The sequence below is a fragment of the Arthrobacter sp. efr-133-TYG-104 genome (assembly GCF_030208915.1).
In the GTDB taxonomy this organism is placed as follows: domain Bacteria; phylum Actinomycetota; class Actinomycetes; order Actinomycetales; family Micrococcaceae; genus Arthrobacter.
The window spans coordinates 1-178,207 of sequence record NZ_JARVTA010000016.1 but is presented as its reverse complement, the minus strand read 5'-3'; the positions used below and the strand labels follow the sequence as shown (position 1 = coordinate 178,207).

Genomic DNA, 178,207 nt, shown 5'->3' with positions numbered 1-178,207 from the left:
CCGTGAACGCCGGGGAGCCGGCCAGGCGGTACATGAACGCCGCCATCGCGTCACGCCCCACGGAGTCCGCTGGCCGGTACGTTTTGGACTTGTCGGACTCGACGTATCCGGTGCTGATGCCGGTGGAGGCCAGCCAGGTGATCTCCTTGTAGAACTTTGTGCTCGGTGTGATGTCCGTGAAGGGTGAGTTCTGCGGGGCCGTGAACGCCGGGGAGCCGGCCAGGCGGTACATGAACGCCGCCATCGCGTCACGGGCCACAGGTAGCAGCGGGCGATACTGTTTGCTGTTATCAGGCATGATCCAGCCGGTGGAGATTCCTTGCGCCGCCAGCCACTGGATCTCCGTGAAGAACTGCGCTCCCGGGGGAACGTCAGTGAACGAGGCCGAGGACATGCTCGTCGTTGCCATCCGGGTCGTCGCCATCCGAACGGGGGAAGCAGGTGCGCTGAGGGACTTTCCGCCGGGTGCGGCTTCTGCCACCAGTGGGAACGTCGATATGCCCGCTATCACCAAAGCCAGGCACACCAATGCGCGCACCATCACACCACGGAGCATACACAGGGCCTTCCCGCCAACGGACGGATTGCCCGTCCCCCAATAACGCCGGCGCTGACGAACCGACCTTTGTACCCTATGCATGCGCCGCCGGTTCCAGCAACAGGGCCGGACGGGATACAGCGTAAAAGTCGACCTATCCGTCCCGGCTCCGAAGCGTCACCGAGAACAGGACGGGTAGGCTCAGCATCATGACTATGGACACTTCATCTCGCCGCGTCCCACGCCTGGGCGGTTGGCTGCCCGAGAACCACGATGATCTCGAAGACTGGATCGCGGGGCACCGCGAACAGGTCGAGGCCCGGGGCGAAGACGCTCCTCTGCACCCGGTAATTGTAGAGTTCCAGGAACTGATCGCCAGCGACCCGGTCGTACGTCTCTACATGACCGAGATGATCGACCAGGTCCCCAAGTCGAAGCCCTACCGCAAACGCCACCTCACCAGCGTTGATCAGATGCTCCGGCTGATCAATGAAGTGCTGACGACGGCACCCGAGTTCAGCGAAGGCGGCATGGTCACCACGCCGTTGACGGCGATCCTTGACTGGACGATGGGAACCGAGGCCGGGTTCGCAGCCCACCGTGATCCGCGGATCGTGGCCATGTTCCGCAAGGTCCTGGACGCATGGTGCGAGTTCCTGACCAGCGAGGATTCGCTGTATGTGCTCAACGATTCCCCGTCGGGGTGGATGTCCGAGAAGGCCCGGCAGGTCGTCGGGATGGACGACTACCAACACGATGCCCTCGCCGAGCACTGGGGCTTCACATCGTGGAATGATTTCTTCGCCCGCCGGCTCACTCCAACTTCCAGACCCGTCGCTGCACCCGAGGATGACAAGGTCATCGTCAGCGCCTGCGAGTCCACCCCCTACAAGATCAGTTCCGACGTTCAACGCCAGAGCCGCTTCTGGGTCAAGAACCAGCCCTACTCACTCGATGACCTGCTCGCCCGGGACGAGTCCGTGGATGAATTTGTCGGTGGAACCGTATATCAGGCGTTCTTGAGCGCTTTGAACTATCACCGGTGGCACGCTCCCGTCGCGGGAACGATCGTGCGTGCATATCTCAAAGACGGTACGTACTTTTCCGAGGCGGAATCCGAGGGCGCCGACGCCGTCGAGCCTACTGTCTCGCAGTCCTATCTTGCCCATGTCGCGGCGCGGGCGATCATCCTTATCCAGGCCGACGACCCGGTCATCGGCCTCATGGCCGTGATCCCGGTGGGCATGATCGAGGTCTCGTCGTGCGTTATCAACCCGGAAATCGTCCCCGGCCACCATGTGAATAAGGGCGATGAGCTGGGGTACTTCCAGTTCGGTGGCTCGACGGAATGCCTGGTCTTCCGGCCCGGCGTCATCGACCAGTTCTCCCTCACCGCCCTGCCCCAGCCGCACGATCCGAACGCTCCCCTTGTGCGGGTTCGGTCAAAGATTGCGACTGCCAGGTCCTGATCACCACGGCACAGCCTGTCCGTCCGCCCGTCGGTCAGAGGCTCAACTGACGCTGCCCGGGAGCGTTTGTCTTCGCCTCGGAGGACCCCGCTGGGATAGTCGTACGTTATTTTGGACACCGAAAACGAGCGGCCTGGGCTCAGGCCGTGCAAGGAGGACTGGGTGAACGGTAAGGCTGGTACGTGGTTTTTGAGTCGCACCGAGCGGGGGAATCTGGCCACCGACGTGCACGCCGGCGGCAATGGAACCCGCGCCTGGTCGGAGGGCAACCTCGTGAAGCCCCTGATCCATGGCACCGAGTATTTCGCACGGCTGCATGAGGAGCTGACCGCCCTGCAGCCCGGAGACCGGGTCTGGTTCACCGACTGGCGAGGCGACGCCGATGAGCGGCTGTTGCCGGACGGACCGTCGATCGGTGAGCTTCTGGCAGGTTTGGCCCGTGCGGGCGTGGAAGTCCGCGGCCTGGTCTGGCGATCCCACGGGGAACGCGTGTCGGCCCCGATGAGCGGCCGCTCCAACGAGTTGCTGAGTCGAAAGGTCAACGATGCCGGGGGTGAGGTGCTGCTGGATCAGCGCGTACGCCTGTTCGGCTCCCACCACCAAAAACTCTTCGTCATCCGTCGCCGGGATGATCCGTCGCGGGACGTCGCGTTCGTGGGCGGGATCGACCTCTCGCACAGCCGCCGCGACGACGCCGGGCACGCGGGCGACCCCCAGCCGGTGACTATGGACCCCCGGTACGGGAAACAACCTCCGTGGCACGACGCGACCCTCGAACTGCGCGGCCCTGTGGTCGCCGACGTACTGGCCGTGTTCGCGGAGCGGTGGAACGACCCGCATCCGCTGGACCACCGCACGCCTTACCGGATGCTGCTGCAGCGTCTGGCCCGAATGCCGCGGCACCCCGAACCGTTGCCCGAAGTGGCGCCGCCGCCGCCCCCGGCGGGCCCGCACGCCGTGCAGTTGCTGCGCACATACGGCGTGAAGCATCCCCCGTTTCCGTTCGCGCCCGACGGGGAGCGCAGCATCGCCCGCGGCTACGCTAAAGCGTTCGCCCGCGCCCGTTCACTGATCTACATCGAGGACCAATACCTCTGGTCCGCGGAAGTCGCCGCCGGCCTCACGGAGGCACTGCAACGGAACCCGGAGCTCAACGTAATCGCCGTCGTGCCGCGCTACCCCGATTCCGACGGCGCCCTCGCGGGGCCACCCATGCGGGTCGGGCAGCTGCGTGCCATCAACAACCTGCGCCGTGCCGCGCCTGGCAGGGTCGGTGTGTTCGACTTGGAGAACCGGATGGGAACCCCGATCTACGTCCACGCAAAGATCTGCATCATCGATGACACTTGGTTTACCTGCGGCTCGGATAACTTCAACCGCCGCTCCTGGACTAGCGATAGCGAGCTCACCTGCGCCGTAATCGACACGGCCGAGTACCCGGCGCTACCCGGGACAGACACCGGGCGCGGCGACTCCGGTCCGCTGGCCCAGCGGCTCCGGCGCGAGCTCTGGGCCGAACACATCGGCTTGGAACAGAACGATCCCCGGCTCGAGGACCCGGCGGCCGGACTCCGACTCTGGAACGACGCCGCCGACGCCCTCGACGACTGGCACCGAACCGGGCGCCACACCCCCCGCCCGGCCGGACATGCGCGGCACCATACGCCCGAACCTGTGTCACCGCGCCAACGTCTTTGGGCCGATCCGATCAGCCGCCTCGTCGTAGACCCCGACGGCCGCCCGCGCCGGTTGCGCGGCACCACCAAGTTCTAGAACACCAGCAGACCTAGCCGGGTCCCCGTCCCGCGCTCCGCCCTCGGGCGGCCGGACTTGGCGATCCGGGGTGGGCAGCGCCGACAACGAATCAGTAGGGTTGGTTCATGATCCACGCTTCAGCTGTGTCGGCGTTGTCGTCCTATCACTGGCTCGGTATTCCCATCGCCGTTGCCGGGGCTGTCCTACTGGCGCTCGGGACGCTCTTCCAGCACAAAGCCGTCGAGGGCCAGGAGGCCGCACCGGGGCGGGCGGCCGGAAGCATGGGCGGGGGCCGCCTGCAGGCTCTCCTGCGCAAACCTGTTTGGCTCGCCGGGACCGGGATGCTCGGGGCAGCGATCCTTCTGCAGCTCACCAGCCTGAGGTTCTCACCCCTGATTGTCGTGCAGCCCGTCGGCGCGGTAGCCCTGGTCGTCACCACCCTGGCCACGGCCAGGATGACCCGCCGGTCCCCCGGCCGCCGGGCTCTCACATCAGTGGCTTTGTGCATCGTTGGGGTGGGCGTGTTCGTTGCTGTCGCGGCCGTATCTGCGCAGGACGTCGAGATCAGCGACCGTCACCTCATCACCATCCTGATCCTGCTCGGCGTCGTCCTCGCCGCATTGGGCACGGGATTTGGTCTGTGGCGCCGCCGCTGGGGAGCGGTGGTGTTCACCGCCGGCGCCGGGATCCTCTTCGGGTTTGTCGCGGCCCTGGCCAAGACCGTCATCGCCCGGCTCTTCCAAGGTGATTTCGAATGGCTGTCGATGAGCTGTCTGGCAGGACTGATCATCGCCGCCCTGTCCGGGACGTTTCTGGTCCAGAACGCGCACACCCGCGGCACACCGGAGCTCGTCGTTGCTGGGCTGACGGTCATCGATCCGCTCGTCGCCGTGACCATTGGCATCACCGTCCTCGGTGAAGCCGCCGCCGCCCCGCCATTGGCGTTCCTCGGCTTCGGGCTCGCGGGCGCCGTCGCCATCGCCGGAGTCATCCTTCTGGCCACTGTCAAAAACCAGCAACCAAGCCCTGGCCTAAAGGTCGCGCGCGAAGGGTCTCCCCGTCCGTAACCGGACGCGGCAGCAATAGCCGACGCCGGGAGACCCGATCGGTCCGGAGCCCTCTGCGGCACCTCGAACTGAATCCCATGGCCGACCGCTCGCGGAGTCATCACCGATGTAAGACATCCCTGTCACCTCAGCCGAGGACCGCTCAAGTTAGAGGCGCTTTGCGCCGAATAGTAAGTAGGGTTATTATTCTCCGGGTATTCGCAGTGCTTGGCCATGAGGCGGACGTCACATCAAAAGGACGGGGTCGCGGGGCGACGATGAATCATTTGGTGATGACGGGTAACTGCGGGACTGGGCGTTGGAGGGGTTGTTGTGACTGAGCTGAAACCGGGGCTCCTCTTAGGGGGCCGCTACCGCCTGCACGAAGTGCTCGGACGCGGAAGCCTGGCAACGGTTTACCGGGCCACTGACGAACTCCTGTTACGGGAAGTCGCGGTGAAGCTTTTCCGGAACGTGGGCGCCGAACCGGCCCAAATCCCGCGCCAGGAGAATGAGGTGCGGATTCTGGCCGGTCTAAGCCACCACGCCTTGGTGACCCTTCTCGATGCCGGCGCCGATCTGACGGACCCGGATGACCGGAAGGGCTACCTCGTGATGGAACTGGTCCGCGGCCCGGACCTGCGCGTCAGGGAACGCCAGGGGCCACTATCAGCCGCGCACATGGCCCTTATCGGCCACGATCTCGCCGACGGCTTGTCCTACATCCACCATCACGGCATTGTGCACCGCGACATCAAGCCCGCGAACATCCTGTTGGTCGACTACAACAACGACGATAGCCGCGTCCGTGCCAAACTCACCGACTTCGGCGTCGCAATGCTCGCAGCCAAGGACCGGCTGGACGATAACTCCGGAACTTCAGGCACTCCCGCTTATCTGAGTCCCGAACAAGCCTTGGGTGAGCCCGTAGGTACCGCCAGTGACGTCTATTCCCTGGGCCTGGTCCTCCTTGAGGGCCTGACCGGTATTGTTCCCTACCCGGGGGCGCCACTGGAGTCTGCTCTTGCCCGACTCTTGCGCGATCCCCACATCCCCGAAGACCTCGCCCCTGCATGGGCCCGAGTGCTGACCGCGATGCTCTCACGGGAGCCCGCGGAACGGCCCTCGGCACGAGAGGTCTCACTGGCTTTAAGGCAGGAAGTCATCACCGGCACAGGGCGCCACCGCGACACTTCCGGTCGCGGTGATACCGAAGAAGCCAGGATGGAAGCGGTGCACCGCTACGGCATTCTCGATACACCCCCCGATGGGGCCTTCGACCGGATTACGTCCCTAGCCGCCAGGTTGTTTTCCGTACCTATCGCCATCGTCAGCATCGTGGACCACGACCGGATCTGGTTCAAATCCCACCACGGAACTGACGTCGAGCAAATCAGCCGGGACCCCGGGCTGTGCGCCTCGGCGATCCTGCAGGACGATCCGTGGATCATCACCAACGCGCCCACCGACCCACGCACGCTCACCAACCCACTGGTCGCGGGCGAATTCGGGCTGAAATTCTACGCAGGAGTACCACTGCGGACCCAGGACGGCTACAACCTCGGGACGATGTGCGTACTGGACAGGAAAGCCCGGGAATTCTCAGCGGAAGATGTCCGCTCCCTGGAAGATCTTGCGGCGATCGTGATGAACGACCTGGAGATGCGCCTGCACAGTACCGCCGCCAGCCGTGCTTAACAAGGAACATCCGCAGACGGCGCCAGCGACCGACACTAGGCGTCGTCGTCGGCGCATTGCGTGCCCTTGCAAACTGTGGAGCTAAGGAGATTCGAACTCCTGACCTCTTCGATGCGAACGAAGCGCTCTACCAACTGAGCTATAGCCCCCGGACCATGCATTTCCGCGCAGCCAGTGTCCCTAGGCTACAAAGTTTCGCGGCGCATTTCCAACCACGACACGAACGTCTCCGTTCCGCGCCATTCACCCGGGCTCAGGTTGTGTCCGGCGCGTAGGAAATCCCCGAGCCGCCCGGGCAGCGGCAGCTCCACGATCCTGCCGCCTCGTCCGGTAATCTCGCGCCACTGCTCAGCCATCTGCCGCATGGACTGCACCTCCGGGCCGCCCAGGGTACGCACACTGTGCTGCTCCGTGTCCGGGCCTGCGAACGCGGATTCAAGGAGGCCACGGGCAACGTCGTTGGGTGAAATGGACTGGAATTTCGCGCCCCTGAAGACCGGGATCAGGCGAAGCTTCGCTCCCGATTGGAAGATCGCGGCAACCAGGCTGTGGAACTGGGTGGCCCGCACCACCACTGTTTCCAAGGATGCCTGCGCGTAGACCCCCTCTTTTCTGGCCTTCGACGCATAGTACGGATATGTGGTGCGGTCGCAGTTGACGATCGACAACATGACGGCCCTGGTCACGCCCGCCCGGTGGGCCGCACTCAGAAGCCTCCGGCCGCCGTCGGCGAATTGCTTCTGCGCCTTGCCGAACTGAGCCTCAAGGCAATCGATAACGACGTCGGCACCGCCTAGGGCCGCGTCCAGGCCCTCCCCCGTGGTGACGTCGCCCGCGAAGTAGGTAACGCCGTCGTGGTGCTGCGCCGAGCCGGAAGCAGGCACATGGCGGGCGAGTACGGAAACAGTTTGCCCCGCGGCAACCGCCATACGGACAACCTCACGGCCCACCTGCCCCGTGCCCCCCGCGACACAAATGGTGGCCATGGGTCAGGCGCGGCGGCGCTGCAACACAGAGTCCAGGTTGCTCAGCGCACTGCTGCCCTTGGCCGTAACCGATGCCTGCGCGGCAACTGCGGCTTCAGCCTGTTCAGCACCTTGTTTGAGGACCGGCTTGCCCACCGGCTTGGGAGATTCCGGGAGATCCAGCGGTTCGGGAGCAGGCCGGGACGCTTTGGCAGCATCGACGTACGTGGGCTTCGGCACTTCCACCGGCTCCCAACTGGCTCCCTTTGCATCTCGAGTTACTTCTTCCGGCTTATCCCCCGCGGCCAACGCGACAGCCAAGGCCGCCTCACGAAGTTCCGAAGCGGAAAGGCGTGCCGGCTCCTTGCGTCCGGCTTCGGCGTCGAACACTGTGGTTTCTTTCGGCACCGCCGGGGTTTCTTCCCTGCGAATCCACGCTGGCGACTGGACCGGCGCTGGACGCACCGCCCGCCGGGCGCGGCGATCCTTGAGGGCGAGCCTGCGCAGGATAACGACGGCGATCACCGCACCGAAGAGGGAAAGCACCGGCACCCAGGCGGAGCCCGTACCGAGAACCCGCAGGACGCCCGAAACTATGGCCGTCAGAAGCAGGGCAAGCCCGGCAAGCGCAATGGTGAACCGGGCATAACGAATGCTGAAGGGGTCTGCTGCCAGCTTTTTCCTGGACATCCCAGCCGCTCCGGAATCCGTGGGCGACGCCTGTGCTTTGCCGTGCATGGTCTCCATCGGTTTCTCCTGCTGAGGTGCCAAAGTCAGTACCACCCCTGGGTGCGGCTGATTGGGTTCGTCGGTGAATGCCTCAACTGGCAGCGAGGCCGTGAGGACTTGCTGCCGCCTGTTCCGCAAAACATAGGGCGCCACCCACACCATCCACAGCGCGACAGTGACAACGAGCACCAGGGAGCTGCTGAGAGGGAAGTCCACATTCAAAACGGTAGAAGCAAATAGCTGAGGTCAGCCGCATTGCCGTCGGTGTGTCGTGGCCGAGTCGGCAAATGACTGCAGATGCGGTCGAACCGGGTCGCTCCGAGGTCCAAAACCAGCGCTTGACCTGCCGTTTTATCCTCGGAGCCAGCGGCGGAGCAGCCCTTCCGGAACCTCGTCGGAAGTCAACGCGAAGGAGCGATGGTCGGCCCATTCCCCGTTGATGTGGAGATACCGTTCGCGGTACCCCTCATCACGGAACCCCAGCTTTTCCACCACCCGAAGGCTGGGCGCGTTCTCAGGGCGAATGTTGATTTCCATGCGGTGCAAGCCCAACACCGCGAAGCAATGATCGGTGGCCATGGCAACCGCGGTAGGCGCAATGCCATGGCCGGCCCGGTCCTTATCAACCCAATATCCCAGGGTTGCCATCATTGCCGATCCCCAGATGATGGAGGACACAGTCAGTTGACCGACGATTTTAGGATCGCGGTAGCCAGCTGTCCGTTCCGTGATGAGGAACGGCAGTGCAATGGCCTGTCTCGCCTGGTTATGGAGCGAAGCCACCATTTGGCGGTAGCTGGGCAGGCGTCCCCCGGGTTCCGGGTTCGAGGCTTCCCAGGGCGCCAGCCACTCCCCGTTGCGGGACCGGACGTCGGACCACTCCCGCCGGTCGCGATAACGGATGGGCCGCAGCGCCAAGTCTCCGCATTCCAGCGTTACCGGCCAGATCGCAGAGCCGTACATCCGCGCTATTGGGGAAGGTTGGCGGTGAAGTTGGGCAGCCACTCCCGGAGCTCGGGACCGAGGTCCTCACGCTCACAGGCAAGCTCGATGCAGGCCTTCAAGTAGCTCAATTTGTCGCCGGTGTCATAGCGGCGGCCCCGGAATACCACGCCATAGACCCCATAGCCTTCACCCTCGCCACCAGCCAGGACCTCAAGGGCGTCGGTAAGTTGGATTTCCCCGCCACGCCCGGGCTCTGTTTTCTCCAGAACATCGAACACTGCCGGGTGCAGTACGTAGCGGCCGATGACGGCCAGGTTCGACGGCGCCTCTTCCGGAGAGGGCTTTTCCACAAGCTGCTTAATCCGGACGTAGCCGTCCTCGCCAATGTCCTCGACGTCGGCACAACCGTAGGCACTGATCTTCGAAGGCTCCACTTCGATGAGGGCCACCACAGAGCCGCCGGTCTTCTGCTGGACGGCAATCATTTCGCTCAAGAGGTCATCTTTGGGATCGATGAGGTCATCGCCGAGCAGAACGGCGAACGGCTCATGCCCCACGTGCTGCTTTGCACGCAGGACCGCGTGGCCCAGGCCTTTGGCGTCGCCTTGCCTGACGTAGTGGATGTCGCCGAGGTTGGTGGCCGACTGAATGGCTTCAAGTTTGGCCGTATCGCCCTTCTCGGCCAGCGTCGCTTCCAGTGCCGGCACCCGGTCAAAGTGATCTTCCAGAGCGCGTTTGCTGCGCCCGGTGATCATCAGGACGTCGTGCAGGCCAACCTTGACCGCTTCTTCGACGACGTACTGGATGGCTGGCTTGTCGACCACCGGCAGCATTTCCTTTGGCATCGCCTTAGTGGCGGGAAGGAATCGGGTACCAAGACCCGCGGCAGGGATGACAGCTTTACGGACAGCATTGTTATCGAGAGTCACCGGACTAATCTAACGGAAGTAGCACGGCAACGGGTAAACCCCCGCCGAGCCGGGCTGCACTTTTGCGGGATTACTCTGTACCCGACGCCAATATGATGGGACCCAGATGCTTACCAAAGAAGAGATCCGCAGCTCGCGACGACTCTGCCGCAGTGCCCTGACCCCGGAACAACGGTCGGCTGCAGGGGCATCGATCAGCGTTCATGGTAAACAGTGGGCAGCACGGGTGGCCGGCGGATCCACGGGCGAGTTCGCACTCTATGTTGGCGTCGCCCACGAACCGCCAACCATGCCGCTCATCGAGGCCCTCTACGCAGAAGGCCACCGGGTTCTCCTACCTGTCTGCGAACCCGATCGGCAGTTGAGCTGGGTGTACTGGACTCCGGACACGGCTTTTGTCCGCTCTGCCTACGCCCCGATCGACGAGCCGGAGGGCGAACGCTTGGACAGTGCGGTAATTGCCGGAACAGCTGGAATCTTCATGCCGGCGACGGCGGTGGACCTGACCGGCAGCCGCATAGGACAAGGCGGCGGCTACTACGACCGGCTATTGGACGGCTTGGACTCGTCCGGAGTACGGCCCCCCAGCATTGCGGTCATCTACGACGAGGACCTCTTACCCGCGGGCTCCATCCCCGCCGAAGGCTTTGATCGTCCGGTGCCGGAGGTCCTGACGCCTTCAGGAATCGTCCGGATGCGGGCGGGAGCCTAAACCGACGTAGCGCCTTCGCCGCCGAGGCTACGCCGTGCCGAAACTGCCGCGCACTGGATGATAGAATTGGCACTCAGGCCCTGCGACTGCTAATGCGGATCTCCCGCTTCCGCCGCCCAGGACCTGAACTTTGTCCCAGAGGAGGAATTCAGTGCCCACTTACGCGTACGCCTGCAAGGACTGTGGCCATGCCTTTGACATCGTCCAGTCTTTCTCTGACAGCTCCCTGACGGAGTGCCCCGAATGCAAGGGTTCTTTGCGCAAGAAGTTCAACAGCGTCGGCGTTGTCTTTAAGGGCTCCGGGTTTTACCGGACCGACTCACGCGACTCCAAGGGCAGCACGGTTTCGCCTGCTCCGGCTGCGCCCGCTGCTGCGCCAGCGCCAGCCGCCCCGGCACCTGCCGCAGCTACCAGCTAAACCCTAGGTTCTCCACATAGGGCGTTCTCCACATAGGGGGACAAACAGCTGTCCCGGCATGGACGCACGACGTTAGCGTGGCCGCATGCCTCAAACATCGCGCACCACCCTCCTGGCCCGTCCTGAACGGGCGGCCTCAGCCACTCCTTCTAGAGTGTTCCCCTCGATGCGCGCCCAGCAACTGCGCGCAGGGCCTGGACGAGGAAAAACCGGCAAGCTCCAGCGGGCCCAGGCGCGGGGGTTCCGGCAGACGCGCCCCTTGAGGTTGCGCTGGGGATCCTGGTTGGGACGGAACCGCCGGCTTACGGTTGCCCTGCTTCTATGCCTTGCGGCAGGCTTGGCAGTCCAGCAGTTGACTCCCGAGCCACCGCAACGCGTCAGCGTGGTAGTTGCTGCCAGGGACCTTCCAGTAGGCACAAGCCTCACGGGCAACGACTTCACAACCATTGGCGTACCAACGGACGTCGCCCTGGCTGGTGCACTCCAAGACGCCAAACCCCTGGTGGGTCGGCAGCTGGCCGCCCCACTACGCCGCGGACAGATCCCGTCTGAGTCGGTTCTCCTTGGCCCTGGCCTCCTCACAGGTGCACCCGCAGGAACTTCGGCGGTTCCGCTGCGGATGGCGGACCCCTCCTCCATCCAGCTCCTGTCCCCCGGCCAGTTGGTAACGGTGGTTCTCACAGCGGACGGTTCCTATGCCGAATCCCGGAAGAGCGAAGTGCTCGCTGGCCCGGTTCCAGTGCTCTGGACATCAGCCCAAGGTGGAAAGCCTGGCGAGTGGCTCGGGACCAGTGACACGGATGGTTTGGTCGTCGTCGCCGCCGACCCCCTGCAAGCAGAAAAGCTTGCCGGCGCATCAACGCAAGGCAAGCTTTTCTTTGTGCTGGAGCACCAGCAATGAACGACGGTCGGACGCGCCGCCTGCCGTTTAGCCCCAGTGAGGGGGTTTTTGCTCCTTCAACCACTGCTCATGATCGTATCCGGACTCGTCGCCCCACCGGCGGGGATCGTCCTCGGCCGCTTTGGTCGGAAGAATGCCGCCAGATGACGGTTTCGCGGAGGTCACGTCGGCCGCCTGCTGATCAGCAGTGCCATCCGCTCGTGATCCGTTCGACGACGTGGTGTCCGATGAGGATGCCACCGTTTCTGTCCTGTTCGCTTCTCCGGCGGTGTCCCGCTGGTTTCCGTCCGGTTCCATACCTACTGCTTCCTTCACGTCTTGACTGGCCACCGAAGCCCCGTATCCGTGGGATTGAGGCGTTTCACGTGATCTCCTGGCCGAAGAAGCCGCGGCGAAGATTGGCTGCCCACCGCCCACATTCAATTCTTCAACATCCATGTCAAGGAAGCCATGCTGAGGTGCGGCAGATGACTGAAGAATGTGGTTTTCAAGGCCGAGGTAGGAGCCAATGCGGTCTGCACAGGAGGAAGGGTCTGTAAACACCTCAATGGTCCAAAGGGACATGTAGCGCCATCCCATGCGCTCCAGCAGTTGGGGCCGGAGCCTGCTGCGCTCACGGACGCTCATCCGACGGTACCGCTCGGTACCGTCAGACTCGATGGCAACCGGGGTGGGGATCTCCGCGCCTTCCCGTCCAATGGTATGAACAGGGTCCGCAGCGGCGGCGATGTCAAGGACGCCGTCGTAAAGGTGCCATACCCGTGCGCCCCTGGCGCGCAGCCGCTCCCCGAGATCGGCAACCAGGGGGTCCTCCCCCAAGGCTTGTTCGCTGGCCACCGCGCGGGAAGCAGGGGTTCCCAGGTTGCTGTTGCCGGAAAGCTCCCGATCAAGCAACTCATAGAAGTCCACAGCGCCGTGGGCCAGCCGGTCCAGGTCGAGGTCCTCAGGACGGAAGCAACTCAGCACATGCATGGACCGCCGCGCACGCGTCATGGCCAACGCAAAACGGTTCCGTCCGCCCTCTGTAGACAGGGGACCAAAGGAATGGAGGGCTCGCCCGTGCGGGGTGCGTCCGTAACCGAGCGAGAAGATCACGTGGTCCCGCACCAAGCCCTGTGCCCGCTCCAAATCCACCACGCGGAAGGACTCCGGCCCAGCCCCGAAGAACGGGGAAAGCAATGGGTGATTAGGCAATTGGAGCCTGATCGCTTCACCAATACGCGCTGCGTGGCGTAGGCTCGCAGTAACCACGGCCAAGGACGTCCGCGGACGTAGGCGCGCGTGTTCAAAGACCAGATCCACCACGCGGTTGACCTCGGCAGTTACGGATTCCACCCCTTCGTGGTCGGCACCGGGCAGCCCGGTGCCGTCGGGAATATACTCCACCAGGATGGACCGATCCAAGCCAGTGACGGAGCTTCCGTCGGGGAGGCGCCGCAAACCGCCGTCGTAATAATTCTTGCTGAGCTGAAGGATCAGGTCCTCATCGACCGCGCGATACACCCAGTTGAGCTGCCACGTAGGCAACACCCGCGCCAACGATTTAAACGCACTGTCCACGGCAACATGGCCGGCTACCCCTGCCACGGGCGGCTCCACCGCCACACTGAAGGTACGTGCATTGCCGATCTTGCCGTCTCCGAAGGCGATCACCTGGCGAGCCCTGGATATCGCAGGCAGGACCGCCTGCAAGGAGGTCGATTCGGCGTCGATCACCACCGCGGCATCGAACTTCTGCTCGGCAGGAAGAACGCCGGTCAAAAGGTACGGGCTGACGGACCACACAGGAACCAACAACGGGACGAGGTCGGGAGCCTGGGCACTCAAGGCCGGCAATGTCACCCGGCCGTCCTTCAACAAGGCCTTGAGCAGCTCCGCTTGGCGCGGATGCTCGAGAATGCCCTGCCGCCACTTTTCGGCCAACTGCCAGCGCAGGCGTGCAGCGCCACTGGCGATATGAGCCTGATCGGCGAGACGGAATTCAGCTTCGAGGCGGCGCAGCGAATCGCCGTCTGACATAGCAAGATAGTCATCGCCACTGATCATTGCTTCCAGCGCAGACTGCCACCACGCCAAATCCAGTTCGGCCGCCACCGATTCGGCGGGGACTTCACGCGCAGCAAGATCGGCGAGTAACTCTCCCAGACCATGCTCGCGCATTTCTTCAATCAGGAGTGTCCGCTCCGGGAGGGTCTCCAAAGTGGCCGCGTCCTCCACGAGCCGTCCCAAGCGCTCCGTCAGCTCCGCATAGGGCGTTTCGCGCAGAGAGCCGCCGGCTGAGGTGTGTTTGAGGGCTTCCCCGAGACGCCGCAGCTCGTTGTCCAACTCGCGGTAGAGAACCCCGAGGTCGGCGAGTCCGGAAGGCACAGCGGGGTGGCGTTGGGTGGTTGCATAGTCGCCCCACAACGCACGTTGCTCCTGGACCAGAACCAACGAGCTGTGAAGGTCGGCGATATGAACACCCGGCCTGACATATTCTTTTGCCACACGCCGCAACCGGGAGCGCTGCATGGATGGCATCTCCACGTTGTGCTCGCGACGCCATGCGGACGTGGCTGTGGCCGAAATGAGGTCGTGCACCGGGCGGTCAAAAATGTCGGGAGTGAATTTGTCCAAACTCTCCCGCACGGCAATGAGAAGCTCCAGTTGCGCGCCCCACTCGGCGAAGGTCTCCCCCAAACGGATCTCGGCATGGTCGGACACCGCCTTCATGCGTTCGCGCAACACAGGAAGCTTCTCTGCCGCCACACGAGTCAGCAGTTGCGCTTCCTCAGTCTCTTTCCGGTTCACCAAGCGGGCGCCGTACCACGGGCTCGAGGTAGCGTCCTTGCTAAAGCTGCCCAGCTCAGCGGCCCGGCGCAGACGGCCAGCCAACTCCTCGCGGTCTCGAATATTGTCCAAGACGCTGCGTTTCAGGCGCACAGTGGTTGCAGGGGCGGGGTGGATGGAAGTCAATTCGGCGAGGGACTGCATCGCCTGGTACGGCGAGCACCCCCAACGCTCACGGACGTTATGCAATGAGGCAACGTGGTCCATCAGGGCATGGCGATGCCCGATCAAGGTCTGGTGAAGGTTTCCGAGCTGCGGCTCGAGGGCCTTCTCGTTTCGCATGATGGCCTGCACCAACTGGCCTTTGAGCTGCTGGGGGGTGGTGCCGTTTCCTGGACGGAAGAACATGGAGCCGAGACCCAGCGCCTCCAAGTGGGCGGACAGGCCCATCAAGCTGGACTGCCGGTCACCCACCACAAGAACGGATTTGCCCTGGCTCACGAGTGCACCGATGGCGTTAATTGCCGTCTGAGTTTGTCCGCTGCCTGGGGGTGTGCTGACAACGAGGGAGTCAGCGGCCCGGACCGCGTCCACTACATACTGCTGATCGGTATCTGCATCCAAGAGGAGCAGTTCGTCCGCCGGGTCACGATCGTCCAGGCTGGGGAACCTGCCCGACTTTATCGGCTCGGGTTCCACGTCCCCGCCGTTCGCGACCGTGGCAAGCGCCGCGACCAGCGGATTGTTCATATTGATCCAGGGATCATCAAGATTGCCTGAGAGGTCCGCCAAGGTGGTAACCAGCAAATTAAACTCCACCTCGGCGCCATGGATAGGCCGCACAAGGGTGGTCAAGCGATCCAAGACCGGCTGGGGATCAAGCCGGGCCGTGTTGTAGGCCATGCGTGCCACCGCGTTGACGTCAAAGACAATGCCGTGCACGGTTTTCAAATGCCGCACCAAAGCCGGGTTCATCCGGGCCTGCTCGGTCAGCTGCAGCTCATAGTCGTCCTCGCCGGGACGGACTGTCAGCATGATGGAGGTCAGCATCACGGGCGCTGAAACGCGCTGGGGCTTCCCGCCCACGGCCGATGTCCAGACCACCGTTCCCGCAGATAGGTATCCGGCCTCGATGCCACGATCGTTGCTGAGTTCGAAGATTTTCGAACGAATATTACGAGCTGCCCGGGCCGCTACCAGATACTGCTGGCGGTCCCTAATCAGAGTGGAAAGGCGGGTTTTCCGCCCAGCGAGCAATTGCGCCAACCCTGAGGGGTGGGCGTTGCTCAAATCAATGGCGCCCTCCGGCGTTTTGACGAAGCGCAGCATCGTATCCGCCCCTGTGACGGGCTTGAGACCAGACAGCCATTTCTTGAGCTCTTCGGAGCCCTCTTCCTGGCCTTGACCTACTGACACAACTTCTGCCTTCTTCTCTTTGCTCGCTTTAGACGCCTTAGACCATACCGGCATACCTTCGAGGGTAGCGGGAATACCCGGGCTGCCCTGTCCGCAACACTGTGGCACAGCGAAATTCGCCGCGAATTCACAGGAGCCTGCCCTTCACGGCCATGGTGCACGAAGAACAACGTGGGGAGACCAAGTGCCCGGCAAGAACAAAGTGGCCGGCCTCCCAGAGGAAGCCGGCCACTTAAAACGCTATTCCCACTCGATGGTTCCCGGCGGTTTGCTGGTAACGTCCAGCACCACGCGGTTCACGCCATCCACTTCGTTAGTGATCCTGTTGGAAATCCGTGCCAGCAGGTCATAGGGCAAACGTGACCAGTCCGCCGTCATGGCGTCCTCGGAAGATACAGGGCGGAGCACAATCGGGTGGCCATACGTACGCCCGTCGCCTTGGACGCCCACACTGCGGACATCTGCCAGGAGAACCACCGGCATCTGCCACACATCGTTGTCCAAGCCCGCCGCGGTCAATTCGGCACGGGCGATGGCATCGGCCTTGCGAAGCAGGTCAAGGCGTTCCTTGGTTACTTCCCCGACGATACGAATTCCGAGCCCTGGGCCGGGGAACGGCTGGCGGCCGACGATTTCCTGGGGCAATCCGAGCTGGGCACCGACTGCGCGGACCTCATCCTTGAAGAGGGCTCGCAGCGGTTCGACGAGCTCGAACTGGAGGTCCTCAGGCAGCCCGCCCACATTGTGGTGGCTCTTGATGTTGGCAGCACCTTCTCCGCCACCTGATTCAACGACGTCGGGGTAAAGGGTTCCTTGGACAAGGAACTTGATCTTTTCGCCCTCGGACTCCGCTTGGGCAATGATGGCCCGTTCGGCTTCTTCAAAAGCGCGTATGAACTCGCGGCCGATGATTTTCCGCTTGGTTTCGGGGTCGCTGACGCCGGCAAGCGCGGACTGGAAACGCTCCTGCTCGTTCGCCACATAGAGGTTAACTCCCGTGGCAGCTACGAAGTCACGCTCAACCTGCTCGGCTTCGCCTTCGCGGAGAAGGCCGTGATCGACGAACACGCACGTCAGCTGGTCCCCGACGGCCCGCTGGACCAGCGCAGCTGCAACCGCAGAGTCGACGCCGCCGGAGAGGCCACAGATAACCTTGGAGTCACCAATCTGCTGGCGGATGCGATCCACCTGCTCTTCGAGGATGTTCCCCGTGGTCCAGTTGGGGGTCAATCCTGCGCCCTTGAAGAGGAAGTTCTCCAGAACGTGCTGGCCATGAACCGAGTGCTTGACCTCGGGGTGCCACTGCACACCGTAAAGGCGCTTCTCCTCATTGGCGAAGGCGGCAACAGGGGCACCTGCCGTGGAGGCGAGAACCTCAAAGCCCTCAGGAGCCTCGTGCACGGAGTCACCGTGGCTCATCCACGTGTTCTGGGATGAGGGCACACCGTCCAAGATGGAGCGCGCGTCTCCCACAACCAAAGCTTCGGTGGCGCCATATTCGCGCAGGCCCGTCTGGGCCACTTTGCCGCCCAACGCGTTTGCCATCGCTTGGAAGCCATAGCAGATCCCGAAGACCGGCACTCCAGCTTCAAAGAGGTCAGCGCCAACTCGCGGGGCACCCTCGGCGTAAACGCTCGAGGGTCCGCCTGAAAGAATGATGGCTGCGGGGTTCTTGGCCAGAAGCTGCTCGGTGGTGAAGGTATGCGGAACAATTTCCGAGTACACGTTCGCTTCCCGGACGCGGCGGGCAATCAGCTGCGCGTACTGGGCACCGTAGTCAACAACCAGCACCGGCTTCTGGGAAGTCTGGGGTGCGGTGGGAGTAGTCACCGAACAAGACTACTTTGCCGTGGCACCCGGTTGCACGTTTACCCCTGTATCCCGGGAGCAAAAACAGCCCTGCGTTATGCATCTCACACCAGCACCGCGGAAGCCCCGGCTACTTGGCACGGCTTAGTAGCGTTTGGACGCTTTGGGGTTCGCTGCGAGCTCTGCTTCCACCTGCGCATGGAACTTCTTCTCCACAATGAAGGACAAGAACGGGATAACGCCGCCCAGCGCCAACAGAATCAGTTTGGTGAACGGCCAGCGCATGAGGGACCACAGACGGAAGTCGGACACCAGGTACACCACATACATCCAACCGTGCACGATCAGCACCGTGGTGGAGATGTTGAACCCGCCAATGACTCCCTTGGGGTCTGCTGCTGCAAAACCAAAACCGAAGGGCCGCCCGGTCAGGGCATCCGTTCCGCCGGCAAAGAGCGCGACGCCGAAAACGTAGCGGGCGATGAGCTCGGCACACAGCAAGAGCAGCATCCCACCGGTGAGGTAGGCCATGACTTTGTAGAACTTCAACGCGGACCGGATCTGCGCTTCGGTCCCGCCGAAACGCCTCTTCTTAGGCTTGGGCCCTGAGTGTTCGGGCTGGATGGCCGGCTTGGGCTCGATCATTGCTGCACCTTTTGTTCTGGCTCTGGATGTTCTGGCTCTGGATGTTGACGTTCATGGTTGGCTTCAAACTGGACCGCTTGGTGGTCGTCGTGGAAATCCCCGACGAACTCGTCGTCGTCGTCGTCGAAGTCGTCATCTTCGAGGGATAGCCGATAGTCATCGGCCACCATCCTCCACCAGATGTAGAGGGCAAACCCTGCGAAGACAACCCATTCGATGGCGTAAAAGACGTTGAGCCAGTTGACCTGCTCCGTGGGAGGCTGGGCCGGAATGTTAAGGGCCTTTACGTTCGGACCCAAGGGGATGTGGGCTCCCCCGGCCGTGACCTCGGAGGTAGCTGCGATGAATCCCTGGTAGCTGGAGACATTCCACGTGTTGATCAGCTCAGCGGAGGAAACCGCCGACGCGCGGCCAGGACCCGGGTCGACATTGGGGACCGGTGCTTCGGACGGCAGGAGGCGTCCGGTAAGGGTGATACTGCCCGACGGCGGCGGGCCCGCTTGGGAGGCCTCGGCGACCCAACCGCGGGCAACGGGAATCCAGGTCTGCGGTGAGGCGCCTGCGCCGCTCAGCTTTGGCGCTTTATCCACAGCGAACGCTGAAACAATCCAGAATCCCTTCTGGTTGTTGTACAAGCGGCCTTCAACGAGCACCTGTTTTTGGGGATCGTAGCTGCCGGTGGCGGTGACCATTTGGTCCGACGCCGATCCGGGGAAGAACTGACCGGGAGTGAGGACCTCCAGCAAGGGCTTGACTTGTTCGACGCTGGACGATTCGGGCACGTCGTGCTGCGTGGACCGGCTGATCTGCCACTGGCTGAGCAGCACGAACACCCCGGACAGCAGAAGCGCAAAGACCAGTCCTGCGATCCAGCGGGGTTTCAACGCGGTTTTCAACACCTGTTAACCGTACTTCGTCCGGCTGTAGAACAGCTAAACGTCCGTCGCCGGGACACCCCGCTCAGTGGTCGAAGAACACCAGGCTGGAGTTAATGAGTTCCGCGATGACCTCAGGATCGTGTGCCCGCCGCAGGGACTCCCGGAACGATTCTTTCGATAGCGAACGGGCCATTGTGGCCAAGACTTCGAGATGGTCGGAAAAGGAGCTTGCCGGTGTGGCGATCAGCAGGATGAGGTTGGCTGGACCGTCCGTGGCCCCGAAATCCAGCGCGTGGCCGAACTTGGTTACCCCTACAGCGATGGAAATGCGGTCCACGAATTCACTTCGGGCATGCGGTAGGCCAATACCGCCCGGGAGGCCGGTGGCCAACTGGTGTTCGCGCGATTGCACCTGCTCAAGGAAGGCATCAAGGTCTGAGACCCGGCCTGCCGCATGGAGCCGGCGGGCAAGTTGGGCAGCAGCATCATTCTTGTCCTGGGCGACAAGTTCGAGGATGACCAGATCGGGGGTGGTCAGGTCGGCGTCGTACCGATCCAGTGGTTCTGCCAAGTCGTGTTCCTCCGAATGGTGGTCGTCCGGCCCGTTTTCCTCGGCCGGGTACCCCTTCAACCGGTTAGCGAAGGGGAACGATGTCATCGACTCCCATGCGCGCGGCGTCCGCCGATTCGTCGTCGGGCTGCTGCTGACTGAGCCGTTCAGCTTCCACGCGCGCCAGGTAGTGTTTGATCTCGCTGTCCCGCTGCGTCTCACTCCAGCCAAGGATTTCTCCCATCAGCTTAGCTACAACCGGGACCGCGGACACACCCCGGTCCCATGACTCAATGGAGATGCGGGTGCGTCGGGTCAGGACATCATGAACATGGCGTGCGCCCTCGTGGGTGGTGGCGTAAACAACCTCTGCCGCCAAGTAGTCGTCCGCGCCGGGCAACGGTTCAGCCAAGTCCGGCCGCTCCGTAATCAGCCTCAGGACTTCATCAGTCATGGAGCCATAGCGGTTCAGCAGGTGCTCGACGCGGGCCACGTGAACGCCGGCTTCCTCCGCGGACCGTGCTCGACGGTTCCACGCTGCCTTGAACCCGTCGGCGCCCAGGAGCGGGATGGTTTCGGTGCAACTTGACGGAACGCGCTCGTCCATGGCGCGGGTGGCCTCATCAACGGCGTCCTTGGCCATGACACGGTAGGTGGTGAACTTTCCGCCGGCTACCACCACAAGGCCCGGAACGGGATGGGCCACCACGTGCTCCCGGGACAGCTTGGCCGTCGAGTCGTTTTCACCAGCCAGCAGCGGCCTCAAGCCCGCGTAGACTCCCTCAACGTCCTCACGGGTCAGGGGCCGCTTGAGCACCTTGTTGACGTGTTCAAGCACGTAGTCAATGTCTTTGCTCGACGCCGCGGGGTGGGCCTTATCCAGTTTCCAGTCGGTATCGGTGGTGCCAATGATCCAATGACGTCCCCATGGGATCACGAAGAGCACCGATTTCTCGGTCCGGAGAATCAAGCCGACAGTGGACTGGAATCGGTCGCGCGGCACCACAAGATGGATGCCCTTCGAAGCCCGGACCTTGAGCTGGCCGCGATCAGTCACCATCGCCTGCGTCTCGTCGGTCCACACACCGGTAGCATTCACCACTTGCTTGGCGCGTACCTCAAAGACGCTGCCGTCCTCCTGGTTCTCGAGCCGTGCTCCCACCACGCGCTCTCCCTCGCGAAGGAAATCGATGACGCGGACCCGGTTGGCCGCGTGGGCGCCATAATGCACAGCTGTCCTGACCACATTGACCACCAACCGGGCGTCGTCGACCTGGGCGTCGTAGTAGCGGATGGACCCGACGAACGCGTCATCCTTCAGGCTGGGGGCAGCCCGGAGGGTTCCGCGCTTAAAGAGGTGTTTGTGCATGGGAACGCCGCGGCTGTTCCCCGAGGTGAGGCCCAAGGTGTCGTAGAGCATGATGCCGGCTCCGACGTAGGGCCTTTCCCAGAAGTGGCGTGTCAGCGGGTACAGGAATGGGACCGGCCGGACCAGGTGCGGGGCTATGCGCTGGATGAGCAATCCACGTTCCTGGAGGGCTTCCTGTACCAGAGCGAAGTCCAGCATCTCCAGGTATCGCAGGCCTCCGTGGATGAGTTTCGAGGACCGGGAGGAGGTGCCGGATGCCCAGTCCCTGGCCTCAACGATGCCGACGGTGAGGCCACGGGTAACCGCGTCCAACGCAGCACCCGCGCCCACTACGCCGCCGCCGACGATCAGGATGTCGAGCTCTTTACCGGCCTCGGCAGTGGCTTTCAGTACGTCGATCGATGCGGCTCGGGACTCCGGGCTTAACGCTCCCGGGGTCTTCACCTGCGAACCGCCTGCGGTATTGCTCATCGGAACCCCTCCTCAAACGCAACAGCTGGTGGTTCCTACCCTACTTGTTGGTCAGCGGCTTTGGCAGGGCCGCAGGCAGGTTCAGCGCAGGGCCACAGGCATATCCAAGGCATGGCCGCAGGCAGGTTCAGGGGGTGCCTTAGTTGCCGGCGTACGGAGAAACGACGACGTCGACGCGCTGGAACTCCTTGAGGTCCGAGTAGCCGGTGGTTGCCATGGATCGGCGCAAAGCACCGATCAGGTTGGACGTTCCGTCAGTGTGGTGTCCCGGTCCGAAAAGGACCTCCTCGAGCGGACCGACGGTGCCGACATTGACGCGGTCGCCGCGGGGGGACTCGAGGTGATGCGCCTCCGGGCCCCAGTGCCAGCCACGGCCGGGTGCCTCTTCGGCCCGCGCCAAAGCGCTCCCGAGCATGACGGCGTCAGCTCCCATGGCGATGGCCTTGACGATGTCGCCCGAGCTGCCCATGCCGCCGTCGGCAATGACATGGACGTAGCGGCCGCCGGACTCGTCCATGTAATCGCGGCGGGCGGCGGCGACGTCGGAGATGGCTGACGCCATGGGCGAATGGATGCCCAGGGCGCGGCGCGTGGTGGTGGTCGCGCCACCACCGAAACCGACCAGGACGCCTGCAGCTCCGGTGCGCATGAGGTGCAAGGCCGGGGTGTAGCCGGCTGCACCGCCTACGATCACGGGGACATCGAGCTCGTAGATGAACTGCTTGAGGTTCAGCGGCTCATGGTTTTTGGAGACGTGCTCGGCGGAGACAGTGGTTCCGCGGATAACAAAGATGTCGACGCCGGCAGCCACCACAGTCTTGTAGTGCTCCTGGGTGCGCTGCGGAGTCAGGGAACCTGCCACGGTGACGCCGGCTGCCCGGATCTCCGCGAGCCGGGAGCTGATCAGTTCCGGTTGCACCGGAGCCTGGTAAAGGTCCTGCATGCGCCGGGTCACGGCGGTGCTGCTGGTTTCATCCGTCAAGGCCGCGATCTCGTCCAGCACCTTCTGGGGGTCCTCATAACGGGTCCAGAGCCCCTCAAGATCCAAGACACCCAAACCGCCCAAGCGCCCGAAAGCGATGGCTGTATCCGGGGACATCACGGAGTCCATGGGTGCCGCGATCACCGGGGTTTCGAACTTATAGGCGTCAATCTGCCATGAGACTGAGACGTCCTTCGGGTCACGCGTCCGGCGATTAGGAACGATCGCGATGTCATCCAGGGAGTAGGCACGACGCCCACGCTTGCCACGGCCAATCTCAATCTCATAAGTCACTGCTCGAGTTTATCCCACCAATTCCGCGCCAGCTGTTCGGGCCACCATAGGGCACTGCGTGCGGCAGAGCCAGGGTAAAGTCCCTGCTGGCCTCGTATTCGGCGGCTCGGGGCACGAACATCCGGAAGCAGCGTCCATGCAGGGCCGCGGTTCCTGACGGGCCCATATTGCAGTGGATCGTTGTGGTCTTGAGGGCGTCGGGCTTAAGCTAGCCGTGTCCCCGAGGGTTTGCAGAGGGGAATCCCATCTAGTTCGGCCAGGTCTCGGCACGAAGCGGCACTTTGGCCACGGGCGACGACGCTCGCCCCGGCTCCGCCGCGCACTGCCTCCCACATGCGGGAGGCCATCTCAGGCCGTCCGTCCACGCTGGAGGACGCGGCCAGCCTCCGTACCTAGGAGCACCCTCAATGTCCGTCCATCCATCTACTAAACGTTCACTTTGGGCCGTCACCGCCCTCGTCGGGCTGCTCATCGGCCTTTTTGGGACCACGCCGGCCCAAGCTTCCGACGCCGACACACATTCCGTCACTTGGAAAGTCCAGGTGGGCGAGCAGTCCTCGGACTTCGCGATCCAGGGCATGCGGTTCCTTCCCGGCGAGATCTGGATTGACCAGGGAGACTCGATCTCGTTCCTCGCCAAGAGCGCCGAGCCCCATACGGTCAGCTTCGGAACGCCTCCCCTCCCGCCCACGAACTTCAACAACGTATTGGCGGACGCAGTTCCGCCGGTCGGCGGGCGAGTGTTCAACCCATCCGCACCTTGGACCAACTCCGGGATCCTGACGACCATGCCTTCCAGTGCATTTCCGTCGGTGACCTCCTACGTCCAGAAATTCACCTTGAAGGGAAGCTTCACGTTCTACTGCCTGCTGCACGGCAAAATGATGTCGCTGACCGTCCACGTCCAGCCCGCCCACAGTAAATACCCGCATTCGCAGGCCTACTACAACGAGCAGGCCGAAGTGCAAACCGAGCGGATCATCGACGACGGAATGGCGTTGTGGGAGAAGACCGCAGACATGGCGACCCCCACCCACGTTTACGTAGGCGCGAGCGACACGCAGGCCATGGTCATGCGGTTCATCTGGCCAAAGAACACCGTACCCGCCGGCACGACCGTGACTTTCGACATGAGCGCGAACAAAGTATTCGTGCCACACACCGTGACGTTCACCTCGCTGCAACAGAACGGGAAGCCGGTCGACTCCGGCAATATGTTCCCCGCGTTTGCGGGCGGTCCATCGATGTTCAAGGTGACGTTTGACCAAACCGGAACGTGGAAGTACATCTGCGAGTTCCACGACACCATGGGCATGGTCGGCAGCGTGAAGGTCACGCCAAAGTCATAGGTTCCAGCAGGAGACAGGTGGCGGGGGCGCGAGCCTGTTACGGCAGGCTGGCGCCTCAGCGGGAGCCGTAGTTCGGCGCCTCCACCGTCATCTGGATGTCGTGCGGGTGGGATTCCTTGAGGCCGGCTGGCGTGATGCGGACAAACTTGCCGCGCGCCTTGAGCTCAGGGATGGTGGGAGCACCCGTGTAGAACATGGTCTGGCGGAGCCCACCCACCAGCTGGTAAGCAACGGACGCCAGCGGGCCGCGGAAGGCCACGCGCCCTTCGATGCCTTCGGGAATGAGCTTGTCGTCACCGGAAACGTCTGCTTGGAAGTAGCGGTCCTTGGAGTAGGACGTGTTCTTCCCGCGTGACTGCATGGCGCCGAGGGACCCCATACCGCGGTAGCTTTTAAACTGTTTGCCGTTGACGAAGATGAGGTCGCCCGGGGACTCCTCGCAGCCGGCCAGGAGGGAACCGAGCATCACGGTATCGGCACCGGCAACGAGGGCTTTTCCGATGTCACCTGAGTACTGGAGTCCGCCGTCGGCGATCAGCGGCACGCCGGCAGGGATGGCAGCCTTCGCGGACTCGTAAATAGCCGTGATCTGGGGAACGCCCACACCGGCCACCACACGGGTGGTGCAGATGGAGCCAGGCCCAACGCCCACCTTGATACCGTCAGCACCGGCGTCGATCAATGCCTGTGCCCCCTCGCGGGTTGCGGCCTGGCCACCGATAATGTCCACATGTGCGGCAACGGGATCGGATTTCAGGCGGGCAATCATGTCCAGCACACCTTGGGAGTGGCCATTTGCCGTGTCCACGAAAAGGGCGTCTACGCCGGCGTCGATCAGGGTCATGGCGCGCTCCCAACCATCGCCGAAGAAGCCAATGGCAGCGCCCACGCGAAGGCGGCCTTCGTCGTCCTTGGTCGCCAGGGGGTACTGCTCTGCCTTGGTGAAGTCCTTGGTGGTGATGAGGCCCTTCAACCGGCCCTGCTCGTCCACCAGGGGAAGCTTCTCGATCTTGTTGGTGGCCAGCTTGTGCGAGGCTTCCTCGCGGCTGATGCCCACGTGCCCGGTGATGAGGGGCATCTTGGTCATGGCGTCGCTGACGCTCCGCAGCGGGAAGTCCGACTCGGGAATGAAGCGGGTGTCGCGGTTGGTGACGATGCCAAGGAGCCGCCCGTCGGTGTCCACCACGGGCAGGCCGGATACCCGGTAACGGGAGCAAAGCTCATCGAGCTCCTGCAGGGTCGCTTCCGGACCGATGGTCAGCGGGTTGGTGATCATCCCGGATTCGCTGCGCTTGACGCGGTCCACGTGCTCGGCTTGGTCAGCGATGGACAGGTTGCGGTGCACGACGCCGAGGCCGCCCTGGCGTGCCATGGCGATTGCCATGCGCGACTCAGTAACGGTGTCCATGGCGGCAGAAAGCAAGGGGGTCTGCACGCTGATCCGCTTGGAAATACGGGATGAGGTGTCAGCCTCGGACGGAATGACATCGGTGTGTCCGGGGAGCAACAGGACGTCGTCGTACGTCAGGCCAATGAAGCCAAAGGGATTGTGTTCGGGCTGGGTCATGAGTGTGCGCCTCTTACCTGGGTTCTGGGGGCTTAACTGGTAGGGGTTGCAACTGATGACCAGCCCGTCATTACGGGACTGGCCTGTGCATAGTTACTTCAATGGCATATTTACTTCAATGGCGGAACGGGCCGCCGGTATTGAATAAATAGTAGAACCTCAGCGGCAATCGCCATATTCCACGACGCCTGACTGTGAGCAACGGCACGTGCGGTTCTCGTTGCCGGCAGTCCTAGCAGGCCAGCTATTGTTGCCAGCCCGTGGCGGCAAACCAGCGTGCATTGAACGTGTCCCCCATGCTGGCCACATAGGTCTTGGACAGATGGTTGTCATCCAGGTAGACGAACATATTCCCCACCACCGGTGAACACTCGACGCCGTCACACACGAGGTCGGTCATGTCCAGGAACGCTGCGTTAGCGAAGGACCCCTGGACCGCCGCGAAGGGGCTTTGCGGGGCGAGAACATTGGTTTCCTTGGACTTGCAGGCCGCATTGTCCGCACCCTTGGACAGCGCACACTCGGTGACGTTGAAGTTGTACCTGGGGTTATCACGGATGGCTACCACCTGCACACCGAGGTCGTTGAAGGTTTTCACCGTCTGCGCGAAGCCGTCCACCAGCTGCTCGTTTGGGGAGGAAGGGGAAGCATCAGTTCCCACCATGAACACTGCACTTGGCTTGTTGGCCTCCACGTATTTCAACGCGGCGGCGTTGAAGGTGTTGCACTCCGCACTCGCGGCCGGCGTCTCAGGCATCGTCCGACAACCACCCAGGAGCAGGGAGGTCACTTTCCAGTGCTCGGCCTGCGCAAGGGGGGCCAGTGCCCCCATCCACTGCTGAGCGTGGGAGTCGCCGAGCACCACGATGGACTTGGTGGCATCATCGCCGACGTCGTTCTGTTGGCAATTGGCCTGAAGCAGCTTGTCGCTTGGCTTCGACGTGCCTTGGCACGATCCGCCGAGGTTGGCCCAGTCCTTGGGGAGCTGGGCTGCGGTAGGCAACGTCTTGGCACCGGCGCTGACAAGGTTGACATAGCCGGGAAGGAGCGCGGCCGCTCCCGGATTATCGTTGAAAGCCTGGGTCTCGGCGGCCCGTTGATCCATGAGCTGCTTGTACTGGAAGCCCAGCAAGGGCCCGGAGACCAGGGCCAGGCATGCCACGATAGCTATGAGCGCACGGCGCCGTTTCACCTCGGGCCATTTCCATTGCCTAAATGGCTTCTCTACGAATTTGGTGGTGACGAACGCCAGCGTCAGTGCCGTGGCTATGATCACTGTTCCGGAGAGCCACCCGGCGTGGGACTTCCCACTCCAGGCAAGCGCGATGACCAGGATGGGCCAGTGCCACAGGTACAGCGCGTAAGAGTTATCTCCCAGGCGGACCAGGAACTTTGAACTCAGTATCCGGTCCGCTCCCCAGCGGCTTCCGGTTTGTCCCGCCGCGATCACCGCGGTGGCGGCGAGCGTGGGCCACAGGGCAAGGAAACCCGGGAACGCCGTCTGGACCTGGAGGACGATGCCGCAACTGAGCATCGCCGCCACACCTACCCAGCCCATGGCGATCCGGACCGGCTGGCTCAGCTTGAGGAAGGGCAATGCCAGTGCCAGAAGGGTGCCCAGGGCAAATTCCCACAGACGGGCAAAGGTATCGAAGTACGCCACCGCTTGGTTCTGGGCAGTGAAAATGATGGAGTACGTCAGGGACGCGGCAAAGATGATGGCGAAGACGTAGGCCAGGCAGGCACGGTAGCGCAATCGGAAACGGCGGCACAGCAGGGCCACCACGGCAAAGATAACCGGCCACATGATGAAAATCTGGCCCTGGATGGACAGGGACCAGAAGTGCTGCACCGGGCTCGCCAGGCTGTGGTCCGCAGCGTAGTAGTCCACCGCCAAACTTTGCAGGAGCCAGTTTTCAAAGTAGAACAACGAGGCCCAGACCTGATGGACCACATCCACCCACCGCGTTGCCGGCAGGAAGGCGAAAGTGGCTGCGAGGGTTGCGAGCAGCACCACGACGACGGCGGGAAGCAGCCGCCTGAACAAGTGCAGCCAGTGCCTGACGAGGTCCATGGCGCGGCCTTGTTCATAGCGCCTGGTGAACTGCAAGGTCATGAGGAACGCGGAGATCAGCAAGAAGACATCAACACCCCCGGAGACCCTGCCGATCCAGACGTGGTAACTGACCACCATGAGCACAGCCAATGAGCGAAGACCTTGGATCTCGGGCCGGTAATTCGGCTTTCCAACGGCTCCAGCAGCCCTCCTGTCACGTCGGGTGGGGGCTGGGATCGTTGGCGTAATCACGTTGGTGGTTCCTCAAAGCAGCGGCACAAAGTATCCATGTTACGCGGCTCGGTCACAAGCCCCCAGTGGAATGCTCGCCCTGACCGCGTCTTCGCTGTCCATTAGCTCAAATCCAGCTATGCGTTTTCCCAGCCTTCCCTGTGCGCTACCTGTGCTATGCCATCCGTCGCTCGGCCGTGGGCGCGGACACCTTCGCGGCTTCACGGGTCATCGATATCCTGCGGGCCAGGTATTTTGCATCCTGTGTGACCCCGGGCAGCGTGGCGGAGGCTGCGGAATACAGGAACTCCTGGCCAAGGAAGTAGAGCCCGTGAACTTTATCCGCTACTCCCCTGGTTTGCGCCGGGCTGCCGTGCCCGTCAAAAGCCGGCAGCTTCACCCACAAGTAATCCTCGTGGTAACCGGTGCACCATATGATCGTGGCCGCATCGATTTCGGTCCCATCCTCCAAAACTGGTTGACCCCCGGAGACGCCGGCCAGCCTGGGAACCAGGCTCACGCCCGAGGCCGCCAGGTCTTTGGTCTTAGTCCGGATCAGGGGCGCTGCCATGGACTTGAACCTGGGGGCCACCTTCCGTCCGATAGGGGTGTTTAGGTTAAGGATGTGCAAGCCAGCGAACCGGACAATGGGCAAGCCGAAACGGGCCGCCGTCCGCCCGTGCCGCATGGGCAACTCGCCGCTGGGCTTGCCTGCGAGCACAGTGTGGTGGCTACGGCCTGTCTCCAGCGCGATCTCCGCCCCCGAGTTGCCGAGCCCGACCACCAGAACGGTCCCCTGCCGCAATTGCCCCGGATTCTTGTAGTCCTGCGAATGCAGCTGAAGTATCCTCGGGTCCAATTCCGATGCGAAGGGTGGCGTTTTGGGTATGCGGTGCCCACCCCTGGCAATAACCACGTTACTGGCGTGCCATGTGTGATCTTTTGAGATGACGATGAATCTCTGCCCGTTATGGCGGATCTCGTCCACACGGGTAGCCGGACGGAATGGAAGATCGAAGCGGCGGACGTACCCTTCCAAGTAGTCTGCGAGTTCATCCTTCGGGGGAAAGGCCAGGGGGTCGCCTGGGAAGGGAGCCTCCGGAAGTCCGTCGTACTTGGCCGGGGTGAAGAGCCGCAACGAGTCCCACCGTTGACGCCAGGCCTCCCCTGCCCTGGCATTCTCGTCGAGAATCACGAAATCCCGCCCTTCTCGGGCAAGCCAATACCCAAGCGCCAGACCCGCCTGACCACCGCCGACGATGACGGTGTCCACTTCTGTGTGCTGCCTCGTGTCCATGGTGCATTCCTTCCTGCTGGCTCTCGGCAACGGGTGCCGATACAGCCACGCTAGGCGGCCGGGGGCTCGCGCCGCGTCGGGTGAAATACGCATTCCTCGTGGCAGGACATGGGTATTTAGGCGCACTCAAGAGCGCGTAGGCGTGGGTGTCCTCAGCCCTACATCAGCAATGGGCTACGAAAAAGGTAGCGGGCCACCATTGACCAGGCGGTGCTGGAAGGCAAAACTGGTCGCTGCGGCCCTGGAGGGCACCGCGAGTTTGGAGAGAATGTTGCTCACGTGACGGGCGACTGTCTTCTCGCTAAGGTAAAGCTCACGCGCGATGCTCCTGTTCGTGCGGCCGCCCGCAATGAGGCGCAGTACTTCCAGCTCCCTGGCGGTCAGCTGGGACTCGCCTTTGGGCTTTTCGCCGCTTAGTTCCAAGACTTCAGCCACGGCCGGTAGTGCACCAAGATCGACGAATTCGGCCTTGGCAGCCTCGAACTCCATGGCCGCCGAGTCCGCATCGCCCATTGCGGCACATGCCCTGCCCACGAGCACCCTGCAACGCGCTGCCTCGTAGGGCGCTTCCAGGCTGTACCAGAGCCGCCAAGCGCGTCTGCCTGCTTGAAGGGAAGATGCGGGGTCCTCGGCGAGCAGAACTTGGGCTTCAGCCTGGGCGGCAAGTGCCAACTCCAAGGGGCGGCTTTGATGGTTCAAGGGCGCAGCCAATTCATGTGAGGCGGCCTTGGCGGCCTCGAGATTGCCCGCGGCCAGTTCGACGTCGACCAACGCCGGCAACAGGCGACGCCGGTTGGCTGCGTCCGCGCCCTCCACGGCCCGGCGTATGGTGGCCCGCGCCTGCTGCGTCCGGTGCTGGGCCAACTGGAGGAAGGCTATCCCGGGAACGGGTTCGAAGCCCGTCTCTGCCGCCATGGCGTAAGCCGCTCCTGCTTCTTCGAATGAACCCCTCAGCCGAAATACTTCCCCTTGTTGGTACCACGCACCGAAAGTGGCATCAGGATCGCCTTTCCTAACCCGGCCTTCGGCCGAACGGGCCACCGACATTGCGTCGTCCCATGCACCGTGAAGAATGAGCAGCTCTGCACGGTGCGCCTGGCATTGCCCACTGAACATGACCATGTCGGGACGGTCTCCGCACCAGCGTTCCAACGCCACCGTCCACTCTTGGGCGCGTTGGACATCGTGGGCAAGGCGGCAACTGCCCAGCACCGCGCAGTAGATGATTCCCGCAGGAATGGGAGAGACCTCCCCTGCACCCACCGCAACCATGACCTCATCCAGGAGCTGAAGCCCTTCATCCGTATGCCCGAGGGACACTTGCGAGGTTCCTACGCCCAGCAATCCCATTGCCTCCAGGTCCTTGTCATGGGACGCAAGCCCCATGTCCAAGGCGCGGCTGAACAAGGCATGCCCGGCTTCCGGATTGCCGGCACGTAATGAGCCGAGCCCGGCTGGAATGAGCAAGTATCCCTCGGCGGCACTGGGACCTTTCATTCCCTCCAGCAAATGCTTGGCACGCGATAGCCAGCCGTTGCCACGTGCCTCCTCGCCCATGTCCATGAGGAAGAGGACCAGCCAAGCGGCGCAGCGCGCTGCACTGTCCGTATCTCCAAGGGTCAGGAATTCGTCGTGCGCCCTGGAAAGGTAGTCAACGCCTTCCATTGTCAGCCCGAGCAGCATCGCAACCGATGCCGCCAACTCGATGTCCGCAGGCGGCAATCCCCCTTCGGTGTCCGCCCGGGCCAGGTAATCCAACGCATCCCCCCATCGGCGCTCGAAGTACGCCGAGCGGCCGAGGTCCAACGCTGTGGCCGGTGCTGTCATGACTCACCCTGCAGGGTAGCGGCCCGGTGTTCGCCCGAAACCGCCCTAATAGCGTCAGGTTACTGCCGCCGTCGGACGCGTCACAATAGGCCGCCCTACTGGTCCTACGCGTTACTGTCCTACACGGCAAAAGCCCCGGCCACCAAAAACAGTGACCGGGGCTTTGGAGGGCAGTTTAGTGCTGGTGCCCTGCGTGTGCGTCTTCTTCTTCAGCGGGCTTCTCGACAACCAAGGTCTCAGTGGTGAGAACCAAGGCTGCGATGGAAGCGGCGTTGCGAAGGGCCGAACGGGTGACCTTGACGGGGTCGATCACGCCAGCGGCGATCAGGTCCTCGTACTCGCCGGTCTTGGCATTGAATCCGTGGTTGGCTTCAAGTTCGGAGACCTTGGAAACAACCACGAAGCCATCAAAGCCGGCGTTCTGGGCGATCCAACGCAGGGGCTGGATGAGGGCCCGGCGGACAATGCCCACAGCAGCTGCAGCATCCCCCTCAAGCGCCGCAACGGCTTCGGACTCGTCCAGCGCCTTGAGGGCGTGGATAAGTGCGGAACCGCCACCGGAAACGATGCCTTCTTCAAGGGCGGCACGCGTGGAGGAAACAGCGTCCTCGATGCGGTGCTTCTTTTCCTTCAGCTCAACCTCGGTGGCTGCGCCAACCTTGATGACGCCGATGCCGCCAGCGAGCTTGGCCAAGCGTTCCTGCAGCTTCTCCCTGTCCCAGTCGGAGTCCGTACGGGTGAGCTCGGCGCGAAGCTGCGCAACACGATCGGCTACGTCCTCAGCGGTGCCGGCACCATCGACGATCGTCGTGTTGTCCTTGGTAACCGTGATGCGTCGTGCGGTACCGAGGACCTCCAGGCCCACGGTGTCCAGGCTCAGGCCAAGGTCCGGGGAGACAACCTGTGCCCCTGTGAGCGTGGCGATGTCCTGCAGCATGGCCTTGCGGCGATCGCCAAAGCCGGGAGCCTTGACGGCGACAACGTTGAGCGTGCCGCGGATGCGGTTCACGATCAGGGTGGACAGGGCCTCACCCTCGATGTCTTCGGCAATGATGAAGAGCGGCTTGGAGGCCTGCAGTGCCTTTTCCAGCAGGGGCAGGAATTCCTGCAGCGAGGAAATCTTGCCCTGGTTGATCAGGATCAAGGCGTCTTCGAGGACAGCTTCCTGCCGTTCCGCGTCGGTGACGAAGTACGGGGACAAGTAGCCCTTGTCGAACTGCATGCCCTCAGTGAGGACCAATTCCGTCTGCGTGGTGGAGGACTCTTCGATGGTGATGACGCCATCCTTGCCCACCTTGCCGAACGCTTCTGCCAGCAGTTCGCCGACCTCGTCGCTCTGCGCGGAAATAGCAGCAACGTTGGCTACCTGGGTGCCTTCAACTTCGCTGGCGTTCTCCAAGAGACGTGCTGCGATGGCTTCGACGGAAACTTCGATGCCGCGCTTGATCTCACCCGGAGCCGCGCCTGCAGCTACGTTGCGCAGGCCTTCCTTGACCAGGGCCTGGGCCAGGACGGTGGCTGTGGTGGTGCCGTCACCGGCGACATCGTTGGTCTTGGTTGCTACTTCCTTGGCCAACTGTGCGCCAAGGTTCTCGTAGGGGTCGTCAAGTTCGACTTCACGGGCGATGGTCACGCCATCGTTGGTGATCGTGGGAGCGCCCCACTTCTTGTCCAGCACGACGTTGCGGCCGCGCGGACCAAGCGTCACCTTGACAGTGTTGGCGAGCTTGTCGATACCGGCCTCAAGAGACCGGCGGGCAGCATCGTTAAAAGCAAGCTGCTTTGCCATGGTTATGTCCTTTCAAGACGGAAAACCCGCACCGCCGTTGGTCGGAATAGATCCAACGCGGCTGCGGTGCGGGGCTCCAGGAAGTTACTTTACGACGATCGCCAGAACGTCGCGGGCGGACAGAACGAGGTACTCGTTGCCGCCGGTCTTGACTTCGGTTCCACCGTACTTGGAGTAGATAACGACGTCGCCGACAGTTACGTCGACCGGAACGCGGTTGCCGTTGTCATCGAAGCGGCCGGGGCCGACTGCAACAACTTCGCCTTCCTGCGGCTTCTCCTGTGCGGAGTCCGGAATGACCAGTCCGGAAGCGGTGGTCTGCTCTGCTTCGAGCGGGCGAACAACAATACGATCCTCAAGAGGCTTAATCGAGACCGACACTCGGACTCTCCTTTTCATGAGCTGATTCATGGACTAAGAACTAGGGTGCCGATGCGTACATCCGTCGTCGCGGTGCCGGTGGACGCTTGGCGTAGTTAGCACCCTCCGGGGGAGAGTGCTAACTAGACTCTATGTAAGTGGTTAGCACTCGGTCAAGGCGAGTGCCAGCATTTCGTCCATAGGTGAACTCCTACCTGCCCGTCAGGTCGTCGAGGTGGTAGCTCTCGCCGTCGTCGTTTCCGTCAGGCTGGACGACGTCCCGGTTGAGGTACAACACCAGCGCGGACGCCAAGGCTACGACGGCGGAAACCACCAGCGCGATGATCCCGCCTATGCGGGCGCCGCTGTAGAGGTCACGGATCTGCCGCGCTTCATCGGTAGCATCGCTGACGCTCTTGCCGCTGACTGAGTAGGCGGCTGCGTTGAAGGAATCGAGGACGAAGAGGATGACCAGAAAGGCGATGCAAACCACGGCAATCACAGCTCCTGCGATCAAAACAGGACGGGCCGATGCCACGAGCGGGTGACGGTCCGGATGACCTGGAGCCAATGGCGCTACCGGACGCTCCGTGTCCGGGTTGTGGCTGCCGGAGTTGTTGGCGTCGGAGGGCTGCGGGGCTGCGTTGTCTTCCATGAAAACAACCCTAGCTGGCCTGATACCAAGTCACGATGCTGCGACGTAGCCCATTAGGCTTGATGCCATGTCCCACGCACCGCAGGAACAGATTGCCCCCTTGCTGACCACTGAGGGCTGGGAACTCCTTGCCTCCCTGGGCCCCTACCGGGAGGCCGAGGCTTTCACCGTCAACGCCGACCTCCGGAAAGCGGGACACGCGCCCGAACTGGTGGCAGCAGTGCTGACACAGTCACGCCTCCGGACCCGGGCGGAGGCCAAGTTCGGCGAATTCGCGCGTCAAATGCTCTTCACGCAGGCAGGCTTGGAGCAGGCCACGCGGCTGACGGTTGCTGCCCGCCACGCTGAACGTTTTGCCGCATCGGGAATAGCCCACGTAGCGGACCTCGGTTGCGGCCTCGGTGCCGATTCCATGGCGATGGCATCGTTGGACATCGCTGTCACCGCCGTGGAGATTGACGAAACCACTGCGGCCTGCGCCACCATCAACCTCATCCCGTTCCCCCACGCCACGGTGGTGCATTCAGATGCGACGTCGGTGGACCTCGACGGGATCGACGGCGTGTGGATGGACCCGGCACGACGCACCACGTCCACGTCCGGCACCAAGAGGATCTGGGATCCTGAGGCGTTCTCTCCCCCGTTGTCCTTCGTGGAGGCAGTAGCATCCACAGGCCGGGCCGTCGGTGTGAAGATGGGGCCCGGCATACCCCACGACTCCGTTCCGGACGGCTGCGAAGCCCAATGGGTTTCGGTGGGCGGGGATGTCACAGAGGCTGCGTTGTGGTTCAACGCGGTGGCCCGGCCGGGCGTCCGGCGCGCGGCACTTGTCCTCAGTTCGCAGGGCGCCGCGGAAATAACCAGCGGCGAGGATTTCGACGGCGGTCCTGTTGCCGCCGTCGGGCCGGTTGAGGGCTACCTATACGAACCGGACGGCGCCGTGATCCGCGCGGGCTTGGTGGCCGACGTCGCGGAAAAGCTGGGCGGCCACCTGGTGGACGAGCACATCGCCTATATTTGCGCACCCGGACTTCACGACACTCCGTTTGCCCATGCTTACAGGGTGCTTGACGTGATGCCCTACAACGTCAAAGCCCTCAAGTCATGGGTCAAAACCAACGGCATCACTGTGCTGGACATCAAGAAGCGCGGCACATCCGTGACCCCGGAAGAGCTGCGGAAACAGCTGCTCCCCGGGAAACCGGACAAGTCACTCACGGCCAAGACCGCCACCTTGGTCCTCACCCGGATCGGCGAAGAGAGGGTGGCAATCGTGGTGGAGGCTGCGTCCTTTGCCACGGGCAGCGTGGAAGCCTAGCGGCGCGAGAATTCCGAGGCTTCCCGCACCTGCCCCGGCGTGGGACGCACACCGGTGTAAAGGACAAATTGTTCCTCGGCTTGGATGGCAATGACCTCGGCGCCGGTGATAACGGGCTTTCCGGCTCGGCGCGCCGCTGCGATGAGCGGAGTCTCCGAAGGCAGTGCGACGACGTCGAACACCACCTCCGCGGCCGCGATAGCTGCGTCATCAAAGGACTGGACCGCTTCATCTGAGCCGGCCATGCCCAGTGGCGTGACGTTGATGATGAGGTCGGCAGTGGACCCGTTGACCTCGGCCTGCCATTCAAAACCGTAGAGACCCGCCAGCGCACGGCCGCTGGTTTCGTTGCGGGCCACAATGGTGACCGCAGTGAAGCCGGCATCCCGCAGGGCAGCTGCAACAGCTTTGGCCATGCCACCGGCACCACGGAGCAGGACGGTATGGCTGTTGGGGACTTCGTGGTCTTTCAGCAGCCGCGCGATGGCGATGTAGTCAGTGTTGTAGGCGGTCAGGATGCCGTCGTCGTTCACAATGGTGTTGACCGAATCGATGGCCTTGGCCGATGGGTCCATGACATCGACAAGGGCGATGACGTCTTCCTTGTACGGCATGGACACCGCCGCTCCCCGGATCGGAAGGCCGCGGATACCGGCAACGGCAAGCGCGATGTCCGTTGGGGCGAACGCCTTATAGACAAAGTTCAAGCCGAGCAGATCATACAAGTAGTTATGGAACCGGGTGCCGATGTTGCTGGGCCGGGCCGCGAGCGAAATGCACAGGGACATGTCTTTGTTCAGGATGGGCATCCACCCATTTAACACCTCGGCCACCGGCAAGAAACGTAGTTCGCCCTGCATTAGACTTGAGCCGACCGCTGGCGGCCCTGCAGCGGGGCCGTGTCCGGCTCAGACAAGACCAACGAGGGGACTACGTGCAGATTGATTTTGCGCCATCCAGGCAATCGACACTGGGTGTGGAATGGGAGCTGGCGCTCGTCAATGCACGTACGGGAGAACTGGTCTCCGTAGCAAATGAGGTCCTCAAAGGCGTCGCTGCAAACCACCCCGACCTCAACGAAGACGACGAGCACCCGCACATCAAGCGTGAACTCCTTCTCAATACCGTCGAACTGGTGACCGGGATCTGCGAAACCGTCCAAGAAGCCAAGGAAGACCTGAGCCGGTCCCTGGCAGCCGTCCGCGAAGTCACGGACCCCATGGACGTTGAAGTATTTTGCGCTGGAAGCCACCCCTTCAGCCCGCCCCTGCTGCAACCCGTCACCGACAAAGAGCGCTACGCCAAGTTGATCGAGCGCACCCAATGGTGGGGACGCCAAATGGTGATCTATGGTGTGCACGTCCACGTGGGCATCGACCGCCGCGATAAAGTCCTGCCGATCCTGGACGGCCTGGTGAACTACTTCCCGCACTTCCAGGCCCTCTCCGCCTCCAGTCCGTTCTGGGCAGGCGAGGAAACCGGCTATGCATCACAGCGTGCCTTGATGTTCCAGCAGCTTCCCACTGCAGGCCTTCCCTTCCAGTTCGAGACTTGGGAAGCGTACGAGTCCTATGTCCAGGACATGTTCACCACCGGGGTGATCGACTCCACCTCCGAGATCCGCTGGGATATCCGTCCGGTTTCGAACTTGGGCACCATCGAAATGCGTATCTGCGACGGTTTGGCCAGCCTCGAGGAAGTGGGCGCAATTGCTGCGCTCACCCAATGCCTGGTGGATGAGTTCTCCACCATCCTGGACGCAGGCGGTTCCATTCCCACTATGCCGCCGTGGCATGTGCAGGAAAACAAGTGGCGCGCTGCCCGCTATGGGTTGGAAGCCATCATCATCCTCGACGCCCAAGGCAACGAGCAGTTGGTCACCGAGCACCTGGCAGAAACTGTTGCGAGGTTGGAGCCGGTGGCAGCGAAGCTTGGCTGCACGGATGAGCTGGCGGACGTCCTTAAGATCATCGAACGCGGCGCCAGCTACCAGCGCCAACGCCGGGTAGCGGCAGAGCATCACGGCGACCTGCGCGAAGTTGTCATGGATCTGGTTCAGCAGATGCGCAAAGGGCCGGACGCGTAGCACCGCCTCCTGAAACCGCCTGGCACCGCTCCATGAAACTAGGCCGGCACCGACACCGTGGTCACCGGCATGGACGAGTCCGGAGCGAAAGACACACCGCTCGGACCAACTCCCGCCATCACCAACTGTGCCCCGAGCGCGGCCACCATGGCCCCGTTGTCCGTGCAGAGGTTGAGGGGCGGAACGTGGAGCTTGATGCCGGCGGAGGCACAGCGCTGGGCCGTCAGCTCCCTGAGCCGGGAGTTGGCCGCGACTCCCCCACCGAGCAGGACATCGCTAATGCCATGCTCTTTGCAAGCCAGGACGGCCTTGGACGTGATGACATCCACCACGGCTTCCTGGAAGGACGCGGCAATATCGGCAACGGGCACTTCGTCTCCGCGGGCTTCGAACTGTTCAACGCAACGGGCCACGGCCGTCTTCAGGCCGCTGAAGGACCAGTCATAGCGGTGCGGTCCCTTGGCTTCGGCTGTGCCCATGTACTTGGGCTGTGTCAGTCCGCGCGGGAAACGGATGGATTTCGGGTTGCGAAGCCGGGCGAGTTTGTCGATCGCCGGTCCACCGGGATAACCCAGGCCGAGAATCCTGGCCACTTTGTCGTAAGCCTCTCCGGCGGCGTCGTCGATGGTGGAACCGAGAAGTTCCACATCGCCTGTGATGTTCCGGATCCGCAGGATCTCTGTGTGCCCGCCGGAGACCAGAAGCGCGCCCAACGACGCTGGCAACTGTCCGGCGTCGGACGACTTTCCGTCGAGCAGCCCAACACCAACGTGCGCCACCAGATGGTTGATCGCGTACAGCGGTTTTCCGGTTGCCACCGCGAGCGCCTTGGCAGCACAGACACCCACCATGAGGGCACCTGCGAGGCCGGGCCCCGATGTCACGGCGATGGCGTCGATGTCTTCCAACGTGACCCCGGCCTCGTGCAACGACTCTTGGAGCGTCGGCACAAAAGCATCCAGATGGGCCCGTGAAGCGATCTCGGGGATGACCCCGCCAAAGCGGACATGCTCGTCCATGGACGAGGACACTGTGTTGGTCAGCAGCGTGGTTCCGCGGACAATTCCGACGCCGGTCTCGTCACAGGATGATTCGATGCCCAGGACCAGCGGCTGCTTGGGAAGTGCGGCGCTCACCAGGTGGCTCCTTCTGTGGGGGTGGATTCGTTGGGACGCGGTCCGGCCAGCGGCAGGCGCATGATCAACGCGTCGGTTCCGTCGCGGTAGTACCGCGGGCGAATGTGGATCTGTTCAAAGCCGAAGCGAAGGTAGAGCTTCTGGGCCCTGGGGTTGTCTGCCCGCACCTCCAGGAGAACGTCCGCCGCATGCCGGCGTCGGGCTTCGTGGATCAGTTCGGTCAGGATCGCTGAGCCGATCCCCTTGCCTTCGAATTCAGGCACGACGGCGATCGTCTGGACATCGGCGATGGGCTCGATGCACATCAGGCCGGCGTAGGCGACGATCTCCCCCGCGACCTCAGCCACCAGGTAGCGCCTGGTTTCGGGCTGGGCGAGTTCGTCGAAAAACATCTGCAGCGGCCAGGCATCGACGGGAAATAGCCGGCGTTCAAGGGCCTCGACGGCGGGAATGTCGGCTTCGGTCATCTCACGCAGGCAAACCCCCGCGAGCTCGAGTTGGGGAGGCAGTTTCACGGTTTCCGTCCCATCAGAGCGCCCGCTTCCTAGGGCCCGGCACTTGGGCGTCCGATTCCCGTAAGTACAAGGGAGTGGAGTCCAGCAGCGGTTTGCCTGCGGTGAGCCGGGCCATCGCAAACTGGCCCAAGGCCGCTGCGTTCGGCTGCGCATCGGCGAAGTCCGCGTCGGCGCGCAGGACGTCCGGATAGAGGCCCGCACCAGCACCGAACACGGGGAGGTCGGGCAAATCGGCAGCGAACCCGACATGAGGACCGTCCAGCAATTCAGGCAATTGGCCCTCTGTGGCCGCGTATCGAGCCCAGTAGACCTCTTTGCGCCGTGCGTCGGTGGCAACGAGGAACTCAGGAGCCGCTGCGGTGGACTCGGCCACCTCCAATGCAATGGCGTCCAAACTCATGAGCCCATACAGGGGCTTGTTCCACACAAAAGCCAGCGTCCGGGCGGTTGCAATGCCGGAGCGCAATCCCGTGAAGGGTCCAGGCCCGACGCCGGTCACGATCGCATCGATGTCCGCTCCCGTAACCCCTGCGCCGGCCAGGAGCTTTTCGATTCCCGGGGCGAGGACTTCGGCATGGCTCCGGGTGTCCTCCGTGGCGAAGGAGTCGATGACTCCTTCCATCGCGATGTCCGAAATGAGGGCCGCACTGGCAACTGCGGAGGTGTCTATGGCCAAAATAAGCATCAGTTTCCTCCCCCAAGGGACGTGGACTCCAGCAGTTCCGGAGCTTCGGACCAGCGCGGCCCGAAGCCGCGGAAGACCATGGTGCGGGGTTCGTCGTCGTCATCGGTATCGAAGTCCATAACCTGCTCCGTGCCGGCCGCAACAGACTCTCCGCCCACCGAGCGATGCAAGTCCACTTCAAGGCGGCTCTCGGAGAGATGCTCCACCCGGTCACGCCCCCACTCCACCACCGTCACGGCGGTGTCCATGGTGTTTTCCAAGTCGATGTCGTCGATTTCGGCCGCCGATTCGAGCCTGTACGCGTCAACGTGGACCAGGTCCGGGCCGCCGGGACGGGGGCCTTCCGGAAGATTCGGGTGGATCCTCACCAACACGAAGGTGGGCGAGATGATACCTGCGCGGACCCCGAGTCCCTCCCCGAGGCCTTGGGTGAAAGTCGTCTTGCCGGCGCCAAGTTCTCCTGTGAGGACCACGAGGTCCCCGGCCTCCAGCAGCCCGGCGAGCGCGGCAGCGAGCGCGTGCGTTTGTTCCGCCGTCGTGACCGTTACGGTCCGCTCCCATTGTGGTCCGTTCACGGGGTCGCCGTCCCGGTGGGCTGGGTAGGCAGCTCGTTCAGGTAACTGCGGGGAACCCTTGGGCTGATGCGCGTGACGATCTCGTAGTTGTTGGTGCCCGCAGCCGCTGCCCAGTGGTCCGCGGTCGGTCCGCCGTCGGCTCCATCACCGAAAAGCACGGCTTCGGCGCCCTTGAGGGCGGTTGCTTCCTCCGCCGTCAGCGGCCCGAGGTCGATGACCATTTGGTCCATCGCGATTCGGCCGACCACCGGATAGTTTGTGCCGGCGACGCGTACGGGGCCACCTGTCGCGATGCGGGGCACGCCGTCGGCGTATCCCAACGGCACCAGGCCCAGGGTGCTCTCTTCCTTGGTCCGGTAGTTCAGGCCGTAGGAGACGCCCTGTCCCTGCGGCACCTTTTTACAGTTGGACAACAGTGTGCGGACGGTCATGGCGGGGTGGAGGCCGAGCTCAGCGGAGGTGACGCCGTCGAACGGTGACAGTCCGTAGACGCCCAAGCCGACCCGGACCAGGTCAAAGTGCGAGTCGGGGCGGGACAATGTGGCGGGTGTGTTGGCGATATGCCGCACTTCGGTATCCACACCGGCGTCCTCGGCGATGGCGATGGCTTCACGGAACAGTTCCAGCTGGGCATCCGTTTCAGGCCGCTCCGGCTCATCGGCCACAGCAAGGTGCGAGAAGATTCCCACCACCCGGAGAAGGCCCTGGTCCTGGTAGTCCATTGCCTGTCCCACCAGGTGGTCCCATTCCCCAATGGGGCAGCCATTGCGGCCCAAGCCGGTGTCGACTTTAAGGTGCACGCGTGCCGGGCGCTCCTGGTCGCGGGCGGCGGCGACCACGGCGTCCAGCTCCCACCCGGAAATTCCGACGTCGATGCCCGCGGCGACAGCTGCCTGGAAGTTGCTCTCGGTGGTGTGCAGCCAGGCAAGCAGTGGCGATTCGATTCCCGCGGCGCGCAAGGCGAGCGCCTCGGAGATGTGCGCGACACCAAGCCACGCCGCTCCGGCGTCGAGTGCGGCGCGGGCGACTTGCACGGCTCCGTGACCGTAAGCGTCGGCTTTCACAACCGCCATCACAGCTGCGGGGGAGGCAATACCGGCGAACTGGCGGACGTTGTGCCGCACGGCTTCGAGGTCGATCAGCGCGGAACGTTCAAGCACCGCCGATCTCGCGATGGGGGTGGTGGACCCGATACCGATATCTGCAGCTGCTTCGTAAGTCACCCTAGAGATTCTAGTGCTGCCAGTGATACGGGCTTAATCAGAGGTTGGTGACTGGTCAGTTTTGGCAGACGTCTGTTGCGAAAAAACCTACTGGGCATCGGACAGGTGCGCGATGGTTGCCTTGGCGCGCCGCTGGGCGCCAGCGGGTATGTCTTTCAGGATCGGCTCCAAGAACGCGAACCGCCGGATCCACTGGCTCGACTGCCGTTCCTTCCGGGCGTTGGCGCGCTGCCACCAGTCGGCAATGTCGCCCCAGCCGGGCGCGGCCAACGAGCCTCCCACCTGCTGGACGGCGAGGGACGCGCACAAGTTCGCGAACCGCAACCTGTCCCCGAGCCGCCACCCCGCCAACGAACCCATGATGAAGGCCGCGCTAAAGCAGTCTCCGGCGCCGGTGGGATCGTAGGCCGACACCGGCAGCGACGGCACCCACTCCTCCTCCCCTGTCTCCGAGTCCACGGCCACGGCGCCTTGCACGCCGAGCGTCACCACGGCCACGGGAACGCGATCGGCCAACGAGTACAGTGCTGCCCAAGGATCGTCCTTGCCCGTGAAGGCCATGGCTTCAGGAGCGTTGGGCAGGAAGGCGTGGAAATTCTCCAGTTGGTCCAACCGGCGCTCGGACCACTTTCCGCTGGGATCCCAGCCCACCACTCCGAAGAGTTTTGTGCCCGCGGACTTCACCGCATGCATCCATGGTTCGAGTTCTTCGCCCAGATCGGCGACGGCGGCCAAGGCCTTGGGTGGTTCGCCCATCAGCTCTGTGGCACTGATCGGGGCCGGGTGCCCATGGGTGACCATGGAGCGGTCCTGGTTGACGCACATGGACACCGTTACCGGGGAGTGCCAACCGGGCACCCGTTGGGACAACGAAAGGTCCACGTGCTCTTGGCTTTCAAGGATCTGCCAGTTGTAGTCGCCATATCCGTCATCACCGAAGGTGGCGGCGAGGCTCGTGCGCAGGCCCAGTCTGGCCGCAGCGATTGCCTGGTTGGCCACCCCGCCGGGGCAACTCCCCATTCCTTCGGACCAGACTTCGGTGCCCGGCTCGGGCGAGTGAGGCAGGCCCGTGAAGATGATGTCTTGGAAAACCGTTCCCGTGAGTAAAAGATCGCAGGCTCCGGTCGCATCCTTGCGCACGGCCGCAAGGGGATCGAAGCGGCGCTGGGGCAAAGCGTCCATGCACCGCACACTACGCTGCGGCCACTTTGCTGCATAGACTCAACCCATGCGGCTCATGATCGCCGGCGGCGGCGGATTCAGGGTTCCCCTGGTGTACCGGGCCCTTTGCTCGGGTCCCTTCGCGGGGCTGGTCAGCGAACTGGTCCTTTACGACGTCGACGCTGGGCGCTTGGCCGCCATTGACGCGGTGCTACGGGACATGCCGGTGGCCGAAGGTTGCCGGCCCGTCGTCGTGGTTTCCACCGATCTGGCCAGGTCCTTGGCGGGGACGGATATGGTCTTTTCCGCGATCCGTCCAGGTGGCACAGCCGGGCGCATCGCGGACGAACGCATCGCTTTGGACCTGGGCCTGCTGGGCCAGGAAACCACCGGAGCGGGCGGCATTTCCTACGCGCTGCGGTCCATTCCCACCATGCTGGAGCTGGCCGAAGCCATGCGGGCCCATTGCCCCGATGCGTGGCTGATCAATTTCAGCAACCCGGCAGGCATGGTCACCGAGGCGTTGGTCCCGGTGCTGGGACGTCGGGTCATTGGCATCTGCGATTCCGCTGGCGGGCTGGTGCAGCGCGCCGCACGCGCCGCGGGCGTTCCGTTAGGCGACGGAAAGCTCGACGGCGTGGGCTACTACGGACTGAACCACCTCGGTTGGCTTTATCGGCTGGCGCCCGCAGGCCACGACGTCCTGCCCGATCTGTTGGCTGACCACCAAGCCCTCGAATCGATGGAAGAGGGCCGCTTGTTTGGGCAACACATGCTGCAAAAGCTCCGCTGCCTACCCAATGAGTACCTCTATTACTACTACGAGACGGACCACGCCACCGCTGCCATCCGGGCCCTGAAGGAAACACGCGGGGCCGCCATCCACCATCAGCAGGACGCCCTGTACCCAGCCTTGACGGCTTCCTCCCATGCCTACGCGCTCTGGGAATCCGCCCGACGTGCCCGGGAGGAGGGCTACTTGGCCGAGGCGCGCAAGAACGGAGAGGAGCGTGACGAGGATGATCTCGCCGGCGGTGGGTATGAGCGCGTTGCCTTGTCCGTGATGCGGGCCTTGGCTGGCGGGGGAAGCACCGAATTGATCCTGAACGTGCCAAACTTCCCTGTGGCCGCATCGTTGCGCCCTGGAACTGGCTCGCCCGAAACCGGCTCGCCCAAAACTGCCGTGCCCGGCTTGCCCGAGACCGCCGTAGTCGAGGTGCCCTGCGAAGTCACATCCGACGGCGCCCTGCCGCGCGCGCAGGAACGGCCCGCCGGGCAGTTCCTGACCTTGATGCGGCACGTCAAGGAAGTGGAGCAGTTGACCATCCGGGCCGCGCGGGACGGTGACCGGGAAGCGGCCCTCCAGGCTTTCGCCGCGCACCCGCTCGTGGGATCCACAGCAATCGGAAAACAGTTGTTGGAAGGATACGAGACGGCTTTCCCGGCCCTTCGGTCCTTGTGGGCGCGCGATTCCGGCCTCAGTTAAAGACCGCCTCAGTTAAAGCAAACTTCGATTAAAGCACACCTCGGTTAACACGCGGCTTTGCCAACACGCGCCTCTGGTTAGCGCAGGCCGCATAGCCTGACGCCACTACAGCGCGACGCAGGAGTACTGTTTTCTGCAGGGCAAAGATGGTTTTGCTGTGGCTGTCAGGAGGAAGTTTGTGCCGTTGATCCGCCGTGTGGCGTTGCTTTCCTTGCATACTTCCCCCATGGAGCAACCCGGCGCCGGGGATGCCGGAGGCATGAACGTCTACGTACGGGCACTGGCCATGGCCATGGCGGAATCCGGTGTGGAGGTAGAGATCTTCACCCGCTCCACCAAAGCCGGCCAACCCGCCGTCGAACATCCCGGGCCCGGCGTCTGCGTCCACAACGTCCTGGCAGGGCCGCCCCGGAAGCTGCCCAAGGAGGAGCTCCCCGAACTCTTGCACCAAATGGTGGAACAGATCGACAAGATCCGCCACCAGCAACTCCACGGCCGCTATGACGCCATCCATTCGCATTACTGGGTCTCCGGAGTGGCCGGCTTGGAGTTGTCCGAACTGTGGGGTGTTCCACTGGTGCACAGCATGCACACCATGGCCAAGGTCAAGAACCTGGTCCTGGAAGCCGGCGAACGGCCGGAACCGAGGCGTCGCGAGGACGGCGAGCAGCGAATCGTGGACGGCGCCTCCCGGCTCATCGCGAATACGTCCGCGGAAGCCGCTGAACTCGTTTCCCACTACGGCGCGGACATCGACCGGATAGATGTGGCGCCTCCGGGCGTGGACCTTAAGGTGTTCACGCCGTCGTTCCGCAGGAAGGCACGGACAGAGCGCAAGGTCAGGCCGGACAGTTTCCATCTTGTCTTTGCCGGAAGAATCCAACGCCTCAAAGGTCCCCAGATCTTCGTCAAAGCCGCGGGCATCCTGCGCAAGCGCCGTCCGGATATCGACCTTGAATTGACTATCCTAGGTTCGCTCAGTGGCGCCAAAGACTTCAACCTCCAGCAAATCATTGACGAAGAGGGACTGCACGACGTCGTCACCCACCGCCCGCCGGTGATCGCACCCGAGCTCGCCGGCTGGTTTAGATCTGCCGACGTGGTGGTCATGCCGTCCTTCAGTGAATCCTTCGGACTGGTTGCCTTGGAAGCACAGGCGTGCGGGACCCCGGTAGTGGCTACCAATGTCGGCGGCCTGTCCAGGGCTATTTCAGACGGCCGCACCGGCATCCTGGTGGACGGCCACAACCCCAGCCACTGGGCTGATGTCCTGGAGGACTTGTTCGACGACGCGCAGACGCGCGAAGACATGGGTAGGCTTGCCGCGGTGCATGCTGAATCATTCGGCTGGAAGCACACGGCCGACATCACGATGGAAAGCTACCGCGAAGCGGCCTCAGGGCTGCTCGTCCCACGGCATTAACGACCCTCCGCCGGTTCACGGGTACGGCCTGATAGGTTGATGCGAAACGTAGGCTATCCGGGGATTCCCGTTTCCCGCCGCCTACGCGCAGCGCAAGCCCTGAGCCGAAGGACAACGATGTCTGAGAATAAGGTCCCCTCCGATCTGGACATTGCCCACAACGCCGCCATCTTGCCCATCGAGGAAATCGCCACGCGCGCATGCATTCCTGCGGACGCTTTGGAGCTCTACGGCCCCTACAAGGCCAAGATCCTGCCCGGGAAGCTGCGCCTCCAAGACAGTAAAGCGCCCGGCAAGGTGGTCCTGGTCTCTGCCATGTCGCCTACTCCTGCCGGGGAGGGGAAGTCCACAACAACCGTGGGTCTTGCCGACTCCTTGGCGCGGGCCGGACACAAGGTCATGATCGCGCTTCGCGAACCCTCGCTGGGACCGATCCTTGGCATGAAGGGCGGGGCCACGGGAGGCGGCTACTCGCAGGTGTTGCCGATGGATGACATCAACCTGCATTTCACGGGTGATTTCCACGCCGTCACCTCGGCCAACAATGCGCTGATGGCTTTGGTGGACAACCATATCTTCCAAGGAAATGCGCTCGGAATCGATCCGCGCAGAATGACCTTCAAGCGCGTCTTGGACATGAACGACCGCTCATTGCGGGAAGTGGTCATAGGCCTGGGTGGACCAACCCAAGGGGTACCACGGCAAGACGGTTTCGACATCACGGTGGCCTCGGAGATCATGGCGGTTTTCTGCCTGGCCAGCGACCTCGACGACCTGCGACGCCGCTTAGCGAACATCACTTTCGGCTACACCTATGACCGGGCGCCGGTCACTGTCGCGGACCTCGGTGTTGAGGGAGCACTGACCCTGTTGCTCAAGGACGCGATCAAGCCAAACCTCGTCCAGACCATAGCCGGAACGCCCGCGCTGGTTCACGGTGGCCCTTTCGCCAATATCGCGCATGGATGCAATTCCCTCATAGCAACGCGCACGGCTACCCGGCTCGCGGACATTGTTGTCACCGAGGCCGGGTTCGGCGCTGACCTTGGGGCCGAAAAGTACATGGACATCAAGGCAAGGATCTCGGATGTGGCGCCTTCCGCCGTCGTGGTGGTTGCGACAGTCCGGGCCCTCAAAATGCAAGGCGGCGTCCCCAAGGACCAACTCAGCGAGCCCAATGTGGCGGCGGTGGCCGCAGGAGTCGCCAACCTCAAACGGCACCTGGGCAACGTGGCCAAATTCGGGATTTCCCCGCTGGTCGCGATCAACAAATTCGGAACGGACACCGCCGAGGAACTCCAGTGGCTGCTGGATTGGTGCCGGGCAGAAGGTGTCCAGGCCGCCGTGGCCGATGTATGGGGCAAGGGCGGTGGGGGCGACGGCGGCGACGACCTGGCCGCCAAGGTGGCCGCTGCGCTGGAGGCTCCGTCGTCTTTCCGTCACCTTTACCCGCTGGAGCTCAGCATCGAGGACAAGATCACCACGATTGTGCGCGAGATTTACGGTGCCGACGGCGTGGAGTTCTCGGTCCCAGCGTTGCGGCGTTTGGCCGAGATTGAGAGAAACGGGTGGAGCGGGCTACCGGTGTGCATGGCCAAGACCCAGTACTCGTTCACCGATGACGCCACCAAACTGGGTGCCCCAAGCGGATTCACGGTCCACGTCCGGGAGCTCATCCCTAAGACGGGCGCAGGTTTCATCGTGGCGTTGACCGGTGCTGTGATGACGATGCCCGGGCTTCCCAAAGAACCGGCAGCGATGCGCATGGACGTTGACGCCCAGGGCAACCCCACGGGCCTCTCCTAGGGCCGCCCAGCAGCGTAGCAAACGGCAGGCGCCCTCCCACCTTGGGTGGAAGGGCGCCTGCAGAAGCTATTCGGTTTTAGCGTTCGATGTCGCCGCGGATAAAGGCCTCGACCTTTTCGCGGGCGATGTCATCGTTGAACTGCTCCGGCGGGGACTTCATGAAGTAGCTGGAAGCCGAGAGCAGCGGGCCGCCGATGCCGCGGTCCAGGCCGATCTTCGCTGCACGGATGGCATCGATGATCACACCCGCAGAGTTCGGTGAGTCCCACACTTCGAGCTTGTACTCCAGGGACACGGGGGCGTCGCCGAAGTTGCGGCCCTCGAGGCGGACGAAGGCCCACTTGCGGTCATCAAGCCACGCAACGTAATCGGACGGTCCGATGTGGACATCGTCAGCATGCAGTACGGCCTCGACGTTGGAGGTCACGGCCTGCGTCTTGGAAATCTTCTTGGACTCGAGGCGGTCCCGCTCAAGCATGTTCTTGAAGTCCATGTTGCCGCCGACGTTGAGCTGGTAGGTGCGATCCAGCGTGACGCCGCGGTCTTCGAAGAGCTTGGCCATGACGCGGTGCGTGATGGTGGCACCGATCTGGCTCTTGATGTCATCTCCCACGATCGGAATGCCGGCTTCGGTGAACTTGTCAGCCCATTCCTTGGTTCCGGCGATAAATACGGGCAGGGCGTTGACGAAAGCCACGCCGGCGTCAATGGCACACTGTGCGTAGAACTTTGCGGCCTGTTCGGAACCCACCGGCAGGTAGCACACCATGACATCGGCTTTCGCTTCACGAAGGGCCGCAACGATGTCGACGTTTTCCTCGGGAGCTTCGACGATGGTTTCGCGATAGTACTTGCCCAAGCCATCCAAGGTGTGGCCGCGCTGGACAGTTACGCCGGTGGAAGGAACGTCGGCGATCTTGATGGTGTTGTTTTCGCTGGCGCCGATGGCGTCCGCAAGGTCCAAGCCCACCTTTTTGCTATCGACGTCGAAGGCAGCAACGAACTGGACGTCATTGACGTGGTACTGACCGAACTCAACGTGCATCAGACCCGGGATCGTGGCCGTAGGGTCGGCGTCACGGTAGTACTGAACACCTTGGACCAGCGATGCAGCGCAGTTACCTACGCCGACAATGGCAACACGAATCGGATGTGAAGACACGGAACTCCTTTTGAGACTAAACCTCAGGTGCCTCGCGCCGTTCCAAATGGTTTCGGAACGCGACGAATGGGCACGGCGCCACTTGGCGCACACCTTGCATTGTATCGAACACATCGGGGGCAGGTTTTGTTCCCGCCACGTTGGCCACCGGCCCCCGATGTTCGACTCTGCAGCCTCCTGCTACTTCTGTGCCCAGAGGTTGATATCAGATTCGACGGCAAACTCATCGATCGCGGTCAGCTCATCCGTGGTGAAAGCAAGGTTGTTGATGGCGCTGAGAGTGTCCTCCAGTTGTGCCACGCTGGAGGCACCAACCAGGGCGGAGGTCACCGGGGAACCCTTGGGCTGGTCACGAAGGATCCAGGCAATGGCCATCTGTGCCAGGGTCTGGCCACGGCCCTCAGCGATGGCCTTGAGGCCGCGCACGCGGTCCAGCTTTTCCTCCGTCAACTGGGATTCGGACAGGAAGCGGTCCTTCGCAGCCCTGGAATCTGCAGGAATACCGTTGAGGTAGCGGTTGGTGAGCATCCCTTGGGCCAGTGGCGAGAACGCGATGGATCCCGCGCCCACCTGGTCCAAGGCCTCGTACAGGTTGGGGGAACCATTCTCCGTCCAACGGTTAAGCATGGAATAGCTGGGCTGGTGGATGAGCAGGGGTGTTCCGAGCTCTTTCAGGATCCGGGCCGCCTCGAGCGTCTGTTCGGGAGTGTAGGAGGAGATGCCGGCGTAAAGGGCCTTGCCTGAGCGGACGGCGTAGTCGAGGGCGCCCATGGTCTCTTCAAGCGGCGTCTCGGGGTCCGGGCGGTGGCTGTAGAAGATGTCCACGTACTCCAAGCCCATCCGCTCCAAGGACTGGTCAAGGCTGGAGATGAGGTATTTCCGGGATCCCCACTCGCCGTAGGGGCCGGGCCACATGTAGTAGCCGGCCTTGGTGGAGATGATGAGTTCATCGCGGTAGGGCTTGAAGTCTTCCTTCAGGTGGCGGCCGAAGTTCGTTTCGGCAGATCCGTCCGGAGGCCCGTAGTTGTTGGCCAGGTCAAAGTGGTTCACGCCGAGATCGAACGCGCGGCGCAGGATGGCGCGCTGTTCATCGAAGCGTTTGTCATCACCGAAGTTGTGCCAAAGGCCCAGCGAGATCGCAGGGAGTTTGAGTCCGCTGCGTCCGACGCGGCGGTAGGGCATGGTCTCGTAGCGGTCGTCCGCAGCCGAATAAGTCATACGTTCTATCCTGCCACTGCCGGTTGCGGGGTGACGGCGCTGTCCGCAATGTGGGCGCCGTCACCCCGACGTCGTGGTTTTTCTTTGGAAAGGCGTCCTAGGATACGCGCACGACGACGGCGCTGGCACCCGGGAGCGTCAAGGTCTGGTCCTCGAGGACTGCTTTTTCGTCGGTGGCCAACAGCAGGGTGCCGGTGAGCGGTAGCTCAAGGGCGTCATCCCCGAAGTTGCACACCACGCGAACGCTGCCCACTCCCCCGTGGCTGCGGGAGAACTGCAGCCAGCGATCGTCGTCGTCGAACTCTACGAACGTCTCCCCGAATCCTCCCTCGACCAGTTCAGGCGTATTCCGGCGCAGCTGTGCTAAATCCTTGTACAGCTGGAGCAAGCGCGCATGCTCACCCTCTCCGGCTTCAGCCCAGTTGAGCTTGGAGCGCAGGAAGGTTTCCGGGTCCTGGGGATCCGGGACCACATTGGGATCCCAGCCCATGCGTTCGAACTCCTTGATCCGGCCCTCGGCTGTGGCTTTGCCAAGCTCCGGTTCCGGGTGGGAGGTGAAGAACTGCCACGGTGTGGACGCGCCGAACTCCTCGCCCATGAACAGCATCGGCGTGAAGGGGGACGTCATGGTCAGGACAGCACCGACTGCCAACCTGCCGTAGGACAGGGATGCGGTAATCCTGTCTCCTATGGCCCGGTTGCCGATCTGGTCGTGGTTTTGGAGGCAGACCACCAGTGCCGAAGGGTGCGCCAGATCGTGGCGGATGGGGCGCCCGTGATGCCGGCCGCGGAAGCTGGAATAGCTGCCATCATGCAGGAATCCATGCTCCAGGACCTTTGCCAGCACGGCGAGTGAATCGAAGTCCGAGTAGTACCCCGTTGTCTCCCCGCTCAAGTTAACGTGGACGGCGTGGTGGAAGTCATCGCTCCACTGGCCCTCCAGTCCATAACCGTTGTCCTTGCGCGGGTAGATGAGGCGAGGATTGTTCAGGTCCGATTCCGCGATGAGCGTCCTCGGGATCCCGGTCTCCGCCTCGATAAGATCCCCCAGCGCCCCGAATTCCTCGAGGATGTGCACTGCGCGTTCGTCCCGCAGGGCGTGCACCGCATCGAGTCGGAGGCCGTCCACGTGGTAGTCACGGAGCCACATCGCCGCGTTCTCGAGGATGTACCGCCGGACGTCGTCGGACCCGGGCCCGTCGAGGTTCACCGAGTCGCCCCAGGTATTGCCCTCGCCCGACTTCAGGTACGGGCCGAATTTGGGCAGGTAGTTTCCGCTGGGACCCAGGTGGTTATAGACAACATCCTGGATGACACCCAGCCCGGCGGCATGGGCGGCATCCACGAAACGCTGGTACGCCGCAGGACCACCGTAGGGCTCATGGACGGCGTACCAGAGGACGCCGTCGTAGCCCCAGTTATGGACTCCATTGAAATCGTTGACCGGAAGCAGCTCGATGAAGTCAACGCCGAGCTCCGCGAGGTAGCTCAGCTTGCCGGCAGCAGCGTCCAGCGTTCCTTCGGGCGTGAACGTGCCCAAGTGCAGCTCATAAATGACGGAACCCTTGAGTTCGCGCCCTTTCCATTGAGCGTCCTGCCACTCATGCGCGGCGGGATCGAACGTCGCGGACAACCCATGGACACCTTCCGGCTGCCTGCGCGAACGCGGGTCCGGGAAGGGCCCTTCTCCGTCCACGAGGTAGCCATAGGCGACGTCCGCGGCGTCCCCTGTCACCAGGTCAGCGGGCGCCCGCCACCAGCCGGCGCCGCCGTCGTCGTGAAGTTCCTCCATGGGGTATTCCTGGCCGCCAGCCAGGAGGCGGACCGAATCGGCGTTCGGCGCCCACACGTCATAGCGGCTTTTTCCAGCAGCGTGCTCCAGCATCATGATCCCCTGTATGTCTTCAAGCGTGCGTTGCAGTGCAGTGTTAGTTCAGTGCAGTGTCAGTGCAGTTGTGGTGCGTCAGTCGTTACTCGGCAGGGACAAGCAGTGCCACCGGATACTGCTCCAAGACAGTGGCCACGGAAACTTCGCCGGCGCCGTACGTAGCCCCGGTGAGTTCATTATGGAAGGTGACGGGCAGATCGATGACCGTATCCCGCCAGCCGCCGTCCCCTGCCAACTGCTTGGGCAAACGGGTGGCGAGTGTGACGGCGCCTGGGCCGTCGGTTCCCCGATCAAACGCGATCAGGTGGTCCGCTGCCTCACCGCGGACATCCACCGCACGGTAACCGCCAAAGAGTTCAGGCCGGTCACGGCGCAGCCTCAGGGCACGGGATACCACCAGGAGTTTGGCTGCATCCTCCGTGTAAGCCGGCCTCGCTCCGTTATCGATATCAGCCAGTACGTCCATCCGCGCCTGGAAGTCCACAGGCCTCCGGTTGTCCGGGTCAGTCAATGAACCATCCCTGAACTCGGTCCCCTGGTACACGTCGGGGACACCGGGCATTGTCAGCTGGATGAGCTTGGCGGACAAGGAGTTGGACGTTCCGTACGGCTCCAGCTCAGCCACGAAGTTTTCCAGCGCTGCGGCTACCTCCGGGACGTCGAAAACGGCGTCGACGGCGGCGGCCAAGTGGCGTTCGAACTCCTGGTCCGGGTCCGTCCAGTTAGTGGAATTCCCGGCTTCCCGTGCCGCCTTGAGCGCATAGGACTGGAGCCTGCCGCGATCAGCAGGCCACGCTCCGGCGATAGCCTGCCACACCAGGGCAGCCAGGGGTCCGTCCGGAATCGGGGCGAGTTCCTGGGCCGTGCCGAGGAAGAGCTCCCACTCAGGGACAGCCTCGGAAATGACCGAGATCCGGGCCCTCGTGTCTTCGCTGCGCTTGGTATCGTGCGTGCTCAGCGTCGTCATGGAAAGCGGCAGTTCTGCTTGCCGCCGCACCATGCGCTCATGGAACCCGGCGGGCGACAACGAGAACTCCGTGGGCTCTGCCCCGACTTCGGTCAGGGTCCCAAGCCGGGTGTAACGGAAGAACGCAGTGTCCTCCACACCCTTGGCCATCACCATGCCCGAGGTCTGCTGGAAACGCCGGGCAAGTTCGCCCGAGGTGTCAAGCAGGTAAGGCTGGAGAACTCCCAGGACCTGCTCGAGCTCCGGCCGGTGCTTTGCCGCGCGGTGGACGGCTTCCACCAACGTTTCCTTACCGTATGGGAGATACGTCCGGTAGATCGGGAACCAGCAAATGACCTCGGCAATCGCGTCGGCAGCAGAGTCCATGGGAAGCTGCGCCTCCTCTGGAACAAGGCGGGCCAGCCGGAGGACTTCCGAACGCAGGATCCCATCCGCGATCCGGCGCTTGGTGGCATGGATCATGAGGTGGTAGTCCGCGGGCTCGTCCGCATCCCGAAGACGCGCATCGAGGGAGTCGAGGTACTCTTCGGCGGCCGGGTCCACAAACAAGCGGTCGACGTCGGCGAGCGCGTCATAGCCCGTAGTACCTTCACAGTCGAAGGTCTCCGGCAGCTTTTCTCCCGGTTCCAGGATCTTTTCAACCAGCAGGTAGGCTCCGCCTGTGGCTTTCCGGAGCCTGCCCAGGTATCCCTCTGGATCCGCAAGGCCGTCCGGGTGGTCGATCCGCAGGCCATCCACCAGGCCCTCATCGAACCAACGCACGATCTCTTGGTGTGCCTCGTCGAAGACCCACGGGACCTCCACGCGCACACCAGCGAGGGTGTTGACGGCGAAGAAGCGCCGGTAGTTCAGCTCGGCATCCGCCCGACGCCATCCAACCAACGCGTAGTGCTGCCGCGCGTGGACATCCTGGGGGCTGTCCCCGGCCTGCACAGTGCCTTCCGCCACCGGGAAGCGGTGATCGTAGTAATGGAGTTCGTTGTCCACCAAGGTGAGCTGGTCGATGTCCTCATCACTGCCGAGCACAGGAATGCGGATCTTCCCGCCGCCGAAGTCCCAGTCGACGTCGAACGCTTCTGCGTACTTGGACGAACGGCCTTCTTTCAACAGTTGCCACCACCAGGCGTTTTGCGCCGGAGTGGCCACGCCCATGTGGTTGGGGACGATGTCCACCAGGACGCCGAGGCCCTGTTCCCGTGCGGCCTTGGAGAGCATGGAGAGCCCCTCCGCTCCGCCGCGGGACGGGTCCACGCTGGAGAGGTCGGTGACGTCATAGCCGTGATCCGAGCCCTCCTCCGCCGTGAGGATGGGCGAAAGATATACCCAGTCGACGCCAAGTGACCGGAGATAGCCGGTCAGCTTGGCGGCGTCCTGGAGCGTGAATCCGGACCGGATTTGGAGCCGGTACGTGGATACAGGGGTCCTCATTCTCCGTCCTTCGCGGGGCTGGCGGCCGGGGCAGCGTCTCCGGGTTTGTAGTCGAAGGGCAATGACGTCACTGCCGGCGCCGTGATCGACGCCGTTTCCGGCGTGCTGGTCTGGGTAAGCGCAGCAAGGGAAGCAGCGACGGAGTGGTCCGGTTCCACCTCGGGAGCTGTGTGGGCCCGGAGGACCACGAGCGACTTGCCTGCCACCGTGAGCGTTTGGTCAGGCTTGACCACTCCGGCTTCGGCACCTTCTCCCGCGGTGTCGATCATGACATCCCATGCCGGGGCGTACTCGTCCGAAGGAATCCGGAAATCGACCTGTTCCTGGTCCGCGTTGAAGTACAGCAGGAAGTTGACGTCGGTGATGCGCCGGCCCTGGGTGTCCAGGCCGTGGATGCCATCGCCATTGAGGAAAACGCCCACGGCACGGCCCAGTGCCTCGTCCCAATCGGACGGGCTCATGTCATTGGCGTCGGCGTCCAGCCATACGATGTCCGGGAGCCGCTCGCCTTCACCGCGAAGCACAGGGCGGCCGTCGAAGAAGCGGCTGCGGCGCAGGCTGGGGTGCTTTGCGCGCAGCGCGCTGACGGCTGCCGTGAACTCGATCAGGGGCTGGTCCACGGTGTCCCAGTGGATCCAGGTCAGCTCGGAGTCTTGGCAGTAGCCGTTGTTGTTGCCGCCTTGGGTCCTTCCAAGTTCGTCGCCGTGGAGCAACATAGGCACGCCTTGGGACAGGAACAGGGAGGCAATGAAGTTCCGCTGCTGGCGGGCCCTCAGTGCCAGGACGGTGGCGTCGTCGGTGGGACCTTCTACGCCACAGTTCCATGAACGGTTGTGCGATTCGCCGTCATTGTTGTCTTCCCCGTTGGCGTCATTGTGCTTCTCGTTGTAGGAGACGAGGTCATGCAGGGTGAAACCGTCGTGGGCGGTGACGAAGTTGATGGAGGCAACAGGCCGTCGCCCCGAGTGTTCGTAGAGGTCCGCGGAGCCGGTCAGTCGCGATGCGAATTCACCGAGAGTGGAAGGCTCGCCGCGCCAGAAATCGCGAACGGTATCGCGGTATTGGCCGTTCCACTCGGTCCACTGCGGCGGGAAGTTGCCCACCTGGTATCCGCCCGGACCAACGTCCCATGGCTCGGCGATGAGCTTCACCTGCGAGACCACCGGATCCTGCTGGATAAGTTCGAAGAAGGTGGAGAGCTTGTCCACATCGTAGAACTCGCGGGCCAGGGTGGAAGCGAGGTCGAACCGGAAGCCATCCACGTGCATTTCCGTGACCCAGTAGCGCAAGGAATCCATCAACAGCTGCAGTGAATGCGGGCTGCGGACGTTCAGGGAGTTACCCGTCCCGGTGTAGTCCATGTAGTACTTCTGGTCGTCCTCCACCAAGCGGTAGTAGGCAGAGTTGTCGATGCCCTTGAAGGACAGCGTGGGGCCAAGGTGGTTACCTTCGGCTGTGTGGTTGTACACGACGTCGAGGATGACCTCGATCCCCGCAGCGTGCAGCGCGCGGACCATCGCTTTGAAGTCCTGCACCTGCTGCCCGGTATCGCCCTTGGAGCTGTAGCTGTTGTGTGGGGCGAAGAAGCCGATGGTGTTATAGCCCCAGTAGTTGCTCAGGCCTTTGTCCTGCAGGATTCCGTCATTGACGAATTGGTGCACAGGCATCAGTTCAATGGCGGTGACACCAAGCTTCTGCAGGTGCGAAATCACGGCGGGGTGGGCCACGCCGGCATAGGTGCCGCGCTGTTCCTCGGGGATCTCGGGGTGCAGCTGGGTGAGGCCCTTGACGTGGGCCTCGTAGATCACGGACTTGTGGTACGGAATCTTGAGGAGCTTGTCACCATCCCAGTCGAAGAACGGGTTGGTCACAACGCCCAGCATCATGTGGGCTGCGGAGTCCTCGTCATTGCGCGACTCAGGATCGCCCAAGTTGTAGGAAAACAGCGACGGATCCCAGTCGATCTGCCGGTGGATAGCCTTGGCGTAAGGGTCCAGCAGCAGCTTGTTGGGGTTGAAGCGCTGGCCTGCATCCGGGTCATACGGCCCATGGACGCGGTACCCGTACTTCTGTCCCGGCTGTGCCAACGGCAGGTAACAGTGCCACACGTAACCGTCAACCTCAGTGACTTCCACGCGGACTTCCCCGCCGTCGTCGTCGAAGAGACACAACTCCACTTTTTCGGCCTTCTCGCTGAACAGCGCGAAGTTGGTGCCGGTGCCATCAAACGTGGCGCCGAGCGGGTAAGCCGATCCAGGCCAGACTTCCATGCGTTCTCCTCTAGTGATGCGAACAACTGCTGCAAGCCTACTCACTGGAACGACACAGTCAGTAACCTTAGGGTCTTCTGTGGTCGTATTCCGCGCACAGCGAACCAATGATGCCGGGAACCGCCGCCATGATGGCCGATGCAGTGATGGGTCCTCCCCCATGTTCCGCGGAGGCGGCGGTTCCGGCCCGGCCGTGGATGCTCGCCGCGCAGGCCGCCAGGGCAGCCCAGCGATCGTCGTGTTCGAGGCCCAACGCGGCGTAAGGGCCGTCGTCGTCCTGGATCGATTCCACGGATTGCACCAGGAGGGCGCCCAAAAGCCCGGCCAGTACGTCGCCGCTGCCAGCGGTGGCCATCCACGGCGTCCCCTCGGACTGGCAGAAGGCAACGCCCGACGGCGAGGCCACCAGGGTGGTGGCACCCTTCAGGAGGACTGTGGCCCCGGTCTGCCTCGCGGCGTGACGTGCGAAGTGCAACGGACGGGACTCGACGTCGTCCCGCGTCACCGCCGCTTCACCGGGACCCGAGAGGGAGGCGAGGAGGGTTGCCAGCTCTCCTGCGTGCGGTGTCAGGATCCACTGCGGGGGGCATCGGCCCGGCAAGGCACTTAGTGCGCCGGCGTCGAGCACCACCGGAAGTTCCGAGGACCCGGCGTCCTTCAGCGCCGCGCGGACACGCTCCAGTTGTTCATCCCCGTCAACTCCCGGTCCCAGCAGCCACGCCTGAACGCGGCCCGGGCTACCACTTTCCCAGAGGGCTTCGGGGGTGCGGCCAAGCACTTCACGCGCCGCGGTCTCCGGCCCGAGGTAGCGCACCATTCCAGCGCCGGTGAGCGCTGCGGAATGCACGCAGAGGACCGCAGCGCCAACAAACCGCGAAGAACCCGCGACCACCCCCAGGACGCCCCGGGAGTACTTCTGCGCACGGCGCTCAGGCTTAGGCAAGACGCGGTGGAGGTCAGCGGCGGTGAGCCTCCGGAGTTCCGGAGTGGCGGAGTTGAGCGATTCTTCTATACCAATGGGGACCAGTTCGACCCGGCCAGCGCATCCTGCCCCGGGATCGGCCATGAGTCCGGCTTTGATACCGCCGAAGGTGACGGTGACATCAGCCTCCAGAACAGGCCAATGCACTTCTCCGGTGTTCGCATCCAGCCCACTGGGAAGGTCACAGGCCACCACCAGGCGGGGACGCAGCTCCTGGAGGCAGGCAACCAGCTCCGCAGGGTCCTCCCGCAAACCTCCCCGGGCACCGGTCCCCAGCAGCGCGTCAACGACGGCGTCGTGCCCGGCGCAGAGAACCGCAAGTTCCTCAGCGTTTCCGGCACCCAGCTGAAGGGAGCGCCCTCCGGCCGCGAGGAAAGCGGCCAACCCTTCGGAATGCACTTTAGAGGACGCAAGGATGGCCGTGACCCGCATTCCACGGCGGGCCAGCAGGGCCCCCGCGAAGAGGCCGTCGCCACCGTTGTTTCCGCTGCCGACGAGGACCGCGACGGCGGCACCGGGCAGTCGACGCTGTTGGCGCACCTCACGGACCACCGCCAGGGCGAGGCCGTACGCTGCCCGCTGCATAAGAACAGCGCCCTCACCGGAGTCCAGGAGCGGCTGTTCCGCATCCCTGATCTGTTGTCCGGTGAAGGCGCTGATCATCAGCTATGAAGTCCGTCTAGCCCTCGGCGATGACGGTCGCCGTGGCGATGCCGCCGTCGTGACTAATGGACAAATGCCAGCGTTTGACGCCGCGTGACTCGGCCACGGCAAGGACAGTTCCTTTGACCTGCACGGTGGGACCGTTCTCGTCCAGGCCGATCCAGCAGTCCTGCCAGTTCATGCCTGCAGGCGCGCCAAGTACTTTAGCCACGGCTTCCTTGGCTGCAAAGCGGGCAGCCAAGGACCGGGTGTTAAGTTCCCGCTCGGCAGGGACGAACAAGCGGTCCCTGAGCCCGGGGGTGCGTTCCAGCTGCCGCCCGAAGCGCTCGATGTCTACGACGTCTACGCCAATGCCAACGATCATGGCGTTATTCTACGGTCACGCTCTTGGCGAGGTTACGCGGCTGGTCGACGTCGTAACCCTTCGCCCCGGCCAGTTCTGCTGCGAAGATCTGCAGCGGAACCGTGGTGAGCAGCGGCATCAGCAGGGTAGGTGTTTCAGGAACGTAGAACACGTGCTCCGCGTAGTCCTTGACCGACTCGTCACCTTCTTCCGCGATGACCAAGGTGCGTGCACCACGGGCGCGGACTTCCTGGATGTTGCTGACCACCTTGGAGTGCAGGGAGTCGCGGCCACGAGGTGACGGAACGACGACGAAAACGGGCTGACCGTCGTCGATAAGGGCAATCGGGCCGTGCTTTAGCTCACCGGCGGCGAAGCCTTCAGCGTGGATGTACGCGATTTCCTTGAGCTTCAAGGCGCCTTCCAGTGCTACTGGGTAGCCCACGTGGCGGCCGAGGAACAGCACTGACTTTTCGTCTTTCATGCTGCGTGCCAGCTCGCGCAGCGGGCCCGCACCGTCCAAAATGTGCTGGATCTTGGCGGGAATCTTGGAGAGGTCCGCGAGGACATCCTTGATCTGGCCGGAGAAGATGTTGCCGCGCAACTGGGCCAGGTACAGGCCGAGCAAGTATGCGGCGGTGATCTGCGCAAGGAACGCCTTAGTGGAGGCGACGGCGATTTCCGGGCCGGCGTGCGTGTAGAGCACGGCGTCGGATTCACGCGGAATGGTGGAGCCGTTGGTGTTACAGATGGAGATCGTCTTGGCACCCTGCTCACGGGCGTAGCGGACGGCCATCAGCGTGTCCATGGTCTCACCCGACTGGCTGATGGAAACCACCAGCGTGTTGGAGTCTACGATCGGATCGCGGTAGCGGAACTCGTGGGCGAGCTCAACCTCCGTGGGAATACGGCACCAGTTTTCAATGGCGTACTTGGCCACGAGGCCGGCGTAGGCTGCCGTTCCGCAGGCGAGCACGATGATCTTGTCGACCTGCTTGAGGAGCTCAGGGTCAATGCGGACCTCATCGAGGGTCAGCTTGCCGTCGAGGTCCGAACGACCCAAGAGGGTCTGGGCAACGGCGTCCGGCTGGTCGTGGATTTCCTTCTCCATGAAGGAGCTGAATCCACCCTTTTCCGCCGAGGCCGGGTCCCAGTCAACGTGGTACTCCTTGCCCTCAGCGGGCTTGCCGAAGAAGTCGGTAATGTCCACGGATTCTGCGGTGATGGTAACGATCTGGTCCTGGCCCAATTCCACGGCGCGGCGGGTGTAGTCGATGAAGCCGGAGACGTCCGAGCCCAGGAAGTTCTCGCCGTCGCCAAGGCCCACCACGAGCGGGGAGTTGCGGCGGGCAGCAACAACGACGTCGGGCTGGTCGGCGTGGACGGCCAAGAGGGTGAAAGCACCCTCGAGCCGCTGGCAGGCCAGACGCATCGCCTGCGTGAGGTTGGCGCCGTCGCTGTCGAATTCCGTGCGGAAGATGTCACCGATCAGGGCGGCAGCAACTTCAGTATCGGTTTCCGAGGCGAATACGACGCCCTTGGCCAGCAACTCCTGCTTGAGCTCGGCGAAGTTCTCGATGATGCCGTTGTGGATCACCGCAAGGCGTCCGCCGTCGGAAAGGTGCGGGTGCGCGTTCTGGTCGGTCGGGCCGCCGTGCGTGGCCCAACGGGTGTGACCGATACCGGTCAGCGACTCCGGAAGCGGATCTGCTTCCAGCTCAGCAATCAGGTTGCTCAGCTTGCCGGACTTTTTGCGGGAGGAAATGCTCCCGTCAGCCACCACAGCGACGCCAGCGGAGTCATAGCCGCGGTACTCAAGACGACGCAGCCCTTCCACCACAACGTCAAGGGCGCTGTGACCAGCTTCCTTGCGAGACGAATTGCCAACATAGCCTACGATTCCACACATGGGTACTAGCCTAACTGCTAGCCCGGACAATCGACGTCGGACATCCTCTCTCTAGCCTTAACAATTCACCTCCCGTCCCCTTTCGCGTGGTCGCACAGTCGCCGCCCATTTCCTGATCCGCCCCACTGAAGGCAGAATCATGAGAGTGACTTTGCAACGCAGTGAGGCGAATGGCGACGGCGCTTCCCCCTTTGTTGAGCTGGACCGCCAAACGTGGTCGCGGCTTGCAGCCCAAATGGAGCAGCCGCTCAATGAAGAGGACGTCTTCCGCCTCCGCGGCCTGGGCGACCCCTTGGACATGAAGGAAATCCGGGAGGTATACCTACCCCTTTCCCGCCTCCTGCACCTCTACGTCCAGGCATCCCAGCAGCTCCATGCCGCAACCACCACGTTCCTTGGCGAGCAAACACAGCGGACCCCGTTCGTCATCGGCGTGGCTGGCTCGGTGGCCGTGGGGAAATCAACCATCGCCCGCGTGCTCAGGGAAATGTTGCGGCGCTGGCCAGGGACTCCGAACGTGGAACTCGTCACAACCGACGGGTTCCTCTATCCCCTCGCCGAGTTGAAGCGCCGACACCTCCTGGAACGCAAGGGCTTCCCGGAATCCTATGACCGGCGCGGCTTGCTCCGGTTCGTCTCCGAGGTCAAGGGCGGCGCGGAGGAAGTCAGGGCACCGTGGTACTCCCACGTCACGTACGACATTGTGCCCGGCAAGCAGGTGGTGGTCCGGCGTCCGGATGTCCTCATCGTGGAAGGACTCAACGTCCTCGCACCGGCACGTCCACGGATGGACGGCAAGCAAGGCCTCGCCGTCAGTGACTTCTTCGACTTCTCCATCTACGTGGACGCTAAAACGTCCTACATCGAGGAATGGTACGTGGACCGGTTCCGGAAGCTCCGGTCCACTGCCTTCGCGCAGCCCGAATCCTACTTCCACCGCTACGCCACCTTGTCCGACGACGACGCCGAGTCCACTGCCAGGGGTATTTGGAAGCGGATCAACGAGCCGAACCTGGAGGAGAACGTCCTGCCAACCCGGGGCCGGGCCCAGTTGGTCCTCACCAAGGACGCGGACCACTCCATCCGACGCATGCTCCTGCGAAAGGTCTAAGACAGTGGATCAGCCGCACCCAGCACCAAGCCGCCGGGCGTTTACGGGATTCTTGGCAGCCGGCCTTGGCATGACTGCGCTGACAGCCTGCAGCCCGGGGAGCCCCGCACCCTCCCCCACTGCGGCAGGCTTGCCCACCGCCGCAGGCTCACTGACTCCTTCATCCACCGCGACGCCCGGCCCATCCACCCTGTCAGCAACTGCAACGCCGTCGGGCGTCCTGACCACTGAGCCTGCCCCGGCAGCGGAGACCAGCACCGCCCCCGGCCCCGACCCTTCTAGTCCGGCGCCTGCGCCAACTGGGGCCACACCAAAATTCTCCCTCACCGACCCCACCAGCCCATGGGTGGTGGTCAACAAGCGCCGCCCGCTCAACCCGCCAACGTTCGCGCCGGCGGACCTCGTGCAGCCAAGGGTACGCCTCGCCATCAGCGGTGAGGCCTCCATGGTCAACAGCACGACGGCGGCTGCCGCAGAAAAGATGTTTGCCGCCGCGGCTGCCGACGGCGTCATCATGACCTTGGCTTCCGGCTACCGCTCGTACTCAACCCAGGTGACCACGTATAACGGGTACGTCAACACCGACGGCCAAGCAGCTGCGGACACCATCTCCGCCCGTCCTGGCTACTCCGAACACCAAACGGGCTGGGCCATGGACATCGGCGACGGCGGCGGCGTGTGCAGCTTCCTTCCCTGCTTCGCGGACCAACCAGCGGCCGTGTGGGCCAAGGCCAACGCGTACAAGTTCGGTTTCATTGTCCGCTATCCCGCGGGGATGCAGGCAGTCACCGGCTACGTTTACGAGGCCTGGCACTTACGCTACGTCGGGACCGACGTCGCCACGGCCATGGCCACCCGCGGCATCGCAACCCTCGAGCAATACTTCGGCCTCCCGGCCGCGCCGGGTTACTTGTAGGGACCGGATCACTTGTAGCAACAGAGAGCTGTTCAGATACAGGAACGGCCCGCCCCCGGGTATTCCAGGAACGGGCCGTGAACGGTTGTTGGCGTGCTGCGCCTAGACCGCCAACTCGCTTGAGGCGCCCAGGCGCTCTTTGACGACGGCGGCAAGCCCCGTGCAGATACGCTCGGCGGTGTCCATGTCCGCAGCTTCCACCATGACCCGGACCAGGGCTTCCGTGCCGGACGGACGGAGAAGGACACGGCCCGTTTCGCCCAGCTCCACTTCAGCAGCGGCTACAGCGGCCGCTATGCCTTCATCGGTGCCGGCGCGGGCCTTGTCCACGTCCTTGACGTTGATCATCAGCTGCGGAAGCTTGGTCATCGCCGTCGCCAATTCCTTGAGGCTGCGGCCGGTTTGTGCAACCTGGGCCGCAAGCTGGAGTCCCGTTAGGACGCCGTCGCCCGTGGTGGCGTAGTCCGAGAAAATAACGTGGCCTGACTGTTCGCCGCCGAGGTTGTAGCCAGCGTCGCGCATGCCCTCGAGGACGTAGCGGTCGCCAACGGCGGTCTCGAGCATGCTGATGCCTGCATCCCGGAGGGCAAGCTTGAGGCCGAGGTTGCTCATCACGGTGGCTACCAGCGTGTTGTCCTTGAGGCGCCCTGCCTCGTTCAGGGCCAGCGCAAGGATCGCCATGATCTGGTCCCCGTCCACATCGTTGCCCTCGTGGTCCACCGCCAGGCAGCGGTCCGCGTCGCCGTCATGCGCGATGCCGAGGTCGGCTCCATGCTCCACCACAGCGGCTTTGAGGGGTCCCAAGTGGGTGGACCCGACGCCGTCGTTGATGTTCAAGCCGTCCGGTTCGGCGCCAATCACCACTACCTCGGCTCCGGCGTCGGCGAACACCTGCGGCGAGCAGCCGCTCGCGGCACCGTGCGCGCAATCCAGGACGATTTTCAAGCCCTCAAGCCGATGGGGAAGGGTGCCGAGCAGATGAACAATGTACCGGTCCTCGGCGTCCGAGAACCTCTGGATGCGGCCGACCTCGCCGCCGGTGGGGCGCCGCGGTTCTTTCCCGAGCTGCGCCTCGATGGCATCTTCGACCTGGTCCGGCAGCTTCTGGCCGCCCCGGGCGAAGAACTTGATTCCGTTGTCCGGCGCGGGGTTGTGGGAGGCGGAGAGCATGACGCCAAAGTCGGCGTCGAGATCAGCTACCAGATACGCCGCCGCGGGGGTCGGCAGGACACCGGCGTCGTAGACGTCGATCCCTGAGCTGGAGAGCCCGGCTTCGACGGCCGCGGCAAGGAATTCGCCGCTCGCCCGGGGGTCCCTGGCGACGACGGCGCGGGGCCGCTTACCGTCGGTTGTGCGGTCATGGCCGAGTACGACGGCGGCGGCCTGCGCGAGCTGCATAGCCAGCTCGGCGGTGAGCAATCCGTTCGCGAGACCGCGGACGCCATCTGTTCCAAATAATCTAGACATCGGCTCAAGTTTAGACGACGCTGGGAGAACGCTGGGACAGGGCGTGTCGCGGCCACCCCGACAGAATGGCCAATGCGTACCTGGAACAGGTGGCTTAACGGCGAAAGCCCGCCCCGCCGGAAGGGCGGAACGGGCTTTCGATAACCCCTTCGAGAGGGGTGCCAGCGAATTAACGCTTGGAGTACTGCTGGGCCTTGCGGGCCTTCTTGAGACCGGCCTTCTTACGCTCGATGACGCGGGCGTCACGGCTCAAGTAACCGGCCTTCTTCAGGGTGGCGCGGTTGTTGTCGACGTCGATCTCGTTCAGCGAGCGAGCGACACCGAGGCGCAGTGCACCGGCCTGGCCGGAGATGCCACCACCGTGGATACGGGCGATGACGTCGTAGGCGCCTTCGAGATCAAGGATCTTGAAGGGCTCGTTGACGTCCTGCTGGTGCAGCTTGTTCGGGAAGTAGTTGTCCAGCGTGCGGCCGTTGATGGTCCACTTGCCGGAACCCGGGATGACGCGAACGCGTGCAACGGCTTCCTTGCGGCGACCAACAGCTGCACCGGCAACGGTCAGTGCCGGGCGCTCCTTCTTGGGCGCATCTTCAGTAGATGTGCTTTCAGAGGTGTAGCTGGTGAGGGTTTCCTCGGCCTCGACGGCTTCGGCGGTCAGTTCTTCGTTCTGAGCCACGGTTCTCCTTGTAATGAAAAGTTGTTTGGTGGCCAGGACTACTGGGCGACCTGGGTGATTTCGAAAGTCTTCGGCTGCTGTGCAGCGTGGGGGTGCTCAGCGCCACGGTAGACCTTGAGCTTGCCCAACTGCTGTGCAGCGAGGGAGTTCTTGGGGAGCATGCCCTTGATGGCCTTCTCAACAGCGCGAACCGGGTTGGATTCCAACAGCTCGGCGTAGTTGACGGAGGTCAGGCCGCCCGGGTAACCGGAGTGGCGGTATGCCCGCTTCTGCTCCAGCTTGGCGCCGGTGAGGGCAACCTTTTCAGCGTTGATGATGATGACGAAGTCGCCCATGTCCATGTGGGACGCAAAGGTCGGCTTGTGCTTTCCGCGCAGCAGTGTTGCGGTCTGGCTGGCAAGACGACCAAGGACAACGTCGGTGGCGTCAATGACGTGCCACTGGCGGTTGATATCGCCGGGCTTCGGGGTGTACGTACGCACGGTTTTGCCTCGTTCTTGTTCTGGCGTTCATGTTTTAGGAGACACGCAGTGAGGCGTGTACCTACTATGTATGCGCTACCGGAGCAGAGGTGAGGGCTCTATGTACCAGTAATCCCAGGATCTCGAAATGCCTCTTGGGTTATTGATCCTGCAACTGGATCCCCGAGGAGGCATGTGTGATCGAGATAGGACACGCACAACGACTCTAAACAATACCTTCAACGGGGCGTCCGGGTCAAAATGGGGTATCTACCCTCGGGATACGCGTCCTCTGGATACGCGCCCAAGGGACTGAGCATCACAGCAAACGGAGAGCCGATGACCGACAACCCCGCCTTCCTGCTCGTTTCCGCCGCGGCCGGCATACTGCTCAGCCTGGGCACAGAGCTCGTGATCGCCCGGGCGCTCCCAAGGCTGGGCTCACTGCCTGATCTCAAGGTCCGGATCACGACGGCGGCCGCCACCGGCCTGCTGTTCGGCTTGCTCGCGTGGCGCTTTGGTTCGGCGCCTCAGCTGTTCGCGTTTCTCTTGCTCGCACTTGTCGGAGTGCAACTGTCGCGCATCGATTTCACCCTGCACCTGCTGCCCAATCCCCTTGTCTTGTTTCTCTTAAGCGGCGGATTGCTGCTTCTTTCGCTTGCCGCTTCCCTCTCTCCGGGGTGGCCTCAGCTGCTCCGGGCCCTCGCCGGCGGAGCAATATTGTTCCTTTCCTACCTGATTCTTGGACTTTTTTCGCCGGGCAGCCTCGGCATGGGTGATGTGAAGCTCGCAGCCCCGCTCGGAATGTACTTGGGGTACTTGGGTTGGGGGCAAGTACTCTACGGCGGCCTGCTGGGATTCGTGGTGGGCGGGGTACTCACGTTGCTGCTGTTACGGGTGGGAAACCGCGGAAATACACGGGAAACCGCGCATGGTCCGGCCATGTTGAGCGCGGCGCTGGGCGTCATCCTTTTCTTGAACTGACCTTACGAGTACTGACGATTTCAGCCGAAAAGCACCCCTGCCATCCGGCCTAAAATCCATAAGCACCCTTTCTTTTCCAAGTAGTCCACGGCTCCGCGTGCCCGAAAACTGAGTACTCCTCGCGTCCGGGCCGAGTACTCAGCGTCGGTCCCCTAGAGAAAATTTGAGTACGGCTACGCATTGTCCACCCGGCTCCCAGTGGGGAATTCTTATCTCATCGAATTCGAACCGCAAAAAAGGCTCAAGGGGAGATTCGAGAATCACGCAAATTCCGACAATTTGCTTGAACTTCAAATCGCGAATTCTAAATAATTCTCTGGGAAGGGTTTCCAATGTCTGCTCTTATGCTTTCCGTCACCTCGTTCATCGCCGGCGTCAAGTCCCGCCTCACCTCCGAGGAGAAGGGCGCCACCATGGTTGAATACGGCCTCATGGTCTCCCTGATCGCCGTCGTCGTGATCGCTGCGCTGCTGATCCTCGGTCCAGCCATCGCAGGCCTCTTCACCACAGTTGCCGGGCGCATCTAACCGGTCGCGGTCAGTTGACTGCGGCGGCAACCCTTTGCCGCCGCAGTCAACTGCTTAAGGGCACTTTCGTTGCATGGTTTTGGTTCTGGGAGACGGTCATGGCATCAAATAATAAAAAGGAACGCGGCGCAGTGGCCGTGGAAATGGCACTGCTCTTGCCTCTGCTGCTGCTGATCCTGATCGGGATCATGGAATTCGGCCGTGCCCTCAATGTTCAAATTTCACTGACGGAAGCAGCCCGAGAAGGTGCCCGGTATGCGGCAGTCAACTATAAATCCGGCGGCCTTAATGTCTCGGCAGATGCCTTGGCCGCAGCCCCTTCACTTAACGGCCTCGGCGTCGCTGTCAGCGACAACGCCAGCAGTTGCGCGCCTGGCTCGAATGTGACCGTGACAACCAGTGTTTCATTGCCTTCCATGTCCGGATTCCTGGATGCCGGGTTCTTCGGGGCCCCAAGCATCTTTCCGCTCAGCATGCGCGGGGTAGGGGTGATGAGATGCGGTGGCTAAGTCGCTACATGGAAAATGCCCTACCCGCCGAGGGGAAGGCTGACAACGAGCGCGGAGCAGCCACCATCATGGTCGCCGGACTTATGGTGGTGCTACTGGGTTTCGCAGCCTTGGTTGTGGACGTAGGGGCCTTGTACTTCGAGAAGGCGCAGCTCCAGAACGGAGCCGATGCCGCCGCCTTGGCCATTGCCACCGACTGTGCCGGCGGGCATTGCGGCAACAGTACCGCCACGGGGACCCAGTTCGCTGATAGCAACGCCAATGACAACACCAGCGGAGCCGTGGTTAGTTTCCCCTCGGGAACCACTGTCAAAGTGGTCACCAACTCACAGGACACGAGCGGCCAGAGCGGCTTCGGACTGTTCTTTGCGCGGGCGTTGGGAATCGATAGCGCCACAGTTGGGGCCACGGCTGAAGCATCGTGGGGAGCACCTTCAAAGGCCACAACCTTGCCGTGGACCGCGAGCGAGTGTGTTTTCAAGAAGTATCTTTCACCAACGCAGCTCGCATCGTTGACCTCCACGGGCAGCTTTAGCGGCGACCCGATTCCTACACATATCCTGCTTCGCTACGACACCAACGCGCCCACTGTCCCGGGCTGCGCAGCACAAAACGGCTACCAACCGGGCGGCTTTGGCTGGCTGGTGACTAACTCCGGATGCTCCACCGACATCTCAGTCAATGCCACGGTCAACGGGCAGCCGGGAAACCACTTCCCCAACGCTGCCACCTGCAATACGGTCCTCGCCCACATCATGGACCAGCCCGCCCTTATCCCGCTTTTCAGCAACGCGACCGGCAATGGGTCCAACGCCCGCTACACGCTGATTGGTTTCGCGGCGTTCAAAGTCACGGGCTACAAGTTCAGCGGTTCAGGCGCGGTCCTGGATCCCGCCGCGCCAGGTTGCACCGGCAACTGTCGCGGCTTACAGGGGTATTTCGAGCGATTCGTGTCCCTCGATGAAGGGATGACGGTCAGTGGAACCACCCCCAACTACGGAGCGTCGGTGGTCACGCTCATCGAGTAGCCGTTGGCTCAACGTCTACTCACCACGTTAGGAAAAACCGAAAGGAGATGCACAGTGAAAACACGCCTACTGGGAGGCATTGCAGCGCTGCTACTGGCAGTAATCGGTACCGTTTTGTTGGTTTCCTATGTTCAAGGAGCCGATAAGCGGGCGCAACAAGGGCTCAATCCCGTCACAGTCCTGGTCGTCAAGGAACGTATACCGGCCGGAACCAAGGCCGAAGAAATAGGTTCCAAAGTCAAGACTGAAACACTGCCCCAATCAGCCGTAGCGCAGGGCACTATCAGCGCACTCAGCGGCCAGACGGGCAAAGTTGTCTCCGCGGATCTGCAGCCCGGAGAGCAACTACTGAGCGCCAAGCTCGTGAGCCCCAATGAATTGGTGCCGGGAACTGTCCCTGTGCCGGCCGGCTTACAAGAAGTCACCTTTCTCTTGGCACCTGAGCGCATTCTTGGTGGCCGGCTCGAAGCAGGTAACACCGTGACTGTCTTTTCGTCCTTTAAGTTGGACGGCGACATGCCTGCAGGTGCCGATCTTCCTGCCGAGGCCAAAGGGTGGAAGGAATACACCAAGCTCCTGAATCATGACGTCATCGTGACCGCAATCCAGCAAGCAGCGCCCGACGCACAGAAGAAGTCGGCAACATCCGACCAAGCGGTCGCCCTGCCGAACGGTTCCGCCTACGTCACCTTCGCTGTCAGCGACGCCAACGCCGCGAAGATGGTGTTCGGCGCCGAGTTTGGAACGTTGTATCTATCCAAGCAGACAGACAAGACAACCAAGAGCGATCCCCCCGTCACAAACCTGGGCGGTGAGCTGAAATGAGCCGCTTCGTAGCCATTACGGCCGTCCGCGATTTTGAGAGCCGCGTGCGCCAGGCCATCACCGGTGCATTGCATGGCGAACTTCAAACCCTCTCGCCCGACGTCCTGCAAAGCGGCACCGAGGATGTCTTCAGCCAGCTGACGGGAGCGCCGCCGGAGGTCATTGTCCTGGGCCCTGGGGTTAACCCCGATGACGCACTGAAACTGGCTACCGTGTTGGACCTGCAATACCCCGAGATCAGCCTGCTGCTCGTGGCCGACCCCAGCCCCGAGATCGTGCTCCGGGCGATGCATTCAGGGATCAGGGACGTGGTAGCGCCCGAAATCGAGGTCAACGAGCTTCGGGTTCTCCTTGAACGCGCGTGCTTGGCCGCTGCCAGCAGGCGGCGTGGTATGCAGCCTGCCGCCGAATCAGGTCAGCAGCGGGGACGCGTTATCGCCGTGATGTCACCGAAGGGCGGCGTGGGAAAGACAACGGTGGCAACGAATCTTGCAGTGGGGTTGGGCGCCTTAGCTCCGATGCGTGTGGTCATCGTGGACCTTGACCTGCAGTTCGGCGATGTCGCTTCCGGGCTTCTGCTTGAACCCGAGCACACCATCACCGAGGCCGTGCATGGGCCGGCGTCGCAGGATTCCATGGTTCTCAAGGCCTTCCTCACCGTGCACCCGGCAGGAATCTACGCCCTGTGTGCACCTCAGAAGCCCTCCGACTCCGACTACATCACGGCAGACCACGTCACCCGGCTGATCAACCAGTTGGCAACAGAGTTTCAATATGTGGTGGTGGACACTGCTCCCGGTCTTGGTGAGCACTGCCTTGCCACGTTGGAAATCGCAACCGACGGCGTGTGGGTATGCGGCATGGACGTTCCCAGTGTTCGGGGGCTTCGGAAGAGCTTCAGCGTGCTGAAGGAACTCCAACTCCTTCCTCAGGGCCGGCACATGGTCTTGAACTTTGCTGACCGAAAGAGCGGCATCACGGTACAAGATGTTGAAGCCACGGTCGGGGTGCCGGTGGACGCTGTCATTCCGCGTTCCCGGAACCTTCCCTTCTCTACCAACCGCGGCATCCCCGTCCTCCAGGGAAACACCCGTGACTCGGCAACCAAAGGGCTCAAAAAGCTCGTTGCGCGTTTTGATCCGCGCACGGAATCCCTACCGCAGAACAAGCTGCACAGGAGGGTGGTGGTGTCATGAAGCTCTCGGAACGGCTCTCAAAAAATAATCCCTTGGCCGTGCCTGACGCCTTGAACTCTGATGAAGCCCCGGCATCGGTGCAACCGCACCTACCGGTACAGCCACAAGCCCCAATGCTCGGCGGAGTCCCTACAACTCCGGTCGTGGATGCCTTGGCCGGGCTGAAGCAACGTGCCGCCTCGGCTTTGTTCGAGCGGATGGGAAGCCGCATAGGCGACTCGTCGTCGTCGGAAGAGGAACTCAGGTCCTTTGCCGTCGATGAGCTGTCAGCGGTTATTGACGATGAACAGGTCCCACTTTCCCCTGAAGAGCGCCGGCGCCTCATCCGCGAAATTGCCGATGAGGTCATGGGTTTCGGCCCGTTGCAGCGTTTGCTCGAAGATCCGTCGGTCACCGAGGTGATGGTCAACCGCTTTGACCAGATTTACGTCGAGCGCCACGGCCATTTGGCGTTGACGGATCTGCAGTTCAGTTCCGATGGGCACCTGAGGAAGGTCATCGAGCGCATTGTATCCAAGGTGGGGCGCCGCATTGACGAATCATCACCCCTGGTTGATGCACGTCTGGAGGACGGCTCTCGCGTTAACGCCATCATTCCGCCCCTGGCGGTCAATGGACCGTCGTTGACCATCAGGAAGTTCAGCCACGTCCCGCTGACGGTGCGTAACCTCATCGAGTGGGGCTCGGTAAGCCAAGAGATGGCGGAATTGTTGAGTGCATGCGTTCTGGCACGCCTGAACATTATTGTCTCGGGCGGAACGGGTACCGGAAAGACGACTCTGCTCAATGTGCTGTCGTCGTTCATTCCGGAATCGGACCGGGTTGTCACCATTGAAGACGCGGTGGAGCTGCAACTGCAGCAGCGTCACGTGGTGCGCCTGGAAAGCCGGCCCCCGAACATCGAGGGCAAGGGTGCGGTCACCATTCGGGACTTGGTCCGCAATTCCCTCCGCATGCGGCCGGACCGAATCATCGTGGGTGAAGTTCGTGGCGGAGAGTCCCTTGACATGCTGCAGGCCATGAACACCGGCCACGACGGTTCACTGTCAACGGTCCACGCGAACTCTCCCCGGGACGCTATTTCCCGCCTGGAAACCTTGGTGCTGATGGCAGGGATGGACCTTCCACTCCGGGCGGTTCGGGAACAGGTGTCATCCGCGGTCGACCTCATCGTCCAGGTGACCCGCTTGCGTGACGGGAGCCGCCGCGTCACCCACGTGACGGAGGTGCAAGGCATGGAAGGAGACGTCGTCACCCTCCAAGACGCCTTCCTGTTCGACTACTCTGCCGGCTTGGACGCCCAAGGACGTTTTCTGGGCAGGGCTCTACCCACCGGCATCAGGCCCAGGTTCATGGACCGCTTCGCGGAACTGGGTATCTCCGTCTCCCCAGCAGTATTTGGGGTTGGCCCTACCTCTGCAGCGAGGCGATAACCATGGACAATCCAGCCCTGCTCGTTGCAGCGATCGGCCTTTGCCTCGGCGCCATCCTGGTGCTGTTCTTCGTTGTTCTGAAGCCAACCAACGGCACTATTCCGTTGGAAAGGCGGCGCGAGGGCACACTGCCCGATGATTCGGTCCTTGGCCGCGTTTCCCAATCGGCAGTCCAGGCCATGGATACTGCCCTGGGACGCTCAGGTGGGCCGTTCAACCGCGAAGTTCTCTACAATGCCGGCGTCCACCTAAGCCCCGCCGACTTCACCGTCATGGTTGCTTTTGGAACCATTGTGGTCGGCGTGGCGGTGACGTTCCTCATCAACGTCTTCTTCGGACTCCTGCTGGCGTTAGCCACTCCGTTCATAGTGAAACTTGTCCTTGCCTTCAGGAGCGGGAAGCGCCGCGCAAAGTTCGAAAGCCAACTTACTGACATCATTCAAATGCTCATTGGCGGCCTCCGGGTAGGCCACACCATCATGCGGTCATTCGAAGCTGTAGCCCAAGAGGCGGAAGCGCCTGCCTCTGAAGAACTGTTCCGGATCGTCAATGAAGTGCGAATCGGCCAGGACCCTCGCCAAGCCGTGGAAGATTGCGCCGCCCGCATGGAAAGCGATGACTTTCGCTGGATTGGCCAAGCAATCCAAATCAATCGGGAGGTCGGCGGTGACTTGGCCGAAGTGTTGGCACAAGTCGCGGGGACCATCCGGGAGCGCAGTGAAATCAAGGCCCATGTCAGGGCACTCAGTGCCGAAGGAAAGATGTCTGCCTACATCCTCATGGCCTTGCCGATCGGCGTCGGCCTCCTGCTGACCCTCATGAACCCGGGATACATGTCGGTCTTCGTGCAGAATCCGTTGGGAATCGCCATGTTCATTGCCAGCGCGGTCCTGTTTGTCGTCGGCGGTTTCTGGATGAGCCGCACCGTGAAGATCAAGTTCTAGGAGGATCGTCGTGACTATCATCGCCTGGCTGATCATCGCCGTCATCATCATCCCGCTGGCTTACTTTGCCTGGTCCCTGGCAACCATCGATCGCAAGGGCATGGTTGCCATCCACAGCAACCTGGGCTCTGGGTTCAGCAATGGCTCGGGGGTGACAATCCAACGCCCACCACTGATGCTGGGGATCGCTAGGAAACTCACCCCTGGAAGCTACGAAGCCAAATTGGATCGATGGCTCGCCTTAGCTGGCCGTCCGCAATGGATCCCGCTGACAAAGCTGATTGCCATCAAGCCGATTCTGGCGGCCGGCGGTTGCGCCGCGGGCCTGCTGTTACTTGCCGCCAGCCAGAGCCCACTGGCTATTGGACTCGGGCTCTTTCTGACAGTCTTCCTGTATTTCATACCGGACTTGTTGGTCTACAACACAGGCCTCAAGCGGCAGGAAGCCATCCAGTTGGAGTTCCCCAACACACTGGACCAGATGCTCATTTCAGTAGAAGCAGGCCTGGGGTTTGAAGCTGCCATGGAGAGGGCCTCTACATACGGAGGGGGCCCGCTGGCACAGGAACTGCTGCGGACGCTTCAAGACATCCAAGTGGGCCGTCCTCGGCAGGAGGCCTACACCGCCTTGGCCGATCGTTCCACCGTGGCTGACGTTCGCAGTTTCGTCCTGGCCGTCATCCAGGCCGATAAGTACGGTATCGGCATCGCGAACGTACTTCGTGCCCAAGCCAAGCAGGCACGCGTCAAACGCCGTCAAATCGCCGAGGAAAAGGCCATGAAACTACCCGTCAAGGTGCTCTTCCCGCTACTGTTCTCCATCTTTCCGGTGCTCTTTATCGTCCTTCTGGGTCCAGCCGTCATCAAGATAATGCACGTTTTCACCACCTTGTGATCCTGCCCTCCGGGGAGATAGACCGGCTGTCCGCGGATCCCAGACCATGGGCAGCCAATCGGCCCCCTTCCGGTACCCAGAGCCGGGAGGGGGTCCTCCACGTTTCGTCCCGGTGTAGGGCAAATCCGGTACCGGGCAAATGCCGCGCTCTACTCCCGGCGCGCCCGGGTCAGCTCAGCCCTGGCCAGCAACTCGCTGTCCGATGGGTACGCGACCTCCTCCAGCACGAGCGGGTGGGGTGCGGCCAGGATCGACTTGGCATCGCGCTTGCGTTCCACAAGGCGCTCAAGCAACCATCCCGGTGACTCCAGGCCCTCCCCCACACGTAATGCCGAGCCCACCAAGGACCGCACCATATTGTGGCAGAAGGCGTCCGCCTGAACGGTGGCGAGAATGACGCCGTCGGGCCTGCGCGCGAAGGAGAACTTCTGCAACTCCCGGACGGTAGTAGCACCTTCCCGTGGCTTGCAATAGGACCGGAAATCGTTCAGGCCCAACAGTGCATGTGAGCCCTCGTTCATAGCGTCTACATCCACAGCGGACTTGTGCCACAGGGTTATCCCGCGCAGCACCGGATCCCACCGTTCGGGCCCGTCAGCGATGCGGTAGCTGTACCTACGCCACAACGCCGAAAACCTGGCGTCGAAACCCTCCGGCGCCAGGCCGGCGTCGTGCACTTCCACCGCACCGGTGAGCTCGCCGAGGATGCGGCTCAAGGCGCCGCGGAGCCGCCGTAAAAGAGCGACGGCGGGATCAAGTTCATGCCCGCGCGGAAGCGCCAACCACTCAGCTTCGGAGACGTCCAAGTGGACCACCTGGCCCCGGGCGTGGACACCGGCGTCGGTCCGGCCGGCAACGGTCACACGGACCGGGCGCTGGAAAAGGAGCGCCAAAGCTTGCTCGAGTGAACCCTGCACGGTTTGCCGGCCTGGCTGGAGCGCCCACCCGCTGAAAGGGCCGCCGTCATACGACAGGTCCAGCCGGACACGCAAAAACCCGCTGCCCCCCATAACGGGGGCAGCGGGTTTTCGTTCGTTCATAGACCCAAGTCTACTGGGAAGAATTCAGTGAATTACTTCGCGTCCTTAGCGGCCGGAGCCTCTTCGGTGTCAGCAGCTTCAGCCTCAGCAGCCGGAGCCTCTTCGGTTTCGACAGCTTCGGTCTCTACAACCTCTTCCTCAGCGGCCGGAGCTTCGGCAGCCGGAGCAGCCTTGGCAGCAGCGGCGGTTGCTTCAGCAACAACGGCCTGCTTCGGGGAAACGGGGTCAAGGACGAGCTCGATGACAGCCATGGGAGCGTTGTCGCCCTTGCGGTTGCCGATCTTGGTGATGCGGGTGTATCCACCATCGCGGTTGGCAACGGCGCCGGCGATGTCGGTGAACAGCTCGTGGACAACGCCCTTGTCGCTGATCAGGCCGAGAACACGACGGCGGGAAGCGAGGTCGCCACGCTTGGCGAAGGTGACCAAACGCTCTGCGTACGGCTTGAGGCGCTTGGCCTTGGTGACCGTGGTGGTGATGCGCTTGTGCTCAAACAGAGCAGCTGCCAGGTTCGCGAGCATCAAGCGCTCGTGAGCCGGGCCGCCTCCGAGGCGCGGACCCTTAGTGGGGGTAGGCATAGTTATTTCTCCTGTTATGTAAGCCGAACAGGTCCATCGCTGAACCGATCGGCCAAGATCTGCTGGTTAGAGCTCGTCGTCGCTGAACGCGGCGTCGTCCTCTTCGATGGCTGCGGCACGGGCTGCGAGATCGAAACCGGGAGGGGAGTCCTTGAGGGACAGTCCCAGTTCCACGAGCTTTGCCTTGACCTCGTCAATGGACTTCGCACCGAAGTTACGGATGTCCATCAAGTCAGCCTCGGAGCGGGCAACGAGTTCACCCACGGAGTGGATGCCCTCACGCTTGAGGCAGTTGTAGGAACGGACCGTGAGGTCCAGATCCTCGATCGGCAGAGCCATGTCAGCTGCCAGGGCAGCGTCGGTGGGCGACGGGCCAATCTCGATACCTTCAGCTGCGGTGTTCAGCTCACGAGCCAGACCGAACAGTTCCACCAAGGTGGTGCCTGCGGAAGCGACAGCATCGCGCGGAGCGATTGCCTGCTTGGTCTCGACGTCGACAATGAGCTTGTCGAAGTCGGTGCGCTGCTCAACACGGGTAGCTTCCACGCGGAAAGTTACCTTCATGACCGGCGAGTAGATCGAGTCAACCGGAATACGGCCGATCTCGGAGTCGCCGGACTTGTTCTGAGCTGCCGAAACGTAGCCACGTCCACGCTCGATGGTCAGTTCGAGTTCGAACTTGCCCTTCGAGTTCAGGGTGGCAATGTGCAGATCCGGGTTGTGGAATTCGACGCCGGCCGGCGGTGCGATGTCCGCTGCCGTGACGACTCCGGGGCCCTGCTTGCGCAGGTAAGCAACAACCGGCTCATCGTGCTCGGAGGAAACGGACAGGTTCTTGATGTTCAGGATGATCTCGGTGACATCTTCCTTGACACCCGGAACCGTGGTGAACTCGTGCAGCACGCCATCGATCCGGATGCTGGTTACAGCGGCACCGGGAATGGAGGAGAGCAGGGTACGGCGGAGTGAGTTGCCCAGAGTGTAGCCGAAGCCCGGTTCCAGCGGTTCAATGATGAAACGGGAGCGGTTCTCGGAGACTACTTCTTCGGACAGGGTGGGGCGCTGTGCAATGAGCACTTAGGTTTCCTTTCGGCGAGCATCCGCTATATGACGCAACACAGGTGGTGGAAATCGGCTTCGGTTTCCAGCCTTGCCGGCCGGGCCATGCTGATGAGGGTCGAAACCATTCACAGCGAGGCCCGGCCGGCAGGCAGGGAATACCTAATTAGACGCGGCGACGCTTCGGGGGGCGGCAACCGTTGTGGGCGCTGGGGGTGACGTCCTGGATGGAGCCAACCTCGAGGCCAGCGGCCTGAAGCGAACGGATTGCGGTTTCGCGTCCGGATCCCGGGCCCTTGACGAATACGTCAACCTTGCGCAGACCGTGCTCCTGAGCGCGCTTTGCAGCAGCTTCGGCAGCCATCTGGGCAGCGAACGGGGTGGACTTACGGGAGCCCTTGAAGCCAACCTCACCGGCAGAAGCCCATGAGATGACAGCACCGTTCGGGTCCGTGATGGACACGATGGTGTTGTTGAACGTGCTCTTGATGTGCGCCTGGCCAAGCGCAATATTCTTCTTATCCTTGCGACGCGGCTTACGAACCGCTCCACGAGTCTTCGGGGGCATTGTTTCTCCTACAGAAAGTTATCGGGGGAAAACCAGGTCAATCCCGAGGGATTAACGTCCGGCCTTCTTCTTGCCGGCGACGGTGCGCTTCGGGCCCTTGCGGGTACGAGCGTTGGTCTTCGTACGCTGTCCGCGTACGGGCAGGCCCTTGCGGTGGCGCAGGCCTTCGTAGCTGCCAATCTCGACCTTGCGGCGGATGTCAGCGGCTACCTCGCGGCGAAGGTCACCCTCAACCTTGTAGTTGCCTTCAATGTAGTCACGCAGCTGGACCAGCTCGGCGTCAGTCAGGTCCTTGACGCGAACGTCAGCGCTGATGCCGGTGGCAGCCAGGGTTTCGTGTGCACGGGTCTTGCCCACGCCGTAGATGTAAGTAAGCGCAATTTCCAACCGCTTTTCGCGGGGAATGTCTACGCCAGCGAGACGAGCCATAGTGGCGGTACTCCTTGAATAAACCGGAGGTCGTAGGCAGTACACCCACACGTGCTGTGTGGCCCCAGCCTCCGACCGGGGGTTCGCTGACCAGGCTCTGTCATGCAGTCCTGGCACAGCTTGTGCTGCCTTTATTTACTTGCGTGGGCTAGCAACCCAGGTTTGCCCTTTCGGGCGCTGATTCCCTGGCGGGAATTAGCCCTGGCGCTGCTTGTGGCGCGGGTTCTCGCAGATCACCATGACCCGGCCATTACGGCGGATCACTTTGCACTTGTCGCAGATCTGCTTGACGCTCGGCTTGACCTTCATGGCGTTCCTTTGCGTGATTTAGCAGTTGATCTGCTGGAGCAGCTGGGCATTTCTGCCTGGCCGCCCAGCAATTTACTTGTAGCGGTAGACGATACGACCACGTGTGAGGTCGTATGGGCTTAGCTCCACCACTACGCGGTCCTCTGGGAGAATCCTGATGTAGTGCTGACGCATCTTCCCAGAGATGTGTGCGAGAACAACGTGCTTGTTGGTGAGCTCAACGCGAAACATCGCGTTGGGCAGCGCCTCAGTCACAACGCCCTCGATCTCAATGACCCCGTCCTTCTTGGCCATACCCTCCGCTAACTGTTGTTTGCCGCCGTCCCCCGGTTAGGCACCGAAGATCCAGCGGACGTTTTTTGTTTGTTTGGTCGTCTTGGGTCCACGACACTCCTGCGCGCGACGCCGATGAAGGCGACACTGAAAAGGGCGTGGCTGTACAGACAACCAACAGACAACTCTACGCCAATGCCGCATGAATGTTAAATCCGGCCATGGTAGCGCACCTGTCCGCCGTCGTCACTCCCCTGCGGGCCTGAATGCCGGGAAATCACCGGCCGTGGTCGAGACGTTTTCCGCTGCCATGACGCCGTCGAGGATGGCCAGCCGGGCCGCTTCCGCAGCTGCGCTCTGCAGCGTGATGAGCGAGATCTGCCGTGCCTGTTCGGTGCTGCGGTCAAGCACGACGCCGCCCGTCGCCAAGGCGAACACGGTATCTCCGTCCGCTAGCGTATGGGACGGATCGAGCGCCCGCGCCACACCTGCGTGCGCCGCGGAGGCGGTCCGCTTGCACTCGGCCGCATCCAAGACTGCGTTGGTGGCAATCACCACGAGAGTGGTGTTGAGGCCCCCCGGACCCGGCGCCCCATGCGTGCTCGGACTCGGGCGCGCACTGGCAGGCGTCAATCCCAGCGGCGCCCCCAGTGCATTGACTACGGCGATGGCACCAACGATAACCGGACCTTCCGCGGAAATCTTCTCCAGCGTGAGCGACGAGGTGCCCACCCCGCCCTTGTACTGCCCACGGGCTATGACCGCACCCGTGCCGGCACCGACGTTTCCACGTTCGACGGCGGCGTGGTCGCCTGATGCGAACGCCGCCGCGGCAGCCTGGTAACCCATGTCCGCGCCGGGTCGCGCGTTCACGTCACCGCCACGCCCGAGGTCAAAGATTGCGGCGGCCGGAACAATCGGCACCACGGTTCCGGGCACTGCGAACCCTCGGCCCTGTTCCTCGCACCAGAGTTGGGCGCCTGTTGCGGAGGCCAGTCCAAAGGCGCTGCCGCCCGTGAGCACCACGGCATCAACGGTGGGCACGAGCGTTGTTGGATCCAGCGCATCGGTTTCATGCGTCCCCGGGCCGCCCCCGCGCACGTCGACGGAGCCTACTGTTCCGGGCGGAGGAAGGACCACAGTGACGCCACTGAGCCAGCCGTCGTCGTGCTTCTGCACGTGCCCAACCCGGACGCCCGGTACGTCGGTGATTGCATTCATGGCTCCATTCTCCACTGGGGCCACCGGCTGTCCACCGGAGAGTCTCCATTAGTCGAGCGCTCCTCTCCTGGGCAGATCCCCTGGCGCAAACGGGAGCCCAACCTCATTTCCGAACATGCGGGGAACGCACGGTAAACAATCGTGGAAGCGTACGACAACTGTCGCTACGCTGGCCGGTTTTGGTGCTACTGCGCTAGTGCGGCGTGATGAGCTAGGCCTGTCCCGCCGCCCCGATCCGGGAGCCGGCCACCACAACCCAACCCGTGAGCGACCCATGACTACCCGACAGATTCACAGCAGCAACAGCCCTGTGCCTCTCGGCCAGCCGAACGCCCAGACGCGGACCCCCTCTCCTAGCGACGACGCCCGCCGCAAACGCAATGGCTGGTCGCGCCGTACCCGCAGGGACTTCGTGGTCTTCCTCGCCCTGGCCTTGCCCAACCTGATATTGATTGGGACGTTCACTTACTGGCCGCTGATCAACAACATGTACTACTCAACCCTTGACTGGACCTTGGGCTCCGCCTCGGCCACGGTGGTGGGCTTCGGGAACTACATCGACTTCTTCACCGGTTCCGATGCTTCCAACGTCTTGGGCACCACCGCCGTCTTCACCCTGGTGACCGTGGGTGGCTCGATGGCACTGGGACTCCTGATCGCGGTTGCCCTCAACTCGAAGGTCCGCGGCACCACCTTCGCGCGCTCCGCCGTCTTCGCTCCCTACGTTCTGAGCGGCGTGGGAGTCGGCCTTGTCTGGCTATTCATCTTCGATCCCGGTTACGGCGTGCTCGCTTGGATCCTTCGTGGCCTCGGCCAGCAAAGCCCGGAGTGGATCAACGATCCCCAACTTTCCCTCGTGATGGTCATCATCGTCTACATCTGGAAAAACCTCGGCTACTGCGCCGTTGTGTATCTCGCCGGACTGCAGTCCCTTCCCAAAGACGTCATGGAGGCAGCATCGCTGGACGGGGCCAGCGGTCTTCGGCGCTTCATGAGCATGTCCGTTCCGCTGCTCTCCCCCACAACGTTCTTCCTGCTGATCACCACGATGCTTAGTTCACTGCAGGCCTTTGACCTCATCCGGATCATGACTCCGCTGGGCGCGGGTACAAGCACCCTGATCTACGAGGCCTACCTACAGGCTTTCGGGGCCTATAACCGCGCCGGGTACAGCGCCGCCATCTCGGTGGTCCTCTTCGCCCTCCTGCTCATCATCACCGTGCTCCAGTTGCGGTTCGTCGAACGGAAGGTGCACTACTCATGAGCACGCTGACGCCACAACAGAACGCAGCTCCGGAGGTGATGGTGGAGCGCGCCCGTCCGTTCTCCCGGAAGAACCTCGTCCAAACACTCGCGGGAGGTTACCTTCCCCTCCTCGTGGCCACGTTGGTGGTGGTCCTACCGTTGTTGTGGATGGTCCTGAGCTCCCTGAAACAGCCGGGCGAGATCGTCACAACAGACCTGAAGATCTTGCCCCAGGGCGTGAACCTGGAGAACTACCGCGCAGCTATGACCACGGTGCCGTTCGCCCAGTTCTTCCTCAACAGCCTCATCGTCACCACGGTGGGCTCCACCGTGAAAGTAGTCCTGGCGATCCTCACCGCCTACGCGCTGGTCTTTGTCCGATTCCCGTTCAAGAACGTCATCTTCGTTCTCATCTTGGTGGCGCTGATGGTGCCACCGCAGGTATCCATCCTGCCCAACTACATCCTGATCTCGGGACTGGGCGGGAAGAACACGCTCTGGGGAATCATCCTTCCGGGCCTTGGTACAGCTTTCGGTACCTTCTTGCTCCGCCAACATTTCCTGACGCTTCCTGCCTCCATCTTGGAAGCAGCCGAGATCGACGGCGCAGGCCACTGGCGGCGGCTCTGGCAAGTGGTGGCACCGGTATCGCTTCCTTCCATCGCGACGGTGGCTCTGGTGACCGTGGTCAGCGAATGGAACGACTACATCTGGCCACTGATCATTACCGACCGCCCTGAAACCATGACCCTTCCGGTCGGCCTGACGCTCCTTCAAAACTCTGAAGGAAACGGCGCCGGGTGGGGAATCCTGATGGCCGGCGCCGTTCTGGTGATCATCCCGATCCTCCTCGTCTTCGCGGCACTGCAGCGCTACATCGTCGCCGGCCTCACCCAAGGCAGCGTGACCGGCTAGGCCTCCATCACATCCATCGCATCGATCTACCCCTGAAGATTCTTGAAAGGAAGCATTGTGAACACCCAACTTGACCGGCGCCACTTCCTGGGCCTCGCAGGCCTGGGCGCCAGCGCTGTTGCCCTCGCGGCCTGCGGCGGCCCCTCGACGTCGGCTCCGGCTGCAACCGTCGACGCATCCACTGTCGACTTCACCGGCGTGAAGCCGGCCGGCTCATTTGATTTCTGGACGAGCCACCCGGGACAGTCCATGGACGTTGAACGGTCCATCATCGACAAATTCCACGCGAAGTTTCCGGATATCAAGGTGAACCTGGTAACCGCCGGTGCCAATTATGAAGAGATCGCGCAGAAATTCCAGACCTCGCAGGCTGCGAAGTCGACGCTCCCCGGCCTCGTGGTCCTCTCGGACGTCTGGTGGTTCCGCTACTACACCAACGGCAACATCATCGCCTTGGACGGGCTGCTGAAGCAGTTGAACTTCGCCATGGACGATTTCCAGAAGTCCCTCGTGGCTGACTACAAGTACGCGGACAAGCAGTGGGCGCTTCCCTACGGCCGTTCCACGCCGCTCTTCTACTACAACAAGGACCACTTCAAGGCCGCCGGGCTGCCTGACCGGGCACCGAAGACATGGCAGGAATTCGCCGACTGGGCACCGAAACTCCAAGCGGCCTCCGGCGCCAAATACGCCTACATGTATCCCGCCTTGGCCGGTTACGCGGGCTGGACCCTGCAGAACAACCTCTGGGGCTGGGGCGGCAGCTGGTCCGACGGTTGGAAAATCACCTGCGATTCCACCGAGTCCGTTGCTGCCCTTCAATGGGCACAGGACTCCGTCTACAAGGACAAGTGGGCCGGCGTCTCCTCGAAGAACGCGGCGGACGATTTCTCGGCAGGTATTACGTCGACCACCATTTCCTCCACCGGTGACCTCCTCGGCGTGCTGAAGTCCGCCAAGTTCAACGTCGGAGTCGGCTTCCTGCCCGGCGGCCCCAAAGCGGCGACGAACGTCTGCCCCACGGGCGGCGCGGGCCTTGGCATCCCCAGCGGTGTCACCAAGGAAGTGCAGCTCGCCGCTACCACCTTCCTGAAGTTCATGACGGAACCGGAAAACACCGCAGCATTCTCCGCAGCCACCGGTTACATGCCTACCCGGCATTCCGCGGACATGTCCGCTGTCCTTGCCAAGACGCCCCAGATCAAGACGGCAATGGACCAACTCGCCGTTACCCGGGTCCAGGACAACGCGCGAGTGTTCCTTCCCGGCGCCGACCAAGAGATGGCCAAGGCCGCCGCGAAGATCCTCACCCAGCAAGGTGACGTCAAGGCAACCATGACCGACCTCAAGGGGACGCTGGATGGGATCTACACCAAGGACGTCAAACCCAAGTTGAAGGCCTGATCGAGTCTCTTAACTGGCAGTAGTGGTGGCGCCCAAGTCTGGGTACCACCACTACTGCCATTTTTCATCTCCTGCTACGGGATCGGGACTGGCACGACGCCGAGTGGCGCCAAGCGTTCAGCGCCCCCGTCCGCTGCGGACAGCACCCAGATGCCCTGTTCGTGAACTGCTACCGAATGTTCCCACTGGCAGGACCGTTTCCCGTCTGTGGTCACCACTGTCCAGTCGTCCTCCAACGTGGCGGTTTCGATACCGCCACGAACGAGCATCGGTTCAATCGCCAGGCACAGGCCGGGCCGGACCTTCGGCCCACGGTGTCCGGTGCGGTAATTCAGGACGTCCGGAGCCATGTGCATCTCCGAGCCGATGCCGTGGCCCACATAGTCCTCCAAGATGCCTAAGGGCTTGCCGTGCACGGACGACACGTAATCATCGATCGCATTGCCGATGTCACCCACGAACTTGCCCGTGGCCAAGGCAGCAATACCCCGCCACATGGCTTCCTCGGTCACATCCGAGAGCCGCTGGTCCTCAGGATCCGCCGTGCCTACGATGACCGTCCTGGCGGAGTCAGAGTGCCACCCGTCCACAATGCAGCCACCGTCAATGGAGATGATGTCTCCGTCCTGGAGCACGCGGTTCCCCGGGATGCCGTGCACCACCTCCTCGTTGACGGAGGTGCAAATGGTAGCGGGGAAGCCGTGGTAGCCGAGGAAGTTGGATTTCGCACCGGCATCGCTCAGCACGGCAGCGAACACCTCATCAAGGTCTTTGGTGGTGACACCGGCCTTTGCCGCCGCTACCGCAGCGTCCAGTGCACGGCTCAGGACGAGCCCGGCTTGGTGCATGATGCGCATCTGCTCATTGGTCTTGTACTCAATGCGGGGCTGACCGAACGCCATGATCTCCTCTGGATGGTTTACTGCGGGGACCGATCAGGCGCCGCGACTAAGACCATTTTCCCGTATTGGGGAGCGTGGCCGAAATTAAGGAAGGGCGTGCCCTGCACGGTTAGTGCGGAGCACGCCCTTTTTCCTCCGTGGCCAAGGCCCACGGCGGGGAGCTACTTAGACTGCTTTGGCCGACTCAATGGCTGTGAGGACGCGCTCGGTAACTTCATCGATACCGCCGATGCCATCGACCTTGGTGAGGATGCCGCGCTCGGCATACTTTGCAACGACGGCTTCAGTCTGACCGTGGTAGAGGTCCAGGCGATGCCGGATAACAGCTTCGTTGTCATCCGAACGGCCAGTTTCCTTCGCACGGCCCAACAGCCGGGCTACCAGTTCCTCGTCGTCGGCAGTCAGCTGGAGCACGACGTCGAGCTCCTGCTGGCCGTCTGCGAGGATCTGGTCCAGGTAGTCCACCTGCGCGGTGGTGCGCGGGTAACCGTCCAGCAGGAAGCCATTCTCGGCGTCGGGCTGGCTCAGCCGGTCGCGAACCATGTCGTTCGTGACGCTGTCCGGAACGAAGTCGCCGGCGTCCATGTACTTCTTCGCTTCGATACCCAAGGGAGTTTCACCCTTGACGTTGGCGCGGAAGATGTCGCCGGTTGAGATGGCGACGACGCCGAGCCGCTCGGAAATCCGTTCAGCCTGCGTACCTTTCCCCGAACCGGGAGGTCCTATGATCAGCATTCTCGTCATCGCAAAAGCCCTTCGTAGTGACGTTGTTGTAGCTGCGCATCAATCTGCTTGACAGTCTCCAGGCCAACTCCCACCATGATCAGGATTGAGGTGCCACCGAAGGGGAAGTTCTGGTTGGCATTGATCAGGACGAGCGCGACCAGCGGGATCAGCGCCACGAAGCCCAGGTACAGGGCTCCCGGCAAAGTGATTCGCGAAAGCACGTACTGCAGATAGTCCGCGGTCGGTTTACCCGCCCGGATGCCCGGAATGAAGCCACCGTACTTCTTCATGTTGTCCGAGACTTCTTCAGGGTTGAAAGTGATCGCCACGTAGAAGTAGGTGAAGAACACGATCATGAGGAAGTACAAGGCCATGTAGATGGGGTGGTCGCCACGGGTGAGGTTGTTGTTGATCCACTCGACCCATGGAGCCATCGGCTCCCCTGCCTTCGGCTGGTTGAACTGCGAAATCAGTCCGGGCAGGTAAAGCATGGAGGAAGCAAAGATGACAGGCACGACGCCGGCCATGTTCACCTTGATGGGAATGTAGGTGCTGGTGCCGCCCACAGTGCGTCGCCCGATCATGCGCTTGGCGTACTGCACCGGAACGCGGCGCTGCGACTGCTCCACGAAGACCACTAGCGCCACGGTGAGCAAACCAATGGCCAACACCAGGAAGAAGGTACCCGGGCCCTTGGACTCCCAAATGGCACCCAGCGAACGCGGGAACCCAGCTGCGATGGAAGTGAAGATGAGCAGCGACATGCCGTTGCCCACACCCTTTTCGGTGACCAGTTCACCCATCCACATGATCAAGCCCGTACCGGCCGTCAGTGTGATGATGATGAGGATCGTGGTGATGATGCTGTCATCGGGAATGATGTGCAGGTTACAGCCCGGCAGCAACTGGCCGGACCGTGCCAGGGAGACCAAGGTGGTTGCGTTCAAGAGGCCCAAGGCGATGGTGAGGTAGCGGGTGTACTGCGTCAGCTTTGACTGGCCCGAGGCCCCTTCCTCATACAGCTGCTGGAACCGGGGAATGACCACCCGGAGCAGCTGCACGATAATGCTCGCCGTAATGTAAGGCATGATCCCCAGAGCGAAGATCGAGACCTGCAGCAACGCGCCGCCGCTGAACAAGTTCACCAGCTGGTAGATGCCCTGCGAGGTGTCACCGGTGTTCAAGCATTGCTGGACATTCTGGTAGTTCACACCAGGCGAGGGGATGAAAGCTCCCAAGCGGAAGATTGTGATGATTGCCAGCGTGAACAACAACTTGCGTCGCAAATCAGGCGTCCGAAACGCCCGGCCGAATGCGCTTAGCAAGCGTCCTCCTGAGTAGAAAGTACAAGGGTGTGGATGGGCTCAATGAAACCCAACAACCGAGTCTAACCGCTTGTGCCGCCGTCGCAATAATCGAGAGTCCACAGCCACGCAAAAAAATCCCGGCATACGGGGCCGAAGCCCCGCATACCGGGATTCTTTTCACAACGGGTGTTCACCCCACTAGCTCCTAGAGAGCAGTGGTGCTTCCGCCAGCTGCGGCGATCTTTTCCGAAGCGCTGGAAGAGAAAGCGTGGGCGGTGACGTCAACCTTGACGGTGATGTCGCCGGTGCCCAGCACCTTCACGGGCTGGTTCTTGCGAACCGCACCCTTTGCAACCAGGGACTCCACGGTGACAGTGCCACCTTCCGGGAACAACTCGTTGAGCCTCTCCAGGTTTACAACCTGGAACTCAACCCGGAACGGGTTCTTGAAGCCGCGCAGCTTCGGGAGGCGCATGTGCAGCGGCAGCTGGCCGCCGGCAAAGCCAGCCTTTACCTGGTAGCGGGCCTTCGTACCCTTGGTACCGCGACCAGCGGTCTTACCCTTGGAGCCTTCACCACGACCAACACGGGTCTTGGCGGTCTTGGCACCCGGGGCGGGACGCAGGTGGTGGACCTTCAGAGTGTTCTGCTTCTCAGCAGCCTCTGCGGCCGTCTTGTTCTCTGCCATTACTTCGCCTCCTCTACATTCACGAGGTGCGGAACCGTGTTCAGCATTCCAACAGTCACGGCATCAGCGTTGCGGACAACAGTGTGTCCGATGCGCCTGAGGCCCAGTGACCGAAGGGTTGCCTTCTGGTTCTGCTTGGCGCCGATGACGCCCTTGATCTGGGTGATCTCCAACTTGGCGTCGGAGGGAGTCAGGTTCTTAGCCATGACTAAACACCTGCCTTCTGGTTCTGGAGCGCGCGCACCAGAGCAGCAGGAGCAACCTCGTCCAGCGGCAGGCCACGGCGGGCAGCCACGGAGGCGGGCTCTTCGAGCTGCTTCAGAGCGGCAACAGTCGCGTGAACGATGTTGATCGCGTTGGAGGAACCGAGCGACTTGGAGAGGATGTCGTGAATACCGACGCACTCCAATACCGCGCGGACCGGACCACCGGCGATAACACCGGTACCGGCGGAAGCCGGACGCAGCAGGACAACGCCTGCAGCAGCCTCACCCTGCACGCGGTGCGGGATGGTGCTGCCAACGCGGGGAACGCGGAAGAAGGACTTCTTGGCCTCTTCGACGCCCTTTGCGATAGCAGCGGGAACTTCCTTGGCCTTGCCGTAGCCAACGCCGACCATACCGTTGCCGTCACCGACGACGACGAGAGCGGTGAAGCTGAAGCGACGACCACCCTTGACGACCTTGGCAACACGGTTGATGGTGACAACGCGCTCTACGAACTGGCTCTTCTCGGCTTCGCGTCCACCGTCGCGGCCACCACGGCCACCACGGTCGCCACGGCCCTGGCCACGGTCGCCACGCTCGCCACGACGTCCGCCGCGGCGGTCATCGGCAGCGGGTGCCGTCGCGGTCTCAGTTGCTTCAGCAGCTACAGCTTCAGTCACCTGAATGTCCTTTTCGTTATTTTCAACGGTCACAGTGCCAGCCCACCTTCGCGAGCACCGTCAGCGACGGCGGCGATGCGGCCATGGTACTTGTTACCGCCACGGTCGAAGACGACAGCTTCGACGCCTGCGGCCTTGGCACGCCCGGCAACGAGCTCACCAACGCGCTTGGCCTTGGCAGTCTTGTCTCCGTCGAATGCGCGGAGGTCAGCTTCCAAAGTGGAAGCCGAAGCCACGGTTACACCCTTGCTGTCATCGACAACCTGGACGAATACGTGGCGTGCCGAGCGGTTGACGACCAGACGAGGACGTACAGCCGTTCCGCTGATGCGCTTGCGGATACGAAGCTGGCGACGGCTGCGTGCAGCAGACTTGCTCTTGTTCGAACGCTTCTTGTTAATTGCGATGGCCATGGTTTACTTACCAGCCTTTCCGACCTTGCGGCGGATGACTTCGCCGGCGTAACGGACACCCTTGCCCTTGTAGGGGTCGGGCTTGCGCAGCTTGCGAATGTTGGCAGCAACCTCGCCGACCTGCTGCTTATTGATACCCGCAACAGAGAGCTTGGTCGGACCCTCTACTACGAAGGTGATGCCTTCGGGTGCAGAGACGTTAACCGGGTGGCTGTAGCCCAGAGCGAACTCCAGGTCAGAACCCTTGGCCTGAACGCGGTAACCGGTACCGACAATTTCAAGCTTCTTCTCGTAGCCCTCGGTAACGCCCTGGATCATGTTGGCGATCAGGGTGCGGGTCAGGCCGTGCAGCGAACGCGAAGCGCGCTCGTCGTTCGGGCGGGTGACCGTGAGCGTGTTCTCTTCCAGGGCAACCTCGATCGGGCTGGCCACAGTGTGGCTCAGCTCGCCTTTGGAACCCTTGACGCTGATGACGGAGCCATCGAGCTTGACCTCAACTCCGGCAGGAACGGTGATGGGGAGACGTCCAATACGTGACATTATTCTCTTCCTTTCCCGTTACCAGACGTACGCGAGGACTTCGCCGCCCACGCCCTTCTTGCCGGCCTGCTTGTCAGTCAAGAGGCCGGAAGAGGTGGACAGGATTGCGATACCCAGGCCACCGAGCACGTGAGGCAGGTTAGTGGACTTCGCGTAGACGCGCAGGCCGGGCTTGGAGATGCGGCGGACGCCAGCGATGGAACGCTCGCGGTTCGGACCGAACTTCAGGTCGAGGGTCAGCTTCTTGCCAACCTCGGCGTCTTCTTCCTTCCAGCCGGCAATGTAGCCTTCTGCCTTCAGGATGTCAGCAACGCGTGCCTTCAGTTTGCTGTACGGCATGGACACGGAGTCGTGGTATGCCGAGTTTGCATTGCGCAGACGCGTGAGCATGTCTGCGACAGGATCTGTCATAGTCATTTGGGCTATAGCCCTTCCTCGTACCGGTTTCCGTAGCGCTTGCTCCGAGGAGTTGGCGCTGCGGACCTTTTACGTAGTTAGTTTTCGGTCTTGAACGGGAAACCAAGCGCCTTGAGCAGCGCGCGGCCCTCGTCGTCGGTCTTGGCAGTGGTGACAACCGTGATGTCCATACCGCGAACGCGGTCAATGGAATCCTGGTCGATTTCGTGGAACATAACCTGCTCGGTCAAACCGAAGGTGTAGTTGCCGTTGCCATCGAACTGCTTGCCGTTGAGGCCGCGGAAGTCGCGGATACGGGGCAGTGCGAGGGAGACCAGACGATCCACGAATTCCCACATGCGGTCGCCACGGAGGGTAGCGTGTGCGCCAATCGGCATGCCTTCGCGCAGCTTGAACTGTGCGATTGACTTGCGGGCCTTGGTAACCTGCGGCTTCTGGCCGGTGATCAGGGTGAGGTCGCGGACAGCGCCGTCGATCAGCTTGGAGTCCTTAGCGGCATCTCCAACACCCATGTTCACGACAACCTTGACGAGGCGGGGAACCTGGTTCACGTTCGCGTAGTTGAATTCGTCCTGCAGGGACTTTTTGATGGTCTCTGCGTACTTCGTCTTCAGACGAGGAACGATCTTGGTTTCGACGGTGTTCTCAGACAATGTCTCACTCATCAGATGTCCTTCCCGGTGGCCTTGGACACGCGGATACGGACGGTCTTGGTAGCGCCATCCTTCTCAACGGTGTCGAGACGGAAACCAACACGGGTCGGCTTCTTGGTCGACGGGTCCACCAAAGCAACGTTGGAAACGTGGATCGGGGCCTCTACAACCTCGATGCCACCGGTCTTGGTGCCGCGCTGCGACTGACCGACCTTGGTGTGCTTGGTGACACGGTTGATTCCCTCTACCAGCACGCGGTTGGTGGACGGGAATACGCGCAGGACCTTGCCCTGCTTGCCGCGGTCGCCGCCGCGTTCCTGCTTGGCGCCGGTGATGACCTGAACCAGGTCACCCTTTTTGATCTTAGCCATGGACTAAAGCACCTCCGGGGCCAGCGAAACGATCTTCATGAACTTCTTGTCGCGAAGTTCACGACCAACCGGGCCGAAGATACGGGTACCACGGGGGTCACCGTCGTTCTTCAGGATCACAGCTGCGTTCTCGTCGAACTTGATGTAGGAACCGTCGATACGACGGCGTTCCTTCTTGGTACGGACGATGACCGCCTTGACGACGTCGCCCTTCTTTACGTTTCCGCCGGGAATAGCGTCCTTGACGGTAGCGACGATGACGTCGCCAATGCCTGCGTAGCGACGACCGGATCCACCGAGAACGCGAATGGTAAGGATTTCCTTAGCACCCGTGTTGTCGGCGACCTTGAGTCGCGACTCCTGCTGAATCAATTTTTACTCCTTGCGTCGCGCGGGTTCTCAGACCGAAATCATGCCTACGGAATGAGCCTTGCGGAACGGTTGATCGGGGTGTCTCTTGACCTGGCTGGATTTTGCCAGACCAGGCCTAAACGCCCGTGCCACAAGCATCAGCTTCCCTTGCAGAAAACTCTGCGCGGGGCAGTATGCAGTGGCACGATTGTTTACGAGGTAGTGGACGACGCTCATGTGGCGCCATACAAACTCAATATCCTAGCACGTTTTGGGCTATGAACCGAAACGGCCGGGAACGCGGAAAGGCCCGCGTTCCGTAGGGAACGCGGGCCTTTCCAGTGAATCCTTGCCGGGTAAACCGAGCGCTGGATTTACTTGGCCTTTTCGAGGATCTCAACCAGACGCCACCGCTTGGTAGCGGACAGCGGGCGGGTCTCAGAGATGAGAACGAGGTCGCCGACGCCGGCGATGTTCTCTTCGTCGTGAGCCTTGACCTTCGAGGTGCGGCGAATAACCTTGCCGTACAGAGCGTGCTTCACGCGGTCTTCAACCTGAACAACGATGGTCTTTTCCATCTTGTCAGAGACTACGTAGCCGCGACGCGTCTTACGGTAACCGCGCTGTTCAGCGCTGGCTGCTGCTTCCGTCACAGTTTCCTTCTCGCTCACTTGGCGTCCTCTCCGGCTTCAACCTCGGCTGGTTCAGCCTTGGCAGCCTTCTTGGACTTCTTTTCTTCCTTGGCTTCCACAACCGGTGCGGCAACCTCGGCACGAATGCCCAGCTCGCGCTCACGAAGAACGGTGTAGATGCGTGCGATGTCCTTCTTTACCGCGCGCAAACGACCGTGGTTTTCCAGCTGTCCGGTGGCGGACTGGAAACGCAGGTTGAACAGCTCTTCCTTGGACTTGCGGAGTTCTTCAACGAGACGCTCGTTGTCGAAACCGTCCAGCTGTGCGGGTGCGAGATCCTTCGACCCTACTGCCATTTCTATTCACCACCTTCGCGACGCACAATGCGTGCCTTCAACGGCAGCTTGTGGATTGCCAGGCGCAGGGCCTCGCGAGCTACCTCTTCATTGACACCGGAGAGTTCAAAGAGAACCCGACCCGGCTTGACGTTTGCGACCCACCATTCCGGAGAACCCTTACCGGAACCCATACGGGTTTCAGCAGGCTTCTTCGTCAGCGGACGGTCCGGGTAAATGTTGATCCAGACCTTACCGCCACGCTTGATGTGGCGGGTCATCGCGATACGAGCGGACTCGATCTGACGGTTGGTTACGTATGCCGGGCTGAGGGCCTGGATACCGTACTCACCGAAGCTGACCTTGGTGCCGCCCGTAGCAGCGCCGGAACGACCCGGGTGGTGCTGCTTACGGTGCTTGACTCGACGTGGGATAAGCATTTAAGCCTGTCCTCCTTCTGCTGCCTGAGCCGAACCTGCGGTAGCGGCTTCAGCGGCCGGTGCTTCAACGGCAGCAGGTGCTGCCTCAGCTGCCGGACGGTCGTTACGACGACGACGGTCGCCACCCGGGCGGCCCGGGCGCTCTCCTGCACGGCCACGGGAAGGAGCAGCAGCTGCCTGCTGAGCCAGTTCCTTGGCGGTTACGTCACCCTTGTAGATCCAAACCTTCACACCGATACGGCCGAAGGTGGTCTTGGCTTCGTAGAAGCCGTAGTCGATGTTCGCGCGGAGGGTGTGCAGGGGCACACGGCCTTCACGGTAGAACTCCGAGCGGGACATTTCTGCGCCACCCAGACGGCCCGAGCAAGCAACACGGATGCCCTTGGCACCCGCACGCTGTGCGGACTGCATTGCCTTCTTCATTGCGCGGCGGAAAGCCACGCGGGAAGTCAGCTGCTCAGCGATGCCCTGGGCAACAAGCTGTGCTTCCATCTCGGGGTTCTTGACCTCGAGGATGTTCAGCTGGACCTGCTTGCCCGTGAGCTTTTCGAGCTCGCCGCGGATGCGGTCTGCTTCGGCGCCGCGGCGGCCGATGACGATACCCGGGCGTGCAGTGTGGATATCCACACGGACACGGTCGCGGGTGCGCTCGATCTCGACCTTGGCGATGCCGGCGCGCTCCATGCCGGTGGACATGAGCTGACGGATCTTGATGTCCTCACGGACGAAGTCCTTGTAGCGCTGTCCGGGCTTGGTGCTGTCAGCGAACCAGTGCGAAACGTGGTCGGTGGTGATGCCGAGTCGGAACCCGTGCGGGTTTACTTTCTGTCCCACTTAGCGAGCCTCCTCTTTCTCCGGGGTTGCGACGACCACGGTGATGTGGCTGGTCCGCTTCCTAATGCGGTAGGCGCGGCCTTGGGCACGCGGCTGGAACCGCTTCATGGTCGGGCCTTCATCAACGAATGCTTCGCTGATGAACAGGTCGCTGTCGTCGAATGCAACGCCGTCACGGTCCGCGAGGACGCGTGCGTTGGCCATTGCCGACTGAAGTACCTTGAATACCGGCTCCGAAGCTGCCTGGGGGGCAAACTTCAGAATTGCCAGAGCCTCATTCGCTTGCTTACCACGAACAAGGTTGACGACGCGCCGGGCCTTCATAGGCGTTACGCGGATGTGACGCGCAATAGCCTTGGCTTCCATTGCTTTCCTTCTCTCGTCTAAGACGTAAAGTCAGGCGCCTAGCGGCGCTTGCCCTTACGGTCGTCCTTAACATGGCCGCGGAATGTCCGCGTGGGAGCGAATTCGCCGAGCTTGTGCCCGACCATCGACTCAGTGACAAACACCGGGATGTGCTTGCGTCCGTCGTGTACGGCGATCGTGTGCCCGAGCATGTCGGGGATGATCATCGAACGGCGGGACCAGGTCTTGATGACGTTCTTGGTGCCCTTATCGTTTTCCCGTGCGACCTTCACAAAGAGGTGCTGGTCAACGAAAGGACCTTTTTTCAGGCTGCGTGGCATGTGTCCAGGCTCCTATCGCTTGTTCTTGCCAGTACGGCGGCGACGAACAATAAGCTTGTCGCTCTCTTTGTTCGGACGGCGGGTACGGCCCTCGGGCTTGCCGTTCGGGTTAACCGGGTGACGTCCACCGGAAGTCTTACCTTCACCACCACCGTGCGGGTGGTCAACCGGGTTCATGGCTACACCACGGACGGTCGGGCGAACGCCCTTCCAGCGCATACGGCCGGCCTTGCCCCAGTTGATGTTCGACTGCTCGGCGTTGCCGACCTCGCCGACGGTTGCGCGGCAGCGCACGTCAACGTTGCGGATTTCACCGGAGGGCAGACGCAGCTGGGCGAAGCGGCCTTCCTTGGCAACGAGCTGCACCGAAGCACCTGCGGAACGTGCCATCTTGGCGCCGCCACCCGGACGCAGTTCAACTGCGTGGATTACGGTACCAACCGGGATGTTGCGCAGCGGCAGGTTGTTGCCCGGCTTGATGTCAGCGTCAGGACCAGCCTCGACGAAGTCACCCTGGGACAGCTTGTTGGGGGCGATGATGTAACGCTTGGTGCCATCAACGTAGTGCAGGAGTGCGATGCGAGCCGTGCGGTTCGGGTCGTACTCAATTTCGGCAACGCGGGCATTGATGCCATCTTTGTCGTGACGACGGAAGTCGATCAGACGGTACTGGCGCTTGTGCCCACCACCCTTGTGACGGGTGGTGATCTTACCGGAGTTGTTACGGCCGCCAGTCTTGTGCAGCGGACGCAGCAACGACTTTTCCGGAGTCGATCGCGTGATTTCAGCAAAGTCGGCTACGCTCGAGCCACGACGGCCCGGGGTAGTCGGCTTGTATTTACGGATTCCCATAATTTATTTCCTCGTTAAAGTGGTCTCCGCTACGCGAGCGGACCGCCGAAGATGTCGATTGTGCCTTCTTTGAGGGTGACAATTGCACGCTTGGTGCTCTTGCGCTGTCCCCAGCCGAATTTGGTGCGCTTGCGCTTACCGGCACGGTTGATGGTGTTGATCGAGTCAACCTTGACCGAGAAGATCTTCTCGACGGCCAATTTGATTTCGGTCTTGTTCGAGCGAGGGTCCACCAGGAAGGTGTACTTGCCTTCGTCGATCAGACCGTAGCTCTTTTCCGAAACGACGGGTGCAAGCACGACGTCGCGCGGGTCCTTGATGGTGGTTACGCTCACTTGGAGGCCTCCTCGTTCTTTGCCTTGTCAGCGACGAACGCCTCGAAAGCAGCCTTGGTGAAGACCACGTCGTCGGAGACCAGCACGTCGTAGGTGTTCAACTGGTCTGCGTACAGAACGTGAACATCTTCGAGGTTGCGCACGGACAGTGCAGCAACATCGTTGGCGCGCTCGATAACGACGAGCAGGTTCTTGCGCGCTGTGACAGAGCGCAGCGAAGCCAGTGCGTCCTTGGCTGACGGCTTGGTGCCGGTAACCAGTTCAGCGATGACGTGGATGCGGCCGTTACGGGCGCGGTCAGAGAGGGCTCCACGGAGTGCAGCAGCCTTCATCTTCTTGGGGGTGCGCTGGCTGTAGTCACGAGGGGTCGGACCGTGGACAACGCCACCGCCGGTCATGTGAGGAGCACGGATGGAACCCTGACGGGCGCGGCCGGTGCCCTTCTGCTTGAACGGCTTGCGACCTGCACCGGAAACCTCGGCGCGGGTCTTCGTCTTGTGGGTACCCTGGCGTGCAGCAGCGAGCTGGGCGACGACGACCTGGTGCATCAGGGGCACGTTGGTCTGGACGTCGAAGATCTCTGCAGGCAGGTCTACCTTGACAGTGCTAGTCATTTAACTAGGCTCCCTTCACGGCAGTGCGTACGAGTACGACCTGGCCGCGGGCACCGGGAACGGCACCCTTGATAAGGAGCAGCGACTTCTCAACGTCAACAGCGTGAACCGTCAGGTTCAACGTCGTGTGACGCTCGGCGCCCATGCGGCCGGCCATTTTCAGGCCCTTGAAGACGCGGCTCGGGGTGGATGCGCCACCGATGGAGCCAGGCTTACGGTGGTTCTTGTGGGCACCGTGGGAAGCACCAACGCCGTGGAAGCCGTGACGCTTCATAACACCGGCGAAGCCCTTGCCCTTGGAGGTGCCTACGACGTCGATCTTCTGGCCGGCTTCGAAGAGCTCAACAGAAAGCTCCTGGCCCAGCTCGTAAGATGCGGCGTCTGCGGTACGCAGTTCGACAACGTGGCGGCGAGGCGTGACGCCTGCCTTTTCAAAGTGACCAGCCAGCGGCTTGGTGACCTTGCGGGGGTCGATCTGGCCGTAGCCGATCTGGACGGCGACGTACCCATCAACCTCTGCGTTGCGCAGCTGGGTGATGACGTTGGAGTCAGCCTGGACGACAGTTACCGGGATGAGCTTGTTGTTCTCGTCCCAGACCTGGGTCATGCCGAGCTTCGTGCCCAGCAGGCCCTTTACATTACGGGTTGCGGTCATAGTCTCTCAGCACCTCCCTAGAGCTTGATTTCGATGTTCACGTCAGCCGGCAGGTCGAGACGCATGAGCGAGTCAACAGCCTTCGGCGTGGGGTCGATGATGTCGATCAGACGCTTGTGAGTACGCATTTCGAAGTGCTCACGGCTGTCCTTGTACTTGTGCGGAGAGCGGATAACGCAGTACACGTTCTTCTCCGTCGGCAGCGGCACGGGGCCGACTACCGTTGCGCCTGCGCGCGTGACCGTCTCAACGATCTTCCGCGCTGAAACATCAATGACCTCGTGGTCATATGACTTCAGCCGGATGCGGATTTTTTGTCCCGCCATGTCGCCTGACTCTCTTTCAGCTAGTGCTGCTCTAGTTAGGGCTGCTCTGTTTACTTACCTGTTGACGTGGCCGCCGAAGCGATTGAGGCTCTGCCACCACACGCCGCACAAGCTGAATCCGGATATCCGGGTTCCTCAACCTGCCAGCGCACCGACCCCCGCGGTCGGGCGTGTCGCGATTTCCACGCAAACTCGACCGCAATCATGGGGTTCAGGGTTATGTTTGGGCTTCAGCTTGGCCCCTGACATCCGGCATTATCCGGATCGGGACACGAAGAAGCGCTTGAACAACTTATCCAGTATGGCGGAATTATGGCGTAAAGGCCAATCGGGGCCCCAGACACCATTGCCGGGCACCGATACCCTGTGCATGATAGGAAAATGACCGTCCAGGATACAGGTTCCGTGGAAGATCTTGCCGCGCGCCTCCGGCCAGGGTTCGTCCTGGGCGTGGCCTCAGCCGCATTCCAGATCGAGGGTTCGCTGACCGCCGATGGTCGGGGCCCGTCCGGCTGGGATGCCTTCTCCGAGAAGCCAGGCGTGATTGTCGACGGCGGCTCCCCCGCCGTTGCGTGCGACCATTACAACCGCGCGGACGAGGACATCGCCCTGATGCAGGAACTAGGCATCGATTCGTACCGCTTCTCGCTATCGTGGCCTCGCATACAGCCCGGGGGGACCGGCGCCGTCAACCAGCGCGGCTTGGATTTCTACGATCGCCTCATCGACAAACTCCTGGCCGCAGGCATCTCCCCCATGGCCACCCTCTTCCACTGGGACTTGCCGCTGGAACTGGAGCAGACCGGCGGGTGGATGAACAGGCAGACCGCAGAGCGCTTCGCCGTTTATTGTGAAGCGGCTGCTGAACGCTATGGGGATCGCGTGGATCGATGGGTTACGTTGAACGAACCCGTTTCGGTTACCCTCCAAGGCTATGCGCTGGGGGTCCACGCCCCCGGTAGGGAACTGCTGTTCGACTCGCTTCCCGCCGCCCACCACCAATTGTTGGGCCATGGGCTGGCAGTCCAGGCCCTCCGTGGCGTGGGCGTCAAAGGACTAATTGGCATTTCGAACATGCACTCCCCCGTCCGCGCCGCAACCAACAAGCTGTCGGACCGGCTCATGGCCCAAGCGCTGGACCACATCCTCAACCGGATCTATGCGGACGCCGTCCTCCTTGGTCAGTACCCCAAGCCACCACTGCCCATGAAACCTTGGTTTCGATCACTGAGCACTGTCGAAGACGGCGACATGGACACCATTCACCAGCCGCTGGACTTCTACGGGCTCAACTACTACTACCCCTTGAAGGTCGCCTCGGGGCCGGGGCCGGCGGAGATCCCCACTGGAAGCTCTCCCGAAATGGCCAAAATTCCGTTTCACCTGGCCACGTACAGTGAATACGAGACCACCGGGTTCGGTTGGCCGGTGGCTCCCGAGCATTTGTCGATATTGCTGCAGGAAATGCGGGAACGCTACGGCGACGCGCTCCCTCCGGTATACATCACGGAGGGAGGTGCGAGCTTCCCGGAGCCGGCCCACGTGGAAGGTCCCATACAGGACACCAACCGGATCTCCTACCTGGCAGAGCATCTGGGGCATGCGCTGACCGCCACGGGACCTGGTGGCGTGGCGGAGGGCTTGGACTTACGCGGCTACTACGTGTGGACCCTCACCGACAACTTCGAATGGGCCGCCGGCTATTCGCAGCGTTTCGGCCTGGTCCACGTCGACTTCGACACACAGGCTCGAACCCCCAAAGACTCCTTCTACTGGTTGCGCTCATTGGCCAAGGCGCGGAACCACCAAAGCTCACTCTTCCGGTAGCGTCACCTGCCCAGGCATGAAAAAGAACCCCACCGCCGGAGCGATGGGGTTCTTTTCAGGTAACTACCGGTAAATCCGGAAGGTCACCGACCTACAAGCAGGAAACTACTTGATGATCTTGGTGACACGTCCCGAACCAACGGTGCGGCCGCCTTCGCGGATAGCGAAGCCGAGGCCCTCTTCCATAGCGATCGGCTGGATGAGCGCAACGGTCATCTCAGTGTTGTCGCCAGGCATAACCATTTCCGTGCCTTCCGGCAGGGTGATAACGCCGGTTACGTCCGTGGTACGGAAGTAGAACTGCGGGCGGTAGTTGGAGTAGAACGGGTTGTGACGTCCGCCTTCGTCCTTGGACAGGATGTAGACGTTGGCCTCGAAGTCGGTGTGCGGGGTGATGGAACCCGGCTTGACGACAACCTGGCCACGCTCGACGTCGTCGCGCTTCAGACCGCGGAGCAGGAGGCCACAGTTCTCGCCGGCCCATGCTTCGTCGAGCTGCTTGTGGAACATCTCGATACCGGTAACCGTGGTCTTCTGGACCGGGCGGATGCCGACGATCTCGACCTCGGAGTTGATGGCGAGGGTTCCACGCTCGGCGCGGCCCGTTACAACGGTGCCACGGCCGGTGATGGTGAAGACGTCCTCGATCGGCATCAGGAACGGCTTGTCGCGGTCACGTACGGGGTCCGGAACGGACTCGTCGACAGCTGCCATCAGGTCCTGGACGGACTTGACCCAAACCGGGTCGCCTTCCAGAGCCTTCAGACCGGAAACGCGAACAACCGGAGCCTCATCTCCATCGAAGCCCTGCGAGCTGAGGAGCTCACGAACTTCCATTTCGACGAGGTCGAGGAGTTCTTCGTCATCAACCATGTCGGACTTGTTCAGCGCGACCAGCAGGTAGGGAACACCAACCTGGCGGGCGAGCAGAACGTGCTCACGGGTCTGAGCCATCGGACCATCGGTTGCAGCAACCACGAGGATTGCGCCGTCCATCTGGGCAGCACCGGTGATCATGTTCTTGATGTAGTCAGCGTGACCCGGGGCGTCTACGTGTGCGTAGTGGCGCTTCTCGGTCTGGTACTCCACGTGGGAGATGTTGATGGTAATACCGCGCTGGCGCTCTTCCGGAGCCGAGTCGATCGACGCGAAGTCGCGCTGCTCGTTGATGTCCGGGTACTGGTCGTACAGCACCTTGGAAATGGCGGCAGTCAGCGTCGTCTTACCGTGGTCAACGTGACCAATGGTGCCGATGTTGACGTGCGGCTTAGTCCGCTCGAACTTTGCCTTTGCCACAGGTTCCTCCTAGAACGATTTCAAGTGAAGTGCTCCTCGGCCGCGCTTTTCGCGGCAGAAACTTTAGCAAGTCTACTTGGGGGCTTGGTTTTGATGAAATTGCAGATTCAGGAACCAATCTTAGTTCCTAGAGCCTGTTCGCGCACGGGGCGGGTTGCGGCTCTCGCCACAACCCGGCCTCGCGAGCTGAGATGCCTTCCCGGGACCGGAATTGCATCGGTTACCGGGAGATTACTCGCCGCGGGTCTTCTGGATGATCTCGTCGGCTACTGCCTTGGGGACCTCAGCGTAGCTGTTGAACGTCATCGAGTACACGGCACGACCCTGGGTCTTGGACCGAAGGTCACCGATGTAGCCGAACATGCCGGACAGCGGAACGTGTGCACGGATAACCTTCACACCTGCTGCGTCCTCCATGGACTGCATCTGGCCACGACGAGCGTTCAGGTCACCGATAACATCACCCATGTATTCCTCAGGGGTGCGGACCTCAACATCCATCAGCGGTTCAAGCAGAACAGGGTTCGCCTTGCGTGCAGCTTCCTTGAAAGCCATACGGCCGGCGATCTTGAACGCCATTTCCGAGGAGTCAACATCGTGGGACGCGCCATCAATCAGCGTGGCCTTGATGCCGACAACCGGGTAGCCAGCCAAGACGCCGTCGTTCAGCGCATCCTGGATACCGGCGTCGACCGAAGGAATGTATTCGCGCGGAACGCGGCCACCAGTGACCTTGTTCACGAACTCATACATTTCGCCGTCACTGGTGTCCATCGGCTCGATGGCGATCTGGATCTTAGCGAACTGACCCGAACCACCGGTCTGCTTCTTGTGCGTGTAGTCAAGACGCTCAACAGTGCGCTTGATCGTTTCGCGGTAAGCAACCTGCGGCTTGCCAACGTTTGCCTCGACCTTGAATTCGCGGCGCATGCGGTCCACCAGGATGTCCAAGTGGAGCTCGCCCATGCCGGCGATGATGGTCTGGCCGGTGTCTTCGTTAAGGGAGACCTGGAAGGTCGGGTCCTCAGCGGAGAGCTTCTGGATGGCCGTGGAGAGCTTTTCCTGGTCACCCTTGGTGTTGGGCTCGATGGCAACGGAGATAACCGGTGCCGGGAAGCTCATCGATTCAAGGACGATCTGGTTGTTGGCATCACACAGGGTGTCGCCCGTGGTGGTGTCCTTCAGGCCGATAGCTGCGTAGATGTGGCCGGCGGTAGCGCCCTCGACGGGCATTTCCTTGTTGGCGTGCATCTGGAACAGCTTGCCGATGCGTTCCTTCTTGCCCTTGGTGGAGTTGACCACCTGGGCGCCGGCTTCGACGTGACCGGAGTACACGCGGATGAAGGTCAGCTGACCGAAGAACGGGTGTGCCGCGATCTTGAACGCGAGGGCGGAGAAGGGCTCGTCGGCCGAAGGCTTACGAGTAAGTTCCTTCTCTTCGTCGCGGGGATCGTGACCGATCATCGGCGGGACGTCCAGCGGGTTCGGCAGGAAGTCGACGACGGCGTCCAGCATCGGCTGTACGCCACGGTTCTTGAAGGCAGAGCCACAGAAGACCGGGTAGAGCTCAGAGTTGATGGTCATCTTGCGGATGCCGGCTTTGATCTCTTCGAGGGTGAGTTCTTCACCTTCGAGGTACTTCTCCATGAGTTCTTCGGAAGCTTCGGCCACAGTCTCAACGAGCTGCGCGCGGTACTCTTCGGCCTTGGCCTGGAGGTCCGCAGGAATTTCCTGCACTTCGTATGAAGCACCCATGGTGACGTCACCCTTAGCGTCGCCAGGCCAAACCAGGGCGCGCATTTCAAGGAGGTCCACAACACCAACGAAGTCGTTCTCAGCGCCGATGGGCAGCTGCATAACGAGCGGCTTGGCACCAAGGCGGGAGATGATCGTGTCTACGGTGAAGTAGAAGTCAGCACCCAGCTTGTCCATCTTGTTGACGAAGCAGATGCGGGGCACGTTGTACTTGTCAGCCTGGCGCCAAACAGTCTCGGACTGCGGCTCCACGCCTTCCTTGCCGTCGAACACCGCAACGGCACCGTCAAGGACGCGCAAGGAGCGCTCAACCTCAACAGTGAAGTCCACGTGGCCCGGGGTGTCGATGATGTTGATCTGGTTCTTGTCCCAGAAGCAGGTCACGGCGGCAGACGTGATGGTGATGCCGCGTTCCTTTTCCTGTTCCATCCAGTCGGTGGTCGAAGCGCCGTCGTGCGTTTCGCCGATTTTGTGGTTCACACCCGTGTAGAACAGGATGCGCTCGGTAGTGGTGGTCTTGCCGGCATCGATGTGGGCCATGATGCCGATGTTGCGGACCTTGTTGAGGTCGGTAAGCACGTCCTGTGCCACGGGGTCTCCCTTTCGGATGGACTACACGTTCGCCGCCGGCTCAGTGAGCCGGCGGCGTCCGGAAAGTTTTTACCAGCGGTAGTGTGCGAAGGCCTTGTTGGACTCGGCCATCTTGTGGGTGTCTTCGCGACGCTTCACAGCGGCACCAAGACCATTGGAGGCATCCAGGATTTCGTTCTGGAGACGCTCGGTCATGGTCTTCTCCCGGCGAGCCTTGGAGTAGCCCACGAGCCAGCGCAGGGCGAGTGCGGTGGAGCGACCCGGCTTGACCTCAACCGGAACCTGGTAGGTTGCGCCACCGACGCGGCGTGAACGCACCTCGAGGGAAGGCTTGACGTTGTCCATGGCCTTCTTGAGGGCGGCAACGGGGTCGCCGCCGGACTTGGCACGAGCACCTTCGAGTGCACCGTAAACGATGCGCTCTGCGGTGGACTTCTTGCCGTCAACCAGGACCTTGTTGATCAGCTGCGTGACCAACGGGGAGCCGTAAACGGGATCGGAAACTAGCGGCCGCTTCGGGGCCGGACCCTTGCGAGGCATATTACTTCTTCTCCATCTTTGCGCCGTAACGGCTACGGGCCTGCTTGCGGTTCTTGACACCCTGGGTGTCGAGTGCGCCGCGGACGATCTTGTAGCGGACACCCGGAAGGTCCTTCACACGACCACCACGGACGAGCACGATGGAGTGCTCCTGGAGGTTGTGGCCAACGCCGGGGATGTAAGCGGTAACTTCCACGCCACCGTTGAGGCGCACACGTGCCACCTTACGCAGAGCCGAGTTCGGCTTCTTCGGGGTGGTGGTGTAAACGCGGGTGCAAACACCGCGGCGCATCGGGCTGCCCTTCAGCGCGGGAGCCTTGGTCTTGGAGACCTTCGGCGTGCGGCCCTTGCGGACCAGCTGGTTAATCGTAGGCACTTTCGTGTTCTCCGTTGTTTGATCTCTGCCCCCACACACAGGCGCCAGCCGGTGTGAACGTGGGAACTTTGGCGTTGCTCATGCGGCCGGCCGAAACTCCGGTAGGCGTGCAAAAGTGCGGCATTCGTTGCGCATGTTGCCCGCAACCCGGAAACAGACTCCACCCAGCACCATGAGAACAAAACCAAAATGATGCTGCGGCGGCCTTCATCCACTGCCACACAGAACAATTAACAAAAGTCTAGCACGGCTTGCTCAAGCGCCTTAATCGGGTGTATAGGAGTCCGACGGCGGCACGCCCCTCCCCTGACGGCACGCGCCTCCCCTGACGGGCCCGGCCGGCACTTAACGGGCGCGCGCTTAACGGATCAGGCCCCGCACTCTGAAAGTGCGGGGCCTGACCTTCAATCGCTAACTACTGCCGACTAATTTCAGCGGAAGTCGTTGCCGAGATCGTAGTCATCCAACGGGATGGCGTGGAACTCAGGAGCACCGTCTCCCCCGAGGGCGTCATAGGAGAAGTCGGTGAAAGCGCTGGGGCCCGTGAACAGGCTGGCCTTTGCTTCTTCCGTCGGCTCCACAGTGACCTCGGTGTAACGGGGCAAGCCCGTTCCGGCCGGGATGAGCTTACCGATGATGACGTTTTCCTTGAGGCCGAGCAAGGGATCGCTCTTGCCTTCCATGGCCGCCTGCGTCAGGACGCGGGTGGTCTCCTGGAAGGAAGCCGCCGACAGCCAGGACTCGGTAGCCAAGGAAGCCTTGGTGATACCCATGAGCTCCGGGCGACCGGAAGCCGGTGCCTTGCCCTCGGACACTACGCGACGGTTCTCGTCTTCGAAGCGTGAGCGCTCTGCCAGCTCGCCGGGGAGCAGGTCGGAGTCGCCGGATTCGATGACGGTCACCCGACGCAGCATCTGGCGGACGATAACCTCGACGTGCTTGTCGTGGATACCAATACCCTGGCTGCGGTAAACGCCCTGCACTTCGTCCACGAGGAACTTCTGTGCAGCACGCGGGCCCATGATGCGCAGAACCTGCTTCGGGTCCACAGGACCGTTGATCAGCTTCTGGCCGACGCTGACGTGATCCCCATCCTCGATGAGGAGACGTGAACGGCGCAGCACCGGGTAGGCGATCTCTTCGGAGCCATCGTCCGGAGTGATGACCAAGCGCATCTGACGCTCGGACTCTTCGATGGTGATGCGACCGGCTGCTTCAGCAATCGGGGCAACACCCTTGGGAGTACGGGCTTCGAAGAGCTCCTGGATACGGGGCAGACCCTGGGTGATGTCATCGCCACCACCGGCAGAGACAGCACCACCAGTGTGGAACGTACGCATGGTCAGCTGGGTACCGGGCTCACCGATGGACTGTGCGGCGATGATGCCCACGGCCTCACCGATGTCCACGGTCTTACCCGTTGCCAACGAACGGCCGTAGCACAGGGCACACGTACCGACCTTGGACTCACAAGTGAGCACCGAACGGACCTTGACCTCGGTGATGCCCGCGGCCAGCAGCTGGTCGATGACGACGTCGCCGCAGTCGGTTCCGCCTGCTGCCAAGACATTGCCCTGGGCATCGACGACGTCGACAGCCAGCGTACGTGCGTAGGCGCTGTTCTCGACGTTCTCGTCCAGGACGAGCTCACCGTTGGAGTCCGGCACGGCGATCGGGGTAACCAAGCCGCGCTCGGTACCGCAGTCCTCTTCACGGACGATGACGTCCTGTGAAACGTCCACCAAACGACGGGTCAGGTAACCCGAGTTGGCGGTACGCAGGGCGGTATCGGCAAGACCCTTACGGGCACCGTGCGTAGCGATGAAGTATTCCAGCACCGACAGGCCCTCACGGTAAGAGGACTTGATGGGGCGCGGGATGATCTCACCCTTCGGGTTGGCCACAAGACCACGGATACCTGCAATCTGGCGGACCTGCATCCAGTTACCACGTGCACCGGAGGACACCATGCGGTTGATGGTGTTCATCGGAGACAGGCTGTCGCGCATTGCCTGGGCGATCTCGTTGGTTGCCTTGTTCCAGATTTCGATCAGTTCCTGGCGACGCTCGTCGTCGTCGATCAGGCCCTTGTCGTACTGGCCCTGGATCTTGGCAGCCATGTTCTCGTACCCGGCCAGGATGACAGGCTTGTCCTTGGGAACCTCGATGTCAGAGATCGCAACGGTGACGCCCGAGCGGGTTGCCCAGTAGAAACCGGCATCCTTCAGGTTGTCCAGCGTTGCCGCCGTAACCACCTTCGGGTAGCGCTCAGCGAGGTCGTTGACGATCCGGGACAGTTCGCCCTTGTCGGCAACAGCCTCAACCCAGGGGTAGTCCTCGGGCAGCGTCTGGTTGAAGATGACCTGGCCCAAGGAGGTCTGGACAAGCGCCGGCTGACCGGGCTCCCAGCCTTCGGGAGCTTCCCAACCCGCGTACGGCACGAAGTCGTCGAGACGGATCTTGACCTGGGAGTTCAGGTGCAGGTCACGGGCGTCGTACGCCATGATCGCTTCCGAAACCGAGGAGAAGATGCGGCCCTCGCCGGCGGAACCGACGCGCTTGGTGGTCAGGTGGTACAGGCCGATGATCATATCCTGCGAAGGAAGGGTCACCGGGCGGCCATCGGACGGCTTCAGGATGTTGTTCGAGGACAGCATCAGGATGCGGGCTTCAGCCTGGGCTTCCGGGCTAAGCGGCAGGTGGACTGCCATCTGGTCGCCGTCGAAGTCAGCGTTGAAGGCGCCACAAACCAGCGGGTGAAGCTGGATTGCCTTGCCTTCCACAAGCTGGGGTTCGAAGGCCTGGATGCCGAGGCGGTGCAGGGTAGGTGCACGGTTGAGCAGCACCGGGTGTTCGGTGATGATCTCTTCGAGCACGTCCCAAACCTGCGGACGGTAACGCTCCACCATGCGCTTGGCCGACTTGATGTTCTGGGCGTGGTTGAGGTCAACCAGGCGCTTCATCACGAACGGCTTGAAGAGCTCCAAGGCCATCTGCTTCGGCAGGCCACACTGGTGCAGCTTCAACTGCGGGCCGACGACGATGACCGAACGGCCGGAGTAGTCAACACGCTTACCGAGGAGGTTCTGGCGGAAACGTCCCTGCTTGCCCTTGAGCATGTCGCTCAGGGACTTCAGCGGACGGTTGCCCGGACCCGTGACCGGACGGCCACGACGACCGTTGTCAAAGAGGCTGTCAACAGCTTCCTGAAGCATGCGCTTCTCGTTGTTGACGATGATCTCCGGAGCACCCAGGTCAAGCAAACGCTTGAGACGGTTGTTGCGGTTGATCACGCGACGGTAGAGGTCGTTGAGGTCGGAGGTCGCGAAGCGGCCACCATCCAACTGGACCATGGGGCGCAGTTCCGGCGGGATCACCGGGACGGCGTCGAGTACCATGCCGAGCGGGCTGTTGTTGGTGGTCAGGAATGCGTTGACAACCTTCAGGCGCTTCAGGGCGCGGGTCTTACGCTGGCCCTTGCCGTTCTGGATGGTGTCGCGCAGTGACTCAGCCTCAGCCTGCATGTCGAAGGTCTCAAGACGCTTCTTGATGGCCTCGGCACCCATGGAGCCCTCGAAGTACAGACCGTAACGGTCGCGCAGTTCGCGGTAGAGACCTTCATCGCCCTCGAGGTCAGCGACCTTGAGGTTCTTGAAACGGTCCCAGACCTGCTCAAGGCGCTCGATGTCGGCGTCGGCACGCTTGCGGACGTTCGCCATCTGGCGGTCTGCCGAGTCGCGGGCCTTCTTCTTGTCGGCAGCCTTGGCACCTTCACCTTCAAGACGGGCAAGCTCGTCTTCAAGGTCACGGGCGATCGTGGCGATGTCGCTGTCGCGGTTGTCCACCATCTGCTTCTTCTCGAGGTCGTGCTCAACCTGGAGGTTCGGCAATTCGGCGTGACGTGCTTCGGTGTCAACGCTGGTGATCATGTAGGCAGCGAAGTAGATGACCTTCTCAAGGTCCTTCGGTGCCAGGTCCAACAGGTAGCCCAAGCGCGAAGGAACGCCCTTGAAGTACCAGATGTGGGTTACGGGCGCAGCCAGTTCGATGTGGCCCATCCGCTCGCGGCGTACCTTGGCGCGGGTAACTTCAACGCCGCAACGCTCGCAGATGATGCCCTTGAAGCGGACGCGCTTGTACTTACCGCAGTAGCATTCCCAGTCCCGCGACGGGCCGAAGATCTTCTCGCAGAAGAGGCCGTCCTTCTCGGGCTTGAGCGTGCGGTAGTTGATGGTTTCCGGCTTCTTGACCTCGCCGTAAGACCAGCCGCGGATGTCTTCCGCGGTGGCAAGGCCGATCTGCATGAGGCCGAAGGAGGATTCGCTGGACATATGGTCCCTGTTCTCTCTTGTTCTCTAAATTCTGAAGTCTTGGTTACGGGAAGAGGGAGCTGTTCCGTCGGGCAGTGCTGAATGACTGCCCGACGGAATAGCTGCTAAACCTCTTCTACGGAACTGGGCTCTGCACGAGACAGATCGATGCCCAGTTCTTCCGCAGCCGTGAAGACTGCGTCATCAGAGTCACGCATTTCGATCGTGGTTCCGTCGGTGGAAAGAACTTCCACGTTCAGGCACAACGACTGCATTTCCTTGATCAAGACCTTGAAGGACTCGGGAACGCCAGGCTCAGGGATGTTCTCGCCCTTGACGATGGCTTCGTAGACCTTCACACGACCATGGATGTCATCAGACTTGATCGTGAGGAGTTCCTGAAGTGTGTAAGCGGCACCGTAAGCTTCGAGCGCCCACACTTCCATTTCACCGAAGCGCTGGCCACCGAACTGAGCCTTACCACCCAGCGGCTGCTGCGTGATCATGGAGTACGGGCCGGTGGAGCGCGCGTGGATCTTGTCGTCCACCAAGTGGTGGAGCTTCAGGATGTACATGTAACCGACGGAGATCGGGTCCGGGAACGGCTCGCCGGAGCGGCCGTCGAACAGGCGGGTCTTGCCGGAGGAATCGATCAGGCGGTCGCCGTCGCGAGTGACGTTGGTGGAGTCGAGCAGGCCGGTGATTTCTTCTTCACGGGCACCATCGAACACCGGGGTGGCAACGGTGGTCTGGCCGGTTTCGCGGGGCAGGTTGGGCAGGTTCTTGACCCACTCCGGCTCGCCTTCGATCTTCCAACCGGTCTTGGCAACCCAACCGAGGTGGGTTTCCAGGACCTGGCCAACGTTCATTCGGCCCGGAACACCAAGCGGGTTCAGGACGATGTCCACCGGGGTACCGTCTGCAAGGAAGGGCATGTCCTCGATCGGAAGGATCTTGGAAATAACACCCTTGTTGCCGTGGCGGCCGGCGAGCTTGTCGCCGTCGGTGATCTTACGCTTGGCTGCAACGTAGACGCGGACCAGCTGGTTCACGCCCGGGGGCAGTTCGTCGTCGTTGTCGCGGTCGAAGACGCGAACGCCGATGACCGTGCCGGACTCACCGTGGGGAACCTTCAACGAGGTGTCGCGCACTTCGCGGGACTTCTCACCGAAGATTGCACGGAGGAGACGCTCTTCCGGGGTGAGTTCGGTTTCGCCCTTGGGGGTGACCTTACCCACCAGGATGTCGCCTGCTTCAACTTCGGCACCGATGTGGATGATGCCGCGTTCGTCCAAGCCCGCCAGGACTTCCTCGGACACGTTGGGGATGTCACGGGTGATTTCCTCGGCACCAAGCTTGGTGTCGCGGGCATCAATTTCGTGCTCCTCGATGTGGATGGAGGAAAGGACGTCCTCAGCAACAATGCGCTGGGACAGGATGATGGCGTCCTCGAAGTTGTGGCCTTCCCATGACATGAATGCCACGAGCAGGTTCTTACCGAGGGCAAGCTCACCCTGGTCCGTTGCCGGACCGTCAGCGATGATGCCGCCAACTTCCAGGCGCTGGCCTTCGTTGACCAGGACGCGGTGGTTGTAGCAGTTGCCCTGGTTGGAGCGGGCGAACTTGTTGATGCGGTAGTTGGTCTCCGTGCCGTCGTCATTGATCATGACAACGAGCTCGGCGGAAACCTCGGTGACCACACCGGCCTTCTTCGCGATGACAACGTCACCGGCGTCGACGGCGGCTGCGCGCTCCATGCCGGTGCCCACGAAAGGAGCCTCGGAACGGACCAGCGGCACTGCCTGGCGCTGCATGTTGGCACCCATGAGTGCACGGTTTGCATCGTCATGCTCAAGGAACGGAATAAGCGCCGTTGCCACGGACACCATCTGGCGCGGGGAAACGTCCATGAACTGGACCTCGCCTGCGGGAACCAGGACGGGCTCGCCTCCACCACCGCGGGCACGGACAAGGACGGTCTCTTCCGAGAACTTCTTGTCAGCGTCCAACGGCGCGTTGGCCTGTGCGATCAAAACTTCAGCTTCGTCGTCGGCGGTCAGGTACTGGACCTCATCCGAAACAACGCCTTCGGACACCAAACGGTACGGCGTCTCAATGAAACCGAACGGGTTGATGCGACCGTAGGAAGCCAACGAACCGATCAAGCCGATGTTCGGGCCTTCAGGGGTTTCGATGGGGCACATACGTCCGTAGTGGGACGGGTGAACGTCTCGAACTTCCATGCCGGCACGGTCACGGGACAGACCACCCGGGCCAAGTGCCGACAGACGGCGCTTGTGGGTCAAACCCGACAGCGGGTTGTTCTGGTCCATGAACTGCGACAGCTGTGAAGTTCCGAAGAACTCCTTGATGGCTGCCACGACGGGACGGATGTTGATCAGCGTCTGCGGCGTGATGGCCTCGACGTCCTGCGTGGTCATGCGTTCGCGGACGACGCGCTCCATGCGGGAAAGACCGGTGCGGACCTGGTTCTCGATCAGCTCGCCAACGGCGCGGATGCGACGGTTGCCGAAGTGGTCGATGTCATCGATCTCGACGCGGAGCTCGTGGTCCTGACCATCCCGCTTGCCCATGAGGGTCTTCTCGCCGGCGTGAAGCGCAACGAGGAACTTGATCATGGCAACGATGTCTTCAACATGCAGGACCGAAGCTTCCTTGTCACCAAGGGAGCGATCGATACCAAGCTTGCGGTTGATCTTGTAGCGGCCGACCTTGGCCAGATCGTAGCGCTTGGCGTTGAAGTACAGGTTGTCCAGCAGGGACTGGGCAGCCTCGACTGTGGGCGGCTCGCCCGGACGCAGCTTGCGGTAGATGTCCAGGAGGGCGTCTTCACGCGTCTCGGTGGCGTCCTTCTCCAGCGTTGCGCGCATGGAGTCGTACTGGCCGAACTCTTCCAGGATCTGGCCTTCGGTCCAACCGAGGGCCTTCAGCAGGACCGTCACCGACTGCTTGCGCTTGCGGTCGAGGCGAACGCCGACCTGGTCGCGCTTGTCGATTTCGAGTTCGAACCATGCGCCACGGGACGGGATGATCTTCGCAGTGAAGATGTCCTTGTCACTGGTCTTGTCTGCGGTGCGCTCAAAGTACGCGCCCGGCGAGCGGACCAGCTGGGAGACGACGACACGCTCGGTGCCGTTGACAACGAACGTTCCCTTTTCGGTCATCAGCGGGAAGTCGCCCATGAACACGGTCTGCTGCTTGATTTCGCCCGTGTTGTTGTTCATGAACTCGGCCTTGACGTACAAGGGTGCCGAGTACGTGGCATCACGGTCTTTGCATTCGGCCATGGTGTACTTCGGGTCAGCGAACTCCGGCTCGGAGAAGCTCAAGGACATAGTGCCCTGGAAGTCCTCGATGGGGGAGATCTCTTCGAAGATATCGGCAAGTCCGGAGGTGGTGGCGACGCTGAGGTCGCCCTCCTCGACAGCCTTTGCTACCCGCGCCTGCCAGCGTTCGTTTCCGACAAGCCAGTCAAAGCTGTCAGTCTGCAGGGCGAGAAGATTCGGAACATCCAAAGGTTCGTGAATCTTTGCAAATGAGAGGCGGCGGGTGGCACCATCGGTGCTTGCCGTGTTAGCGGTTTCGTTATTAGAGGTGCTCGAGGCGACCAAGAGGGATCCTTCCACAGACCTTCAGGCGTTTTCAGATCTCCCCCGTTTGCATCCGGCAGAATGCTCCGCAGGACACTTATTCCGGTTCCGCTATATGACCCGGACCCAGGCTGCCCACTAAAGTGCACGTTAGGAACGGCACGTCAATGGCGCAGCTGAGAGGTAAAGCCCACCGCTATATGAAGGCTGAAGGTTAACAGGGAAGACGCAAATATCTACAATACGGCAAAGCAGCCTTCCTGTCTACCCCAGATCGTCCGGGAATGCAAGCACCAATCCTGCGGTCCGGGATGGTTCTAATCTTGAGAATCCGGGTACCTATGAACCGGGCAGTTGGGAATCCAAGGCGCATTACTCCCGTTGTAGTTGAAGGGTGCTGAACTGGTAGCGCACACCCCGCGGTAACCTTGCTACACATTGCAACCGGAAGAGAGATCATGACCACCTCCGCTGACGACAACGATGTTGTCATCCTTGCCGCTTCCCGCACCCCACAGGGTCGGCTCAACGGGCAACTCGCGTCCTTCACCGCCGTCGATCTGGGCGCCCATGCCATCGCTGCGGCGCTTGAGTCCAGCGGCGTAAAGGCCGAACAGGTTGACGCCGTCATCATGGGGCAGGTGCTGCAGGCCGGAGCTGGCCAAAACCCGGCCCGGCAGAGCGCGATCGCAGCTGGCTTGGGTTGGAACATCCCTGCGGTCACCATCAATAAGGTCTGCCTGTCCGGCCTGACGGCCGTGATTGACGCAGCGCGGATGATTCGCGGTGGCGATGCAACTGTGGTCGTGGCCGGCGGACAGGAATCCATGACCCGGGCTCCACATCTCCTGCCCGGATCCCGGCAGGGTTGGACCTACGGCTCCATCCAAGCGCTGGACGTCGCCGCCCATGACGGGCTTACCGATGCCTTCGACGGGCAGTCGATGGGGCTGTCCACTGAATCCAAGAACGTCACCCTGGGGATCGACCGCGCTTCCCAGGACCAAGTGGCTGCCGCGTCCCATCAGCGCGCCGCAACTGCGATCGCGGACGGAACTTTCGACGTCGAAATTGCTCCCGTCAGCGTCAAGCAGCGCAAGGGTGACGCGCTGGTCCTCGCAACTGACGAGGGAGTGCGGCCCAACACAACGGTAGAAACACTGGCACCGCTGAAGGCGGCTTTCGCGACGGACGGCACCATCACGGCAGGCAACTCCTCTCCCCTGTCCGACGGCGCCTCCGCCCTGGTGCTCACGAGTCGCCGTTTCGCCGAGGACAACGGTTTGGGCTACTTGGCCGTCGTCGGCAAACCGGGGCAGGTAGCGGGCCCGGACAACTCCCTGCACTCCCAACCCTCCAACGCCATTGCCCAAGCGTTGAAGAAGGCCGGTTGGACCGCGGAAGACTTGGATTTCATCGAAATCAACGAGGCCTTCGGCTCCGTTGCCGTCCAGTCGTTGAAGGACCTCAACTACCCGCTGGAGAAGTGCAACATCCACGGTGGGGCCATTGCATTGGGCCACCCCATTGGTGCGTCCGGGGCGCGGCTGGCCCTCCACGCTGCGCACGAACTCAAACGCAGGGGTTCCGGCAAAGCTGCTGTGTCCCTGTGCGGTGGCGGCGGCCAAGGCGAAGCCCTCCTCCTCTACCGCGACTAACGGGCACACCGTATTTAGGGGCACACCGTGGAGGACATGAACGACGGCGGACAGAGGTTCCTCGCTGACGCCGCAGCGCGCGGGCTGGACGTCGACGTCGTCGAGCGTCCGGCCGCCAACAGCTTGGAAGAGGCGGCGGGCATCCTGGGCATCAGCCCGGGCGACATCGTGAAATCGTTGGTGGTCAAGCACCGCGACGGTAGCTTCCTGTTCGCCCTTATTCCAGGTGACCGGCAGATCTCGTGGCCAAAGTTGAGGGCCCTTGTGGGGGTCAACAAGCTCTCACTCCCCCATGCCGACGTCGCGTTGGCTGCCACGGGTTATGAACGCGGGACCATCACACCATTGGGAAGCACCACCCGGTGGCCTGTCTACGCGGATGCCACCATCACGGGGCGCCGGATATCCATGGGGGCAGGCGCCCACGGCCGTAGCGCCTTCGTGGACGCAGACGCGCTCACCTCAGCGCTTGGGGCGATCGTGGCGGACATCAGCGAACCCAACTAGGGGACAGATCATGGCCTAGTGACCACTCAGAACGGCCTGATCTGTCCCCTAGTTGGGTCGGGTTAACGCAGGAAGCCCCGCTCGGCGAACCGGGCGGGGCTTCCTGCGTAAGAGGTGTTACTTGAGGGTAACGGTGGCGCCAGCTTCTTCGAGCTGAGCCTTTGCCTTCTCTGCGGCTTCCTTGGTGGCGCCTTCGAGAACAGCCTTCGGTGCACTGTCAACCAGGTCCTTGGCTTCCTTGAGGCCGAGGGAGGTGATAGCGCGAACTTCCTTGATCACTGCGATCTTCTTTTCGCCAGCAGCTTCGAGAATGACGTCGAAGTCGGTCTTCTCTTCAACAGCTTCAGCAGCACCGGCAGCGGGGCCAGCAACTGCAACAGCAGCAGCGGTAACTTCGAAGGTCTCTTCGAAGAGCTTGACGAACTCGGAGAGCTCGATGATGGTCAGTTCCTTGAAAGCTTCAATGAGCTCTTCGTTGCTGAGCTTCGCCATGGTGGCGTCCTTCCATTAGTTGGTGCAGATCCGGCTAAGCCAGTCCATGCGCCAGAGTTTGATTGGGAGAGAACTTAGTTCTCTTCGGGTGCAGCTTCAGCGGCTTCGGCCGGAGCCGCAACCTCTTCAGCAGCGGGCTCTTCAGCAGCCTCGGCGGCCGGAGCTTCTTCAGCGGCAGCCGCAGGTGCGCCGCCCTCTTCTTCAAGCTTGAGGCGCAGGGCGTCGATGATGCGTGCGGCAGCGGATGCGGGAGCCTTGAGGACACCGGCAACACGTGCAAGCTGCAGCTCGCGGGACTCAAGGGCTGCCAGCGCGGCAACACCTTCTGCGTCCAGTGCCTTGCCCTCGAAGTAACCGGTCTTGATAACCAGCTGCTTGTTGGCCTTGGCAAAGTCCGTCAGGCTCTTGGCAGCAGCAACAGCGTCACCCTTGATGAAGGCGATTGCAGTGGGGCCGGAAAGCTGCTCGTTGAATGCTTCAACTCCAGCTTCCTTGGCTGCAATGGCGCTCAGGGTGTTCTTGACGACCGAGAACTTGGTGTCCTGGCCGAGCGCAACACGCAGTTCCTTGAGCTGTGCAACAGTGAGCCCGCGGTATTCGGTCAGGACAGCCGCGTTCGATTCCTGGAAATCGGTGGTGATCTCTGCAACTGCGGAGACCTTGCTAGGCGTTGTCATAACCCTCCTTCCGGGGATAAAAGCCGGTCTTCCGGGTCCCCGCTCACGAGAGCAAAAACTAAAAACGCCCCGCGCAGATGCACGGGGCTTGGCTCAACACGCTCAGTGCGTGGAGACTCGCTTCGTTCACCTGCGCCGGCCGCCCTATGTTCAGGGTCCTTCGTCAAGGAATTCACTTGGATCTCAGGGGCGTGGCTGCAGAGTTGAGCTGTGCTCGAAAGAGTGGATTCCCATCAACCGACGGTCTTTGGTACTTCAAGGCTACGGGAGACTGTCCGGCAAACCAAATCGGCCCGGCACTACTCCGATGAGGACACCCTTGGTCCTCGGGCCGGGAACTCCTTTTGCCACAGGCCGGTGACACCCGCCGTCGTGAATCCCAACTGCTTGTTCACCGTCAGGAGGTACCGGTTTTCGGGGGCGTTCCACGTGTAAATGACGCGAGCGTCCGGGAACTGCTCCGTAAGCCGTTCCATGTTGGATACCTTGATCAGCAATCCGAGCTTATTACCCCGGTGTTCTTGCAGGACCAGGGTATCGTCCTGGAAGACAACGTCCTGGCGGTGCGCCAGCACGCTGATGGTGGTCAGCCCCACGATGCGCTCGGTGGCGAGATGCTCGACGGCGGTGACCACCGTGCGCCTGCCCTGCGCCAACGCGGCGTCTTCGGTTTCACGCAGCACTGCTGCGTCAAAGACCATGCCGGTTGCCAGCGCGGCTGCAGGCTCGTCCGCCCCGCCGTCATGGACTACCTCCCCGGCAGCGTTCTCCAGCACGGCTACCGCTTCAAGCCATTTCTCAGGGCACCGGTCCGTCCAGTGGTGGAGGGCGTAGCGGCCCGAGTTGGCTTCTTCCGCTTCCCGCTGAAGATCAGCCGCCAGCTTGGAATCAAGGGGCAGCGCGCAGGAACTGAACTGTTCGATGTGTTGCAAGGTGTAGCCAGCACTCGTGGCGAAGTCCGCTTCCCTGCTGCTGACCGGAATGAATCCGGCACCACTCCCGGGTATCAGCTGGTCCTCGGGCACCTCAGTCAGCGAGGTTGCCGGGTGGTTCGTGTCCACCAGGATCATGGTCCTGCCCTCGGCCAGCGCCAGTTCCTCCGCTGCTTCCAGGAGCTGACGCCCCACTCCGCGCCCTTGGGCCTCAGGGAGGATGTCCAAGGTGAACTCGGCAAGGTCCTGGTTGTCCGCCAAGGGAAAAGCGATGTCCACCGTGCCCACAATGACGCCGCCGATTTTCGCTACCAGGATCAGTTGCCGCTCGTACGGATCGGAAAATTCGAGCAGCTTTTCAAGTGGTGTGTAAGCGAGGTCATCGCTTCCCCACGTCTGCATTCGGACCCGACGCCCCACTTCCACCGCATCCAGGAAATCAACGGCGTCGGGGCTGTCGAGGTTATCCGGGACCCACAATTGCTCGATATGAACGGTCGGCGCGTCGTTTACAGTCATCCCAGCCGTTTCTGCCATGCGCCTTCAAACCCGGAAGGCTTGAATCCAAGGGCGATATTTATGGCCAGCATATGCTGGTTTTCGGTGGCGTTCCATGTCAAGACGGCTGTGGCGTGCGGCCACCGCTCTGTGGCCTGGCGAAGATTTGCGACCTTGACGACCATGCCCAGCCTGTGTCCGCGGTGTTCCGGAGCCACCAATGTGTCCTCTTGATAGAGCATGGCGGGTGTCTGGTCACGATGAGTCATGGCCGTGTACGCCGCCAACTCCCCAGTGGCATCATGCCGGGCAACGGCCACCACGGACCGGAGCCCGCTGGCGTCCCACGTTGCTTCCTCCTGCCGGACGCGGGCGGCATTCCATTGCTCGCCCTCCCAGCCCATGCCGGCGATAGGCACCTCCGTGCTCATGAGGCTCTTAAGTCGAGCGAACGCACCTATCAGCGCATCAGGGCACGCGTCATGCCACGTCACGGTGCTGTAACCCGATGCGTGCCGCAGCGCGTCCCCCTCGACGTCCAGGCGGCGCTCGGCCGGGATGGGGAGGGAAAGGACGCTGCTGGTCTCCACTTGCTCCAAGGAATAACCGTGGTGGAGGGCGAAACACGTGGCTGCCCAAGACCGGGGGACGCCGCCAGAGCCGGATTTCGCCGCCAAAATATCGGAGCCCGCCTCCACCGCCGCGATCGGCCCTCCGAAATACGCATCAAAGGAAACCCGGGTCCGGTCGTAAGCCGCCTGCTCCAGCACACCGAGGATCAACGAGCCTAAGCCGCGCCGCCGATAACCTGGCCGGATGAGGACGTCCACACCCGCCGTCGTCGTATTCTCCGAGATCGGGAGCGTCAGCGTGCCGGCTCCCACGGGGACACCGCCGATGTGTGCCAGGTATACGTGCCGCTCCTCATAATCGTTGCCCTGCCAAAACAGGACGGCTTCGGCCCACGTGGGGCAGCGGTCCAGGTTTCCCCAGAGTTCCATCTCGTGGGACACCGTCAACTCGTGGAACGCGTGGAAGTCGGACGCTCCGGGCGCCGCGGGACTATGCGGCACCGGGATCCGCTGCACGGATACGCCGCCATTGACAGAAGAGTTCGACGTCGACACGCACCACAGCCTACGGCGGTGCGTCCGCTGGGGACAGCGACGGCAAGAAAAAGGACCGCCCGGCTATGCCGGACGGTCCTTTTATCAGAGCCAGCGCTCCCGATGCTTACGCCTCGACGAGAACCTTGGTGACGTTCGGGTCAACGGTGATGCCCGGGCCGAACGTGGTGGCAACGGTGGCCTTCTGGATGTAGCGGCCCTTGGAAGCGGACGGCTTCAAACGAAGCACCTCTTCCAGTGCAGCCGCGTAGTTCTCGGCCAACTTGTTGGCGTCGAAGGAAACCTTGCCGATGATGAAGTGCAGGTTCGAGTGCTTGTCGACGCGGAAGTCGATCTTGCCGCCCTTGATGTCGTTGACAGCTTTGGTGACATCCGGGGTAACCGTGCCGGTCTTCGGGTTCGGCATGAGGTTACGGGGGCCGAGGACCTTACCGAGGCGGCCAACCTTGCCCATGAGGTCCGGGGTTGCCACTGCGGCGTCGAAGTCGGTCCAGCCGCCGGCGATCTTTTCGATCAGGTCATCGGAACCAACGAAGTCGGCGCCGGCAGCGATTGCTGCTTCAGCCTTGTCGCCGGTTGCGAAAACGAGGACGCGGGCGGTCTTACCGGTGCCGTGCGGCAGGTTGACGGTGCCACGAACCATCTGGTCGGCCTTACGGGGGTCAACGCCCAAACGGAAAGCGACCTCAACGGTTGCGTCGAACTTGGAAGGGTTGGTTTCCTTCGCGAGGTTAATGGCCTCGACCGGGGCGTAGACCTTGTCTGCCTCGATCTTGGCTACGGCTGCCTCATATGCTTTGCTGCGCTTTGCCATGCTGCTGTTTCTCCTTGTGCAGTTGTGGTCTGCGGACCGCGCTGGGCCCTGCCACAGTCGTGGATCCGGCGTGGATCCTGACGACATTTCGATTTTTGGTGCCGGTTGCCCGGCGGGTTGAAAGCCATGGATGGCTTTCGAAGGCTGACTAGCCCTCTACGGTGATACCCATGGAGCGGGCGGTGCCGGCGATGATCAGGGCAGCGGCCTTGATGTCGTTGGCGTTGAGGTCTTCCATCTTGGTGGAAGCGATCTCTTCGACCTGGGCCTGGGTCAGCTTGGCAACCTTGACGGTGTGCGGGGTAGCTGAACCCTTGGCAACGCCTGCCGCCTTCTTGATGAGCTCTGCAGCCGGCGGGGTCTTGGTGATGAACGTGAAGGAACGGTCTTCGTAAACCGTGATTTCAACGGGGATAACGTTTCCGCGCTGGGATTCCGTTGCAGCGTTGTACGCCTTGCAGAATTCCATGATGTTGACACCGTGCTGGCCAAGTGCAGGACCGATTGGCGGAGCCGGGTTAGCGGCACCTGCCTGGATCTGCAGCTTGATGAGGCCGGTGACCTTCTTCTTGGGAGCCAATGTAGGGTCCTTCTCTCAATAGCTTCCTGGGGCACAGGAGCGCGTCCCAGGTTGGTGGCCGCCATGGCGAGGCAGCCGGCCGCTCCCGAACTGCTAAGCAGGCAGGACAGGAGCGAAATATGGAGTCAACTAGATCTTGGTGACCTGGTTGAATGCGAGCGTCACCGGTGTTTCGCGCTCGAAGATCGAGACCAGTACCACGAGGGTCTGGGATTCCGGCTTGATCTCGGAGATCGTTGCCGGCAGGGTCTCGAAGGGACCTTCCTTGACGATGACCGACTCGCCGACCTCGAAGTCGACGGCGACAGGAGCCTGGTTCTGCTTGTTGACCGGCTTGCCCTGCTCTGCCTGCTCTTCTTCGAAGACCGGGGCGAGCATGGAGAAGACCTCATCCAGACGCAGCGGAACGGGGTTGTGGGCGTTACCCACGAAGCCGGTGACACCGGGCGTGTGGCGCACCGCGCCCCAGGAAGCATCGGTCAGGTCCATGCGGACCAGGACGTAGCCGGGAATACGGACGCGATTGATGACCTTGCGCTGAGCGTTCTTGATCTCAACGACTTCTTCCATGGGGACCTGGATTTCGAAGATGTAATCTTCCATGTCCAAGGTCTGGATGCGGGTCTCGAGGTTGGCCTTTACGCGGTTTTCGTAACCTGCGTAGGAGTGGATGACGTACCAGTCACCCTCCTGGCGGCGCAGCTTGGCTTTGAATTCATCGGCCGGGTCAGCCGGTGCGGCAGCAGCAGCGGCTTCCAGCGAACTGTCAGCAGCGTTCTCGTCACCATCGTCACCGACGGTGCCCTCGTCATCTGACTCGTTATCCGATTCGCCGTCTACGTCCGCCTTGAAGTCCTCTTCGGACGCGTCGACGTCGGCAGATTCGGGCGCAGCGGAATCAACCTCGGACTCTCCCGCGGCGTTAGCCGTGGCGTCGGCTGTGTCCTCAGTGGACGCACCCAGCTCAGTCTCAGTTACCTCGAGCTCCTGCTCAGACACTTGGTCTCCTGCTTCCTCATTGCCTAACATGCCTATTTAAATGGCTCAATTCCGCAAACCCTGCCTCGCTCCGAACTGCGGAGATAAGACACAGTTTGCGGACACGTCCGCCTAGTGGTCCTTGATGCCGGAACCACCGAAGACCCAGTTGACTCCGGTACCGAAGGCCAGATCCAATATTGTGACGACAACCATCATGATGACGACGAACACCAGCACCACGAGCGTGTAGTTGATCAGTTCCTTGCGGGTGGGGGCAACGACCTTCTTCAGTTCGCCGATGACCTGGCGTACGAAAAGTGCAATTCGGGCGAAGAGGCCGCGATCGGCCTTCTTGGCGGGACGGCCCTTTGAGCTGCTGGCAGCTGTTTCGGTCACCTGGTCCTCACTCACCTTGCAAAGTCGTTGACCCGACTCTGATCAGAGCCATGGTTGCTGCGCGTGTCCCGGCGTTTCCGCCGGAACACCTTGCGCAGGGCAGACAGGACTCGAACCTGCAACCTGCGGTTTTGGAGACCGCTGCGCTACCAATTGCGCCACTACCCTATGGATCGAATCCATGTTTCAGGCCGCACTTCAGCCTGTGATGCTTTTCAACACCGGTGAATCAGTCTACGCAAGAAATTCGCGATAGTCGAACCGACGCACTTCAGAGTTCCCGCACGTCGCTGGGCAAGTGTGAGCACGGGAATTGGTCACATTGTCCGGCAGGCACGCGAGAGCGCCGCAGAACAGCATAAGGTAGTTTACGTCGAATCCCATCATCCAGCCCACGAGCTGCCTGCGAAGAACGGTACATAGATGTCTGCCGGAACAACTACCGCCCGCATTTCACAGCGAATTTCCGCCATTGCCGAGTCCGCCACCCTTGCCGTTGATGCCAAGGCCAAAGCACTCAAGGCCGCGGGACGTCCCGTGATCGGTTTCGGGGCCGGTGAACCCGACTTCCCCACCCCGGATTACATCGTGCAGGCTGCCATTGAAGCGGCGGGCCAGCCCAAGTACCACCGGTACTCCCCCGCCGCCGGTCTCCCGGAGCTGAAGAAGGCCATCGCTGAAAAGACCTTCCGGGACTCGGGCTACCAGGTTGACCCGTCTCAGGTCCTGGTGACCAATGGCGGCAAGCAGGCGGTATACAACACCTTCGCCACCCTGGTGGATCCGGGCGATGAAGTCATCATCCCGACGCCGTTCTGGACCACTTACCCTGAAGCCATCCGGTTGGCCGGCGGTGTACCTGTGGAGGTCTTCGCCGGCCCTGAGCAGGGATACCTGGTCACTGTTGAGCAGCTGGAGGCCGCAGTCACCGACAAGACCAAGATCCTGCTTTTCGTCTCGCCGTCAAACCCCACGGGCGCCGTCTACAGCCCGGAGCAGACGGCTGAGATCGGCAAGTGGGCAGCGTCCAAGGGCCTGTGGGTTGTCACTGACGAAATCTACGAGCACTTGACGTACGACGACGTTGAGTTCACCTCGATCGCGACAGCGGCGCCGGAACTCGGTGACAAGGTGGTCATCCTCAACGGTGTTGCCAAAACCTATGCCATGACCGGCTGGCGGGTGGGCTGGATGATCGGCCCGGCCGACGTCATCAAGGCCGCCACCAACCTGCAATCGCACGCCACCTCCAACGTCTCGAACATCATGCAAGTCGCTGCCGCCGCGGCCCTCACCGGCCCGTTGACCGCCGTCGACGAGATGAAGGTTGCCTTCGACCGGCGTCGAAAAGCAATCGTTGCCGGACTTAACGAGATCGACGGTGTTGAATGCCCGACGCCGACAGGCGCCTTTTACGTCTACGCGGACGTTCGCGGCCTGCTGGGCAAGGAATTCGAGACCTCCAATGGCCCTGTCCGGCCGGCGACGTCGGCGGAACTTGCCGCGCTCATCCTCGATGAGGTCGAAGTTGCCGTGGTTCCGGGCGAAGCATTTGGTCCGTCCGGGTATGTACGGCTCTCCTACGCTTTGGGCGACGACGACCTCGCCGAAGGTGTCCGCCGTATCCAGGAATTCTTGGGCAAGGCGAAATAGGCTTCTGACCCTCCCCGGGCCGGGATCAGCCCCTGGGCAACCTCTTGCGGTTGCCCAGGGGCTGATTTATTGCCACAAGGGGTCAGGAGGCCGCGTCGGGGAAACCAAACTCAGAGCAGGCGTCGCTCCGCTGCCCACTTTGTGAGCTCATGCCGGTTCGATAGCTGGAGTTTCCTGAGAACCGCCGACACATGGGTCTCCACGGTCTTGATGGAGATGAAGAGTTCCTTCGCGACTTCCTTATAGCTGTATCCACGGGCAATCAGGCGCATGACTTCCAGTTCCCGGGCTGACAACTTATCCAGTTCGTCGTCGGCGATGTCTGCCGGCGCGGTCCCGAACGCATCCAGGACGAAGCCCGCAAGGCGGGGCGAGAACACGGCGTCCCCGTCCGCAACGCGGATCACGGCGTCGGAAATTTCGGGCCCGGATATGGTCTTGGTGACATAGCCACGGGCGCCGGCCCGAATCGCGGACACCACGTCCTCGGCGGCATCGGAGACGCTCAGCGCGAGGAAGCTGGTGCTGCCCAGAAGCGCGGCCGAGCCGGCAATGACCTCCCGCCCTCCGCCACCCAGGCCACCGGGAAGGTGGACGTCAAGAAGGACCACCTCCGGACGTGCTTCGGCGATCACAGCGAGGGCCTGTTCCACCGTCCCTGCCTCGCCCACGACGTCCATGCGCGCATCCAAGTCGGCCTTCAGTCCGGATCGGAAGATCGCATGGTCATCCACGATCACCACGCGGACGCGCCGGTCCGCGCCACTATCAGGGTTGTGCGTCATTGCGTTTCTCCATTCCGCCCTCGTCATTGCGCATTTCGCCGGGACCGGTGCCCAGCGGAGGCAGGGAGAGCCTGACTTCCGTGCCCTCGGAGCTACTGTTGATGACCGCAGAGCCGCCATGGCGTTTCATGCGGCCGATGATCGATTCCTTGATGCCAAGCCGATCATCAGGCACCGTGGCAAGGTCAAAGCCGGGGCCCCTGTCCTTGATGAATACCTCAGTGTTTCCCGCTGCACTTTCCACGTACACCGACACCGTGCCACCGCCGTGCCGGGCAGCGTTGAGCATGGCTTCCCGGGCTGCTTGGACCAAGGCCTCATGCCTTTCCGTCATTCCGGTATCGCCTACAGTGACGACGTCGACCGCTTGGCCGTGGGAGTCCTCCACCTCCGCTGCGACCGCCTTGAGCCGATCTGCCAAGAGGCCGGATTCCCTGGCCGCATCGCTGAAGAGCCACGCCCGCAGTTCGCGTTCCTGCGCCCTTGCCAGCCGCACGACGTCCTGCTCGGAACCGGCGCGGCGTTGGATCAGGGCCAAGGTCTGCAGAACGGAATCATGCAGGTGCGCAGCGATCTCGGCACGCTCGGTCTCGCGAACACGGCCGGCGCGCTCGGTTTCCAAGTCCCGCCAAAACTTCAGTGCCCACGGCAGTAAAACCAAGGCGACGCCGCCAAGCACGGCAACCGAGGCGAGCAGTGCGAGCCAGGTCTGCTCCCATGATCCGGACCCGGACACCATCACCAGGACGCCGGCCACCACCAAGGCCAGGCCTGCCGCGAGGCGAACCCAGCCGCCGGCCTGATCCGCCTTGGTTTTGTCCACCAGGCCCGCCCTGCGGGTTTCATCCAACTGCATCCAGGCGATGGCGGCGCCGCAAAGGATGGCCGCCACCGGGATGAACGTTCCCAGGGGGACGTCCACTCCGAACTGGCGTGCCATCAAGATGGCGGCAACCATCAGCAGCGCGAAACCCAGTAGGATCTCCTTGCCGTACTGGATCCGGCGCAACGTGAACCACGACGCACGGCTGCTGCCACCCGTGGTGGGACCGGCGTCGGACCATGCATGAAAGTCGGACCCTGCAAGAAAGGTGCGTGGCCCGCCTGGCTGGATACCGTTCCCGGGGTTTGCCAGGTTCGGTGCCTGGCTGACTGCCGGGGCAATGGGCGACGCCGGCCGGCGGGCGCTGCGTGTCGCGTTTTCATCCGCTGTGGGAACCACAGCCCACAACCAGGCGTAAAAGACGATGCCGGCGCCGCCGGCGAACACCGCCAAGACCATCCCGAGGCGAACGTATTTGAGGGGCCAGCCCAAATGGTCGGCGAGACCGCCGCACACGCCAGCGATGATCCGGTCACTGCTGCGGACCATCGGTGGGCGTTGGACAACGGTTCTCATGAACCAATCCAAGCACGGATCAGGGTGCACCGGTTGGCCGTTCGGGGTTGACCGGGGGCCTTTCAGGGATCGTTCAGGGTATCCCCTCATAGAGGCGCGCGGGTGCCGGACGGCAGGATGGAGATATGAACGCGAACAGTACAGATCCAGAGGGCGCAGGGACGCCTGGAAGCACGGAAGTACCCGGGAACGGGGCGCCCACGGATGCACCCGGAACTGCCCCACAGCAGAACTTCTTCGACTGGATTCGCGGTCAAGGGATCCAACGCGGACCGGATCGCTGGGTGGGCGGCGTCTCGAGTGGAATTGCACATCGACTCGGCATCGATCCCATGATCGTGCGGGGCATCTTCATTGTTCTGGCGCTCTTCGCCGGTATCGGGGTTCTGCTCTATGGCTTGGCGTGGGCGCTCCTGCCCGAGCCCGATGGCCGAATCCACGTCCAGGAAGCCGGGAACGGGCACTGGACAACAGGTATGACAGGAGCCCTGGTCACATCGATCATTGGTTTGCCCAGCCTGGGTCGCGGCTTTTGGGGATGGGGCGGGAACGGCCTGGCCGGCCTGTTCTGGACGCTTCTGTGGATGGGCGCGATCGCATACTTGATCTACTTCCTTGTCCAGCGCAACAGGTCTGTTCAGCGCAACAGGTTCGTTCAAGGCAACAGGTTCCGGGGTCAACGCAATGCAGCCCAGCAGGGCAACGCTTGGAGCGCTGCTGCGCCGATGGCCGGGACGGGTTACGGTCAGCCCACGGCCCCGGACGGCGCAGCGGCCTACGGTCCCGTTCCGCCAGTGGGTGTTCCCCCAGTGGGTACTCCGCAAACGCCCGGACGCGGGAAGCGAAGGGGCCCGGGTTCGGGCATAGTCGCCATAACGGCAGGCGCCGCCCTTGTGGTCGGCGGTACTTTGAAGGCGCTCGACGCCGGACACCTCCTGCAACTGGGCACCTCGGTCAATGCTGTGGCCTGGGCTGCAGGGGCGGCGGTGTTGGGACTGGGCATCGTCGCGGCGGGGCTTCGCGGACGGAGCTCCGGTTTGTTGGGCCTACTTGCTGTGGTGGCCTTGGTTGCGGGCAGCGCATTTACCATGGCACCGCGCGGAGTGGACCGGTTCACCTTCCATGATGTCCATTGGACGCCGTCGAGCGTGGACGAGGCCCGCCAAGGAGTCGATATCACCGGAGCCAAGGGTGTGGTGGACCTGAGCGGGCTGGTTCCGGGCTCACAATTACCCTCCGAAGTAGCCGTGCCTGTGAACGCCACCGCAAGCGACGTCACCGTGATCATTCCCGCCAATGTTCCGGTTCAGGTCACAGCGGACATGACGTTCGGCAACCTCAGCGAAAACGGCGGTGATCGTGGCGGCCAGCTCCACAACGACCGGACCGCGTACAACACCGACAAGTCAGGCCCCGCACTCGTTGTGGCGGTGGACGGCACGTTCAGCAACGTGACCATCAAGGAAGGCAAATGAAATGAGCACCAACAACCCCGAGTTCACCCCTCCAGAACATCCCGAGGACGGCGACGAGGCCCGCGAACCGCGGATCGGCACCGTTGTCTGGGGCTTGATCGTGGTGGTTCTCGCCGCCCTGATCTTCCTGACAGCACTTGGCTGGGTGGTCCTGAACGGAACGTACGTCCTGATCGGCCTGATGATCGGCGCAGGCATCGCATTGGTGCTCGGAGGGCTCCTTTCGGCACGGAGAAGCTCGCGCAAAGCCACCAACAACAGGTGACAAAGCAACCACAACAGGGAAGGCTGTAACTATGGACAAGTTCTTCAGCATCGTCAGGGGCTTCGGCCTGAAACGTGGACCCAAGCGCTGGCTGGCCGGTGTCTGCGGAGGAGTCGCCGCCAAGCTCAACGTGGACGTCGCTTACGTGAGGGTTGCTTTCCTGCTCTTCTGCCTGCTGCCAGGGCCGGCGATCGCGGTCTACGTCCTGGGCTGGCTCATTCTGCCGGACCAGCGAAACAAAATCGTCCTCGAATCGTTCGTCAGCCAGCGCTTGCGCTAACTGCTGCCGGCCAACCACTGGGCCAACCATTGCCGGCCAAACGCGGGCTGGAAAGGGAGGTGCTCCAGCTGCAGGTGGAGCACCTCCCGCGTTTCATGAAAGTTTCAGTGACAGCACAGCAGTGTTAACAAGTCATCATTTGTGTCGCACCCCACATGCCCGTCTACAATCATGGGGAGCTCAGCGTGGCGCTCTGCACGTATTCCTCCAAGCCATGAGTGAGCAAACATGAAAATTGGCATTCTGACCAGCGGCGGCGACTGCCCCGGCCTCAACGCAGTCATCCGCGGAGCAGTCCTCAAAGGCATCGCCATTCACGGACAGGAATTCGTCGGTTTCCGTGACGGCTGGCGCGGCGTGGTCGAAGGCGACATCATCGACATCCCCCGCACCATGGTCCGCGGAATCGCCAAACAAGGCGGCACCATCCTGGGCACCTCACGCACCAACCCCTTCGAAAACGGCGGCGGACCAGAAACCATCAAAGCCCACATGGACCGCCTCGGCATCGACGCGATCATCGCCATCGGCGGCGAAGGCACCCTCGCCGCCGCCAAACGACTCACCGACGCCGGCCTCAAAATCGTCGGCGTCCCCAAAACCGTAGACAACGACCTCGACGCCACTGACTACACCTTCGGCTTCGACACCGCCGTCCAAATCGCCACCGAAGCCATCGACCGGCTCCGCACCACCGGCGAATCACACCACCGCTGCATGATCGCCGAAGTCATGGGCCGACATGTCGGCTGGATCGCCCTCCACTCAGGCATGGCCTCCGGCGCCCACGCCATCCTGATCCCCGAACAAAAAGTCAGCATCGACCAAATCACCGAATGGGTCCAAGAAGCCCACGACCGCGGCCGCGCACCCCTGATCGTCGTCGCCGAAGGCTTCGTCCCGGACCACATGGAATCCCCCCACTCCGAACGCGGCCTGGACACCTTCGGCCGCCCACGCCTCGGCGGCATCGCCGACCAACTAGCCCCCGAAATCGAAGCCCGCACCGGCATCGAAACCCGCGCCACCATCCTCGGCCACATCCAACGCGGCGGCGTCCCCACCGCCTTCGACCGCGTCCTCGCCACCCGACTCGGCATGGCCGCCACCGACTCCGTCGTCGACGGCCGCTGGGGAACCATGGTCGCCCTCAAAGGCACCGACATCTCCCACGTCGGCTTCGAAGAAGCCCTCGGCAAACTCAAAACAGTCCCCCAACACCGCTACGACGAAGCAGCCGTCCTGTTCGGATAGTCGGGATGCAGGTCGGATAGGCTGAATTTATGTCCGATAGGCTGAATTCATGACCCTGGAGTCCACGTCCGCTGCCATTATCCAGTTGGCGTGGGCTCGCCATTTAGGGCTCGACGACGACGCTTTCGCCGGCGGACTCACGGGACGGAACTCCGACCCGAGCGATCCTTCAGGGCGCATCACGCGGATAGACGACTCGGCACGCGCCCTGGTCTTTCTGCGATTGTTCGGTGCTTCGGCACTGGTAGGGCCGCAATGGGCACTGGATGCCGCGGCCGACGTGCCCGATACCGAACTTGCCCAGCATGTGACGCTCTTGACCTTGACCCGGTCACATGGTGGGCACGGGCTGGGGTCCTCAGCCTTGTTCTTCGCAGACGACCTGCCACTCCGGCAACCGGCCGCGGAACTCACTGTCTCCCGGGGAAATCCCGAGGCGACCGGGTTGGAGGGCCTTTGCCCTCCGGATGATGTCAACGAAGTAGGCCTCCAAGGACTCGAACACCGCTTCACCATCATGCACCCGGATGAAGAGCAGGCTACTCCGGTGGCTTGCGGGGCGTACTCGGAATGGGAAGGCATCCTGGGGAATATGGGGGTCTTGGTGGCACCTCCGTGGCGCCGCCGCGGCCTCGGTACCCTCGCGGCGTCGATCGCTGCGCATGAAGCACTAGCCGCAGGGCTGACGCTCCAGTGGAAGGCTGATGTCAGCAACACAGGAGCGCTCGCGATGGCCCGTAGCCTTGGCTTTGCCACGGGCGGGCTTCACGCGAGCGTCCTGCTTGGCTGATCAGTCAACAGCCAGTCCCGGCTATGGGCATGCCTACTTGCGGGCGGCATCCTGGGAGGAGGCTTCCTGAACTGCCGGAGTTCCGGCAGCGGCTGGCTTGTTGCCCCAGCCGCTGACCGACTTGGGTTTGCCGTAGAACGCGGCAACAACCGCACCCAGCAGAATCGCACAGGCCGGCAGCACGATCGACTGGCTCATCGCCGTCGAGAATCCCGCGTGAAGTGCCTGCGGCAAGGTTCCGGACATGGAAGCTTCTCCCACCGGCGCTCCGGCGGGGGCTGCAGGCAACTCCGCAGCCAAGCGGGCTTGGATCAGTGCGGCGATAGCCGCTGAGCCCAGGACGGCGCCGATCTGCCGCGTGGTGTTGAAGACACCGGAACCGGCGCCCGCCTGCCGCGGCTCCAGGTTACGGGTAGTTGCATTCGAAACGGGGCCCCAGATGCAAGCGTTGGCTACGCCCTGCACAGCGCTCGGCAGGAGGAACATCCAGATGGGCGTGTCCGGACCCAGCAGGTTTGCCGTCCAGAACAGTGCACCAGCGAGGCAAACGAGTCCGAAGGTTGCAAACCAGCGCGGGTTGGTTTTGTCGATCAATCTGCCCACCACCGGGGCGAGGGCACCGGATATGACGGCCATGGGGATCATCAGCAGTGCGGACTGTGTTGGTGTGAGGCTCCGAACCACTTGGTAGTAGAAGATGGTGGGTAGCGGGAATGCCGTTACCGAAAAGCCCACCGCCATGATGGTGGCGTTGCCCAACGAGAAATTGCGTTCTTTGAACAGGCCCAGCGGCAACAACGGTTCACCGCCGCGGCGTTCGAGCATCCACTGCCAGGCGACAAAGAGGACCAGAACCACCAGCCCGCTGATAATCAGGCCCCAGACCGAGATCACGCCGGTAACGGTTCCCCACTTATATGTCTGGCCCTCTTGGATGCCGAACACCAGGAGGAACATGCCGACGGCGGACAACACCACACCGAGGATGTCGAAGCTGTGGCTGTGGGTGGTCAGCTTCGGCACAAACCGGGTGACCAGGACGAACGCTACGATCCCGATAGGAACGTTAACGAAGAAGATCCATTCCCATCCCAAGCTGTCCACCAGGACGCCGCCGAGGATCGGGCCAACCAAGACGGCCATGCCGGCGGTTGCGCCCCAGAGTCCCATGGCTGCGCCACGGCGATCCGGTGGGAAGATACGCGTTATGACGGCCATCGTTTGAGGGGTCATCATGGCAGCACCCAGGCCTTGCACGGCACGGGCTGCGATCAGCATGGTGATGTCGCCGGAGAGGCCGCACCATAGGGACGCCAAGGTGAAGACCACCAGACCGATGAGGTACAGGTTCTTGGGGCCGAACCTGTCACCGAGCCGGCCGGTGATGAGCAGTGGAACTGCATAGGACAGAAGGTAGGCGCTGGTCACCCAGATGACGGCATTGATGTCCGTGTTGAGGCCCGCCATGATCCGGGGGTTGGCGACCGACACAATAGTGGTGTCGATCAGGATCATGAAGAAGCCAACGACGAGTGACCACAGTGCGGGCCACGGTTTAGCTACGTTTTCCAAGGGATTCCTTTGGGTGGTGTGAGAGTGCTGGCGGAGCGGTTTGGGGTTCATCCCAGGGCAGTTGCCGGGTCCCCAGCTCCTGAAGGAAATCGCGGATCCACGCAATTTCGGTTCGGCGCATGGCCTGTTGGTAGGTGATATCGATCCAATACTTGCGGTCGACGCCCTTGGCGGTCACGGTGGCTTCGGCATTGACCAGGAAGTCCAAGTCCGCGGCGAGCGCCACGAGGCGTTGTTCCATCAGGTCAACGACCACTTCCGAGGGAAGGTGGTGCGCTTCGGCGATGGCGTGCGGAAAGACAGGATATTCATTGAGCGGCGTGGACAGCATTACTTGGAGCCGGGCATCGAGGGCACGGTGTCCATCGTCCGTGATCCGGTACGTTGTGCGCTCGGGGCGGTTGCCCTCCCGCTCTGTACCCGTGGCTTCAACGAGTCCATGCTCCTCGAGCCGACCAACTGCGTGGTACAGCGTCCCGGGCCGGACCTTGACGAGCCGGTCCTCGTGCCGCGCCATGAGGACTTGGTACATCTCATAGGGGTGCATGGGTTCTTCCGCCAGGAGCGCCAATGATGCAACTCCCAGAGGAGTCAGTTCAGCGGCTTTGGGCATAACCCCTCCCCGTCGTGCGTATATTCCACTACAACTATTCCACGTGGAATAAGTGAGCGCAAGGCGACGCTTCGGCGGTCCCTGTTTCCTCAGCGGGGAGTTACCTCAGCGGGGTCCCGGGTCCCGCACCCGGGAGTTGCCTCAGCCCAGGAGCGCGACTATGTCCGAGCGTGCAAACATCGCCGCGGCCTCCCGCGCGGTGGGGGTGCCGGCGTCGGGGTCGGCTCCGGCATCCAGCAGTATGCGGGCGACGCCGGTGTAGCCCTTGAAGACCGCGCCCGCCAGCGGTGTCTGGCCACGGTCGTTGGCAGCGTTGGCATCGGCGCCGTGGTGAAGAATCAGCTGAACGGCTTCTTCGTGTCCGTGATAGGCCGCGAGCATCAACAGTGAATCGCCGGAGGCGTTGGTCAGGTTGGCGGGAGCACCCGCACCCAGGTAACCGCGCAGCAACTCAGTGTTGCCTTCGCGGGCGGCGTCGAACAACGCGTGTGCGAGGGCCAGCGTTTCATCGTCCGCGCTAGTTTCATCGCCGGAGGGGTTCGTTGCCTGGCTCATCGGTGGGGTCCCTTCAAGAATCCGGTCTGGCGCCCGACCACTTGGCCGGCATCGGGGGCGACGATCACTTCCTGGGCTGCGACGTAGGGCTCTTCGCCGTCCATCACCGTGAGGTTTTCCTCAGCCGAAACTGATCGCTTTATCACTGCCAAAGCCACCGGTCCCATCTCGAAATGTTGCGCCACCGATGTCAGGGTACCCACCTTGCGATCTCCGGCAAAGACAACGCTGCCCACGGCAGGCAGGGTGTGCTGCGAACCATCCAGTTGCAGGAACACCAGCCTGCGCGGAGGGTGTCCGAGGTTGTGGACGCGCGCGATGGTCTCCTGGCCTTTGTAGCATCCCTTGTTCAGGTGCACGGAGGTCCTGAGGAGGTCCAATTCGTGGGGAATTGTTTTCTCGTCCGTCTCCGCACCGAGGCGAGGACGCCATGCGGCAACACGCAATGCATCTGCAGCCATGGCGCCGGCCAACGGCAAGCCGTCCACCGCGTCTTCAAGCTCGGCCATCGGAACCAAGTACTCGAACCACGGCCGGTCGAGGCCGGGATGGGAATCCTCGGGCACGATGCTGTACGCGTACCCGCCCGGTCCGACGTGCGGCCACGGGTCTTCCCACACGAGGCGGGTGGACAACTGCTCCACGGGTTTGGTGGCACCCACCACTGCCCACAGCTCGGTAGCGTCCTCGATCTCCACCCGGAGCATGAACTTCATCTTGTTGAGCCACTCGGCCAAGGGAGCAGCTTCTGCCGCCTCGACGATCAGCCAGGTGGTGCCGCCGTCGTCGATAACGCGGGCATCAAAGTCGATCCGGCCCTGGACGCTCAGCAGCAGCAGCTCACTGGAGACGCCGGGCGCGAGGTTAGTGAGCTGTTGCGAGGAAAGAGTATTGAGCCAGCTGAGCCGATCCGGCCCGGCTACCGTGACTACTCCCCTATGGGAGAGATCGACGACGGCGGCACCAGCGGCCAGGGCGCGTTGCTCGCGAAGGGGTTCGCCGTAATGGGCTGCGACGCCGGCGTCCAGGCCGGTGTCCTCAACGGCGCCGGGGCGCGACAACAGAGGGCTCTTGTAAGTCATATGTAGTAGAAGAACTTCCAGCTCGGTGGTATTCCGGGATCAGCGATATTCCGGGTTTTCGAAATCAAATCGGGTGCCCGTTTTCCATTCTTCGGGCAAATTGCCGTAGGCCGGAATACCTCCGGCATCACGGAGTAGCTTGGCCATGTGCAGCAGGTTCCACGTCATAAACGTGGTGTTTCTGTTGGTGAAGTCGCTTTCGGGGCCACCGCTTCCCTCGTCAAGGTAGCTGGGGCCCGGACCCACCGGACCGATCCAGCCGGCGTCGGCTTGGGGAGGGATGGTGAAGCCGATGTGCTGGAGGCTGTAGAGGACGTTCATGGAGCAGTGCTTGATGCCGTCCTCGTTGCCCGTGATCAGGCATCCTCCGACCTTGGGGTAGAACGCCCATTGGCCGTTTGCGGTCAGCTCCCCGGAATGGGCGTAGAGACGCTCGATCAGCTTCTTGGTCTGCGAAGAGTTATCCCCCAGCCAGATAGGGCCCGCGACGACGACGATATCGGCTTCCTGAACGGCTGGATAAAGCTCAGGCCACGCATCACTCCGCCATCCGTGCTCGCGCATATCGGGGTAGACACCGCTGGCAATATCGTGGTCAACCGTCCGGATGAGACGAGTGGAAACTCCTTGTTTCTCCATGATCCCACGGCTGATCTTGATCAAGCCATCGGTGTTGCTGACCTGGGGTGAGGGCTTAAGGGTGCCATTGAAAAAGACGGCCTTGAGGCCCTCATAGCCCCCCGGCTTGAGGTTGGTTGTCACTATCTGCTCCTTCTGCTGGTTGGCTGTGCGGAACGTACAGTGAGACCTCTCGTCAGGGAGACCTAGGGCACCCTGTGGAGGAAAGCCGAGGCATGTGCTTCCAGCGCTTTGCCACTGGCGGCAACATCCCACCGCCAGAGCAGGTTGCCATCCACCAAACCGAAAATGCGGGTAGCTGCTGTGTACTCCTTGGAGTGGCTTCCGCGCATCACCATGTCGGTGCTGAGCTGGATCTGCGGCCCCTTGATCTGACCGTAGTAGAGCTCAGTAATGCCTCCGGGATGGGCGATCGAGACGGAGATATCGAAGCCACCGTCGGCATTCCGGCGCTCTTCGACCTCATCGGCCGTCTTGAGCACAGGGACGATGTCGGCGGGAACAAGTCCGGGACCGCCGTCGCCCTCTTCGAGTTTCCGTTCCAAAGCCCAGAAGCCTGTTTCCACGGTCAACGGACGCAGCTTTGCGCCGGCGTCGTCACTCAGCCATGTCTCCGCCCGGTACTGCAAATACGGGAGGCCGTTATGGGTGAAAGAGACGTGCTGGACGAAATGCTCCGAGTCCTCGTCACCACTACCCAAACGGCCGCGGCCCTCCCACTCACCAATGAGCCAGGAAAGCGGGACAAGTTCAGGTGTTAGATCTGTTGGAATCTCTATAGGCATAAACAACTACCTCCCTTGACCTGAGGGACGGACTGCTTACTTCTGGCCCTGGAAAAGGCGGTAAACGACATAACCCGCGAACCAAGCCATGGACACACTGGCCAGGCCAAGGAGGACGAGGAAAAAGATTTCAAATGCGAGTACAGACATGATGCCATCCTAACCGTTAGTAGATGAGTAGTTTGTCAATGAAGTAAGCGATGGCGCCCACTGCCCACACAGGCGCGATTCCCATCCCCACTGCTGCCTGGATGTTGAGCCGTCCACGCCTGAGAGTGGTCATCCGCCGGAAGCACACCAGGACCGATGCCACCACCACGCCCACCAAGGCCGCCGGCAGCACCGCAATGTCCGAGAAAACCAAACCGGCCAAGGGAGCCATGAGTCCGGCCATCACCACGCCCAAGGGGGCGACGATGCGATCCGGCCAGCGGATGATGCCCACAAGGAGCGCGACGGCGGCGCTGAAGCCGGCCACCAGCGCCATCTCCCGCACCCCGTTGAAGCGTGCTCCGGCGATCCAGCCGGCGCCCAGGCAGTTCAACAGGACGCCTGCGCAGCAGCCAAGCGTCGATTCGAGCCGCTGGGCTTGGCCTGTGCCCCGGATCAATTGAATAGTGAAAACTGCCATGACACCCAAGGCAATGAAGGCCGGGGTGCCATCCAGGAATCCGGGCGCCGGCATATAAGCGGCGGCTACGGCGGACCCTGCACCGGCAAGGCCAATGACCGCTGCCAGCGTTTTCTTGGCCGGGACCCCCAGGAAATGGGGCCAGCCAATGCCAACCGCGGCAGAGGCCGCAACGCCGACGCCCACCATGGCTTCCCGGGAAACGAAGGTGCTGGCCACGATGGCTGCGAGCGCCACGAGCCCAAATACCCCGATGCTCCAAGACTTCACTGTGTGCCCGACCTCAATCCGATGCGCCTTACGACCTCTCGACAATCCTGCCTTAAGCCAGCCCAATATGTCGTAATTCCGGCATCAACCCGTCACGAATCCCTGTGACGCAGCACCCCTGCGGGTATACTCAGACTTCAACAGCGCACAGGCTTGGCCTTGGTTTCCGTTACAACGGGAAGAGGAAAACTGTGCACCGTGACAGGCCGGTGAGACTCCGGTTTCGACGCCCGATGATGCGCGTACCGCCCATTGGAGGAACTATGTCGCACATCCTGCTCCTGACGAACAGCACCGGCTCATCGGTGGACATCCTGCCTGCCTTGGAGCTCCTGAACCACCGCGTGCACATCCTCCCGGCAGAGCCGACAGCACTCCTTGAAACCGATCCCACGGACATTGTTTTTCTGGATGCCAGGAAAGACCTCGTGGGGGCACGCTCCCTCACGCAGCTCTTGAAGGCGACCGGCCTCAGCGCTCCCCTGATGCTGATACTTACCGAAGGCGGAATGGCGGCCGTGTCCTCAGCCTGGGCAGTCGATGACATCGTGCTGGACTCCGCGGGTCCGGCCGAGGTGGAAGCCAGGATCCGATTGGCCATGGCGCGCGCTGTACCGGGCGAAGAGGAAACGCAGACGGAGATCCGGGCCGCCGGCGTCGTTATTGATGAAGCGAGCTACACCGCACGCGTGAGCGGGCAACCCCTGAACCTGACCTTCAAGGAGTTCGAACTCCTGAAGTACCTGGCCCAGCATCCCGGCCGGGTATTCACACGCCAACAACTGCTCACCGAAGTGTGGGGCTACGACTACTACGGCGGTACCCGCACCGTGGATGTGCACATCCGTCGGCTCCGGGCAAAGCTGGGCGTGGACCACGAGAACCTCATCAGCACGGTCCGCAACGTCGGTTACCGGCTCACCCTCGTACGGCTTCCGGACGACCAACTCTCTGAGGCGTAGCGCGCCTGCGCCAGCACCTGAAACCGACGCCAGCACCTGAAAACGGGCAAATAAGACGAAGGGACCCGAATCTGAACTGGTCAGATTCGGGCCCCTCGCCTGCTTGTGGAGGACATACGGGTCGAACGTATCGAGGCCACCCCACTGGTGGATCCCCCCTGCATTCAGCCTCAGAGCCGAACGAGATTACGACACTATCGCGGTTTGACCGGGAGCTCCAAATCGCGTGCTTGCCCCGTGCGTATAGCCTTGCTTCATGAGTCAAGTGCACCCGGAAAACTGGCCCGTCCTGATAACCAACGGCGCTTTGGACCCTGAGCTCCTGGCGGACGTGCGGGCGCTGGCGGCCGCAGCCGAAGAAGACGACGGGAACCCGCCCTTTTCCGAGCAGACCATGGTGATGCTACGCGGCGTCGACGACGGCGACAGCACCGTCGCATCATTCGCCCTGTACGCCCCGGACGAAGATTCCGATCCGATGACCGGAGAAGACCTGGCTGGGATCGCCGTCGTGGTTCAAGCGGGAAGCAGCGGTGTGCTGGAACTGGCCGTCCACCCGAGCTACCGCAATCAGGGTGTGGCGGGCAGGCTGCTGTCCGCCCTACAGGACAATCGCGGCCTTGACGGGCTGAACGCCTGGTCCCATGGCAACCACGAAGCCGCCGCCGAACTTGCCGAACGCTTCGGGTATGCCCCGTTGCGCGAATTGTGGAAGATGCGGCTGATGTCCTCTGCCGCGGACCTGCCCGACGCCGGCCTTCCGGATGGGATCTCGCTGCGCGCCTTTGTGCCGGGCCGCGATGAGCAAGCCTGGCTGGCTGCCAACCGTGCGGCCTTTGCACGCCACCCTGAACAAGGATCGATGACCATGGCAGACCTGACGGCCCGCGAGGCCGAGAGCTGGTTCGATCCTGAAGGCTTCTTGTTGGCGGTAAATGCCGAGGATGAATTACTGGGATTCCACTGGACCAAAGTCCACGCCCAGCTTGGTCCGCACCCCGCCATGGGCGAGGTGTACGTAGTCGGCGTCACGCCCGATGCCCAAGGTTTGGGCTTAGGGAAAGCCCTGACTGTGGCAGGCATCAAGTACTTGCAAGCCCAAGGTCTTCACGCAGTGATGCTGTACGTCGATGCCGATAATCACGCCGCTGTGGCCCTCTACCAGAAACTTGGCTTTGTACGTTGGGACACCGACGTCATGTACGGACCCTTATCCCAAAGTTAGAGTGGGCTGACTGTTGGACTTTAAAGCAGCAGACGTCATGGATTCCCACAGGGCAATTGCTTGTAATGTGGGAGGGAAACCCAGTCCTGAGCTTAGGAGAGACCCATGCAGCCGGACACCGTAGGCGCCGCAGGATCGATATCGACGGGAGCTACGCTACCCGCACGCTTCGGATCCTCGGAAGTGCCAGCCTCCAGGGCCACCCAGGACCGTATCGACATCCCTGAATTCGCACCCAGCCCCGAACCGGAAGGCGACATCTCACCGGATCGCTTCCTGGACCGGGAGCTGAGTTGGCTCGCTTTCAACTCACGCGTCCTCGAATTGGCGGAGGACCCGGACCTGTTCCTGCTGGAGCGCGTCAGCTTCCTGTCGATCTTTGCCTCCAATTTGGACGAATTCTTCATGGTCCGGGTGGCCGGGCTGAAACGACGCATCGCCACCGGCTTGGCAGTCCCCTCTCCCGCAGGTTTGAGCCCCATCGAGGTTCTGGAAAAGATCGGGGAGGAAGCACACAGACTCACCGAACGCCATGCGCGCGTCTTCGCCGAGCAGATCCGCCCGGCCCTGGCGTATGAGCACATCCACATCATGCACTGGAACGAACTCGATGAGGACGCACGCCAGCGCATCAGCATCATGTTCCAGGAGAAGGTCTTCCCCATCCTGACCCCCCTGGCTGTGGACCCTGCGCATCCGTTCCCCTACATTTCCGGCCTGTCCCTGAATCTCGCCGTGATTGTCAGCAATCCCATCAGCGACAAGGAACTCTTCGCCCGCGTGAAGGTCCCCGACCAACTTCCCCGCCTCATTTCGGTGGATGGGCCGCGGGCCGGTGCGATTCCTGGCCGCGTTGCCCGTTTCATCGCCCTGGAGGAAGTCATCGCCGTCCACTTGGACAAGCTCTTCCCCGGCATGGAGGTTTTGGAGCACCACACCTTCCGCGTCACCCGGAACGAGGACTTGGAAGTCGAAGAGGACGACGCCGAAAACCTCCTGCAGGCGCTGGAGAAGGAACTCCTGCGCCGGCGTTTCGGCCCTCCCGTGCGCCTTGAAGTCACCACGGATATCAATCCCAACATCAAGGCCTTGCTGGTCCGCGAGCTGGGGGTGGAGGAGTCCGAGGTCTACTCCGTTCCGGCACCCTTGGACCTTCGCGGCTTGTCCGCCATCGCCGCGATCGACCGCGCGGATCTGCACTACCCCAAGCACGTACCGCACACCTCGAGGTACCTGAACGAGTCCGAGACGTCCAAGGCGGCCAACGTCTTCGCCGCCATGCGACGCCGAGACATCCTGCTGCACCACCCCTACGATTCGTTCTCCACCTCCGTGCAGGCGTTCCTGGAGCAAGCGGCGGCCGATCCCAAAGTTCAGGCCATCAAGCAGACGCTGTACCGGACCTCCGGGGACTCCCCCATCGTCGATGCCTTGATTGACGCCGCCGAGGCCGGAAAACAAGTACTCGCCCTGGTGGAAATCAAGGCACGTTTCGACGAGCAAGCCAACATCTCCTGGGCACGGAAGCTCGAGCAGGCCGGCGTCCACGTCGTCTATGGCATCGTCGGCCTAAAGACACACTGCAAACTCTCCCTGGTGGTGCGCCAGGAAGTGGACGGGCTCCGCCGCTACTGCCACATTGGCACCGGCAACTACCACCCCCGCACTGCCCGGTATTACGAAGACCTCGGGTTGCTCACAGCGAACGAGCAAGTGGGCGAGGACCTGTCCAAGCTGTTCAACCAGCTCTCCGGCTACGCACCCAAGTCCACGTTCAAGCGATTGCTCGTTGCCCCGCGATCCGTGCGGGCCGGCCTGATCGAACGGATCGAAACCGAGATCCGCAACGCCCGTGCCGGCATCCCCGGCAGGGTCCAGATCAAGGTCAACTCCATGGTGGATGAGGCAATTATCGACGCCCTGTACCGGGCATCGCAGGCCGGCGTCCGCGTCGACGTCGTGGTCCGCGGCATTTGCTCGCTGCGCCCTGGCGTCCCGGGGCTCAGCGAGAACATCACTGTGCGTTCCATCCTTGGCCGTTTCTTGGAGCACTCCCGCGTCTTCGCCTTCGCTAACGGCGGCGAACCGGTGGTGTACATCGGTTCCGCGGACATGATGCACCGCAATCTAGACCGCCGCGTCGAAGCCCTGGTGCAGCTGGCCAGCAAGGAAGATACCGCCACGGTAGTGGACCTGATGCGGCGCTACGTGGACGACGGAACGGCGAGCTGGCATCTGGACAACCAAGGCAATTGGACCAGGCACCATTTGGACGCGGACGGCAAGCCGTTGCTGGACATGCAATCCTGGCTCTTGGCTTCCCGATCCCGGCAGCGCGCCGCCACCCGGCTGTAAAGGACCCAGTTGAACAGCGATACGCCCGTGGCGGATCAGACGGACCATCCCGGCGAGCCCATTGCGGTAGTAGCCGCCGGGGCCATTCCTTGGCGGATCGTCAATGGCCACTTGGAAGTCCTGCTGATCCACCGGCCCCGGTACGACGATTTCTCGTGGCCCAAAGGCAAGCTCGACGCCGGCGAAACAGTCCCGGAGTGCGCAGTGCGTGAGGTCCGCGAGGAGATCGGCCTCCAAGCAGGTTTGGGCATTCCGCTGCCACCGATCCACTATCACGTGAACGCCGGCCTCAAAGTCGTCCACTACTGGGCGGTCAAAGTCAACGGCGCACCTCTTCGACCAGATGGCAAAGAAGTGGACAGCGTCATGTGGTGCACACCGGACAGGGCTGCCAAGTACCTCAGCAACCCCACCGACATCGAGCCGCTGGAGTACTTGGAGAAGGCCTACGTGCGAGGCGAACTCGATACATGGCCGCTGGTGCTCATTCGCCACGCCAAGGCCAAGCCTCGTTCCTCATGGACCAAAGCGGAGGGCGACCGCCCGTTGGCGGCCACGGGGCAGCGCCAGGCAGCGGCTGTGCGTCGGCTTTTGGAGGCTTGGCGGCCCCAACGTGTGGTAACCAGCCCGTGGCTCCGTTGCGTTGCAACGATCGCCCCCTACGCCAAAGCCAGCGGAGCCAAAGTCAAGCTGTCCGAGGCCCTCACCGAGCACCATCATCAGCGTTCTCCGAAGAAGACCGCTGCAGCCGTTGAAGCACTGTTCGACAAGCAAGTTCCGATAGCTGTTTGCACCCATCGCCCGGCGCTGCCGACGGCACTCAAACAACTTGGCCGGCACATGTTGCCGGAGCTGCGGGCCTTGCTTCCGACGTCGGACCCGTTCCTGACCCCCGGAGAGGTGATTGTGTGCCAAGTGGCCCGCGGGGCAGAGCGGAAGATTGTCTCCGTGGAGCAGATCAGGCCGTTCGACGACTAGTGCTGCGGTTAGCCCGGGTCAGCGCGTAGACCCCGGTTGTTGACTAGTAAGCTGGACCCGTGAGCATCCCCACTCCCTATGAAGACCTCCTCCGCGACGTTATGGCCAACGGCACCCACAAGTCGGACCGCACCGGAACCGGAACCCGCAGCGTCTTTGGACGTCAATTGAGGTTCGATCTCGCCCGGAGCTTCCCGCTGATCACCACCAAGCGGGTTCACTTCAAATCCGTGGCGGTGGAACTGTTATGGTTCCTTCGCGGCGAGTCGAACGTGAGGTGGATGCAGGAACAGGGCGTGTCCATTTGGGATGAATGGGCGGACGCCGATGGTGAACTTGGACCCGTTTATGGGGTGCAGTGGCGCAGTTGGCCCACCCCTGACGGTGGCCACATCGACCAGATCGCTGATCTCATGGCCAACCTGGCCTCGAATCCGGACTCACGGCGACACATCGTGTCTGCCTGGAACGTCTCCGAACTCACTGACATGGCTTTACCCCCCTGCCATGCCTTCTTCCAGTTCTATGTTGCCGATGGCAAGCTTTCCTGCCAGTTGTACCAACGCTCCGCCGACACTTTCCTCGGCGTCCCGTTCAACATCGCCTCCTACGCCCTCTTGACGCTGATGGTGGCCCAGCAGTTGGGCTTGGAGCCCGGTGAATTTGTGTGGACCGGCGGCGATGTCCATGTCTATGACAACCACGTAGACCAGGTCACGGAGCAGCTGAGCCGCGAGCCGTACGACTACCCGCAGTTGAAGATCCTCCGTAAGCCGGACTCCATTTTCGATTACAAACTGGACGACTTCGAAGTTGTTGACTACCGCCACCACCCCACTATCAAGGCGCCGATTGCCGTATGAGTAACGCTTCCTCTTCTGACTCTCCTTCGCCGCTTTCCGGCGTCACATTCGCGCAGGAAATCTCTGCGCGCATGAACGGGATCGGCATGGTGTGGGCCCAGACAGCCGCGGGCGTGATCGGCAAGAACGGCACAATGCCGTGGTACGTACCCGAGGACCTCAAACACTTCAGCCAGCTCACGTCCGGCCACCCCGTCATCATGGGCCGCAAAACGTGGGAGTCGTTCCCCGAAAAATACCGGCCTCTTCCGGGACGCACCAACATCGTCGTGACCCGGAACTCCGGGTGGGCGTCCGCGCATGAGGCGGAGGGCGTCGTCGTGGTGTCATCTTTGGACGCCGCGCTGCTCGAGTCGCAATTCGCACCTGGTTGCGAGCAGGTGTGGATTATTGGCGGCGCCGAAATCTTCGAACAGTCCATGGGCATCGCCAACGTTGCGGTGATCACGGTCATCGACGGCGATTTTGACGGCGATACTTTCGCGCCTCAGCTCGGCGCGGACTGGTCCCTTGAAGGTGCGGCGCCCAGCGAGGGCTGGCTGACCGCCGCAAATGGCACAAACTACCGGTTCACCGCGTTGCGCCGGACGGACAGCTAGGAAACCCGGAATGTTGAAAAAACCCGAGACCCTTTTCGTCCTGGGCTACATGCTGCTGCCGTTGCTGGCACTCCTCTCGGCTATCGTGGGCCTGACCATGATCCTGGGTGGCAATAGGATCGCGGGGATTATTGTGCTCGTGGTAGTAACCCAGGTATTTACGTTCGGTTCCTTCTTTGCGTTGCGCCAGCGCAAGGCCGCCATGCTCCAAGAGCGCGACGCCGGTCAGTAGCCAGCCAGCGCACGTGACGTAACGGACAGCGGCGGCTGGTTCCGAAAGTTTAGACTGGGTGCATGACTACAGCAGCTAATCCGTCCGTTGGACTGGTCGGTTGGCGTGGCATGGTCGGTTCCGTCCTGATGCAACGCATGCAGGAAGAGAACGACTTCGCCAACATCAACCCGGTATTTTTCTCCACCTCGAACGCGGGAGGTGCCTCCCCTTCGTTCCTGAACTCCACCGAGGGCGACGCCGGCAACCTCCAAGACGCGTTTGACATTGAGACGCTTGCCAAGCTGCCGATTATTGTTACCGCCCAGGGCGGCGACTACACCAAACAGGTCCACGGCGAACTGCGCAGCCGGGGTTGGGACGGCCTCTGGATCGATGCTGCCTCAACGCTTCGCATGAGCGATGATTCCATCATCGTGCTGGACCCCATCAACCGCGATGTCATCGACGCCGGCCTTTCCGGCGGCGTCAAGGACTTCATCGGCGGCAACTGTACGGTTTCGTGCATGTTGATGGGCCTCGGCGGCCTATTCAAGAACAACCTGGTTGAGTGGGGCACCTCCATGACCTACCAGGCTGCTTCCGGCGGCGGTGCCCGCCACATGCGTGAGCTCCTGAACCAGTTCGGCACGCTCAACAACGAGGTCAGCAGCGAACTGGATGATCCCGCGTCCGCGATCCTTGAAATCGACCGCAAAGTACTCGCCGCGCAGCGCAACGGCGTGGACGCCACGCAGTTCGGTGTTCCCCTGGCCGGTTCCCTGATTCCTTGGATCGACGCTGACTTGGGCAACGGCCAGTCCAAGGAAGAGTGGAAAGCGGGCGTCGAGACCAACAAGATCCTTGGCACCGGCAAAGGCACCGCGGGCAAGGAACACATCGCCATGGACGGCCTGTGCGTCCGCATCGGAGCCATGCGCTCCCACTCCCAGGCCCTCACCCTCAAACTCCGTGAAGACCTGTCCGTGACGGAGATCGAGAACCTCCTCGCCAAGGACAACGAGTGGGCCAAGGTGGTTCCCAACACCAAGGAAGCCTCCATGGCCGAGCTGACTCCTGTCGCCGCTTCCGGCACCTTGGACATCCCGGTGGGCCGAATCCGGAAGCTCGAGATGGGGCCTGAATACATCAGCGCCTTCACAGTGGGCGATCAACTCCTCTGGGGTGCCGCCGAGCCGCTCCGCCGCATGCTCAACATTGCGACAGGCAAGCTCTAAATTTAGCCGGCCATGAACCTCACGTAGGCGCGGCCCTGAGCCTCGAAGGAACGCTGAGCAGCCGGACTGAGTTTCCCGGTGAACGGCTCTGGAATTGCGCTGACCGTTTTGCCGCTGACCGTCCGGGACCAGGTCCCCACCACTTCTCCTCCGGAGACGATCATGCGCTTGAAGATGCCGTTGTTCCCCGGCACCACCAGGCCTGCATACTCGGGGGCCAAGACCAGACTCCGGTCCTGGTACCCGAGGAGGAATTCGTCGAACCCGGGAAGTGCCAGCAACGTGCGGGAGCCGGGAACGCCGTCGTCGAGCAATTGCGCGACTTCGGGAGAAAGCCAATAACTGGTGCCTTCGAAGGGCAACTCCACCAGTTGCTCCCGTACCACGGTAAGCGCCCGACGAGCCTCCGTGAGCGGCACTTGGCTCCACCAGGAAAAGTCGCGCACCGTCGCGGGGCCGTGACTGCGGAAGTAGCGGAACATGAGCTCAGCTATCCCTTCTTCGCGCCCGAGGCTCCTGGACTTGGGAATCCAGTCGTCGAAAGGGACGAACAGTTGCTGCGCGCCCGCCTTCCCGTTGCCCGCCTTGCCGCTGGCGGCCATGGGTCCTTGGACCAGCCAAGCCCGCTGGCACAGGCTCGCCACCAAATGGATGCCGCGCTGGGCCTTGGTGATCTGGCCGGCGTCCTCAAAGGCGGCGAAAAGCTGCTCGCGGGTGGCCCCGGGGGTGCCATCGCCTGCCTTGAGGGCTTCGCAGGTCTTGAAGGCGATGTCCCGGCAGTGACTGATGTCCTCGGGCGTGATGTCCAGCTCCCGGTGCCGCCCTGCTACTACTTTCATGAGTCGGCCACTGGTGATGGCAAGTATCCAGCGTAGGTCCTCGGGGGCGAGCAGATGCAGTGTCCCGCGCATCGGCCAGGAACGCACCACAGCTCCGCTATCCAGGGCCGCACGAACGTCTGACGCCGTGGTGCCGCGAGAGCGCTGGCCCACGGCCCACAGGGCGGAACCAAGGTCCTGCGCTTGGATACATGCCATCCATCGGACGGCGTCCGGAACGGGTCGGGAACCGCCACCCAACAGGCCATGGCTCACGAGCCGCAAACGGCCCATGACCCGGGGAGTCAAGCTGCTGGAGGCAGGAGGCATGCTCCATCCTAAAGCCCTAGCATCTACAGCGAACCTTGCCGCGTCTCACAGCGGCCTTCCAGCACAGCCTCATAGGATGAGGGAATGCTTTTTGGTGACCTAGCTCCGCAGGTGCGGCCTCTCAGCCGGCGGCTGGCAGCCGCGGGCTGGCTCTGCACCGTCGTCGGGCTTGGCATGGGACTCATCGTTGCGGTCGGGACGGGTGTCAGCCTGTCTGCCTCGATGCAGGCGATCCAGACCGCCAGCCTCGTCGCAACCGCGTCAGCTGCGCTGCTCATCGGCACCGCGGCCCTCAGCCAGCCCATGGCCGACCGGGACAGCGCTTCCCCCGAGCCGTGGTTCTATCCGGCCGCCGCAGCGCAGGTCCGGAGCTTCCTTTTGGGTTCGGTGGTCATGCTGTTGGGTTTGGTCGGATTCGCGATGGCCGGGCTTTTCATGCCCAGCGGACCGTCGCCACAAAGCATTGCGTTCAGCCAGATCTTCCTCTTGGGCTCCGTCAGCTGCGGCCTGACGTTCCTTTTGCTGAACAAGGTGTTGCCGATCGCCGAACGCCGGGCCCGCTAGCGCAGCCCGCGTAACGGCGTTCGAGGGCCGCTAGAGTTCGACGCCGATCAGCAGCGGCTCAGGATGCAGCTCAATACCAAACCGATCCACGACGCCGGCCCGCACTTCGCGCGCGATCGCCAGCATGTCCGCCGTCGACGCCGAGCCGCGGTTGGTGATTGCCAAGGTGTGTTTCGTGGAGAGGGAGGCCCTGCCTCCGGTGACGCTGGATTCTTCCAAACCGAAGCCCTTCCCGAACCCTGCATGATCAATCAGCCACGCCGCGGAGAGTTTCACCAGCCCGTCGGAACCTGCCGGATACTTGGGCGCGTTTTCCGGCAAATGCGCAGCTTGTTCGGCCGGCACGATGGGATTGGTGAAGAACGAACCCGTTGAATAGGTGTCGCGGTCGGCCGGGTCCAGGACCATTCCTTTGGACGCACGCAGCCGCAGGACCGCCCTCCGCACGTCGTTGGAATAAGCCCTTTTGCCGACCTCGACACCAAGAACCCGCGCCAGTTCGGCGTAACGGATCGGTGCGCTCATCCTTCCCAAAGCCAACTGGAACTCCACCGTCAGCACAACGAATCGTGGCGAGCCATCAATGGTGGTCTGCTTCAGGATGGAATCGCGATACCCGAACTTGAGTTCGGAATTGGTGAAGGTCCGGATGGCATTGCTGTCCCGATCCCACGTTCGCACGGCGGCGATGGTCTGCGACACGTCAGCGCCGTATGCGCCCACGTTCTGAACAGGCGTGGCCCCGGTAGCACCCGGTATCCCGGATAACGCTTCCAGACCGGACCAAGCATGAAGCACTGTGTACTCAACCAAGGCGTCCCAGTTGTGTCCTGCCTGGACCACGACCGAAGCCCCGCCGCAGCTATCCTCCGAATTGACCTCGACGCCTTCGGACGCAATCTGCACCACGGTGCCGGGGTATCCCTCATCAGATATCAGCAGGTTGGAGCCGCCGCCGATGATCAGGAGCTTCTCGCCCGCGGCATCTGCAGACCGCACGGCGTCGATAATCTCGGCCTCGGTCCGGGCCAGCACGAACTTGCTTGCTGGCCCACCAACGGCGGCCGTGGTCAATTCGGAAAGCAGGGTCTGAGTCACCTGTTAAGCCTAACGGGCAGTCCGGGGCCGCGCTGACGGAACTCCGCCGTGCACAAGTCCAAGTCCATCCGTCTGGGCTACGTCGTCAGTTGGCTGACGCAACCTTCACGATCGCCTGCGACTTCATCAGTACTTTCTGGCCCGCAGCCATGACTGTCAGATCGATGCGCGCGGTGCGGGCTTCGGCGTCGAGCGCCCCCACCGTAGCTGTGACGTCGATGACCGCACCCGCTTCGCTGGTCCCGGTGGTGTCAGTAACGAGGACAGGCTTGGTGAACCGGGTCTGGTAATCGACGACGGCGGCAGGGTCGCCTGCCCAGTCGCTCACCAGTTGCACAGCGGCACCCATGGTGAACATGCCGTGGGCAATGACGCCCGGCAGCTCCACTGAAGTGGCGAAGGCCTCGTTCCAATGAATGGGGTTGAAGTCCCCCGATGCTCCTGCATATTTGACCAGGTCCTGGCGGGTAACGTCGATGCTGCGGCTGTCGATTTCCTGGCCGACCGTGAGTTCTTCGAATGTGGGGCTCATGGTTACTGTCCCTCTCCTCGGACCAGGATGGATGAGGTGGTGGTGGCAACCTTTTCGCCCTCGACGGTGGAAATCTCGGAGCGCGTGGTGATCATGGCCCCGCCGCCCATGGCCCGGACGCCGTCGACGTGCAGTTCGGCCACGAGCCGGTCGCCGGCCACGATGGCACGATGGTGGGTAAACCGCTGGTCAGCGTGGACCACGCGGGAAAAGTCGATGCCGGCATCAGGGTCCTGCACCAGTTGGGCGTCGGCACGCTGGGCAACAATGATGGCGAATGTTGGCGGTGCTACGAGGTCCTTGTGGCCGAGGGCCTTGGCTGCCTCGACATCGAAGTGGGCCGGGTTGGTGGCCTTCACAGCTTGGGCGAACTCACGAATCTTTTCGCGGCCGACGTCGTATACCTCTGCGGCAGGGTAGCTGCGGCCCTGCAAGTCCGGATTGATACTCATGCACCAACCCTACTTCTTGTAGGTCTTGCGGATTTGCTGGCCGCGGACCACCAAACCCCCCACGTGCAATAGCAGCCCGACGCCGATGACCGGAAGGGAAGCCAATGCCATGCCTTGGTTACCGGAGGTGTTTCCCACAATGGAGAGGACAAGCCCGACGGCGATAAGCCCCATTGCGCTGAAGACCAGCACTTTGTAGGAGGTTGGGGCCGTGGCCCAGAATTCGTTCAGCACCGTCCAAGTCTACCGGCGCCCCGCGAGGGGTTGGCTCTCGCGCCTATGACGCACGCTTTCAGCCGAGAGCCCGCCCCTCGCGAAAAGGACGTGGATGGAGTGGCCTATAGGGAGGGCTGGACTCCAAAAGCCACCGCGAGCTTCATGATCTTCTCTGCCCGGCCCAGGCGCGGGAGGTCGGATCCATCACGGATAACACGGCCGTTGGCCTCGAAGTCGTGCATGAAGTCAGTTGCCCACGCAACGTCCGACGGGGTGGGGCTGATGACCTCGTTGATCACAGTGGTCTGGTCGATAGCCAGGCATAGCTTGCCCGTCATGCCCATGGTCACGGTGATGCCCGTCTGCTCACGCAAAATGGGGTGGTTGGTCCCGACGGTGGGCCCATCAATAGGGCCGGGCAGGTTGCCTACGCGGCTGGCGACCACGAGCTTGGCCCGCGGGTAGGCCATAGCCTCCGGGGTGGCGGCCATGCCCGTATCGCGGCGGAAGTCGCCGGAGCCGAACGCGAGCCGGAAAGCACCCTGCGCCTTGGCGATGTGGTTGGCTTCCTCGATGCCGAGGGCCGACTCCACCAACGGGATCACGGGGGTCTTACCGTCCATGCGGTGGAAGGACTCGGTCACCTGGTCAGCGGATTCGGTCTTGGCCAGCATGACGCCGAGCAGTCCCGGGGTGCCGCGCAGTCCGGCGAGGTCATCGGCCCAGAACTTGCTGGTGGCGTCATTGATGCGGACCCAGGCCTGGCCACCGGCGGTCAGCCAGTTCACGACGTTTTCGCGAGCGGCGTCCTTCTGGGAAGGGTCAACAGCGTCTTCGATGTCAAGGATGATGGCGTCTGCCCGCGAACCCGCGGATTCGTCAAAGAGCTCCGTTTTCATGGCGTTCACAAGGAGCCACGAACGGGCAATGTCGGCGGGAATGTTGCGGGTTGGCCGAATGGATTCGGCGGCGATGCTAGACGTCATGTATCTACCGTATCCGGCCAGCGGGTCACACGGCGAAGAAATCCGCCCGGTTGTGAGGATCAATACGAACTAAACCCCGTATGACTGTCGGGTCCGGCAGTATGAACGCCCGACGACGGCCCGCGCCACTCATTTCGGCCCACCCGTCGTACTTCTTCATCGCGGTCAATCCGGCGTCTTTGTGTCTTTCGATTGCCGGGAATGGCCCAACATTTCGCCCCGTTTCGGGCTGTTTCGCAGCGTTTCCGGGGGTTACCGAGCCGCTTCCCACCCGGCACCACCATGGGCTTTGATCGTTCCCAAGCCGTCGCTCACGTCCGGCCCACCCAACCATCATCATCCCCATCATCCCCATCGAAAGTAGCTCCCCATGAAACTGCATCTACCCCTGCTAAGCGTCGCGGCCGCCGTCGTACTAGCGCTGACGGTGAGTGGCTGCGGCGGCGCTGCCGACGCCGGGCAAGGCAATCAAAGCGGCGCCGAAGTCAAGGAACTGCGCTACCAAGGTTCAGCAAACCAAGTCACCTTCCCGGAACTGGCTCAGGACCTCGGATACCTGGGGGACGTCAAGCTGAAGTGGGTAGGCAACACTACCAGCGGTCCCCAAGACATACAGTCCGCGGCAACGAACCAAACCGACTTTGGCGGCGCCTTTACCGGTGCCGTGGTCAAGCTCGTCGAAGCCGGAGCACCCGTGAAGGGCGTCATCAACTACTACGGCTCCGACGAGAAGAACTTCAGCGGCTACTACGTGAAGTCAGACAGTCCGATCAAGAGTGCACGCGACCTGATCGGCAAGAAGATCGCCGTGAACACGCTCGGCGCGCACCACGAAGCAGTCATTGACACCTACTTGGCCAAGAGCGGCTTGAGCCCGGATGAAATCAAGCAGGTTCAACTGGTTCCGCTGGCGCCGAACGACACCGAGGAAGCCATCCGGCGCGGCCAAGTTGACGCGGGAACGCTGGGAGGCGTGCTCCAGGACCATGCGCTCGCCACTGGTGGCCTGCGTTCCTTGTTCAGTGACTTCGGGCTCTTCGGCACCTTCGCCGGTGGGCAGATTGTGCTCCGCAACGACTTCATCCAGCAAAACCCCGGCACCACCCGCACTTTCACCACGGCAGTAGCCAAAGCCATCAAGTGGGCTACTGAGACCCCTCGCGATGAAGTGATTGCACGGTTCACCAAGATCATCGAGGGACGTGGGCGTAACGAAAGCACAGCCAACCTGAAGTTCTGGAAGAGCCCGGGAGTCCCGGACAACGGCGTGATCCAGGATGCAGACTTCACACGCTGGGAGAACTGGCTCACCACGTCGGGGATCGTCAAGGGCAACCTGACGCCGTCAAAGTACTACACCAACGAGTTCAACGAACTGGCCGGCACTGCTGGCCAAAGTTCCGCGAAGAAGGGATAGCCATGTCCGTGAAGATCAGCCTCAAAAATGTCAGCAAGGAATTCACGGTCCGGGCCACCAAGACCACCAGCGCCACCCGGCTCACCGCCGTCGACTCCCTGAGCCTGGACATCCGCGACGGCGAGTTCCTTACCTTGGTGGGCCCCAGCGGGTCAGGCAAGACCACCCTCTTGGACTTGCTCGCCGGCCTCTCGAGTCCCACCTCCGGCGAAGTGCTGGTGGACGGCAAACCCGTGACCGGGCCGGGAAAAGACCGCGCAGTGGTGTTCCAGCAGTACGCCCTGTTTCCTTGGCGGACGGCGTCAGCCAACGTCTCGATCGGACTCGAAGGAACGGGCCCGGACGGCAAGAAATTGACCCGCCGCCAACGTGCCCGGAAGGCCAGTGAATACCTCGGGCTTGTTGGGTTGGCGGGGTTCGAAGACCGATACCCGCACGAACTGTCCGGCGGGATGAAACAACGCGTGGCCATCGCACGAAGCCTGGCCTACGAACCTGATGTCCTGCTCATGGACGAGCCTTTTGCAGCCTTGGACGCCCAGACCCGCGAGCAACTGCAGGATGAACTGCTGCGGATCTGGCGGGCCACCGGCAAGACCATCGTCTTCATTACCCACGGTATTGATGAGGCGGTATACCTCGGCGAGCGCGTTGCAGTGCTGAGCGCCCGTCCGGGCCGGCTCAAGGAGATCGTGGACATCAACATCCCGGACCGCGACGGCGACGAAGACATCCGTTCGAACCCCGCCTTCGTGGAGCACCGCCACCAGGTCTGGACCCTCCTGCACGACGAAGTCCGGCGCGCGCAAGATGCGGGCCACCGGAAAATCCTGCCGGACGGCAGCGCGCCGGACGAGCCCGCAGTCACCGCCACAGAGAGGAGCGCAGCCTGATGAGCAGCACGCTGACCCAAACACCAGCCGGACCAAAGGCGGCCAGTACCGCAAGCCCCCATGCCGACGTCGAACGTTCCGTTCTGCTGGAACCAACACAACGCACGACGCCGGGCCTCACCGCGGTGCGGGGGGCGGCCGCGGCGGCGGGTTCGGTGGTGTGGAAAGCCGCCGGCATCCTGGCGTTCTTAGCGCTATGGGAGCTGGGACCGACGTACTTGGCCAGCGCGTCCACCCGGGTGTTCCTCCCTCCCTTGCATGAGGTGCTCTTGGCGTGGGGTCGGCTCTACGAAACCGGCACCATCCAAGGCCACATCGTGGCGAGCCTCACCCGTTCAGTGGCGGGCTTCGGCGCGGCGCTGGTGGCAGGTGTCTCATTGGGCTTGCTGATCGCTTGGTACGGGCGGCTGAACTCGATCCTGAATCCGCTGCTGGAACTGTTCCGCAACACCGCTGCCTTGGCCCTGCTGCCCGTGTTCACGTTATTGCTCGGTATCGGCGAGGAATCGAAGATCAGCATCGTGGCGTACGCGGCGTTCTTCCCGGTTCTCCTCAACACCATTGCCGGCGTAAAAACGGTGGATCCGCTGCTCATCCGAGCGGCACGGTCTTTGGGGCTCAATAGTTTCCAGCTTTTCCATAAGGTCATCCTGCCCTCGGCCGTACCGACGATCTTCACGGGGATCCGCATGGCCGGAACGGCATCGATCCTGGTCCTGATCGCTGCGGAAATGGTGGGGGCCAAAGCCGGGCTGGGCTATTTGATCGTGAACGCTCAAAGCAGCTTCCTCATCCCCGACATGTATGCGGGCATCCTCACGGTGTCCCTGCTCGGGCTCGGTGTGAACTTCCTGCTGGTCGCCCTTGAGCGGCACTTCTCCCGCTGGCGCACCGCCGTCGGCGCCACAGCTTCCTAAACCATCACAACAAAAGTAAGGAAAGAACCATGACAGTCATTACCGAAACCACACTGGAATTCGCGAAGCTTGGCTCCCGAATCGGCGCAGAAATCCGTGGGCTGGACATCAGCGGCGACCTCAGCGCTGACACCGTTGGCCAGATCCGGGCCGCGTTGAATGAGCACAAGGCACTGGTTTTCCGTGAGGCAAACATCCTCACGGATGAGGCACAGGTGGAGTTCGCTTCGCATTTCGGCCCGTTGACCAAGGCCCACCCGACTGTGGCATCAGTGGACGGCGAGGAGAATGTCCTGCCCGTTGACAGCGAAAACGGCTCGGCCAACAACTGGCACACGGACGTCACCTTCGTGGTCAACCCCCCGCAGGCTTCAACTCTGCGGAGTATCGACCTGCCCGCGTACGGTGGCGAGACACTGATTGCGTCATCAGCCGGCGCCTACCGGGACCTCCCCGAGGAGCTTCGCAATTTCGCGGACACTTTGTGGGCCATCCATACCAACGACTACGACTACTCGGTTCCCAAGAACCTGGAGCATGCCAATGCCGAGGAGCGGCGTAAGGAGTTCACCCGTTTGAAGTTCGAAACCGCCCACCCCGTGGTGCGCGTCCACCCCTTGACCGGCGAGCGCGGGTTGTTCATTGGGGGCTTCGCGCAGCGGCTCAGGATCGTGGGCTTGTCCAACACGGAGTCCAGGGACATCATCCGGCTGCTCCAGGCGTACGTGACCCGTCCGGAGAATGTGGTCCGCGTGAACTGGGAGCCGAACCAAGTGGTTCTCTTCGATAACCGCATCACGCAGCACTATGCTCCGGACAACTACGACGGACAGCCCCGCAAGCTGAACCGCGTGACCATCGCCGGTGATATCCCGGTCAGTATCCACGGCAAACCGAGCCAGGCCCTCCAAGGCGATTCGAGCACATACTCGGTGGTGGCCCCTGTGGATTCGGTCGCTGCGCCTGCTGCCCTGTAGAGCCGAAGTAGCACGCGTGTGTTGCCCTAGGCGCGAATCCCCTGACCGCTGACCCGTCTGGTGCGGGTCAGTGGTTAGGGGATGTTGCTGCCGCGAGCTGTAACCCACAGGCCGTACCACTCGGCGCGCGACATGGCGCGGGCCACCGAGGCGGCGTCCGCGCAAGCCTTTATCCGATCCGGGTTGGTGGTGCCCACTACCGGTGAAATCCCGGCCGGGTGCTTCATCAGCCAGCCCAGCAGCACGGACTCGGGCGTGGTGCCCTTTTCTTCGGCCAACCGTTCAAGCATCCCTGCGGTAGCCGATTCAGCGGGTGACATCCCTGAGGACCCCGCTCCCGTGTAACGCCCCTGCGCCAAGGAACCGTACGCCTGAAGCTCAATTCCCCGGGCCATGCAGTGTTCCATGGTCCCGTGCGGGAAGCTGTATTCCTGCCCTTCCACGTGGTTGACCAGCACAGTGCTTTCCAGCCAGTCCCTGCGCAGCAGGCTCATCTCCAACTGGTTCACCGCGATGGGTACCTCCAGCTGGTCTTGGAGGAAGGCGATCTGCGCGCCGGACATGTTCGATACACCCAGCTGCCGCACCTTGCCTTCAGCCATCAATTGCCCGACGGCGCCCGCCACCTCATGGGGGTCCATCAGCGGATCGGGCCGGTGCAGGAGCAGTACGTCGGCGTAGTCGGTGTGAAGCCGTGTCAGGCTATCGTTGACGCGTTCAAGAATGGCTTCCCGGCTGAGGTCGTAGTGCGTGTCCAGCCCACGCTCCCCCAACCTGATCCCACACTTGGTTTGCAACTGGATTTCCTGGCGCAACCCTTGCGAACGGGAGAGGACTTCCCCGAACACGGCCTCGGACTTTCCGCTGCGATAGATGTCCGCGTGGTCGAAAAGCTCGATGCCGATGCCCCGTGCGGCTTCAATCGCCGCGGCCGCCTGGTCGATCTCCGCAGCGCCGTAGGATGTGCCCTCCCACGGTCCGCCGAGCCCCATGCAGCCATAGATGAGGCGTCCCCGCCCGTTCGCAGTTGTCATTGCGTCAGTATTCTCCGCGTTCCCTAGGCCTTGCTGACGATCCAGGCAGTGGTGTCTGCGGGCAGCTTTCCATCCGAGAGCGGACCGCTGCTCACAACTACCTCGCCTTCCGGGAGGTCAACGGGATCCGAGCCGAAGTTCGTGACCGTGTGCCAGCCTCCTGGGCGGCTGAAGTGCAGCACGTCCTGGTTGCCGGTTTCCAGCCATTCCAGTTCTTCATCCGTCTGGAGCTCGCTGCGCAGGCGCAGGGCCTTACGGTACAGCTCCAGCGTGGAGCCCTCCACGCCTTCCTGCGTGGAAACAGCGTAGTCGGCGAACCATGCAGGCTGGGGCAGGTGAGCGGAGCCGGCACCGAATCCGAAGGACGAACCATCCGGTGTCCAAGGCAGCGGAACACGGCACCCGTCACGGCCGATTTCCACTCCCTTGTTCCTGAAGAAGGACGGGTCCTGGCGCTCTGAGTCAGGAATTTCCGCCACTTCACGCAAGCCGAGCTCCTCGCCTTGGTAAAGGTACGCGGAGCCTGGCAGCGCGAGCAGCAACAGCGTGGCGGCGCGGGCGCGACGCAAGCCAAGTTCGACGTCGAGCTCTTCGGCGGGCGCACCGGCGAGAAGCCAGCCCTTGCCGTCCTGCCCCTTGGGCTCTCCGCCCGTTACATCCTGCGCCGCGTTGGTGCCCTGGGCAGTGGAACCGCCCTTGGGCAGCCCGTAGCGTGTGGCGTGGCGGACGACGTCGTGGTTGGAGAACACCCAGGTGGACGATGCGCCCGATTCCTTGGCGGCCACCAGGTTGTCGGTGATGATTTTCCGGAACGATGTGGCGTCGAAGTCGGACTGCAACAGGTCGAAGTTGAAAGCCTGCCCGAGGCCCTCAGGGCTGGCGTAACGCGCGCGACGGGACTCGTGGACCCATGCTTCGGCCACGGCGGTCCGGGGCGGGTTGTACTCGTTGAAGAGCTTGCGCCACTCGGCGTAGACCTCATGGACCTCGTCCCGGTCCCAGAACGGGTGCGATCCATCGATGAAGCCATCGGTGCCGTGGGCCTTTGCTTCGAGGTCCGCCTTCATGGGCAGCGGCTCCGAGAGGTCTTTTGCCATGCCATGGGCCACGTCGATGCGGAATCCGTCTACGCCACGGTCGGACCAGAACCGCAGGGTCTTCAGGAAGTCCTCGCGGATTTCCGGGTTTTCCCAATTGAAGTCCGGCTGTTCCTTGGCGAAGATGTGCATGTACCACTGGCCGGGCGTGCCGTCCGGTTCCGTGATGCGCTCCCAGATGGGTCCTCCAAATACAGAGTCCCAGTCCGACGGCGGCAACTCACCGTTCTCGCCGCGGCCATCGCGGAAGATGTAGCGGTCCCGGGCAGCGGAGCCCTTGGGAGATGCGAGGGCTTCCTTGAACCATTCGTGCCGGTCCGAGGAGTGGTTGGGGACGATGTCCACCACGAGTTTGATACCCGCCGCGTGCAGTGTTGCGGCCATCTCATCGAAATCTTCAAGGGTGCCCAACTTGGGGTCAACGTTGCGGTAATCATCGACGTCGTAACCGCCGTCGGCCAGTGCCGAGGGGTAGAACGGGCTGAGCCAGACGGCGTCGATCCCTAGCTCCTGGAGGTACGGGACCTTTGCAGTGATGCCTTTGAGGTCACCGAGACCATCGCCATTGGCGTCGTAGAAGCTGCGCGGGTAGATCTGGTAAACCGCTGCCTGGCGCCACCATTTCGGATCGGCCATTCGCGCGGATCGCTGTGCGTCGGTGAGTGTTGCCAAGGGTGTGGTGGACAAGATGATTCCTTTTCGTGTGTCTTTGTTTTCTCGTAGATTTGATTTAGATTCTAAATAAAGCTCCTTAAGTATTATCTGGCGCGGGCAGAGAGAGGTCAACACTCCATGGCAGAAGCTTCCGCAGCGACTCCGCAGCTGCTGCGCCGGGTCAACGCAGCCGCCGTGCTCGGCGTCGTGCGGAGCTCCGGCGTCGTTACCGTGACTGAGCTCATGGAAGCCACCGGCCTCACCCGCGCCTCGGCACTGTCCGTGTGCGAAGACCTGATGAAACGTGGGTGGATACGGGAAGTGATGGTGCCCCGCGAGCCCGCCACCTACCAAAAAGGCCGGCCGGCGCGCAGGTTCGCGCTCGATGAGACCGCAGGCTTCGTGGTGGGCGTGGATGTCGGTGCGCTCAAAGTGACCGTGGTGGTGGCCGATCTCAGGGGCGACACCATCAGCCGCGCCAGCGAACCCTTCGCCCACATGCGGATTTCATCCCAAGAACGCATCGACACGATCAACCGCACCGCGTTGCAGGCTTTGGACGACGCCGGGGCCAGTCCGTCGAGGGTCCTCGCCGCCAGCGTCGGGATTGCGGCGCCGGTTGACCGCACCGGCAAAGTCCTGGCGAGCCAACAGTTTTGGCGGCAGTTCGACGTCGGACTCCGCACCGCACTGCACGACCTCCACGGGTGGGAGGTACTGCTTGAAAATGACGCCAACCTGGCCGCGCTCGGAGAACGGTGGCGGGGCTCGGCAGTGGGCGTGGACGACGTCGTGGTGCTGCTGGCCAGCGAGCGCCTGGGCGCGGGCTTGGTGGAAAACGGACGGCTTCTGCACGGCAGCCACGGTGCAGCGGGTGAAATGGCCTACCTGAACCTTGTTGAAGGAGTGGGCGACACCCACGGTATTGCTGCGTTGGCAAGGATCTGGGCCACCGAGCAACTGGGCCTGGGGGCCGCGACCTCGCTCCGCTCGTTGCCCCCCGGACACACGGTGACGGCCGAGGATGTGTTTGCTGCCGCGGCGGCCGGTGATGTGGTCGCCGTCGGACTTATCGAGCGCCTGGCCGAACGCCTGGCCCGGATCGTTGCCACGGTTGCCACTATCTATAACCCGGACCTTGTGGTGGTGGGTGGCGCCGTGGCTGAGTCAGTAGCGGGTATGCTCAACGCCGTCGCCGCCAAGATCCCGGCACACACCGCCACTCCCCCGCGGCTCGCGGCCTCCACCCTCGGCGACACGGCCGTGACCGTGGGTGCCGTGCGATGCGCCCTGGACTACGTGGAGGCGCATTCGCTGGACCTTAAACTCGTTCGAAGCTAGGGAAACTGGTTCGAAGCTAAGGACTAGTCCGGCATCGTCATGGTGCGCAGGTCCAACTGCCGGAGAACACGGTCGGCAATTTCAGGGTCGGTGCCGGGCTCGCTCCGAGCCGCCACCACTTCCTGGCGGGCCGCATCCAACGCGATGGTCTGCACGGCCACGGATAGTTCCCGTCCCCTCTTGAGCTTCTCCACCACAGGCTTGTTGTGAAGATCGTCGCCCAGCAACTCCGCCTGCAAGCGGCGCATCCGTTCTTTGACTGACGCCACTTTCTCTGCAGGAAGTTCCTTCATCAGATCGTGCTCCTTCAACGCGGCCACAGCCGCGGACTGGGCACGCCTGGCGAGGAGCCGGGCAGCATCGTGTTCGTAGGAACCGTCCTCCCTTGCATTGAGTACCCTCATCAGCCAGGGCAACGTCAGGCCCGGCAGCACCAGGGTGGCCAGGAGCACTGCACAGGCAATGACCAGGATCTCGTGGCGGGCCGGGAAATCGCTGCCGTCAGGCAGGGTCAGTGGAAGGGCCAAGGCCAGTGCCAAGGTGGCGAGCCCCCGCATGCCGCACCATGTCAGGATGAGCACTTCCTTGGGCGATGTTGGCTGCAGGAGGTTCCGGCGTCGGCGTGCCGTCAAGGCAAGCACACCCAACCACAGGTAGCGCACCACGAACACCAGGAGGCAGGTGGTCACGGCCATTCCGACCATGCCGAAAATTGCCGTCCCTTCATCATGGATCACATGGCGGATTTCCAATCCCACCAATCCGAACGCCAGTCCCGTAACCAGTAGTTCCACCACGTCCCAGAAAGCGGTCCTGGTCAGGCGTTCGGCGGCATCCTGCGGTCGCGCGTGGCGCTGCAGCTCCAAAGCTGTCACTACCACTGCCACGACACCGGAGGCGTGGAGCTCTTCGGCAAGGATGTACGCGGCGAAGGGAACCACCAATGTCACGGCGCTCCGGGCAACCATCGATGCAACGAGCTTGGTGATGACCTTGGTCAGGAAACCCATGGCGATACCGATCAGCACCGCGACGGCGGCTCCGACCACGAACTGCCAGATGATGCCGGGCCCAACGTTGTTGCCCGAGACGGTGGCAGCCACTGCTGCTTGGAAGATGACAATTGCCGCTGCGTCGTTGAAAAGACCCTCACTCTGAAGGACAGTGGTCAACCGCCGGGGCATATGCACCCGACCGGCCACCGATTCGACGGCAACGGGATCAGGCGGAGCCACCATCGCTCCCAGGGCGATTGCTGCGGGGATGCCGATGCCCGGAATCATGAGCCACGCAGCGCCGGCAACAACGGCGGTGGAAATCACCACCAGGGCCACGGCTAGAAGGAGGAGCGTGCGCCACCGCACGCGGAACACCGCCCACGAACTCTTCTGGGCGGTCGCGAACAGCAAGGGTGGCAGGAAGATCGGAAGGATCAACTCGGGCGCTATTTCGAACTCCGGGAAGCCGGGGATGAAAGTCAGCGCCACAGCCAGCAGGAGCATCAACACCGGATATGGCAGCCGGAGCCTGTCTCCCAAACCGACTGCCACCACTGTTGCCAGAAGCAACCCGACAATGAGCGCCAACTGATCCATAGTCCTGCTTCCCCGAACGGCCGAAAGTTGCTGCGCCCGGCACGAGGCACTGAGCGCAGGCTACCTACAACTTATCGCGGGCAACTTATCGCGGGGGCACCAGCCCATGGTTGTCGCTGACCGTAGTGCCCCAGGATAAGAGTGCCGCAGGAGCCGGGCCCGCTATGCCGCGGTGAGGGCATCCACTACGTCGTCCGATCCGTCAGTGAAGGTGATGGTTTGATGGATGGTCTCCGGTAGCTCCAAGACCGCGGCCACCACCAAAGCAACGTTTGCGCGCGAGGTATGAGTATCCTCGCCCGAATTGTCAGGGTTCCGTTCGATCAACCCCGTCGCCGGCTCATCCGTCAAGGCCCCTGGCCCAAGAACAGTCCAATCAAGCCCCGTGCCGCGCAGGTAATCGTCCGCCGCGGCCTTGGCTTGGGCATAGGCAAAGAACGGGTGGCTCGGAGGAACTCCATGATCCTTGGCCGAACCGATGTACGACACCATCACATAGCGGGCCACACCTGCCTCGGCTGCTGCATCCATGGAACGGATCGCGGCGTCACGGTCCACGGCATACGTCCTGTCCGGGTTGCCCCCACCGGCCCCGGCTGACCAGACCACGGCGTCGTGGTCCTTCAGCGCTTGGGCGAGTTCCGCCGTCGTCGCATTTTCCACGTCGAGCACTTGGGCAGACGCACCGGTCTCCGTGATGTCCGGCACATGATCCGGATTTCGGACGAAAGAGGTCACGTCGTGACCTTCGTCACTGAGGATGCGGGACAGGTGCAGGGCCACTTTGCCGTGGCCGCCTATGATTGCAATTCGGCTCATGGACCCATTCTGTCCCAAGAAACAAAAAACCCCGCAGGGATTCCTGCGGGGTTTTTTCTCTGTAGCGGTGGGGAGGCTCGATCTCCCGACCTCACGATTATGAGTCGTGCGCTCTAACCAACTGAGCTACACCGCCACGAATGAGAAAAACCTGTGTCAAGCCGGTCAAAACCGCCCTGACACAGGCTCCCATTCAGAGCCCCCCACCGGAATCGATCCGGTGACCTCGTTCTTACCAAGAACGCGCTCTACCACTGAGCTAGGGGGGCAACGAGTAAATACTCTACCGGACGTTTTCGGATGCTACAAATCGGCTAAAAAGCAGGGAAAATCGCTCCCGACACAATTTGACAGGACCAGATTTTCCGATGGCTAAAAGGAAGAAATCAGGGCAGCCGCAGCACTTGGCCCGGGTAGATGTGGTCCGGATTCGGAACGGTGTCCGCGTTGGTTGCGATCAACGCCGTGAGGTCCACTCTGAACTGCGCTGCGATCCCGCCCATGGTATCGCCAGGCTCCACCACAACCTCAGTAACCCGCTTTGCATCCGGGCTGTCCTGGGCAGCACCGGAGCCGTTTGGGAATGCCCCGTGGGCTTGCTCCACCTCTTGGGCTTCTTGGGCCTCTTCGGAACCATCGATGTCCGCCTCCGTCTGGCGGGCCGCCTGCATCCCCGCGACGTCCGCAGCTTCCTGTTGAGAAGCAGCCTCGGCGGCTGCAGCCTCGGTTGCGGACCGGTCCTCCTTGGAAACCTCGACGGCGGCAGTATCTTCGGCAGCCTGCCGTGCCCCGCCTGCGTGTCCCTTACCGGCCAGCCCGAGATTCCTCTTCACCTTGTCCAGCAGTTTCACATTGTCCAGTAGTCCCATGGAGTCCTCCTGCTTTAGATTGCAGCGTGCACCGTTCCGGCCTCCTTCGATCCTACGGCGGTGCCCCCACGGCATGGAACCTTAAACGCCGTCAGGGGGCCGGCCCGGAAGCCGACCCCCTGACGGGAACCACTAAGTCTTTACCGCTTAGCGGTGTTTACCACTTGCGGTGTTCACCACTAGCGGTGTTTACCACTAGCGATGTCTACGCAGCAGTGTTTACCACTTGCCCTTGCGGTTGAAATCGCGGTGGCCGCCTTCGCCGCCACTGCGGGGCTTGCGGGCACCGTCGCCGTGACCACCGAAGCGCGATCCACTGGCCTGGCCACGATCACGATCGCCATAGCTGCCTGCAGAGCGCTCTGAGCGGTCACTGTAGGAGCGTCCACCACGGTCAGCGGAGCCGCGCTCGCCCTCGGACTTGCGGAAGTCCTTCTTGAAGCCACCGGCGCCCTTGAAGTTACCGCCACCACGGTTCTCACGATCACCGTAGCCGCCACGGTCGCCACCGGGGCGGCGGCCGTTATCGAGCTCGAGGTTGATCAGTTCGCCGCCGATCCGAGTGCGGGACAGTGCGCGCAACTGCTCAGGGCTGAGATCTGCGGGGAGCTCCACCAAGGAGTGATCCGAGCGGATGTCGATGCCACCGATTTGTGCGGAGGAGATGCCACCTTCGTTGGCAATGGCGCCAACGATGGAACCCGGCATGACGCGCTGACGGCGTCCGACGGCGATCCGGTAGGTTGCGTTTCCTTCGGTAAGGGCACGGGTCGGCCCACGTGAACCGAAGCCGTCCTTGGAGCGCTCACGCTTCTGGTACTCAGGAGCTGCAGGCAATTCCTTGACCAGCAGGGGCTGTCCGCCCTGCGCCATGACTGCCAAGGCAGCGGCGATCTCGGCAGCCGGAACCTTGTGCTCTTCTTCGTAGGAAGCAATGAGATCGCGGAAAGCCGACACATCCTCGGACGCCAAGGTCTCGGTGATGCGTTCTGCGAACTTGCCCAAACGCAGCGTGTTCACGGTCTCAGCGGTGGGCAGGTGCATCTGCTCTACCGGCTGGCGCGTAGCTTTCTCAATGGAACGCAGCAAGTACTTCTCGCGCGGGGTCATGAACAGGATGGCGTCACCGCTGCGGCCTGCACGGCCCGTGCGGCCGATACGGTGCACGTAGGACTCAGTGTCGTGCGGGATGTCGTAGTTGATGACGTGGCTGATGCGCTCAACGTCAAGGCCCCGGGCCGCGACATCGGTCGCAACCAGGACGTCGATGCGGCCTTCCTTAAGCGCGTCAACAGTGCGTTCACGCTGCTGCTGCGGGATGTCGCCGTTGATGGCGGCAGCCTGGAAACCACGGGCCTTGAGCTTGTCAGCCAGGTCCTCGGTAGCCATCTTGGTGCGCACGAAGGCGATAACGCCGTCGAATTCTTCAACCTCGAGGATGCGCGTCAGGGCGTCCAGCTTGTGCGGGCCCATGACCTGCAGGTAGCGCTGGCGGGTGTTCGCACCGGTGGTGGTCTTGGACTTGACCGAGATTTCCGCCGGGTTGTTCAGGTACTGCTTGGACATGCGGCGGATCTGGCCGGGCATGGTCGCGGAGAACAGTGCAACCTGGCGATCCTCCGGGGTCTGCTGGAAGATCTGCTCAACGTCATCGGCAAAGCCCATGCGCAGCATCTCGTCAGCTTCGTCCAGCACCAGGTACTGAAGTTCGGACAGATCCAAGGAGCCCTTGGCGATGTGGTCGATGACGCGGCCAGGGGTTCCGACAACAACCTGTGCGCCACGGCGAAGGCCGGCGAGCTGCGGGCCGTAGGCCGAGCCACCGTACACAGGCAGGACGGTGAAGTCATCAATGTGCTTGGCGTAGGAGGTGAAAGCCTCGGCAACCTGGAGGGCCAGTTCACGAGTCGGAGCGAGGACCAATGCCTGGGTCTTGCGGGAGGGGCCGTTGAGGTCGTGCAGTTCAGCCAGGCGGGACAGGGCAGGAACAGCGAAAGCCGCGGTCTTACCGGTACCGGTCTGGGCCAGGCCTACGACGTCGCGGCCCTCAAGGAGCAGCGGAATGGTGGCAGCCTGAATGGGCGACGGCTTCTCGTAACCGACATCCTGCAACGCGGCCAGGACACGGCCATCAATGCCGAGCTGGGAAAAGAGAACGCCTTCTTCTTCCGAGTCTTCCGTCTTCTTGGCGGGAGCTTCGGTGGTTTCTGCAGCTTCGGCTGCAGGGGTCTCGACGGGGGCAGCGGCCTCGGTGAACTCGACGGCGGGAGCTGCAGTTTCGGGCGCTTCGGTGACGGTATCTGCTACATCAGCAGATTCTTCGTTCGTGGCCTCGAAGTTTTCGTTGAGATTTTCGGTCATAGGGGGAAATTTCCTCATCCATAGGGCATCGGCGCGGCCCGGTTGGGCTTGGCCGCAGTACTCATCGCTTGAACGGGGCAAGGTGCCCTGCTCTCGCAAGAAGTCCGGCGCTATCGCAATCCCATGGCAGGACTTCCCGCTGCATCTCTTGGCTGCTATCCCAGCAGTCTGTACAGCGTTTTCTTTAGCCGGCTCTCCCTATGCAAAATGCCCGCACACAGTAGCGGGCCCCAACACTTACCAGTCCTGCCTCAAGAATTGGGCAGGATAAAGGGATTTCCGGAGTGGGGGATATTTCAAGTGTAGGGCACGCAGGGGCATGACCGCGAGTTAACCACCGGAAACGCCCGGTGACATTCCCCACAGCGGTATTCGCACGGCAGGGACTAAAGGCCGCTGCGCCGCATGACTTTCGCGATCTCCGGGTGATAGTCCTCTTGGAGCCGGATTTCCCCATCCGCCTCGGCATCCAACAAGGCTTGGGCCAATTCAACGGTTGGCTCGGTAAACCACTGGCCCACCGTAATGCCGTGGCGCGGGACGAACGTGCGGTGAATGTGGTCCCCTGCCGAAATGGTGCCCGTCCTGATGACGCGCAGGTATGTCCCTACCCTGCCCGCCTCCGAGAAGCGCTTGACCCACTGGGGCTCCCCAAACACCCTTTGGAACGTGGCGCACGGCGTTCTGGGCGAGGTGACTTCCACCTCTACATCCAAACCAATCTTCCAGCGCTCGCCGATGACGGCGCCCGAGGCGTCGATTCCGGCCACCCTGAGGTTTTCGCCGAAGGCGCCGGGCAGGAGTTCCCTCCCGAGTTCAGCGGACCAATAATCCGCATCAGCCTGTGAATAGGCGTACAACGCCTGGTCTTCCCCGCCGTGGTGGATCCGGCTGGCTTGCACATCCCCGTGGACCCCCAGTTTGTGGACCTTCACCGGCCCTTCGATGGGACGCTTGTCGATGGCAGTGACACCGACACTCCCTTCGGGGTCGGGAAGCAACTGGTGGACCCGGCAAACGGCAAGAAGTGATGCAGCGCTCATGTGACCAGTCTAAGGATCAAATCTGTAGCCCATCCCTGCCTCCGTGTGCAGGTGTCGCGGTGCCGCAGGATCGCGCTCCAATTTGCGGCGCAGCTGTGCGATATAGACCCGCAGGTATTGGGTTTCCTTGGCATAGGCTTGCCCCCACACTTGGGTCAGGATCTGTTGCTGGCTTACCAGCTTTCCTTTGTTGCGGACCAGCAGCTCCAAGATGTTCCACTCGGTAGGAGTCAACCGGACTTCCGAACCGTCCTTGAGGATTTTCTTGCCGGCAAGATCCACGCTGAAATCAGCCGTTGCCAATGTTGGTTCTTCATGCTCGGTGACCAGGCGACGGGAGGCGACCCGGAGCCGGGCAAGCAGCTCATCCAAACCGAACGGCTTGGTCACGTAGTCGTCCGCACCGGCGTCGAGCGCTTCAACCTTGTCCTCGGATGCGTGCCGGGCCGACAACACGATAATGGGCATGCTGCTCCAAGCACGCAGGCGGCGAATGACGTCCACGCCATCCATGTCCGGCAGCCCAAGATCCAGGACAACGATCTTCACCGGCTGCGTGGACGCCAGGTTCAAGGCGTCAAAACCTGTCCCCACCGTCAACGCTCGATACCCATGGGCCTGGAGGGTAACTTGCATAGCCCGGGCAATCCGTGCCTCGTCTTCGACGATCAGCACCAACGTCATGGAAGCTCACCTCCGTGACCGGTCCACAGCGGCAGGGTGACCACCATGGTCAGTCCACCGCCCGGCGTCGGCTCCGCACCGAGGGTACCGCCCATCGCCTCTGTGAATCCCTTCGCCACCGCAAGCCCCAATCCAACCCCGCCGCCGGACAGCACGCTGGCCGAGGAATCATCGAGCCGCTGGAACGGCTGGAACATCGTGAGCACCTCATGGTGCGCCACTCCCCTGCCGTGGTCCGTCACGCGCAGCTCGCTCGCTGGCAGGTCACCGAGCGTTATTCCTGCCCCCGTCCGGGCGTTGAGGACAACATCGGAGTCGGGCGCGTACTTCACGGCATTTTCCGCAATGTTGGCTATCACCCGCTCCAGCATGCCCGCGTCCGCCTGCACAGGGGGAAGGTTCGGGGGCAATTCGTTGCGCAGCCTTCCAGCCGGAACGCCCCGAAGTGCCTCCGGAAGGATCTCAGCCCACGTGATGCCATCCAGCAACGGACTAACGGCATCGGCAGTGATCCTGGACATGTCCAGGAGGTTGTTCACCAAATGGTCCAAGCGATCCGCATAGTCCTCGATCGTTTCCAGTAGCTCCTGCTCAACATCGGGTGGAAAGGTCACGTCTTCCTGCCGCAGGCTACTGACAGCCAGCTTGATCCCGGCCAGTGGAGTTCTCAGATCATGCGAGACGGCACGCAGGATCGAGGTACGCATCTTGTTGCCCTCGGACAACCGGAGATTGTCCCGCCGGCTCTTGATCAGCTGCTGCCGTTCCCGCACCGCCACCACGAACGCCCCGAACGCCGCCAGCAGCCGCTGCCCTTGCGGTGAGAGGGGTCCGCCGCGCAACAGCAAGGTGTAATGGGGATCGACGACGGCGGTATGATCGGCGGCCGCGTGGGTCACCGGCGGATTGGGGCCGGCACTTGCCAGGACTTGCCAAGCCGGCGGCCCCGACCCGCTCTCCGATGCCTGCGCTGACGCTCCGAGCAACGTCACTGCTTCCATCCCCAACGTGCCGCTAATCTTCTCAAGGAACGATTCCAGGGTTCCATCCGAGCTCAGGATACGCAGGGCCAGCGCGCTCAGGGCTTTGGCTTCCGCCCCGGATCGTGCCGCGTCCTGGGCCCGGCGGCCGGCCAACCCTACGGCGAGCGCCACACCACAGGCCAAAGCGAGGAACACCACCAACGTGAAAAGCGTCGTCGGGTCCGCAACGGAGAGCGAACCCACGGGGTCCGCTGAGTAGTAATTAAGGAGAAAGCTGCCCAACACTGCCGCAACCACCGCGGGCCACAGGCCGCCTATGGCAGCGACCGTCACCGCAACCGCCAATTGCAGCAGCATGATCATGGCGAAGTTGCGGAAGGACATCACCGCAACCACCAGCTCGACGGCGGGCGGCAGGGACACCGCCAGGCAGAGGCCTCCAATGACGCGGGCACGCCCCATGCCCCGAACCGGCGGAGGCAACAATCCGCCGTCGAGGTCGTCGCTGTTTACCTGGGGTCCCGCCATGGCTACATCCTTACATGGTTCATCATTGTTCCTTGGCTCGCTTGTTCCTTGGTTCGCTTGTTCCTTGGTTCGCCATCTTGGGCTCGCGGCACCGCAAGTGAACTCTCGGACTACGATTCGTCCTATGGAAATCGTTGTCATGTACACCCTCGCCGAAGGCGCTGAGCGCTCCCGCGTCATGGAAACCTACCCGCGCCACAAGGCCTTCTTTGAAGCTTTCCGGGCAGACGGAGGCGGACTCCTGGCCCTCGGGCCGTTCCTTACTGCCGACCCTGCCGGGAGCTCCATGGGGATTTTCTGTTCCCGGGAGGATGCGGAAAAGTTCCTGGCCGGCGATCCGTTCGTCACCGAGGGACTGGCCGTTCCACGAATCCTTGAGTGGGAAGCGGTGCGCTTCAGCTAACCGTTCTCCCGCTTTCCTCCTGCTCCCGCCTTCATTGCGGCCGCGGAAGAGTGCAGGGCCAACGCCTAGGATGCTGGAATGAGCGATTCAATGACGAACACCTCCGACGTCCTTGCCCTCGATTCCTTGCTGACACCGGACGAGCTGGCCCTCCGGGACAAGATCCGGGACTACACCGCCCAGCGGATCCGGCCGAACATCGCACGCTGGTACGAGGACGCGGTCTTCCCTCGGGAGATCGCCCCGGAGTTGGGTGAGCTTGGAGTCCTTGGCATGCACTTGGAGGGCTACGGCTGTCCTGGGCGCACCGCCGTCGAATATGGTCTCGCAGCCATGGAACTGGAGGCCGGCGATTCGGGGATTCGCACGTTTGTTTCGGTGCAGGGCTCGCTTGCCATGACAGCCATCCACAAGTGGGGCTCAGAGGCCCAAAAGCAGCAGTACCTCCCACGGATGGCTGCCGGGGAGTTGATCGGCTGCTTTGCGTTGACGGAGCCGACGGCGGGTTCCGATCCGTCGTCGATGGTCACGTGCGCCCGTGAAACCGACGACGGCGGCTGGGTGTTGGATGGGGCCAAGCGCTGGATCGGTTTGGCGTCGATAGCCGACGTCATGGTGGTCTGGGCCAGGACCACTGGGGAGAATCCGGGCATCCGAGGCTTCCTCGTTCCGGCCGGGACCCCCGGCGTCGCGGCCACCCCCATCGAGCCGAAGCTTTCCATGCGCGCTTCCATCCAGTGCGATGTGACGTTCGACGCCGTGCAGCTGGGTCCGGAAGCAATCCTCCCCGCTGCGGCGGGACTTCGGGCGCCATTTTCCTGCCTTAACGAGGCGCGTTACGGTATCGCGTGGGGAGCCATGGGTGCAGCGCGCGACTCCTACGAGGCAGCACTCGAGTACGCCGGGTCCAGGCTCCAATTCGGCCGGCCACTGGCCGGGTACCAGCTAACGCAGGAGAAGCTGGTGAACATGCTCTTGGAGATCCAGAAGGGCACCATGGTGGCCCTCCACTTGGGACGGCTCAAGGATTCCGGGCGCCTCGAACCGCAACAGATCTCGCTGGGCAAGCTGAACAACGTGCGCGAAGCCATCAAGATCGCGAGGGAGGCCCGGACCATCCTCGGGGGCAATGGGGTTACCTTGGACTACTCGCCCCTGCGGCATGCAAACAACCTCGAATCGGTGCGGACGTACGAAGGCACGGACGAGGTCCACACTTTGATCCTCGGCCAGCACCTCACCGGCATCAACGCGTTCCGCTAACGTTGTGAGGCCCGCTCTGCAGGGAAACGCGCGGGTTTTGTGCGCAGAGCGGGCCTCACAACGGCAGTCAAGCGACGGGAACAGGGGTCCTTTTCACAGCGTCCTTCCGGATGGTGGCACTGATGACTGCTGCCACGGTACACATGGCCGCCGCGCCCACCCATGCGTAGTTGTACTGGCCGGTGGCATCGCGGACGTAGCCTGCGGCCAGTGCTGCCACGGCCGCGCCGAGCTGGTGGGCTGCAAAGACCCAGCCAAACACCACCGATCCATCAGCACCGAACACGGATCGGCAGATCGCCGCGGTGGGCGGCACCGTAGCCACCCAGTCCAGTCCATAGACCACCACGAAGATGATCATGCTTGGCTGCACCGATGAACTGAGCAGCAGGGGCAGCACCAGCAGGCCAATGCCTCGGAACTGGTAGTAGACGGCCAACAGGATTTTCGGGTTGAAGCGATCGGTCAGCCAACCCGATGCGATGGTTCCCACAATGTCGAACACTCCGACGACGGCGAGCAAGCCCGCCGCGGTGGTTTCGGGCATTCCGTGATCATGGGCCGATGGAATGAAGTGCGTGCCTATGAGTCCGTTGGTGGTGGCCCCACAAATGGCAAAGCCCGCAACCAGCCCCCAGAAGGTCCTGACTTTGCTGGCCCTCTTCAAGACCTGAAGGGCGCGGACAGCCACGTCGGGCGAATCTTGTTGAGCCGGGTCTTGGAGGGTTGCCGGCTCCGCCGATTCCCCTTCCGCCACGATCGTTGCGGCGGGTTCTTCCGCACCGTAAGGCAGGACGCCGACGTCGGCTGGTGAGTTCCTCAGCCACCGCAACACCAAGGGCACCACGGCGAGGGCGCCGGCGGCGATGAGCAGCGAGGCGCCGCGCCAGCCGGGATTCTGTGCCAGTGCGGCGATGAAGGGCAGGAAAACCAGTTGGCCGGCGGCGCTGCCTGCCGTCAGGATCCCGATCACCAGCCCACGGCTCTTTGCGAACCAGGTGTTGGCGATCGTGGCCGCGAAAACCAAGGCCATGGATCCTGTGCCGAGGCCGATCAGCACGCCCCAAGTGAGCAGGATCTGCCAAGACTGGTTGACGAATACTGTGAGCGCCGAGCCAAGACCGATCAGGCAGAGGGCCAAGGAGGTGACCCTGCGGATGCCGAAGCGTTCCATCAGGGCCGCGGCGAAGGGTGCGGTCAGCCCAAAGAGGACCAGGTTGATACTGACGGCGAGGGACAGCATCGTGGTGGACCAACCAAATTCCTGCTGCAGCGGGACCATGAGCACACCGGGCGCTGCACGGAAGCCGGCGGCCCCCACCAAGGCGAGGAAGGCGACCACAGCCACGGCCCAGGCCGGGTGGAGCCGACGGCGGGGGCGTTTGACTGTTTCCAGGGGAGCACTCATGCGGGGATCTCCGTTCCGAGGGCAGTTTCCCTGCGGGTTTCGGGCGGTGCGATGGCGAGGGGAACGGGCTGGTCGCTGCGTTTGAAGCTGTGCCAGCTCGTGTTTTCTGCGGTCAGGTGCGTACCGCAGTGGGAACAGGTATCGGCCGAGGTTGTTGGCCGCCCGCAATCGGTGTGGATCACCTTCATATGGGATACCTCGTTGGGGGCGTCCAGGTGTTTCTCGGCCCAGATGATGATGGCGTTCAGAACGGGCAGCGCATCCTGTCCCTTGGGTGTGAGGACGTATTCCTGCCGGGTACGGGCTCCGTCCCGGTAGGGGCGCTGGGCGAGGAGCCCGGCGTCGAGCAGCCAGCCCAAGCGCTTGCTCAGCACGTTGTCCGCCACCTCGAGCCGTTCCTTGATGGCATCGAAGCGGCCATTACCGAAGAAGATTTCCCGGAGGACCAAACTCCCCCATGGATCTCCGAGGACGTCGAGGCCGCGGGCAAGGCTGCAGGAGCGGGCAGACCAGTCAGATCGCAAAGGCATGAGCACAAACTAGCTGACTTTCCTAAAGAAAGCTAGACCTTACGGTGACACCTTTGACGGAAGAATCCGGACCGTGTTCGCCCTGCCTACCGGTGAGCGGCGAGCTGGACGAACAGGGTCCGGACTTCGGGCACGGCTAGCTGATCTTGGCGAATGCCTGTTCGAGGTCGGCGATCAGGTCTTCGGCTTCCTCAATGCCGCAAGACAGACGCAGGAGGTTGACCGGGACGGCCAGCTCCGTGCCTTTCACTGACGCGTGAGTCATCTCCGAGGGGTAGTTCATCAGCGATTCGATGCCGCCCAGCGATTCCGCGAGTGTGAAGACGGAGGTGGATTCAGCGACGGTGCGGGCTGCCGCCTCGCCGCCCTTGAACTGAACGGACACCATGCCGCCGAATTTCTTCATCTGCTTGGCAGCAAGTTCGTGGCCGGGGTGGCCCGGAAGCCCCGGGTACAGCACAGCCTCTACTTCGGGGCGTTGGAGCAACCACTCGGCCACAGCCTGGCCGTTCTCGCTGTGACGGTCCATGCGCACACCGAGCGTCTTCAGGCCACGGGTGGTCAGGAACGCATCCATCGGACCGGACACAGCGCCCACGGCAAACTGGATGAACCCGATCTTCTCGGCGAGCTCAGCATCCTTGACCACGATCGCGCCACCGACGACGTCGGAGTGGCCGCCAATGTACTTGGTGGTGGAGTGGACCACGACGTCGGCACCCAAGGCCAGCGGTGTCTGCAAGTAGGGCGAGGCGAAGGTGTTATCCACCACCAGGAGGGCACCGGCGTCGTGCGCTACAGCGGCGAGCGCCTCGATATCGGTGATCTTCATCATCGGGTTGGACGGGGTTTCAACCCACACCATCCGCGTCTTGTTCGCAGCGACGGCAGCGGCAACAGCGTCCAGGTCGGACATGTCCACGGGGGTGTTCCCGACGCCCCAGTCGCCGAGGACACGGCTGATGAGGCGGTAGGTACCGCCGTAAGCGTCGTTGCCCAGAACGATGTGGTCACCCGGACGCGCGAGCGCCCGGATCAGCGAGTCTTCGGCAGCGAGGCCGGAGCCGAAGGAGAATGCGGCCGTTCCGCCTTCCAAGGCGGCGAGCTGTTCCTGGAGGGCGTCGCGCGTCGGGTTCCCACCGCGACCGTATTCGTACCCGGAGCGCAAACCGCCAATGCCGTCCTGCGCGTAGGTCGAGCTGAAGTGCAGCGGCGGCACCACGGCACCGGTCCGCGGCTCGAAGGCTTGCCCGGCATGGACGGCGCGCGTGTTGAACCCGGCGTTGTTGTTGGCAGACATGGAAGCTCCTCTGTGTTCGTTGGACGGTTGGATCGGGCGCCTAGTTGCTCAGGTACGCCAGAAGGTCGTGGCGGGTCAGGATCCCCACGGGCGCTCCGACGAACGTCACCATCAGGGTATCGACGTCGGACAAGAGCTCGCGCGCGGCGGAAATGGTTTCCAGCGAGCCGATAACGGGCAAGCGGTCACCCATGTGCTCGGCGATCTTGTCGGTGAGCTTGGCTTCCCCGCGGAAAAGCTTGGAAGTGAGGCTGCGCTCGTCCACAGCTCCCAGAACCTCGCCCATGACAACGGGCGGCTCCTGTGAGAGGACCGGGATGTGCGAGACCCCGAATTCGTTCATGATGTTGATAACGTCCCGCACTGTCTCGTTCGGGTGGATGTGGACCAGGTCCGGCATCTCCCCCGTCTTGGACTTGAGCACTTCTCCCACGGACGCTTCCTCGCCGCCGGAGAGGAAGCCGTAGGAACGCATCCACTGGTCGTTGAAGATCTTGGCAAGATAACCGCGGCCTGAGTCCGGCAGGATCACGACAACCACCGCGGACTCGTCCAAGTCCTTGGCTGCCTCAAGCGCGGCAACCACGGCCATGCCGGAGGAACCACCGACCAGCAGGCCTTCTTCGCGGGCGAGCCGACGGGTCATGGAGAACGAGTCTGCGTCCGAAACCGCAATGACCTCATCCGGGACGGAGGCGTCGTAGTTGGCGGGCCACATGTCCTCGCCTACGCCTTCCACGAAATACGGACGGCCGGTTCCGCCTGAGTAGACAGAACCTTCCGGGTCGGCGCCAATGATCCTGACGGGGCCGCCGTCGGACGCTGCCCGGTCTGCCGAAACCTCCTTGAGGAAGCGCCCGGTGCCGGTGATGGTGCCGCCGGTTCCCGCACCGATGACCACGTGCGTCACCTTGCCGTCAGTGTCCCGCCAGATTTCAGGACCCGTTGACTCATAGTGGCTGCCCGGGGCCGCGGGGTTGGAGAACTGGTCCGGTTTGAAGGCACCGGGGATCTCCTTGACCAGGCGGTCCGAAACGCCATAGTAGCTCTGCGGGCTGTCGGGGGCGACGGCGGTAGGCGTCACCACAACTTCGGCGCCATAGGCAGCGAGTACAGCGCGCTTGTCCTCGCCCACCTTGTCCGGCACCACGAAAATGCACCTGTAGCCCTTTTGCTGGGCGACGAGCGCCAGCCCTACTCCTGTATTGCCCGACGTCGGCTCAACGATGGTTCCGCCCGGCTGGAGCCGGCCGTCCCTCTCCGCATCCTCGATCATCTTCACGGCGATCCGGTCTTTGATGGATCCACCGGGATTGATGTATTCGAGCTTCACCAAGACGGTTGCTTTGATCCCGTCGGTGACGTGGTTGAGCTTGATGAGGGGCGTATTGCCGATGAGGTCCAACACGGACTGCGCGTACTTCATAGGTACAAAGCTACCGCCTGACCGCTGACAGTTTTCTCCCCGGCTTTCTCCCCGGCTTTCTCCCCGGCGGTGACGTCACAGTCCTCGAGCTAGCTGCCCGCGCTTTCGTCCGACTGCCAAACGCCCAGGATATTGCCCTCGGTGTCCTTGAAGTAGGCGTAGTAGCCCATGCCGGGAATGGTTTCCTTGCCTTGGACCACCGAACCTCCGGACGTTTCCACCTGGCCAAGGGCAGCATCGACGTCGTCCACGTCAATGGTGAGGATTGGCGTCTTGAGGTTATCCGTGCGTGGGAACAGCGCACCGTTGATGGCGCCCGGCTGGGTGGGCATGCCCGTCTTTTCATCAGAAGGCGTGGTCATCGCGATCGTGTACTCCATGCCTTGCATCGGGCTGAGGTTCCAGCCGAAAGCACTCTGGTAGAAGGTGTTTGCCCGCTCCGTGTTCTCCGTGGGAATCTCGAAATGCACTATTCCGGCCATGACTCGCACTCCTGTTTTAGAGGGTTGAGGCACGGCCCTCCCGCGCCACATTCGGGAGTCTAGCCCTGTAGGGCCATCACTGTAAGAGGTCCCCTTGGTGGAATGTCGGCCAAGCGTGGGACGATGAAAACATGACCATCGCAGAGGCCCCGTCACGTGTTGCTGCGGCAGCAGATGCGGCCGTCCGGTGGCATCCGGGCAGCCCATTCCGCTTGGACCAGACCCTCTTCCCGCTGATGCGCGGAGCTGCGGATCCCTCCTTTGCCAAAGACTCCGCCGGCTTTTGGATGGCCTTCACAACACCCTCCGGGCCCGTGACGCTCCGGCTCTCCTCCGCTGGCGTTGCCGCCGATGCTTTCGTCGATGCGCAGGCATGGGGCCCCGGTGCGGCTGACGCCGTCGCCGGCGTTCCCGGGTTGCTGGGCGCGGGAGATGATTGGTCGGCCTTTGACGCTCCGGACTTCCACGCCACCCTCCCCCGAATCGTCAGGGAAGCACGACGCCGGAACCTGGCAGTGCGGTTACCCTCCACCGGCCGGATGGTTGACTCACTTGTGCCCACCATCTTGGAGCAAAAGGTCACCGCCCTCGAGGCGAGGCGGGCTTACCGGTACTTGATGTACCGCTACGGAAAACCCGCTCCGGGCCCAAGGACGCCCATGGGACTCCTGGTACCGCCCACCGCCAGCGACTGGTTGGCCGTTCCGTCCTGGGAATGGCACAAAGCCGGAGTTGGACCACAGCGTTCGGCCACCGTCATGCGGGCGCTGCGGAGCGCCGTCGCGCTTGAACGGCTCACTGCCCTGGACTCGACCCAAGCCGGCGAAAAACTGCAGACCATTCCCGGCATCGGGATCTGGACGGCCGCGGAGGTGGTGCAGCGGACACATGGATGCCCTGACTCGATCTCTGTGGGCGACTACCACCTGGCGGCCTATGTGGGCTACGCATTGACCGGCCGGAAGACCGATGACCCCGGCATGCTCCAGTTGCTGGAGCCTTGGCGCGGGCAACGGCAGCGGCTGGTGCGGATGCTGTACCTGAGCGGTTTCCGCAAGCCCACGTTCGGACCAAGGATGACGGTCCAGGATCACCGCGGCCACTAGGACACAGGTCTACAGGTCTACAGGTCTACAGGTCTACAGGTCTACAGGTGCAAGCGGGCCACGGCTTCCTCGCGCATGTCCACTTTCCGCACCTTGCCTGAGACCGTCATGGGGAAGCTCTCGCGGACATCCACGTACTTGGGAATCTTGTAGCGGGCCAACTTGCCCTGGCAGTATTCCGCAACATCCTCGGCAGTGATGCTGGGTGCGCCGGGTTTCAGGATGATGCAGGCCATGAGCTCCTCGCCGTACTTCTCGTCCGGGACGCCGATCACCTGGACGTCCTGGACGGAGGGATGCAGATACAGGAATTCCTCAATTTCGCGCGGGTAGATATTTTCACCGCCACGGATCACCATGTCCTTGATGCGCCCTTCGATAACGACGTACCCGTCCTCGTCCATCCGTGCGAGGTCCCCTGTGTGCATCCAGCCTTCGCCGTCAATCGCTTCGGCGGTCTTGTCCGGCTGACCCCAATACCCCTGCATCACCGCATATCCGCGCGTGCACAGTTCCCCGATAACGCCGCGCTCCACGCCTTCCCCCGAGCCCGGATCAACAATACGGCTCTCCAAATGCGGCATGGTCCGGCCCACGGTGCTGGTGCGTTGTTCCAACGTGTCGCCGTCGCGGGTCATGGTGGACACCGGCGAGGTTTCGGTCATCCCATAGCAAATGGCCACATCCACCATGTGCATCTCATCGATCACCCGGCGCATGACCTCGATGGGGCACAAGGAGCCGGCCATGACGCCGGTCCGCAACGTTGAGAGGTCATAGGAGTCGAAGTCCGGCAAGGCGAGCTCGGCGATGAACATCGTGGGCACGCCGTAGAGGGACGTTCCGCCGAAGTCCTGCACCGCTTCCAATGCCGCGGAGGGGCTGAATCCGCGGCTGGGAATAATCGTTGCCGCTCCAAAGCTCAGTGCGTTCAGGTTTCCGATCACCATGCCAAAGCAGTGGTAGAACGGCACAGGTATCACCACACGGTCGTGCTCGGTGTAGCGCAGCAGCCGCCCGATCGAATGCCCGTTGTTGAGGATATTGTGGTGCGTCAGGGTGGCTCCCTTGGGGAACCCCGTGGTGCCGGAGGTGTATTGCAGGTTGATGGGATCGTGCGGATCGAGTTGCGCCATGCGCTCGCCTACCGCCGAGAGCCCGACGCCGTCTGCTCGGGTCAGGAGCTCGCCGTAGGTCAGTTCGTGGCCGGCTTCCGGCACGCCTTGGACCAGTCCGAGCTCCGGTGCGCCGGGGAGGAAGACCAGCTCGCGCAACTCCGGGCAGGTCCCGGCGACTTCCCTGGCCATGCCCACGTACTCGTTGTTTTTGTCCGATGGAGCGGTCACCAACATCCGCATCCCGTTTTGCTTCACCACAAACTCCAGTTCGTGGCTCCTGTACGCGGGATTGACGTTGACCAGGATCGCGCCGATCTTGGCAGTGGCGTACTGCAGGATGGTCCATTCGGCGCAGTTGGGACTCCAAATGCCGACGCGTTCGCCCTTGCCCACCCCCAGGGCCAGTAACGCTCGGGCGAGGCGATCGACGTCGTCGTTCAGTTTTTGGTAACTCCAGCGGCGGGCGTCCCCTCCCGGCGATGCCGCTGCTTCGATCAGCGCGTCCCTTAGCGGAAACTGGGCGGCAATCCGCTCTAAATTGGCGCCAATGGTTTCATCGAGCAGCGGGACGTCAGTGTCTCCGGCGGTATAGGACAACATGACGAAACGCTACCAAGCCGGGGCCCGCAACAGAACAGGCGGCAAGACATCACGGCCGTGTCGCGCAGGTAGGGTGGATGCCATGAGTTCACCCATTGACCTGCAGGCCACGTTCATTCCCAACGACGGCGAGTTCTTCCGCGTGAAGCTTGCCCTTGAAATCGCGATCGACGAGGTCGTCAACGAGCCCGGCTGCATCCGCTACGAACTGACCGAGGCCACTGAAGAGAAGCTGGTGCTCACTGAGCGCTGGGAATCCGAGGAACTCCTCGACAAGCACTCCAAGGGCATCGCCGTCCAAGACCTGAATGAATCGCTCAGCGCCCTCTTGGCCGAACCGGTTCAGCTGGTCCGTCTCTAGTACCTAGGTTCCGCAATACCGGGACTCGCTAGCTTTCCTGGGATTCAGCGCGGCTCTTGGCAATGTGGGCGTGGACCTCGTCCATGTCCAAGCCTTTGACGGCTTCGATGACTTGCTCCAATTGCTGGCCGTTAAGGGCGCCGGGCTGGGAGAAGACCAGCACCTTGTCACGGAATGCCATGAGGGTGGGAATGGATGTGATCCCCGCTTCCGCTGCAAGCTGTTGCTCAGCTTCGGTATCCACCTTGGCGAAGACGACGTCGGCGTGCTTCTCCGACGCCGCGCCGTACGTGGGCGCAAACTGACGGCAGGGGCCGCACCAGGCAGCCCAAAAATCCACCAGGACAATGTCATTGCCCTCGATGGTCGATGCGAACTGTTCTCCGGTGATGTCAACTGTGGCCATGGTTCAACGGTACGCGCCCGTCTTGCCGATGTCCCACGCGGGAGCCCGTTGTTCGCTTCCCGCGTCACGCGGAATAAAAGTGCTGCACACCCGATTTCCGCTGACCCTTGCCGCTGATTGAACAAGTGTTTAGTATATAAAACATGCGTTCAACGGTGGAAGATCTGACGACGAGGGCCCGCATCCGGGATGCTGCGATCGCCCTCTTCGGCCGCGATGGTTTCTCCCGCGCCACGGTACGCGCAGTGGCCGCTGACGCAGGTGTCAGCCCCGGATTGGTGATCCACCACTTCGGCAGCAAAGAAGGACTCCGGCAAGCGTGCGACCAGCACGTCCTTGCCCAAACCGCCAGCCAAGGCAAGGAAAAAGCGGACCCGTCCTCAACAAGGCACCTCATCCAGGACTACCTGAACCATCCGGGTCAATATGCGGACGAGATCGCCTATATCCGCCGCTCGCTCGGCGATGAGTCCGACGCCGGAGACGCTTTCTTCGACGCCGTCGTGGACCAAACCCAAGGGATCATTGAGGCCGGCATCGAGGCCGGCACCATTCGGGACTTCGAAGATGTCCGGTCTACAGCGGTGATCATTGCCTCCAACAGCCTCGCGATGCTGGTCCTGGGGCGGCACCTCTCCCGGGCGCTGGGCACCGACTCCGGCCCAGGCACTGAGGCCAGCGAAACCGGGGGCATCAGCCCGGACCTGCTGCGACAACTGACCCTCCCGGCCTTGGATATTTACACCCACGGCTTTTACGCAGATGCGCGTTTCCTGGACGCGGCCCGGGATGCCCTGCAACACAACAACGCAACCACCCAAGGAAGGGAGCATGCCCCGTGACCCAGGCAATCGTCGTCGAAGGGTTACGCAAGAGGTTCGGACGCCGGGAGGTGTTGCACGGGCTGGATTTCGCCGTGGAACCCGGAACGGTGTTCGGAGTCATCGGCCCCAACGGCGCGGGTAAGACCACCACCATGCGCTGCCTCCTGGACATCATCCGGCCCAGCGCGGGAACTATTTCCGTCCTCGGGCAGGATCCGCAACAGGGCGGGATAGCGTTGCGCCGCAGAATCGGATACCTTCCCGGTGAACTGCACCTGGAGAACAGGACCACGGGGCGCCGCATGGTAGAACACTTCGCGGCTATCAGCGGTCCTGTGGATCCCCGGTACGTCGAGGAACTCGCCGAGCGCCTTGGCCTGGACCTGGACCGCCAGACCCGGAAACTGTCCAAGGGCAACAAACAGAAGCTTGGCCTCCTGCAGGCATTCATGCACCGCCCCGAGCTGTTGATCCTCGATGAGCCCACCAGCGGCCTGGATCCGCTGGTCCAGCAACAATTCCACGCCATGATCGGCGAGGCCATGGACCGCGGGGCCACCGTCTTCCTCAGCTCGCATGTGCTCAGTGAAGTGCAGTTGACTGCCGACGCCGTAGCGATACTGCGCGACGGCGAAATCGTCACCATCTCCACTGTCGAAGCCCTCAGGACTGCAGCGGTGCGGCAGGTCAAGTTCACTGCCGCCGGAACAGATGCGCACGACGTCGGCACGCTGCTGGCCCGGGTGCCGGGCGTGGACAATGTGGTGCTGCGGGAATCGCCACCGAGCGGTCACACCGGCAAATCGGTGGAGGCGAGAGCCACACTGTCAGGGCAGGTTCAAGGACTCGTCCAAGCATTGGCCCACCTCAATCTCAGCGAACTGGTCCTGGAAGAACCGGACCTCGAGGAAGCCGTGTTGACCCTCTACGCAAAGGGCTCTCCGAGCCGTGAGAATACCCCGAGGCCGTCCAGCGTGCGGGAAGGAGCCCACCATGCCTAGTTACTTGCCTCTGTTTACCAAAGCGCTGACCGATTCCTGGCGCTCCACCCTCGGCTGGGCCCTGGGCCTCACAGCGGCCTGCATGCTGTATCTGCCCATCTTCCCCTCCATTGGCGGCAGCTCCCAGATGCAGGACCTCATCAATGCCCTGCCCGCAGGAATGACCAAGGCGCTGAATTATGACCAGATCGCCACCGGGCCCGGCTACACACAAGCCACCCTCTTCGGGCTCATCGGCTTCCTGCTCATGTCCATGGCCTCCGTCAGCTGGGGCGCAGGTGCAGTGGGCGGGGACGAAGAGTCGGGGCTGTTGGAGTTGACCCTCGCGCACAGCGTGACCCGGATCCAGGTGGTCTGGGAACGTGCGTTGGCCCTGCTGGTCCGCGTCGCGGTTCTCTCCGCCGTAGTCTTCCTCTTAGTGCTGGGACTGAACGGCCCCTCGCAACTGAAGATCGACGTCGGCCATCTTTTCGGCGCGACGGTGCTGTTCGCCTCCTTGGCGTTACTCAGCGGTACGGCGGCGCTGTCCTTTGGCGCGCTGACCGGGCGCAAGGTTTATGGCATCGCAGCCGGCGCGGCCGTCGCGGTTATCGGGTATGTCTTCAATGCGGTGGGGCGGCAGAGCCCCGATGTCGGATGGCTCCTCAATCTATCGCCCTATCACTGGGCATACGGCAACTCGCCGGTGGCGAACGGGGCTGATTGGGGAGCCGCGACCGGACTGCTGGGGATCTCCGCTGCCCTCATCGTTATTGCCGCTCTGGCGCTGAAACGACGGGATGTGGGCGTCTAGCTCCAGTCATGAGGCGCGGAGCGACGCGCCCCGGGGAGGGCGTTGTTTCCGCGCCACTCGTGAATCCATGCGGGAAGTTCCAGATCCGCGGGAGGCGCCCCGAACTCCTGGATGATCTCTTCTTGGGTGACCGGTTTACCCTTGCTGACCAAACGCGTGGCAATGTGCGCACGCGCGTAAATCTCCCCCTCCACCACCATGCGCTGCTCAAAGTAGATCGCTTTGGTGTCCAGCCCGATAATCCGGGTTTCGATGCTGTACTTCTGCCATAGCTGCAGGGACTTCCGGAACGCGATGGTTTCACCGGCGGCCACAGGAGTCCAGCCGCGCCTGCGCATACGCCGCCAGATGCCGCTGCGCACCATGAGATCGAAGCGCCCCAGGTCCATGAGGGAGAAATACATGCCGTTATTGACGTGCATGGCGATGTCGATGTCCGTGGGGAGGACCCTCAACTCCAACGACGACGGTTCCCACACGCCCAGCGCGGACCGTTTGCTGGAAGTGAACAACAACATGAGGGTGCGAAGAAGCAGGTGCATGCAGTCATGTTACCGGTCGGTAACTTGATCCGGAACTTTCTTCGTTTACCCCCGGTTCATAAATTCCGTGCAGAATGTCTGGAACTCGTATTAATCCTGGGACATACGCCGGCATTCAAGGAGGACCTTTGAGCACGCTTCAGACCGAGAGAGGCCACGCGGAAGTGTGGCCCGAACTCGCCCGACACCAGGACATCGTGCTCTGCGACGCGCGTGGCAACCGCATCGAGGGCACCATCGACGGCATGACAGAGGACCGAAGCACCCTCTGGATCCAACTCAAAGGTGGGCTGGGGCGCCAGCTGGTACACCACTTGGACGGATATTGGCTGGAGCTTCCCGTCGCCTGACAGGGTTGGGCTGGCTGACAGGGTTGGACCGGGTGACAGGGTTGAACCGGGCAAGGGGTTGAACCGGGCAAGGGGTCACGCTTCAAAGAGCAGTGACTAAAATTCCCCTATGACCCAAGCGCGATACCGGGCCCTCGTCGAATGGCCCCTGATGGCCACAGCCCTGATCTTCCTCACGGCTTATGCGTGGCAAGTCATCGGCCGGGTGGAAGGGCCCGCCGGCACGCCGTTCGAGATTGTGCTGTGGATTACATGGGGCATTTTTGCCTTGGACTACTTCATCAACCTCTGGCTTGCCGAGGACCGTTGGCGGTGGTTCATCCGGAACCTGCACGAACTCCTGATTGTGGTGCTCCCCTTCTTTCGTCCACTCCGGCTGCTCCGGTTGGTCACCCTGCTCTCAGTCCTGCAGCGCACAGTCGGCGAGTCGCTAAGGGGACGCGTCGCAACATACGTCGCAGGGTCGGCTTCCATGCTGGTCCTCATTGGCGCATTAGGGGTGCTTGATGTGGAGCAAAATGCTCCAGGCGCAAAGATCCTCAACTTTGGGGATGCCGCCTGGTGGGCCATCACCACCATCACTACCGTCGGCTACGGAGACCTCTATCCGGTAACGCCCATCGGCCGGATAGTCGCTGCCGCCCTCATGATGAGCGGCATCGCCGTCCTGGGTATCGTCACCGCAGCCATTGCTTCCTGGCTCGTTCAGCGGATCGAGGAGAACGCCGAGGGTGTTGCAGCGGCGGCGGAAGAAAAGCTGGTTGCCGCCGAAGAACCTGTCCGGGCTGAACTGGCGGACCTGATCATCGAGATCGCCGCCCTGCGCAAGGAAATCGCCGAGCTCCGAAAAGCCCAAGGCTAACGCGACGATAATCCGGAATTCGACGCAGCACAAAAAATCCCCGGAACCAGTGGTTCCGGGGATTTTTCTTGGGTGGCAGATGAGGTGTGTAGTTTCACGACATAGTTCACACGTGAGTCGGGACATCGTTCTCAGGTG

At 62.4% G+C, this 178,207-nt stretch carries 173 protein-coding genes and 4 tRNA genes; 59 read left to right on the top strand and 118 right to left on the bottom strand.

What is annotated here, in order from left to right:
* Positions 1-556 (bottom strand): S-layer homology domain-containing protein (locus QRN04_RS13020; RefSeq protein ID WP_350224939.1); only part of this gene is annotated, 556 nt, incomplete at its 3' end.
* A 191-nt stretch (positions 557-747) separates the two neighbouring features.
* Between QRN04_RS13020 and QRN04_RS13015 the strand changes: the two genes are divergently transcribed.
* The 4 genes from QRN04_RS13015 to QRN04_RS13000 all read left to right on the top strand — a co-directional run bounded on the left by QRN04_RS13015 (position 748) and on the right by QRN04_RS13000 (position 6,506).
* Positions 748-2,007, top strand: a complete 1,260-nt coding sequence (locus QRN04_RS13015; protein ID WP_284976443.1) for a phosphatidylserine decarboxylase family protein — start codon at positions 748-750, stop codon at positions 2,005-2,007.
* Between the two features lie 162 nt (positions 2,008-2,169).
* A complete protein-coding gene (locus tag QRN04_RS13010; RefSeq protein WP_284976442.1) occupies positions 2,170-3,780 on the top strand; it encodes a phospholipase D family protein in 1,611 nt (536 codons plus the stop codon).
* A gap of 107 nt (positions 3,781-3,887) precedes the next feature.
* The gene (locus QRN04_RS13005; RefSeq protein ID WP_284976441.1) at positions 3,888-4,829 is read left to right on the top strand and encodes a DMT family transporter; all 942 of its coding nucleotides are present in this window, start codon (positions 3,888-3,890) and stop codon (positions 4,827-4,829) included.
* Positions 4,830-5,141: 312 nt separating this feature from the next.
* Positions 5,142-6,506 (top strand): protein kinase domain-containing protein, encoded by a 1,365-nt coding sequence (locus tag QRN04_RS13000; protein ID WP_284976440.1) that lies wholly within the window; start codon positions 5,142-5,144, stop codon positions 6,504-6,506.
* Between the two features lie 76 nt (positions 6,507-6,582).
* Here QRN04_RS13000 and QRN04_RS12995 read toward each other — a convergent pair.
* From QRN04_RS12995 to galU, 5 genes are all read right to left on the bottom strand, one after another.
* Positions 6,583-6,655, bottom strand: a tRNA-Ala gene (locus tag QRN04_RS12995).
* Positions 6,656-6,691: 36 nt separating this feature from the next.
* Entirely contained in the window at positions 6,692-7,492 is an 801-nt protein-coding gene (locus QRN04_RS12990) for an SDR family oxidoreductase (protein WP_284976439.1), read from the bottom strand.
* 3 nt (positions 7,493-7,495) lie between these two features.
* Positions 7,496-8,416, bottom strand: coding sequence for a hypothetical protein (locus QRN04_RS12985; RefSeq protein WP_284976438.1), 921 nt, complete (start codon positions 8,414-8,416; stop codon positions 7,496-7,498).
* 135 nt (positions 8,417-8,551) lie between these two features.
* On the bottom strand, positions 8,552-9,163 hold the full coding sequence (locus QRN04_RS12980; protein ID WP_284976437.1) for a GNAT family N-acetyltransferase: 612 nt from the start codon (positions 9,161-9,163) through the stop codon (positions 8,552-8,554).
* Positions 9,164-9,168: 5 nt separating this feature from the next.
* Complete coding sequence (galU, locus tag QRN04_RS12975; protein WP_284976436.1) at positions 9,169-10,074, bottom strand: UTP--glucose-1-phosphate uridylyltransferase GalU; 906 nt, start codon at positions 10,072-10,074, stop codon at positions 9,169-9,171.
* Between the two features lie 106 nt (positions 10,075-10,180).
* Here galU and QRN04_RS12970 point away from each other — a divergent pair, with 106 nt between their 5' ends.
* The 3 genes from QRN04_RS12970 (at position 10,181) to cpaB (QRN04_RS12960) (ending at position 12,105) form a co-directional block, all read left to right on the top strand.
* Complete coding sequence (locus tag QRN04_RS12970; protein WP_284976435.1) at positions 10,181-10,786, top strand: 5-formyltetrahydrofolate cyclo-ligase; 606 nt, start codon at positions 10,181-10,183, stop codon at positions 10,784-10,786.
* A 151-nt stretch (positions 10,787-10,937) separates the two neighbouring features.
* Positions 10,938-11,204, top strand: a complete 267-nt coding sequence (locus tag QRN04_RS12965) for an FmdB family zinc ribbon protein (protein WP_284976434.1) — start codon at positions 10,938-10,940, stop codon at positions 11,202-11,204.
* A gap of 85 nt (positions 11,205-11,289) precedes the next feature.
* Positions 11,290-12,105, top strand: coding sequence for a Flp pilus assembly protein CpaB (gene cpaB / locus QRN04_RS12960; RefSeq protein WP_284976433.1), 816 nt, complete (start codon positions 11,290-11,292; stop codon positions 12,103-12,105).
* Between the two features lie 27 nt (positions 12,106-12,132).
* On the opposite strand, the gene QRN04_RS12955 is transcribed toward cpaB (QRN04_RS12960), so the two are convergent.
* The 7 genes from QRN04_RS12955 to QRN04_RS12925 form a co-directional block, all read right to left on the bottom strand.
* Positions 12,133-16,344: a DUF4011 domain-containing protein gene (locus QRN04_RS12955; protein WP_284976432.1), complete on the bottom strand. Its 4,212-nt coding sequence runs from the start codon at positions 16,342-16,344 to the stop codon at positions 12,133-12,135.
* Positions 16,345-16,530: 186 nt separating this feature from the next.
* On the bottom strand, positions 16,531-18,120 hold the full coding sequence (gene guaA, locus QRN04_RS12950; RefSeq protein WP_284976431.1) for a glutamine-hydrolyzing GMP synthase: 1,590 nt from the start codon (positions 18,118-18,120) through the stop codon (positions 16,531-16,533).
* Between the two features lie 123 nt (positions 18,121-18,243).
* A complete protein-coding gene (locus QRN04_RS12945; RefSeq protein ID WP_284976430.1) occupies positions 18,244-18,744 on the bottom strand; it encodes a DUF3817 domain-containing protein in 501 nt (166 codons plus the stop codon).
* Positions 18,741-19,643, bottom strand: coding sequence for an SURF1 family protein (locus QRN04_RS12940; RefSeq protein WP_284976429.1), 903 nt, complete (start codon positions 19,641-19,643; stop codon positions 18,741-18,743). Before QRN04_RS12940 ends, QRN04_RS12945 begins: the two co-directional genes overlap by 4 nt.
* Positions 19,644-19,704: 61 nt before the next feature.
* Positions 19,705-20,193 (bottom strand): PTS sugar transporter subunit IIA, encoded by a 489-nt coding sequence (locus QRN04_RS12935; protein WP_284976449.1) that lies wholly within the window; start codon positions 20,191-20,193, stop codon positions 19,705-19,707.
* Between the two features lie 64 nt (positions 20,194-20,257).
* Positions 20,258-22,012: a glycerol-3-phosphate dehydrogenase/oxidase gene (locus QRN04_RS12930; protein WP_284976428.1), complete on the bottom strand. Its 1,755-nt coding sequence runs from the start codon at positions 22,010-22,012 to the stop codon at positions 20,258-20,260.
* Positions 22,013-22,151: 139 nt separating this feature from the next.
* Positions 22,152-23,288 carry a GuaB3 family IMP dehydrogenase-related protein gene (locus QRN04_RS12925; protein WP_284976427.1) on the bottom strand — a complete coding sequence of 379 codons (1,137 nt, stop codon included), beginning with the start codon at positions 23,286-23,288 and terminating at the stop codon, positions 22,152-22,154.
* A 407-nt stretch (positions 23,289-23,695) separates the two neighbouring features.
* Between QRN04_RS12925 and QRN04_RS12920 the strand changes: the two genes are divergently transcribed.
* Positions 23,696-24,637, top strand: coding sequence for a cupredoxin domain-containing protein (locus tag QRN04_RS12920; RefSeq protein ID WP_284976426.1), 942 nt, complete (start codon positions 23,696-23,698; stop codon positions 24,635-24,637).
* A 55-nt stretch (positions 24,638-24,692) separates the two neighbouring features.
* Here the strand turns inward: QRN04_RS12920 and guaB are convergent, their stop codons facing one another.
* From guaB to QRN04_RS12885, 7 genes are all read right to left on the bottom strand, one after another.
* Entirely contained in the window at positions 24,693-26,204 is a 1,512-nt protein-coding gene (guaB, locus tag QRN04_RS12915; RefSeq protein ID WP_284976425.1) for an IMP dehydrogenase, read from the bottom strand.
* A gap of 244 nt (positions 26,205-26,448) precedes the next feature.
* On the bottom strand, positions 26,449-28,512 hold the full coding sequence (locus QRN04_RS12910) for an acyltransferase family protein (RefSeq protein ID WP_284976424.1): 2,064 nt from the start codon (positions 28,510-28,512) through the stop codon (positions 26,449-26,451).
* 154 nt (positions 28,513-28,666) lie between these two features.
* Positions 28,667-29,788: a flavin-containing monooxygenase gene (locus tag QRN04_RS12905; protein WP_284976423.1), complete on the bottom strand. Its 1,122-nt coding sequence runs from the start codon at positions 29,786-29,788 to the stop codon at positions 28,667-28,669.
* A gap of 174 nt (positions 29,789-29,962) precedes the next feature.
* Positions 29,963-31,615 (bottom strand): response regulator transcription factor, encoded by a 1,653-nt coding sequence (locus QRN04_RS12900; protein ID WP_284976422.1) that lies wholly within the window; start codon positions 31,613-31,615, stop codon positions 29,963-29,965.
* Positions 31,616-31,790: 175 nt separating this feature from the next.
* Entirely contained in the window at positions 31,791-33,404 is a 1,614-nt protein-coding gene (gene groL, locus QRN04_RS12895) for a chaperonin GroEL (protein WP_284976421.1), read from the bottom strand.
* A gap of 84 nt (positions 33,405-33,488) precedes the next feature.
* Complete coding sequence (gene groES / locus QRN04_RS12890) at positions 33,489-33,785, bottom strand: co-chaperone GroES (protein ID WP_284976420.1); 297 nt, start codon at positions 33,783-33,785, stop codon at positions 33,489-33,491.
* Between the two features lie 190 nt (positions 33,786-33,975).
* The gene (locus QRN04_RS12885; RefSeq protein WP_284976419.1) at positions 33,976-34,419 is read right to left on the bottom strand and encodes a hypothetical protein; all 444 of its coding nucleotides are present in this window, start codon (positions 34,417-34,419) and stop codon (positions 33,976-33,978) included.
* Between the two features lie 67 nt (positions 34,420-34,486).
* On the opposite strand from QRN04_RS12885, the gene QRN04_RS12880 reads away from it, so the two are divergent.
* Positions 34,487-35,737, top strand: a complete 1,251-nt coding sequence (locus QRN04_RS12880; RefSeq protein ID WP_284976418.1) for a THUMP-like domain-containing protein — start codon at positions 34,487-34,489, stop codon at positions 35,735-35,737.
* Here the strand turns inward: QRN04_RS12880 and QRN04_RS12875 are convergent.
* On the bottom strand, positions 35,734-36,546 hold the full coding sequence (locus QRN04_RS12875; RefSeq protein WP_284976417.1) for a shikimate 5-dehydrogenase: 813 nt from the start codon (positions 36,544-36,546) through the stop codon (positions 35,734-35,736). The two genes, QRN04_RS12880 and QRN04_RS12875, sit on opposite strands and share 4 nt — an antisense overlap.
* A gap of 125 nt (positions 36,547-36,671) precedes the next feature.
* Here QRN04_RS12875 and QRN04_RS12870 point away from each other — a divergent pair, with 125 nt between their 5' ends.
* Entirely contained in the window at positions 36,672-37,823 is a 1,152-nt protein-coding gene (locus QRN04_RS12870; RefSeq protein ID WP_284976416.1) for a glutamate--cysteine ligase, read from the top strand.
* Positions 37,824-37,861: 38 nt separating this feature from the next.
* Here QRN04_RS12870 and tsaD read toward each other — a convergent pair whose 3' ends face one another.
* The 6 genes from tsaD to QRN04_RS12840 form a co-directional block, all read right to left on the bottom strand.
* Positions 37,862-38,959: a tRNA (adenosine(37)-N6)-threonylcarbamoyltransferase complex transferase subunit TsaD gene (gene tsaD, locus QRN04_RS12865; protein ID WP_284976415.1), complete on the bottom strand. Its 1,098-nt coding sequence runs from the start codon at positions 38,957-38,959 to the stop codon at positions 37,862-37,864.
* Positions 38,956-39,474: a ribosomal protein S18-alanine N-acetyltransferase gene (gene rimI, locus QRN04_RS12860; protein WP_284976414.1), complete on the bottom strand. Its 519-nt coding sequence runs from the start codon at positions 39,472-39,474 to the stop codon at positions 38,956-38,958. Before rimI ends, tsaD begins: the two co-directional genes overlap by 4 nt.
* Positions 39,475-39,487: 13 nt before the next feature.
* Positions 39,488-40,159 carry a tRNA (adenosine(37)-N6)-threonylcarbamoyltransferase complex dimerization subunit type 1 TsaB gene (gene tsaB / locus QRN04_RS12855; RefSeq protein WP_284976413.1) on the bottom strand — a complete coding sequence of 224 codons (672 nt, stop codon included), beginning with the start codon at positions 40,157-40,159 and terminating at the stop codon, positions 39,488-39,490.
* Positions 40,159-40,734: a tRNA (adenosine(37)-N6)-threonylcarbamoyltransferase complex ATPase subunit type 1 TsaE gene (gene tsaE / locus QRN04_RS12850; RefSeq protein WP_284976412.1), complete on the bottom strand. Its 576-nt coding sequence runs from the start codon at positions 40,732-40,734 to the stop codon at positions 40,159-40,161. The genes tsaB and tsaE overlap by 1 nt, the downstream gene beginning before the upstream one ends.
* Entirely contained in the window at positions 40,731-41,957 is a 1,227-nt protein-coding gene (gene alr, locus QRN04_RS12845; RefSeq protein ID WP_284976411.1) for an alanine racemase, read from the bottom strand. The genes tsaE and alr overlap by 4 nt, the downstream gene beginning before the upstream one ends.
* A gap of 87 nt (positions 41,958-42,044) precedes the next feature.
* Positions 42,045-43,139, bottom strand: coding sequence for a carbohydrate kinase family protein (locus tag QRN04_RS12840; protein ID WP_284976410.1), 1,095 nt, complete (start codon positions 43,137-43,139; stop codon positions 42,045-42,047).
* A gap of 46 nt (positions 43,140-43,185) precedes the next feature.
* On the opposite strand from QRN04_RS12840, the gene QRN04_RS12835 reads away from it, so the two are divergent.
* The 3 genes from QRN04_RS12835 (at position 43,186) to QRN04_RS12825 (ending at position 47,833) form a co-directional block, all read left to right on the top strand.
* Positions 43,186-44,604 (top strand): family 4 glycosyl hydrolase, encoded by a 1,419-nt coding sequence (locus QRN04_RS12835; RefSeq protein WP_284976409.1) that lies wholly within the window; start codon positions 43,186-43,188, stop codon positions 44,602-44,604.
* A gap of 178 nt (positions 44,605-44,782) precedes the next feature.
* Positions 44,783-46,027 carry a D-inositol-3-phosphate glycosyltransferase gene (mshA, locus tag QRN04_RS12830; RefSeq protein ID WP_284976408.1) on the top strand — a complete coding sequence of 415 codons (1,245 nt, stop codon included), beginning with the start codon at positions 44,783-44,785 and terminating at the stop codon, positions 46,025-46,027.
* Between the two features lie 117 nt (positions 46,028-46,144).
* A complete protein-coding gene (locus tag QRN04_RS12825) occupies positions 46,145-47,833 on the top strand; it encodes a formate--tetrahydrofolate ligase (RefSeq protein ID WP_284976407.1) in 1,689 nt (562 codons plus the stop codon).
* 76 nt (positions 47,834-47,909) lie between these two features.
* Here the strand turns inward: QRN04_RS12825 and QRN04_RS12820 are convergent, their stop codons facing one another.
* The 8 genes from QRN04_RS12820 to glmS form a co-directional block, all read right to left on the bottom strand.
* On the bottom strand, positions 47,910-48,995 hold the full coding sequence (locus tag QRN04_RS12820) for an inositol-3-phosphate synthase (protein ID WP_284976406.1): 1,086 nt from the start codon (positions 48,993-48,995) through the stop codon (positions 47,910-47,912).
* A gap of 180 nt (positions 48,996-49,175) precedes the next feature.
* Complete coding sequence (gene mgrA / locus QRN04_RS12815; protein WP_284976405.1) at positions 49,176-50,213, bottom strand: L-glyceraldehyde 3-phosphate reductase; 1,038 nt, start codon at positions 50,211-50,213, stop codon at positions 49,176-49,178.
* A 97-nt stretch (positions 50,214-50,310) separates the two neighbouring features.
* Positions 50,311-52,098, bottom strand: a complete 1,788-nt coding sequence (treZ, locus tag QRN04_RS12810) for a malto-oligosyltrehalose trehalohydrolase (protein ID WP_284976448.1) — start codon at positions 52,096-52,098, stop codon at positions 50,311-50,313.
* Between the two features lie 85 nt (positions 52,099-52,183).
* Positions 52,184-54,496 (bottom strand): malto-oligosyltrehalose synthase, encoded by a 2,313-nt coding sequence (gene treY / locus QRN04_RS12805; protein ID WP_284976404.1) that lies wholly within the window; start codon positions 54,494-54,496, stop codon positions 52,184-52,186.
* A complete protein-coding gene (gene glgX / locus QRN04_RS12800) occupies positions 54,493-56,766 on the bottom strand; it encodes a glycogen debranching protein GlgX (protein ID WP_284976403.1) in 2,274 nt (757 codons plus the stop codon). The genes treY and glgX overlap by 4 nt, the downstream gene beginning before the upstream one ends.
* Positions 56,767-56,833: 67 nt before the next feature.
* Complete coding sequence (locus tag QRN04_RS12795; RefSeq protein ID WP_284976402.1) at positions 56,834-58,411, bottom strand: NAD(P)H-hydrate epimerase; 1,578 nt, start codon at positions 58,409-58,411, stop codon at positions 56,834-56,836.
* Positions 58,412-58,427: 16 nt separating this feature from the next.
* The gene (locus QRN04_RS12790; RefSeq protein WP_284976401.1) at positions 58,428-58,775 is read right to left on the bottom strand and encodes a holo-ACP synthase; all 348 of its coding nucleotides are present in this window, start codon (positions 58,773-58,775) and stop codon (positions 58,428-58,430) included.
* Positions 58,776-58,779: 4 nt separating this feature from the next.
* Entirely contained in the window at positions 58,780-60,663 is a 1,884-nt protein-coding gene (glmS, locus tag QRN04_RS12785) for a glutamine--fructose-6-phosphate transaminase (isomerizing) (protein WP_284976400.1), read from the bottom strand.
* A gap of 139 nt (positions 60,664-60,802) precedes the next feature.
* Here glmS and coaA point away from each other — a divergent pair, with 139 nt between their 5' ends.
* Both coaA and QRN04_RS12775 read left to right on the top strand, forming a co-directional pair.
* Entirely contained in the window at positions 60,803-61,774 is a 972-nt protein-coding gene (gene coaA, locus QRN04_RS12780; protein WP_284976399.1) for a type I pantothenate kinase, read from the top strand.
* Positions 61,775-61,844: 70 nt separating this feature from the next.
* On the top strand, positions 61,845-62,690 hold the full coding sequence (locus tag QRN04_RS12775) for a M15 family metallopeptidase (RefSeq protein ID WP_284976447.1): 846 nt from the start codon (positions 61,845-61,847) through the stop codon (positions 62,688-62,690).
* A gap of 102 nt (positions 62,691-62,792) precedes the next feature.
* On the opposite strand, the gene glmM is transcribed toward QRN04_RS12775, so the two are convergent.
* The 3 genes from glmM to rplM all read right to left on the bottom strand — a co-directional run bounded on the left by glmM (position 62,793) and on the right by rplM (position 65,315).
* On the bottom strand, positions 62,793-64,157 hold the full coding sequence (glmM, locus tag QRN04_RS12770; RefSeq protein ID WP_284976398.1) for a phosphoglucosamine mutase: 1,365 nt from the start codon (positions 64,155-64,157) through the stop codon (positions 62,793-62,795).
* Positions 64,158-64,326: 169 nt separating this feature from the next.
* Positions 64,327-64,833: a 30S ribosomal protein S9 gene (gene rpsI / locus QRN04_RS12765; RefSeq protein WP_284976397.1), complete on the bottom strand. Its 507-nt coding sequence runs from the start codon at positions 64,831-64,833 to the stop codon at positions 64,327-64,329.
* Positions 64,834-64,871: 38 nt separating this feature from the next.
* Positions 64,872-65,315, bottom strand: coding sequence for a 50S ribosomal protein L13 (gene rplM, locus QRN04_RS12760; RefSeq protein WP_024817563.1), 444 nt, complete (start codon positions 65,313-65,315; stop codon positions 64,872-64,874).
* Positions 65,316-65,633: 318 nt separating this feature from the next.
* Between rplM and QRN04_RS12755 the strand changes: the two genes are divergently transcribed.
* The 9 genes from QRN04_RS12755 (at position 65,634) to QRN04_RS12715 (ending at position 73,635) form a co-directional block, all read left to right on the top strand.
* Positions 65,634-66,278, top strand: a complete 645-nt coding sequence (locus QRN04_RS12755) for a prepilin peptidase (protein WP_284976396.1) — start codon at positions 65,634-65,636, stop codon at positions 66,276-66,278.
* 332 nt (positions 66,279-66,610) lie between these two features.
* Positions 66,611-66,805, top strand: coding sequence for a Flp family type IVb pilin (locus QRN04_RS12750; RefSeq protein ID WP_284976395.1), 195 nt, complete (start codon positions 66,611-66,613; stop codon positions 66,803-66,805).
* Between the two features lie 98 nt (positions 66,806-66,903).
* The gene (locus tag QRN04_RS12745) at positions 66,904-67,314 is read left to right on the top strand and encodes a TadE/TadG family type IV pilus assembly protein (protein ID WP_284976394.1); all 411 of its coding nucleotides are present in this window, start codon (positions 66,904-66,906) and stop codon (positions 67,312-67,314) included.
* Positions 67,315-67,322: 8 nt separating this feature from the next.
* Entirely contained in the window at positions 67,323-68,342 is a 1,020-nt protein-coding gene (locus QRN04_RS12740; RefSeq protein ID WP_284976393.1) for a pilus assembly protein TadG-related protein, read from the top strand.
* Positions 68,343-68,396: 54 nt separating this feature from the next.
* Positions 68,397-69,167, top strand: coding sequence for a Flp pilus assembly protein CpaB (gene cpaB, locus QRN04_RS12735; protein WP_284976392.1), 771 nt, complete (start codon positions 68,397-68,399; stop codon positions 69,165-69,167).
* Positions 69,164-70,363 carry a CpaE/TadZ family protein gene (locus tag QRN04_RS12730; RefSeq protein WP_284976391.1) on the top strand — a complete coding sequence of 400 codons (1,200 nt, stop codon included), beginning with the start codon at positions 69,164-69,166 and terminating at the stop codon, positions 70,361-70,363. The genes cpaB (QRN04_RS12735) and QRN04_RS12730 overlap by 4 nt, the downstream gene beginning before the upstream one ends.
* On the top strand, positions 70,360-71,796 hold the full coding sequence (locus tag QRN04_RS12725) for a TadA family conjugal transfer-associated ATPase (protein WP_284976390.1): 1,437 nt from the start codon (positions 70,360-70,362) through the stop codon (positions 71,794-71,796). The genes QRN04_RS12730 and QRN04_RS12725 overlap by 4 nt, the downstream gene beginning before the upstream one ends.
* A 2-nt stretch (positions 71,797-71,798) precedes the next feature.
* Entirely contained in the window at positions 71,799-72,740 is a 942-nt protein-coding gene (locus tag QRN04_RS12720) for a type II secretion system F family protein (RefSeq protein ID WP_284976389.1), read from the top strand.
* Positions 72,741-72,750: 10 nt separating this feature from the next.
* Positions 72,751-73,635 (top strand): type II secretion system F family protein, encoded by an 885-nt coding sequence (locus QRN04_RS12715; RefSeq protein ID WP_284976388.1) that lies wholly within the window; start codon positions 72,751-72,753, stop codon positions 73,633-73,635.
* A 149-nt stretch (positions 73,636-73,784) separates the two neighbouring features.
* On the opposite strand, the gene QRN04_RS12710 is transcribed toward QRN04_RS12715, so the two are convergent.
* The 8 genes from QRN04_RS12710 to QRN04_RS12675 form a co-directional block, all read right to left on the bottom strand.
* Positions 73,785-74,675, bottom strand: a complete 891-nt coding sequence (locus QRN04_RS12710; protein WP_284976387.1) for a tRNA pseudouridine synthase A — start codon at positions 74,673-74,675, stop codon at positions 73,785-73,787.
* A gap of 32 nt (positions 74,676-74,707) precedes the next feature.
* Positions 74,708-75,253, bottom strand: coding sequence for a 50S ribosomal protein L17 (rplQ, locus tag QRN04_RS12705; RefSeq protein WP_284976386.1), 546 nt, complete (start codon positions 75,251-75,253; stop codon positions 74,708-74,710).
* 66 nt (positions 75,254-75,319) lie between these two features.
* On the bottom strand, positions 75,320-76,330 hold the full coding sequence (locus QRN04_RS12700) for a DNA-directed RNA polymerase subunit alpha (protein WP_284976385.1): 1,011 nt from the start codon (positions 76,328-76,330) through the stop codon (positions 75,320-75,322).
* Between the two features lie 148 nt (positions 76,331-76,478).
* Positions 76,479-76,880: a 30S ribosomal protein S11 gene (gene rpsK, locus QRN04_RS12695; protein ID WP_014922380.1), complete on the bottom strand. Its 402-nt coding sequence runs from the start codon at positions 76,878-76,880 to the stop codon at positions 76,479-76,481.
* Between the two features lie 51 nt (positions 76,881-76,931).
* Positions 76,932-77,309, bottom strand: a complete 378-nt coding sequence (gene rpsM / locus QRN04_RS12690; RefSeq protein ID WP_011775569.1) for a 30S ribosomal protein S13 — start codon at positions 77,307-77,309, stop codon at positions 76,932-76,934.
* A 195-nt stretch (positions 77,310-77,504) separates the two neighbouring features.
* On the bottom strand, positions 77,505-77,618 hold the full coding sequence (gene rpmJ / locus QRN04_RS12685) for a 50S ribosomal protein L36 (protein WP_011775570.1): 114 nt from the start codon (positions 77,616-77,618) through the stop codon (positions 77,505-77,507).
* Positions 77,619-77,690: 72 nt separating this feature from the next.
* The gene (infA, locus tag QRN04_RS12680; protein ID WP_011775571.1) at positions 77,691-77,912 is read right to left on the bottom strand and encodes a translation initiation factor IF-1; all 222 of its coding nucleotides are present in this window, start codon (positions 77,910-77,912) and stop codon (positions 77,691-77,693) included.
* Positions 77,913-78,137: 225 nt separating this feature from the next.
* Entirely contained in the window at positions 78,138-79,112 is a 975-nt protein-coding gene (locus tag QRN04_RS12675; RefSeq protein WP_284976384.1) for a P1 family peptidase, read from the bottom strand.
* 274 nt (positions 79,113-79,386) lie between these two features.
* On the opposite strand from QRN04_RS12675, the gene QRN04_RS12670 reads away from it, so the two are divergent.
* Genes QRN04_RS12670 through QRN04_RS12660 form a run of 3 tightly spaced genes read left to right on the top strand, consistent with a single transcriptional unit; the run spans position 79,387 to position 82,676 of the window.
* Positions 79,387-80,376, top strand: coding sequence for a carbohydrate ABC transporter permease (locus QRN04_RS12670; protein ID WP_284976383.1), 990 nt, complete (start codon positions 79,387-79,389; stop codon positions 80,374-80,376).
* The gene (locus QRN04_RS12665; RefSeq protein WP_284976382.1) at positions 80,373-81,272 is read left to right on the top strand and encodes a carbohydrate ABC transporter permease; all 900 of its coding nucleotides are present in this window, start codon (positions 80,373-80,375) and stop codon (positions 81,270-81,272) included. The genes QRN04_RS12670 and QRN04_RS12665 overlap by 4 nt, the downstream gene beginning before the upstream one ends.
* A gap of 57 nt (positions 81,273-81,329) precedes the next feature.
* Positions 81,330-82,676, top strand: a complete 1,347-nt coding sequence (locus tag QRN04_RS12660) for an ABC transporter substrate-binding protein (protein WP_284976381.1) — start codon at positions 81,330-81,332, stop codon at positions 82,674-82,676.
* 74 nt (positions 82,677-82,750) lie between these two features.
* On the opposite strand, the gene map is transcribed toward QRN04_RS12660, so the two are convergent.
* The 23 genes from map to rpsJ form a co-directional block, all read right to left on the bottom strand.
* A complete protein-coding gene (map, locus tag QRN04_RS12655; protein ID WP_284976380.1) occupies positions 82,751-83,578 on the bottom strand; it encodes a type I methionyl aminopeptidase in 828 nt (275 codons plus the stop codon).
* Between the two features lie 165 nt (positions 83,579-83,743).
* A complete protein-coding gene (locus tag QRN04_RS12650) occupies positions 83,744-84,313 on the bottom strand; it encodes an adenylate kinase (protein WP_284976446.1) in 570 nt (189 codons plus the stop codon).
* 5 nt (positions 84,314-84,318) lie between these two features.
* On the bottom strand, positions 84,319-85,629 hold the full coding sequence (gene secY / locus QRN04_RS12645) for a preprotein translocase subunit SecY (RefSeq protein ID WP_284976379.1): 1,311 nt from the start codon (positions 85,627-85,629) through the stop codon (positions 84,319-84,321).
* 187 nt (positions 85,630-85,816) lie between these two features.
* On the bottom strand, positions 85,817-86,299 hold the full coding sequence (gene rplO, locus QRN04_RS12640; protein WP_284976378.1) for a 50S ribosomal protein L15: 483 nt from the start codon (positions 86,297-86,299) through the stop codon (positions 85,817-85,819).
* Positions 86,299-86,505: a 50S ribosomal protein L30 gene (gene rpmD / locus QRN04_RS12635; protein WP_284976377.1), complete on the bottom strand. Its 207-nt coding sequence runs from the start codon at positions 86,503-86,505 to the stop codon at positions 86,299-86,301. The genes rplO and rpmD overlap by 1 nt, the downstream gene beginning before the upstream one ends.
* 2 nt (positions 86,506-86,507) lie before the next feature.
* Positions 86,508-87,185 (bottom strand): 30S ribosomal protein S5, encoded by a 678-nt coding sequence (gene rpsE / locus QRN04_RS12630; RefSeq protein WP_284976376.1) that lies wholly within the window; start codon positions 87,183-87,185, stop codon positions 86,508-86,510.
* Positions 87,186-87,214: 29 nt separating this feature from the next.
* A complete protein-coding gene (gene rplR / locus QRN04_RS12625; RefSeq protein WP_284976375.1) occupies positions 87,215-87,598 on the bottom strand; it encodes a 50S ribosomal protein L18 in 384 nt (127 codons plus the stop codon).
* Between the two features lie 3 nt (positions 87,599-87,601).
* Positions 87,602-88,138 (bottom strand): 50S ribosomal protein L6, encoded by a 537-nt coding sequence (gene rplF, locus QRN04_RS12620; protein ID WP_284976374.1) that lies wholly within the window; start codon positions 88,136-88,138, stop codon positions 87,602-87,604.
* 18 nt (positions 88,139-88,156) lie between these two features.
* A complete protein-coding gene (gene rpsH / locus QRN04_RS12615; protein WP_284976373.1) occupies positions 88,157-88,555 on the bottom strand; it encodes a 30S ribosomal protein S8 in 399 nt (132 codons plus the stop codon).
* 77 nt (positions 88,556-88,632) lie between these two features.
* Positions 88,633-89,220: a 50S ribosomal protein L5 gene (gene rplE / locus QRN04_RS12610; RefSeq protein ID WP_284976372.1), complete on the bottom strand. Its 588-nt coding sequence runs from the start codon at positions 89,218-89,220 to the stop codon at positions 88,633-88,635.
* Positions 89,220-89,579 (bottom strand): 50S ribosomal protein L24, encoded by a 360-nt coding sequence (gene rplX, locus QRN04_RS12605; RefSeq protein ID WP_284976371.1) that lies wholly within the window; start codon positions 89,577-89,579, stop codon positions 89,220-89,222. Before rplX ends, rplE begins: the two co-directional genes overlap by 1 nt.
* A gap of 3 nt (positions 89,580-89,582) precedes the next feature.
* Positions 89,583-89,951, bottom strand: a complete 369-nt coding sequence (gene rplN, locus QRN04_RS12600) for a 50S ribosomal protein L14 (RefSeq protein WP_284976370.1) — start codon at positions 89,949-89,951, stop codon at positions 89,583-89,585.
* A 353-nt stretch (positions 89,952-90,304) separates the two neighbouring features.
* On the bottom strand, positions 90,305-90,601 hold the full coding sequence (gene rpsQ / locus QRN04_RS12595; protein ID WP_284976369.1) for a 30S ribosomal protein S17: 297 nt from the start codon (positions 90,599-90,601) through the stop codon (positions 90,305-90,307).
* Positions 90,598-90,918 carry a 50S ribosomal protein L29 gene (gene rpmC, locus QRN04_RS12590; RefSeq protein ID WP_284976368.1) on the bottom strand — a complete coding sequence of 107 codons (321 nt, stop codon included), beginning with the start codon at positions 90,916-90,918 and terminating at the stop codon, positions 90,598-90,600. The genes rpsQ and rpmC overlap by 4 nt, the downstream gene beginning before the upstream one ends.
* Before the next feature lie 2 nt (positions 90,919-90,920).
* The gene (gene rplP, locus QRN04_RS12585; protein ID WP_003803795.1) at positions 90,921-91,337 is read right to left on the bottom strand and encodes a 50S ribosomal protein L16; all 417 of its coding nucleotides are present in this window, start codon (positions 91,335-91,337) and stop codon (positions 90,921-90,923) included.
* A complete protein-coding gene (gene rpsC / locus QRN04_RS12580) occupies positions 91,338-92,171 on the bottom strand; it encodes a 30S ribosomal protein S3 (protein WP_284976367.1) in 834 nt (277 codons plus the stop codon). It abuts the gene before it with no gap.
* Positions 92,172-92,537 carry a 50S ribosomal protein L22 gene (gene rplV / locus QRN04_RS12575; protein WP_090817766.1) on the bottom strand — a complete coding sequence of 122 codons (366 nt, stop codon included), beginning with the start codon at positions 92,535-92,537 and terminating at the stop codon, positions 92,172-92,174.
* 38 nt (positions 92,538-92,575) lie between these two features.
* Entirely contained in the window at positions 92,576-92,857 is a 282-nt protein-coding gene (gene rpsS / locus QRN04_RS12570) for a 30S ribosomal protein S19 (protein WP_011775591.1), read from the bottom strand.
* A gap of 12 nt (positions 92,858-92,869) precedes the next feature.
* Entirely contained in the window at positions 92,870-93,709 is an 840-nt protein-coding gene (gene rplB / locus QRN04_RS12565) for a 50S ribosomal protein L2 (protein ID WP_011775592.1), read from the bottom strand.
* Positions 93,710-93,738: 29 nt separating this feature from the next.
* Positions 93,739-94,044: a 50S ribosomal protein L23 gene (gene rplW / locus QRN04_RS12560; RefSeq protein ID WP_011775593.1), complete on the bottom strand. Its 306-nt coding sequence runs from the start codon at positions 94,042-94,044 to the stop codon at positions 93,739-93,741.
* Entirely contained in the window at positions 94,041-94,658 is a 618-nt protein-coding gene (gene rplD / locus QRN04_RS12555) for a 50S ribosomal protein L4 (RefSeq protein ID WP_284976366.1), read from the bottom strand. Before rplD ends, rplW begins: the two co-directional genes overlap by 4 nt.
* Before the next feature lie 4 nt (positions 94,659-94,662).
* Positions 94,663-95,313: a 50S ribosomal protein L3 gene (gene rplC / locus QRN04_RS12550; protein WP_258438093.1), complete on the bottom strand. Its 651-nt coding sequence runs from the start codon at positions 95,311-95,313 to the stop codon at positions 94,663-94,665.
* A 17-nt stretch (positions 95,314-95,330) separates the two neighbouring features.
* Positions 95,331-95,639 carry a 30S ribosomal protein S10 gene (rpsJ, locus tag QRN04_RS12545; RefSeq protein WP_003803825.1) on the bottom strand — a complete coding sequence of 103 codons (309 nt, stop codon included), beginning with the start codon at positions 95,637-95,639 and terminating at the stop codon, positions 95,331-95,333.
* A gap of 381 nt (positions 95,640-96,020) precedes the next feature.
* Here rpsJ and QRN04_RS12540 point away from each other — a divergent pair, with 381 nt between their 5' ends.
* The gene (locus QRN04_RS12540) at positions 96,021-97,466 is read left to right on the top strand and encodes a GH1 family beta-glucosidase (RefSeq protein WP_284976365.1); all 1,446 of its coding nucleotides are present in this window, start codon (positions 96,021-96,023) and stop codon (positions 97,464-97,466) included.
* A 105-nt stretch (positions 97,467-97,571) separates the two neighbouring features.
* On the opposite strand, the gene tuf is transcribed toward QRN04_RS12540, so the two are convergent.
* From tuf to rpoB, 6 genes are all read right to left on the bottom strand, one after another.
* The gene (gene tuf, locus QRN04_RS12535; protein ID WP_284976364.1) at positions 97,572-98,762 is read right to left on the bottom strand and encodes an elongation factor Tu; all 1,191 of its coding nucleotides are present in this window, start codon (positions 98,760-98,762) and stop codon (positions 97,572-97,574) included.
* Between the two features lie 231 nt (positions 98,763-98,993).
* Positions 98,994-101,108, bottom strand: coding sequence for an elongation factor G (gene fusA, locus QRN04_RS12530; protein WP_284976363.1), 2,115 nt, complete (start codon positions 101,106-101,108; stop codon positions 98,994-98,996).
* Positions 101,109-101,177: 69 nt separating this feature from the next.
* Positions 101,178-101,648: a 30S ribosomal protein S7 gene (rpsG, locus tag QRN04_RS12525; protein WP_003803829.1), complete on the bottom strand. Its 471-nt coding sequence runs from the start codon at positions 101,646-101,648 to the stop codon at positions 101,178-101,180.
* Position 101,649: 1 nt separating this feature from the next.
* A complete protein-coding gene (gene rpsL, locus QRN04_RS12520) occupies positions 101,650-102,024 on the bottom strand; it encodes a 30S ribosomal protein S12 (protein WP_009358312.1) in 375 nt (124 codons plus the stop codon).
* A 431-nt stretch (positions 102,025-102,455) separates the two neighbouring features.
* Positions 102,456-106,355 (bottom strand): DNA-directed RNA polymerase subunit beta', encoded by a 3,900-nt coding sequence (locus QRN04_RS12515; protein ID WP_284976362.1) that lies wholly within the window; start codon positions 106,353-106,355, stop codon positions 102,456-102,458.
* A gap of 104 nt (positions 106,356-106,459) precedes the next feature.
* Positions 106,460-109,966, bottom strand: coding sequence for a DNA-directed RNA polymerase subunit beta (gene rpoB, locus QRN04_RS12510; protein ID WP_284976361.1), 3,507 nt, complete (start codon positions 109,964-109,966; stop codon positions 106,460-106,462).
* A 437-nt stretch (positions 109,967-110,403) separates the two neighbouring features.
* Here rpoB and QRN04_RS12505 point away from each other — a divergent pair, with 437 nt between their 5' ends.
* Together QRN04_RS12505 and QRN04_RS12500 are read left to right on the top strand one after the other, a co-directional pair.
* The gene (locus tag QRN04_RS12505) at positions 110,404-111,603 is read left to right on the top strand and encodes an acetyl-CoA C-acetyltransferase (RefSeq protein ID WP_284976360.1); all 1,200 of its coding nucleotides are present in this window, start codon (positions 110,404-110,406) and stop codon (positions 111,601-111,603) included.
* 36 nt (positions 111,604-111,639) lie between these two features.
* A complete protein-coding gene (locus QRN04_RS12500; protein WP_284976445.1) occupies positions 111,640-112,110 on the top strand; it encodes an aminoacyl-tRNA deacylase in 471 nt (156 codons plus the stop codon).
* A gap of 117 nt (positions 112,111-112,227) precedes the next feature.
* On the opposite strand, the gene rplL is transcribed toward QRN04_RS12500, so the two are convergent.
* From rplL to QRN04_RS12455, 9 genes are all read right to left on the bottom strand, one after another.
* Complete coding sequence (gene rplL / locus QRN04_RS12495; protein WP_284976359.1) at positions 112,228-112,602, bottom strand: 50S ribosomal protein L7/L12; 375 nt, start codon at positions 112,600-112,602, stop codon at positions 112,228-112,230.
* 74 nt (positions 112,603-112,676) lie between these two features.
* The gene (gene rplJ / locus QRN04_RS12490) at positions 112,677-113,279 is read right to left on the bottom strand and encodes a 50S ribosomal protein L10 (protein WP_284976358.1); all 603 of its coding nucleotides are present in this window, start codon (positions 113,277-113,279) and stop codon (positions 112,677-112,679) included.
* 299 nt (positions 113,280-113,578) lie between these two features.
* Positions 113,579-114,748 carry a GNAT family N-acetyltransferase gene (locus tag QRN04_RS12485; RefSeq protein WP_284976357.1) on the bottom strand — a complete coding sequence of 390 codons (1,170 nt, stop codon included), beginning with the start codon at positions 114,746-114,748 and terminating at the stop codon, positions 113,579-113,581.
* Positions 114,727-115,836, bottom strand: coding sequence for a GNAT family N-acetyltransferase (locus QRN04_RS12480; protein WP_284976356.1), 1,110 nt, complete (start codon positions 115,834-115,836; stop codon positions 114,727-114,729). Before QRN04_RS12480 ends, QRN04_RS12485 begins: the two co-directional genes overlap by 22 nt.
* Positions 115,837-115,942: 106 nt before the next feature.
* On the bottom strand, positions 115,943-116,650 hold the full coding sequence (gene rplA, locus QRN04_RS12475; protein WP_284976355.1) for a 50S ribosomal protein L1: 708 nt from the start codon (positions 116,648-116,650) through the stop codon (positions 115,943-115,945).
* Between the two features lie 148 nt (positions 116,651-116,798).
* Entirely contained in the window at positions 116,799-117,230 is a 432-nt protein-coding gene (rplK, locus tag QRN04_RS12470) for a 50S ribosomal protein L11 (protein ID WP_011775609.1), read from the bottom strand.
* A gap of 129 nt (positions 117,231-117,359) precedes the next feature.
* Positions 117,360-118,229: a transcription termination/antitermination protein NusG gene (gene nusG, locus QRN04_RS12465; protein WP_284976354.1), complete on the bottom strand. Its 870-nt coding sequence runs from the start codon at positions 118,227-118,229 to the stop codon at positions 117,360-117,362.
* Positions 118,230-118,340: 111 nt separating this feature from the next.
* Positions 118,341-118,622: a preprotein translocase subunit SecE gene (gene secE, locus QRN04_RS12460; RefSeq protein WP_284976353.1), complete on the bottom strand. Its 282-nt coding sequence runs from the start codon at positions 118,620-118,622 to the stop codon at positions 118,341-118,343.
* An 80-nt stretch (positions 118,623-118,702) separates the two neighbouring features.
* Positions 118,703-118,775: transfer RNA gene (locus tag QRN04_RS12455), tRNA-Trp, on the bottom strand.
* A gap of 255 nt (positions 118,776-119,030) precedes the next feature.
* Here QRN04_RS12455 and QRN04_RS12450 point away from each other — a divergent pair.
* Positions 119,031-120,260 carry a pyridoxal phosphate-dependent aminotransferase gene (locus QRN04_RS12450; RefSeq protein ID WP_284976352.1) on the top strand — a complete coding sequence of 410 codons (1,230 nt, stop codon included), beginning with the start codon at positions 119,031-119,033 and terminating at the stop codon, positions 120,258-120,260.
* Between the two features lie 110 nt (positions 120,261-120,370).
* Here QRN04_RS12450 and QRN04_RS12445 read toward each other — a convergent pair whose 3' ends face one another.
* Entirely contained in the window at positions 120,371-121,045 is a 675-nt protein-coding gene (locus QRN04_RS12445; RefSeq protein WP_284976351.1) for a LuxR C-terminal-related transcriptional regulator, read from the bottom strand.
* Entirely contained in the window at positions 121,029-122,444 is a 1,416-nt protein-coding gene (locus QRN04_RS12440) for an ATP-binding protein (RefSeq protein WP_284976350.1), read from the bottom strand. Before QRN04_RS12440 ends, QRN04_RS12445 begins: the two co-directional genes overlap by 17 nt.
* A gap of 125 nt (positions 122,445-122,569) precedes the next feature.
* Between QRN04_RS12440 and QRN04_RS12435 the strand changes: the two genes are divergently transcribed.
* The 5 genes from QRN04_RS12435 (at position 122,570) to QRN04_RS12415 (ending at position 126,508) form a co-directional block, all read left to right on the top strand.
* On the top strand, positions 122,570-123,919 hold the full coding sequence (locus tag QRN04_RS12435; RefSeq protein WP_284976349.1) for a PspC domain-containing protein: 1,350 nt from the start codon (positions 122,570-122,572) through the stop codon (positions 123,917-123,919).
* Position 123,920: 1 nt separating this feature from the next.
* On the top strand, positions 123,921-124,184 hold the full coding sequence (locus QRN04_RS12430) for a hypothetical protein (RefSeq protein WP_284976348.1): 264 nt from the start codon (positions 123,921-123,923) through the stop codon (positions 124,182-124,184).
* 31 nt (positions 124,185-124,215) lie between these two features.
* Positions 124,216-124,464 (top strand): PspC domain-containing protein, encoded by a 249-nt coding sequence (locus QRN04_RS12425; RefSeq protein ID WP_284976347.1) that lies wholly within the window; start codon positions 124,216-124,218, stop codon positions 124,462-124,464.
* A 228-nt stretch (positions 124,465-124,692) separates the two neighbouring features.
* Complete coding sequence (locus tag QRN04_RS12420) at positions 124,693-125,718, top strand: 6-phosphofructokinase (protein ID WP_284976346.1); 1,026 nt, start codon at positions 124,693-124,695, stop codon at positions 125,716-125,718.
* Positions 125,719-125,767: 49 nt separating this feature from the next.
* The gene (locus QRN04_RS12415; RefSeq protein ID WP_284976345.1) at positions 125,768-126,508 is read left to right on the top strand and encodes a GNAT family N-acetyltransferase; all 741 of its coding nucleotides are present in this window, start codon (positions 125,768-125,770) and stop codon (positions 126,506-126,508) included.
* A 33-nt stretch (positions 126,509-126,541) separates the two neighbouring features.
* Here the strand turns inward: QRN04_RS12415 and QRN04_RS12410 are convergent, their stop codons facing one another.
* The 7 genes from QRN04_RS12410 to QRN04_RS12380 all read right to left on the bottom strand — a co-directional run bounded on the left by QRN04_RS12410 (position 126,542) and on the right by QRN04_RS12380 (position 132,655).
* The gene (locus tag QRN04_RS12410) at positions 126,542-128,080 is read right to left on the bottom strand and encodes a DHA2 family efflux MFS transporter permease subunit (RefSeq protein ID WP_284976344.1); all 1,539 of its coding nucleotides are present in this window, start codon (positions 128,078-128,080) and stop codon (positions 126,542-126,544) included.
* Entirely contained in the window at positions 128,064-128,693 is a 630-nt protein-coding gene (locus tag QRN04_RS12405; protein ID WP_284976343.1) for a PadR family transcriptional regulator, read from the bottom strand. The genes QRN04_RS12410 and QRN04_RS12405 overlap by 17 nt, the downstream gene beginning before the upstream one ends.
* Positions 128,694-128,834: 141 nt before the next feature.
* On the bottom strand, positions 128,835-129,248 hold the full coding sequence (locus QRN04_RS12400; RefSeq protein ID WP_284976342.1) for an ankyrin repeat domain-containing protein: 414 nt from the start codon (positions 129,246-129,248) through the stop codon (positions 128,835-128,837).
* Positions 129,245-130,330, bottom strand: a complete 1,086-nt coding sequence (gene ygfZ, locus QRN04_RS12395; protein ID WP_284976341.1) for a CAF17-like 4Fe-4S cluster assembly/insertion protein YgfZ — start codon at positions 130,328-130,330, stop codon at positions 129,245-129,247. Before ygfZ ends, QRN04_RS12400 begins: the two co-directional genes overlap by 4 nt.
* A 39-nt stretch (positions 130,331-130,369) precedes the next feature.
* Positions 130,370-131,092 carry a flavodoxin family protein gene (locus tag QRN04_RS12390; protein ID WP_284976340.1) on the bottom strand — a complete coding sequence of 241 codons (723 nt, stop codon included), beginning with the start codon at positions 131,090-131,092 and terminating at the stop codon, positions 130,370-130,372.
* A gap of 62 nt (positions 131,093-131,154) precedes the next feature.
* The gene (locus QRN04_RS12385; RefSeq protein WP_284976339.1) at positions 131,155-131,754 is read right to left on the bottom strand and encodes a nitrobindin family protein; all 600 of its coding nucleotides are present in this window, start codon (positions 131,752-131,754) and stop codon (positions 131,155-131,157) included.
* A 166-nt stretch (positions 131,755-131,920) separates the two neighbouring features.
* The gene (locus QRN04_RS12380) at positions 131,921-132,655 is read right to left on the bottom strand and encodes a permease (RefSeq protein WP_284976338.1); all 735 of its coding nucleotides are present in this window, start codon (positions 132,653-132,655) and stop codon (positions 131,921-131,923) included.
* 263 nt (positions 132,656-132,918) lie between these two features.
* Between QRN04_RS12380 and QRN04_RS12375 the strand changes: the two genes are divergently transcribed.
* The 8 genes from QRN04_RS12375 (at position 132,919) to asd (ending at position 141,086) form a co-directional block, all read left to right on the top strand.
* Complete coding sequence (locus QRN04_RS12375) at positions 132,919-133,617, top strand: winged helix-turn-helix transcriptional regulator (RefSeq protein WP_159706924.1); 699 nt, start codon at positions 132,919-132,921, stop codon at positions 133,615-133,617.
* A 256-nt stretch (positions 133,618-133,873) separates the two neighbouring features.
* Positions 133,874-134,842 carry a mycothiol synthase gene (gene mshD / locus QRN04_RS12370; RefSeq protein ID WP_284976337.1) on the top strand — a complete coding sequence of 323 codons (969 nt, stop codon included), beginning with the start codon at positions 133,874-133,876 and terminating at the stop codon, positions 134,840-134,842.
* A gap of 105 nt (positions 134,843-134,947) precedes the next feature.
* The gene (locus QRN04_RS12365; RefSeq protein WP_284976336.1) at positions 134,948-137,197 is read left to right on the top strand and encodes an RNA degradosome polyphosphate kinase; all 2,250 of its coding nucleotides are present in this window, start codon (positions 134,948-134,950) and stop codon (positions 137,195-137,197) included.
* A gap of 9 nt (positions 137,198-137,206) precedes the next feature.
* Positions 137,207-138,175: an NUDIX hydrolase gene (locus tag QRN04_RS12360; protein WP_284976335.1), complete on the top strand. Its 969-nt coding sequence runs from the start codon at positions 137,207-137,209 to the stop codon at positions 138,173-138,175.
* Between the two features lie 59 nt (positions 138,176-138,234).
* Positions 138,235-139,038 (top strand): thymidylate synthase, encoded by an 804-nt coding sequence (locus tag QRN04_RS12355; protein WP_284976334.1) that lies wholly within the window; start codon positions 138,235-138,237, stop codon positions 139,036-139,038.
* Positions 139,035-139,637: a dihydrofolate reductase gene (locus QRN04_RS12350; protein WP_284976333.1), complete on the top strand. Its 603-nt coding sequence runs from the start codon at positions 139,035-139,037 to the stop codon at positions 139,635-139,637. The genes QRN04_RS12355 and QRN04_RS12350 overlap by 4 nt, the downstream gene beginning before the upstream one ends.
* Positions 139,638-139,647: 10 nt before the next feature.
* On the top strand, positions 139,648-139,869 hold the full coding sequence (locus QRN04_RS12345) for an NF038396 family protein (protein WP_284976332.1): 222 nt from the start codon (positions 139,648-139,650) through the stop codon (positions 139,867-139,869).
* Positions 139,870-139,931: 62 nt separating this feature from the next.
* On the top strand, positions 139,932-141,086 hold the full coding sequence (gene asd, locus QRN04_RS12340; RefSeq protein WP_284976331.1) for an aspartate-semialdehyde dehydrogenase: 1,155 nt from the start codon (positions 139,932-139,934) through the stop codon (positions 141,084-141,086).
* A 2-nt stretch (positions 141,087-141,088) separates the two neighbouring features.
* On the opposite strand, the gene QRN04_RS12335 is transcribed toward asd, so the two are convergent.
* Entirely contained in the window at positions 141,089-142,234 is a 1,146-nt protein-coding gene (locus tag QRN04_RS12335; RefSeq protein WP_284976330.1) for a winged helix DNA-binding domain-containing protein, read from the bottom strand.
* A gap of 84 nt (positions 142,235-142,318) precedes the next feature.
* On the opposite strand from QRN04_RS12335, the gene QRN04_RS12330 reads away from it, so the two are divergent.
* Positions 142,319-142,798, top strand: a complete 480-nt coding sequence (locus tag QRN04_RS12330) for a hypothetical protein (protein ID WP_284976329.1) — start codon at positions 142,319-142,321, stop codon at positions 142,796-142,798.
* A 30-nt stretch (positions 142,799-142,828) separates the two neighbouring features.
* On the opposite strand, the gene QRN04_RS12325 is transcribed toward QRN04_RS12330, so the two are convergent.
* The 5 genes from QRN04_RS12325 to QRN04_RS12305 all read right to left on the bottom strand — a co-directional run bounded on the left by QRN04_RS12325 (position 142,829) and on the right by QRN04_RS12305 (position 146,082).
* Complete coding sequence (locus tag QRN04_RS12325; protein ID WP_284976328.1) at positions 142,829-143,896, bottom strand: UDP-N-acetylmuramate dehydrogenase; 1,068 nt, start codon at positions 143,894-143,896, stop codon at positions 142,829-142,831.
* A gap of 85 nt (positions 143,897-143,981) precedes the next feature.
* On the bottom strand, positions 143,982-144,428 hold the full coding sequence (locus QRN04_RS12320) for a MaoC family dehydratase (protein WP_284976327.1): 447 nt from the start codon (positions 144,426-144,428) through the stop codon (positions 143,982-143,984).
* 2 nt (positions 144,429-144,430) lie between these two features.
* Positions 144,431-144,880 (bottom strand): MaoC family dehydratase N-terminal domain-containing protein, encoded by a 450-nt coding sequence (locus QRN04_RS12315; RefSeq protein WP_284976326.1) that lies wholly within the window; start codon positions 144,878-144,880, stop codon positions 144,431-144,433.
* 9 nt (positions 144,881-144,889) lie between these two features.
* Complete coding sequence (locus QRN04_RS12310) at positions 144,890-145,114, bottom strand: DUF3188 domain-containing protein (protein ID WP_284976325.1); 225 nt, start codon at positions 145,112-145,114, stop codon at positions 144,890-144,892.
* Between the two features lie 104 nt (positions 145,115-145,218).
* A complete protein-coding gene (locus tag QRN04_RS12305) occupies positions 145,219-146,082 on the bottom strand; it encodes an HpcH/HpaI aldolase/citrate lyase family protein (RefSeq protein WP_284976324.1) in 864 nt (287 codons plus the stop codon).
* Between the two features lie 370 nt (positions 146,083-146,452).
* Between QRN04_RS12305 and QRN04_RS12300 the strand changes: the two genes are divergently transcribed.
* From QRN04_RS12300 to QRN04_RS12285, 4 genes are read left to right on the top strand one after another with little or no spacing between them, the layout of a single operon-like run.
* Positions 146,453-147,499, top strand: a complete 1,047-nt coding sequence (locus QRN04_RS12300) for an ABC transporter substrate-binding protein (RefSeq protein ID WP_284976323.1) — start codon at positions 146,453-146,455, stop codon at positions 147,497-147,499.
* A gap of 2 nt (positions 147,500-147,501) precedes the next feature.
* Complete coding sequence (locus tag QRN04_RS12295) at positions 147,502-148,392, top strand: ABC transporter ATP-binding protein (RefSeq protein WP_284976322.1); 891 nt, start codon at positions 147,502-147,504, stop codon at positions 148,390-148,392.
* Positions 148,392-149,309, top strand: coding sequence for an ABC transporter permease (locus QRN04_RS12290; RefSeq protein ID WP_284976321.1), 918 nt, complete (start codon positions 148,392-148,394; stop codon positions 149,307-149,309). Before QRN04_RS12295 ends, QRN04_RS12290 begins: the two co-directional genes overlap by 1 nt.
* Positions 149,310-149,338: 29 nt before the next feature.
* Positions 149,339-150,286 (top strand): TauD/TfdA dioxygenase family protein, encoded by a 948-nt coding sequence (locus tag QRN04_RS12285; RefSeq protein ID WP_284976320.1) that lies wholly within the window; start codon positions 149,339-149,341, stop codon positions 150,284-150,286.
* Between the two features lie 74 nt (positions 150,287-150,360).
* Here QRN04_RS12285 and QRN04_RS12280 read toward each other — a convergent pair whose 3' ends face one another.
* Positions 150,361-151,320, bottom strand: coding sequence for an aldo/keto reductase (locus QRN04_RS12280; RefSeq protein ID WP_284976319.1), 960 nt, complete (start codon positions 151,318-151,320; stop codon positions 150,361-150,363).
* A gap of 23 nt (positions 151,321-151,343) precedes the next feature.
* On the bottom strand, positions 151,344-153,104 hold the full coding sequence (locus QRN04_RS12275; RefSeq protein ID WP_502868793.1) for a glycoside hydrolase family 13 protein: 1,761 nt from the start codon (positions 153,102-153,104) through the stop codon (positions 151,344-151,346).
* A gap of 105 nt (positions 153,105-153,209) precedes the next feature.
* Here QRN04_RS12275 and QRN04_RS12270 point away from each other — a divergent pair, with 105 nt between their 5' ends.
* A complete protein-coding gene (locus tag QRN04_RS12270; RefSeq protein ID WP_284976318.1) occupies positions 153,210-154,412 on the top strand; it encodes an ROK family protein in 1,203 nt (400 codons plus the stop codon).
* A 23-nt stretch (positions 154,413-154,435) separates the two neighbouring features.
* On the opposite strand, the gene QRN04_RS12265 is transcribed toward QRN04_RS12270, so the two are convergent.
* The 9 genes from QRN04_RS12265 to QRN04_RS12225 all read right to left on the bottom strand — a co-directional run bounded on the left by QRN04_RS12265 (position 154,436) and on the right by QRN04_RS12225 (position 163,294).
* Complete coding sequence (locus tag QRN04_RS12265) at positions 154,436-156,007, bottom strand: Na+/H+ antiporter (protein ID WP_284976317.1); 1,572 nt, start codon at positions 156,005-156,007, stop codon at positions 154,436-154,438.
* A 162-nt stretch (positions 156,008-156,169) separates the two neighbouring features.
* Positions 156,170-156,826 carry an NAD(P)H-binding protein gene (locus QRN04_RS12260; RefSeq protein WP_284976316.1) on the bottom strand — a complete coding sequence of 219 codons (657 nt, stop codon included), beginning with the start codon at positions 156,824-156,826 and terminating at the stop codon, positions 156,170-156,172.
* A 62-nt stretch (positions 156,827-156,888) separates the two neighbouring features.
* Positions 156,889-156,962, bottom strand: a tRNA-Met gene (locus tag QRN04_RS12255).
* A gap of 61 nt (positions 156,963-157,023) precedes the next feature.
* Positions 157,024-157,095 (bottom strand) — tRNA-Thr (locus QRN04_RS12250).
* 117 nt (positions 157,096-157,212) lie between these two features.
* Entirely contained in the window at positions 157,213-157,695 is a 483-nt protein-coding gene (locus tag QRN04_RS12245; RefSeq protein ID WP_284976315.1) for a LysM peptidoglycan-binding domain-containing protein, read from the bottom strand.
* Positions 157,696-157,914: 219 nt separating this feature from the next.
* On the bottom strand, positions 157,915-160,056 hold the full coding sequence (locus QRN04_RS12240; protein ID WP_284976314.1) for a DEAD/DEAH box helicase: 2,142 nt from the start codon (positions 160,054-160,056) through the stop codon (positions 157,915-157,917).
* 386 nt (positions 160,057-160,442) lie between these two features.
* Positions 160,443-161,099 (bottom strand): MOSC domain-containing protein, encoded by a 657-nt coding sequence (locus tag QRN04_RS12235; protein WP_284976313.1) that lies wholly within the window; start codon positions 161,097-161,099, stop codon positions 160,443-160,445.
* Positions 161,100-161,108: 9 nt separating this feature from the next.
* Positions 161,109-161,783, bottom strand: coding sequence for a response regulator (locus QRN04_RS12230; RefSeq protein ID WP_284976312.1), 675 nt, complete (start codon positions 161,781-161,783; stop codon positions 161,109-161,111).
* On the bottom strand, positions 161,780-163,294 hold the full coding sequence (locus QRN04_RS12225) for a sensor histidine kinase (protein WP_284976311.1): 1,515 nt from the start codon (positions 163,292-163,294) through the stop codon (positions 161,780-161,782). The genes QRN04_RS12230 and QRN04_RS12225 overlap by 4 nt, the downstream gene beginning before the upstream one ends.
* A gap of 124 nt (positions 163,295-163,418) precedes the next feature.
* Here QRN04_RS12225 and QRN04_RS12220 point away from each other — a divergent pair, with 124 nt between their 5' ends.
* A complete protein-coding gene (locus QRN04_RS12220) occupies positions 163,419-163,697 on the top strand; it encodes a YciI family protein (RefSeq protein WP_284976310.1) in 279 nt (92 codons plus the stop codon).
* A gap of 78 nt (positions 163,698-163,775) precedes the next feature.
* Complete coding sequence (locus QRN04_RS12215; RefSeq protein WP_284976309.1) at positions 163,776-164,960, top strand: acyl-CoA dehydrogenase family protein; 1,185 nt, start codon at positions 163,776-163,778, stop codon at positions 164,958-164,960.
* A 67-nt stretch (positions 164,961-165,027) separates the two neighbouring features.
* Here the strand turns inward: QRN04_RS12215 and QRN04_RS12210 are convergent, their stop codons facing one another.
* From QRN04_RS12210 to QRN04_RS12190, 5 genes are all read right to left on the bottom strand, one after another.
* Complete coding sequence (locus QRN04_RS12210) at positions 165,028-166,368, bottom strand: MFS transporter (protein WP_284976308.1); 1,341 nt, start codon at positions 166,366-166,368, stop codon at positions 165,028-165,030.
* Positions 166,365-166,898, bottom strand: coding sequence for a winged helix-turn-helix transcriptional regulator (locus QRN04_RS12205; protein WP_284976307.1), 534 nt, complete (start codon positions 166,896-166,898; stop codon positions 166,365-166,367). Before QRN04_RS12205 ends, QRN04_RS12210 begins: the two co-directional genes overlap by 4 nt.
* 136 nt (positions 166,899-167,034) lie before the next feature.
* Entirely contained in the window at positions 167,035-168,198 is a 1,164-nt protein-coding gene (locus QRN04_RS12200; RefSeq protein ID WP_284976306.1) for a cystathionine gamma-synthase, read from the bottom strand.
* Positions 168,199-168,238: 40 nt separating this feature from the next.
* On the bottom strand, positions 168,239-169,624 hold the full coding sequence (locus tag QRN04_RS12195; RefSeq protein WP_284976305.1) for a cystathionine beta-synthase: 1,386 nt from the start codon (positions 169,622-169,624) through the stop codon (positions 168,239-168,241).
* 89 nt (positions 169,625-169,713) lie between these two features.
* The gene (locus QRN04_RS12190) at positions 169,714-170,106 is read right to left on the bottom strand and encodes a VOC family protein (RefSeq protein WP_284976304.1); all 393 of its coding nucleotides are present in this window, start codon (positions 170,104-170,106) and stop codon (positions 169,714-169,716) included.
* A gap of 131 nt (positions 170,107-170,237) precedes the next feature.
* Between QRN04_RS12190 and QRN04_RS12185 the strand changes: the two genes are divergently transcribed.
* Positions 170,238-171,212: a DNA-3-methyladenine glycosylase family protein gene (locus QRN04_RS12185; RefSeq protein ID WP_284976303.1), complete on the top strand. Its 975-nt coding sequence runs from the start codon at positions 170,238-170,240 to the stop codon at positions 171,210-171,212.
* Between the two features lie 41 nt (positions 171,213-171,253).
* Here the strand turns inward: QRN04_RS12185 and QRN04_RS12180 are convergent, their stop codons facing one another.
* Positions 171,254-172,930, bottom strand: a complete 1,677-nt coding sequence (locus tag QRN04_RS12180; protein ID WP_284976302.1) for an AMP-binding protein — start codon at positions 172,928-172,930, stop codon at positions 171,254-171,256.
* A gap of 82 nt (positions 172,931-173,012) precedes the next feature.
* Between QRN04_RS12180 and QRN04_RS12175 the strand changes: the two genes are divergently transcribed.
* Positions 173,013-173,291, top strand: coding sequence for a putative quinol monooxygenase (locus QRN04_RS12175; protein ID WP_284976301.1), 279 nt, complete (start codon positions 173,013-173,015; stop codon positions 173,289-173,291).
* Positions 173,292-173,319: 28 nt separating this feature from the next.
* Here QRN04_RS12175 and QRN04_RS12170 read toward each other — a convergent pair whose 3' ends face one another.
* Positions 173,320-173,697, bottom strand: coding sequence for a thioredoxin family protein (locus QRN04_RS12170; RefSeq protein WP_284976300.1), 378 nt, complete (start codon positions 173,695-173,697; stop codon positions 173,320-173,322).
* Between the two features lie 143 nt (positions 173,698-173,840).
* Between QRN04_RS12170 and QRN04_RS12165 the strand changes: the two genes are divergently transcribed.
* From QRN04_RS12165 to QRN04_RS12155, 3 genes are read left to right on the top strand one after another with little or no spacing between them, the layout of a single operon-like run.
* Entirely contained in the window at positions 173,841-174,539 is a 699-nt protein-coding gene (locus tag QRN04_RS12165) for a TetR/AcrR family transcriptional regulator (RefSeq protein ID WP_284976299.1), read from the top strand.
* The gene (locus QRN04_RS12160) at positions 174,536-175,522 is read left to right on the top strand and encodes an ABC transporter ATP-binding protein (RefSeq protein ID WP_284976298.1); all 987 of its coding nucleotides are present in this window, start codon (positions 174,536-174,538) and stop codon (positions 175,520-175,522) included. The genes QRN04_RS12165 and QRN04_RS12160 overlap by 4 nt, the downstream gene beginning before the upstream one ends.
* Positions 175,515-176,315, top strand: a complete 801-nt coding sequence (locus tag QRN04_RS12155) for an ABC transporter permease subunit (protein WP_284976297.1) — start codon at positions 175,515-175,517, stop codon at positions 176,313-176,315. The genes QRN04_RS12160 and QRN04_RS12155 overlap by 8 nt, the downstream gene beginning before the upstream one ends.
* Here QRN04_RS12155 and QRN04_RS12150 read toward each other — a convergent pair.
* Positions 176,312-176,857: an acyl-CoA thioesterase gene (locus QRN04_RS12150; protein WP_284976296.1), complete on the bottom strand. Its 546-nt coding sequence runs from the start codon at positions 176,855-176,857 to the stop codon at positions 176,312-176,314. The two genes, QRN04_RS12155 and QRN04_RS12150, sit on opposite strands and share 4 nt — an antisense overlap.
* A 128-nt stretch (positions 176,858-176,985) precedes the next feature.
* Here QRN04_RS12150 and QRN04_RS12145 point away from each other — a divergent pair, with 128 nt between their 5' ends.
* Together QRN04_RS12145 and QRN04_RS12140 are read left to right on the top strand one after the other, a co-directional pair.
* The gene (locus QRN04_RS12145) at positions 176,986-177,207 is read left to right on the top strand and encodes a hypothetical protein (protein WP_284976295.1); all 222 of its coding nucleotides are present in this window, start codon (positions 176,986-176,988) and stop codon (positions 177,205-177,207) included.
* 109 nt (positions 177,208-177,316) lie between these two features.
* Positions 177,317-178,069 carry a potassium channel family protein gene (locus tag QRN04_RS12140; RefSeq protein WP_284976294.1) on the top strand — a complete coding sequence of 251 codons (753 nt, stop codon included), beginning with the start codon at positions 177,317-177,319 and terminating at the stop codon, positions 178,067-178,069.
* The last annotated feature ends 138 nt before the right edge of the window (positions 178,070-178,207 follow it).

Excerpts from the sequence above, each read along its gene's own strand:
- QRN04_RS13015 (WP_284976443.1), top strand. The coding sequence starts at position 748 with ATGACTATGGACACTTCATCTCGCCGCGTCCCACGCCTGGGCGGTTGG.
- QRN04_RS13005 (WP_284976441.1), top strand. The coding sequence starts at position 3,888 with ATGATCCACGCTTCAGCTGTGTCGGCGTTGTCGTCCTATCACTGGCTC.
- QRN04_RS12990 (WP_284976439.1), bottom strand. The coding sequence starts at position 7,492 with ATGGCCACCATTTGTGTCGCGGGGGGCACGGGGCAGGTGGGCCGTGAG.
- QRN04_RS12980 (WP_284976437.1), bottom strand. The coding sequence starts at position 9,163 with ATGTACGGCTCTGCGATCTGGCCGGTAACGCTGGAATGCGGAGACTTG.
- QRN04_RS12970 (WP_284976435.1), top strand. The coding sequence starts at position 10,181 with ATGCTTACCAAAGAAGAGATCCGCAGCTCGCGACGACTCTGCCGCAGT.
- cpaB (WP_284976433.1), top strand. The coding sequence starts at position 11,290 with ATGCCTCAAACATCGCGCACCACCCTCCTGGCCCGTCCTGAACGGGCG.
- QRN04_RS12955 (WP_284976432.1), bottom strand. The coding sequence starts at position 16,344 with ATGCCGGTATGGTCTAAGGCGTCTAAAGCGAGCAAAGAGAAGAAGGCA.
- QRN04_RS12945 (WP_284976430.1), bottom strand. The coding sequence starts at position 18,744 with ATGATCGAGCCCAAGCCGGCCATCCAGCCCGAACACTCAGGGCCCAAG.
- QRN04_RS12930 (WP_284976428.1), bottom strand. The coding sequence starts at position 22,012 with ATGAGCAATACCGCAGGCGGTTCGCAGGTGAAGACCCCGGGAGCGTTA.
- QRN04_RS12920 (WP_284976426.1), top strand. The coding sequence starts at position 23,696 with ATGTCCGTCCATCCATCTACTAAACGTTCACTTTGGGCCGTCACCGCC.
- guaB (WP_284976425.1), bottom strand. The coding sequence starts at position 26,204 with ATGACCCAGCCCGAACACAATCCCTTTGGCTTCATTGGCCTGACGTAC.
- QRN04_RS12905 (WP_284976423.1), bottom strand. The coding sequence starts at position 29,788 with ATGGACACGAGGCAGCACACAGAAGTGGACACCGTCATCGTCGGCGGT.
- QRN04_RS12900 (WP_284976422.1), bottom strand. The coding sequence starts at position 31,615 with ATGACAGCACCGGCCACAGCGTTGGACCTCGGCCGCTCGGCGTACTTC.
- groL (WP_284976421.1), bottom strand. The coding sequence starts at position 33,404 with ATGGCAAAGCAGCTTGCTTTTAACGATGCTGCCCGCCGGTCTCTTGAG.
- QRN04_RS12885 (WP_284976419.1), bottom strand. The coding sequence starts at position 34,419 with ATGGAAGACAACGCAGCCCCGCAGCCCTCCGACGCCAACAACTCCGGC.
- QRN04_RS12880 (WP_284976418.1), top strand. The coding sequence starts at position 34,487 with ATGTCCCACGCACCGCAGGAACAGATTGCCCCCTTGCTGACCACTGAG.
- QRN04_RS12875 (WP_284976417.1), bottom strand. The coding sequence starts at position 36,546 with ATGCCCATCCTGAACAAAGACATGTCCCTGTGCATTTCGCTCGCGGCC.
- tsaB (WP_284976413.1), bottom strand. The coding sequence starts at position 40,159 with ATGCTTATTTTGGCCATAGACACCTCCGCAGTTGCCAGTGCGGCCCTC.
- QRN04_RS12840 (WP_284976410.1), bottom strand. The coding sequence starts at position 43,139 with ATGGACGCTTTGCCCCAGCGCCGCTTCGATCCCCTTGCGGCCGTGCGC.
- QRN04_RS12835 (WP_284976409.1), top strand. The coding sequence starts at position 43,186 with ATGCGGCTCATGATCGCCGGCGGCGGCGGATTCAGGGTTCCCCTGGTG.
- QRN04_RS12825 (WP_284976407.1), top strand. The coding sequence starts at position 46,145 with ATGTCTGAGAATAAGGTCCCCTCCGATCTGGACATTGCCCACAACGCC.
- mgrA (WP_284976405.1), bottom strand. The coding sequence starts at position 50,213 with ATGACTTATTCGGCTGCGGACGACCGCTACGAGACCATGCCCTACCGC.
- treZ (WP_284976448.1), bottom strand. The coding sequence starts at position 52,098 with ATGCTGGAGCACGCTGCTGGAAAAAGCCGCTATGACGTGTGGGCGCCG.
- treY (WP_284976404.1), bottom strand. The coding sequence starts at position 54,496 with ATGAGGACCCCTGTATCCACGTACCGGCTCCAAATCCGGTCCGGATTC.
- glgX (WP_284976403.1), bottom strand. The coding sequence starts at position 56,766 with ATGGAAGTCTGGCCTGGATCGGCTTACCCGCTCGGCGCCACGTTTGAT.
- QRN04_RS12795 (WP_284976402.1), bottom strand. The coding sequence starts at position 58,411 with ATGATCAGCGCCTTCACCGGACAACAGATCAGGGATGCGGAACAGCCG.
- QRN04_RS12790 (WP_284976401.1), bottom strand. The coding sequence starts at position 58,775 with ATGATCGTTGGCATTGGCGTAGACGTCGTAGACATCGAGCGCTTCGGG.
- glmS (WP_284976400.1), bottom strand. The coding sequence starts at position 60,663 with ATGTGTGGAATCGTAGGCTATGTTGGCAATTCGTCTCGCAAGGAAGCT.
- coaA (WP_284976399.1), top strand. The coding sequence starts at position 60,803 with ATGAGAGTGACTTTGCAACGCAGTGAGGCGAATGGCGACGGCGCTTCC.
- QRN04_RS12775 (WP_284976447.1), top strand. The coding sequence starts at position 61,845 with ATGACTGCGCTGACAGCCTGCAGCCCGGGGAGCCCCGCACCCTCCCCC.
- glmM (WP_284976398.1), bottom strand. The coding sequence starts at position 64,157 with ATGTCTAGATTATTTGGAACAGATGGCGTCCGCGGTCTCGCGAACGGA.
- QRN04_RS12755 (WP_284976396.1), top strand. The coding sequence starts at position 65,634 with ATGACCGACAACCCCGCCTTCCTGCTCGTTTCCGCCGCGGCCGGCATA.
- QRN04_RS12750 (WP_284976395.1), top strand. The coding sequence starts at position 66,611 with ATGTCTGCTCTTATGCTTTCCGTCACCTCGTTCATCGCCGGCGTCAAG.
- QRN04_RS12745 (WP_284976394.1), top strand. The coding sequence starts at position 66,904 with ATGGCATCAAATAATAAAAAGGAACGCGGCGCAGTGGCCGTGGAAATG.
- QRN04_RS12740 (WP_284976393.1), top strand. The coding sequence starts at position 67,323 with ATGGAAAATGCCCTACCCGCCGAGGGGAAGGCTGACAACGAGCGCGGA.
- QRN04_RS12730 (WP_284976391.1), top strand. The coding sequence starts at position 69,164 with ATGAGCCGCTTCGTAGCCATTACGGCCGTCCGCGATTTTGAGAGCCGC.
- QRN04_RS12725 (WP_284976390.1), top strand. The coding sequence starts at position 70,360 with ATGAAGCTCTCGGAACGGCTCTCAAAAAATAATCCCTTGGCCGTGCCT.
- QRN04_RS12720 (WP_284976389.1), top strand. The coding sequence starts at position 71,799 with ATGGACAATCCAGCCCTGCTCGTTGCAGCGATCGGCCTTTGCCTCGGC.
- QRN04_RS12710 (WP_284976387.1), bottom strand. The coding sequence starts at position 74,675 with ATGAACGAACGAAAACCCGCTGCCCCCGTTATGGGGGGCAGCGGGTTT.
- rplQ (WP_284976386.1), bottom strand. The coding sequence starts at position 75,253 with ATGCCTACCCCCACTAAGGGTCCGCGCCTCGGAGGCGGCCCGGCTCAC.
- rpsK (WP_014922380.1), bottom strand. The coding sequence starts at position 76,880 with ATGCCCCCGAAGACTCGTGGAGCGGTTCGTAAGCCGCGTCGCAAGGAT.
- rpsM (WP_011775569.1), bottom strand. The coding sequence starts at position 77,309 with ATGGCTCGTCTCGCTGGCGTAGACATTCCCCGCGAAAAGCGGTTGGAA.
- rpmJ (WP_011775570.1), bottom strand. The coding sequence starts at position 77,618 with ATGAAGGTCAAGCCGAGCGTCAAGCAGATCTGCGACAAGTGCAAAGTG.
- infA (WP_011775571.1), bottom strand. The coding sequence starts at position 77,912 with ATGGCCAAGAAGGACGGGGTCATTGAGATCGAGGGCGTTGTGACTGAG.
- QRN04_RS12675 (WP_284976384.1), bottom strand. The coding sequence starts at position 79,112 with ATGAATGCAATCACCGACGTACCGGGCGTCCGGGTTGGGCACGTGCAG.
- QRN04_RS12670 (WP_284976383.1), top strand. The coding sequence starts at position 79,387 with ATGACTACCCGACAGATTCACAGCAGCAACAGCCCTGTGCCTCTCGGC.
- QRN04_RS12665 (WP_284976382.1), top strand. The coding sequence starts at position 80,373 with ATGAGCACGCTGACGCCACAACAGAACGCAGCTCCGGAGGTGATGGTG.
- map (WP_284976380.1), bottom strand. The coding sequence starts at position 83,578 with ATGGCGTTCGGTCAGCCCCGCATTGAGTACAAGACCAATGAGCAGATG.
- QRN04_RS12650 (WP_284976446.1), bottom strand. The coding sequence starts at position 84,313 with ATGCTGATCATAGGACCTCCCGGTTCGGGGAAAGGTACGCAGGCTGAA.
- rplO (WP_284976378.1), bottom strand. The coding sequence starts at position 86,299 with ATGGCAGAGAACAAGACGGCCGCAGAGGCTGCTGAGAAGCAGAACACT.
- rpmD (WP_284976377.1), bottom strand. The coding sequence starts at position 86,505 with ATGGCTAAGAACCTGACTCCCTCCGACGCCAAGTTGGAGATCACCCAG.
- rplR (WP_284976375.1), bottom strand. The coding sequence starts at position 87,598 with ATGGCCATCGCAATTAACAAGAAGCGTTCGAACAAGAGCAAGTCTGCT.
- rplF (WP_284976374.1), bottom strand. The coding sequence starts at position 88,138 with ATGTCACGTATTGGACGTCTCCCCATCACCGTTCCTGCCGGAGTTGAG.
- rpsH (WP_284976373.1), bottom strand. The coding sequence starts at position 88,555 with ATGACTATGACAGATCCTGTCGCAGACATGCTCACGCGTCTGCGCAAT.
- rplE (WP_284976372.1), bottom strand. The coding sequence starts at position 89,220 with ATGAGTGAGACATTGTCTGAGAACACCGTCGAAACCAAGATCGTTCCT.
- rplX (WP_284976371.1), bottom strand. The coding sequence starts at position 89,579 with ATGGCTAAGATCAAAAAGGGTGACCTGGTTCAGGTCATCACCGGCGCC.
- rpmC (WP_284976368.1), bottom strand. The coding sequence starts at position 90,918 with ATGGCAGTAGGGTCGAAGGATCTCGCACCCGCACAGCTGGACGGTTTC.
- rplP (WP_003803795.1), bottom strand. The coding sequence starts at position 91,337 with ATGCTTATCCCACGTCGAGTCAAGCACCGTAAGCAGCACCACCCGGGT.
- rplV (WP_090817766.1), bottom strand. The coding sequence starts at position 92,537 with ATGGAAGCCAAGGCTATTGCGCGTCACATCCGCGTAACGCCTATGAAG.
- rpsS (WP_011775591.1), bottom strand. The coding sequence starts at position 92,857 with ATGCCACGCAGCCTGAAAAAAGGTCCTTTCGTTGACCAGCACCTCTTT.
- rplB (WP_011775592.1), bottom strand. The coding sequence starts at position 93,709 with ATGGGAATCCGTAAATACAAGCCGACTACCCCGGGCCGTCGTGGCTCG.
- rplD (WP_284976366.1), bottom strand. The coding sequence starts at position 94,658 with ATGACTAGCACTGTCAAGGTAGACCTGCCTGCAGAGATCTTCGACGTC.
- rplC (WP_258438093.1), bottom strand. The coding sequence starts at position 95,313 with ATGACCGCAACCCGTAATGTAAAGGGCCTGCTGGGCACGAAGCTCGGC.
- rpsJ (WP_003803825.1), bottom strand. The coding sequence starts at position 95,639 with ATGGCGGGACAAAAAATCCGCATCCGGCTGAAGTCATATGACCACGAG.
- QRN04_RS12540 (WP_284976365.1), top strand. The coding sequence starts at position 96,021 with ATGACCGTCCAGGATACAGGTTCCGTGGAAGATCTTGCCGCGCGCCTC.
- rpsG (WP_003803829.1), bottom strand. The coding sequence starts at position 101,648 with ATGCCTCGCAAGGGTCCGGCCCCGAAGCGGCCGCTAGTTTCCGATCCC.
- QRN04_RS12515 (WP_284976362.1), bottom strand. The coding sequence starts at position 106,355 with ATGTCCAGCGAATCCTCCTTCGGCCTCATGCAGATCGGCCTTGCCACC.
- QRN04_RS12505 (WP_284976360.1), top strand. The coding sequence starts at position 110,404 with ATGACCACCTCCGCTGACGACAACGATGTTGTCATCCTTGCCGCTTCC.
- QRN04_RS12500 (WP_284976445.1), top strand. The coding sequence starts at position 111,640 with ATGAACGACGGCGGACAGAGGTTCCTCGCTGACGCCGCAGCGCGCGGG.
- rplL (WP_284976359.1), bottom strand. The coding sequence starts at position 112,602 with ATGGCGAAGCTCAGCAACGAAGAGCTCATTGAAGCTTTCAAGGAACTG.
- rplJ (WP_284976358.1), bottom strand. The coding sequence starts at position 113,279 with ATGACAACGCCTAGCAAGGTCTCCGCAGTTGCAGAGATCACCACCGAT.
- QRN04_RS12485 (WP_284976357.1), bottom strand. The coding sequence starts at position 114,748 with ATGGCAGAAACGGCTGGGATGACTGTAAACGACGCGCCGACCGTTCAT.
- rplA (WP_284976355.1), bottom strand. The coding sequence starts at position 116,650 with ATGGCAAAGCGCAGCAAAGCATATGAGGCAGCCGTAGCCAAGATCGAG.
- QRN04_RS12450 (WP_284976352.1), top strand. The coding sequence starts at position 119,031 with ATGTCTGCCGGAACAACTACCGCCCGCATTTCACAGCGAATTTCCGCC.
- QRN04_RS12445 (WP_284976351.1), bottom strand. The coding sequence starts at position 121,045 with ATGACGCACAACCCTGATAGTGGCGCGGACCGGCGCGTCCGCGTGGTG.
- QRN04_RS12440 (WP_284976350.1), bottom strand. The coding sequence starts at position 122,444 with ATGAGAACCGTTGTCCAACGCCCACCGATGGTCCGCAGCAGTGACCGG.
- QRN04_RS12435 (WP_284976349.1), top strand. The coding sequence starts at position 122,570 with ATGAACGCGAACAGTACAGATCCAGAGGGCGCAGGGACGCCTGGAAGC.
- QRN04_RS12430 (WP_284976348.1), top strand. The coding sequence starts at position 123,921 with ATGAGCACCAACAACCCCGAGTTCACCCCTCCAGAACATCCCGAGGAC.
- QRN04_RS12425 (WP_284976347.1), top strand. The coding sequence starts at position 124,216 with ATGGACAAGTTCTTCAGCATCGTCAGGGGCTTCGGCCTGAAACGTGGA.
- QRN04_RS12420 (WP_284976346.1), top strand. The coding sequence starts at position 124,693 with ATGAAAATTGGCATTCTGACCAGCGGCGGCGACTGCCCCGGCCTCAAC.
- QRN04_RS12415 (WP_284976345.1), top strand. The coding sequence starts at position 125,768 with ATGACCCTGGAGTCCACGTCCGCTGCCATTATCCAGTTGGCGTGGGCT.
- QRN04_RS12405 (WP_284976343.1), bottom strand. The coding sequence starts at position 128,693 with ATGCCCAAAGCCGCTGAACTGACTCCTCTGGGAGTTGCATCATTGGCG.
- QRN04_RS12400 (WP_284976342.1), bottom strand. The coding sequence starts at position 129,248 with ATGAGCCAGGCAACGAACCCCTCCGGCGATGAAACTAGCGCGGACGAT.
- ygfZ (WP_284976341.1), bottom strand. The coding sequence starts at position 130,330 with ATGACTTACAAGAGCCCTCTGTTGTCGCGCCCCGGCGCCGTTGAGGAC.
- QRN04_RS12385 (WP_284976339.1), bottom strand. The coding sequence starts at position 131,754 with ATGCCTATAGAGATTCCAACAGATCTAACACCTGAACTTGTCCCGCTT.
- QRN04_RS12375 (WP_159706924.1), top strand. The coding sequence starts at position 132,919 with ATGTCGCACATCCTGCTCCTGACGAACAGCACCGGCTCATCGGTGGAC.
- mshD (WP_284976337.1), top strand. The coding sequence starts at position 133,874 with ATGAGTCAAGTGCACCCGGAAAACTGGCCCGTCCTGATAACCAACGGC.
- QRN04_RS12365 (WP_284976336.1), top strand. The coding sequence starts at position 134,948 with ATGCAGCCGGACACCGTAGGCGCCGCAGGATCGATATCGACGGGAGCT.
- QRN04_RS12350 (WP_284976333.1), top strand. The coding sequence starts at position 139,035 with ATGAGTAACGCTTCCTCTTCTGACTCTCCTTCGCCGCTTTCCGGCGTC.
- QRN04_RS12345 (WP_284976332.1), top strand. The coding sequence starts at position 139,648 with ATGTTGAAAAAACCCGAGACCCTTTTCGTCCTGGGCTACATGCTGCTG.
- asd (WP_284976331.1), top strand. The coding sequence starts at position 139,932 with ATGACTACAGCAGCTAATCCGTCCGTTGGACTGGTCGGTTGGCGTGGC.
- QRN04_RS12335 (WP_284976330.1), bottom strand. The coding sequence starts at position 142,234 with ATGCCTCCTGCCTCCAGCAGCTTGACTCCCCGGGTCATGGGCCGTTTG.
- QRN04_RS12330 (WP_284976329.1), top strand. The coding sequence starts at position 142,319 with ATGCTTTTTGGTGACCTAGCTCCGCAGGTGCGGCCTCTCAGCCGGCGG.
- QRN04_RS12320 (WP_284976327.1), bottom strand. The coding sequence starts at position 144,428 with ATGAGCCCCACATTCGAAGAACTCACGGTCGGCCAGGAAATCGACAGC.
- QRN04_RS12315 (WP_284976326.1), bottom strand. The coding sequence starts at position 144,880 with ATGAGTATCAATCCGGACTTGCAGGGCCGCAGCTACCCTGCCGCAGAG.
- QRN04_RS12305 (WP_284976324.1), bottom strand. The coding sequence starts at position 146,082 with ATGACGTCTAGCATCGCCGCCGAATCCATTCGGCCAACCCGCAACATT.
- QRN04_RS12300 (WP_284976323.1), top strand. The coding sequence starts at position 146,453 with ATGAAACTGCATCTACCCCTGCTAAGCGTCGCGGCCGCCGTCGTACTA.
- QRN04_RS12295 (WP_284976322.1), top strand. The coding sequence starts at position 147,502 with ATGTCCGTGAAGATCAGCCTCAAAAATGTCAGCAAGGAATTCACGGTC.
- QRN04_RS12290 (WP_284976321.1), top strand. The coding sequence starts at position 148,392 with ATGAGCAGCACGCTGACCCAAACACCAGCCGGACCAAAGGCGGCCAGT.
- QRN04_RS12285 (WP_284976320.1), top strand. The coding sequence starts at position 149,339 with ATGACAGTCATTACCGAAACCACACTGGAATTCGCGAAGCTTGGCTCC.
- QRN04_RS12280 (WP_284976319.1), bottom strand. The coding sequence starts at position 151,320 with ATGACAACTGCGAACGGGCGGGGACGCCTCATCTATGGCTGCATGGGG.
- QRN04_RS12270 (WP_284976318.1), top strand. The coding sequence starts at position 153,210 with ATGGCAGAAGCTTCCGCAGCGACTCCGCAGCTGCTGCGCCGGGTCAAC.
- QRN04_RS12265 (WP_284976317.1), bottom strand. The coding sequence starts at position 156,007 with ATGGATCAGTTGGCGCTCATTGTCGGGTTGCTTCTGGCAACAGTGGTG.
- QRN04_RS12260 (WP_284976316.1), bottom strand. The coding sequence starts at position 156,826 with ATGAGCCGAATTGCAATCATAGGCGGCCACGGCAAAGTGGCCCTGCAC.
- QRN04_RS12245 (WP_284976315.1), bottom strand. The coding sequence starts at position 157,695 with ATGGGACTACTGGACAATGTGAAACTGCTGGACAAGGTGAAGAGGAAT.
- QRN04_RS12240 (WP_284976314.1), bottom strand. The coding sequence starts at position 160,056 with ATGACCGAAAATCTCAACGAAAACTTCGAGGCCACGAACGAAGAATCT.
- QRN04_RS12235 (WP_284976313.1), bottom strand. The coding sequence starts at position 161,099 with ATGAGCGCTGCATCACTTCTTGCCGTTTGCCGGGTCCACCAGTTGCTT.
- QRN04_RS12230 (WP_284976312.1), bottom strand. The coding sequence starts at position 161,783 with ATGACGTTGGTGCTGATCGTCGAAGACGAGGCACGGATTGCCCGGGCT.
- QRN04_RS12225 (WP_284976311.1), bottom strand. The coding sequence starts at position 163,294 with ATGGCGGGACCCCAGGTAAACAGCGACGACCTCGACGGCGGATTGTTG.
- QRN04_RS12220 (WP_284976310.1), top strand. The coding sequence starts at position 163,419 with ATGGAAATCGTTGTCATGTACACCCTCGCCGAAGGCGCTGAGCGCTCC.
- QRN04_RS12215 (WP_284976309.1), top strand. The coding sequence starts at position 163,776 with ATGAGCGATTCAATGACGAACACCTCCGACGTCCTTGCCCTCGATTCC.
- QRN04_RS12210 (WP_284976308.1), bottom strand. The coding sequence starts at position 166,368 with ATGAGTGCTCCCCTGGAAACAGTCAAACGCCCCCGCCGTCGGCTCCAC.
- QRN04_RS12205 (WP_284976307.1), bottom strand. The coding sequence starts at position 166,898 with ATGCCTTTGCGATCTGACTGGTCTGCCCGCTCCTGCAGCCTTGCCCGC.
- QRN04_RS12200 (WP_284976306.1), bottom strand. The coding sequence starts at position 168,198 with ATGTCTGCCAACAACAACGCCGGGTTCAACACGCGCGCCGTCCATGCC.
- QRN04_RS12195 (WP_284976305.1), bottom strand. The coding sequence starts at position 169,624 with ATGAAGTACGCGCAGTCCGTGTTGGACCTCATCGGCAATACGCCCCTC.
- QRN04_RS12190 (WP_284976304.1), bottom strand. The coding sequence starts at position 170,106 with ATGGCCGGAATAGTGCATTTCGAGATTCCCACGGAGAACACGGAGCGG.
- QRN04_RS12185 (WP_284976303.1), top strand. The coding sequence starts at position 170,238 with ATGACCATCGCAGAGGCCCCGTCACGTGTTGCTGCGGCAGCAGATGCG.
- QRN04_RS12180 (WP_284976302.1), bottom strand. The coding sequence starts at position 172,930 with ATGTTGTCCTATACCGCCGGAGACACTGACGTCCCGCTGCTCGATGAA.
- QRN04_RS12175 (WP_284976301.1), top strand. The coding sequence starts at position 173,013 with ATGAGTTCACCCATTGACCTGCAGGCCACGTTCATTCCCAACGACGGC.
- QRN04_RS12170 (WP_284976300.1), bottom strand. The coding sequence starts at position 173,697 with ATGGCCACAGTTGACATCACCGGAGAACAGTTCGCATCGACCATCGAG.
- QRN04_RS12165 (WP_284976299.1), top strand. The coding sequence starts at position 173,841 with ATGCGTTCAACGGTGGAAGATCTGACGACGAGGGCCCGCATCCGGGAT.
- QRN04_RS12155 (WP_284976297.1), top strand. The coding sequence starts at position 175,515 with ATGCCTAGTTACTTGCCTCTGTTTACCAAAGCGCTGACCGATTCCTGG.
- QRN04_RS12150 (WP_284976296.1), bottom strand. The coding sequence starts at position 176,857 with ATGCACCTGCTTCTTCGCACCCTCATGTTGTTGTTCACTTCCAGCAAA.
- QRN04_RS12140 (WP_284976294.1), top strand. The coding sequence starts at position 177,317 with ATGACCCAAGCGCGATACCGGGCCCTCGTCGAATGGCCCCTGATGGCC.